We start from the raw sequence: 222,495 nt of genomic DNA, 5'->3' as shown, positions 1-222,495 counted from the left end.
GCTCGGTTTCGAGCGGCGACGCCGACATCGACCGTATCGAGGTCAGCGAAAAGGTGTTCCTGAGCTCCGGCACGCAGCAGGCGACGGCCGATACCGGCTCGTTCGACATGACCAAGCAGGTCTTCGTTCTCAAGGGCGACAAGGTCGTTCTCTCCGAAGGCAAGAACGTCTTCGTCGGCTGCCAGCTTAACGTCCAGATGGAAACCGGTGAGGCCCAGCTCGAAGCCTGCGGCGGCCGCGTGCAGATCCAGCTCGACCCGAAGTCCCGCAAGACGAACTGACGTAGACCGCTCGTGCAACTTCCCTTCCTCCACAAGCGCAAACGGGTCCGCAAGCCGTCGGCGACCACTGCGGTCGCTTCCGGCCATGCGGTCGACAAGGCGCGCTATGACGGCACCCTGATTGCCCGCGGACTGACCAAGGCCTATCGCGAGCGTCGGGTCGTCAACGGCGTGTCGCTGGTGGTGCGGCGCGGCGAGGCCGTGGGCCTGCTCGGGCCGAACGGCGCCGGCAAGACCACCTGCTTCTACATGATCACCGGCCTCGTCCCCGTCGACGAGGGTTCGATAGAGATCAACGGCAATGACGTGACGACCATGCCGATGTACCGGCGTGCACGCCTCGGCGTCGGCTACCTGCCGCAGGAAGCGTCAATCTTCCGCGGGCTGACGGTCGAGGAGAACATCCGCGCCGTGCTCGAAGTTCACGACAAGAACCTGGAGCGGCGCGAAAGCAAGCTCAACGACCTGCTCGGCGAGTTCAACATCACGCATCTGCGCAAGTCGCCGGCGATCGCGCTTTCCGGCGGCGAACGCCGCCGTCTGGAAATCGCCCGTGCGCTTGCGACCGACCCCACCTTCATGCTGCTCGACGAGCCCTTTGCCGGCGTCGACCCGATCTCGGTCGCCGACATCCAGGCGCTTGTCCGGCACCTGACCTCGCGCGGCATCGGCGTGCTGATCACCGACCACAATGTCCGCGAGACGCTCGGCCTCATCGATCGCGCCTACATTATCCATGCCGGCGAAGTGCTGACGCATGGTCGCGCCAACGACATTGTCACCAATCCTGACGTGCGTCGGCTCTATCTCGGCGACAATTTCAGCCTCTGAGACCGCCTCGCGGGCGATTCCGCCCGCGAACGCGCTTGACCAAACCTTTCCGATAAGCAATTTTTGGGCCAATTAAGAAAAGGGCCCGACCGGCGACCGGAGAAGCACCGCGGCCCCTGGAGATTTCTCGGGAGTTTCGCGTCAGCATGGCCCTGTCCGCCAGCCTTCATCTGCGCCAGTCCCAGTCTCTGGTGATGACGCCACAGCTCATGCAGTCGATCCAGCTGCTGCAGATGACGCATCTTGAGCTCAACCAGTTCATCGCCCAGGAAGTCGAAAAGAACCCGCTGCTCGAATTTCAGGCAAATGACGATCAGGTCGCCCCGGAGCAGGGCGAGATGGCCGGCGGAGACGAGAGAGGCGGAAGCGACGACGGCGGCGGCCAGGCGGATCTCTATGACAGCGCCACGTCGCAAAGCGGCGAGCGGCTCGACGACCAGCTCGATGCCGATTTCGCCAATGTCTTCCAGGACGACACCACGCCGCAACGCGCCGATGCGCCGGAACTGCTTGGCCAGTGGAAATCGATGCCCGGCGGCGGCGAGGGCGAAGATTACGACCTCGACGATTTCGTCGCCGGCCGCAAGAGCCTGCGCGAAACGCTTCTGGAGCAATTGCCCTTCGCGCTGCCGGCTCCTTCCGATCGACTGATCGCGCAGCACCTCATCGACCAACTCGACGACGCCGGATACCTGCAGGCGGACCTCGGCGAGGTTGGCGAACGGCTGGGCGCCGCCCATGCCGATGTCCTCAGGGTGCTGCTGACGCTGCAGCGGTTCGATCCGCCCGGTGTATTTGCCCGCTCGCTCGGCGAGTGTCTCGCCATCCAGCTGCGCGCCCGCGACCGGCTCGATCCGGCAATGGAGGCGCTGCTTGCCAATCTCGAACTCCTGGCGCGGCGTGATTTCGCGACGCTGAAGAAGATCTGCGGCGTCGACGAGGAAGACCTGATCGACATGCTGGCGGAAATCCGCAAGCTCGACCCGAAGCCCGGCACCAGCTTCGAGACCAGCGTCAGCGAGGCGATCGTGCCCGATATCGTCGTGCGGGCAGCGCCCGACGGCTCATGGATGGTCGAACTCAATCCGGATGCGCTGCCGCGCGTTCTGGTCAACCAGGACTACTTCGCTTCGGTGTCACGCGGCACGCAGAAAAACAGCGCCGACCAGGCCTTCCTCAACGAATGCCTGCAAAATGCCAACTGGCTGACGCGCAGCCTCGACCAGCGCGCCCGCACGATCATGAAGGTCGCCACCGAGATCGTGCGCCAGCAGGACGCGTTCCTCGTCAACGGCATCGGGCACCTCAGGCCGCTGAACCTCAAGACCGTCGCCGACGCCATCAAGATGCATGAATCGACCGTCAGCCGCGTCACCTCGAACAAGTACATGCTGACGCCGCGCGGGCTGTTTGAGCTCAAGTATTTCTTCACCGTCTCGATCGGCTCGGCCGAGGGTGGCGACAGCCATTCGGCGGAATCCGTGCGCCACAAGATCCGCACGCTGATCCACGAGGAGAGCACCGAGGCGGTGCTTTCTGACGACGACATCGTCGACGTCCTCAAGAAGGCCGGCATCGATATCGCGCGGCGCACGGTCGCCAAATATCGGGAAGCGATGAATATCCCCTCCTCCGTGCAGCGCCGGCGGGAGAAGCGCGCGCTCGCCAAGGCCGCCGGTTTCTGAGCACCGGAAGTTAAGGCGCATTAACTTTTTTGCGACCTTCGATTGACTCTCTCCGACACAGGCGATATGAGCCCGCCGCAATTGCCGGGGACTGCTCACCCCGGAAGCCTCCGGTGCGACCGGTGGCTGCGACAGAGGCGCGCTCGCAAGTCTGAAAGGCTTGGATGACGGGACCGCTTGGAATAGACTGGCTGCGCAAATCACGAACGAGAGAGGAAACTCCATGAGTGTGCGTGTATCCGGTAAACAGATGGAAATCGGCGATTCGTTCCGCGCCCGCATTGGCGAGCAGATCGAGCAGGCCGTTACCAAATATTTCGACGGAGGATATTCAAGCCAGGTCACTGTGGAAAAATCCGGGCCGCGCTTCAGCGCCGACTGCAAGCTTCATCTCGATACGGGCGTGGTAATGCAGGCGAACGGCCAGGCGAACGATCCACAGGCTGCGTTTGACGCGGCGTCGGATCGCATCGAAAAGCGTCTGCGTCGCTACAAGCGCAAGCTGAAGGATCACCACAACGGCAACGGACAGAACGCTGCCGAGGTGGCTTACACAGTGATGGATTCGGTGCCGTTCGAGGACGACGAAGTTCCCGAGGATTATGCGCCGACCATCGTGGCTGAGAGCTCGAAACAATTAAGGACGATGTCTGTCGCAAGCGCCGTGATGGCGCTCGACATGACGGACGAACCCGTCCTGATGTTCCGCACTCCCGGCAAGGCCGAACTGAATATCGTCTACAGGCGCAACGATGGAAATATTGGCTGGATCGATGCTGCCAATATCAAAGCATGAGCGAAAAAAGAGGGATGCCGGCGTGCCGGCGTCCCTCTCCCGCAACTCAGCGGCCAGGCCGGAAATGTGACTTTTCTGTGCATGGGATCCGCCATGACAAAGATGGTTAGAGCCATTGCGACGCATTTGTGATGATGTTGTCCGGCTCTAACCGGCGAACGAGGACAAAAGAATGGCATTGGCAGGTCTACTGCATCAAAATGCGATCATCCCGGCCATGAGGGCCAACTCGAAAAAACAGCTCCTTCAGGAATTGGCGGCAAAAGCTTCTAAGATCACCGGGGTTCCCGAGCGTGAAATCTTCGACGTGATCCTGCAGCGCGAGCGCCTTGGTTCCACCGGCGTCGGCAACGGCATCGCCATTCCGCACGGCAAGCTCAACAATCTCCCCTCGATCATCGGCATTTTCGCGCGTCTCGACACGCCCGTCGATTTCGAGGCGCTCGACGACCAGCCGGTCGATCTCGTGTTCCTGCTGCTCGCTCCGGAAGGCGCCGGCGCGGACCACCTCAAAGCCTTGTCGCGTATCGCCCGCGTGCTTCGCGACCAGGACATGGTCGCCAAGATCCGCTCGAGCGATTCCGCCAGCGCGATCTACACGCTGCTCGACGACGACGCGACCTCGCACGCGGCCTGAGCTTGAACAACGGGGCGCATCCGGCAGGATGCGCACAAGTCCGCTCGAAGCCTGCATCAGTAGAGCTGACGCCCGTTCAAATGATCAATGAAAATCCGGAACAGGGCACCCTAGCTCGAAATGCCGAGCCGGCGATAGATGTTCTTGCGGTGGATGCGAACCGTGCCCTCGGCGATGTTCATCACCTTGCCGATCGACAGGTTGCTGTGGCCCCTAAGGATGAGGCGCACGATGTTGCGCTGCTGCTTGGTCAGCCGATCTGAACACAGGCTTTCGAACGCCGCCTCCATCGCATCGTCGCCCTCCTCGGAGGGCGACGGCGCAATCGTCTGGCCCTGCTGGCGCCAGTTCGACCTGATGGCCTCGCGCACGATCGGCTCGTAGACGCGCAGCCTGGCCAGCTCCGTCTCGCTGAAAGGCTCGCCGCCGCGGCCGCGCATCAACGAGTAGGTCGCCTGCAGGCCGCCATCGAGCGGGATAACGAAGCCCACCTCCTCGACGAGAACGCCGGATTCCATCGACACGCAGGGATGCACTTCCGCCGACGACGAGAAGTCGGACAGGAAGAACTGGTCAGGCGCAAGCTCGCGCATTCGCCAGAGCCCTGCCGGCTGGCCGGCACAACAGGCGACGTAAAAGGGATCGAGCAGGTAGGCGCCGCCGAGATAGGCGGAGAGCGCACTTGCCGACACCTTGGCCGTATAGCCGTCATGCAGGACGATCGGCCTTGCATCGTAAGGATAGGCAAACGCGACCGAGAGATCGAAGCCGGTGACCGATCGGAGCATCCGATCGAGCGCTCGGCCGAAATCCTCCGTGCCGATCAGGCCAATCATCGCCGAGATATCGGCGGACTCGCTTGCGAGCATTCCCTTGTCATCCCCCAACCCTACGTATCCCCCATGGGATATCGACAGCCCCTCACTCGTCAACAATAATTCCGGGGGAGTGAGAAACCGGATCCGTCGCGGGTCGTCATCGGCGACCGCTGCGAAGGATGCGCCAAGGGGAGGATTGAGATGGCAGGCAGGCTTTCAGGCAAGGTGGCGCTGATCAGCGGTGGCGCGGGAGGCTGCGGTCTTGCCGCATCCGAACTGTTCGCGCGCGAAGGCGCCAAGGTCGGCATCGTCGATCTGCCGCGCAGCAAAGGCGAAGAGGTGGCCGCCTCGATCCGCGCCAACGGCGGCGAGGCGATTTTTGCCCCGGCCGACGTCTCGGTGTCGGCCGAGGTGACGTCCGCCGTCAAGGCGGTTGAAGCGGCCTTCGGCGCCATCACCGTGCTCTTCAACCACGCCGGCATCCTCGCCGTCGGTCCCTTCCTCGAAACGGAGGAGGACGAGTGGGACCGGCTGATGGCGGTCAATGTGCGCAGCATGTTCCTGATGACCAAGGCGGTACTGCCAGGCATGCTTGCGGCCGGCGGCGGCAGCATTGTCTGCACCTCGTCGATTTCGGCCGTGGCCGCAACGCCGATGGAGGTGCTCTATGACACCACCAAGGGCGCCTGCCACATGTTCGCCCGCGCCATCGCCGTGGAATTCCGCGACCGCGGAATCCGCTGCAACGCCGTCTGCCCGGGCTTCATCGCCACCGACCACGGCAAGCGCGAGCTCGTCGGGCTCAGCAAATACGGCGTTGACGTTTCGGAAGCGGCGATCGCCGCGCAACAGGGCCGCATGTGCGATCCGAAGGAAGTGGCGAACGCGGCATTGTTTCTGGCGAGTGACGAGGCGAGCTTCATCAACGGCACGCATCTGTTCGTCGACAATTGCTTCACCGCGGTTTGAGGGAGGGGAAAATGCTTCAGGCAGGTGGCCACTGGCGCAACTGGGTCGGAAACCAATCATGCATCGTGCGCCATCGCGGCGCGCCGGAGAGTGAGGCGGCGCTAGCCGAAATGGTGCGCGACGCAACCGCGCAAGGGCTGAACGTTCGCTGCGCCGGTTCCGGACATTCCTTCACGCCAGTGGCGCTTACCAGCGGGCTACAGCTGACACTCTCGAGCATGCAGGGCGTCGTCAACATCGACAGCACCCGCAAGCGCGTGGCGGTCAAGGCCGGCACCACTATCAACCAGCTCGGCAAGGTGCTGAAGGAGAACGGCCTGTCGCTGATCAACCAGGGCGATATCGATAGCCAGGCGCTAGCCGGCGCGCTGACGACCGGCACACATGGCACTGGCGCCAGGCTCGGCAACATGGCCTCGCAGATCGTCGGCATGCGGCTGGTGCAGCCCGACGGCAGCATCCTCGTGGTCGACGAGACCACGCCGGATCTGCTGGAGGCGGCGCGCGTCTCGGTCGGCATGCTCGGCGTGATCTCGGAGATCACATTACAGGCGATGCAAAGCTACAATCTCCATGAAAAGCTCTGGCGCTGCACCTTCGACGAAATGATCGAACAGCACGACGAGCTTGCCGCCAAGCACCGCCATTTCGGTTTCTTCTGGTGCCCGGTTCCGGAGAGCCGCCACTGCTACTGCCTGCCGGACACGGCCTCGGTGTCGACCACGGACAAGACCTCCGACGTCTGCGAGATGAAGGTGATCGACATCACCGAGGAAGCGCCGATGGAGCGCGGGTTCGAGAAGATCGCCTATTCCTCGGAGATCTACCCGATCGAATACGTGCCGAACTTCCACGAGCTCGAATATGCGGTGCCTGTCGCCCACGGCAAGGAAGCGGTAAAGGCGGTGCGCAAGCTGATGCTGGAAAAGCACCCGACCTGCATCTACCCGATCGAGTATCGCTTCACCGCCGGCGACACCGGCTGGATCAGCCCCTTCTTCGAACAGGATTCGATCACGCTTTCGGTTTCGGGCGAACCGGGCACCGACTATTGGGAATATCTGAAGGACGTGGACACGATCCTCAGGCAGTACGGTTCGCGGCCGCACTGGGGCAAGCTGCATTTCCTCGGCGCCGAGGATGTGACGGCGCTCTACCCCCGAGCGGGCGATTTCCGGGCACTGAGGGCCAAGGTCGATCCCGAGGGACGTTTCCTCAACGATCACCTGCAGCAACTGTTCGGATAGCGCCGCCGAACGAACGCACACCGCTACGCTTAGCCCAAACAAGAACGCCGCGCGAAGTTCGCGCGGCGTTCTTGTTGAATTCTGATCAGCAGGATCAGGCGGTCGGCGCGTCGCCGTTTTCGCCAGCGACGACCTTGGGGCCGCCCTTGGAAACGCCGACCATGGCCGGACGCAGGACGCGGTCGCCGATGGTGTAGCCGGCCTGGACGACCTGCAGCACCGTGTTGTTCGGCACATCCGCATTCGGGATTTCGAACATCGCCTGGTGGAAGTTCGGGTCGAACTTCTGGCCTTCCGGCTCCAGCTTCTTGACGCCGTGGCGCTCAAGCGCCGAGAGCATCGAGCGCTCGGTCATCTCCACGCCTTCGATCAGCGTGTTGAGACCGGCCTCACCGGCTTCCTTGGCTTCCGCCGGAATGGCATCGAGCGCGCGGCGCAGGTTGTCAGATACCGCCAGCATGTCGCGGGCAAAGCCAGCGACGGAGTAGGACTTGGCATCCTTGACGTCGCGTTCGGTGCGACGGCGCAGGTTGTCCATTTCGGCGGCAAGCCGAAGGTACTTGTCGCGCAGCTCGGCGCTTTCGGCCCGGGCGAGTTCCAACGGATCGGGCTCGGCAACGGCTGCTGCCTCGGCAGCGTCCGGTGCGGCGTCGAATACCTCGTCGGTGGCCTCGGGTCCGTGCTTGTTCGTATCGTCGGTCATGACGTTCTCCGCAGTGTCGTCTCTATTGTCCTTCGCATTTCCACGCCGCAAGCGCGAGCCTGCGTTTCAGCAAAAATGCTTAGGGACTGGATTTGAAGCCGATATCGAGGTTTGGGGCCGAAAAATCAAGGGTTCAATCGCGCTCCTACAGCGCCGCGCGTCTTATCAGACGCGCAAAGGTCGCTGTAGCACTTTGATTTGCTGCATGTCCTTGTCCTTCATCGAGATCGATCAATGAGACATGCAACGACTAAAAGCGCCCTTAGCGCGAAAGCCGCGACATCAGCTGCGCGGTATAATCGACCATCGGAACGATGCGCGAGTAGTTGAGCCGCGTCGGCCCGATGACGCCGACGGCGCCGACGATGCGGTCCTCGCCATCGCGATAGGGCGCGACGATCAACGACGAGCCGGAAAGCGAAAACAGCTTGTTTTCCGAGCCTATGAATATCCGCACACCAGGGCCGCTTTCGGCGAGATCGAGCAGCTCGATCATGCTGTCCTTCTTTTCGAGATCGTCGAACAGCATTCTGAGCCGGTCGATGTCCTCGGCACCCTCGAGGCCTTCGAGCAGGTTGGCGCGGCCGCGCACGATCAGGCGCGCCGGCTTCTCGTCGCCCTCGTTGCCCGACCAGATGGCGAGACCGCGCTCGACAAGATCCTGCGACAGCGCGTCGAGCTCGCCGCGCACCGTCAATTTCACCTTTTCGAGCTGCGCCCGCACCTCGGCGATCGTCTGTCCGGCGAGATGGGCGTTGAGGAAGTTCGCCGCTTCCGTGAGCTGCGAACTGGTGACGCCGGCCGGCAGCTCGATGATGCGGTTTTCCACCTGGTCATGTTCGCCGACGAGCACGGCCAACGCCTTGGTCGGCGCCAGGCGGATGAACTCGACATGCTTCAGCACTGGATCGGCCTTGGCGGTGATGACGAGACCCGCGCCGCGCGACATGCCCGACAGCATCTGGCTCGCTTCGGTCAAAAGCGTATCGACCGGCTGGGTATGGTCGTCGCGCCGGACATGGCGGTCGATCGAGGCGCGATCTTCGGGCGATAGATTTCCGACTTGCATGAAGGCGTCGACGAAGAAGCGCAGGCCCGTCTGGGTCGGCAGGCGACCGGCGCTGACATGCGGCGAATAGATGAGGCCGAGATCTTCGAGATCGCTCATCACGTTGCGCACGGAGGCAGGCGACAGCGCCATTGGCAAAAGCCGCGACAGGTTGCGCGAGCCAAGCGGCTCGCCGCTCGTCAGATAGGTCTCCACGATGCGACGGAAGATTTCGCCCGAGCGCTCGTCGAGCGCCGCGGCGATTTCCTTTGCTCCGGGATTGCGCAGTACCATGTCACTCCACATATGCAGGCACATCCTGCCGTGGCCGGAATATAGTGTCCCTGCGGTCCGTTGGCAAAAGGGAAAAAAAGGTCGAATGTCCGGCTTTCCACCGGATCCCTTTACCTCTGCCATGCTCTGCAGCGCCGCGCATCCTTGGACGCGCCAAAGGTCGCTGCAGCACCTTAAACTGCTGCATAATTTTGTCCCTAAATCGATTTCGATTTAGGGAATTATGCAGTAGAAGGCTCACGAGATACGATAGGAGTTGACGATGCGGCCATCCGGCAGAAAAACCGATCAAATGCGCAAGGTTTCTTTCGAGCGCAATTTTTCCAAGCATGCGGAAGGCTCCTGTCTGGTGCGGTTCGGCGACACGCATGTGCTGTGCACCGCAAGCCTTGAGGAAAAGGTTCCGGCCTGGCTGCGCAATGGCGGCAAGGGCTGGGTGACGGCGGAATACGGCATGCTGCCGCGCGCCACCGGCGAGCGCATGCGACGCGAGGCGGCCAGCGGCAAGCAGAGCGGCCGCACCCAGGAAATCCAGCGGCTGATCGGCCGGTCGCTGCGCGCCGTGGTCGATCTGCCGGCTCTCGGCGAACGCCAGATCTCGATCGACTGCGACGTCATCCAGGCCGATGGCGGCACGCGCACTGCTTCGATCACCGGCGCCTGGATCGCGCTCCACGACTGCCTGAAGTGGATGGAAGCCCGCAACATGGTCAAGGTCGAGAAGGTCCTGAAGGATCACGTCGCCGCCATTTCCTGCGGCATCTTCGCCAACCAGTCGGTAATCGATCTCGATTACCTCGAAGATTCCGCTGCCGAGACCGACGCCAACTTCGTTATGACCGGCTCCGGCGGCATCGTCGAGATCCAGGGCACGGCCGAAGGCAAGCCGTTCTCGGAAGAGGAATTCGCGAGCCTGATGGGCCTTGCCAAGACCGGCATTGCCGAACTGGTCGCGCTGCAGAAGCAGGCGATCGCCGGCTGAGGAAGGAACGTCAAGATGGCCCCGGCGCTGGAAGGCATTCTCGAGACCGCCCTTTACGTGGGTGATCTCGATGCCGCCGAGGCCTTCTACGGTGGCATTCTCGGGCTCGCAAAGATCACGCGTGCCGGCAACCGCCACGTCTTCTATCGCTGCGGACCGGGCGTGCTTCTGATTTTCAATCCGGCCGAAACGCTGAAGCCGCCGATCCCGCACGGCACGAGCGGCCAGGGCCACATGTGCTTCCGGGTTTCCGCCGCAGCGCTGGACGCCTGGAAGGCGAAACTGGAAGCGGCGGGCATCGCGATCGAAGCGGACACCCGCTGGCCGAACGGGGCGCGGTCCTTCTATTTCCGCGACCCGGCCGGCAACAGCCTTGAATGTGCGGAACCGGGCCTCTGGTCCATCGAATGAACACGAAACGAGACACCATGCGCAAACTGGACAACAAGACGCTGATCGTCGCCAGCCACAACGCCGGCAAGATCCGCGAAATCCGCGATCTCATCGGCCCGCTCGGCTTCGAGGCGAAGTCGGCCGCAGACCTCAACTTCATCGAGCCCGACGAGACCGGCACCACTTTCGAGGAGAACGCCGCGATCAAGGCGCTCGCCTCGGCCAAGGCCTCCGGCCTGCCGGCACTTTCGGACGATTCTGGTCTCGCGATCGACGCGCTCGATGGAGCGCCCGGCGTCTATACGGCCAACTGGGCCGAGCGCGAAGATGGCAGCCGCGACTTCGCCATGGCCATGCAGAAGGTCGAAGATGCGCTGCAGGAGAAAGGCGCCAAAACGCCTTCCGAGCGCACCGCCCGTTTCGTCTCGGTTCTTTGCCTTGCCTGGCCGGACGGTCATGTCGAGCTCTTCCGCGGCGAGGTCGAAGGTTTCGTCGTCTGGCCGCCGCGCGGCGGCCAGGGCTTCGGCTATGATCCGGTGTTCCAGCCCAAGGGCTACGAGACCACCTTCGGCGAGATGAGCGCCGACGAGAAACACGGCTGGAAGCCGGGTGACGAAGAGGCTCTGTCGCACCGCGCCCGCGCCTTCAAGATCTTTGCCGAGACCTGCCTCGGAGCCTGATCTGAGCGGGATGAGGAAAAGTGCGTGCGGTTTTCCGCTCGCATCCCGCTCTCTACTGAAAGTGACCATGAGAGACGCAATAATGCAAACTGCCACGCTATCGGCGATCGGTGACGGCATGGACCCCGGTTTCGGGGTCTACGTGCATTGGCCGTTCTGCGCGGCCAAGTGCCCCTATTGCGACTTCAACAGCCATGTGCGCCACCAGCCGGTGGACCAGCCGCGTTTCGTTGCAGCTTTCCTTAAGGAAATGGAAGAGGTGCGCGAACTCTCCGGCCCGCGCACGGTCACCAGCGTGTTCATGGGCGGCGGCACGCCGTCCTTAATGGAGCCGTCGACGGTCGATGCCATCCTCCAGGGCATCGCTCGCCATTGGCATGTGCCCGACGGCATCGAAATCACCATGGAGGCGAACCCGTCGAGCGTCGAAGCGACGCGTTTCCACGGCTACCGCGCTGCCGGTGTCAATCGCGTCTCGCTCGGCGTCCAGGCGCTGAACGACCGCGATCTGAAGTTCCTCGGACGGCTGCACAATGTCGAGGACGCGCTGAAGGCGATCCGGCTGGCGCGCGAGATCTTCCCGCGCATGTCCTTCGACCTGATCTATGCCCGTCCGAACCAGACGGTCGAAGAATGGGAGCGTGAGCTGAAGGAAGCCGTCTCCTACGCGGTCGACCATCTGTCGCTCTACCAGCTGACGATCGAGGAAGGCACGCCCTTTTACGGCCTGCACAAGGCCGGCAAGCTGATCGTGCCTGATGGCGAGCAGTCGGCAGTGCTTTACGAGGCGACGCAGGACATTACCGCCGCCATCGGCATGCCGGCCTACGAGGTTTCAAACCACGCCCGCCCGGGTGCCGAGAGCCGGCACAACCTCACCTATTGGCGCTACGGCGACTATGCCGGCATCGGCCCGGGCGCCCATGGGCGCCTGGGCATCGGCAATGGCAAGATCGCGACCTCTACGGAGCGCAAGCCGGAGGAATGGCTGCGGCTCGTCGAGACCCATGGTCACGGCATGATCGAGCGGGAATCCCTCGATCTCGAAGCACAGTCCGACGAGTTGTTGCTGATGGGTCTGCGCCTCAAGGAAGGCGTCGACTTGGCGCGATGGCAGACGCTGTCCGGCCGCGACCCGGACCCGGAGCGCGAGCAGTTCCTGATCGATCACGGCTTCATCGAGCGGCTGGGCAATTCGCGCCTGCGCTGCACGCCGGCCGGCATGCTGATCCTCGACGCCGTGGTCGCTGATCTCGCCTGCCCCTGAGGGCAGGCGGTCTTCGCCGGCTACAGACTCAATCGAACGTTTCACCTGACAGCGGCGTGGCCTGCATCGACGGCCGGCCTTCGAATGCATCGAACCAGCGGGTCAGCCTCGGACGGTTGCGAAACGACGGCAGGTTGCGAAACGCCATCCAGGACAGTGCCGTCGCCAGCGCGATCTGCCCGATATCCACGTCTTCCTCGGGCGACAACGTCTGCTCCAGCCAATCGTAGGTCGCCTCGATCTTTTCTTCGTAGCCCTTGGCGAGTTCCGGATAGCGCAGATGTTCGGGGCGCCTCTCCCACTCCCAGCGCAAGCCGATCCCGGTCTGGGCAAGAACCTGCGCCACCGGCTGCATGCGCAGCGCCCGCCATCGAGGTTCGCCGACCTCGGGGATCCGCTTGCGTCCCTCATGCAGCGTATCGAGATAGGCGCAGATGACATCGCTGTCGAAGATCGGCTCTTCGCCCTCACGCAGCAGCACCGGAACCTTGCCGAGCGGGTTTTCGGCATAGACCTCGTCGTTGCGCCGCGTTGGGCTCGTCTCGTGGTGGATGACTTTCAGCCGGTCGGCAAGGCCGATCTCGTGAGCAAAGACAAGCGCCTTGCGGGCGAAGGGAGAGTGGGTTTGATAGTAGAGGATCATGGCTGCCTCGCGGGATCTGGCGTGAATTCCTGTTCCCGTGAAGAGATATTGCATCGCAGCCGATAAAGGCGCTCTGTTTCTTCGGCCACGATGCAAGTTTGTTTCGTCTAGGCGGCTTTCATCGGATCGCCCTTCAGCCGGTTGAGCTCGATGCCCCTAGCCACCAGCCGGGCGACCTGAGCGTCGTCCACGTCATCGGTGGTGCGCAGGCGAATATAGGCCATGTCGCCCTTGCCGCCGCCCTTCTCCAGGCGTGCGTCGAGATCGAGCATCTCGGCGCCACGCCAGAAACCGAAGGTCACGTAATCCTTTGCCCCCTTGAGCAGACAGACCGCGCCGCCGGCCTCATAGATGGGATGGCCCCATTTGACGGCGTCAGTGAGCGCGCCTGTGGCCAGGAGGGCACCATGCAGGCGCTTCGCCACGTCGGCCGGGACACCGGAGAGGCCGGCAATGTAGTCGTTGACTGTTTTGGTCATGGTCGTCTTTCGATCGCTCCGTTTCTGTCAGTTGCTGAAGGGAATGAGGGCGCGCAGCCGCGGATCCCGAAGCCAGAGGCCGCCCCAGGCGATCACGCCGAGATAGAAGCCGAAAAGCAGATGGGTGAAGAGCGGGCTGCCGGCCCGCAGATGCGTCGCCATCGCCCCGCCGAGATAGCCGGTGAGCAGAATGGCGCCGAGGATCGAGGTGCGCGGGATCACATAGAGCACCGTGCACAACAATGTGAGAATGCCGAGCAGCCGCGCCAGACCCTGGTCGGCGGAATAGCCGAGCGCGACCATGGTTTCGGTGACGACGGCAAGCGGCACGAGCTTGATGACGGCATCGAAAATCAGGAAGGCGACTAGCACGCCGCTGAGGAAGCGGCCGAGGATGATCGACTTTGCCGTCGGGGCGGGCATAACAAGGCTGGTGGTCACTGATTTCTCTCCTTGGATTTCGTTCTCGGTCCAAGGACGAAAGCGCATGAGGGATCCCGACAGGCACCGTCAGATTTTTCTTTCGGAGATCTCGATACCAGGCGTTTCATCGAGCTTGTCGAGCTGCATGCGGATGTAAGCGCATTCGGCCGCGTTGGTCGCAAGCGCAATCGCATGGTCGAAGGCCACACGCGCCTCGCGGACCTTGCCGAGCTGCTTCAGGAGATGGCCGCTCAAGCCATGGAAATAGAAATAGCCGGAGAGCTTTTCCGCCAAGGGCGCGATCATCGCCAGCGCGGCTTCCGGCCCCTGACGCTTCGAAACCGCCACTGCGCGATTGAGCGTGATCACCGGAGAGGGCTGCAGCCGCTCGAGCGCCTGGTAGAGCAGGTCGATCTGCGCCCAGTCGGTCTCATCCGCACGCTCGGCGCGGGCATGCAGCGCCGCGATCGCCGCCTGGATCTGGTAGGCGCCCGGTTGGCGGTACTGCATCGCCCTGTCGATCAGCGCCAAGGCCTCGTCGATCAGCGAGCGGTCCCACAGGCTGCGGTCCTGGTCATCAAGCAGGATGACGGCGCCATCGGCGTCGAAGCGGGCGCGCGCCCGCGAATGCTGGATCATCATGAGCGCCGTCAGCCCCTTTATCTCCGGCTCGGCCGGGAAAAGCTGAAGCAGCAGGCGTCCGAGCCGGATCGCCTCCTGGCACAGGTCGGCCGAGACGCTTTCCGGGCCGTTCATCGCCGAATAGCCCTCGTTGAAGACGAGGTAGATCATCGTGGCGACGGCGGCGAGCCGATCTGACCGGTCGGCCGCATCCGGGGTCTCGAAGGCAAGGCCGGCGGCCGCGACACGCGACTTGGCCCGCGTGATCCGCTGTTCCATCGCCGCCTCGCTGACGAGGAAGGCGCGGGCGATCTGCTTGACCGAAAGGCCCGAGACGATGCGCAGCGCCAGCGCGATCTGCTGCGTTGCCGGCAGCGCCGGATTGCTGCAGACGAACAGCAGGCGAAGAATGTCGTCGCGATAGTGGGAGCCGTCGAGCTGGTCGGCGAGCGCGCCCTCCTGATCCTCGAGGTCGGAAAGAATTTCCTCCGGCGGCAGCGCCGTTTCGCGGGACTGGCGGCGCACCTTGTCGATGCCGCTGTTGCGGCCGACGAAGATCAGCCAGGCGGCAGGGTCGCGCGGCGGGCCGCTCTTCGGCCAGGTCTTCAAAGCCCGGATACAGGCCTCCTGAAACGCTTCTTCGGCAGTGTCGAGGTTGCGGAAATAGCGCAACAGCGCGCCCACGGCCTGCGGCCGGGCCGAAACGAGAGCGAGGTCTATCCAGGCTGTGTCTGTCATGAAGCAAGCTCACTGGGTTTGTAGATGGCAAGAGGACGGATTTCATAGGAGCCGGCGGCCGGATTGGCAGAACTCAGATCACGGGCGAACTCGAGCGCATCATCGAGAGACGCACAGTCGATGACATAGAAACCGAGCAGTTGCTCTTTCGTCTCGGCAAACGGGCCATCGATTACGATCGTCTCGCTGTGACTGTGCCGGAGCGTCGTCGCCGCCGTCGTCGGCATCAAGCGCGCCACCGGCCCAAGCCGGCCTGCCTCCGCATATTTGCTCTGTACGGCCAACAGATCATGCATGACTTTTTCGTCCTGCTCCTTGGTCCAGGCGTTCGTGACATCTTCTTGATTGTAGCAAAACACGGCGTAAAGCATCGGAACTCCAGCTCCTGAAACAAAGACGGTGGCGGCAAGCAATAGCCGACAACCCGGATGAAAAAAACAGGGCCGGTGGTGCTTTCGCCCACCGGCCCGCAATGCGTGCAAATCAGAAATGCTCAAGCGTTGTCGCGGCACTCTAACTTGGTGTCGATGGCCGGCCGGGAAAAGAGGCGCAGAAGCCGCCCGTCGATCGCCGCCAGACCGGCCGCGATCAAGGTCATGCCCAGGAAGTGCTTGGGTTCCAGCGTTTCGCCGAGGAACAAAGCGCCAAGCAGGATGGCGCTGACCGGGATCAGGAAGGTCACCAACATCAGGTTTGTGACACCGGCCGTTTCCAGGATGCGGAAGAACAGGACGTAAGCGAGCGCCGTGGAAATCAGCGCGATGCCGACGATCGCCGCCCAGACGTCGAAGCCGGGCATCGGAAGCGTCCAGGGATGATTGATCAGCAGCGACAGCGGGACCAGCATGATGCTTGCGGCCGAGACCTGACCGGTCGCCGTCACGATCGGCACCACGCCCATGCGCTTGAAGCGGCGGGCAAAGACACCGGCGAGCGCATAGGAGAGCGCTGCGCCAAGCACTGCGACCTGGGCAAGCAGGTTCGAACCAAGGCCACCGAGCGCCGCCGGACCAATCATCATCGCGACCCCGAGGAAGCCGACGACGACGCCTGCAAACCGGTTGGCTGTCAGCTTCTCGTCATCGGTCAGGAGATGCGCGACGATCACGCCGAACAGCGGCGTGGTGGCGTTGAGGATCGAGGCAAGGCCGCTTGCGATATGCGTCTGCCCCCAGACGATCAGCGAGAAAGGGATGAGATTGTTGAGCAGCCCCATCCCGAAGAAGGCCAGCCAAACGCGCGGGTCGCGCGGCATCGACAGTCCCATCAGTCGAACGAAGGCGAGCAGCGCGAGCGCCGCGAGACTGACGCGGAGCGCCACGATCGTGACTGGAGGCAACGCCTTGACGGCGACGCCGATGAAGAAGAAGGAGCCGCCCCACAGAATGGAGAGCAGGATCAACATGCCCCATTCCCGGGCGCCCATGACCTTGGCCTGCGTTGCTTGTGTCATTGCCTTAACCCTCGTTTGTTTGTCAGGCTAAACCGTGATGGCATCGACCATCTTGACTTTGTGCCATTATTCTCAGGATATTGAGCTTCGAACAAACGATCATTTCTCGCAGCATGATTGAGTTTGGCTAAACCATGTCGACATACCTTCCTTCGCTTGCCTCGCTTCGCGCCTTCGAGGCCACCGCGCGACATCTAAGCGTTACCAAGGCCGCGCAAGAACTGAACGTGACGCCTGGCGCCGTCAGCCTGCAGGTGCGCGAACTGGAGCAGGCGTTAGCAGTGACGCTGTTTGAGCGCCGGCCGAGACAGTTGGCGCTGACGGAGGACGGCAGCACCTATTTCGCAACGCTCAGGCGCGCGTTCCGAATGATGCGCGAGGCGACCGAGGAACTGACGGCGCGCAAGCGTGCGCCGGTGCTGACGGTCAGCTGCACGCCCACCTTTGCCGCGCAATGGCTGGTGCCGCGCATCGGCGCCTTCGAGTTACAGGTGCCCGGCATCGACGTGCGCATCAGCACCACCAATCGGCTGACCGACTTCAACAGCGATGGGGTCGACATCGCCATCCGTCATGGGCTTGGCCGCTATGACGGTCTTGTGAGCGAACGATTGATCGATGACGACCCGGTGCCGGTGCTTCACCCGGCCCTACGGGCCAGGAACCCACTCGACATGCCGGGTGAGCTTGCCGCGCATGTGCTCTTGCACGACGTCCATCGTCAGGATTGGAGGCTGTGGCTGGATGCGGCGGGCGCCGACGGGGTGGACGCCGGGCGAGGGCCGGTCTTCGTCAACAGCAACGGCGCGATCGAGGCGGCCAAGGCCGGCGACGGCGTTGCATTGGTGCGCCTGTCGCTGGTCACGCGCGAGCTTGCGGAGGGTGTGCTGGAAGCCCCCTTCCCTGAGGGCGTGATGACCGGGCTTGCCTACCATCTCGTCTACCCGCCGGCCGCACTCGACCGCCCGCCGGTCACGGCCTTTCGCGCCTGGATCATCGAACAGGCACGAGCCGAGCAGGGTGTGGGGAATGCGGCGACCAAGCGTCCGCGGCGGCCGGCACTGAAAGCGGTCCGGTAACATAAAAGAGCCCGGGCGAACCCGGGCTTTTTTTGCGGCAATGCGCCTCGACTATTCGTTGATCAGGCGCTTCAGCAGCTCGATCTCATGGCTGAGCTTGGTGTCGCCCGAAATCAGCTCCTCGATCTTGCGCACGGCGTGCAGCACGGTCGTGTGGTCGCGTCCGCCGAAGCGACGGCCGATCTCCGGGAAGGAGCGCGGCGTCAGCGTCTTCGACAGATACATCGCGATCTGGCGCGGCTTGACGATGACACGGGTGCGGCGGTTGGAGACGAGCTCCTGGCGCGAGACGTTGTAGTGCTTGGCGACGACGCGCTGGATGTCCTCGATGCGCACGCGGCGGGGTTCGCCGGCGTTGACGAGGTGGCCGAGCAATTCATCGACGCGCTCGAGCGAGAGCTGCGGCTCGAAGGAGCGGCGGAACAGGAGCTGGTTGAAGGCACCTTCCAGTTCGCGGCCGCTGGCGGTCACGTTGCGTGCCACATGGCTCAGGATTTCGCCGGGAATGTCGAGCGAACCGTCGTCCTGACGGGCCGTGTCCAGGCGGCGCTTCAGCATTTCCAGGCGCATGTCGTAGTCCGGGCCGTCCATCTCGATGGCGACGCCGCCCTGGAGACGCGAACGAACGCGGCTGTCGAGCGATTCCAGTTCCCACGGTGCGCGGTCGGCTGCGACGACGACCTGCTTGGCGGAATCGAGCAGCATGTTCAGCAGGTGGCAAAACTCATGCTGGATCGACTTGCCCTGCAGGAACTGCATGTCGTCGATGATCAGGAGATCGATGTTGCGCAGCGACTCCTTCAAGGACAGCGCGTCGTTGTCGCGGATCGCGGTGGCGAAACGCCACATGAAGTATTCGGCCGTCAGGTAGACGACGCGCGGCGCACGCGCGCTCTGCAGCGCCTGGATGGCGATCGCCTGCAGAAGGTGCGTCTTGCCGAGACCGACGCTCGAATGGATGAAGAGCGGGTTGAACCGCACCGCACCGGCGCCGGCTTCCGCAATCGTCCGGGCGGCGGCAAGCGCCACGCGGTTCGAGGAACCCTCGACGAAGTTTTCGAAATTGTAGCGCTGGTCGAGCGGCGAGCCGAAGAGCGGCGCCTGGGTCGGCCTCTGCATGCTTGCGACAGTCGCCGCGGCAACGGTTGCCACCGGCTGGGCTGCGGCCGGACGGCGCGCGGGCTGAGCCGGAGCTGCTTCTGCCGCCTGCGGCAGCGCTTCTTCCTGGGTGGTCGGACGGGCGCCACGGGTTGCCGTGCGCACCAGGATCTCGATCTTCATGATCTCGCCGTCTTCCTGCTGGAAGATCGAGGTGATGAGGTCAAGATAACGGTTGTTGATCCAGGACTTCAGGAACGTGGTCGGCACCGAAAGGCGCACAACGCTCTTGGATACGGAATGGAGCTTCAGACGCCCAAACCAGCTTGCAAAGACATCCGGACCGACTTGAGCTTTGAGACGCGCACTTACCCGCTCAAACAGTGCGTCGTGCCTCATGTCGGTTTTTTCCCCCGCCGCCTGAGATAGATTGCTTCCGGCTTGAAATGCGTCTCCTTCTTTCTGAAGTGCGCCCGCCGTCACCAAATTCATCTGCATTTTGCCGCCTTCCAATTCATGTTCAGATGCCGTCATCGCTGCCGGCCTCATCTCTTATGTCCGCCGCCCGCGGCGCCCGTATGGGCCATGCCGCTTTCGCCGAACGTCACAGTCGCAGACGACGCCGGGCTCCTCATCTCCCGCCTCGCTGCGCGCTACGCGCACCCACCTGCCCTGCTGGGCCGGAGGATGTCCCCTCGCGCCTCTCGTCAACAATCCCTTCGACGCGCTCCCGCGCCGTACCGGATCCTCCTCCTCGTCAACAGCTCGTCGCACCCTCGTACGAAGCGATGAGCCGCGCGTTGGACCTTGGCCTCGCGTCGGGCGCCGCTTGCACCCTCCATCGAGGCCTCCTGCATGTTTCCTTTGTCGTAGCCGATCAAAGGGCAAGACAGGCAGCCGTCAAAGCGCCGCAGCGACCTCTAGGCGTCCGACCGGACGCAGGTGCTGCAGATGGCCGCCTCACAATCACAGGACGAAAGTTTCCCGTCCGGAGTGGTATGAACCATCCGGTTTTTTCACCTTCGACTTGTCTGATTGAACGACGCGGAGCCGCCCTGATACAAAGGACAGAAACATCGAAACCATTTCTTCGAAATGGCCTCTTTTGCTTCTTTTTACAGATGTGGTCCGTGTCCCCTGTGGAGGGCATTTAGGCAGGATCGATGGGCAAGATCAATCGCGATTTTTACGCAACCTTAAGCGCTGGCCGTTGACTCTCCGGCCGCCATTTGCTTGCCGCATTCCGAGTCCGAGAAGAATCCCTGTTGAATCAAGGGTTTTGATTTTTCGCTCTTTGCTTAGCTGGCGAAAAAGAAAAAAAATAAAAATTCGCTTGACTCAGAATGGGCCGAACGGACCCCCAGTCAGAGACATCCTTTTGATAAGGACCTCTCACAAGCCATTGAAATAATTATATAAATCTTGTCATCGCACTGACATAAGCCCAAGCCGCCAGATTAACCATCGCGATGACAGAAGTATGAATCCGAAAAGCCCGGCGCAAGGGCCGGGCTCTCGATTAACAGATTTTTCTTAGCCGGATTAGGCCGAAAGCGACTTTACGCGCTGTGCAAGACGCGAAACCTTGCGCGATGCAGTGTTGGCGTGCAGGACGCCCTTGGTGGCTGCGCGCATCAGCTCGGGCTGAGCTGCCTTGAGCGCTGCGGCTGCAACTGCCTGGTCGCCGGTTGCAATCGCTTCTTCAACCTTGCGGATGAAGTTGCGAACGCGCGAACGACGGGCCTTGTTCACTGCGGTGCGGCGTGCGATCTTGCGGGTCGCCTTTTTCGCCGAAGTTGTATTGGCCATTTGTGCCTCTCTTCGAAAACTGACATGAACTCCGCCCCTCGCCGTGCCGGGTCACTGCGACCTGTCATCAAAGCAATTCGGGAGTATTTCCGGAAAGCCCAGAATGGCGTTCCAAACTGAGGGCGGCGTATAGCGGGAAACCGCCGCCCCGTCAACGCGCAATTTCCAGAATCTGCGCGCCGTGCTCTGGGCTAGCGATGTTTGAACTCCGGTTTGCGCTTGGCAACGAAGGCGGCCATGCCTTCCTTCTGGTCTTCGGTCGCAAACAGCGAGTGGAAGAGCCGACGCTCGAAACGCAGGCCTTCGGCAAGCGTCAGCTCCAGCGAGCGGCTTACGGCCTCCTTGGCCATCATCACCGCGGGCAGCGAGAAGGAGGCGATCTTCTCGGCAGCAGTGAGCACTTCCTCCATCAATTTCTCCGGCGCCACCACACGCGAAACGAGTCCCGCGCGTTCGGCCTCGGCCGCATCCATCATCCGGCCGGTCAGCACCAGGTCCATGGCCTTCGCCTTGCCGACGGCGCGCGTCAGGCGCTGGGAGCCGCCCATGCCGGGAATGACGCCGAGGGTGATTTCCGGCTGGCCGAACTTCGCGGTCTCGGACGCAATGATGAAGTCGCACATCATCGCCAGCTCGCAGCCGCCGCCAAGCGCGTAGCCGGAAACGGCAGCGATCAAAGGCTTGCGAGCTGCCGCCACCTGATCCCAGCCGCCGATGAAGTCGCCGAGATAGCTGTCGACGAAATCGAGCGTCTGCATCTCCTTGATGTCGGCACCAGCGGCAAACGCCTTCTCCGAGCCGGCGAGGACCACGGCGCCGATCTCCTTGTCGGCGTCGAAGGCCTTCAGCGCCGCGGCAAGCTCGCGCATCACGGTCGAGTTCAGCGCATTCAGCGCCTGCGGACGATTGAGCGTCACCAGGCCGACGCGGCCGCGTGTTTCGACCAGCAGCGTTTCGTAGGTCATTTCTGTTTCCTCCGGTTCATCACCAGACCACTCAGGGACTGGCGTTCATTTCTGGCAGTGCGGGCAATAGAAGGTTGAGCGTCCCGCCTGCACGATGCGGGCGACCGTACCGTCGCAGCCGGTCGTGCGACAAGCCTGTCCTTCGCGGTCATAGACGGAGAAAGAGTGCTGGAAGTAGCCGAGCGAGCCGTCAGCCTGGATATGGTCCTTCAGCGACGATCCGCCGGCGGCTATGGCATCGGCGATGACCTCGCGGATCGCATCCGTCAGGCGCACGAGCCCCTCCTTCGGCTTGCCGCGCTTGTCGACGAGCGCGCCGGCCGGTTTCAGCGGCGACAGGTGCGAGCGCCAGAGCGCCTCGCAGACATAGATATTGCCGAGACCGGCGATGTTCTTCTGGTCAAGCAACGCCGCCTTCAGCGGTTGGGCCTTGCCGGAAAAGCGTGCGGCGAGATAGGCGGCATCGAGCACGTTGCCGGTCGGCTCCTCGCCGAGCGCGCGGAAATAGGCGTGGCTCGCCACCGTGTCGCGGCGAGCAAGGTCCATGAAGCCGAAGCGGCGCGGGTCGTTGTAGATCACCCGCACCGGGCCTTGCGCACCGTCGAGATGGAAGATGACGTGATCGTGCTTTTCATCCTTGCCGCGCGGATGGTGGAATTCGCCGGGCGTTGTTGCCGCCGGCCCCACCTCGATGCGGAAGGAACCGGACATGCCCAGATGGGCGATGATCACGTCACCGGCTTCCAGATCGATCATCAGATACTTGGCGCGGCGCGACAGCGAGACGATGCGCTGGCCGGCAACGGTCGAGGAGAAATTCTCCGGGAAGGGAAACCTCAGATCCGGCCGGCGCAATTCCGCATTCACGAGCAGCGCGCCTTCCATGGTCGGCGCGAGGCCGCGCTTGACGGTTTCGACCTCGGGCAACTCCGGCATGAACGCACTCCTTCGATCTCAGCCACCGGATGCGGTGGTTGGCATTTCCTTGGCGGCCTTCTTATCCTATAGGGGTGCGCTATGCCGCAGCCGCAGTCCCGCCCACGAGATAGCGTGTGACGGGCCTTTTCGCTATGGTGCCGGAAAAATTGGTTCAGGTGGAGTTCTTCGTATGACGGATCAGCGCGTATCGGCCGATGGCGGCATGGAAACATCTTTCGGTTTCCGCAACGTCGGCACGGGCGAGAAGCAGCCGCTCGTCAACGACGTCTTCCACAAGGTGGCCAAGCGTTACGACATCATGAACGACGTGATGTCGGCCGGCCTGCACCGCGCCTGGAAGGATGCGATGATCGCGGCCCTCAACCCGCCACGCCGCGAGGGCTACAGGACGCTCGACGTTGCCGGCGGCACCGGCGATATCGCCTTCCGCATCATCGAAGCCTCCGACCGCAAGGCGCATTCGACGGTGCTCGACATCAACGGCTCGATGCTGGCCGTCGGCGCCGAGCGGGCCGAGAAGAAGAAGCTCTCCGCCAACCTCGATTTCGTCGAGGCCAATGCCGAGGACCTGCCTTTCGAGGCCAATACCTTCGACGCCTATACGATTGCCTTCGGCATCCGCAACGTGCCGCGCATCGACGTGGCGCTGAAGGAGGCATACCGGGTGCTGAAGCGCGGCGGCCGGTTGCTCGTGCTGGAGTTCTCCGAAGTGGAAATGCCGCTGCTCGACCGCTTCTATGATGCCTGGTCGTTCAACGCGATCCCGAAGTTCGGCAAGCTGATCACCGGCGATGAAGCGCCCTACCAGTATCTGGTGGAATCGATCCGCAAGTTTCCGAACCAGAAGGACTTCGCGACGATGATCAAGGAAGCGGGCTTCTCGCGCGTCTCCTTCACCAATTACACCGGCGGCATCGCAGCGCTGCATTCCGGCTGGAAAATCTGATCCCGATGAGCACGCCTGGAGCATATATCCGCCTCGCGCGGATCGGCTGGGTTCTCGTGCGCGAAGGCGTCGTCTCGGCCGTCCCGACGGAGCACCTGCCACCCTTTGCCCGTTTCGCCCAGAAGGCGGCCGGACTTTTGGCGCGGCGCAGAGTGCCGGGAGAGGAGCGTAGCGACCGGCTGTCGCGCGCCGTCGCCCGGCTCGGCCCCTCCTATGTGAAGATCGGCCAGTTCCTCGCAACCCGCCCCGACGTCGTTGGCGCGGAGTTTGCCGCAGACCTGTCGCTGTTGCAGGACCGCATGGCGACCTTCCCGCAGAACGAGGCGAAGGCCGCGATCGAGGGATCACTCGGCCGGACGGTCGACGATCTCTATGCCGAGTTTTCCGAGCCGATGGCCGCGGCCTCGATCGCTCAGGTGCACCCGGCGATCGTGATGCGCGACAGCGGCCCTGAGAAGGTCGCGGTCAAGGTCATCCGTCCCGGCGTGCGGCAACGCTTCGCCTCCGACATCGAGGCGATGTATCTCGTCAGCCACATGCAGGAGCGTTTCCTGCCCTACACCCGCCGGCTGAAGCCGGTCGAGGTGACCAAGACGCTGGAACAGACGACGAAGATCGAGATGGATCTTCGTCTGGAGGCGGCCGCCCTTTCCGAGCTTGGCGAGAACACCAAGGACGATTCCGGCTTCCGCGTGCCGAAGGTCGACTGGGAGCGGACCGGGCGCGACGTCGTCACCATGGAGTGGATCGACGGCGTCAAGATGTCGGACATCGAGGGCTTGAAGGCCGCAGGCCACGACCTCAACCTTCTAGCCGAAGTGCTGATCCAGTCCTTCCTGCGCCACACGCTGCGCGACGGCTTCTTTCATGCCGACATGCATCAGGGCAATCTCTTCGTCGACGATGCCGGCCATATCGTCGCCGTCGACATGGGCATCGTCGGCCGTCTCGGCAAGAAGGAACGCCGGTTCCTGGCCGAGATCCTCTTCGGCTTCATCACCCGCGACTACCAGCGCGTGGCCGACGTGCATTTCGAGGCGGGCTATGTGCCTTCGCACCACGATGCTGCGAGTTTCGCCCAGGCGATCCGCGCGATCGGCGAGCCGATCCACGGCCAGCCGGCCGAAACCATTTCGATGGCGAAGCTGCTCACGTTGCTCTTCGAGGTCACTGAGCTCTTCGACATGCAGACCCGCCCCGAGCTCGTCATGCTGCAGAAGACCATGGTGGTCGTTGAAGGGGTGGCTCGCACGCTCAATCCGCGCTTCAACATGTGGAAGGCCTCCGAGCCGGTCGTCGGCAAGTGGATCCGCGACAATCTCGGACCGAAGCGCATCGTCACCGATTTGCGCGACGGCCTGCATGCCGCACTCAGGCTGGCTGAAGCCGCGCCCGAAATCGCCGCCCGCACGGAGAAGTTTTCGAGCGAGATCATGGCGATGAGCGAAAACGGTCTGCGCTTCGACGCCGAGACCGCGCATGCGATCGGCAAGGCGGAAGCGAAACACACGCGCTCCGGCCGCATCGCGCTGTGGCTCATCGCCGCCACGCTCGTCTATATCGCCTGGCAGGTGACCTGATCCCGCCCGCGCCCGAACCGGCGCGGCGGGCTTGTCTTTCTACCCACGCTTGCTATCCTTCCCGCATGGATAATCGCTCTATTCTCACCATGGTGCTTTGCACGCATACCCCAAGGGTGTGCGGGAGACCTGTTGCGCTGACTTAAGCGAAATGTCCCCCACCAACCCTGCCGAGGCGAGCAGGGTTGGGACCTGTTTCCTCGGAACCAAAGAGAGGAAACAATGACCGACGCAAACGACCCTTCAGATATCAACATCCGCGCGGCCCGCGTCGTCGATTTCGAAGCGATCGCGGCGCTGATGAGCCAGCCGGGCATCCGCTCGGGCACGCTGCGCCAGCCGTTCGCCACCCCGGAACAGACACGCAAGTGGTTGGAGAGCCTCTCGGACGACAGCGTCGTCATCGTCGCCGAGCGCGCCGACCGGATCCTCGGCATGGCCGGACTGCATCGCAGCAAGGGGCGCCGGCATCATTCCGCGGCCCTTGGGATCAGCGTCGACGACACCCATCGCGGCGAGGGCATCGGTAAGGCGCTGCTGACCGCTCTGATCGACGCCGCCGATAACTGGCTCGGCATCAGCCGCATCGAGCTTACGGTCTTTACCGACAACGAGCCCGCGATCGCGCTCTACCGCAAGGCCGGCTTCGAGATGGAGGGTACGCACCGGGCCTATGCGCTGAGGAACGGTGTGCTGGCCGACGTGTTCGCGATGGCCCGCATTCGTGAACCTGCGGCGCCGAAGGCCGCTTGAAGGCCGCAACGGCCGGCAACCGGCACGGACTGTGGCCGGCCGATCGCGGTTCAGCGCAACCGCCGGCAGCATCCTGTTCCATCCGGAACTGCGAATATCTCGGCTTCATGCGACTTTCGTCTCATGGATGACAAAGGTTCATCCCAACCCATCCGGAGGAGAGATCATCATGCGCAAGTTCATCGTCGCAGCCGCTGTCGCCATTACCGCTGCCATCTCCTTTGCAGCACCTTCGCAGGCCGGTGGCATTTCGATCGGCTTCGGCAACGGCTACTACGGTCATGGCTGGAGCGGCCGTGTCGGCTACGTCGGCAGCTATTATGGCGGACCCTACTACTACGAGGACGAACCCTATTGCTTCCTTAAGACGGTGAAGCGCTACGACAGCTACGGCAACCGCTACTACAAGAAAATCCGCATCTGCCGCTAAGCGACAGAATGAGGGAGGGCGCTTGAGAGCCCGGCCGCGGTGCGGCCGGGCTTTTGCATTCCGACATCCACTGACGTCAAAACGATTCCGCTGCGAGAAAATCTGGTGTAGCTCGGATGCCAAGCCATTCTGAATTCCGCAATCGAGGAGGGTCGGTCATGGATCTTGGTATCGCTGGAAAACGTGCGCTGGTGCTTGGCGGCAGCAAGGGGCTGGGGCGCGGTATTGCCGAGACTCTCGCCGGCGAAGGCGTCATCGTGGCGCTGACCGGCCGCGACGCGACATCGGCGGCCAAGGTGGCAGGCGACATCAGCCCTTCGGCGCGCGGCTACGCCCTCGACCTCTCGAAGCCCGAAAGCCTCGATGGCCTGCTGGACCAGCTCGAAGCCGATTTCGGCGCGATCGACATTCTGGTGCTGAATGGCGGCGGGCCGCCGCCCTCACCTGCCTCGGTCATCGAACCGGACTTCTGGCGGGCGCAATTCGAGACCATGGTGCTGGCCGGCATGCGCATCGCCGGCCGGCTGCTGCCCGGCATGCGGGAACGCCAGTTCGGGCGCATCATCGCCGTCGCCTCCACCAGTATCCGCGAACCGATCGTCGGGCTCACCGCGTCGAATGCGCTCAGAAGTGCGGTTGCCGGCTGGCTGAAGACGCTCGCCGGCGAGGTCGCTGCCGACGGCGTGACCGTGAACCTGCTTCTGCCCGGAAGGCTTGCCACAGACCGCACGCTCAGCTTCGACCGGATGGACGCCGAAAGCGAAGGGCTCGATATCGAGACGGTCGCAGCCCGCAGCCAACGCGACATCCCGATCGGCCGCTACGGCACGCCGGCGGAATTCGGGGCGGCCGCAGCCTTCCTCGCGGGCCGTCAGGCAAGCTACATCACCGGCGTGGCGCTGCCCATCGATGGCGGCCTCAGCCGCTCGATGCTCTGATACCGTTCTGGACATTTCCGCCGACGGATTGGGGTGAGCTACGAAGGCGAGGTCATACCTCGTCCCGACTGTCATCGCCGATGAGCGCCGAGAGGTCTTCGGCAAGCTGCGTGACCAGCGCGCCGGCCTCGGGCCGGTAATAGAGGGCGATCTCCATCGTCTCGATCATCGGCAGTCCTTGCTGCGGCCCCACCGTCCGGTGCCGGTCGTGGACGACGCGGGCCGGCAGCAGGCTGATGCCCAGCCCATCGGCGACCGCCGACTGAATGCTGGCGAGGCTGGAACTGGTATAACTCACGCGCCAGCGTCGCCCTGAGGCATCCAGTGCCGCCACCATGTCGTCGCGATAGAGGCCGCGCGGCGGAAAGACGACGAGCGGCAGAGGATCGAGCGCCAGAACAGGATGGGCGGCGCTGTCGATCCAGCACAGGCTTTCCTGCCACTGTTTCACGGCATCGCCCGTGACGCGGCGCTGCTTGACGACGACGATATCGAGCTCGCCGCGATCATAGAGCGACCGCAGCTCGCGGCTGAGCCCGCTCGTCACTTCGAGTCTGACGTTCTCGTGGCGGCGGGCAAAGGCCGCGAGTGTGCTGGTCGTGCGGCCGGCGGCAAAGTCTTCGGGCAGGCCGAGGCGCAGCGTCGCGGCAACCGATGCGCCCGAGAGAATCTGCCGCACTTCCGCGTCCAGCGCCAGCATGCGCCGCGCGTAGCCGATCAACTGCTCGCCCGCTTCCGTCAGGCGGACCTGGCGATGGCTGCGCTCGAGCAGCCGATGGCCGGCCTGCTCTTCCAGCCGCAGGACTTTCTGGCTGACGGTCGACTGGGTGGAATTGAGCCGGCCGGCCGCAGCGGTGAAACCGCCGCAATCGGCCACCGCCGCGAAGGCTTTCAGCAGATCCAGATCGAAAGGTTGAGCATTCATATTTCCGCTTGATAGCATTCATACATTTAATTTCCAAATGAATGCGGCACTGCCTATGGTCGCACACGGGAGGGCCACGCCGGGCGCGGGAGAGGTTCGGCGACGACGCGTGTCTTGCGCCCTTGAAAAGGTCACGGATCGGCTCAAGTAAGCACGAGATTGCGATGAGCAAGAGCGGCACGGATGGAGCCCTTTCGAGGTTTCCTCGTCCGCTCTTAACCGGAACCATTGCGATCGACCGACCCATTCGGCCGGCCCGCATGATCGGAAAGAACAAATGCGACCAAGACTTTTCGGCTCGCTGATCGGCGCATCCATTGCCGCCTTCAGCCTTGCACCTCAAACCGTGGGGGCCTCGATGCTTGAAAACCAGCTGATCTCCGCCGCCGAGACCGGCGATCCAGACAAGGTCAAGGCGCTGCTCAAGGAAGGCGCGAGCATCGAAGCGCGCGACGCCAGCGGTGCGACGGCGCTGCTCGCCGCCACCCATGAAAATCGCGTCGATGCGGCGCGTGCCCTGATCGAGGCCGGCGCCGACGTCAACGCCAAGGACAAGATCCAGGACAGCCCCTATCTCTATGCCGGCGCGCGTGGGCATCTCGACATCCTGAAGTTGACGCTTGCCAATGGCGCCGACCTTAAGAGCACCAACCGCTATGGCGGAACGGCGCTGATCCCGGCCGCCGAGCGCGGCCATGTCGAGACCGTCAAGACCTTGATCGAAGCCGGCATCGACGTCGATCACGTCAACCGCCTCGGCTGGACCGCGCTGCTCGAAGCCATCATCCTCGGCAGTGGCGGTGAAAAGCACACCGAGATCGTACGCCTGCTGATCAAGGCCGGCGCCGACGTGAACCTTGCCGATGGCGAGGGTGTCAGCCCGCTGACCCATGCCCGCCAGCGCGGCTATGGCAAGATCGAGAGGCTGCTGGCCGACGCCGGCGCACGCTAGAAAGAACTCTCATGACCCAGGAACAGACCTATCTGGCCGAGGCAGTAACGCTTGCCCGCCGCAACATCGAGAAAGGCGGACGCCCCTTCGGCGCCGTCGTCGTCAAGGATGGCGAGATCGTCGGTCGCGGCGTCAACGAGATGCTGTCATCCGGCGACCCCACCTCGCATGCGGAACTGAACGCGTTGCGTTCCGCCGCCCAAAACCTTCGTTCCCCGCGGCTCGAAGGCGCCGCCGTCTATGCCAGCGGCCAGCCCTGCCCGATGTGCCTGGCGGCCATGCGCATGGCCGGGATCACCGAGATCGCCTATGCGAACTCGAATGCCGACGCCGAACCCTTTGGCCTCTCGACCGCAGCGATCTATGCGGAACTGGCAAAACCGCTCGCCGAGCAGGCGATGCGCTTCCGCCATGTGCCGATCGACGATGCCGAAACGACACCGCTTTACGCCGCCTGGCAAGAGCGCCAGGCCAAGGCTTGAGTCGTCGGGCCAACGCCCGGCCATCACGTTGCGAATAGCCCCGAGGCGGCCGACGGCCGCCTCGGGGCTATTCTGTTCATGCCGGGCCCCATTGGGAATCGACGCCCCCTTGCCGAACACACGTGCCGGCTGTAATCGCATAGGCGTTTCTTCCTTTTGCGCCGCCCCATCCCTTAAGGAGACCGGGCGGTTTCCAGCCAGCAGGTGCCTGTGATGACTGCCTATTCCGAAAAAGCCGGCCGCTTCGTCGCGCTGCTTCTCATCGCGGGCTCCGGTGTGGTGACGATCGCCAAGGGCATGAGCCTGACCTTCCTTGCAATCCGCCTCCAGCGTGACTTCGGCCTCAACCCTGCCAGCATCGGCGCGTTGATCGGTGTGGGTCCGCTGCTCGGCGCGATCGTCAGCCCCTTCGCCGGCACGCTCTCCGATCGGATTGGCCGAAAAGGCGTGTTGACCGTCGCACTCTTCATGGCCGGACTGGCGCTGGCCGGGCTCGGACTGGCACAATCGATCGCCGCCTTCGCGCTGGCCCACATCGTTTCCGCCGTTGCCGCCGCCGTTTTTGAACCGGTCGCGCGCGCCTTGATGAGCGATGCGGCGCCTGAACATCTGCGCCTCAAGGTTTTCTCCTGGCGTTATCTCGCCATAAATGCCGGCTGGGCGATCGGGCCATTGATCGGCGTATGGGTCGGCGCTGCCTATGTGACGCTTTTCGTCATCGCGGGCGTCATCCACGCAGCCTTCGGTCTCGTACTCTTGCTCACGGTACCGGAGGCCAGCAGCAGGCAGGCTATCGAAGCCGAACGAACGTCAGGGAGTGCCGGTGGCTGGCGCGGACTTGTCGCCGCCTTGCGTGACCGGCGCCTGGTCTTCTTCGTCGTCGGCGGCACGCTGCTTCTCGCCGTTCACGGTCAGTGGTCCGTGACCCTGTCGCAGTATCTCAATACCGGCTTTGAGGACGGCGTCACGCTTTTTGCGCTGCTGGTTTCGACCAACGCGGTAACGGTGCTGGTCGCCAGCACGCCGGCCCGCTTCGTCATCGAACGGATCGGCGCCCTGCACGCGCTGTCGCTTGGCAGCCTGCTGTTCCTGATCGGCGAAATCGGCTTTGCCGCCTCGTCCGGAATGGAAATGCTCGTCGCCTCGATGATCCTTTTCACCATAGGCGAGGTGCTGGTCGTGCCGTCGGAATATGTGCTGGTCGACGGAATTTCGAACGCCGGCAACCGCGGCACCTATTTCGGTGCCCATTCGCTCTCGACGTTTGGAAACTTCCTCGGGCCGCTCACCGGCGGCCTTGCGCTTGGCGCCGTCGGCGGCGCCGGCATGTTCCTGCTGTTCGGGGCATTTGCGGCGGCAGGTGCGCTTCTGTTTGCGATCGGCCATTCCATGCCGCCGCCGCGTCCTGAGGCTGCGCGCACCACAGCGCTCGACGATGGCGCCGCCACGGGAGACCTGCTGCGGCTGGGGCAGTTCGCTTGAGACCGGTTATCCGCCGGTCGCGGGCGACGCGTTGATCTGCTCCTGTACCCGTTCGAGTGGCCCCGGCGCCAGTGCTGCCGGCGGCTGATACGGATTGGAGAAGGCGTAGATCAGGAACAGGATGATGCCGGTATAGGCGCCGAAGAGGCAGAGCAGCAGCAGGTTCCGTCGCCTCGGCGGATAGGCATAGTAGGCGAGCGCGATGAAGATCACGCCGGAGAGTGCCGCGAACCAGAAGATGCTGTCGATCGAGTCCGCGACGTTGCTTTCCCGCTTGGTTCGGCTCTGCGAAACGTCGTGCAGCCGCTCCAGCATCTGGCTGCGCAGGCTCTCCTGACGCTTGTCGGCCGGCACGAGGTTCAGCACATGCTGGTAGGCCTTGTCCCAGAACGCCCAGGCCTCATTTGAAAGACGGCCCTTGTCGGCCAATGATTGCCACTCGCCGTCGATCACCTGGGACACGTAGGCGGAGATCGCCTGCTGGATCGGTGCCTTGAAGCCTTCACCGTAGCGTGCGGCATCATAGTAGATGTCGGCGATAGCGCCGGCTTCGGTCGCCATTTCGTATTTGAGCTGCTGGTACTCGACCATCTCCTGCGCGAACACGAGCGCAAGGATCAGGCCATGCAGTGCCGAGATCCGGAAGATGACCGAACTGGCCAGCTCCTTTTCATGGCCCTCGGCCTCGCCGCCCATGATCAGCCGCATCAGGAAGTACGCAGCAAGCGTCAGTGCGACCGTGCCACACACGAAGAGTGCACCGAGCAGCATCTCGACGATCATGTTCCCTCCACAGCCCATTCTCCTGCCGCAGGCCTTCGTCAATTCTGAGCCCACGACCGGCGAAAGACAACTGCACGCCCCGAACCAGTCCCTGGGCGGCTGTCTTGCGGCTGGCCGAAACGCTATGCTTGCAGCGCCATCCGCCCGTCTTGCCACCATTTCGACACTGCCAACGCCTACGCACCCCACCAAAACCGGAGTAATAACAAGATCATGAGTGCGCCAAGCGAACAGACAGTCCTCAAACAATCGATCGCGGCCACCGTGGTCGTCGGGGTGACGGGCGTTATCTTCGGTCTGCTATCGGGCTCGGTTTCCATCGTGTTCGACGGTGTCTTCTCGGCCGTCGACGCCTCCATGACCCTGCTTGCGCTTGGCGTGACGCAGCTGATCCCGAAGCCGAGCAAGCGCTTCCAGATGGGCTTCTGGCACATCGAACCGATGGTGCTGCTCTTCAATGCCGGCCTTCTGACCCTGCTTTCCTTCTACGCGATGGTGAACGCCGTCGGCTCCATTCTGTCGGGCGGCAATCACCTCGCCTTCGACTGGGCGATCGCCTATGCCGCCGTCGTCGTGGTGATCTGCGCCTTCATGTTCTTCTATGTACGCCGGGCGAACCGGCCGATCGGCTCGGAGTTCCTGGCGCTCGACGTGCGCGCCTGGGCGATGTCCGGCGCGATTACCTCCGCCCTGCTCGTCGCCTTTGCGATCGCCGCCGCCTTGAAGGGAACGGCCTACGAGTACGTCACGCCCTATGTCGACCCGGCGATCCTGATCGTGCTGACGCTCTGCCTGATCCCGCTGCCGATCCGCACGGTCTTCCAGGCGCTGAAGGAGATCTTCCTCGTCGCACCCGCCGAGCTTGACGAGCGCGTGCGGCAGGCAGCGGCGAACGCCGTCACACGCCACGGCTTTGCCGATTACCGCACCTATGTCGCCAAGGTCGGGCGCTCCAGGACGATCGAGGTCTATCTGATCGGAACGCCCGAAACCAAATTCGGCACGCTCGCCGAACTCGACCGGATCCGCGCCGAGATCGGCGAGGAGATCGGTGATCCCGGCCATGACCGTTGGCTGACGATCGCCTTTACCGGCGACGCGCGCTGGGCGGAATAGTCCCGTCAGGAAAGTTCGATCCGCCTGGTGATGCCGATCGCCTCCAGGAAGGCCCGGTCGTGGCTGACGACGAGCAGCGCGCCGTCATAGGCCCTGAGCCCCGCCTCGACCGCCTCGATGGAATCGATATCCAGATGGTTGGTCGGCTCGTCGAGGATCAGGAGCTGCGGCGGATTGCGACCACCGAGCACGCAGGCCAGACCGGCGCGCAGTATCTGTCCCCCGCTGAGGCTCGAGACCATCTGAAGCGCAGCGTCGGCCCGGAACATGAAACGCGCGAGCGCTGCCCGGCAATCGTTCTCGCTGGCATCAGGGTTGAGACCCCGAAAATTGTCGCGGATAGAGAGCGCGGGATCGAGCAGGCTTACCTTTTGGTCGAGCATGGCGTGATCGACGAGCAGGCGCACGCTGCCGGACCATGGCTGCAGATCACCCGTCAGCAGCGACAGCAGGGTCGTCTTGCCCGAACCGTTGCGGCCGGTAAGCGCAACGCGCTCCGGCCCGACGATCGAGAGCGACAGCCGGTCGACGATCGGCTTCTCCCGTTCATAGCCGACGCCGACGTTATCGACCTGCAGGACGCTGCGACCGGCAGGCAGTCCGGTCGGCGGCAGGCGAACAGTCAGCGGCTGCAGGATTTCGATGCGCTCGCGCGCTTCGACGAGATCGCCGACCGCCTGGTCCCGTCGCCGTTCCGCAAGGCGGGCATTGTCGCCGCCGGTCTTTTCGCTCCGCTCCTTCCTGGCATCGAGCAAGAGCAGCGGTTCGTCGCCCTTGGCGCGCTTGCGGCGGCCGGCGCCATCCTTGCGCGCCTTGCGTTCGGCCGTCTCCTGGGTCTTGCGCTCGACCTCGGCCAGACGCCGCTCGGCATCGGCGAGATCGTGGCGAGCAGACGCCAGCTCGATCGCCTTGCGTTCACGATAGTGGCTCCAATTGCCGCCGTAGGTGGTGGCGCCGAGCGTGGTCAGTTCGACGATTGCGTCCATCTCTTCCAGGAGTTCGCGATCATGGCTGACGACGATGGCGCCGCCGCGCCAGCCCGCCATCAGCGCAGCGACGGCCGCCCGCCCCTCGCGGTCGAGATTGTTGGTGGGTTCGTCGAGCAGGATGAAGTCCGGCTCCTTGAAGACGAGCGCGGCAAGCTTCACGCGGGTCATCTGCCCGCCGGACAAGGCGGCAAGGCGCGTTTCCGCCGAAGCGTCCAGACCGACGCGCGCCAGCGCTTCCTCCATGCGGGCCTCCAGCGTCCAGTCGGCGGAAGCCAGCTCGTCCATGGTGGCGCCCCCCTCTTCTGCTTTCTGCAGAACCGCAAGCGCGTCGGTGACGCCGAAGAGATTGGCGACGGTCTCGTCGGCCGCGACCTGAACGGTCTGGCTGAGCACGCCGAGGCTACCGACGACGCTGACCTTGCCGGCCTGCGGCGCCAGCGATCCCTCGACCAGTCGCAGCAGGGTGGATTTTCCCACGCCATTGCGACCGACAAGGCCGGTGCGAACGGGACCAAAGCTCAGGTCGAGATCGGAAAGGAGGCTTCGGCCCTCAGGCGTGGACCACGAAATACGGGAGAGTGAAATCGAAGCAGGCATGGATACGGTTTTCCCTGATGGCAAGACGGTTCGGCTTGGCGGTCAGGGTGAAATCCATCGATGCGTGTATCCTGTTCAAATTTCTATCGCGGTCATAGATAGCATCGAATGCGCCCGTTTCAAGGCAGGCCCTTCGATACAGACCTGCGGGGGCCAGGGGATCAGGCGAGGCTGCGCTGCACCTCGTCGTCGCCGAAGACGAGCCCGGAGGCCCGCACGCTCCGGTTTCGGCCGTGGTTCTTGGAGTCGAGAAGAGCGGCATCGGCCCGGGTCAGGAGCGTGGCTACAGGCCCATCGTCCGGCGTCGAGGCAACGCCGACCGAGACCGAAACCGTGCCCAGAATCCGGCCGCGATGCGACAGCGGCGTCGTGCCGATCCGCGTCCGCAGCCGCTCGGCAAGCTCGAAGCCCGCGGCTTCGCCGGCGTCGGGCATGAGCACGGTGAACTCCTCGCCGCCGAAACGGTAGGCACTGCCGGCATCGCCGACCGTGTCGACGATGATCTGCGCGACATACTGCATGACGACGTCGCCGGCATCGTGGCCGAACTCATCGTTGAAGCGCTTGAAGTGGTCGATGTCGATCATGAGGCAGCTGAGCGGCTTGCCGGCCTGCCCGCGCGGCTGCCGGTTCAGCGCCTCATCGAGGCAGCGCCGGTTGAGCAGGCCCGTCAACGCATCGCGGACGGCGAGATTGGTAAGCTTCTCGCGCAGCTGAAGATTGGCGACGGCGAGCCCGATATTTTCGGCGATCAGTTCGAGATAGAGGCGCGACGCCTCGACCGCGAACTCCTCCTCAGACCGTTCCTCGAAGTAGAGGAGCCCGATCGTGTCGCCCTGGGCCGTCAGCGGCACGCAGAGGCCGATCACGCCTTCATCGTCGAGGTGCTGGCAGGCGATGTCGCTGTGGCCACGGTTGCTGACATGCGGCCGGCCGCGGCGGAGCCCCCAGCAGGCGCTGGACGGAAACGTCGGCGCCGAATGCTGCGGATCGAGCCAGGTACCGACGCGCGACAGGAGCGTCCGGCTGTCGTTCAGCACATAGAGATGGCCGGCGAGGTTGGGAAAGACCTGCGGCGCGAAACGGGCGACGACCTCGGCCAGTTCGTCCTGGCTCTGGCAGGCCTGCAGCCGGTGCATCATCTGCAGGATGAGATCCTTGGTCTGCTGGTCCAGCCGCCGCTCCGCGTCCAGACGGTCCCGCTCCAGGCCGTTTTCGCGGAAAATATGGATCGCCTTGTTCATCTCGCCGATCTCGTCGCTGCGGCGATCGAGCGGGACTTCCACGGCGTAATCCTGCTCGGCAAGTCTTGTGACGATACCGCTCATGCGGGTAAGCGGCATGGCGACGCGGCGCTTGAGGATGAAATAGAGCACGCTCAGGAACAGGGCGGCAGTGATGCCGAGCATCGTCTTGGCGGCGGCCGCATACCAATCGCTGCGCTCCTGCGCCTCGTTGAGGGCCGCGCCGGTGCGGACGTTGGTCAGGTCCCTGAACCGCGCCACCGTCTCAAGAAGGGCGGTCTGCAGACGCTCGTGCTCGGGCCCAAAGAGCTTTTCCTGCGCGCCGGCGCGGTCATCCTTCTGATAGGCATCGATGGCGGCAACCTCGACCTTGTCGAGCGCTTCCGCCTCGCGAACGATATCCTGCAAGGCGGCGATCTCCGCCGGCGTTGCGCCAAGATTGGTCGCGGTCTTGGTCGCCTCCTCGCGCCGGCGTTCTTCTTCCTCGGCGCGGTGGAAGGCTTCCAGATGGCGCTCGTCGCCGCGCATCACATAAAGACGTGCCTCGTCACTTCGCGTTTCAGCCCCGAGCGCAAGCTCTTCGCCGAGCGTGTCAAGCACCAGATGTTGCTCAACCGCTTGGCGTTCCTTGATCGCGCTGTCGGTCGACAGGATGAAGGCGGCACCGGAAAGCCCCGTCAGAAGGACGGTCACGCCATAGGCCCAGTTTGTGATCGCATTTATTCGCATGGAAGAAGCTTAGCCCCCGCGGATTGAGAGCGGATTAACCGCATTATCAGGCTTCGGCAACAGCCCCTGCCCCGGTTGACGCAAGCGGCGCGGCTTTTGTTCCGCCCCCTTGATCTGCCGGCCCCTCCGGACACGTTGCGCCCGGCAGATCGCTCAAGTAGGTTCGACATCAAAGGCGTCGGTGAGGCCGGTCGCCTGGACTATTCTGGTATCGCGTAGGCTCGGCAGCCCATGCCGGGCGAGAGGACGGCCGAAGGGCCGGGTGCAAATGACACTGTCGGGCAAGCGTATTCTCCTCATCATCTCCGGCGGCATCGCGGCCTATAAGAGCCTCGATCTCATCCGACGGCTGCGCGAACGCGGGGCGAGCGTGCGGCCGGTCATGACGGCGGGCGCACAGCAGTTCGTGACGCCGCTTGCCGTCGGCGCGCTTTCGGCCTCGCATGTCTATCTCGACCTATTTTCGCGCGAGGACGAGCAGGACGTCGGCCATATTCGGCTGGCGCGCGAATGCGATCTGATCGTCGTGGCACCCGCGACCGCCGACCTGATGGCGAAGATGGCGAACGGCCATGCGGACGATCTCGCCTCGACCATTCTGTTGGCAACGGACCGCCCTGTCCTGGTTGCGCCGGCGATGAACCCGAAAATGTGGGCGCATCCGGCGACGCGCCGCAACCGGGCGACGCTTGCCAGGGACGGCCTCCGCTTCATCGGCCCGGAAGCGGGCGAAATGGCCGAAAGCGGCGAGGCCGGCGAAGGCCGCATGAGTGAGCCGCTGGCAATCGTCGCGGCCGTTGAAGACCTGCTCTTAGGCGCGCCAAAACCGCTTGCCGGGCGCAGCGTCGTCGTCACCTCAGGGCCGACGCATGAGCCGATCGACCCGGTGCGCTACATTGCCAATCGCTCCTCCGGCAAGCAGGGCCATGCGATCGCCGCGGCGCTAGCAAAGCTCGGCGCCGACGTCACGCTGGTCTCCGGCCCGGTGACGATCCCGGATCCGGTTGGTGTGAAAGTCGTGCATGTGGAGCGGGCCGAAGAGATGCGCGATGCGGTGCTTGCCGCCCTTCCCGCCGATGTCGCCGTCATGGTCGCCGCCGTTGCCGACTGGCGGGTGGCGACGGCCGCCGGCAACAAGATCAAGAAGAAGCCGGGCGAGGCGCCGCCGCCGCTGCAGCTTGCTGAAAACCCCGATATCCTGAAGACGGTCGGCCACCATGCGAAGCGGCCAAAGCTCGTCATCGGCTTTGCCGCCGAGACCGAAAACGTCGCCGACAACGGCCGCGCCAAGCTCGAGCGAAAGGGCGCCGACTTCATCCTCGCCAACGACGTCTCGCCGGCAACCGGCATCATGGGCGGCGACCGCAATAAGGTGAAGCTGATCTCACATGCCGGCAATGACGACTGGCCAGAGATGGACAAGGACGCGGTGGCGGAAAAGCTGGCGGCGATGATTGCCGAGCAGCTGGCGCGCTAAACAATCGATCTCATGGCAAATGCCCCTCACCTGAGCCCTCTCCCCGCAAGCGGGGCGAGGGGACGCGGCACACGCGATATCGCGTCCCGTTGGCTGCGGGCTTAGCCTCTCCCGTCTAACCTCGAGAACGATGATAATCGGTCGCTTTCTCGAAGAGCCAGTCGTGGACGAGCGAGCGCCACGCGTCCCTTCTCCCCGCCTGCGGGGAGGAGGTGGCGGCAGCCGGATGAGGGGCGCGGCGTCCTCGTCGAAGTCGAAAGCGCCGCCGGCTCAGGCCATCTGGCGAGATCTGACCGGCGTGCCCTTGGTCGAAAACAGCCGAACATCGACTCCGTTTTCGCCGACGATGACCGCGGTGCCGTCGGGGATTTCGACCCAAGCACTGTCGTCGTCGTTGAGCGGTTCGGAGACAAGGCAATAGCCACCGCTCGGGCCCATCGGTGCGGCATAGAGCGTCGGCGCCTTCCAGTCGGAGGCGTAGCGCACGGCGTAGAGATCCTGGCCGTCGGAAAAAGCTGCGGTGAAGCGCACTAGCACCTGGCGCTCCAGATGCTCGGCAAGCTGTTCGATAAAGGCCAGCGCCTCGGCGATCGCGCCGAGCGGATCGCGGTCGAGCCCGAACTGCATGGCGAGAAGAAACAGGAGCTCCGAATCCGTCGTGCCGGTGCGCGCCGAATAGAGGTCATTGTCGAGCATGCTCTCCATCGGACGGCGCAGATGCTCGAAGTCGCCGATCTGGCCGTTGTGCATGAAGGACCAGCGGCCGAAGACGAAGGGATGACAGTTGTCGCGCCTGGTTCCGCCGCCGGTCGCGGCGCGCACATGGGCGAGGAAGAGCGGCGAGCGGATCTGCCGTGCGATGCTCTTCAAGTTGCAGTCGGACCAGGCCGGCAGGATATCGCGGTAGCGCCCCGGCTCGGGATGGTCGCCGTACCAGGCGATGCCGAAGCCGTCGCCATTGGTGGCGGTCTTGGCCCGTGTCGCGCAATGGGACTGTTCGATCAGCGAGTGCGCCGGAGAGGTCACCAGTTCCTCGAGATACAGCGGCTCCCCGCGATAGGCTGCCCAGCGGCACATGCTGATTTCACTCCAGCTCCGCTCCGTTCACTGCGGAGCGATTCGTTAACCATGACGAAACGCGATGTTCCAACGGAACATGGTAAAAATGCGTTAACACATTCCCCCTTTCGTCAAGGTGAAGCTAACCGGAACGCACAGTTTTGGCTGTTTCAAACGGCACAACGTCGGTATCGCCATCCTATTTCGAACAAACATTCCATATTGACAAGACTTGCAAAATTCATTTCATTTCAGACCAACACGGCAGCGCCGCCAGGGAGGAATTCAGCATGGGCAGCAAGCGCAAACTCGGCATCGGCCTGATCGGCACGGGCTTCATGGGCAAGGCCCATGCGCTCGGCTTCACCATTGCCGCGCGGGTCTTCGACCTGCCCTTCGAGCTCGATCTGGTTTCGGTCGCCGACGTGACCGTCGAGAGTGCCGAACGCGCCCGCGGTCAACTGGGCTTCCGCAAGGCGACCGCCGACTGGCGCGAGCTCTTGACCGATCCGGATATCGACATCATCGACATCACCACGCCGAACCTTTTGCACAAGGAGATGGCGCTTGCGGCGATCGCCCATGGCAAGCACGTCTATTGCGAAAAGCCGCTGGCGCCGACCGTCGCGGAATGCCGCGAGATGGTTGAGGCGGCCGAGAAGGCGGGCGTCGTGACCCAGGTCGGCTTCAACTATCTGAAGAACCCACTGATCTTCCTTGCCAAGGACATCATCGAAAGCGGCGAGATCGGCGAGATCCGCTCGATGCGCGGCATCCATGCGGAAGACTTCATGGCCGACGCGCAGGTTCCGTGGGGCTGGCGCCTGAACCCGGCCAGCGGCGGCGGTGCGCTTGCCGACATCGGCAGCCACATTATCGCCTCCATGCGCCACCTCGTCGGCCCGATCAAACAGGTGCTTGCCGAAACCATCATCCAGATCCCGGAACGCCCGGTGTCCGCTGGCTCCAGCGAAACCCGCGCCGTCGAGGTCGACGACATCACCCGCGCCTTCGTGCGCTTCGAAAACGGCGCCACCGGCAGCTTCGAGGCAAGCTGGATCGCGACCGGTCGCAAGATGCAGCACGATTTCGAGATCTATGGTTCGAAGGGAAGCATCGTCTTCACCCAGGAGCGGCTGAACGAAATCCGCCTCTACAAGATCGGCGATGATATCCGCACCCGCGGCTTCCGCACCATCTGGGCCGGACCGGAGCATCCGCCCTATGGCGCGTTCTGCGTAGCGCCGGGCCACCAGATCGGCTTCAACGACCTGAAGGCCATCGAGGTGAAGGAGTTCCTCGACGCCATCGCCGGCGGCAAGTCTCCCTCGACCGATTTCCGCGAAGGCTACGAGGTGCAGAAGGTGCTTTCGGCGACCTATCAATCGGCCAAGACAAACGAATGGATGCGGATCTAGGCGGCTTCGACGGCCGGCGTGTCGTAGGAAAACCATCTATTTTTGCACGCACGTCGGGACGCTAAACCGCTACGCACTTTTGCTGGAAATGCCGCCCGTCTTGCTGCGCATTTCGGACGCAAAACCGCTGCGCACTTTTCCTGGACATGCTCTCTGTTTTGGTGCGCATTCCGGACGGAAATCCGCTTCGCACTTTTCCTGGACATGCTCCGAGAAAAATAGAATGCCTGTTCTATCCCGTTCCCGACTAATCGATTAGGGTGAGGCCGAAAGCCAGACTGACATCGAGGGAGACGAGCGAGACATGGCCATGCCGGAAACGACGACAGAGGTGCCGCAGGATTTCGAGGCGCTGAAAGCCGCCATTCTGGAACGCAAGGCGGAGCTGCCGAAACGGCTGCGCCAGGTTGCCGCCTATTCGCTCGACAATCCCGATGAAATCGCCTTCGGCACGGCAGCGAGCATCGCGACTTCCGCCGAAGTGCAGCCGTCGACGCTGGTGCGCTTCGCCCAGCATTTCGGCTTCGAGGGCTTTTCCAGCCTGCAGCAGATCTTTCGCGCCCGGCTGCGTGAGCGCACGCCCGGCTATGAGGACCGGCTGAAGGCGCTCAGCGCCAACGACCACAGCAAGCTCGAAAGCGGTTCGATCTTCAACGGCTTCGTCGCTGCCGCCCACCGCTCGCTCGACAACATCGCCTCCTCGGTGGATCCTGAAGCCTTCGAACGCGCCGTCGATATCCTCGCCAAGGCCGACACCGTCTACCTGATCGCCAAGCGCCGCTCCTATCCGATTTCCAGCTACATGGCCTATGCCTTCGGCAAGCTGAAGGTGAAATACCAACTCGTCGGCACCGCCGCCGGTATCGACGAGGACATGCTGGCGATGGCGACGAAAAACGATGCCGCCTTTGCCGTCAGCTTCTCGCCCTACGCCTCCGAAAGTGCGGCCCAGGCGCGGCTTCTCGCCGAACGCAAGGTGCCCGTCGTGTCGCTGACGGACTCGGCCTTCTCGCCCTTGGCAGAATCCTCGAAGGTCTGGTTCGAACTGGTCGAGGCCGACCATGCCGGCTTCCGTTCTCTTTCCGCCAGCATGGCGTTTGCCATGGCGCTGACGGTCGCCATCGCCGAGAAGCGCCAGCGCCTCGCCGAGGGCGGCTAGGCAAAACGGAACAGATAGAATGAAAATTCCATATTGACGAAACGTCGGAATTTATGTTTCATACGGCCATCACCCACAGTACGGAAATGGTCGGGCCCGCCAAGGTGTCCGCGGGGAGGAAGCAGTGAGCCAGAACGTTTCGGCACAGGGAGCAAAGCCGCTCGACCTGATCACCATCGGCCGGGCCTCGGTCGATCTCTATGGCCAGCAGATCGGCACGCGGCTTGAAGATGTTTCGAGCTTTGCGAAGTCAGTGGGCGGCTGCCCCTGCAACATCTCTGTCGGCACCGCCCGCCTGGGCCTGAAGTCAGCGCTTCTCACCCGCGTCGGCGACGAACAGATGGGCCGCTTCATCCGCGAGCAGCTCATCCGCGAAGGCGTCGAAACGCGCGGCATCGTCACGGATCCGGAGCGGCTGACGGCGCTCGCGATCCTCGCGGTCGAAAACGACAAGACCTTCCCGCTGCTCTTCTATCGCGACAACTGCGCCGACAACGCGCTTTGCGAAGATGACGTTTCCGAGGAGTTCATCCGTTCCGCCCGCGCAGTGCTCGTCTCGGGCACGCATTTCTCCAAGCCGAACACCGACGCCGCCCAGCGCAAGGCGATCCGCATTGCCAAGGAAAACGGCGCGAAGGTCGTCTTCGACATCGACTACCGTCCGAACCTCTGGGGCCTTGCCGGCCATGACGCCGGCGAAAGCCGTTATATCGCGTCGGATCGCGTTTCGGCGCATCTGAAAACGGTTCTTGCCGATTGCGACCTGATCGTCGGCACGGAAGAGGAAGTGCTGATCGCCTCGGGCGAAAGTGACCTGCTCCAGGCGCTGAAGACGATCCGCTCGCTCTCGAAGGCGACGATTGTGCTCAAGCGCGGACCGATGGGCTGCATCGTCTATGACGGTCCGATCACCGACGACCTCGAAGACGGCATCGTCGGCAAGGGCTTTCCGATCGAGGTCTATAACGTGCTCGGCGCCGGCGACGCCTTCATGTCCGGCTTCCTGCGCGGCTGGCTCAAAAACGAGCCGCACGCGACGTCTGCTACCTGGGCCAATGCCTGCGGCGCCTTCGCTGTCTCGCGCCTGCTCTGTGCGCCTGAAATCCCGACCTGGACGGAACTGCAGTTCTTCCTGGAAAAGGGCAGCAAAGAACGGGCCCTGCGCAAGGACGAGGCGATCAACCACGTTCACTGGGCAACCACACGTCGCCGCGATATCCCGCTTCTGATGGCGCTGGCGATCGATCATCGCAGCCAGCTCGAAGACATGGCCGCCGGCGACCAGGCTCTGCTTGACCGCATTCCCGCCTTCAAGGTGCTGGCGGTGAAGGCCGCCGCACAGGTCGCGGCCGGCCGCTCCGGCTTCGGCATGCTGATCGACGACAAGTACGGCCGCGACGCGCTTTACGCCGCCGGCGCCCATCGCGACTTCTGGATCGGCAAGCCGATCGAGCTTCCGGGCTCGCGGCCGCTGCAATTCGAATTCAGCCAGGATCTCGGCAGTCGCCTGATCGACTGGCCGGTCGACCACTGCATCAAGGTGCTCTCCTTCTACCACCCGGACGATCCGGCGGAGTTGAAAGCCCAGCAGGTGGCAAAGCTCCGCTCCGCCTTCGAAGCGGCGCGCAAGGTTGGCCGTGAGATCCTGATCGAGATCATTGCCGGCAAGCACGGCAAGCTCGACGACCAGACCATTCCGCGGGCACTGACCGAACTCTACGATGCCGGGCTCAAGCCGGACTGGTGGAAGCTCGAGCCGCAGGCGAGCCGCGGCGCCTGGGCAGCGATCGATGCCGTCATCGAGGCACGCGACCCGCTCTGCCGCGGCGTGGTGCTCTTGGGCCTCGAAGCGCCCTATGAGCAGCTCAAGGACGGCTTTGCAGCCGCCCGCACTTCGAAGACGGTCCGGGGCTTTGCCGTCGGCCGAACGATTTTCGCCGATGCCGGCCGGGCCTGGCTCGGCGGCACGATGAGCGACGACCAGGCGATCGCCGACATGGCCGGAAAATTCAAGGCCCTGGTCGATCTCTGGCTGCAACTGGGTGAAACAAAGGCGGCATAGGATCGACAGATATCAGTCGATAATGCCGGACAGGGCGGAACGGGACGATTCCGCCACGAGGAGGAAACAGATTATGAGCCAGAAGACCGTGCGCCTGACCATGGCCCAGGCCGTGGCGCGGTTCCTGACCCGCCAGATGACCGTCATCGAAGGCAAGAAGGTGCCTATCTTCGGCGGCGTCTTCGCCATCTTCGGCCATGGCAACGTCGCCGGCGTCGGCGAAGCGCTGCACGCGATCAAGGACACGCTGCCGACCTACCGCGCCCAGAACGAACAGGGCATGGCGAATGCGGCGATCGCCTTTGCCAAGGCGAGCTTCCGCCGCCGCTTCATGGCCTGCACCACCTCGATCGGCCCCGGCGCGCTCAACATGGTGACCTCGGCAGCACTCGCCCATGTCAACCGCCTGCCGGTCCTCTTCCTGCCCGGCGATGTGTTCGCCAACCGCCGCCCCGATCCGGTGCTGCAGCAGGTGGAAAGCTTCGGCGACGGCACGATCTCGGCGAACGACTGCTTCCGCCCGGTCTCGCGCTACTTCGACCGCATCAGCCGGCCCGAACAGATCATCCCGGCGCTGCGCCGCGCCATGCAGGTGCTGACGGATCCGGCCGATTGCGGCCCGGTAACGCTGTCGCTCTGCCAGGACGTGCAGGCGGAAGCCTACGACTACCCCGAAAACTTCTTCGACGAGAAGGTCTGGGTGCCGCGCCGCGTCGAGCCGGATCTCGACGAACTGGCGACGGCGATCGCGGCGCTGAAGGAAGCAAAGAAGCCGATCATCGTCGCCGGCGGCGGCGTGCTCTATTCGGAAGCGGGCAAGGAACTCGGCGACTTCGCCGAACGCCACGGCATCCCCGTGGTCGAAACGCAGGCCGGCAAGTCGGCGCTGGCGCATTCGCATTCGCTCAACATGGGTTCGGTCGGTGTGACCGGCACCACCGCCTCCAACGCGCTTGCCGAGGATGCCGACGTGGTTCTCGCCGTCGGCTCGCGCCTGCAAGACTTCACGACCGGTTCCTGGGCGCTCTTCAAGAACGACGACCTGAAGATCATCGGCCTCAACGTTCAGCCTTTCGACGCCGGCAAACACAACGGCCTGCCGCTGATCGCAGACGCCCGCGCCGGTCTCAACCGCATCTCCGGCGGTCTTGGCGGCCACAAGGCCGATCCGAGCTGGACCGCGAAGGCCAAGGCCGGCAAGGCGGAATGGCTGGCGGCGGCCGACAAGGCGACGGCCACGACCAATGCGGCCCTTCCCTCCGACGCCCAGGTGATCGGCGCCGTGCAGCGCGCCCGCGGCGGCAAGAACACGACGCTCGTCTGCGCCGCCGGCGGTCTACCCGGTGAGTTGCACAAGCTCTGGCAGGCGGAAGAGCCCGGCGGCTACCATATGGAATACGGCTTCTCGACCATGGGTTACGAAGTTGCCGGCGGTCTCGGCGTCAAGCTCGCCAAGCCCGAGAGCGACGTGATCGTCATGGTCGGTGACGGCAGCTACATGATGCTGAATTCGGAGATCGCCTCTTCGATCATGCTTGGCGCCAAGTTCACGATCGTGCTGCTCGACAATGCCGGCTACGGCTGCATCAACCGGCTGCAGATGGGTACCGGTGGCGCCAACTTCAACAATCTCTTGAAGGACACCCATCACGTCGAACTGCCGCAGATCGACTTCGCGGCGCATGCCGGCGCGATGGGCGCCGTCACCCGCAAGGTCGGCTCGATCTCCGAGCTCGAAGCAGCGCTCAAGGAGACCGCGAGCGAGACGCGCACGACCGTGATCGTCATCGACACCGATCCGCTGATCACGACCGAGGCCGGCGGCCACTGGTGGGATGTCGCAGTGCCCGAGGTCTCGGGCCGCGCCCAGGTCAACGCGGCGCGCGAGGGTTATGAGAAGGCGCTCGCCGCACAGCGCTTCGGCTAAGATTGCCCTTTCGGCGCCCGCGTTTTCGCGCGGGCGCTTTTCCCGTTTATGCTCACAAAATATCCGCCTTCCGCGGATGGCATCAGAAAGTGAAAGACATGATCCGCTACGGAACTAACCCGATCGCCTGGAGCAACGACGACGATCATTCGATCGGCGCGCATTTGACGCTCGAGGACTGCCTGTCCGATTGCCAGAAGATCGGCTTCGACGGCATCGAGAAGGGCCACAAGATGCCGTCCGATCCGGAAGCACTGAAGCAGAAGCTCGGCTCCTACGATCTCGTCTTCGTCTCCGGCTGGCACTCGACCAACCTGCTCACCCATGACGTCGAGGCCGAGAAGAAGGCGATCCAGCCGCATCTCGATCTCCTGAAGCACAATGGCTGCAAGGTGGCAATCGTCTGCGAAACCTCGAACGCCATCCATGGCGATGACGGAAAGTCGGTCGCCAACGACAAGCCGGTGCTGCCGGCCGACCAGTGGAAGAAGTTCGGCGCCGACCTCGAAGCGATCGCGCAATATTGTGCCGACCAGGGCATCGACCTCGTCTACCATCACCACATGGGCACGATCGTCCAGACCGGTGAGGAAATCGATCTCCTGATGCAGAACACCGGCCCGGCGACCAAGTTGCTGCTCGACACCGGCCACGCCTGGTTCGGCGGTTCCGATCCGGCCAAGGTCGCGAAGAAATACATGCACCGCGTGCGCCACATCCATTGCAAGAACGTGCGTCCCGCTGTCCGCAAGGTCGTCGAGGGCGAAGGCCTCTCCTTCCTCGAAGGCGTGCGCCGTGGCGTCTTCACGGTTCCCGGCGACAGTGAAGGCGGCGTCGACTTCCTGCCCGTACTGAAGATCGCCGCCGAGCACGATTATTCCGGCTGGCTGGTGATCGAGGCGGAACAGGATTCGGCCGTGCGCAACCCTTTCGAATACCAGTCACTCGGGCTGAAGTCGCTGAAGGCTTTTGCCAAGGAAGCCGGGCTCGACAAGTAAGCCGTCACTTTCGGTCGCCGGACTTCGCGGGGCGTGCCCCTCATCCGCACGGTGAGGGAGGCCCTCATCCGGCTGCCGCCACCTTCTCCCCGCCGGCGGGGTGAAGGGATATGCCGCGCCCTCCGGTCCCTCGCGACGTAGAGGTGGGGAGCGCGACGCAAACTCCGAAAATCCCCTCTCCCCGTAAGCGGGGAGAGGGCTAGGGTGAGGGGCAGGCCAACCATTCGGCGCGGCTCCAGAAAAAGTATCAGGGAGATCGACATGTCCAAGCTGCTCGTCAAACCGAAGGCCAAATCGGGCCTCATGCAAAACGTGACGCCGGAGAGCGCCGGCTGGACCTATGTCGGCTTCGCGCTGGAACGGCTAAAAGCGGGCGAGACGACCGAGGGCGAGACCGGCGACAAGGAAATCTGCCTGGTGCTTGTGTCCGGCAAGGCGAAGGTCGCCGTCGACGGCGAAAGCCTCGGCGAGCTCGGCGAGCGCATGACCCCCTTCGAGGGCCAGCCCTATGCCGTCTACGTGCCGAAGGGCAGCCGCTGGCAAGCAACGGCCACCTCCGACCTCGACCTTGCCATCTGCTCGGCCCCGGGCGGCGACGGCTTCAAGGCGAAGGTGATCGCACCGGGCACCCATCCGCAGATGACCCGCGGCAAGGGTACCAACACCCGCTACGTCACCAACATCATGCCGGAAGATGACGGCTCGGCGCAGTCGCTGCTCGTCGTCGAGGTGATCACGCCCGGTGGCCATACTTCCTCCTACCCCCCGCACAAGCACGACCAGGACGACCTGCCGGCCGAGAGTTATCTGGAAGAGACCTATTACCACCGGCTGAACCCGCCCCAGGGCTTTGCGATGCAACGCGTCTATACCGACGATCGCTCGCTCGACGAGACCATGGCAGTCGAGGACGGCGACGTGACGCTGGTGCCGAGGGGCTATCATCCGGTCGCTGCCGTGCACGGCTACGACGTCTATTATCTCAACGTCATGGCCGGACCGAAGCGCATCTGGAAGTTCCACAACGCCCGCGAACACGAGTGGCTGTTTACCGGCGTGTAAGCGGCGAACCAAACGGTGGCACTCCACCGCTCTCCGTCCATGCCGAACGGCGGGGCGAGACGCTGCGATCCTTAAGCCCGATCGCCCAATGAGGCTTCGGGCGGATGAGAGTGGCATAGCCTTTCGCCCGGACCGCCCTAGCTTTCCCGCTTTCAGGGAGGGCTCCATGCATATCGACGGGCAATGCCACTGCGGCTTCGTCACCTACGAGGCGGAGATCGACCCGGCCGATGTCGGGATCTGCCATTGCACCGATTGCCAGCAACTGACGGGATCGGCCTACCGCGTCACCGCCGGCACGGAACGGGAGAACTTTCGGCTGACCGGCGGCGAACCGAAGCTCTATGTGAAGATCGGCGCAAACGGGCGGCAGCGGCTGCAGTTCTTCTGCCCGAACTGCGGCTCGCCGATCTATACGACCGGCACCGACGAGGACGCGCTGGAGGTTGGCATCCGGGTGGGAACGATCAACCAGCGCCGGCAGCTCAGACCGCGGTCGCAGATCTGGTGTTCCTCGGCGTTGCCCTGGATCGGCGACGTCAAGAAGCTGCCGGGCCGCGATCGCGACGAGGCGCCTCACGCTTAGCCATCTCGGCCTGAACCATCATGCGGCGACGAGCAGACGATCCTTGAGCGGCGCCCATGCTTCGCCGATCACGACCGATGCCGGCGTCGCCGTCATCTGCGATGGGCGCGCCTGCGGATTGACAGCAAGATAAGTCTTCACCAGATGATAGCCGATCGTGTAGCCGGCCCAGCGCGGCAGAGACCGATCGGTGCCAAAGAACCAGCCTGCGTGATCATAGGTCTCGGCCCAAAGCTCTCGTTCGGCGCGCTCCAACAAGCTTTCCCAATCCGCGGCGTTGAGCGCATGATTCCACACATGGCCGTCGCCGCCGTTGATCTCGGCATCGAAAGCATCGGCCAGCCCCTCGCTGACCAGCGCTTCGCCGAGCTTGGAACCATAGCCGCAGGTCGCGTGGCGAAAGGAATGATGCAGTTCGTGCGTCAGCAATTTGCGCACTTCTCCCGCAGTAAGGCTCGCCTCGAAATTCTCGTTACCGGGATCGACCGTGAAGAAGACCAGCGCCCTGCGGTAGCAGGCGCCCGCAACACCGAGTTCGGGGATCGTCTCGCCCGCACGATACTCGACGAGGACATCGATGGGGGCGGCGCTGTCCGAGGCAGAAACCGCCGCGCCCACACGCTCGGCGGTTTCCCGCACGGCCTCCCGTATTCGTTCGTGCCACGGCGCCAGAGACCCGTCCGCTTCGAGAAAGTGAACACGAAGATCCAGCATTTCGACCATCTCCTATTGTCTCAGCCGCCTGGCACCGCAACGTAAGGATGCGGCCGGTGATTGCAACGCCGGAAAGATGAAAGTTTCTACGACCCACCGATGTCAGCCGGAGCAGGAGGCGTCATGAGGCGTCATTGCGATGGCCGGATGCGGCGCCCCGGTGTACAAGACAAAGCTAGAGAACGGAGCAGGCGCGCGGGATGGCAAAGGGCAAGATCAGGATGCTGCGCAGTGCCGCCGCGGGCATAGACGCTGTCGAGGCCGAAACGCGCCAGTCCTTCGCCCGCCACACGCACGATCAGTTCGGCATCGGTCTCATCTATGAGGGCGCGCAGAAGTCGCTCAGCGGCCGCGGCATGGTCGAAGCCGGCGCCGGCGACATGATCACCGTCAACCCCGGCGAGGTGCATGACGGAACGCCGATCGGTGATGCCGGCCGCGCCTGGCGCATGCTCTACTTCGATCCCTCGGTCATCGCGACTGCCGCCGAGGATATCCGCCAGGGCCGCGCGCATTCCGGCGAGTTCACTGCACCCGCCTTCCACGACCGGGAGGTCGCAGATCAATTTCGGGCACTGTTTGCGGCCATCACCGATCCGACGGCCATGGGCGACGCCATCCGGCACGAGGAGCAGCTCCTGCTGCTGCTTGCAGGCGTTCTTGCCACCGGCAGGCGACACCAGCGTGAACGGCCGGCAACAGTTACGGCGGCCAAGACGATGATCGACGACGATCCGACGGCCGCGATCACGCTCGCCGATCTCGCCGCCGAAGCCGGGCTCAGCCGCTTTCAACTGGTGCGCAATTTCGCAAGCGCCGTCGGCCTGACGCCGCATGCCTATATCGTCCAGCGCCGCATCGATCTCGCCCGCCGCCTGATCGGCGGGGGCATGCCGCTGGCGGAGGCCGCGTTCGCGGCCGGCTTCGCCGACCAGAGCCACATGACCCGCGTCTTCGTCAGCAAATATGGCCTCTCGCCGGGCATCTATGCCGAGGCCAAAAAGTAGCGCCCGCAATTCCGTTCAAGACCCGAGCCCTCCCCCGGAGCATTGCTGCATCGGCTGCGCAGCGACAAGCGCGGCGCAGCAACGGAGAACGGACATGTCGGGAGAATTTCAAGGCTATCTCTATCTGTCGCTGGCGATGATCCTCGTCGGTAGTACGGTGATCGCCAGCAAGATCATCGCGACGGGCCTGCCACCGTTCACGGCCACCGCGCTGCGCTTCGCCGTCGCCTTCCCACTCTTCCTGCTGTTGATGTGGCTCACCAGGACGTCATGGCCGAAACTTAAGGGCCGCGACTGGCTTCTCCTCATCGCCCAAGCCGGCGCTGGCAGCGTCGGCTATACGACGCTTTTGATCGCCGGCCTCAGCCTGACCTCGGCAACCGATGCCGGCGTGGTGATCGGTACGCTGCCGGTGGTTTCCGCCGCCATCGCCATCCTTCTTCTCGGCGAGCGCCCGGACCGCAAAGTGCTTGCGGCGATCGCACTTGCCGCAGCCGGCGTGCTGACCATCGTCTTCAAGCCCGGCGAAGGCGGCACCCATTCGCCGCTCGGCATCGCCCTCATCTTTGGCGCCGTCATATGCGAAGGCCTGTTCATCCTTCTCAACAAGCGCGTGAAGACGGAGATCTCGCCGCTGGCTCTTTCGACGCTGATGGCCGGCCTCGGCTTCGCGGTTGCCATCATCCCTGCGCTCTTCGAGACGCATGCGACGGCCGAGATCGACAGGGGCGCAATCGTTGCGGTTCTCTACTACGCCCTCATCCCGACCGTTGCCGGCTTCCTGCTCTGGTATGCGGGATCGGCGAAAGTAAGCGGCACCGAGGCCTCCGTCTTCACGGCGCTGGCGCCCGTTTCAGCCGTCGCCTTCGCCTTTCTCCTGCTCGACGAGCCGGTCGGCGCCCCTCAATTGCTTGGGATCGGCTGCGTGCTCGCCGCCGTGCTCGGCCTGACCCTACCCCAGATCCTCGCCGGCCGAAGGACGGCACGCGCCTTTCCGGTCGCGGAGGCTTGAACCAGAATGAACGCATCCAATTCGAGGACTTCCATGCACTTCCAGCACGCAGACGACATCTGGCGCGATTTCCCGGTGCTGAGCGCCGGCGCGCTTTTCATCGATGGCATAAATGGCGGCGTCTCGGTCGCGGACCATGTTCGCCAGTTCCAGGCGAGCGCAAATGATCGTCTCGGCGCGGGTTCGGAAAGCGACCTGCCCGAGATCCAGGCGTGGCGCCGGACCTTTGCCAAGATGGGATTGAAGCCGACACAATACCGCTCGGCAGCCGAAGCCTTGCTCCGCCGCTTCCGCAAGGAAGGCGACCTGCCCTCGATCCATCCGCTGATCGATCTTTGCAACGCCGCTTCGCTCGCCTTCGCCATTCCGATCGCCGTCTTCGACCTCTCCCACGTCAGCGGTTTTCTGCACGTCCGCCGGGCGGCCGGCAGCGAACGCTATCTGACGTTCTCAGGAGAAACGGAGAGCCCCGAACCAGGCGAAGTGATCTTCGCCGATGCCGAGGGGCGGGCGCATGCCCGGCGCTGGACCAACCGGCAGAGCGGTCTTTCGGCCATCCGGCCGCAGACGACGCATGCGCTGATCGTGGCGGAAGCGCTGCACGAGACGGCATGCGAGGACACCGAACGCCTGCTCACAGCACTTTCGCAGGCAATCGAACAGACCTGGGGTGCCCGCCCGAGCATCGCCATGCTCGATCGTTCGTCGCCGCGTTTCGATTTTTCGGTTTAGGGATTTCGTTCGGAAAACGGCGCTTGAGCGCCGCGAGACCGGCCGATGCTTAGGCACCGGCCGGACACAGGACAATCAGGCCGCCTTGGCGACGTGATATTCCTTGATCGCGACCATCTTGATCGCCGGATAGCGCTCGGCTTCGTAGCGCAGCGAGAAGCTGTCCTGCGCCAGGAACACCGGGTCACCATCGAGATCGCGGGCGATGTCGCCACGACGGGCCGTGACGAACTTGTCGAGTTCGGCCGGCTGGTCGGACGAAATCCAGCGGCAGACAGAGAAGCGCGACATTTCGAAGGAAACCGGCAGGCCGTATTCGGCACTGAGGCGCTCCTTCAGCACGTCGAGCTGCAGCGCACCGACGACGCCGACGATCGCCGGCGAGCCGTCTTCCGGCGAGAAGAGCTGCACGACGCCCTCTTCCGCCATCTGCTGCAGCGCCTCCTTCAGCTTCTTCGCCTTCATCGCATCCTCGAGCCGCACGCGGCGCAGGATTTCCGGCGAGAAGTTCGGCACGCCCTGGAACACCAGCGGCTCGCCCTCCGTCAGCGTATCGCCGATACGGAGCGTGCCGTGGTTCGGAATGCCGACGACGTCGCCGGCATAAGCCGTGTCGGCGAGCTGGCGCTGCGAGGCGAAGAAGAACTGCGGGGCGCTGAGGCCCAGTTGCTTGCCGGTGCGCGACAGGCGCGCCTTCATGCCGCGCTCGAGCTTGCCGGAGCAGACGCGGGCAAAGGCGATGCGGTCGCGATGGTTCGGGTCCATGTTGGCCTGGATCTTGAAGACGAAGGCCGTCATCTTGTCGTCGGTCGCATGCACCGTGCGGATATCGGCGACCTGGTCGCGCGGCGGCGGGGCGATGTCGCCGAGCGCATTGATGAGATCGCGCACACCGAAGTTGCGCAGCGCCGAGCCGAAAAAGACCGGGGTCAGGTGGCCTTCGAGGAAGGCCTTCTTGTCGAAGGGCTTGCAGGCCTCGATCGCCAGCATCAGCTCTTCGGTAAAGGCGTCGCGCTCGTTTTCCGGCAGGCGATGGGAGGCCATTTCCGGGCCGTTGACCTTGGTCGGGATTTCCTGCGTGTCCGAACCGCGCACGGTGTTGTCGGCCAGGTTGTAGGACCCGCAGAAAGTCTTCGAGCGGCCGATCGGCCAGGTCACCGGCGCGCAGTCGAGCGCCAGCTTCTCCTCGACCTCATCCAGGATCTCGAAGGGATCGCGGCTTTCGCGGTCCATCTTGTTGACGAAGGTGATGATCGGGATGTCGCGCATGCGGCAGACTTCGAAGAGCTTTAGCGTGCGCGGTTCGATACCCTTGGCGGCGTCGATGACCATGACGGCCGCATCCACCGCCGTCAGCGTGCGATAGGTGTCATCGGCGAAGTCTTCGTGACCGGGCGTATCGAGAATGTTGAAGACGTTGCCGCCATACTCGAAGGTCATCACCGAGGTGACGACCGAGATGCCGCGCTCGCGCTCGATCTTCATCCAGTCCGAACGGGTCTGGATGCGGTCCTTCTTGGCCTTGACCTCACCGGCGAGCTGGATGGCACCGCCGAACAGCAGCAACTTTTCCGTGAGCGTGGTCTTACCGGCGTCCGGGTGGGCGATAATCGCAAATGTGCGGCGGCGGGAGACCGCCTCGGCGAGAGTTTCAGCCATGTCGTAAAATCCTGTGAGTTGCCGCGTCCTTTACAGGCTCGGCCCCGATTATGCAATTGACCGAGGCGCCCGTGGCCCGGCTTATGCGGGCATGAGCACGCACACTTCCCTATCCCGCCCGACCCTCAACCTCGTTCGTCTGCCGCACGGCGAAGGCCTGGAGCTTCCGGCCTACGAGACCGCAGGCGCCGCCGGCATGGATTTGCGCGCGGGCGTCCCCGCCGATCGCCCGCTGATGCTCACCCCCGGCAAGCGCGCCCTCGTTCCGACCGGCTTCATTTTCGAAGTGCCCGCCGGATACGAGGCGCAGATCCGCCCGCGCTCCGGCCTCGCCTTCAAGCACGGCATCACCTGCCTCAACACGCCCGGTACGATCGACAGCGACTATCGCGGTGAAGTGAAGGTGCTGCTCGTCAATCTCGGCGACGAGGAGTTCATCATCGAGCGCGGCATGCGCATCGCCCAGATGGTGATCGCACCGGTCACGCAGGTCACGGTTCGTGAGGGCGACGGTGCAAGCGAGACGGCACGCGGCGCCGGCGGCTTCGGCTCGACCGGCGTCTGATCGAGCGACGGCGACCGCTTCGCACTTTTCCCGGAATTGGCCTTTGGGCCGTAATCCCGAACGGAAAACCGCTTCCCACTGTTCCTGGAATTGCTCCCACTTACGCAATCCCGGACGGAAAACCGCTTCGCACTCTTCCTGGGATTGCTCTCACATGCGCAATTCCGGACGGAAAACCGCTTCGCACTTTTCCTGGGATTGCTCTTAAATCAAAGGCGGCAGGCGGCGCTTGACCGGTGTCGACTTGACAATCGAGGTGTTGGTCTGCGCCTTCTCGGCGATCCGGTCGAGGATCGTGTCGAGCTGCGCCATGTCACGCACGTAGAGCTTGGCGATGAAGCAGTCGTCGCCTGTGACCTTGTCACATTCGACGAATTCCGGCGTCTCCTGGATCAGCCTCTCGACGATGTGCAGCATGCCCGGCATCGGTCGCACGCGGATGACCGCCTGCAACGGGTAGCCGACCTTGGCGGGGTTGAGGGCGATTGTGAAACCGTCGAGGACGCCGCGCTCTTCCAGCTTGCGGAGCCGATCCGCAGCGCTCGGCGACGAGAGCCCGGCCTCCTGCGCCAGCTCCTTCAGCGACACCCGGGCATTGGCGGCCAGTATGTCCAGGATTCGTCGGTCAATCTCGTCCAGCATCACGACACCATAAGTCACAACAACAAACAGAACTTCGATAATTAGGCAACCTAGCACAATTGCCTTCGTTCATCTATGGGAAAGGCCATGAGCACCGGCTATTCTGCGATCACCAATAGGAGCAGAAATCATGAATACCGAGCTCAAACGCGGCAGCATCGAGATGACGGCAGCGATGCTGATATCCGGCACCATCGGCTGGTTCGTGCTGATGTCGGGGCAGCCGGTGACGAGCGTGGTGTTCTGGCGCTGCGTCTTCGGGGCCATAACGCTCGTTGCCATTGCCTGGGCGCTCGGACTTCTCGACCGTCGCCACTTCAGCCGGCGGATGCTGCTGCTTTCGGTCATCGGCGGCATCGCGATCGTGGTCAACTGGCTGCTGCTCTTCGCCGCCTATTCCCACGCATCGATCTCGATCGCGACGATGGTCTACAACACCCAGCCCTTCATGCTCTTGGGCCTCGGCGCCGTGTTCCTCGGCGAAAAGATCACCGTCACCAAGATCTTCTGGCTCCTGGTGTCGTTTGCCGGCATGCTCGCGATCATTTCGGCCAAGCCTGGCCAAGGCTTCGCGCCTGAAGATTATCTGATCGGCGTGGCCCTTTCGATCGGCGCTGCCTTCTTCTACGCAATCGCGGCGATTGCGACCAAGCTGCTCAAGGGCACGCCGCCGCATCTGATCGCACTGATCCAGGTGATCACCGGCACCGTGATGCTGGCACCGATGGCGCTTGCCGCACCCGCCCCGTCAGGTGCAACGCAATGGTCGATCGTCCTGACCCTCGGCGTCATCCACACCGGGCTGATGTATGTGCTGCTCTACGGCGCGATCCAGCGGCTGCCGACGCACATGACCGGGGCGCTTTCCTTCATCTATCCGATTGCCGCCATTGTGGTGGACCGCCTCGCCTTCGGGCACCAGTTGCAGCCGATCCAGATCGCCGGCTCCGTCGCGATCCTCGTTGCCGCCGCCGGCATGACTCTCGGCTGGAAACTTCGCCTTCCCTCTTCTATCAGGAAGCGAGAACGCGAAGGGAGAACCGCATGATCACCTGCTACCTGAAATACATTATCGACCCTTACAAGGCGGCCGAGTTCGAACATTACGCCAAGCTCTGGATCCCGCTCGTCAATCGGCTGGGCGGCACGCATCACGGCTACTTCCTGCCGCATGAAGGGGCGAACAACATCGCCCTGGCGCTCTTCAGCTTTCCGACCCTTGCCGACTATGAAAACTACCGCCGGGAAATGGCCGCGGATCCGGAATGCCAGGACGCCTTCGCCTATGCCGAGAAGACGCGCTGCATCCTCAGCTACGAGCGCAGCTTCATGCGGCCGGTTTTCGAGTAAGCCAGCTCCGGAGTTGAGGGCGGCATCGGCAAGCGCGCGTTAGCGCCGCGCTTCCGAAGCCATGCTCAGCGCGAAGCCGAAGAGCGCCGTCCCCATCGCCCAGCGCTGCACCACCATGAACAACGGCCGCCCGGCAAGAAAAGCGGCGATGCCGCTGGCGGCGAGCGCAATCATGGCGTTGACGGTGACGCTGGTCGCGATCTGGATCGAGCCGAAGACCAGCGACTGGCCGAGCACGTTGCCGAGCTCCGGCCGGATGAACTGCGGCAGCAACGAGAGATAGAGCACCGCTACCTTGGGATTGAGCAGGCTGGTCAGGAAGCCCATGACGAACAGCTTCTTCGGCCCATCCTTCGGCAGGCTCTTGACCTGAAAGGGCGAGCGTCCACCGGGCCTGACCGCCTGCCAGGCGAGATAGAGAAGGTAGGCTGCACCGGCGATGCGAAGCGCATCATAGGCGAGAGGCACGGCCAGAAGCAGCGCTGTGATACCGAATGCCGCCGAGACCATATAGACGACGAAGCCGAGCGCCACGCCGCCGAGCGAAATCAAGCCGGCGCCCGGCCCCTGGCTGATCGAGCGCGAGATCAGGTAGATCATGTTCGGGCCTGGCGTCAGCACCATGCCAAGGGCCAGGAGGGCAAAGCCGATCATATCCTTCAACTCGGGCATGGAGAGGCGCCTTTCGCTCGTTTTCGCCAAGCTCTACGCATTTCGCACCAGCGGACAACGCCAGACTTGTCACCCGGTCAATTTCTTCAGCGGACGCCCGCCGGTCGCAGTTCGGTGATTTCCTTTTTCAGTCGCTTGAGGTAGAAATCGGCATCATCTTCGGAAGGACGTTCCATGACGCTCGCGGCCCTCATCGCCTATAGCGGCGCGCTCTTCATCGCTGCGGCCATTCCAGGCCCCGGCGTGACGGCGCTGGTTGCGCGCGCGCTCGGCTCCGGTTTCCGCGAGACCTTCTTCATGGGCCTCGGCATCGCGCTCGGCGACATGATCTATCTAACCGCGGTCATCCTCGGGCTGGCGCTGATTGCCCAGACCTTCACCACAGCCTTCCTGGTGGTGAAGTTTGCCGGCGTCCTCTACCTCGGCTACATCGCGTGGAAGCTGTGGAGCGCAGGGCTGCTGCCGGAGGACATCAAGGCGAAGCCGTCGACGAGTGCGGCCATGTCCTTTCTGTCCGGCCTGCTGATCACGCTCGGCAATCCGAAGACGATGCTGTTTTACGTGGCGCTCGTGCCGACGCTGATCGACATTCGGGCGATCGGACCCGGCGACTACGGCCTGCTCCTGACCGCCACCTTTCTGGTGCTCTTGAGCGTTCTCGTGCCCTATATGCTGCTCGCCTCGCGTGCGCGTCTGCTGCTCAAGCAACCGAAGGCCCTGAAAGCGCTGAACCGAGTTGCGGCCAGCGTGCTTGCCGGCACGGCTGCCTATATCGCCGTTCGCGCCAGCTGAAAAAACTTTTCCCGAACAACGACTTCGCCAGTGGTTTTTCCTTCGGCGGATCGCTGCGCGGTGTTTGTCGTTCTGGAATTGCGCGATCATTGTTCCTATTCTCGTAGCTCGACAATTTACGCCAAGGGAGAAACCCATGTCCGACACACGCAAGCCCGGCCGCGGCCGCGTCTACTCCTCGATCACGGAAACGATCGGCGACACGCCCATCGTGCGGCTGGACAAGCTTGCCAAGGAAAAGGGCGTCAAGGCGAACCTGCTCGCCAAGCTCGAATTCTTCAACCCGATCGCCTCGGTCAAGGACCGTATCGGTGTGGCGATGATCGAGAGCCTGGAAGCGCAGGGCAAGATTACGCCCGGCCGCACGACGCTGGTGGAGCCGACCTCCGGCAATACCGGCATCGCGCTCGCCTTCGTCGCGGCCGCCAAGGGCTACAAGCTGATCCTGACGATGCCGGAGACCATGTCGGTCGAGCGGCGCAAGATGCTGGCGCTGCTCGGCGCCGAGCTGGTGCTGACCGAGGGCGCCAAGGGCATGAAGGGCGCGATCGCCAAGGCGCAGGAACTGGTCGAGACACTGCCGGACGCCATCATCCCACAGCAGTTCGAAAACCCGGCCAACCCGGAAATTCACCGCAAGACGACGGCCGAAGAAATCTGGAACGACACGGACGGCGCTGTCGACATTTTCGTCTCCGGCATCGGCACCGGCGGCACGATTACCGGCGCCGGCCAGGTGCTGAAGGCGCGCAAGCCTTCGATCAAGGTAATCGCCGTCGAGCCGGAGGAATCTCCGGTTCTGTCCGGTGGCAATCCCGGGCCGCACAAGATCCAGGGCATCGGCGCAGGCTTTGCGCCGGCGATCCTCGACACCACGGTCTATGACGAGATCGTCACGGTCAACAGCGCGGAAGCGATCGAGGCCGCCCGCCTTGTCGCCAAGCTCGAAGGCGTGCCGGTCGGCATCTCCGCCGGTGCCGCTCTAACCGCGGCAATCGAGGTCGGCCAGCGCGAGGAAAATGCCGGCAAGACCATCGTCGTCATCATCCCGTCCTTTGCCGAACGCTACCTCTCGACGGTGCTGTTCGATGGCCTGGGCGGCTGATCAGGCCGACTTCAGTTCCAATCGGAAAGGGCGCCCGTGGCGCCCTTTTTTTTTCAAGGCACGCCGCTATGCGGCGACGGGCAAGCGTTCCCCGGCGATCCGATAGGAAATCGCCTCGGCGAGATGGATGCGACCGACGGTTACTGCGCCATCGAGATCGGCAAGCGTGCGGGCGACCTTCAGCACACGATGGTAGCCGCGGGCGGAAAATTTCATCTTTTCGGCGGCGTCCCGGAGAAGCTGCAGGCCGGCCGCATCGGGTGCTGCGATCTTCTCGATCATCGAGGTTGACGCGCGGGCATTGCTTGTCAGCTCTGGATGTCCGAGGGCGGCGAAACGATCGATCTGCAGCGCCCGGGCACGGGCGACGCGACGAGCAACGACCTCGCTGCTTTCGGCTGCGGCCGGCTTCAGGAGATCGGCGGCGCTGACGGCCGGCACGTCGATGCGGATATCGATGCGGTCCATCAGCGGACCGGAGATGCGTGCCTGATAGTCGGACATGCAGCGCGGTCCACGGGCGCAGCTGCGGCCGGGTTCGCCGGCCATGCCGCAGCGACAGGGGTTCATGGCCGCGACAAGCTGGATCGCGGCGGGATAGCTGACGCGGTGGTTGGCGCGGGCGATGATGCATTCGGCGGTTTCAAGCGGCTGGCGCAGCGCGTCGAGCACCTGCGGCGAGAATTCCGGAAACTCGTCGAGAAACAGTACGCCGTTGTGCGCAAGCGACGCCTCGCCGGGCTTGGCACGCAAGCCGCCACCAACCATGGCGGCCATCGTCGCGGAATGATGCGGCGTGCGGAACGGCCGCCGGTCCGAGAGCTTGCCGCCCGGAAGCTGCCCGGCGATCGAATGGATCATCGACACTTCGAGGAGCTCGGCCGGATTGAGCGGCGGCAGGATCGACGGCAGGCGGGCAGCGAGCATCGACTTGCCCGAGCCGGGCGGGCCGACCATCAGCAGATTGTGGTTGCCGGCGGCCGCCACTTCGAGCGCCCGCTTGGCGCTTTCCTGACCCTTGATATCGGCGAGATCGGGCAGGTTAGATGCGCCTGAGCGGATCGCGGCCTCGGGTCGCGAAAGCACCTGCGTACCGCGGAAATGGTTGGCGATTGCGATCAGGCTGCGGGGCGCCAGAATGTCGATCTCGGCCCCGGCCCAGGCCGCCTCGGGTCCGCTTTCGGCCGGGCAGATCAGCCCCTTGCCGAGCGCATTGGCGCCGATCGCGGCGGGAAGCGCGCCGGCAACGGCAGCAATGGTGCCATCGAGATTGAGCTCCCCGATCACCACATAAGGCGCCAACGCATCGCCGGGAATGGCGCCGAGGGCTGCCATCAGGCCGAGTGCGATCGCCAGGTCGAAGTGGCTGCCTTCCTTGGGAAGGTCAGCGGGCGCAAGATTGACGGTCACGCGCTTGGCCGGCAGCGCCAGACCTGAAGCATGAAGGGCGGCCTGCACCCGCTCGCGGCTTTCGGCGACGGCCTTGTCCGGCAGGCCGACGATCTGCATGCCGACCTTGCCCGGCGCGACCATCACCTGCACATCGACAGGCAGACCCTCGATTCCCTGAAATGCAACCGTGCTGACGCGCGCGACCATGCTTGCCCCCTCGCCCAGGCAGCCCAGTCATCGGGCGCCACAACCGCCCAGGGTTGCAGGCAGAAGCCTTGCACGGATCGCGCACAAAAACAAGAACAATAACGGAACATTTGAGGAGGCGCGGGCCTGTACCCGGGACGTTTCGGCAAACGGCCGCGGGCGTAAGCCCGCGGCATGCGCCATCGACCCGAGATGGATCCTAGGCCGAGATCTTGATCAGGCGCGCTTGCGCTCGATCGCATCCCAGAGCAGGCTCGCGACATCGGCGCCGCCGAACTTCTTCACTTCGCGGATGCCGGTCGGCGACGTCACGTTGATCTCGGTCATGTAGTCGCCGATAACGTCGATGCCGACGAAGAGGAAGCCGCGCTCCATCAGCGCAGGCGCGATGCGGGCGCAGATTTCCTTCTCACGCGCCGTCAGTTCGGTCGGCTCAGGCCGGCCGCCAGCATGCATGTTGGAGCGGGCGTCGTGGTCTGCCGGAACGCGGTTGATGGCGCCGACCGGCTCGCCGTCGACGAGCAGGATGCGCTTGTCGCCCTTGCGCACCGCCGGCAGGTATTCCTGGGCGATGAAGGGCTCGCGGAACATCTGGCCGAACATTTCGAGCAGAGAGGACATGTTGCGGTCGTCGCGGGTCGAGTGGAACACGCCGGCGCCGCCGTTGCCGTAGAGCGGCTTCAGGATGATGTCGCCCATTTCCTGGCGGAAGCTGGAGATCTCAGCGGGGTCGCGGGTGATCAGCGTCTTCGGCATCAGGTCGGCGAATTCGGTGACGAAGATCTTCTCCGGCGAATTGCGCACCCAGGCGGGATCATTGACGACGAGCGTCTTCGGATGCAGGCGCTCCAAAAGGTGCGTCGAGGTAATGTAGGCCATGTCGAAGGGCGGGTCCTGGCGCAGCAGGATGACGTCCATGGTCGAAAGATCCACGCGCTCGGCTTCGCCAAGCGTGAAGTGGTCGCCCTTGACGTCGCGCAGCGTCATCGGCTGCACGCTCGCATAGACCTTGCCGTCGCGCAGCGACAGCTTTTCCGGCGTATAGTGGAAGAGGCGATAGCCGCGCGACTGTGCCTCGAGGCTCATGGCGAAGGTGGAGTCACCCGCAATGTTGATGCCCGACACATGGTCCATCTGGACCCCGACATTGACGATTTTCGCCATCTACCCATTCCCTCATGGATCACGCTTAGCGTGATCGATTTCAAACCGCCGGAGCGAATGAGGACGGGAAAACCGCTGCCCTCTGCCGCACTGGCAAAGCCCTCGACATGTAGAATGCGGGCGGGCCTTAGGCAAGGAGAGGCGAGCCTATTCGAAGCCTTCGATCACGCAGGTGATGAGATCGTGATCCGAAAGCGGTCGGCCGGTTTCGTCAAGCGAAGGAATGATCGTGGTCTCGCCGATCTTCAGCCCGCGCGACAGGAACCAGTCGAGCTTCATCGCCCGCTCTGGCCAGCGGGTGATCAGGCTCGGCCGCGTGGTCATCACGTCGAGCGGCCCGCCATGGCGGGTAAAGCCTCTGATGGCGCTCATGGCAAACAGCCCTTCGGCCTCGAAATCGCCGCCGGCATGGTTGCCGGTGTTGAGATCGCCACCGATCATCACCGGCAGGCCGGGGAAAGTCTCGTCGAGCGCATCGATCAATTCCTTGACCTGGCGCTCTCGGTAGACGGCAGTCGTCGCACTCTCGAGATGGGTGGAGACGGCGACGAAGGGTCCGGCTTCCGTCTCGATGACGGCGCCGATCGCACAGCGCTCGCCAAGGCGCGGCTGCTCGCCATCGGTGAACCAGAGGCGTTCGCCCCATAGGCGCAACATGAAGGGCCGGGAGAACGGCACCGCAGCCATCACCGCATTGCCATGGAACCCCTTGGCGTTGAATTCGTCCTCGCAGAATTCGCGCTCCGTATCGGAGCCGAGCCCCATCTCGATGAACTCGATGCCATACGCATAGTGCATGCCGAGTGTTTCGGCGACTTCGGCGGTCGGGTGACGCTGGCCGGTGCGGGCCATGCCGTTGTCCATCTCTGAAAGGAGGACGACCGGCGCGTTTGTCGCGGCGAGATGGGCGGCGCTTTCGGCCGGAAACAGGCAGCGCTCCAGGTTCCAGGCAGCAACGGTGAACGGGAAGGCGAGCGGCGTATCGGAGGCCGGTGTGCCGCCGACCTCGACGCTGTTCATCTCCGGCCGTGCGGCCATGGCTGCGTCATGGGCGGCAATGGTGCGCACGATCTCGGCAAAGCTGGCGCGGGTTTCAAGCGAAGGAACGGCAAGCTGCTCGACGGTCTTGGAGATCACGATGCGGTCTCCAGGCGTGGCGCTGCAACCGGCGCTTCATTGGCAAACGACGTGCCGCGCTCCAGCCGCTTGCCGGTCTCGGTCGAGAAGAAGTGCAGACGGTCGACGGCGATCGTCACTGCAAGATCACCCGAAAGTGGCGTCTCCGGAGACAGCGCGATGGTGAGCGCCTGGCTCTCGATGGTGCCGTGCACGAGCCGCTGCGCGCCCAGTTCCTCGACATAGTCGACCTGGAACAGCATGGCGTCCTCGCCGACGCCGGCGAGCTTGAGATCTTCGGCGCGAAGCCCAACCGTGACCGGGCCTTCGACCGGCGCACGGTCGCCAAGCGCGATCCTGTAGAGACCGATCTGCAAGTTGCCGCCTTCGATCTCACCCTTGATCAGGTTCATCGCCGGCGAGCCGATGAAGCTGGCGACGAAGGTTGAGGCCGGGCGGTGATAGACGTCGAGCGGACGGCCGATCTGTTCGATGCGACCGCCATTCAGCACCACCAGACGGTCGGCAAGGGTCATCGCCTCGAGCTGGTCGTGGGTGACGTAGAGCGAGGTCGTGCCGAGGCGCTTCTGCAGGCGTTTGATCTCGCCGCGCATGGAGACGCGCAGCTTGGCGTCGAGATTGGAGAGCGGCTCGTCGAAGAGGAAGGCCGCCGGCTTGCGCACGATGGCGCGGCCCATGGCGACGCGCTGGCGCTGGCCGCCCGAGAGCGCACGGGGCTTGCGGGTAAGATAGGGCTCGATCTCCAGCATGCGAGCGGCTTCGGCGACGCGGGCGTCGATCTCGGCCTTCGGCGTCTTGCGGTTCTTCAGGCCGTAAGCGAGGTTTTCGTAGACGGTCATGTGCGGATAGAGCGCGTAGTTCTGGAAGACCATGGCGATGTCGCGCTCGGCCGGATCGACCTCGTTGATCACGCGTGAGCCGATCGTCACCGTGCCCTTCGAAATCGTCTCCAGCCCCGCGACCATGCGCAGAAGCGTGGACTTGCCGCAGCCGGACGGGCCGACCAGCACGATGAATTCGCCGTCCTCGATATCGATCGAGACGGATTTCACCGCCTCGACATTGCCGTGATAGATCTTCGAGACCTCGGCGATGGTAATGGCCGCCATGGCTGCCTCCGTAAGATTGATGTCGTCTCAGGAGCGGGCGGGACTTTTGTCCCGCCACGACCCCGTTTACTTGTCGCTTTCCGTCAGGCCCTTGATGAACCAGCGCTGGAAGATCACGACGATCATGACCGGCGGCAGCATGGCGAGAATCGCCAGCGCAAAGGCCTCGTTGTAGTCGGGGATGTTCGAGCCGACCCAGACGAGCAGGATCTGCTTGATGCCGCGCACCAGGGTGAAGAAGCCTTCGTCGGTGGTCATGAGGGTGGGCCAGAGATACTGGTTCCAGCCGTAGACGAACATGATGATGAAGATCGCCGCCATCATCGTGCGCGAGAGCGGCACCAGTACGTCGATGAAGAACTTGAAGGGTCCGGCGCCGTCGATGCGCGCGGCCTCCAGCAACTCGTCCGGCACCGACTTGAAGAACTGCCGGAAGTAGAAGGTGCCCGTCGCCGAGGCGAGAAGCGGCACGATCAGGCCGGTATAGGTGTTGGTCAGCTTCAGCGTGTTCATCACTTCATAGGAAGGAAGGATGCGCACTTCGAGTGGCAGAAGCAGGGTGGTGAAGATCACCCAGAAGAAGAAGGTCGCGAGCGGAAAGCGGAAATAGACGAGCGCATAGGCCGCCAGCATCGACAGCACGATCTTGCCGACGGCGAAACCCAGGCCGAGGATCATCGAGTTCAGCATCATGTTGAAGCCGGTGATCTTGCCGGTGAAGCCGCCCTCGCGCGTCAGTACCGTCTGGTAGGTCTCGACGAAATGGCCGCCCCAGCTGAGGCTGAGACCGTTGCGGTGAATGTCGGCCGCCTCGTGCGTCGAGGTCATGAAGGCGACGACGACGGGCGCCACCATGATGAAGACGCCGAAGAGCAGGATGATGTGGTCGAAAATCTTGGTGCGATACATCGGCCCCACCTCAGTTGTAATGCACGCGCCGCTCGATGAAGCGGAACTGGAAGATGGTGAGCACGAAGACGATCAGCATCAGGATCACTGACTGGGCCGAGGAGCCGCCGAGATCGTTGCCGCGGAAACCGTCCATGTAGACCTTGTAGACAAGGGTGATCGGGTTGTTGGCAGCCTTGTCCTTCACCATCACGTCGATGACGCCGAAGGTGTCGAACAGCGCATAGGTGACGTTAATGATCAGAAGGAAGAAGGCGGTCGGCGCGAGCAGCGGCAGGATCACCGTCCAGAAACGGCGGAACCCGGAGCGGCAGTCGATCGCCGCTGCTTCCCGCACCGAGACCGGAATACCCTGGAGCCCTGAGAGGAAGAAGATGAAATTGTAGGGGATCTGTTTCCAGACCGAGACGACCACCATGGAAAAGGCGGTGTCGAAGTAGTTCAGACCAACCTTGATGTCCCAGCCGAACCAGCGCGCAAGCTCGACGATCGGGCCGATATGCTGGTCGAAGAACATCATGCCGATGAGGCCTGCGACCGGCGGGGCAATGGCATAGACCCAGATCAGCAGCGTCTTATAGGCGGCGTTGCCGCGGATGACGCCATCGGCCTTGACGGCGAGCAGCAGCCCGATCGACAGCGCAAAGAAGGTGACCAACGCCGTGAAAACGGCGGTGAAACGGGCAATGCCGAGATATTCGCCTGATTTCAGCACGTCGGTATAATTGGTCATCCCGACGAAGGTCGAGCCGAAACCGAAGGGGTCTTCAAGATAGAATGACGACTGGATCGCCTGAACCGACGGCCAGTAGAAGAAGATGAAGATGATCGCGAGCTGCGGCGCGAGGAAAAGGTATGGCAGGAACGGCGAGGAGAACTGCACGCGCTTTGCAGCGCCTTCGCCTCCACTATTCGACTGGCCACCGAAAATCCGGAAGGCGCCGAAGCGACGCCCCCCGGTCTTTGTTCCGGTCCCTCCCCGCGCTGCGGGGAGGAGATCTGTCGCGGTCGACATCGAGATCAGCCGGCCGTCTTGGCGAAACGGGCGAGCAGCTCGTTGCCTTCCTTCTCGATCGTGTCGAACGCGTCCTTGACGGTTGTTTCGCCCGAGAAGATGCGGCCGTATTCGCGTTCCATGATTTCGCGGATCTGCGGGTAGAAGCCGAGGCGGTAGCCCTTCGACCAGTCGCCGGCCGGCAGCATCAGCTGCTTGATGCCGACTTCGGCAACCGGCTTCTCCTTGTAGTAGCCGTCCTTCTGGGCAAGCTCGTAGGCTGCCTTGGTGATGGCCACATAGCCGGTGGCCTTGTGGTAGAAGTACTGGATCTCAGGCGAAGTCAGGAACTGGAAGAAGTCGGCAACGCACTTGTTTTCCTCGTCCGTCTTGCCGGACATGGCAAACAGAGCAGCCCCACCGATGAAGGAGTTGGTGCCGGCGCCCTTGATCGAGCCCCAATAGGGCAGGAAGGTTGCCGAGAACGGCATCTGCGCCGTCTTCTGCAGGCCGCCGAACGAACCCGACGAACCGATCCAGAACGCAGCCTTGCCTTCTTCGAAGACCTTCTGGTTGTCGTTCCAGCCGGCGCCGTAGAAGGCGAAGTAGCCTTCATCCTTCCAGGCCTTCAGCTTGTCGAACATCATGACGAGGTTCGGGTCGGTGACCTTCAGCTCAGTGTCGACGACGGCGTCGTAGCCGTTGTTGTTGGTGGCGAACTGGATGTTGTTGCGGGAGAAGAAGTTCTCCGTGAACTGCCAGGTGAGCTGCGACTGGACGAGCGGTATGTAACCGGCTTCCTTCAGCTTCGGGGCGACGGCCTCGAACTCTTCCCAGGTCTTCGGCGCTTCGACGCCGGCCTTCTTCAGGGCCTCGTCGTTGATGTACATGATCGGCGCGGAGGAATTGAACGGCATGCCGACGAACTTGCCTTCGCTGTCGGCGTAGAAGTAGCGCACGCCATCGATGAAGGCGTTGCGGTCGAAGTTGTGACCAGCCTTGATGATCAGGTCTTCGGCCGGGATGACCGCGCCCTTGGCGTTGATGATCGTGGCGGCACCGGCGTCGAAGACCTGCAGGATGTTCGGCTGTTCACCCGAGCGGAAAGCGGCGATACCGGAAGCGAGCGCTTCCTCGTAGGTGCCCTTGGAAACCGGGGTCAGCGCGCAGGCGCTCTGGGCTTCATTGAACTTCTTGGAAACTTCATTGATGACTTCGCCGTTGCGGCCGGCCATGCCGTGCCACCAGGTAATGTTGGTCGCGGCAAGCGACGAGGTCGCGGAAAATGCAAGGGTAAGGGCTGCGAGCGTAAACTTCTTGAACATGACTAATCCTCTCCACCGGGTTGCGGATGGCAGTGGACTAGTGACCTTCAATGACAGGCCCGTAACGCTTTTATGTCGGAACGATTACAAATTCGAGAATATGTTCCAATGAGGGGCACCCGCGGAACAACGCAATCATTTCCCTTCATTATGCGCCGATTCAGAACGCATCCGGCAGGTGCCGCGGCCAGCCCCAAGGGGTCACGGTGACGATGTCGTAGCGCACGGAAAGCCTGCTGAAATCCGGCTGTTTCGCCAGCCAAAGATCGCTCGCGGCACGGATACGCCTCTGCGCTGTCGCCGTCACGGCGAAGACGCCGTCTTCGGCCGAGCGACGGGCCTTGACCTCGACGCAGGCGATGAGATCGCCGCGCCTTGCGATGATGTCGATCTCGCCAAGCTTGGTGCGATGGCGCATGGCGACGATGCGGTAGCCCTTGAGCAGAAGGCAAAGCGCGGCACGGTATTCGGCGAGATGCCCTCGCCTCAGCGCCTTCAGCTTCCGCTTGTCGCCACCATCAGTCGTCATGGCGCTCCTTCAGGTGAAGAAGCCGTTCATAGAGTTCCTTGCGCGGCAGGCCCGTCTGGCGGGCGGCTTCGGTTGCCGCCTTGCCGGTCGGCATGTCGGCGACCAGGCTTTGCAGCAGCGCGTCGACGTCGGCCGCTTCCGGTTCGGGCGCGGCATCAGGAGGGCCGATGACGAGCACGATCTCGCCCTTGACCGGCCCCGCCTGTTCATAATGAGCCGCAAGCTCGCCGAGCGTGCCGCGGCGAAATTCCTCGAAGGTCTTGGTCAATTCGCGGCAGACGGACGCCCGCCTGCCCTCCCCCAAAACGTCGGCCGCCGCCGCAACCGTCGCAGCGATCCGGTGCGGCGATTCGAAGAACAGGATCGTTGCCGGCACGGCGGCGAGTTCCCTGAGGCGATCGCGTTTCGCCTTGTCCTTGGTCGGCAGGAAACCGGCAAAGAGGAAAGCATCGTTCGGCAGGCCGGACCCGACGAGGGCTGCAAGCGGCGCCGAGGCGCCGGGAATCGGCACGACGCGATGTCCGGCCTCGATCGCAAGCTGCCCCAGGCGGTAGCCGGGGTCGGAGACCAGTGGCGTGCCGGCATCGGAGACGAGTGCCACCGAACGCCCTTCGGCGAGCGCTGCCAGCAGCCGCGGACCGGCCTCGTCGGCATTGTGCTCGTGGTAGGCGTAGGGCCGATTGGTGATGCCGTAGCGATCAAGCAGAACACGGGTGACCCGCGTGTCCTCACAGGCAAGCACATCGGCGCCGGCCAATGTTTCCAGCGCGCGCAGCGTGATATCGCCGAGATTGCCGATCGGGGTTGCCACCAGATAGAGCGCGGCATCAAGGGGGCGGGCCGGAACGCTCACATTGTGCAGCCGGTAGCTGCGCTCCCTCTGTCCGCCGGCCGGTTCCGCTGTCTTTTGCTTTTCCACCTGTAACGCCCTGATCGTGCTTGCCGATGTGTCTGTCCGGTCTTTATGAGTGAGCCACCATGGCAGAGCAAGGGCAAGACGACGGGCCCACGTGCCGCATCTGGGGACAGAAGCCCTCAAACCCCTTGCTTTCCGGGCGCTCTTTCTGCCATTTTGCCGGTCCACATCTATCCGGTCGGTCGGCCGGGGCACTCGCAGTTGACGCTCAGGCGGACGTTTCGCCCGCCGGGCAATGGTTGAAAGCGGCATCCCATGCGCATTACTCTCGAGCGATCCAACCTCCTGAAATCGCTGAACCACGTGCACCGCGTGGTGGAGCGGCGAAACACGATCCCGATCCTCTCGAACGTGCTCCTGCGTTCCGACGGCGCCAGCCTCGAAATGAAGGCGACCGACCTCGACCTCGAAATCACCGAGGCGACCCCGGCCCAGGTGGAGCAGGCGGGCGCGACCACCGTGCCAGCGCACCTGCTCTACGACATCGTGCGCAAGCTGCCCGACGGTTCGGAAGTGCTGCTCGCCACCAACGCCGAGGGCACGGCGATGACCGTCGCCTCGGGCCGTTCCAAGTTCTCGCTGCAGTGCCTGCCGCAATCCGACTTCCCGGATCTGACCGCCGGCAGCTTCTCGCATTCGTTCCGCCTCAAGGCGACCGACCTCAAGATGTTGATCGATCGCACCCAGTTCGCGATCTCGACCGAGGAAACCCGCTACTATCTCAACGGCATCTTCGTACACACGGTCGAAAGCAAGGGTGAGCTGAAACTGCGCGCCGTCGCAACCGACGGCCATCGCCTGGCGCGCGCCGACGTCGAGGCGCCATCCGGCTCCGAAGGCATGCCGGGCATCATCATCCCGCGCAAGACCGTCAGCGAATTGCAGAAGCTGCTCGACAACCCGGAACTCGTCGTCACCGTCGAAGTCTCGGACGCCAAGATCCGCTTGACGATCGGCTCGATCGTCATGACCTCGAAGCTGATCGACGGCACTTTCCCCGACTACCAGCGCGTCATCCCAGCCAACAACGACAAGGAACTGCGCGTCGATTGCCAGTCCTTCGCCCAGGCGGTCGATCGCGTATCGACGATCTCGTCGGAGCGCGGCCGCGCCGTCAAGTTGGCGCTGAACGAAGGCCAGATGACGCTGACGGTCAACAATCCCGATTCCGGCAGTGCTACGGAAGAACTGCCCGTCGGCTACGACCACGATCCGCTCGAAATCGGCTTCAACGCCAAGTACCTGCTCGACATTACTTCGCAGCTGACCGGCACCGATGCGATCTTCATGCTGGCAGACCCGGGCTCGCCGACGCTCGTCCGTGATCTGGCCGCTGAAGATGCGCTCTATGTGCTCATGCCGATGCGCGTGTAGCCGGGCCTGACGCGGCGCGAAATGCGAACCCGTCACGCCCGCGCGTGACGGGTTTTTTGTTGGCCGCGGCATCTGCGGACTGTTGATAAGCGAACGCTTTCAGGCGCAGACAGACTTGTTTTTGCCGCAGATGGGGACACATTATGATCACCGCCGCCGCGGCCGGCCCGAATCACCGGGCGAGGAATTTTGCGCGGACGGCCTGTGCGAGGAGAGGACAGCGGTTTTGAGGGGTTCAATGAATTTGCGCGTGAAGGTGAAGGAACGGCTCGGACGGAAGTTCGACGAAGAGATTCGCTTTTTCAAGGGATGGATGAGCAATGCCAAGGCCGTCGGCGCGATCCTGCCGACCTCCTCCGTCACAGCGCGCCGAATGGCGAGCGTCATCAATCCGGCCTCAGGCCTTCCGGTTCTTGAGCTCGGCCCCGGCACCGGCGTCATCACCAAGGCGATCCTGGAACGTGGCCTTGAGCCGTCCAATCTCGTGTCGATCGAGTATTCGACCGATTTCTACAATCAGCTCAAGACCAACTTCAACGGCGTCAACTTCATCAACGGCGACGCCTTCGATCTGGAACACACGCTCGGCGAACTCAACGGCCAGACCTTCGACAGCGTCGTCTCTGCCGTGCCGCTTCTGAACTTCCCGATGCATCGCCGCGTCGAACTGATCGACGATCTGCTGTCGCGCATTCCGGTCGGCCGGCCGGTCGTGCAGATTTCCTATGGGCCTTTGTCGCCCGTCGTTGCCATGCCGGACCGCTACAGCATCCAGCATCTCGACTTCGTCGTGCGCAACATTCCACCGGCGCAGCTCTGGGTCTATCGCCGGGCGCACTGACGGGATGTTCGGCGTCTACGTCACCCATCCGCAGGTCCAGATCGATCCTGACGTGCCCGTCCCGCAATGGGGACTTTCCACTGTTGGCCGCGAACGCGCGGTCATCACCGCCCCATTGCCCTGGGTGCGTTCGCTCGGACGGATCGTTTCGAGCGACGAAACCAAGGCGATCGAGACGGCACAACTTTTGGCCGATGCGGCCGGCGTGACGGTCGAGGTCCACCACGACATGGGCGAGAACGATCGCTCGGCCACCGGCTTCCTGCCGCCGCCGGAATTCGAGAAGGCGGCCGACTGGTTCTTCGCCAATCCCACCGAAAGCTTCAAGGGCTGGGAGCGCGCGATCGATGCCCAGAGCCGCATCTCGAACGCGGTCTTTCGGATCCTCGGCGATCACGATCCGAAAATCCCGATTGCCTTTGTCGGCCATGGCGGCGTCGGCACACTTCTGAAATGCCGCCTTACCGGCGCGCCAATCTCGCGCGCAGCCGACCAGAAGGGTGGTGGCGGCGGCAATGTCTTCGCTTTCCGCCTTGCGGATCGGACTGTTGCATGCGACTGGACCCCGATGGAACACTGGCAGGGGATTTAGACGATGACCGAAACCGCGCGCGACAGACTGATCGTAGGCCTCGACCTTCCGACGATTGCGGATGCCGAGAAGATCGTGTCGACGCTCGGCAACGATGTCTCCTTCTACAAGATCGGCTACCAGTTGGTCTTTGCCGGCGGCCTGGAATTCGCGCGCGACCTGGCCAAAAGCGGCAAGAACGTCTTCCTCGACATGAAGCTGCTCGACATCGACAACACGGTGGCCAAGGGCGTCGAGAACATCGCCAAGATGGGCATGTCGATGCTGACCCTGCACGCCTATCCGAAGGCGATGAAGGCGGCTGTCGAGGCTGCGAAAGGCTCCGACCTCTGCCTGCTCGGCGTCACCGTGCTCACCTCGATGGACGAGCAGGACGTGATCGATGCCGGCTATGAATACGATCCGCACACGCTGGTGCTGCGCCGGGCCGAACAGGCGCGCGCCGCCGGCATGGGCGGCATCGTCTGCTCAGCGGAAGAATCGGCGGCAGTGCGCAAGATCATCGGGCCGGACATGGCACTCGTCACCCCGGGCATTCGCCCGGCCGGCGCGGACAAGGGCGACCAGAAGCGGGTGATGACGCCCTCCGAGGCGCTCAAGGCCGGATCCAGCCATCTCGTCGTCGCGCGCCCAATCGTCGCAGCCGCCGAGCCGCTTGCGGCTGCCCGCGCCATCCTTGCCGAAATGAACGGTGCGCTCGCCCGCTGATGCCGGGCGACACCCGTCGGACCAACGCGCCCGGTCGATCCGCTTGACCTTGGCCCAAATTTGCCGGAAGTAACACTCCCGTCAGCCTTTCGTGCTGCAAGACGAGGAGCTCAATATGGCCAAGGGATACTGGATCGCACGGGTCGATGTCCGCGACCCCGAGCGCTACAAAGACTATGTAGCGGCCGCAAAGCCCGCCTTCGAGAAATACGGCGCCAATTTTCTGGCACGCGGCGGGCTGCATCATCGGTTGGAGGGTGGCGTTCGCGCCCGCAACGTCGTCATCGAATTTCCATCGCTGCAGGCGGCGATCGACTGTTATAACTCTCCCGAGTACCAGATTGCCGCCGCGATCCGCCAGGAAGTCGCCGACGCCGAGATGGTGGTCGTCGAAGGCGTCTGATCCCACCGCCCCCAACCTTCAGCAGGCTCTGCACGCAGGCGTCGATTGGCCTTCACCTCTCGCGGCTGTTGGGCTATGTAGCAATCAATTCTTTCCGATCCGATCAGGAGTGCACATCCCATGACCTTGTCCAACCTTCCGCCGCTGGTGACGATTTTCGGCGGATCCGGGTTCGTCGGCCGTCATGTGGTGCGCGCGCTCGCCAAACGCGGCTATCGCATCCGCGTCGCCGTTCGCCGGCCGGACCTTGCCGGTCATCTCCAGCCGCTCGGCAATGTCGGCCAGATCTCCTTCGTTCAGGCGAACCTGCGCTACCGTAAATCGGTCGACCGCGCCGTTGAAGGCTCCGATCACGTCATCAACTGCGTCGGCGTGCTGTTCGAGAGCGGCCGCAACACCTTCGATGCGGTCCAGGATTTCGGCGCCCGTGCCGTGGCTGAAGCGGCCCGCGGCGTCGGCGCGACGCTGACCCATATCTCCGCCATCGGCGCCGACGCCTCCTCTGCATCGAACTACGCCCGCAGCAAGGGCCACGCCGAGGCCGCTATCCTTGAGACCAAGCCTGACGCTATCATCCTGCGTCCGTCGGTCGTCTTCGGTCCAGAGGACGGCTTCTTCAACAAATTCGCCAACATGGCCCGCTTCTCGCCGGTCCTGCCGCTGATCGGCGGCGGCGAGACGAAATTCCAGCCCGTCTACGTGACCGACGTCGCCGAAGCCGTGGCCCGCGCCGTCGACGGCAAGATCGCCAAAGGCCAGACCTACGAACTCGGCGGCCCTGACGTCCTGAGCTTCCGCGACTGTCTCGAGATCATGCTCAACACGATCGACCGCAAGCGCACGCTCGTCTCGCTGCCCTTCGGCGTCGCGTCCCTGATCGGCAGCGTTTCGTCGCTGATCCCCTTCGTCACGCCGCCGCTTACCGCCGACCAGGTGGTGTTGCTGAAATCCGACAATGTCGTCTCCGCAAAGGCCGTATCGGAAGGCCGCACGCTTTCCGGCATCGGCATCGACCCGACGATGCTGGAATCGATCCTGCCGACCTATCTGGTGCGCTACCGCCCGCAGGGCCAGTACACCCGCAGCGGCCGCGCCGCCTGATCGGCAGCAGCCCAACGATTTTTTTGAACGGCCGCCGGAACCACCGGCGGCCGTTTTCTGTTGTATTGCGGTAACAGCGTTGCAGTTCTGCCGCAGTCGGAAAAGCGATTGGCATTTACCGCAAATTCAACATGTCCTGATATTGATCATGTCATATCCACCAACTAAACACCGCCTCGCGCCCCCGATCCCAAGGCATGACGGCGGGCGGCGGCATCAATCTCGAAAGGCATAGCGTCCATGGGCAAGTCGATCGCAATCTTTTTTGCGTGTGCGGCACTGATCATTCTGGCTGGATCGTTCATGGCGCCGAACACGGTCGCCAGCAGCGGCAAGGATTGCGCACCGGCCTATGGCGTCGATCCGTGCACCACGGCATCGATCGACCTTTCCGGCCACTAAGGGCCGGCGCCTCGACGAGGCATCAAAAGTTATTGGCGGGGGCCAGTAGCCGCGTGCGTTTCACCATGAGACGCACGCGGCTTTGTTTTTAGGGCCTGACAACAGGTCAAAGAAAAAGGCGCGTCCGGGACGCGCCTTTTGTCATTCTGAGATCGTCGGTTCTGCTCAGCCAAGCAGCCACAGACCGATCAGGCCGGCGATCCCGACGATGATGCGCCAGATGGCGAAAGGCGTGAAACCGCGCCGCGAGACGAAGTCGAGCAATGAGCGCACAACGAAGATGCCGGCGACGAAGGCCGCAATGAAACCGACTGCAATCAGGGTAAAATCGTCAAAGGAGAGCGCATCGCGGTTCTTGTAGAGGTCCAGCGTAAAGGCGCCGACCATGGTCGGCATCGCCAGGAAGAACGAGAATTCGGCAGCCGAACGCTTGTCGGTGCCCATCAGCAGGGCGCCGGCGATCGTCGCGCCGGAACGGGACGTTCCGGGGATCATAGCCAGGCACTGGAACAGGCCGATCTTCAGCGCCAGCGACGGCGGGTAGTCCATCACGTCGGTATAGCGCGGCTTCAGCGGCAGATGGTCTATCGCATAAAGGATGACGCCGCCGACGATCAGTACGACGCAGATCAGGACAGGCGTCTCGAACAGCACCGTCTTGATGAAATCATGGGCAATGGCACCGATGACCGCCGCCGGCAGGAAGGCGAGCAGCACTGACACGACGAAGCGGCGCGCCTTGATGCTTGTCGGCAACGCCAGCGCGATCGACAGAAGCTTCTGGAAATAGACGAGCAGGATCGCCAGAATGGCGCCGAGCTGGATGAGGACGGCGAAGGTGTTGCCCGGCGACTTGAAGCCGAGGAAGTGGCCGGCGAGAAGGACGTGCGCCGTTGACGAGACGGGGATGAACTCCGTCAGGCCCTCGATCAGACCGAGGACAAGCGCACTGATGATCGATTGATCCGCCATATATGAGAATTTCCTGACAAGTTTTGGAGTGGGAGGAAAAGGCTGATTCGCTTGTGTTTGCCACCACAAATTTCTATAGCTCTAACACATGAGCCGTGGCCAGACGCTTGCGCCGCCACGCTGACGCCCCCAAGCCAAAGCCCTGAGAAGCCAGATCATCGATGCCGACACTGTATCACCACCCCATGTCCGCCGCTTCACGCTTCGTTCGCCTGATCCTTTCGGAATACGGCTACCAGACGGAATTGACGGACGAGCAGCCCTGGGAGAACCGGCGCGACTTCCTGGCTTTGAACCCGGCCGGAACGCTACCGGTCTATGTTGACGACAGTATGAGGGCGCTCTGTGGGGCGACGATCATCTCGGAATATCTCGACGAGACGAACGGCATCATGAAGCGGGATCGCCGGCTTCTGGCCGAGGATCCGTTCCAGCGCGCGGAAATCCGCCGGCTGGTCGAATGGTTCCTGCAGAAGATGGAAGCCGATGTGACGCGGCCGCTGGTGCGCGAGCGGATCTTCAAGCTGCAGATGACGCCGGACCAGGGCGGCGGCGCACCCGACAGCAAGGTCCTGCGGACCTCGCGCGCCAACATCCGCCAGCATATGAAGTATCTCTCCTGGCTCGCGGGCACGCGCACCTGGCTTGCCGGCGACCGGATTTCCTATGCCGATCTTGCCGCCGCCGCGACGGTGTCCGTGCTCGATTATCTTGGCGAAATCGACTGGTCGGACGCCCCGAGCGCCAAGGAGTGGTACCAGCGGCTGAAGTCCCGCCCCTCCTTCCGGCCGCTGCTTGCCGAGCGCGTGCGCGGCGTCACCCCCGTTCCGCACTATGCGGATCTCGACTTCTGAGGCGAATACCGTGCCCGGCATCGATGCCAAGGCAGACAGTGAGGAACGGCGCCGGTTGAAGCTGACGGCGTTCCTGAAGGCAGAGGCGGCAGACAAGGGCTTCGATCTCTGTCGCATCACCCGGCCGGATGCCATTCCGCAAGCACCGGCCCGGCTTCGAGACTTTCTCGACGAGAGCTTTCACGGCACGATGGACTGGCTCGAAGAGACAGCCGAGCGCCGTTCCGATCCGCGCACGCTCTGGAGCGAGGTGCGCTCCGTCGTCATGTTCGCGATGAATTACGGCCCGGAACACGATCCGCGTGGCATTCTGAAGCAGACCGATCGCGGTGCGATCTCGGTCTATGCCCAGAACCGCGACTACCACGACATCATCAAGGGCAAGCTCAAGGAAGTCGCGACCCGCTTTGGCGCGCGCGCTGGCGAGGACGTCAAGGTCTTCGTCGATACCGCCCCGGTGATGGAAAAGCCGCTGGCGGAGCAGTCCGGCCTCGGCTGGCAGGGCAAGCACACCAATCTTGTCAGCCGCGAATTCGGCTCCTGGCTGTTTCTCGGCAGCCTGTTCACGACGGCGGACCTCGCCTTCGACGAAGCCGAGCGCGACCATTGCGGCTCCTGCCGCGCCTGCCTCGATGCCTGTCCGACAGACGCTTTCCCGGCGCCCTACCGGATCGACGCGCGACGTTGCATCTCTTACCTCACGATCGAGCACAAGGGGCCGATCGATCCCGAATTCCGGCCGCTGATCGGCAACCGCATCTATGGCTGCGACGACTGTCTTGCCGCCTGCCCCTGGAACAAGTTCGCGCAGGCAGCCTCGGAAATGAAGCTCCGAGCACGCGACGATCTGAAGGCGCCGTCGCTCGAAACCCTGCTTGACCTCGATGATCCGAGCTTTCGCAGCCTGTTCTCAGGCTCACCGGTCAAGCGCATCGGTCGCGACCGGTTCGTGCGGAACGTGCTGATCGCCGCCGGCAATTCCGGCAGCCAGGCGCTGGTTCCCGCAGTCAAGGCCCGCGTCAACGACACCTCAGCCGTGGTGCGGGCGATGGCGGTCTGGGCGCTGTCACGATTGGTCGCGCCTGCGGCGCTTGCGGAATTTGCCGAACAATGCGAGCCAGAGACGGACGAAGACGTCCTCAACGAATGGCAGATCGCGGGAGTGAGCCGATGCATGTCCTGATCCTTGGCGCCGGTTACTCCGGTACGGCAATCGCAAAAGCGATGGCCCCAACGGCCACAAGCGTTATCGGCACCACCAGGAGCGAGGAGAAGGCGGCAAAACTCGAAAGGGCCGGCATCCGCCCGGTGCTCTTCGACGGCGAGACGATCTCCGACGACCTTGCCGCCGCCCTCGGCAAGGCAACTCATCTGATCCAGTCGATCGCGCCCGGTCGCGATGGCGATCCCATGTTCCGCACCACGAGCCCGGACCTCACGCAGATCGCGCCGAACCTCGAATGGATCGGCTATCTCTCAACGGTCGGGGTCTATGGCGACCATGGCGGCGAATGGGTCACCGAGGACATGCTGCGCAAGCCGGTCTCGGCCCGCTCTGTCGAGCGCGTGGAAGCGGAGGACGCCTGGATCGCCTTCGGCAAGAACCAGGATATTCCGGTCGCGGTGCTCAGGCTCTCCGGCATCTACGGACCCGGACGCAACGCCTTCTGCAATCTCGAAAACGGCACGGCACGGCGGCTGGTCAAGCCCGGCCAGGTGTTCAATCGAATCCGCGTCGAGGATATCGGCGCCGCAGCGCTGTTCCTCGCCAACAATGGCACCAGCGGCGTCTTCAACATCACCGACAACGAGCCGGCGCCGCCGCAGGACGTGGTCGCGGAAGCCGCCCGGCTGATGGGCGTCGAGCCGCCGCCGGAAACGCCTTTCGAGCAAGCCGAACTGTCACCGATGGCCCGCACTTTCTATGGAGAAAACAAGCGGGTTTCGAATGCCCGCATGCGTGCGACCGGTTTTGAATTTGCCTTTCCGGATTATCGCGTCTCGCTTGCACAGCTTTGGCAGTCGGGCGCGTGGCGCGGACAGTGAAATGCAATACGGCACCTGCCAGATAGCATAACCCGTAATGCTTATAGAACGTCGATAGTCAGTCCGTCAGTAATGGCCAGGGCTCGGCCATCGCAATTGTGACATTCTTTGGATATTCGTTCGATACTTGGCTAATTTCATACAACCTGCGCGCTAGTAACGAATTTTCGACCATCCGGATTCCGGAAAATTGGTGCAATTCGAAATTTTTAATGAAATTTTTCGTTTACGGGCGGGTTCGGCTCGCGTGCGGAGGCTGGCGAACGCTCAACCCCTGATTCCAAAGAACTCCTGTCTGCGTTTAAACTATTTCAAACAATCTTCGTTTTTGAAATTTCGTCATTTTTTAATAAATCCTAATAGAGCGTAAATGGTTGAAGCACGTTTTTGCCATTTTTCGCCCCAATTAGCGGTTCTCAGAAGTTTTTAACCAAGTGTTTTGACCGAGGGGATCGCCAGTTTGACGCCAGCGAAGATCAAGACGGCTGCCGCTGCAGCGCTATTCACGGCCACTATCGGTCTCGTCTCCGTTTCCGATAGCCATGCAGCCGGCGCTGGCTGCGGCGGCGCATCCTGGTATGCGCTGAGCTCCAAGACCGCCTCCGGCGAGCGCATGAATGCCGCTCACCTGACGGCCGCCCATCGCAGCCTGAAATTCGGCACCAAGGTGCAGGTCACCAACAAGCGCAACGGCAAGAGCGTTATCGTTCGCATCAACGATCGTGGCCCGTTTATCCGCGGTCGCGTCATGGATCTTTCCAAGGCTGCAGCATCGCAGATCGGCATGGTCCGCTCCGGCACTGCCAGCGTCTGCTATCGCGTCGTCAATTCCTGATCTTGAAATACTGCTACCCGGCCTGCGGGCGGGTGGATCTACTTCGCTAAAGACCGTTCTCGGCGGTTAATCTTCTCCGCCGTCTTGCTCTTCGATGCCATCGCCGTTACCACGGCGAAAAAGGAGTTGATCGAAGATGCGTTTGGGCGGCAGGCTCGCTGGAGCCATTGAGGTTCTTGAGGATATCGAAAAGCGGAAGCGCCCGGTCGCCGACGCGCTCAAGGATTGGGGCCTTGGCCACCGTTTCGCCGGATCCGGCGATCGCTCGGCGATCGGCAACATCGTCTACGACGCCCTTCGCATGAAGCTCTCCCACGCCTACCTGATGGATAGCGACAGCGCCTCGGCCCTCGGCCACGCGGTGATGTACCGCCAGTGGGGCTTTTCGCCCGAGGCGCTGGCCGCCGAGCTCGATGGCGACAAGTTCGCGCCGGAGGCACCGGCCGAACAGCTTCAGGCCTTCAGGTCGCGCCGGATCGAGGACGCCCCGGCCCATGTACAGGGCGACATCCCCGAATGGGTCCAGGCCTCCTTTGAAGAGAACTTTTCCGACGACTGGCTGGAAGAAGCCAAGGCGCTCGCCGGCCGGCCGACGCTGGACCTGCGCGCAAACACGCTGAAGGCGTCGCGCGCCAAGGTCCTGAAGGCACTGGAGCGCAGCGGTGCCGAGGCCGCAACGATCGCCCGCAACGGTATCCGCATTCCCGCCGGCGAAGGCGCCTCGCGCCTGCCGAACGTCACGGCCGAGCTTTCCTTCCAGAAGGGCTGGTTCGAGGTCCAGGACGAGGGCTCGCAGATCGTCGCCGATCTCGCCTATCCGCAGGAAGGCGAACAGGTGCTCGACTATTGCGCCGGCGGCGGCGGCAAGACGCTCGCCATGTCGGCGGCGATGAACAACAAGGGCCAGGTGCACGCCTACGACACCGACCGCAAGCGGCTAGCCCCGATCATCGAGCGGCTGAAGCGCGCCGGCACCCGCAATGTCCAGGTGCATGAATCCACCGACAGCCTCGCGCCGCTTGCCGGCCGTTTCGACCGCGTGCTGGTCGATGCGCCCTGCACCGGCACCGGTACCTGGCGCCGTCGCCCGGACACCAAGTGGCGGCTGAACCAGAAAAACCTCGAAGAGCGCATCTCCCAGCAGGAAGAAGCGCTGGCAAGCGCTGCCCAGTTCGTCCGTCCCGGCGGCCATCTGATCTACGTCACCTGCTCGGTACTGCCTGAGGAAAACGAGGCGCAGGTCTACGGCTTCTGCGAAGACAATCCGGAATTCGAGATCCTGTCGGCCGCCGATATCTGGGCGACGCTGTTCGGCACCGACAAGCCGCAGCCCTGGTCGGCGGACATGAAGACGGTGACGCTGACACCCGCTTCCACCGGCACGGACGGCTTCTTCTTCTGCCTGATGCAACGCAAGGGTTAAGGCCGTTTGACGATCGGCAAAAGACGCGCATCAGATTGAAAGCGTTCTAAACTATACACTTTGACACAAGTTTGCTTTTGGTTCATGAGAAGCGAGCTCGGCGGGGCCTTTTCTGATGGTTCGACGGCTGAACGACGCCATGTTTTGCGGCTCGTTCGACGGCGCCGGGGGACGCAACAGGAGAGGGTCATGACCAAGAAATTTTTCCGGGGCGCCGCGCTGGCGCTGATGACGGCGACCTCGGCGATGGCCCTGCAGCCGGCCCATGCCGCAACCGATGCCGCCGCCGTGGTGAAGCACTACACCGCCGTCGCCCACGCCAAGTTCGAAGACGCGCTGACGACCGCAGAAGCGCTCGACAAGGCCGTTGACGCGCTGATCGCGACGCCGAGCGAAGAAACGCTGAAGGCCGCGCGCGACGCCTGGAAGAAGGCCCGCAACCCCTACCAGGAAACCGAAGTCTACCGTTTCGGCAACGCGATCGTTGACGAGTGGGAAGGCAAGGTCAACGCCTGGCCGCTCGACGAGGGCCTGATCGACTATGTCGATCCGAGCTATGGCACCGAGAGCGACGAGAACGCGCTGTTCACCGCCAATGTCATCGCCAACAAGACGATCAAGATCGACGGCAAGGACGTCGACGCTTCCAACATCACGCCGGAATTCCTGGCGGGCACGCTGCAGGAAGCCGGCGGCATCGAAGGAAACGTCGCGACCGGCTACCACGCGATCGAGTTCCTGCTCTGGGGCCAGGACCTGAACGGGACCAAGGCCGGCGCCGGCAACCGCCCCTATACCGACTACGACACCAAGGCCTGCACCGGCGGAAATTGCGACCGCCGCGCCGCCTACCTGAAGGCTGCGACCGAGCTGCTCGTTTCCGACCTCAAGGAGATGGTTGCCAACTGGACGCCGGATGGCGCCGCGACCAAGGCGGTCGAGGCCGACCCGAAGGCTGGTCTCGTCGCCATCCTCACCGGCATGGGCTCGCTCTCCTATGGCGAACTGGCGGGCGAGCGGATGAAGCTCGGCCTGCTGCTGCACGATCCGGAAGAAGAGCATGACTGCTTCTCCGACAACACGCACAACTCGCACCTGCACGATGCGATCGGCATCCAGTCGGCCTATACCGGCGAATATACCCGCGTCGACGGCACGAAGATGACAGGCCCGTCGCTGTCCGAACTCGTCTCCGCCAAGGATGCAGCGCTCGACAAGGAAATGGCCGGCAACCTTTCGACCACGGTCGAGAAGATGCAGGCGATGGCCAAGCGCGCGGAAACGACCGAGGCCTACGACCAGATGATCGGCGAAGGCAATGCCGAGGGCAACGCCACCGTTCAGGCGGCGATCGACGGCCTGATCGCCCAGGCAAAGACCGTACAGCGCGTCATTGCGTCGCTGGATCTCGGCACCGTCGAGCTTGAAGGTTCCGACAGCCTGGATAATCCTAACGCCGTCTTCCAATAAGCTGAAAAGGCGGGCCGCATCGACAAAGACGCGGCCCGATCCTCCTGAGATGAAATCTGGCGCTTTCCGCCTTTGCGCGCTTGTTCTCGTTCAAGCGCTTTTCACGGCCCTGCCCGCCTTCGCCGGCGACGGCTTTTTGACCGAACGCTCCGACCTCAACGACAAGGACCGCCAGCGCGTCCAGGCGGTGACGCGGCCTGCGACCGATTTCTCCAAGGCGGAAACCTTCGAAGCCATGTCCGGCGGTGCGGCCACCTCGATCGCGCCCGTCAATGCCGACAGTTTTTCGCAATTCTCGGCCAATCTCACCTTCCAGGAGGAAGAGGGCTTCAAGCTCGGCAACGCGCTCTTTCGCAAGCTTTGGGTTTCCTCCCCCTCCTCCACACAGGCCTCCGACGGGCTCGGCCCACTCTACAACGCCCGAGCCTGCCAGAGCTGTCACCTGAAGGACGGGCGCGGCCGGCCACCGGAAGGTGCCGTCGATACAACCTCGATGTTCTTCCGCCTGGCGCGGCCGCCCCGCGACGACGAGGAGCGCCGGATGATTGCGGCGCACGAGGTGGTGAACTTCGGCGACGCTGTTTATGGCGCCCAGCTTCAGGATAGCGCCGTGCCCGGCCTTGCCGCCGAAGGCCATCTGAAGATCAGCTACACCGAGGAGCCCTTCACTTTCCCCGACGGCGAAACGGCCTCTCTGCGCCGACCAGGCTATTCGGTGGCCGATCTCGCCTATGGCCCGCTCGATCCGGAAACCACGCTCTCGCCGCGTGTGGCGCAGCCGATGATCGGCCTTGGCCTGATCGAGGCGATCCACGAGGCGGATATCCTCGCCCTTGCCGACCCCGACGACAGGGATGGCGACGGCATCAGCGGACGGCCGGCGCTGACGCGCGACGCCAGGACCGGCAAGCTCATGCTCGGGCGCTTCGGCTGGAAGGCGCAGAACGCCACCGTGCGGCAACAGAGCGCCGATGCCTTCGCCACCGACATCGGCATCTCTTCACCCGACGCCGACCGCCCGCATGGCGACTGCACCGCGGCCCAGGCACAATGCCTGACCATGCCGACCGGCGAGCAGGCACGCCTTGGCCCCACAGAAGCGCCCGACCCGGTGCTCAACCTCGTGACCTTCTATTCGGAGAACCTGGCCGTGCCGGCGCGGCGCAAGGCGAGCTTTGCGGAGACACTGCGTGGCAAGAAGGTCTTCTACGAACTCGGCTGCACCAGTTGCCACACACCGAAATTCGTCACCCGCTGGGACGCGGCCAACAAGGCGCAGTCGTTCCAGCTGATCTGGCCCTATTCCGATTTCCTGCTGCACGACATGGGCGAGGGTCTTGCCGACGGACAGCAGGTGGGTGTGGCCACCGGCGGCGAGTGGCGCACGCCGCCGCTTTGGGGCATCGGCTTGACGAAGACCGTCAGTGGGCACACCTTCCTGCTCCACGACGGACGCGCCCGCAATTTCACCGAAGCGATCCTCTGGCACGGCGGCGAAGGGCAGAAGGCCCGTGACGCCTTTGCCGCCCTTGCCGCAAGCGATCGCCGCGATCTCCTTGCCTTCCTGGAGTCACTCTAATGCCCCGCACGCATACGCTTACTCTCGCTTTTGCCCTGACCTTGACCGCCGTTTTCCCGGCGGTGGCCCAGGAAGGAAGCGCGCTCTCGCCGCGCGTCGTCAACGAGGCGGCCGTGCCCGCGGTCATGGCCAAAGCCGTCGACGACTTCATCATCCCCGGCTATCGCAACCTCACGGAAAAGACCGCTGCCGCCACGCAGGCCACGGCCAAGCTCTGCGCGGCGCCGTCGCAGGCGACGGTCGATGGCGCTCGCGTTGCCTTTTCCGAGATGGTCGGCGCCTGGTCGGCGATCGAAGTGGTGAGGCTTGGTCCGGCACTTGAGCAGAACCGCTTCGAGCGGTTCCTGTTCTACCCCGACCGCAAGAGCACGGGCCTGAAGCAGGTGCAGGCGATCGTTTCGAAGCACGATGAAAGCGCAACGGACGAAGCCAAACTCAAGGGCAAGAGCGTCGCCGCACAAGGGCTCGGCGCGCTCGAATACGTGCTCTATGGCACGGGCGCCGATTCGCTTCTGAACAAGGACGGTGATTTCCGCTGCCGCTACGGCCTGGCGATCACCAAGAACCTCGACACGATCGCCAACGAGTTCCTGGCCGCATGGCAGAAGCCCGATGGCATTCAGGCGGCCTGGAAACATCCGGGCCCTGACAATCCCGAGTTCCGCGACAACCGCGAAGCGGCAACAGAACTGCTCGGCATTCTCGTCCATGGCGTCGAGACGGTGAAGGACCAGCGGCTGAAGCCGTTCTACGAGAGCAAGGACGACAAGGGACATCCGAAGCTCGCGATCTACTGGCGCTCCGGCAACACCATGCCGTCGATCGCCGCCAACGTGCGGGGCCTGAAGACACTGTTCGACGTTGCCGACATGCAGAGCCTTTTGCCGGAAGACAGCCGCTCGGTCGCGGGTTCCGCCGACTTCGTCTTCAAGTCGGTGATCGGCATGGCCGGCAACATCGACGGACCGATCGATCAGGCGCTCGAGGACAAGGACAAACGGGCCAAGCTCGCCTTCCTGTCGCTCAATACCAATGACCTTCTCGATCGGCTGAACAAGGATTTCGGCGGTGCGATCGGGCTTGGCGCGGGCTTCTCCTTTGCCGACGGCGACTAGAGCGGGATGAGGAAACGTGTGCGCGGTTTTCCGCCCGCATCCCGCTCAAGCGCCGAGTGTTGACAATCAAGGCTTTTGGGCGCAAAGCGCTTCCCGTGTCCGCTCTCGCGGGCACGTTTCACCACAAGGACCAACTCCCAATGAACCCCGACAGTCGAAGTCGAGCCTTCACGCTCACGGCCGTCCGGTCCTGATTGATCAGGGCTTCAGGCGGTCGGATGACTCGCCCTATGGAGCCCAATATGCTGCGCATCTACAAAAGCCAGAACAGCCACCTCGTGCTTGTCGACATGATCGACGGCATCGCCCTGCCGACGCCGGCAATCTGGTACGACCTCTACAATCCATCGGCCGAGGAAACGCGGCTCGTCGAAGGCCAGCTCGGCATCGAGATCCCGACCCGCGACGAGATGCAGGAGATCGAGCTTTCCGACCGCCTCTACCAGGAGGCCGGCGCCGAATTCATGACGATGACGGCCGCCGCCAAGCTCGACAGCGATTATCCGGTCAAGGTGCCGGTGACCTTCATTCTCAAGGGCACGACGCTGGTTACCGTGCGCCACGCGGACCCGAAGCCGTTCCAGAATTTTTCCAATCGCATCCAGAAGGCAAACGGCCAGATCTGCGAAAGCGGCGAACTGGTGATGCTCGGGCTGCTTGAGGCGATCATCGACCGTACGGCGGATGCCCTGGAGCGCGCCGGCAGCGAGGTCGACGGAATTTCGCGGGATGTGTTCCGCAAGACCAATGCCAGCGCCACCAAGAAGACGCGCGACCTGCAGTCGCTGATCGAGCAGATCGGCCAGAAGGGCGACCTTTTGACGGTCATCCGCGAAAGCCTGGTCAGCATCGGCCGGCTCGTCGCCTATCATGTGGCGCTCGAAGGCATGGGGCCGCGCAAGGCAGGCAAGGAAAGCCGGCAGCGGATCAAGCTGATCCAGCGGGACGCGACGTCGCTTGGTGATCACGCGCTGTTCCTGTCGAACAAGATCAATTTCCTGCTCGACGCGACGCTTGGCCTCATCAACCTCGAGCAGAACCAAATCATCAAGATCTTCTCGGTTGCCGCCGTCGTCTTCCTGCCGCCGACGCTGGTCGCCTCGATCTACGGCATGAACTTCGGGGTGATGCCGGAACTGCAATGGGAATTCGGCTACCCTGCGGCACTGATGCTGATGGTGATCTCGGCGATCGTGCCCTATTTCTACTTCAAGCGCCGGGGCTGGCTCTGAGCGCGCAACCTGCTGCATCGCAGCCCTGAGCGGGCACTCCGCCCAGGGCTTGCAGATTTCCATGACGAGCGAGGATGGCATGACAGCCGCCACGGGCCTGATCGACCGGCGCAGTTTCCTGAGGATGGCGGGCGCGGCCTGGGTGGCGAGCCTCGCGCCTGAGCGAGCCTTCGCCCTGACCAGGGCCGACGCCGTCTTTGCCTCGGCCTTCATGGCGCCGGACGGCAGCTATGGCGTCGCGACGCTCACGGAAGCGGGCGAGATCATCGACCGCACGGCGCTGCCGGCCCGTGCACACGGCATGGCCTATTCGCCCGTCAGCCGCCGCACCGTCGCCTTTGCCCGCAGGCCCGGCACCTATGCGATGATCCTTGCAACCGACGGCACGGCCGAGCCGATCGTGATCACCGCTGCCGACGGCCGGCATTTCTACGGGCATGGCTGCTTCTCGGCAGACGGCAAGCTGCTCTACGCCACCGAGAACGACTTTGCCGCCAATCGCGGCATGGTTGGCATCTATGACGGCAGCGACCACTTCACCCGCATCGGCGAATTCCCGACCTATGGCATCGGCCCACACGACATGACGCTGAGCGCCGACGGGAAACTGCTGGCGATTGCAAATGGCGGCATCGAGACCCATCCGGATTTTGGCCGCACCAAGCTCAATCTCGACCATATGGAGCCGAGCCTGACGCTGGTCGATACGCGAACCGGCGCGCTCGTACAGAAGCACGGTCTGCCGGATGATCTCAGCCGCCTGTCGACCCGGCATGTCGATATCGGTCCGAAGGGCGAGATCTGGTTTGCCTGCCAGTATGAGGGTGCGCGCAGCGACCTGCCGCCGCTCGTCGGCTCGTTTTCCCAGGGCGAAGACCTGAAGTTCCTGTCTCTGCCCGAGCGCACGACGGAAGCGCTGGCGAACTATGTCGGCGCCATCGCCGTCAACCGGAACGAGGGGCTGATCGGACTGACTTCGCCGAAGGGCGGCGTGGCGGTGATGCTCGATGCACGAACCGGTACCGTGCTGAAGGAAGAGCGCGTCGCCGATGCGGCGGGGGTCGCCAGAGTCGACCACGGCTTTGCCGTTTCCTCCTATGACGGCCACTTCAAGGCTAACAAGAGCCGCGTCGCCTGGGACCAGCACATCGTGCGGTTGGCTTAGGCCTAAGACGATCTCAGGCCGAAAAACGGCCGTCGCCGGAGAGTTTTGCCAGATCGTTCCAACGATAGGCGGTCTGGTCGTGGTTTTCGCCGCCGAGGCTCACCTGGCCCTGGCCAACGGCAATGGCGCCGAGATGCTCGTAGAAGCCCCGATTCGGGTTGCTGGAAAGCACCCAGGCAAAGAGCGACTTGCCGCCAAGCTCCCGGCAGTGACCGGCGACGCTGCGCACCAGTGCCGAGCCGATGCCCGCGCCCTGGAACTCTTTCAGGATGTAAAGCGCATAGAGCTCGCGGTCGAACCGCGGCGGCATCGAGCGCGCCTTGCCGTAATTGGCAAAGCCGATCACCTTGTTCGTGCTCACGTCAACCGCAACCAGATGGAAGACGTCGGCGATGCGCATGCGTCTTGCGTGGCGCAACGCCTGCTCCTCGATGCTCATGGCGTCGAGAAAGGCATCGGAAATCAGCCCGCGGAAGGTCGATCGCCAGGTTTCGACGATAACGGAGGCGATCATCATGATGTCATCCGGGCCGGCCGGCCGGATGTCGATACGTCGGAAGGTCTTCATGGCAGCTCATATAGGTGGTGCATGATGGCTTCAAAACGGCGGCCCCGCTGGAAAGACGGAAAGTCTGTTCTATCTGGCGAGATCATGAACAGAACCATCGTATACGTAGTCTTCATCGCCGCCGTTCTCGGCCTCGGCCTTCTCATCGGCACCAACAACATCCCCGGCGAATGGTACCGGTCGCTGGCAAAGCCAGCCTTCAATCCACCGGACTGGATCTTCGCGCCGGTCTGGTCGATCTTATACGTGATGATCGGCGTTGTCGGCGCCCGCATGTTTCTCGATCATCGGCGCAGCGCCGCCATGCGCCTGTGGCTGGCGCAGATGATCCTCAACGTCCTCTGGTCGCCACTGTTTTTCGGCATGCAGGATATAGCGTCGGCGCTGATCGTGATCATCGCGCTCGTGATCGCGGTTGCCGGCTTCGTCGTCGCAAGTTGGCAACGGGATCGCATTTCAGCCCTGCTGTTCCTTCCCTATCTCGCCTGGGTTGCGTTTGCGACGGCGCTCAACAGCGCGATTTTGCTCATGAATTGAACTTGTCCGACCTTCACGACCGTGCCACTGTCCCGCGGTCATAATGATGCCGCCCGACACAAAGGCCCATGGACTGATGGACGACCGTGATCCCCCCGATTTCCGAAAGCGCATTCGCGAGAGCTTCGCGCGGCAGGCGGCGATGCGCACGATCGGAGCCGAACTGACACTTGTCGAGCAAGGCACGGTCGAAATCGAGCTGCCCTTCGACGACAAGCTGACGCAGCAGCACGGCTTCCTGCATGCCGGCGTGATCTCCGCGGCGCTGGATTCAGCCGGCACCTATGCGGCCTATTCGGTGATCGACCCGAATGCCTCGATCCTGACGATCGAGTTCAAGGTCAACCTGCTTTCGCCCGGGCGCGGCGAACGCTTCCTCTTCCGCGGCGAGGTGACAAAGCCCGGATCGACGATCATCGTTTCCGACGGTCGCGGCTATGCGATCCGCTCCGACGGACCGGCAAAGCTGATCGCCTCGATGACCGGAACGATGATGGTTGTGCGCGGACGCGAAGGGATCGAAGGATGAGTTTTGCCGTCAAGGACGTTGCCGGACACAAGGTGCTCTACGTCATGGCCGTGGATGCCGAGTACGGTCCGCACCTGAAAGGCCGGATCAAGCCACTGATGACCGGCGTCGGGCCGGTCGAGGCGGCCGTCGTGTTGACGCGCACGCTTGCCGAACTCGCCGCCGAGCGGACCCTGCCCGATCTCGTCGTTTCGCTCGGCTCGGCGGGTGCCGCCACGCTCGAACAGACCGAAGTTTACCAGGCGGTTTCCGTCGGCTACCGCGACATGGATGCCTCGCCGCTCGGCTTCGAGAAGGGCGCAACGCCGTTTCTCGACCTTCCGGCCGTGGCGCCGCTGCCGCTGCGCATCCCCGGCGTTCCGGAAGCGCGGCTTTCGACCGGCGCCAACATCGTCTCGGGCGCTGCCTACGAGACGATCGACGCCGACATGGTCGAGATGGAGACCTTCGCGGTGCTGCGCGCCTGCCAGTCCTTCGGCATTCCTTTGATTGCGCTTCGCGGCATTTCCGACGGCAAGGCCGAACTGAAGCACGTCAACGACTGGACGGAGTATCTTCACGTCATCGACGAGAAGCTTGCAAGCGTGATCGACCGGTTGGAGAATGCGGTTTCGAGCGGCGTGATCCCGCTCTAGACCCCGATGGCTTCGGGTCTGGTCGACCCAAGGCCCTAAACGTGATCGATGCTCACAAATCAGAACGGGATGCGGGCGGAAAACCGCACGCACTTTTCCTCATCCCGCTCCAAAACCCCGGAATTGTCCGGGTGCAATTGAATCGTTGCGTCGATGGCGGGCTTTCATTAAAGGCTCGCCATGATCAAGCTTGTTTGAAGGCACCCAATGACCCAGACAGCCCATCCCGACACCGTCCTTATCGTCGACTTCGGCAGCCAGGTGACGCAGCTCATCGCCCGGCGCGTGCGCGAATCCGGTGTCTATTGCGAAATCGTGCCGTTCCAGTCGGCCGAAGAAGGTTTTCAGCGGCTGAAGCCGAAGGCCGTCATCCTTTCCGGCAGCCCGGCCTCGACGCTCGATATCGGCTCGCCGCGTGCGCCCTCGGTGATCTTCGATTCCGGCCTTCCGGTGTTCGGCATCTGCTATGGCCAGCAAACCATTTGCGCCCAGCTCGGCGGCAAGGTCGAGAGCGGCCATCACCGTGAATTCGGCCGCGCCTTCCTGGAAGTCGAAAAGGAATGCGCGCTGTTCGACGGTCTCTGGTCCCTCGGCTCGCGCCACCAGGTCTGGATGTCGCATGGCGACCGCGTCACCGCGATCCCCGAAGGCTTCGAGGTCGTCGCGACCTCCGCCAACGCCCCCTTCGCCTTCATCGCCGACGAGAAGCGCAAGTACTACGCCGTGCAGTTCCATCCGGAAGTCGTGCACACGCCCGATGGCGCCAAGCTGATTTCCAACTTCGTGCACAAGATCGCCGGCATCAAGGGCGACTGGTCGATGTCGGCCTATCGCGCCAAGGCGGTCGAGGCGATCCGCCGCCAAGTCGGTGACAAGAAGGTGATCTGCGCGCTCTCGGGCGGCGTCGACAGCTCGGTTGCGGCACTGCTGATCCATGAAGCCGTTGGCGACCAGCTCACCTGCATCCTCGTCGACCACGGCCTGATGCGCAAGGACGAGGCAAAGAACGTCGTTGCGATGTTCGAGGAGCACTACAACCTGCACCTCCTGCACGTCGACGCTTCCGACCGGTTCATCGGCGAGCTGGAAGGCCAGAGCGATCCGGAAACCAAGCGCAAGATCATCGGCCGCCTGTTCATCGAGGTGTTCGAGGAAGAGGCAAAGAAGCTCGGCGGTGCGGACTTCCTCGCCCAAGGGACCCTCTATCCCGACGTGATCGAAAGCGTCTCGTTTACCGGCGGCCCGTCGGTGACCATCAAGTCGCACCACAATGTCGGCGGCCTGCCGGAGCGCATGAACATGCAGCTCGTCGAGCCGCTGCGCGAACTCTTCAAGGACGAAGTGCGCGTGCTCGGCCGCGAACTCGGCTTGCCCGACAGCTTCATCGGCCGCCACCCCTTCCCGGGTCCGGGCCTTGCCATCCGTTGCCCGGGCGGCATCACCCGCGAGAAGCTCGAGATCCTGCGCGAAGCGGATGCGATCTATCTCGACGAAATCCGCAAGGCCGGCCTCTACGACGCCATCTGGCAGGCTTTCGCTGTGCTTCTGCCGGTGCAGACCGTCGGCGTCATGGGCGATGGCCGCACCTACGAGTTCGTCTGTGCACTTCGCGCCGTCACCTCGGTCGACGGCATGACGGCGGACTTCTACCACTACGACATGGAATTCCTCGGCCGCGCGGCGACGCGCATCATCAACGAGGTCCGCGGCATCAACCGCGTCGTCTACGACGTCACCTCGAAGCCGCCGGGCACGATCGAGTGGGAATAAACGCGCGGACGCATCTGCTGCGTCGGTGATAAAAAATGTTAAAGGGCGTGCTTCGGCGCGCCCTTTTTGCTTCCCGGCACAGTCGCGGCCCGGGTGCAGCGCTACTTCACCGCGTCGCGCATGCCATCGCGGAGTTTCCGCACCCGCTCGTTCAAATCGATCATTTCCGGCACCGTGAAGCCGGAGTTTTCCAGAAGCGCATCGGTCAGGCAGCCGGTCTTCACGTGGAGGCCGCGCCCTTTCGCGGTGAGGTGGACCTCGACCTGCCGCTCGTCGGTGACGCTGCGATGCCGACCCAGGAAGCCGGCAGCTTCGAGCCGCTTCACAGCCGGCGTGATCGTGCTCGATTCCAGACCCAGCCGATCGGCAATCGCCGAGATCGTCAACCCATCCCTCTCCCAAAGCGTGCTCAGGACGAGATACTGCGTGTAGGTCACACCGAGCGCATCGAGCATCGGCTTGTAGACGCGGTTGATGGCGATCGACGCCGAGTAGATCGAAAAACAGAGCTGGCTGTCGAGCGGCAGCGTTGTCGGTTCTTCAGGCATTCCAACCTCCTTGCGGCGCTTTGCGGCTTCTTCCGCGAAAATAGATATCGCGATAATTAATATCTTTACAAGAAACCGGAGTCGCCGTATACGATGATTATCGCGATAATGAATGTCGCGCAAAACAACTCAACGAAGGAGACCCGAAATGCTCAAGTCCCTCATCACCGCCGCCGCTTTCGCCCTCTCCGCAAGCGCGCTGACGGCGGCCCAGGCCGCCCCCGCCACCAAGAATGTCGTGCTCGTTCACGGCGCCTTTGCCGACGGCTCCGGCTGGCAGGGCGTCTACAACATCCTGAAGAAGGACGGCTATAACGTCACCATCGTGCAGAACCCGACCCTGACGCTTGCCGGCGATGTCGCGGCCACCAAGCGTGCGATCGCCGCTCAAGACGGCCCGATCGTGCTCGTCGGCCACTCCTATGGCGGCGTGGTCGTTTCGGAAGCCGGCACCGATGAGAAGGTGAAGTCTGTCGTCTACATCGCCGCCTTCGCGCCGGATAAGGGCGAGTCCGTTTCCTCGCTCATCGCCAACCCGCCGGCCGGCGCGCCCGTTCCGCCGATCCTGCCGCCGGTCGATGGTTTCCTCTCGCTCGACAAGGAAAAGTTCGCCGCCGCCTTCGCGGCCGATGTCGATCCTGAGATTGCCGCCTTCATGGCCGACTCCCAGGTCCCGTGGGGGGTCGAAGCGGCAGCCGGCGCCGTCACCGCTCCGGCCTGGAAGGAGAAGCCGAGCTTCTATCTGGTCGCGACCGACGACCACATGATCCCGCCGGCCGCCCAGCGCCAGATGGCAAAACGCGCCGGCTCCACCGTGGTCGAAACATCCGGCAGCCACGCCATCTACGTCTCGAAGCCGGAAGCGGTCGCCAAGCTGATCGAGCAGGCAGCGCAGGCGAGCGAATAAGCGATATCAACCGGCAACGAAGGCAAAAGGGCGAAGCGCGACACTTCGCCCTTTTGCTTGTCTCGAAGACAATCCGGAAGATCCTGGTGGACGCCATTGCCGGCCCTGTTGCCGCCAGATCTTTGGTTAGAATTTCTGACCGCCCCATGCTCGATCGGCACCTCGATCGAACGGATCGCCCTTTCTATCTTCTGTCTCACCGGCGCTCAGGCCCAACGCCCGAGCCGGACTCAAACAGAAACGCACCTTTCGAAAGGGCATATCCATGGAAAATGTTCACGGGAAAGTCGTGGCCGTGACCGGCGCAAGCAGCGGCATCGGCGAAGCCGCTGCGAAGCTGCTGGCGGCTGCCGGAGCCAAGGTCGTGATTGGCGCACGCCGGTCCGACCGGCTGGAACGCATCGCCGGCGAAATCGCCGGCGCCGGCGGCGAGGTCCGCTTTCGCGTGCTCGACGTTACCGACCGCGGCGACGTCGCCGCCTTCGCCCGCTTTGCCCAGGCCGAATTCGGCCGCCTCGATGTCATCGTCAACAATGCCGGCGTGATGCCGCTGTCGCCGCTGGCAGCGCTCAAGGTCGACGAGTGGGATCGCATGGTCGACGTGAATATCAAGGGTGTGCTCTACGGTATCGCCGCGGCCCTGCCGATCATGAGCGCGCAAGGGGACGGGCAGATCATCAACATCTCCTCGATCGGCGGCCATTCCGTGTCACCGACGGCCGCCGTCTATTGCGCCACCAAGTTCGCCGTCCGGGCGATCTCGGACGGCCTGAGGCAGGAGACCGACCGCATCCGCGTTACCGTCATCTCGCCCGGAACGACGACCTCCGAACTCGCCGATACGATCAGCGATTTGACCGCACGAGAAACCATGAAGGAATGGCGGGCCGTCTGCATCAGTCCTGACGCCATCGCGTCGTCGATCGCCTACGCCATCGGACAGCCCGACGATGTCGACGTCAGCGAGATTATCGTGCGCCCGACGGCGAGCCCGCATTGAGGCTATGTCCTCGGGGGATCAAAGCGACTGAAGGCACGCCTCGAGCGTGCCTTTTCGTTCTGCAGCAGCATTCAAATCAATAGCATTGACTAATCAATTAGTACCTGCTATTTATTTATCCATGATGATCGAAGCCGCTCCCATCACCGCCGTCATGCGCGCCCTTGCCGATCCGACCAGGCGCGCCGTGTTCGAGCGCATCGCCAATGCCGACGAGATCACCGTCGTTGAACTGACGCGCGGCAGCGGCGTGACGCAGGGCGCGATTTCGCAGCACCTCAAGTCGCTGAAACAGGCGGGTCTCGTCGCCGAGCGCCCGGAGGGCCGCAACGTCTATTACCGCGCCGAGCCCGAGGGCCTGGCGCCGCTCGTCGACTGGATGAGCCACTACGGTACCTTCTGGCGTGACCGCTTCGCCAATCTGCGCACCCTTCTCAAGGAGATCGATCCATGACCGACGCAGCAGCCTTGAAACTCGAGACCCAGGATATCGTCGTCGACGAGGTCTTTCCGCATACGCCCGAGACGATCTGGAGGACGCTGACCAACGGCGAATTGATGGGCCGATGGATCATGCCGCCGACCGGCTTCCAACCGGTGGAAGGCACCCATTTCACCTTCCGGACGACGCCCGCCGGCGCATGGGACGGGACCATCCGTTGCCAGGTGCTGGAGGTGCGCCCGCATGAGCGTTTCGTCTACTCCTGGAAAGGTGGCGACGAAGGCAACAGCGGCTATGGCTCGCGTCTCGATACGGTCGTCACCTGGACGCTGACGAAGGTCGACAACGGCACCCGCCTCCGGCTCGTTCATTCCGGCTTCGTCACGCCGAAGAACGACAGCGCCTATGCCAACATGAGCAATGGCTGGCCGAAGGTCCTGTCGCGGCTCGGCACCATTACCGACGAACAGCATTGAAGCCCAAGCCGGGTCGCCATAGCGATCCGGCCCCCCCCCCGAAACAGGCAAAGTGATTGGTCGGCGTCGCCCTCGCAGCCACGCGAAAGGCTTTGCCGTGCCCGAGACTGGAGCGAATGTATGAGCAAGTCCTATATCGGCGGATGCGCCTGCGGCGCGATCCGCTACGAGATCTCAGGAGAACCGGTCTTCTCCAACGACTGCCAGTGCCGTGATTGCCAGCACGAAAGCGGGACCGGGCACGGATCGCATATGACGTTCCGCCGCGAGGGCGTGAAGCTCGAAGGTCAGGCCTCGCATTGGGACATGGTCGCCGACAGCGGCCATGTGAAGACGCGCGGCTTCTGCCCCAGTTGCGGCTCTCCGGTCTACATGACCTTCTCAGCCATGCCGGAGTTCTTCAGCGTTCGCGCTGCAAGCCTCGACGATCCCAGCCGTTACAGACCGCAAGCGGTGACCTACGCCGTGCGCGGCCTTGCCTGGGACCGTCTCGATCCGAATTTGCAGAAATTTGGCCGGATGCCGACGGAGTAGCGAAGCAACAGCCTCGGCCAACGGTGAAGTCTTCCATTCCCCGCCGGATGTCCTTGGCATTGTCAGCCGGCATCCCCATCTCCGGTCGAGACCACATGTCGTGGCGCGCGACCCGGGCGGCGGAGGGTACCATGTCGTCGAACCAATTCGCATTCGATCTCGGCTGTCCCCAGCCAGCGCCGGCAATCGACATCCTATACTTCGCGCTACTTCCGGACGAGCCGGCTGCCACGAAGGCACTGGCGATTGCCGAAAGGGATTTCGCCGACCAGATGGCGGATGGCTTCATCTATCGGCCCGATCGCCTGCACGTCTCTGTCGACAAGCGCTGGCAGGGCCGCGGCTTGCCCGACTTCGCGGTTGCGGATGCGCTGCGGCAGGGTGACCGCGTCGACGTGCCAGCGGTCGAGATCCGCCTCGACAGGTTGGTCAGCAACGGCAATGGCCGCGACCGGCCGCGCGCCCTGACGACGCGCGACGCCGCGCCGGGCTTCAGCGCGCTGGTCCGGCAGATCGAGGCGCTCAAACGCCCGCTCATGGCAATCCCCCATATGACGCTCTACCGGAACGATCGGGTCGCGCCGGATCTCCGCGTTTCCGAACCGGTCTCCTGGGTGGCGCGCGAACTCGTTCTGATCCATGCCCGCAAGGGGGCGGGCTCTACGAAGATCCTCGCCCGCTGGTCGCTATTGCCGTCGCGCTGAAGTCCAGGCGGAAGGTAGCCGTACACCTTGGTGATGTGCCAGCCCGGCTCCGACGGGGAGCCCCCCCTTACGCGGGCGGAATGAAGGGCTGGCTGATCGTCTGGAACACCGGAAGCGCTTCAAGCATGTCCGCATGCGCCTGCAGACGCGGATAGCGCCCCATCGCGACCAGGTCGGGATGCACCTCCTTGAGGAAGCGCAACACGGCCGCAACGGCGATATCCACATGGCCGATGCGCTCGCCGAACCAATAGGCGCCCGTGCTTTGCGCGCGGCTCGTTTCGAGCACTTGAAGCGTCTCTTCGATCTGGCGGCGGCAGCGGTCGACCCAGAGTGCCGAGACCGCCCCGTGCAACCGCTTCTCGTAGAACAGGCTGACGGCCTTGTCGCCGAGGCCCGTGGCAAGCGTCGCGATTCTCAGCACCCGATGGCGCGCCGGTTCCGTTCGCGGGAACAGGACCCGGTCGTCGGAAACGAGACTGTCGAGATAATCGAGAATGATATGGCTGTCGGTAAGCACCGTCCCATCGTCCAGCACCAGCGTCGGCACGCGCGTCAGCGGATTGTAGGCCCGAAGCTCGTCGGCATTGCCGAAGGACGACCAGGGACGGTGTTCGAACGGGATGTCGTAAAGGCTGAGCGCGATGCCCACGCGTCGCACGAAGGGGGAGTCATATTGGCCGATCAGGATCATCTTGCTGTCTCCCACCTGTGCTGGATGCTTCACGGAACAATAGGCCTGCCGATCATGTCAAAGCCAGAGCGACGTCGGCGCAACCCGAAACCGCACCCTAGTTCTTAGCGACTTGCGGAGCGCCTTGGGAATGCCGATAAGCGCGACCAACGAACGATACGGGAGGAGCCCATGGACGTTTCCGAAATCATCATCGCCGGCGATACGCCCGGTATCGAATGGCGCCTGCCGGTTTTCCGTTTCAAGGGCAGAACGGCCGCTGCACCGAAGACCTACATCCAGGCGGCGCTGCACGCCAACGAACTGCCGGGCACCGCACTTGCCCATTTCCTGCTGCAGCGGCTGCAGCAGGCGGAGAAGGACGGCGCCATCCTCGGCGACATCACCGTCGTGCCCCAGGCAAACCCGATCGGCACCGCGCAGTCGCATTTCGGCGAGTTGCAGGGCCGCTTCGACCTCGGCTCACGCACGAACTTCAACCGTGATTTTCCGCTGATCACGCTTGGCGACCGTGACCGGCTGATCGACGATCTCGACCGCTACTCGGCGACGGATCGGCTGAAACGGCAGCTGCTGCATATGGCGCTCGGCGCCGACCTGATGCTCGATCTTCATTGCGACGACGAGGCGCTGCAATACGCCTATATCGACGACGCCTTCTGGCCGGAAGCGGGCGACCTCGCCTCGGCGCTCGATATGGAGGCGGTCTTCCTTTCGGACGGCGAAAGCTCCGCCTTCGAGGAGGCTGTCGCCTATGCCTGGAAATACGAAACCGGGCAGAAGAAGACACGCCTGCCGGGACGCCTCTCGGTGACGGTCGAGCTTCGCGGCACGCGCGACGTCTATCCGGAGCTTGCTCGCAAGGATGCCGAAGGGGTCTTCCGCTTCCTCGTCGTCCGCGGCGTCATTACCGGTGACGAAGAAACGATTGCACCCTTCGCTGGCATCATCGCACCGCTCGACAACATCGAGATGATCCGGGCCCCTGAGGCCGGCGCCATCCTGTTCCACCGGGATATCGGCGAGAGCGTGAAGGCAGGCGATCTGCTCGCAACGATCCTTACGCGCCCCGGCCAGGCGGACGGCGCCCTCGAGGTGCGCGCGCCCCAAGACGGGCTGATTGTCACCCGCGTCTCGACCCGCCTTGCACGCCGGCGCTCGGACTTGATGAAGATCGCCTGCGCTGCGCCGTCGAGCGCCGGGCGCAAACCCGGGTCGCTTGAAGCCTAGGGCCTGGGATTGAATGTTCAAGCGGCCGTCACGCCCCCGTGGCGGCCGTCATCTTTGGGCTGTCGAGCAGAATGGTCGAGCGCAACGTCTTGATCTCGGCGATCTGCTCGAATTCGCTCCAGAGCAGGCGTTTGTAATCCGCGACGTCGCGCACCGCGATCTTCAGAAGAAAATCGAAATCGCCGGCGACCGTGTGGCATTCCACCACCTCCGGCATGCGCGACACCAGCTCGATGAAGCGCTGGCCGACCTTGCTTGCGGTGCGCTCCAGCGTCACCTCGACGAAGGCCTGGAAGCCGATGCCGGCTGCCTTCGGATCGACGACCACCGTCTGGCGGATGACGCCGGCCGCATAGAGCCGGGCAAGGCGGCGCGACAGCGGCGCCGGCGAGAGCCCGACTCTCGCCGCAAGCGCGTTGTTGCTGAGCGATGCATCCTCCACCAGAAGGCGGATGATCCGCCGGTCGATCTGATCCAGTTCCACCGCCATCTTCTCAACCATCATCGCCCCCAACGCTTCGATTTCGGCTTCAGGAAGTATGCCGCAGCACGCAAATCAGCAAATGAATTGCAGAATTTTGCGCAAATAGCACGCTGTCGATATTGTCTCCGTGGCAAATATCGCATCGATTTTGCGCTTGCACTGACTTAAGAAGAAAGCCGCAGGGCAGCCGGAGGAACGGCGGCCGGCAGGCTTTTTCGACCGATAACGCATCGCTGCCACTCAAGGGGGAATTTCCGGCATGTTCGACGCTCTGATCCGCCAACCCGATGATCCGTTGCTGGCCCTGATCGGGCTTTACCGCAAGGACGAGCGCCCCGGAAAGGTCGATCTCGGCGTCGGCGTCTACCGCGACGAAACCGGCCACACCCCGATCTTTCGCGCCGTCAAGGCAGCGGAGAAGCGTCTGCTCGAAACGCAGGACAGCAAGTCCTATGTCGGCCCCGAGGGCGATCTCGTCTTTATCGATCATCTCTGGACGCTGGTCGGTGGCGATACCATCGATCGCAGCCATATCGCCGGCGTGCAGACGCCGGGCGGTTCCGGCGCTCTCCGGCTCGCGGCCGACCTCATCCACCAGATGGGCGGCAAGCGCATCTGGATCGGGCTGCCGAGCTGGCCAAACCATGCCAGCATCTTCAAGACCGCTGGCCTTGAGCCCGCCGGTTACCCGTTCTTCGACGTGCCGACGCAGAGCGTGCTCTTCGAAAACATGATGACGGCGCTCCAGAGCGCTGCCGCCGGCGACGCCGTGCTGCTGCATGCGAGCTGCCACAACCCGACGGGCGGCGTCATCACGCGAGCGCAGTGGATGGAGCTTGCCGCCGTCATCGCCGAGCGCGGCCTGCTGCCGCTCGTCGACCTTGCCTACCAGGGCTTCGGCCGCGGTCTCGACGAGGATGTCGCCGGTCTCCGCCACCTGATCGGCGTCGTTCCGGAAGCGCTGGTTGCCGTTTCCTGCTCCAAGTCCTTCGGGCTCTATCGCGAGCGCGCCGGCGCGATCTTCGCGGTGACGGCCTCGTCGTCTTCGGCCGATACGGTCCGCTCCAACCTCGCCGGCCTTGCCCGCACCAGCTACTCGATGCCGCCGGATCACGGTGCTGCAATCGTGCGGATGATCCTTTCCGACGCCGAGCTCAAGCGTGACTGGCAAGCAGAACTCGAAACCATGCGGCTGCGCATCACCAACATCCGCCGCGCGCTCGCCGAAGGCTTGCGCGATCGCTGGCAGGCGCTCGGCGCCGTCGCCAGCCAGGAAGGCATGTTCTCGCTGCTTCCGCTTGCCGAGGCCGACGTCATGCGACTTCGGAACGAGCACGGCATCTACATGCCCGGTTCCGGCCGCATCAACATTGCCGGCCTGAAGACGGCGGAAGTCGACGGCGTCATCGCCAACTTCAAGAACCTCTGAGGACCATGATGGCCGAGCACAGCATCGACGCGACAGAAACCCCGACTGAACGCCATCGCCTGTACGAGGATGCGCTGGCGATCCTGACGGGCACGCTGATCATGTCGCTCGGCATCATCATCTACAGCAAGGCGATGCTGCTCACGGGCAGCACGTCGGGCCTGGCACTGCTTCTGCAATATGCGACCGGCGCCGAGTTCTGGCTGGTCTTTTCGCTCGTCAACCTGCCCTTCTACGTCCTGGCGGTCAAACGGCTCGGCTGGATGTTTGCGCTGCGCACCTTCATCGCCGTCAGCCTCGTCTCGCTGTTTTCTCGGCTGACGGCCGGCTGGGTGGAGATCGCCCGGCTTGACCCGATCTATGCGGCGGTCGTCGGCGGCGGGCTGATGGGCATGGGCCTGTTGATCCTCTTTCGCCATCGCACCGGGCTTGGCGGCATCAACATCGTCGCGATCTATCTCCAGGAAAGGTTCGGCATCCGTGCCGGCTATTTCCAGCTGGCGGTCGATCTCACCATTCTGGCTGCCGCCTTCTTCGTGTTGCCGCCATCGAACCTGGTGCTCTCGGTGATCGGGGCCGCTGTCGTCAACATGACGCTGGCGATCAATCACAAGCCGGGACGCTACGCCGGCGTGACCTGACGCAAGGTCTCGGTCTTCCCTCCCGCGCATCGGGCGGCTATCACTCCTGCCACGCTTTGAAATTGCGCGATTCCCAGAGGCGCGGCCGTTCGGGAATTGCTCGCTGCGGCTGGAGCATGGGAATGACGGTTACGATTTACGGCATCAAGAACTGCGACACGATGAAGAAGGCCCGCACTTGGCTCGACGGCCGGGGCATCGCCTATCGCTTCCACGACTATAAGGCCGAGGCCATCGACCGCCCGCATCTCGAGCGCTGGTGCAAGGAGGCCGGATGGGAAACGGTGCTGAACCGCGCCGGCACGACTTTCCGCAAGCTCGACGAGGCCGACAGGCAGGGCCTCGACGAACAGAAGGCGATTGCGCTGATGCTCGCCCAGCCCTCGATGATCAAGCGTCCGGTGCTCGAAGCGGACGGCAATCTGCTGATCGGCTTCAAGCCGGACCTCTACGAGGCCGTGCTCGCCAAAGCCTGACCCCCATTTGGAGCGACGACGATGTCGAAGACCACGCGCGCCACGCAGATGCTTTCGAAGGCCGGCGTCACCTTCAGCGTGCATGCCTATGACTATGATCCCAATGCGGAGCGCGTCGGCCTGCAGGCGGCCGAGGCGCTCGACGAGGATCCGAGCCGGGTGCTGAAGACGCTGATGGCTGAAGTCGACGGCAAGCCGGTCTGCTGCGTCGTTCCCTCCGATCGTGAGGTCAGCATGAAGAAGCTCGCCGCCGCCTTCGGCGGCAAGTCGGCGGCGATGATGAAGCCGGCGGATGCCGAGCGGCTGACCGGTTACCATGTCGGCGGCATCAGCCCGTTCGGCCAGAAAAAACAGGTGCCGACGGCAATCGAGGAGGCCGCACTTGCCGAAGTGCTGGTCTACATCAATGGCGGACAGCGCGGTCTGCAGGTGCGGCTTGCACCCCGCGACGCCCAGGCCACGCTAAAGGCGATCGCCGCACCGCTCATCGCCTGAGGCGCTGCCATCAAAATATCACAGATGCCTTATACGAGCCGCTGATGCGGGGACGAAATGTGCAATTTTTGCATGCACGCCCGCCTTCGAACGGCGTCGGGTCTCTCACATGGCATTTTCAAGATTTCCCAGCGCGAAGCGTCTTTTGAAGCGCCTCGCCGTCGGCACGGCTGCGCTCGTCGCGGCCCTGGTCATCTACCTCGTCGGTCTTCAGTGGACCGGCAATTTCCATACGCTCGTGGCCGGTGAGGTCTACCGTTCGGCACAGCCGACGCCGGAGGCGATCGCCGCCTATTCCAAGGCCTACGGCATCCGCACCATTCTCAACCTGCGCGGCGAAAAGCCGGACGAGCGCTGGTATCGCGAAGAGGTTGCCGCCGCCGAGCGCAACGGTATCCGGCTCATCAACTTCCCCATGTCCGCTTCGGCCGAGATCGACCGCAAGGAAACCGACGCGCTGATGGCGATCCTCAGGGACGCGCCAAAGCCGCTTCTGATCCACTGCAAGGCCGGCGCCGACCGCACCGGCCTCGTCTCGACGATCTACCTGCAGCAGATCGCAGGGGTCGACGAGGAAACGGCCGAGTGGCAGCTTTCGCCGCTCTATGGACACGTGGCCATTCCCTATCTCTCCGGCACCTTCGCCATGGACGAGACCTGGGAAGCCCTCGAGAAGTCGTTCGGGCTGAGCAGCTAGGCGACGACGGCGTCCTAGATTGACGCTCGTTCCGTCGGGGTCCCTCATCCGGCCTGCCGGCCACCTTCTCCCCGCAAGCGGGGCGAAGGAGACACATGGCACCCGTTCGTCTCAGCAACGACGACCTCCCTCTCCTGTGACGGCTCCGGTCGGCGGCGCTACGAACAGCACGCCAGCACGCCCCCTCTCCCCCTTGCAGGAAGAGCGCTGAGGTGAGGGGTAACTTGCCTGGAAGGCGCTACCCGATCGTTCGCCGGTACCCTGTTTGAGAACTGACGTGCTCTACCTGAGCTTCGCCAGCAGCCCCGTGAGCTGCCGCGCCTCCGCTTCTGTCAGCCGGGCGCCGACATGGGCCTCTATCGAAGGCCCATAAGTCTGCCACATGCGCGCGCGCAGCGCCCTTCCGGCCTCGGTGACGACAACCCATTGGCCGCGACCGTCGGCGTCGAAGGCTTCGCGACGGACCAACCCCTCTTTGACCAGGCGATCGATCAGGCGCGACAAGTTATACTGCGCGAGCAAGGTGCGCGCCTCGATCTCGAAGGGCCGCAGCCGGCCGTCTTCGGCCTGAACCAGTTCCCACAACACGTCGTACCAGCCAAGCGGTGGCAGGCTGGCCCCCTTGAAATCGGCCTCGATCCGAGCAAGCACGCATTCCCGTGCGCGCATCAGGCAGATCCAGGCCGCGGTCGTTTCGGGGCCAGGGCCCTTCTCGTCGATTTTCGTCTCTTTGCTCATAGATGCAATTACATCCATCTTGAAAGTCGAAGCAAGCCCACATACATGCATATGCATCTACTTTACCTCAACCGGGAGATTGCCATGCTTACCCTCGTCAGCCACCATCTCTGCCCCTATGTGCAGCGTGCCTCGATCGCGCTCGACGAAAAAGGCGTTCGCTTCGAGCGGACCTATATCGACCTCAAGGCCAAGCCCGACTGGTTCCTGAAAATCTCGCCGCTCGGCAAGGTGCCGCTGTTGCAGGTGCCGCAGCAGAGCGGCGAAACGGTACTGTTTGAAAGCTCCGTCATCGCCGAATATGTCGAGGAAAGCCAAGCCGGCCCGAAGCTTCACCCCGAAGATGCGCTGGAGCGCGCCCGTCATCGCGGCTGGATGGAATTCGGCTCGTCGATCCTTTCGGATCTCTGGGGCTTCGAGACTGCGAAGGACCGGGAAACCTACGAACAGAAACGCCAGGCGGTGGTCGGCAAACTTGCGACCGTGGAAGCGGCACTTGGCGAAGGTCCCTACTTTGCCGGTACACAATTTTCGCTCGTCGATGCGGTCTTCGCACCGATCTTCCGTTACTTCGATCTCTTCGACACGCTTGCAGATCACGGCATTTTCGACGGACTCGATCGTGTCGGCGCCTGGCGCAAGGCGCTCGCCGAGCGGCCGAGCGTCAAGGCGGCCGTGACGCCGGATTACGGTGAGCGGCTGATGACCTTCCTCAGGGAGCACGACGCTTATCTGCTGCGCGCCGGACAGGCATAGCGAAGAGCGCGAGATCACGCCGTCCTTCAGTTTGGCGCGCGCCTGCTCTATGACAGGGCGCAAGCCATGCTGGAGGAGCGCCTTGTGACCGACATGATCTCGACCCTTACGGTTCTTAAGCCCTATCCCGGCGTCTATGCCTACTATGACGGGCGCGTTGCCGGAGTGCGGCTCTATTCGCAGGCGGCGAACTGGCTCGATGACGGCGCCTACGAACTCGGCGTCGCCTCCTATGCCATCGTCGACGGCACGCAAGCGCTGGTCTACGACACGCATATCTCGCTCGATCACGCTCGGGCGATCCGCAACCATCTCGAAAGCCTTGGCGTCACCGCGATCCGCGTCGTGCTCAGCCATTGGCATAAGGACCATGTGGCCGGAAATGCGGTCTTTGCCGATTGCGAGATCATCGCCCTCAAGCTGACGGCAGCGAAACTTGAAGAAAACCGCGAGAAGATCGAAACGGCGACGCCGCCGATCCAGCCCCTCGTGATGCCGAACCGCCTGTTCGACGAGACGCTTGCACTGACCGTCGGCGCACGCCGGGTCGAACTGCATCACTTCGCCATCCATAGCGCCGATGGCAACGTGATCTGGCTGCCCGAGGAGAAGTTGCTGCTGGCGGGCGATACGCTTGAGGATACGACGACCTTCATCAGCGAGGCTGAGCAGACGGCGACGCACATCGCGGAACTCAAGCGCCTGCGGCAATGGCAGATTGCTCGGATTCTACCCGCCCATGGCGATCGCGAACGCATCGCCAGCGGCGGCTACGGACCGAAACTGATCGATGCCAATCGCGGCTATCTCGAGCGGCTGACCCGCGCGATCGCGACCGGTTCTGCCATCGGCACACTCAAGGAATTCGCCGCCGAGGATATCGCCTCCGGCGCGATCCTCTATTTCGCGCCTTATGAGGCTGTGCACAGGAGCAATGTCGAGCGAGTGCGTGCGGCCCTCGGCGCGCGCTGATTGCACGAAACCTCCCGGGCTCAGCCTTCATTTTCGCCGCAAAGCGCTCTAAGTCTTCTTCTTCCGATTTCAGAAAGACAGGTAGATCATGACCTTTCCCGCCAATACGCCCGATCCGATCGACCCGGTGAAACTCGACAAGCTCGCGGAAGTCGCGATCCAGGTCGGCCTGCAGCTTCAGCGCGGTCAGGACCTTGTCATGACTGCGCCGGTCGCGGCGATGCCGCTTGTTCGCCTGATCACCAAGCACGCCTACAAGGCCGGTGCCGGCCTCGTGACGACGCTCTATTCGGACGAGGACACGACGCTTTCGCGTTATGCCTATGCACCGAACGAGAGCTTCGACCGGGCAAGCGACTGGCTGTTCAAGGGCATGGCCGAAGCTTTCGCCGGTGGTGCAGCGCGGCTTGCGATCTCCGGCGACAACCCGATGATGCTTTCGGCGCAGGATCCGGCCAAGGTGGCGCGGGCCAACAAGGCAAATTCCATTGCATATAAGCCGGCGCTCGAAAAGATCTCGAACTTCGACATCAACTGGAACATCGTTTCATACCCGAACCCGTCCTGGGCGAAGCTCGTCTTCCCGAACGACCCGGAAGAGGTTGCCGTCGAGAAGCTCGCCAACGCCATCTTCGCCGCCTCGCGCGTCGATGTCGCCGATCCGGTGGCCGCCTGGAAGGAGCACAACGCCAACCTCGCCCGGCGCTCGGCCTGGCTGAACGGCGAGCGCTTTGCCGCGTTGCACTTTACCGGCCCGGGCACCGATCTGACCGTCGGGCTTGCCGATGGCCATCTCTGGTGCGGCGGCGCATCGGAGGCCAAGAACGGCGTCACCTGCAACCCGAACATCCCGACCGAGGAAGTGTTCACGACGCCGCATGCGCTGCGCGTCGAAGGCCATGTCTCCTCGACCAAGCCGCTGTCGCACCAGGGCACGCTGATCGACAACATCCAGGTGCGTTTCGAGGGCGGCCGGATCGTCGAAGCCAAGGCATCGCGCGGCGAGGAAGTACTGAACAAGGTGCTAGACACCGACGAGGGCGCGCGCCGGCTCGGCGAAGTGGCTCTGGTGCCGCATTCCTCGCCGATCTCGGCAAGCGGCATCCTGTTCTACAACACGCTGTTTGATGAAAACGCCTCGTGCCACATCGCGCTCGGCCAGTGCTATTCCGGCTGTTTCGTCGACGACACCAAGCTGACGCCGGAACAGATCCGCGCCCAGGGCGGCAATTCCAGCCTGATCCACATCGACTGGATGATCGGTTCGGGCCAGGTCGACATCGACGGCGTGCGCGCCGATGGTAGCCGCGTCCCGGTCATGCGAAAGGGTGAATGGGCCTGATCACGGCCCCTCCCCGGTCTCGTCCGACCTGAAAGGCTTGTGGCCGCCGCAACACATGCGGCGGCCTTTTCTATTGGGGAAACGCCCCTTCAGCCGTTGGCAGCCCGCTTCAGACGCGGCATCTCCGCCGATTGGTAAAGGGACAGCACGTGGCCATCGGGATCGGCGAATTCTGCCGACCAGCCGCCGGGCGCATGGCTCACCGGCGTGACGATGGTGGTTCCCTTTTCAGCGAGGCCCGCGACCACATCGTCGATGCCGCCTTCGGCGAGATCGAACACAACGATCGGTGTGTTGCCCGGCTTGCTCTCCACGACGAAGAAGATCAACTCGACCTCGTCTTCTATCTTCGCCATCAGCCAGGAACCGGCTTCGTCGTCCTCCATGCGCTGGACGTTGAGACCCAGAACATCACGGTAGAAGGCTTCCGTGCGGGTGAGATCCGAGACGAAGTAGCAGATGGCCCCGATACGTGGTTTCGACAACATTGGTTGCTTCCCTTGTGTTTGTTACGCCGGCTTGTTGCCGCCGGTTGCCGTTTCGTGAGACGCGCGCGGCGAAAAATTGATCGCGAAGAGATGGCCGTCCGGATCGTGGCTGGCAAAGGCGGCGCGGCCGCCGCGGGTGACCGGCAGGAGGGCCTGACGAATACGGCCGCTTTCGAGCGGATAGCGAAGTCCGGTCAGTTCCAGATTGATCTCGACATGGCCGGCATCGCGCCAGGCCCGGCGCAGCATCAGGATGCGCTGGCGCAGCGCTTCATCGGAAATGCCGAGGAGATGACGGATTTCGAGGCGATTGTGGCCGCCGATCGCCAGCAGCATCACGATCCTGAGGCTCGGGGAAAGCGTGACGGCGAACGCCAGCGGATCGCCAGAGCGCCGCTCTTCCACTTCGGGAACGTCCGCTTGCAGCTCGCGGCGCAAACGGCGAGCAGCGGTGCGCGCCTGCATCGCTGCGAGCTTGCGGAGAACACCGCAGAACCAGGCGCGATCGCCGCCGGTTGGAAAACGCCCTGCCTTGAGCGCGACGATCAGCGCCTCATGCAGCAAATCCTCCGCTTCGGCCGCACGGCGGCTTTGCCGCCTCGCGAAACGGAGGAGATCGGAATAGTGCGCTGGCGTCAGATGCTCGGTCATCAGGGCGTGCGCTTCTTTGAGGATTGACGTTGCCGGCAATGTGAAGCGCATGCGCTGTGGTTGCAAGCCCTGCTTTCAGGCGCGCGCCGCTCGCACCTTGGGGGCGAGTTGCGCGCGCTGGCTGAGCCAGACGCTGATGAAGACGACGAGGATGCCGAGCGCCTGCACCGGCGTCAGTTGCTCGCCGAGCACGCCCCAGCCGAGCAGGATGGCAACGACCGGGCTCAGGAAACCGAGCGGCGAGACGGCAGAAGGTTCGAGGCGCGACAGGCCGCGGAACCAGAGCAGATAGGTGAAGGCGGCGCCGACCAGACCGAGATAGGCGAGACCGAGGACGTTGGCGGTGGTCAGCGGCGGCAGCGACGGCTCGAAGAACAGCGCCACCGGCACGAGCATGAGGCCACCGGCCGCCAATTGCCAGGCAGTGAAGGTGAGCGGCGGAACCGGCGGCGCCCAGTGGCGGCTCAGCACCGTGCCGAAGGCCATGGAGACGGCTCCGGCGAGACCAGCGAGCACCCCGAGCGGATCGAGCGCGGCGCCCGGCGTCAGCACCAGCAGGGCGACGCCGGCAATGCCCGCAAGGCCGGCAGCCACGCTGAGCAGGCGGATCGGCGAGCCCAGGAAGACGCGCGACAACAGGATGACGATCAGCGGCTGAACGGCACCGACGGTTGCGGCGACGCCGCCTGGCAGCCTGTAAGCGGAAACGAACAGCATGGCCCAGAAGAAGGAGAAGTTGAGCGCGCCGAGCACGAAGGTCCGCGGCCACCAGATACCGTCCGGCAGGCGCCGCACAATCAGGAGCAGGAGCAACCCCGCCGGCAGCGCCCGCAGCATGGCAACCGTCAACGGGTAGCCAGACGGCAGGAACTCTGTGGTGACGAGATAGGTGCTGCCCCAGATGGCCGGTGCCAGCGCGGTCAAGGCAAGGTCGACGGTGCGGTTCGAACTCATATCTTTACCTCAAGAATCTCTATGTCAAGATAAAATGAGGATAGCGCGGTTTATCTCTAAGTCAAGATACTCTATGCTGAGATAAATGCATGGAGGTTTTGATGGATCGCGTCGACAGGATTTTGGCCCAATGGCACCGGGAGCGGCCGGACCTCGATGTTTCGGCCATGGGCCTGCTTGGCCGGCTCTCGCGGGTTTCGACACATATCGCCCGGGAAATCGACAAGTCGTTTTCCGAGCGCGGATTGAATGCGTCGAGCTTCGACGTGCTCGCGACGCTTCGTCGGTCCGGACCGCCCTATCGGCTTTCGCCCGGAGACCTTCTGGATACGACCATGGTCAGCTCCGGCACCATGACCAACCGCATCGACCAGCTTGAAAAGGCCGGGCTCGTCGAACGGATCGCCAATCCCGAGGACAGGCGGGGGGTGATCATCGCCTTGACGGACGAGGGCTTGCGCCGTGTCGACGAGGCCGCGACCGCGCATGTGGCAAACCAGCATCGCGTCGTTTCCGCGCTGTCGCCCGAGGAACGCGTAGTGCTCAACGCACTGCTGCGCAAATATCTCGCGACCTTCGAGTAGCCGCGATCACAAACTGGAGGCAAGCCGACGGACACGCTCCAGATGCGCCTTGCGCTTGGCGTCGGTCGCCCGGTCCATGTCGTGCAGCGCGAGCATGCGGAAGTTCAGTCCCTTGGCGCAGAAGGCGGCGATGCCGCGCTTCAAAAGCCGCTTCACCGGATTACCCATGTAGAGATGCACCACCCACCAGGGCGAGCCGGTCGTCGTCAGCGCCCAGAAGAGCTTGATATTGTGGAGCCGCGGGATGATGCGGCCGCCGGCCGGGTCGTTGTCGAAGGCGATGCCCGGCGCAAAGACGCGATCGAAGAAGCCCTTCAGAATCGCCGGAAAATTGAACCACCATTGCGGGAAGACGAGCACCAGCCCATCGGCCGCCTGCAGCCGGCCGATCCAATCTGCCGCGCCTGACCGATCATAGGTGTCGGTGAAGTAACTGCCGCGCTCGGCGACGCTGAGGCGCGGATCGAAATCCTCGCGATAGAGATCGAGCAAGTCGACCGAATGTCCCCTCGCCTCCAAGGCGGCGCGCGCTTCACGCGCCACGTTCGCGGCAAAACTGTCTTCGAGCGGGTGGGCAAGCACGAGCAGAATGCGCATGCGGTGTTCCTAACATATCGATCTGGAATCAAGATCCGTCGCCGGGAAAATGAGCTTAAAAATCAACCGAATACAATGCCGTTTTTCGCGACCGTCAGGCCGCGCCGAGGAGGCAGTCATGCGAGCCGACACGCTCGCTCCCTAGACCGCCAGCAGCCGCCTTCTTCAGAACGGGGATTTGCCCGATCCTGCCCGGGCTTCCAGCGCCAGTGTGTCGAAGACGGAGGGCGAGCGGCGCACTGACCAGGCGGAAATCAATTGCGCGGCGGCGTCATCGGCGGCCTGTCCCGGACCAAGCTCCAGATCGTAACACTGTCCGACGTGAATGCGGTGAAAATCATCTGCGGCGCTGCCGATCGGCCGGTCGGCGCGAAGCCGTTCGCGCCGGACCAGTTCGTCGAGTTCACAGTGAAGCGCGACAAAAAACACATCGAACGGCTGAAGCATCACCGCGAGCTCAGACGCCCAGCCGGGCTCTTCGAGAATGTGCTCCAGCAGGAGATTGTTGCCGGCTGACGCATAGGCGACCAGCGAGCGGTGAAAACCGTCGAAGAAGCGCGCCCGGTGTTCCTTCCAACGAAAATCGCCGCGGCGGAACCGTTCCATCGGCACCGTCCCCGAATCGCGAAGATGGTCGATCGAAACATGCCAGAACGGCGCGCCGATCTGCGCCTGGACCGCCCGCGCCAGCGTCGATTTCCCGCTGCTGGAAGCGCCGTGGATGAAGATAATCTTGGCTCGCTCGACCATGCCGGGCTCCGTCACTCTCTTGCGAACGCTGGCGCTACGTCGTCGGCATGACAGCGGGATGACGCGCTAGAACAGGTTGCCCTGTTTCGGCGGCTCTCCCGCCGGGTCTGCGGGCTTCGGCTGCTTCTTGCGGGGCGTCGTCGGCGGAGAACCTGGCTCGCCCTCCCCGTCGCCGGCAATCGCCGACACGCGACCGTCGGCAAATTCCAGGCTGAGCGTCATGCCGACCGAGACGGACGAAGCCTGGCGCACCGGCCCGCCTTCGGCATCGCGCACCAGCGCAAAACCGCGCTGCAGGACGTTGCGATAGGAAAGCGACTGCAGGATGCGATCCTGGGCGACGATGACGCTGCGCAGGCGTCGCACGTCGGCGCGCACGGCCGCATCGGACCGGGCAGCAAGCCCGGCGACGCGATCGGATGCCCGATGGATCTGGCCGATGAGGCGCGAGGGCAAGGCGCGCAGCGCAGCGTCGGCCGCGGAAACCCGCGCCTCGCCGCGATGTACCTGCCGCTCGACGATGCGGTCGGCCTTGTTCATGGCATCGACCAGGCGCTGGCGACGCTCGGAAAGCTTGCCCTTGAGAAGATCGGCACGCAGCTCGGCAGACACGCGTTCGAACTGACGGCGCTTGTTGGCCGTGTTCATCGTGAGGCCGCGCCCGAGCCCGAGCGCAGCCTCGTCGAAACGGCGGCGCGGCAGCGCCAGCAACTGGTCGAGCGACGGCAGCGCCCGCGCCAGAGACCGCACCGCCTGGCGGCGATTGTCCATCTGGCGTCCGACAGCCGACTTGAGGCGTGCCGACAGGCCGGAGAGACCGGCTTCGAGATCGGCCCTGACCGGCACCGCCATTTCCGCTGCACCCGTCGGCGTCGGCGCGCGCTGGTCGGCGGCATAGTCGATCAGCGTCCAGTCCGTCTCGTGGCCGACGGCCGAAATCAGCGGGATCCCGGAGGCGGCGGCAGCGCGCACGACGGCCTCATCGTTGAAGCCCCAGAGGTCTTCGAGGCTGCCGCCGCCACGCGCGACGATCAGGACATCCGGCCGCGCAATCGGCCCGCCGGGCTCGATCGCGTTGAATCCGCGGATCGCCGCTGCAACCTCGTCACCCGAGCCATCGCCCTGCACGCGAACCGGCCAGACGACGACATGGACGGGAAAGCGGTCGGCGATGCGGTGCAGGATGTCGCGGATGACGGCACCGGTCGGCGACGTCACGACACCGATCACCTTGGGCATATAGGGCAGCTGCCGCTTGCGATTGGCGTCGAACAGCCCTTCGGCGGCGAGCTTGCGCTTGCGCTCTTCGAGCAGCGCCATCAGTGCGCCGGCGCCGGCCGGTTCCATCGTCTCGATGACGATCTGATACTTCGAAGAGCCCGGGAAGGTCGTGACCTTGCCGGTCGCGATCACCTCCATACCCTCTTCCGGACGGAAGCGCAGGCGCGAGAAGGTACCCTTCCAGATGACTGCATCGATGCGCGCCCGATCGTCCTTGAGCGCGAAATAGGCGTGGCCCGACGAATGAGGGCCCCGATAGCCGGAGATTTCGCCGCGCACGCGCACCTGGTCGAAGGCCTGTTCGACCGTTCGCTTGATCGAGCCCGAAAGCTCGGACACCGAATATTCGGTGAGGTTGCTCGGAGAATCGCTGTCGAAGAAAGAGGCCATTGCCTCTTTTACCGCACCCTTCGCCGAAGGCCAGCACATCCCTCACGCTTTCCACGCGCCAGGGGCGTGGCGCTCAAGGCGCCAGCGTATAGAGCCGGATGGGCGAGCCTTCCGAAACCGGCAGGGGCGACAGGAATGCCGGCACGCGCCCGGCGGCGAGATCCGCATAGAGACCACGCGGAGCGCGGGCAGCTATGACCTGCGTTTGAGCGTCGACGGCGCAGAAGGCGAGCACCGGCTGCCCGAGCTGGCGCAACAGGACGGCGGCGGCTCCAGGCTCGGCCAGGCCGATCGTCAGCTCGCGGAGCATGCCGGCGGCATTGCGATGATAGGGCGCGCTGAGCACGCGGTGTTCGGTGCGGCGAAGCAGCGTCGCGCCGATATCCGACGGTCCGACGACCAGCGACGGCGCCAGCCGCCCAATATCGGCAAGGGCGGCGTCGGTCAGGCACGCCTCGCCGTTCGTGACCGCTGCTTCCGCGGCAGCAAACCCGCTGATCCCCTTTTCCGCAAGCGTTCCGGCAACGGCCCACATCGCCGGAACGGAAACGAGCAGTGCTCCGACATAGAGAAGGGAGGCGCGGGCGCCAGCCGTTCCGCCGCTCGACCGCGCACGCAGGTCGGTAAGCAGCAGGGCCATCGGCACGATGGCGAGCAGGTTGGAAAATGCCATGCCGCGGACCTGGACGAGGGCGATCGCCAGGCTCGAAAGCACCAAGGCAAGGAGCACCAGATGGAGATCGATCCGATCGCGACGCAAGATGCGCCAGAGGCAGATGGCCGAGGCAAACGCGCCGGTGAAATAGTAGGCGCCGATATTGGTCGGCTCCTGCACAGCGATCAGCGTGACGGAACGGGCTTCGGAGATATGGTCGAGCCAGAGCTCGATGAGCAGCGGATCGAGACCGGCCAGTGGATTGCCGAGGCATTGCGGCGCCACCGACAGGGCGACCGCGGCAACGACGAGACCGCAGAGAGCGAGCGCGCCGAAGCGCAGCGCTGGCGCGCGGTGGCTGACAGTGGCGGCGGCGAGCGCGAGGAGGACGCCTCCCGTCAGCGCCAGCGAATAGAAGGCGATCGAGAGATTGTCGCAAGTCGCGGCGAAATAGAGGCGCGGCGGCACGGTCGAAAAGAAGATGACGTTGAGGCCGGCTGCCAGCGACAGGCCGAAGGCGACGGTCGAACGCGAGGCCGTCTGGCCGGCCCAGAGCCACTGGCAGGCAACGATTGCGCAGACGACCGCCACGAGTGGCGTGGTTTCGGCACCTACGGCGATCGCGAGTGCGGCCGCCGCTCCCGCAAGCGCATAGTTTAGGGCACGATACCGTCGATCGACGAGCATCGCCGCCATGACCGCGGCCAGCACCAGTTGCACATTGTGGTGATCGATGGCCCCCCCGAGGAAACGGTTCGAGGTGGCGATGAAGATCGCGGTCAGCCCCAGGCAGAAATGCATGGCGACCGTGCCGCCGGCACGGCGTCCGGCGAGCCCCATCGCCGCAAGCAGCCCGACCGCGAGCGCCATCGGCCAGATCGCAAGCGCCAGGACTTCCGCCTGCTCCACGCCGACAAAAGGCCGAAAAATCAACATGAGCCCGGCGATCGGCAGATCGATCAGGCGCGACCAGTGCATCAGCGTTCCGCCCTCGAGCCCCAGGCGGGGCTGGGTGAGGTCGAACCAGCTCTGTCCGGCGAGGAGGTCGCGCACCTCGACCAGGCGCATGGCATCGTCATTGTCGCGGCCGAGATAATCCGGCGCCCGCATGAACTGGGTGACGAGGAAAAGAACCGTGGGCACGCCATAGGCGAGCACCATCCCAAGGAGGCTCGACGAGAGCCGCCGCTGCCTGGGCGTAGCCGCCATTTCCGGTAGTGCCGCCATTCCGCTCGACATAGGTTCCCGCCCTCTAGATCGCGTGGATCTTACGTCCCTGCGATCAAGAAAGCGTAAAGCGCGCGGCGGCGAGGCCGGTCGCTTCGACCGGCCCGCGCGGCGCACCTTGGCGTCTTGTTAACACCCTGATCCTATGATGGCGCGATCCAACAGCAACCGAGCCACCTTGATGTTCGACCGCTTCAACATCGCCGTTCTCCTGCCTTGCTACAACGAAGCATCGACCATCGGACAAGTGGTCGAGGGTTTCCAGACGGCACTACCGACGGCGCGAATTTACGTCTACGACAACAACTCGACCGACGGCACGGCGTTGAAGGCGATGCTTGCCGGCGCGACCGTCGTACGTGAACGCCGGCAGGGCAAGGGGCACGTGGTGCGCCGCATGCTCGCCGATATCGACGCCGACATCTATGTCATGGCCGACGGCGACAGCACCTATTGCCCGACCGATGCGGAAGACCTGATCCGCACCTTGATCACCGAGCGCGCCGACATGGTCGTCGGCACGCGGCGCGGCGTTCACGACGATGCCGGCAGGCAGGGTCACGCCTTCGGCAACAGGCTCTTCAACATTCTGTACCGTGAAATTTTCGGCACCGATTTCAACGACATCTTCTCCGGCTACCGCGTGCTCTCGCGCCGCTTCGCCAAGAGCTTCCCGGCGATTTCCAACGGCTTTGAAATCGAGACGGAGATGTCCGTCCATGCCTCGCGTCTCAAACTGCCGGTCGCGGAGCTTGAACTGGACTATGGCCGGCGCCCGGAAGGTTCCCATTCCAAGCTGTCGACGTACAAGGATGGCGCCAAGATCCTCTGGACCTTCGCCATGCTCATGAAAGAAACGCGGCCCTTCACGTTCTTCGGCGTGATCGCCATGGCGTTCTTTGCGACGAGCATCGGCTTCATGATGCCTGTCTTGCTCGAATATTTCGCCACAGGCCTCGTGCCGCGCATGCCGACCTGGGTCCTCGCGCTGGCCATGCTGATGATGTCGATCATCATGTTCACCGCAGGCCTGATCCTCGATTCGGTCTCGCGCGCCCGCACCGAGCAGCTCCGGCTGCACTACATCGCGACACCGGTACGGGCTGCGCCGCTGGAGAAGGTCGATAGCGGCGTCGCTCTGCCCCGGGGCGAGGACCAGGAAGCCGGCTTGCAGTCGGCACCACGCATTGTGCGGGAGCGCCGCGGATGAACCGGGAAACGACCAACCGCATACGCTTCCTGATCGAAGACGTCATTCCGCCGATCCTCAGGGATTCGCGCCTGTTCAAGGGTATGGCGAGCCTCGCCTGGGGCAAGCACATCGCCCACCTCGCCGACTTTCGCGCACGGGCGCCGTTCCTGTCGGCGAACGAGTACGAGGACCTCTACCGGCAGCACCCGAGAGTGCACGAGGGAACGGACAATTCCGAAGCCTGCGTGCGCAAGATCGCGGCAAGCGTCGTCGGCGACAGCGTCTGCGACGTCGGTTGCGGCACCGGCGTTCTGTTGAAGCGTATCCGGGAAGCCAAGCCCGACCTTAAACGCCTCGCCGGTGTCGACTTCGCCATCGACGATGCGGCCCGGATCGAAGGCATCGAATATCACGCCGCGATGATCGAGGACCTGCCCTTTGCGGACGGCGAATTCGACACGGTCGTCTGCACGCATGTGATCGAGCACATTCTCGACTACCGCAAGGCGATCGCCGAGCTTCGCCGGGTCACCCGCCGGCGCCTGATCATCGTCGTGCCGCGCGAGCGCGAGTACCGCTACACCTTCAATCCGCACTTCAATTTCTTTCCCTATACCCACTCCTTCCTGCGGGCGATGCACCCCGTTCCGGCCGCGCACACATGCGTCGATATCGGCCGCGATATCTTCTATTGCGAAGACAGAACTGCCGCGGCGGAGTGAGGTATGGCGATGAACCTCAATCTCACGCCCACCGTCTGGTTCGGGTTGTTCTTCACGCCGGTGCTGATCTCGGCCGGGCAAATCCTCTTCAAGTTGACAAGCGCGAAGACCGGGAATGCCAGTGCCCAGGGGCTCCTGGCTCTGGCCCTCAGCCCCACCTTGCTGATCGCGCTCGCCGTCTATGGCATCGGCACGATCATCTGGATCTTCACGATCAAGTCGGTGCCACTGACGATCGCCTATTCCTTCATGGCGCTTACCTTCTGCATCGTGCCGCTGCTTGCCGCCGTCTTTCTCGGCGAGGCGGTGACGCTGCGCTACGCCTTCGGCGCCGCGCTGATCATCAGCGGCATGATCATCATCAACTCCTAAGGGGATAAGCGGGCCTCATGATCGTCACCGCATCCTTCGTCCTCGGCATTGCCATATGCGGCCTCAAATCCGCCCGCGCCTGCCTGTTTGCCGGCACGGGGCTGCTGGCGCTTGCGGGCGCAAACGGCGACTGGATCCAGGCGGCGGCAGCGATCGGCGCTTACAACATGGGCGTCGCGCTGATGATTTGCGGCGCGATTGCCATCGGCCTGGAGCGCGACCGATAGCCGATCATCCCTTGCGTTCGAAAAACGCCCTGGTCTCCTCGTCGGCCGGAAAGAAAGATTCGATCAGCACCCCCTCGAGCAGCGCATCCTGGGTCGAGCCGAAGGTCTGAAGCGTGGTGATGAAGCTTAAGCGCAAGCCGCCGATGTCGAGCTCGATTGGCAGCACCGGCAACCGGTCAGTGTCCGGATGGTTTTCGGTCGCACGCGCCACGGCCGGATTGGACGCCGCTTTTTCCAGCCGCTTGCCGAGGCGGCTGCGGGGACCCTGCAGCCAGGCTTCGGTTCTGACCCGCTGCACCAGATCGGCGGCCGCGGCCTCCCAGTTGACGACCAGCTTGCGCACATTGTCGTTGCCGAGAAACGTGTCGAGAAAGTTCTCGCCGGGCTGGAACGGAATGTCGGCGGCAACCGCCAGGCTCGCCAGCGCCGGATTAACGACCAGCAGCGTATACTCGTGATCGAGCACCAGCCCCGGATAGGGATCGTGGCGCGCCAGGATCAGCCTGATGGCATTGGCAACGACCGGCGGCATGGCGTCCAGCCCGGCGGCGGGCCGCGTCGCCATGCGCGGTCGATAGCCGGCTGCCGAAAACAGCGTGCCCTGGTCGCGAGCGGGGACTTCCAGCACCGAGGCCAGCCGCAGGATCATGCCCTCCGACGGTTTCGAGCGGCCGGTTTCGAGAAAGGACAGGTGGCGCGCCGAGATGCCGGCGGCAACCGCAAGATCAAGCTGGCTCATGCGGCGGTGCCCGCGCCATTCCTTCAGATGTTCACCAAACTGCATGGGTCGTGATTCTCCTTTCTGCCGGAGAGTGGCGCGCGCCGGTCGTAAAATCCATTACCTCAGAGGTAATTGGTTTGATGACACCGAACCGGCAATCTCCGGTCATCGACAAACCGATGGAGCCGACGATGAACCTCTCGAACCGCAGCCTGCTCAACAAGACCTTCCTTGCCGACGGCGTCTACTCTCTTGCCGTCGGCGCCGTGCTGATCCTTTTTGCCGCCCCGCTTGCTTCGCTCTTCAGCCCCGCCGCGACAGCGCCGATGATGAAGATCCTCGGCGTCGGGTTGGTATTTTGGGGGATCTTCCACCTTGCCGCGGCGCGCAACGGCGGGCCGGTCGCAGCAGCGGCACGCGTCAGCATCGCTGGCGACATCCTTTGGCAGGTGGCAAGCGTAGCACTGCTGGTCGCGGCTTACCCGTTCCTCACTGTCGCGGGTATCGGCTTCATCGTCATCGGCCTGATCACGGTCGCCGACTTTCTGATCGTCAAGCTGCGCGGCCTTGCGCGGGAACAGGCAGCGATTGCCTGACGGGATGATCGCTGGAGAAGAAGAGGAAAGGGCCTGCCGGCAAAACCAGCGGGCCCTTTCCGTTGATCAGATGGTCTCCCAACCGTCCTTGGCGCTGGCGCGGTAGATCGCGTCGATGAATTTCTGATTGAGGCGGGAGTTTTCCAGCGTCACCACTTCCTCGTCCTCGCCCTTGGCCGCGCGGGCGAAAGCTTCCGCCTGGAGCTTGTACTGGCGCGCGTCCTGGAAGCGGAAAAGCTGGGATTGGGCGTGGTTCTGGTTCGTCAACTCCACTTCCTCGCGGCCATAGCGGTCAGCGTTGAAGGGCGACTTCACCTCGATGAAGCCCTTGTCGCCGTGGAAGACCATGACCTGGCGGGCCGCCAACTGGGTGGAGATGTAGAAGCTCAGCTCGAAGTCGCCGAAATCGGCGCGCACGCTCGAATAGATATCCGTGCCGAATTCCGGATCGCGATCGGTGTTTGCCTGAACGCGCACCGGCTCCTTGGCCGTGACGAAGCGGGTGGTGATCGTCGGGTATACGCCGATATCCGGCAGGCCGCCGCCACCGAGCGCCGGGATGTTGCGCATGTTGTTGGGGTCGCGGTTGAAATAGGTGAAGGCGCCCTGGACGTGGCGCAGCCGGCCGATCGCGCCTTCGGCGATCAGGGAGCGGACCTTTCGCCAGACCGGGCTATAGGTGACCATGAAGGCTTCGGCGATTACGACGCCGTTGCGGTCACGTGCGGCGATGAGCTGGTCGATCTCAGAGGCGCGCAGTGCAATCGGCTTTTCGCAAAGCACATGCTTGCCGGCATTGGCGGCCTTGACCGACCATTCCACATGTTGCGCCGTCGGCAGCGGAATGTAGACCGCATCGATGACATCGGAAGCGAGCATCTCTTCGTAGGAACCGAAGGCGTGCGGCGCGGAGAAGCGATCGGCCATTGCCCGGGCCTTGGCGAAGTCGCGGCTGGCGACAGCCGAGACGACGGCGTTTTCCGCATCCTGAATGGCCGGCACGACGAGGTCGCGGCCGATCCTGGCCGTGGACAGAATTCCGAAACGTAACATGACAAGGCTCCCTGATTTGGTGGCAGAGACTAGCGCCGAGGTACGTACCTAGCAAGCGGCAGTGAGCGGTTTGGCGAAGAAGTACGACGTGCAGAAAATTGCCGAAAGGCGGGTGACAATGTCAGCTTTTCTGCCCTATCTTTCCTTCGCAATCCTCCCGATCGCAACATGCCCTCATCCAGTCCAATGGAGCGAAACCATGGAAAAACTGAGACTTGGCCGCACCGACCTGACAATCGCGCCCCTCGTCTTCGGCGGCAATGTCTTCGGCTGGACCGCCGACGAGAAGACCTCTTTCGCGCTGCTCGACGCCTTTTTCGATGCCGGCTTCAATGCCATCGACACCGCCGATGTCTATTCCTCCTGGGCGCCCGGCAATCAGGGCGGCGAGTCCGAAACGATCATCGGCAAGTGGCTGAAACAGTCGGGCCGGTCGCGCGACAAGGCCGTCATCATCACCAAGGTCGGCTCGGAGCTCGGCCCCGACCGCAAGGGGCTTTCGCGCCGCTGGATCCTGCAGGCGGTCGAAGATTCGCTGAAGCGGCTACAGACCGACCATATCGATCTTTATCTCTCGCACTGGCCAGACCCCGACACGCCTTACGAGGAGACGCTTGCGGCCTACGACCAGCTGCTGTCCGAAGGCAAGGTGCGGGCGATCGGCGCCTCCAACCTGAACTCGCTGCAACTGCGCGAGGCGCTCGACGTGTCCGCCAACCAGGGCCTGCCCCGCTATCAGGTGCTGCAGCCGGAATACAATCTCTACGACCGCGACGCATTCGAAGGACCGCTGCGCGACCTCTGCATCGCCGAGGAGATCGGCGTCATCAGCTATTTCGGGCTGGCGCGGGGCTTCCTTTCGGGGAAATACCGCACCCACAAGGACCTCGAAGGCTCCGTGCGCGGCAGCGGAGTCGAGAAATATCTCGACGGACGCGGCATGCGCATCCTTGGCGTTCTCGACGACATCGCGGCCGACACGGGCGCGACCCAGGCGGAAATCGCGCTCGCCTGGATCCGGACACGCAAGGGCGTCACAGCGCCGATCGCCAGCGCCACCAGCCTTGAGCAATTGCAAAGCCTCATTCGCTCCGCGGAACTCAAGTTGTCGGACGAGGCGGTGCAAAAACTCAACGACGTCGGTGAGTGACGGGAGCAAAAACCACACAATGGCATTGACGATACGCGCCGCGACTGGCGGCGACGAGGCGGACTGGCGCCGCCTCTGGGCTGGCTATGTCGCCTTTTCCGGCACCGATCTCGCCGAAGACATCATCGACCTCACCTGGAAGAGGCTTATGGATCCCGCCGCACCGCTCTTTGCGCGGCTGGCGATGCTCGACGGGCAGGTGGTCGGCTTTGCGATCTGCCAGGAGCAGCTCGCCACCTTCTTTCGCCGGTCGATATGCTACATCGAGGATCTCTATGTCGATCCTGCAGGGCGTGGCCAGGGCGTGGCGCGGGCGATGATCGACGATCTCATTGCGCATTGCCAGGAGAAGGGCTGGGACCGGCTCTACTGGTACACCGAGGCCGACAATGCGACGGCGCGGCGGCTCTATGACCGCTACTCCGGCACCGACGAGCACGTGCGCTACAAGGTGAATATCGGCGCGGCCCTCAAATCCGGAAACCCGGCATAGGCCTCGGCGTGGCGGCCGGCCTGGTTCTCCATGCCGGCCTTGGTCAGGACACCGCGCGGCTCGACGAAGCTCATGATCCGGCGCGCCGGCCGCTCGTGCCACTGGATGTTGAAAGCCCATAGCTTTGGGAAAAAGCAGAGCGAGGCGTAGTGCAGATGGTCGTGGATCCACCAGGCGATCGACTGCCAGCCGCCGATCTCGCCGCGTCGATCCCAGACCCAGGGAATGACGATGCAGGCGGTGGCGCCGATGCACCCGTCGGCATCGCGCATGTCCCAGATGTGGTCGGCGGCAGAGGCCGCATTGGTCGAGCAGTTGAGCCCATTGGCATTGCCGAAGCCGTTGACGGCGCGGTTGCGGTAGCCCGAGCGGATGACGAGGCGGCCGAAGGTCGCTTCCAGCGGTTCCAGCAGTTCCTCGCAGAGACGGCGCCCGGCCTCGATCGCCAGATCCGGATCATCGGGAATGTTCGGGATACGGTAGAAGTCGGCGATTTCCGAATGCAGGAAATCGCGAAAGAAGAAGTTTCGAGAAAGCCGCACCCGGCCGAGATCTTCAAGACCCTTCATCGAACCGGGCTTTTTCATAGGCCTTCCTCTCATCAAGACACGAAACCAATGGCATTCCAGATCCGGGCCCGTCCCGCCACCCGATTTTGCGCCGGCTGCTATCCGCTGTGCCGGAAGAAGTCGATGAAAGCGCGCAGTGCCGGCCGCATCTGCCGGCGGCTCGGATAGTAGAGATAGGGGCCGGCATAGGGCGCGCACCAGTCCTCCATGACGCGCACCAGCTTCCCTTCGGCAATCGCGGTCTCGACCCGTGAGAGGAAGAGATAGGCGAGACCGGCGCCGCCCATTGTCGCCTTGATGATCGGCCGGTCCTCGCCAAGGATCAGCGGTCCCTCGACCGATACCGTCAATTCCTCGCCATGCTTCTCGAATTCCCAGCGATAGAGGGTGCCGTTGGAGAAGCGCCGGCGGATGCAGCGATGCTGCGCGAGGTCGCGCGGGTGCTGCGGCCGGCCATAGCGTTGGAAATATTCGGGAGACGCGACGACGGCGCTTTCCAGCTCCGGGCCGACCTTCACCGCGATCATGTCGGCCTCCAGGCTCTCGCCGAGCCGGATGCCGGCGTCGAAACCTTCTTCGACGATATCGGTGAAGCCGTCCTCGTTGGCGATTTCGAGCACGATCTCGGGATACCGATCCAGGAAGGCGCCCAGGCGCGGCGCCAGGATCAGATCGGCAGCGAACCGCGGTGCGGTGATGCGCAGATTGCCGGCCGGGCGCTCGCGGGCGTCGGCGGCTGCCTCCAGTGCATGGGCGATCTCGTCGAGCGCCGGCGCCAACCGTTCGAGCAGCCGGCGCCCCTCCTCCGTCGGGGCGACGCTGCGGGTGGTGCGGGCAAGCAGACGAATGCCGAGGCTCGCCTCGAGGCTGCCGACGGCGTGGCTGACGGCCGAAGGTGCGACGCCCAGTTCGCGCGCGGCACCACGAAAGCTGCCGTGGGCGGCGACGGCGGCCAATACCGCGAGTTGGGAGAGCTGTGTTCTGTTCATTGATCGAAATAATAGAACAGCCCGTGAGAATTGACAGTGATTTTCAGCCGCCCCATCGAGCCCTATTCTTCACATGTCGCCAGCGTCAGGACGAAGCGAGGAGCTCGTCTGGCGATGAGGCAGAGGAACCCGTCGCGCCGCCACAAAAGGGCGTGGGCGGCGGTGCCACCCACCATTTCATGCCTCGGACGATAGACGTGCGCTCCCAACGCGCTAGCTCCGACGCATGGCAGCCATAAAGGACACGACATGAAGACCCGCAAACTCGGAAGTGAGCTTACCGTCTCCACCATCGGCCTTGGATGCATGGGCATGAGTTTCGCCTATGGCGCTGCGGACGAAGCGGAATCGATCCGCACGCTGCAGCGCGCCGTCGATCTCGGCGTCACCTTCTTCGACACGGCCGAAGTCTATGGTCCCTTCGAGAACGAAAAGCTCGTCGGCAAGGCGCTCGGCCCGGTGCGTGACAAGGTGGTCATCGCCACCAAGTTCGGCTTCCGCATCGAGACCGGCGTGCCGAGCGTCCAGGCGATCAGGGGCGTCGACGGCCGGCCGGAGCATGCGAAGGCGGTAGCGGAAGCCTCGCTCAAGCGGCTCGGCACAGATGTCATCGATCTCTACTACCAGCACCGCGTCGACCCTGACGTACCGATCGAGGACACCGTCGGCGCCATGGCCGAGCTGGTGCGCGAGGGCAAGGTGCGCGCGCTCGGCCTTTCGGAAGCGAGTGCCGCCACCATCCGCCGCGCCCACAAGGTTCATCCGATCGCCGCGGTGCAGAGCGAGTATTCGCTGTGGACGCGCGATCCGGAAGAAGACGTGCTTGCCACTTGCCGCGAACTCGGCATCGGTTTCGTGCCATACAGCCCGCTTGGACGCGGCATGCTGACCGGCGCGATCCGCAAAGCCGAGGATCTGGAAGCCGACGATTTTCGCCGCTCGCTGCCGCGGTTCCAGGCGGAGAACTTCGACGCCAACGTCCGACTGGTCGAGACGCTGCAGGCGCTGGCCGAGGAGAAGGGCGTGACCGCCGCCCAGCTGGCGCTCGCCTGGGTCATCAACCAAGGCGATTTCATCGTGCCGATCCCGGGTGCCCGCAAGCTCGACCATCTGGAGCAGAACGCCGCCGCTGCGGAAATCCGGCTCACGGTCGAAGAAACCACCCGGCTGTCCGACGCACTCTCGCCGACCCTGGTCGCAGGAAAACGCTACACCGACGCCTCGCTGGCACTCACCAATCGTTGAGCCAAAATTTCTCTCCGCTCCCGCAGCGGAGAGAATGCCCATCGAAATTCCCGCTGAACGCACTACCTCTGAGCAACAAGCAACTGGGGAGGAGCGGGATGTCCGACGAGCAGGCGATCAGTGCAGTGGTGCACCTCTATGTGGACGGCATGGCATTTGCCAACGAAGGGGCGCTGCGCAAGGCGTTCCATCCCGATGCGGCGATCATCGGCAACTACCAGGGCGCGCTCGAATGGATGACGCGTGACGGCTTCATCAAGGCGATCCTCGATACCGGTGCGGCACCACCCGGAACACAGCCGGAAATGGACGTGCAGATGATCGACATCACCGGCGACGCCGCCACGGTGAAGGTCATCGACAGCTTCGCCGGAGAGCGCTTCTCCGATTACCTGTCGCTGGTGAAGATCGACGGCCGTTGGCTGATCGTCAACAAGATCTATCACCTGCACGCGCAATGACGGACGGCGGACCCGAGTCCACATCGACCGGCCGGCTGCTTGCCATCGACCATGTGCAGCTTGCGATACCGGAAGGCGGCGAAGACTTGGCGCGCGGCTTCTATGGCGGATTGCTCGGGCTGACGGAGGTCGTCAAGCCCGCCAATCTGCTTGGCCGTGGCGGCTGCTGGTTCGAGCGGGGCAGCATCCGCCTGCACCTCGGCATCGACCAGGATTTCGTGCCGGCGCGCAAGGCCCATCCGGCCTTTTTGGTCGACGATCTCGAGCGGATGATCCTCAGGCTCGAAGCCGGCGGCGTGACGACCGCCGAGGACGAGCCGCTTGCCGGCTACCGCAGATGTTATGTCAACGACCCGTTCGGCAACCGCATCGAGCTGATGCAGCGCGCGCAATAGGCCGCAACGAAAAGGGCCGCTGCGGTGCAGCGGCCCTTTCGGTATCCGTTTTTGTCGAACGGATCAGGCGCGCAGTACGCCGCCGGTCGTCTTCGTCACATTGGCGACGATCTTGGCGGTGAGCGCCTCGAAATCCTCGTCGGTGAGCGTACGCTCGACCGGCTGGATGGTCACCTCGATGGCGATCGACTTCTTGCCTTCGCCGAGCGATGCACCCTCGAAGACGTCGAAGACGCTGACGCCGGTCACCAGCTTGCGGTCGGCACCCGAAGCGGCGCGCAGGATTGCGCCGGCTTCCACCGCCTTGTCGACAACGAAGGCGAAGTCGCGCTTGACCGCCTGGAACGGCGAAAGATCGAGCGCCGGCTTGGTGCGGGTCGCCTTCTTCTTCGGCTCCGGCATGGCATCGACATAGATCTCGAAGCCGCAGAGTGCGCCGGAGACGTCGAGCGCTTCCAGCGTCTTCGGATGGAACTCGCCGAAGGTGCCGAGAACGATCTTCGGGCCGAGCTTGATCGTGCCGGAGCGGCCCGGATGATACCAAGCGGGACCGCCCGGTTCGAACTGGACGTTGCCCATCGGCACGCCGCAGGCTTCGAGCACGGCAATCGCGTCGGCCTTGGCGTCGAACACGTCGACCGGCTTGCCGCCGCCCTTGGCGGCGTTCGACCAGAGACGACCTGCACCGTTCAAGGAAGCCGTGCCGCGACGAATGCCGCCGGCTACGCGGCGCTGCGCGTCCGCCGTATCGCCTTCATAGGTGCCGGAGACTTCGAAGATCGCGACGTCGCCGAAACCCTTGTCGGCATTGCGCTGGGCAGCCGTCAAAAGGCCCGGCAGCAGCGACGGGCGCATGTCCGACATGTCGGAGGCAATCGGGTTCGCAAGCTTCAGTGTCGGTGCGCCGCCGCCAAAGAGCTTTGCCTGCTCTTCGGAGATGAACGACCAGGTAACGGCTTCGAGCATGCCGCGGCTGGCAAGCGCGCGCTTGGCAAGGCGCGTGCGGATCTGCAGCGTCGTCAGGATCTTGCCGTTGACGGTACCATGGCTCGGCAAGGGAGCTGCAACGATGTTGTCGACGCCGTGGATGCGCATGACCTCTTCGACGAGATCGGCCTTGCCGTCGACATCGGGACGCCAGGAAGGAACCGACACCTTGAAGCGGTCGCCAGAACCTTCGATGCCGAAGCCGAGCTTTTTCAGGATCGAGACGCTTTCCTCGGAGGAAACCTCAAGGCCCGTCAGGCGCTTCACTTCGGAAACCGGGAAGTCGACGATCTTCGGCTCATGGCCGGCATAACCGACCACTTCCGCCTTGGCGGCGGTGCCACCGCAAAGCTCGAGCACCAGTTCTGTGGTGCGCTCGAGACCGGGCACCATATATTCCGGATCGACGCCACGCTCGAAGCGGTAGCGCGCATCGGTGATGATGCCGAGCGTGCGGCCGGTCTTGGCGATGTTCATCGGGTCCCAGAGAGCCGATTCGATCAGGACGTCGGTGGTGTTCTCGTCGCAGCCGGAATGTTCGCCGCCCATGACGCCGCCGATCGACTCGATCGCCTTTTCGTCGGCGATGACCACGTTGCTGGGACCGAGCTTATATTCGCGCTGGTCGAGCGCCAGCACCGTCTCGCCGTCCTTGGCGCGGCGGACCGTCAGGTTGCCCTCGACCTTGGCGGCGTCGAAGACGTGCATCGGCCGGCCCTGGTCGAAGGTCATGTAGTTGGTGATGTCGACCAGCGCATTGATCGGGCGGAGGCCAATTGCCAGCAGGCGCTGCTGCATCCACTTCGGCGACGGGCCGTTCTTGACGCCGCGCACCAGGCGCAGCGAGAAGCCCGGGCAGAGATGCCTGTCTTCGCCGAGATCGAGCGTCAGCTTGGTGGGCGTGTCGCCTTCCACCTTGAAGGCCGGCGCCTTGCGCGCCTTCAAGGTGCCGAGGCCGGAAGCGGCGAGGTCACGGGCAATGCCGTAGACGCTGGTGCAGTCCGGCCGGTTCGGCGTCAGGTTGATCTCGATCATCGGATCGTCGAGGCCGGCATAGGTCGCATAGCTCGTGCCAACGGGTGCGTCGGCCGGAAGGTCGATGATGCCGTTGTGGTCCTCGGAGATCTGCAGTTCCTTTTCCGAGCACATCATGCCGCGGCTTTCGACGCCACGGATGGTGCCGACGGCGAGCGTCACGTCGATGCCGGGAACATAGGTACCGGGGGCTGCAAAGGCGCCGACAAGGCCGGCGCGCGCATTCGGTGCGCCGCAGACGACCTGGATCGGAGCGCCGGCGCCGGTGTCGACCATCAGTACCCGAAGCTTGTCGGCGTTCGGATGCTGCTCGGCCGAAACGACCTTGGCGATGACGAAGGGCTTGAAGGCGGCCTTGTCGTCGACGTCTTCCACTTCGAGCCCGATCATCGTCAGGCGCGCGCAGATGTCTTCCAGCGAAGCGTCGGTTTCAAGGTGGTCCTTGAGCCAGGAAAGCGTGAATTTCATGATTTCACCTGTGTCCTAAATATCTACGCGCGATCAGGCCGAGAGACCGCCGAACAGCGTCGGCATGTCCAGCGGGCGGAAGCCGTAATGGGTCATCCAGCGAACGTCGGCGTTGAAGAAGTCGCGCAGGTCCGGCATGCCGTATTTCAGCATGGCGATGCGATCGAGGCCCATGCCCCAGGCAAAGCCCTGGTACTCGTCCGGATCAAGCCCGCCGGAGCGCAGCACGTTCGGGTGCACCATGCCGCAGCCGAGGATCTCCATCCAGTCGGTGCCTTCGCCGAATTTCACGATCGGGCCGGAGCGGTCGCACTGGATGTCGACCTCGAAGGAAGGCTCGGTGAAGGGGAAGAAGGACGGGCGGAAGCGCATCGTCACCTGGTCCACCTCGAAGAAGGCCTTGCAGAATTCTTCCAGCACCCAGCGCATATTGGCGACGTTGGCCGCCTTGTCGATGACCAGGCCTTCGACCTGATGGAACATCGGCGAGTGGGTCGCGTCCGAATCCTGGCGGTAGGTCTTGCCGGGGATGATGATGCGGATCGGCGGCTTCTGCGCTTCCATCGTGCGGATCTGCACCGGCGAGGTGTGCGTGCGCAGCACCTTGCGATCGCCGTTCTCATCCGGGTTGAAGAAGAACGTATCGTGCATCTCGCGGGCCGGATGACCTTCGGGGAAGTTCAGCGCCGTGAAGTTGTAGTAGTCGGTCTCGATGTCCGGACCTTCGGCGATCGAGAAGCCCATATCACCGAAGATCGCGGTGATCTCGTCGACGATCTGGCTGATCGGGTGGATGCGGCCCCGCTCGGCGGGCGACGAGCGGACCGGCAGGCTGATATCGACGGTCTCGCGCGCCAGGCGCTCGGCAATCGCCTGGTCCTTCAGCGCCGACTTGCGGGCGGCGATCGCTTCGGCGACCGTGTTCTTCAGCGCGTTGATCTGCGCGCCGCGGGTCTGGCGCTCTTCCGGCGTCATGGTGCCGAGCGTCTTCAGGAGCTCGGAGATCGAGCCCTTCTTGCCGAGCGCGTTGACGCGCACCGCCTCGATCGATCCTTCGTCGCCGGCGGCGTCGATGTCCGCCAGGAGTGTCCGTTCCAGTGTTTCCAGTTCGCTCATTCTGTCCTGCCTCGATGCGGGAATGGGTTCGGTTCTATATCGGTTCTTGTCTTCAGGAATGTGATCGCGTTGCACCCGCCAGATAGTCCGTCGCAGCGATGAAACGGATGATATCGTTGCCCTTGCGGAAGCGCAGGACGAAGCGCGCCAGCGGCAGGAAGCGGATGAAGAGCGGCATGATTTCGGTGAGCGCCCGGCTGGCTTCCGCCGGCGCTGCGCGCCTCCAGGCGGCAAAGGCCGCGGCCGGGGTTTCCGGCTGCACGGCCCGGCTCGCCACCTGCAGGAACAGGAGCCAGAGGTCGCGCGCCTGGGCGGTCGCCAGCGGCATGACGCTCGCAGGCACCTCCTCGAAATCGAGGAAGCCGAATTCGCCGTTGTCGATGATGAAATCGCGCGGATGCGGACGTCCGTGGCAGAGACCTGCGCGGTGCAGGCGCCCGAGTTCCGCAGCGCAGCGCACCAGCAGCTGATCGTGCGCGGCGGCGTCGCTGTTGCGCAGCGGCCCCATATGCTTGCTGACCGGCAGACCAAGATGGGAGAGAACCAGCACCTTCGGCCCACGGTAGACGACCTCGGGCGTCATGAAACCGGCCGCGGAGAAGGTCGCGATCTGGCGAACTTCGCGCTCGATCATGCCCTCGATGTCGAGAAGCGGGGACGGCAACAGCACCGGAAGGCCACAGATCCGCGCGACAAAGGCTTGCGTGCGCAGCCAAAGACGAGGGCCCTGACGACGATAGCGCTTGATCCAGACCATACGATCCTTGAGCTCGCAGCGCTCAACGCGCTCCCGGCCGGCTGCAAGCGCTGCCAGCAGAGACGTCATATCGTCGTCATCAAGCTCCGGGACCGCGCATGGTCCCCTTCGATCGTGGTACACTTTCGTCCCGTAAAACAAGAAAAACCCGCGCCAGCCCTGCCAGCGCGGGTTTCCCAACTAATTTCAAAAACGATTTTGGGAAAACGCTGGCTTAACGAACAGCGCTTTCAAACTCGTTTGCCGTGCCGGCTTCCTTGAGATAGGCGAGCGCCTTCTTGGAAGCTTCGACGAGGGCGCCGAATGCTGCCGGCTCATGGATAGCCATGTCGGACAGAACCTTGCGGTCAACTTCGATGCCAGCCTTGTTCAGGCCGTCGATGAAGCGGCCGTAGGTCAGGCCGAATTCGCGGACGGCAGCGTTGATACGCTGGATCCAGAGAGCGCGGAAGTTGCGCTTGTTGACCTTGCGGTCGCGGTAAGCGAACTGCTTCGAACGGTCAACCGCTGCCTTGGCGGCGCGGATGGTGTTCTTGCGACGGCCATAGAAGCCCTTGGCTGCCTTGAGCGTCTTCTTGTGCTTGGCGTGAGCGGTTACGCCGCGTTTTACACGTGCCATGTCATGATCTCCTTAACGTGTCCAATATGCCTGAAAGTCTTAGAGACCGTTGGGCAGGTAGTTCTTGATGACCTTCTTGCCATCAGGCTCCGCGAGAACCATGGTTCCACGTGCGTCGCGGATGAACTTGTTGGAACGCTTGATCATGCCGTGGCGCTTGCCAGCAGCTGCTGCACGAACCTTGCCGGTCGCGGTGATCTTGAACCGCTTCTTGGCAGACGATTTCGTCTTCATCTTGGGCATTTTGCTACTCCATATGTTCTTAAGAATCGAAACGGACAGACGAGGTCCATTTCCAGCGTTAAGAACGGCCACGGCATGCCCTGCCGGACCGTTCGGACGGGGGCTTATAACCGCACATCCCGAAAAGCGCAACTGGGGAATCGAAAGAGCGGGCTGCAAGCGGCGATCCAGTGCCTTCGGCGCCTGCGCATGCCGCCTTTTTTTTGCGACGACGCATTGCGCCTCAGGTCGGATCGCGCGGACGCCGGCTGCCGCCGCCGACGTCGAAGATCAGCGCGACCTCGAGACCGCCCAGGGCCGACTGCCCGAGCGACATGGTCGCGCCATAGGCCTCCGCTATATCGGCGCTGATCGCCAACCCCAGGCCATTGCCGGAGGCGTGGCCCGGCGCTGCATTGGCACTATGCCCCCCGCGGCGCATCGCCTGCTCGCGGTCGCCCTCGGCAACCCCCGGCCCATCGTCACCGACCGTGATCCGCACGCGCCCGTCGACCACCTCGGCCGATAGCCGGATCCGCGCCCGCGCCCATTTGGCGGCATTGTCGAGCAGATTGCCGAGACATTCGGCAAGGTCGGCCGGGTCGACGTCGAGTGAAATCGACGGATCGATGTCGACCTCCCAGACGACGTCGCGCTCCGCGGTCACGGGACGCAGGACGCTGACCAGCTTGTTGCCGAGATCGGCGAGTAAGGTCGTTGCCATGCGCTCGACGCCCATGCGGGCCGCCTGAAGCTGGCGGTCGGCGCGCTGGCGTACGAGGTCGACCTGTTCGAGCGCGATGTCGCGCTGGTGTTTCGGCAGGCTTTCGGCGAGTTGCGCCAGCACCGTCAGCGGCGTCTTCAGCCCGTGGGCGAGGTCGCTGGCGCGCGCCCGGGCCTGCGCCAGCGCCGTCGCGCGCTCCGCAAGCAGAAGATTGATTTCGCTGACGAGCGGCTGCACCTCACTTGGCCCGGCCAGGCCAAAATCCTTCTCCTCGCCGGACCGGACGCGGGCGGCTCGTTCCCGCAGCCGCACCAGTGGCAGAAGGCCGAGGGCACCCTGCAGGAATGCGGCGCCGGCAAGCACGACGGCCGTCGCCAGCAGCATCAGCCGGATACGGCCGTGAAAGGCGGAAAGAGCGTCATCGAGTTCGCTGCGCGCAAAGCCGGCAGTAACCGCGAAGCGCCTGGCATCCGCGCCTTCGCCAAGCGTCAGGGCCTGGCGGTAGACAAGGATCGGCGCGCCATCCGGCCCCTCCGCTTCGAGGAAGCCCAGGTGGTGCGGCGCCGACGGGCGATCGGCATCGATCACCGTGTCCCACAGGGAGCGCGAACGCAAAGGAGTGCCGCCGTCGCGGTCGAGCTGCCAGTAGCGGCCGCCGGCCGGCAGGCTCAGGCGCGGATCGGCCGGCGCGCGCGGCAGCACCAATTCACCGTTGCGCACCCGCACCTGGGCGGCAACCGTATCGACGAGCGTTGCCATTTCGGCGCGGTAGCGCCCGGCAACGTAGTCGGTAAAAAGCCGGCTCAAGGAGAGCCAGACCACCAGCAGAACCAGGCAGATGGCGACCGATGCGCCGATTGCCAGCCTCAGCCGCAACGAGCGGATCATGCGCCACCGTCCGGCAGGACATAGCCAAATCCACGCCGCGTTTCGATCGCACCGCTCTCCGTCTTCTTGCGCAGACGGGCAATCATCGCTTCCACTGCGTTCTTGGCGGCATCATCGTCGCGGCCCTGAACGTGGCTTGCCAGCTCGAGCGGCGTGACAACCTGCCCCTTGCGCTCCACGAACAGTGCAAGCATGCGGTATTCGAGCGGGCTGAGGTCGAGCGGCAGCCCGTCGAAGGTCACCCGGCGCCCCGCCTCGTCGAGGGTGAAGCGTCCGGCAGCACGCACCGACGCAACACGCGGACCGGCGCGCCGCAGAAGGGCGCGCAGCCGCGCCAGAAGCTCCTCGGCCCGAAAGGGTTTCGGCAGATAGTCGTCCGCCCCGGCATCGAAACCGTCGACGCGCTCCATCCAGGAGCCGCGCGCCGTCAGAACCAGAACCGGCGTCTCCAGCCCCGCCTGCCGCCAACGCTTCAGGATCGACAGCCCGTCCATGCCCGGCAGGCCGAGATCGAGGATGACCAGGGCGTAGTTACCGCTCTCCCCTTGCTCCCAGACATCCGGGCCATGGGTGAGCGTATCGACGCCGTAGCCTTCCGCCTCCAGCCGGCTTGCCACATGGGCCGCGATGTTGGGATCGTCCTCCGCCAGAAGAATCCGCATGTCGTTCCTCTAGAACCCGAAAATGTTCACGAACTTGCCGGTTCGAGCATTGATGCGCAGGTTGCGGATCGTGCCCTGCTCGTCGCGGGTGCGGAGCCGGTAAATCTCGCTGCCACCCGATCGCTTGAGATCGACCGCAATGACCTGGCCGTACCTGTCTTCGTCGACCAGCCGGAGAACCTCCTTCAGCGGCAGGATGTCGCCCTTTTCGACGCCGTCGCGCGCCCGCTCCTGATCGCTCCGACGGATACCGCCGGCACCATCCGGCCCGAGGTCTTCGTCGTCATCATCATCATCGTCTTCGTCGTCATCGTCGTCATCGTCGTTGCCGTGCCCGCCGCCGCCATGCGAGCCACCGTCATCATCGTCGTCGTCATCCTTGGCGAGAGCCGCCATGCCGCCGGGCTGCGGCGCGAGCGAAAGCAGGAGCGAGCAGCAGAAGAGCGCGATCAGGTCTCGTCGTGTCATCGCCATGGCTTCATCCTGTCGCAACTGCTCCTCAGCGTCGGGTCCTTCCAAATGCGTTTGCGCAAGCATCCGCCAGGTGGTTCGTCTGCGGCGACGCCGCGGGCATCGTTCGGGGCGAGCCTATGCCAGCCTTGGCGAGAACGCCAGCGACGCGCATGCCCCCGGCGCCGTTTCGGGCACAGGGGGCATGCGCTTGCCGGGTCAGGCCGCCGGGCGGGCTGGTGACGGCCGACCATCGCTCCGGCGCATGGTGTGGGGCGAATGCGCCGGGCAAATTGTGACCTGATCAGAATGCCGGCCGGATGGAGACGCTGCCGACCGGTCCCGGATTGCGGCGGATATCGCTGTCGTGCGGCTCGACCGTCACGACGCGAACGCCATGTTCGTATTCCACCTCGACCTCGAGCACACGGCCGAGATTGTCGACGGCAACCAGCGAACCATTGCGCAGGCCCCGGAGATTTTCGTCGGTCACCCGCAGTTCAATCTCATGATCATCTCGGGCATCGTCGAAGTCGTCGTCGATGTCGTCGAAGCGGTCATCATCATCGTCGTCGCGATGACCGGGGCCACGATCATCGTCATCGTCTCGATCGTTGTGACGACCGTCGTCCCGATCGTCGTCGCGGTCGTCATTGCCGCCACCACGACCGCCGTTATCGTCACCGTCATCGTCATCGTCGGCGAGCGCCATGGTCGAGAAGGGATGCGACGCTCCGGTGGCAACGAGGGAAGCGCCAATCGGCGCCGAAACGAGGCCGCAGACGGCGACCGTAGAAACGAGCAAGGCCTTGCGCAGTACTGAAGTCATGATCTCGGCTCCTTCTCCCGATGCGATGCGGAGAGAATGGCACGGGACGCCTGACAGCTCGCTGAGGGCGATTGTCAGCATTCTGTCAGCAAAGCCCGAAGGATCCCGCAAACGAAAAAAAGCCGCCCGGAGGCGGCTTTCGTCATCTCGACGGATGGGCGGCACGCGCTTAGCGCGGCGCGAGAACCATCATCATCTGGCGGCCTTCGAGCTTCGGCTCGGCTTCCACCTTGGCAATCGCCTGGGTGTCGTCCTTGACCTGCAGCAGAAGCTTCATGCCGAGTTCCTGGTGGGCCATTTCGCGACCGCGGAACTTCAGCGTGACCTTGACCTTGTCGCCGTCCTCGAAGAACCGGTTCATCGCCCGCATCTTCACGTCATAATCGTGCGTGTCGATGTTGGGACGCATCTTGATTTCTTTGATTTCGACGATCTTCTGCTTCTTGCGCGCTTCGGCCGCCTTCTTCTGGTTGGCGAACTTCAGCTTGCCAAGATCGAGGATCTTGCACACCGGCGGTTCGGAGTTCGGCGCGATTTCCACCAGATCAAGACCGGCTTCCTCCGCCATACGGAGCGCCTGGTCGATCGGGACGGCGCCGATGTTCTGGCCTTCGGCGTCGATAAGCTGAACCCGGGGCACCCGGATTTCCTTGTTTGAGCGCGGCCCCTCCTTGACGGGGGCGTCCGCTTTGAACGGTCTGCGAATGGTCGTACTCTCCTCGAGCTATTTCGAAAAATGTTGTTTAATTCGTTCGCCGGCGCGATCCCAAACGAAGCGCCTGAATCTGTCACCGACGGCAATGTGTGAATTGCGACGGGAGAGTCAATAGCACGGCTTGCAAGGAAAATCACCACCTGTCGATAGCAAGACGAATCTGTTTTAGAAAGAAAATCGCCAGCGAAACGGGCCTTTGGAGAGAATTTGCATGCAGGATACGCCAGCCGAGACGGAAATCAGCTTCATCGAGGTCGGCGCAGCGGAGGCCGCGCGCAAGATCGCGATGCGCGTGCGGCACGCCGACAAGCCGACGGATGGACAGCCGACGCTGGTCTGGCTCGGCGGCTACCGCTCGGACATGACCGGCACCAAGGCGGTCGAAGTCGAGCGCTATGCCATGGAACGGGGGGCTAGCTGCGTGCGCTTCGATTATTCCGGCCATGGCTCCTCCGGCGGCGCCTTCACCGACGGCACGATCTCGCGCTGGCTGGAAGAAAGCCTCGCCGTCATCGATCAGGCGGCACCGGGGCGCGTGGTGCTGATCGGTTCGTCGATGGGCGGCTGGATTGCCTTGCGGGTCATCCAGGAGCTCAGGCGCCGGGGCGACGGAAACCGGCTCGCCGGTCTCGTCCTGATCGCGCCGGCACCCGACTTTACCGCCGAACTGATCGAGCCCAACCTGACGGAGGCCGAGTGGGCCTCGCTTTCAGAACGCGGCTATTTCGAGGAGCCTTCCGAATACAGCCCCGAGCCGAACATCTTTACCCGCGCGCTCATCGAGGACGGCCGGGCCAACCGGGTGCTCGACGGCACGATCTCCACCGGCTGCCCGGTGCACATCCTGCAGGGCATGCGCGACCCCGATGTCCCCTACTCCCACGCCCTGCGGCTGATGGAGCACCTGCCCGCCGACGACGTCGTCATGACGCTCATTCGCGATGGCGACCATCGCCTCTCGCGTGAAGAAGACATTGCTAAAATGAAACAGGCGATCGGCACGATGCTCGCCTGAGCCCATGCCGCAATAGCCCTTCCTTTTCGACCGAACCTCAAGGACAAAACCCGTCCTGTGCCGCAGATCCCCTGCGGCGCAACGGTTCGCGTGCACCCCGCTCCGGTTTTAACCATAAAGTCCGATGCCCCGATTCCGGAGATTGACTCCGCAGCCCCGACGTTATTAACTCTTTATTAACGATTAGAGCAGCGCCGGGGACGAACCCAAACAAGCTGCCTTCAACTCAGGATTGCGCGAATGGGTCCGGACAAAGAGCGTCCGGCATACCGCGCCGCAGGGGACTTGTATGGCGTCTTGGACTGGGGTTAAGGGAAGTATCGCGGCGTTCTGCGCACTTTTCATTTCAGCAAACACGGCAATCCCCGCACAGGCGGGATCGCCTCCCTGGATGCAGACCGGCTCCGCGACCTCGCAGCCGATCGGCCACTACGAATTCTGCCAGAAGTACAAGAGCGAGTGCAACGTACGCTCCAAGGGAACCGTCGCTGCGCGTGTGACCGAACGAGGCTGGGCAACGATCCGGCAGGTGAACGCGGCGGTCAACCGCGAGATCACGCCGATGACCGACCTGGAACTGCACGGCCGGGACGAAGTCTGGTCCTATCCGGACGGCGCCGGCGACTGCGAAGACTTCGTGCTCGAAAAGCGCAAGCGCCTGATGAGCAGGGGCTTCTCGGCAAGCGACCTGTTGATCACCGTGGTGCGCAAGCCTGACGGCGAAGGCCATGCGGTTCTGACCGTTCGCACCTCGCAGGGCGACTTCATCCTCGATAACCTCGAAAACGGCGTCAAGCTCTGGACCAACACGCCCTACCGCTACCTGAAGCGCCAGGCGTCGAACCACAGCGGCCGCTGGGTCACCATCCAGAACGGCGCGGAAGTCCTCGTCGGCTCGGTTGGCAACTGACCTCAAGACAACACGAAGAGTTTCAAAAAAGGGCCGGTCGAACCGGCCCTTTTTCGTATCTCCCGCTCGCCCGTCAGGCGTTGCCGATCAGGATGCCGGCCGCGAGCACCAGACCGCCGCCGAGCACCACCTGGAAAGCGGCCCTGAGGAACGGCGTTTCCATGTAGCGGTTCTGGATGAAGGCGATCGCCCAAAGCTCGACGAAGACGATTACCGCTGCAGTCGCGGTCGCCGTCCAGAAATGCGGGATCAGATAGGGCAGCGCATGGCCGAGACCGCCGAGCGCGGTCATGATGCCGGAGGCAAGGCCGCGCTTGATCGGTGAGCCGCGACCGGAAAGCTTGCCGTCATCATGGGCGGCTTCGGTGAAGCCCATGGAGATGCCAGCGCCGACGGAGGCCGAGAGACCGACAAGGAAGGTCTGCCAGGTATCCTGGGTGGCAAACGCAGCGGCGAAGATCGGGGCCAGCGTCGAGACCGAGCCGTCCATCAGGCCGGCGAGACCGGGCTGAACGTAAGTGAGGATGAACTGGCGGCGCGCGGTCTGGTCCTCCTCGGCGCGCACGTCCTCAGGCGTGTGCTCTTCGCCAAGCCGACGGGCGAGCGATTCATGCGACTTTTCGGCGATCGCGAGATCGCCGAGCAGTTTGCGGGTGGCGGCATCCTGGGTTCTGGTGGCGGCCTCGACATAGAAGCGGTGCGCTGCTTCCTCCATCGCTTCGGCCTCCTCGCGCGCCTTTTCGATCGGCATTTCGGCAATCAGCCAGTCAGGCTTGCGCTCGGGGAAGTCGCGCACATGTTCGCGCCGGATCAGCGGGATGCGGTTGCCGAAGCGTTGGACGTGCAGATCGATCAACCATTGTCTGTGGTGGCTTTCCTCCTCCGCCATCTCCTCGAACACTTTTGCCGAGTGGGGGTACTGCGCCCGAAGCGCATCCGCATAGGCGAGATAGATGCGCCCGTCGTCCTCCTCGGAGGAGATGGCGAGCGCCAGGATTTCCTGTTCGCTGAGAGACAAAAACGGGCGTTTGGAACGGGAGAAGAGACGGGAAAACATTGGGAGAAAACCTTCTTTAGAATAGTTCTAAAATAGAAACGCGGAATCGCACCGTCAAGCCCAAAGCTATGCAATCATGTAACAATCGCTCGACAGAGTGTCGCGGCTCGGCCACCATGCCCGCCAGTTTCGAATCCCCATCCCCTCCCCGGAGCGATCGCCTCGATGAGGACCATCTATCCACTTTCCGAAAGCAAGGACACGCTGCTCGATCGTCTCGGCGCCAGGCTCGCCGCACGCCTGCAGGCGCAGACGTCGGGCTACGAGCCCTACACGCCATCCGATCAGGAAACGCTGGCGCGCACGCTGCGCCCGGGCGACATTCTCCTGATCGAAGGCAACCAGAAGGTTTCGGCAGCGATCAAGTATCTGACGCAATCGACCTGGTCGCATGCCGCCTTCTTTGCCGGTGACCAGATGCCGCTGACGCTCGATCAGGCGACACTGCCCGTCATCGAGCGGCCGCAACTGATCGAGGTAAACATCGGCGAGGGCTGCGTTGCCGTGCCGTTGAAGAAATACGCCTCGTTCAACACCCGCATCTGCCGGCCTATCGCGCTGACGCCGGATGATCGCACAGCACTCGTCGGCTTCATGATCTCGAGGCTCGGGATGAAATACGACCTGAAGAACATTTTGGACATGCTGCGCTATTTCATGCCGACGCCGCCGGTTCCGGTGCGCTGGCGGCGGCGCCTGCTTGCCTTCGGTTCCGGCGACCCGACGCGCGCGATCTGCTCGACGCTGATTGCGGCCGCCTTCGAGCAGATCCGCTATCCGATCCTGCCCGAGGTTACCCGCGCGCCCGGACGGGCGTCCGCGACCTCGACCTATTCACGCGAGGAGATCCTGCATATCCGCCATCATTCGCTCTACACGCCCAGGGATTTCGACCTCTCGCCGTTCTTCGCGATCGTGAAGCCGACGCTGGAGTTCGGCTTCGACTACAAGCGATTACGCTGGCAAGGTGACGGAGAACACCCGTTCAAAGGTTGAGAGCGAGCGCCTGTTCGCGGGCCATGTAATCGCGCTGGCGGTCGGTGATGTAGTCGCGAACGATCGGCGCCGCATCACGCGAGCGCGACAGCTGCATGTGGAAGACAAGCTGGCTGCCGGTGCGGAACATCATCTCGGCACTGATCAGATAGAACTCCCACATGCGGGCAAAGCGCTCGTCGTATAGCGCGATCACCTTGTCGCGGTTCGCGTCGAAGCGCGCGCCCCAATGGGCAAGCGTCGTCGCGTAGTGCACCCGCAGGAATTCGAGATCGCTGACCCAGAGGCTGTTGCGCTCGACGACCTCGAAGACCTCCGACAGTGCCGGCGAATAGGCGCCCGGGAAGATGTACTTGCGAAGCCACGAGCTCGCCATGCCGGGCGGGCTCATGTGGCCGATCGAATGCAGCACCGCCAGGCCGTCGTCCGGCATCAGCGCGTTCAGCTTCTTGAAGAACTCGTCATAGTGATGGACGCCGACATGTTCGAACATCCCGACCGAGACGATGCGGTCGAACGGCCCCTGCACATCGCGATAGTCCTTGAGCTCGAAACGCACCCGGTCCGACAGGCCCGCCTTGCGCGCCCGTTCGGTGGCAAGCGCCTGCTGCTCCTTGGAAAGCGTGACGCCGAGCACCTGAACATCCGCCAGCTGCGCCAAGTACATCGCGAGATCGCCCCAGCCGCAGCCAATATCCAGCACCTTCATGCCGGGCTCCAGGCAAAGCTTGGAGGCAAGCAACCTCAGCTTGTTGCGCTGCGCCGTCTCGAGCGTCTCGTTGGGCTCGCGGAAGTAGGCGCAGGAGTAGAGCATGTTCTCGTCGAGGAACAGCTTGTAGAACTCGTTGCCGAGATCGTAGTGATGCGCGACGTTCTGCTGGGCCTTGCCCTTGGGGTTGGCCTGCTGACGCTTGCGGAAACGCATTTTTACCGCGCGCAGCAACTTCTGGATCGGGTAGGAGCCGAGCGACAGGCGGTTGATCGAAAACAGCGTCAGGAAATCGCGGAGGGTGGAGCCCTCCTCGAAGCGCATGGTGCCGTCCATATAGGCTTCGCCGGCGGCCAGTTCGGCATTGAAGACGAGGCTGCGATAAAGCTTCTTGTCGGTGAGACGCATCGTCACTTCCGGTCCTGGCGTCCCGGAATAAACGTGCCTCTTGCCATCGGCATCGATCACCGTCAGGCGACCCTTGCGAATGAACGACTTCATCATATGCGACAATGGGAACATGCAGGCCCTCTCGTGACACGTCGTATCGGCGCCGCATCCTAGCACCCGTTTTTCGAAATGCGCCCCTTAAATTTCTGGTTGCTCATGCGGTCTGCCCGAAACGAAAACGGGGACGGCAACCTTCGCTGCCGTCCCCGTCCAAACTGACCTGGTCGATGCCTCAGTCCTTGGCGCGCTCGACGTAGGAGCCGTCTTCCGTCGCGATGATGACGCGGGTGCCGGCCTGGATATGCGGCGGAACCAGCGTGCGGACGCCGTTCGACAGAATGGCCGGCTTGTAGGACGACGAAGCCGTCTGGCCCTTGACGACCGGCTCGGTCTCGGTGATTTCGAGCGTCACGTGGCGCGGCAGGTCGATGGCGATCGCCAGGCCTTCGTGGATCGAAAGAATGACGGCCATGCCTTCCTGCAGGTAGGCCTTGAGATCGCCGATGTCCTCGGTGGTCATGACCAGCTGGTCATAGCTTTCCGGGTTCATGAAGTGGAAGCCTTCGGCATCTTCATAGAGGAAGGTGTGCTCGCGGTCTTCGACGAAGGCGCGCTCGACCTGTTCGGTCGTGCGGTAGCGTTCGGAGACCTTCACGCCGTCGGAAATGCGGCGCATGTCGACCTGGGTGACCGGCGTGCCCTTGCCCGGGTGGAAGTTCTGGGCGGTAAGCACGACATAGAGCTTGCCGTCGACGTCGAGAACGTTGCCCTTACGGACAGATGAAGCGATGACCTTGACCATTAGTCTTCCTTGTAACAGAGGTATGCGCGACACCGCGGGCCGGAAACACGGGCCCTGAAGGACGCGGAAAGAAGGATTTCGCGCCGCCACTACCCTAATTTCGCGCAAATAGCCAGCCTGAGCCGGTATCTGCACGAAGAAAGCCTGGACTGAACCGATCATGTCGCATGCCTCACCCTGGTGGACACCCGATGTCCATGCCGACCGGCGCCCGTTTCTTCTCGGCCGCAACCGGATCCAATCGGTATTGCGCCGGTTCTTCGAGACACGCGACTTCATCGAGGTCGACACCGCGACCCTGCAGGTCTCGCCCGGCAACGAGGCGCACCTGCATGCCTTCGCGACCGAGGCGCTCAACCACGACGGAACCGGCCATCCGCTCTATCTGCACACCTCGCCGGAATTTGCCTGCAAGAAGCTGCTGGCCGCCGGCGAAGAGCGCATCGCCTGCTTTGCCCATGTCTACCGCAATCGCGAGCGCGGGCCGCTTCATCACCCCGAGTTCACCATGCTCGAATGGTACCGCGCCGGCGAAAGCTACGAGGCGCTGATGCGCGACTGCGCCGAGATCCTGGCGCTTGCGGCGGAAACCACCGGCACCAAGCAGTTTATTTTCCAGGGGCAGGCCTGCGATCCCTTCGCCGCTCCGGAGCGCCTCAGCGTGGCGGACGCCTTCGAGCGCTTTGCCGGCATCGACCTGCTGGCATCGATCGCCGCCAATGGCGAAACCGACCGCGACCATCTGGCTGCCACGATGGCCGCAGCCGGCCTTCGGGTCGCCCATGACGACACCTGGGCCGATCTTTTCAGCCGGGTGCTCGTCGAAAAGGTCGAGCCGCACCTCGGCTTCGGCCGCGCGACGATCCTCGACGAATATCCGACGGCCGAGGCGGCACTGGCGCGTCCTGCCGCACGCGACCCTCGCGTTGCCGAACGCTTCGAGCTCTATGCCTGCGGCGTTGAGCTTGCCAATGCCTTCGGCGAGCTGACGGATGCGCCGGAACAACGGCGTCGCTTCGAGATGGAGATGGCGGAGAAGGCCCGCGTCTATGGCGAGACCTATCCGCTCGACGAGGATTTTCTTGCAGCACTTGCCTTCATGCCCGAGGCAAGCGGCATCGCGCTCGGCTTCGACCGGTTGGTGATGCTCGCAACCGGAGCCTCGCGCATCGACCAGGTGCTCTGGGCGCCAGTGGCGGAGACACGAGCGTGAACGCGCACCGCCCGATCAAGACCGCACGCGAACTGGTCGAAACAGGCCTCATCGACAGCGCCAAGGAGGCGGCGGTTGCCGCCGTTGCCGAGCGTTATGCCGTTGCGATCAGCGCCGCCATCACCGGTCTCATCGATCCCAACGACCCCAATGACCCGATTGCACGGCAGTTCGTGCCGGATGCCGCCGAGTTGACCCTGCTGCCCGAAGAGCGCGAGGACCCGATCGGCGACAAGCCGCACAGTCCCGTGACCGGCATCGTCCACCGTTATCCCGACCGGGTGCTCCTGAAGGCCGTGCATGTCTGCCCGGTCTATTGCCGCTTCTGCTTCCGCCGCGAAATGGTCGGGCCCCAGGGGCTTGGCACGCTGACGCCAGCCGAACTCGATGCCGCGATCGCCTATATCGCAAGCCACGAGGAAATCTGGGAGGTGATCCTCACCGGCGGCGATCCGCTGGTACTGTCCCCGCGGCGGCTCGCCGAACTCATGGAACGGCTGAAGCCGATCCCGCATGTAAAGGTCGTCCGCTTCCACACCCGCGTGCCCGTGGTCGAGCCGGCGCGCATCGACGCCGGCCTGATCGCGGCACTCAAAGCCAGCGGCAAGGCGACCTATGTGGCGCTGCATGCCAACCACCCGCGCGAGCTGACGGACGAGGCACGTGCCGCCTCTGCCCGCCTGATCGATGCCGGCATCGTCATGATCAGCCAATCGGTGCTCTTGAGGGGCGTCAACGACGATGCCGAGGTACTTGCCAGCCTGATGCGCGCCTTCGTCGAAACGCGGATCAAGCCCTACTACCTGCACCACCCGGATCTCGCCCCCGGCACCAGCCATTTTCGCCTGACGATCGAGGAAGGCCAGGCGCTGGTTGCCGCCCTGCGCGGCCGCGTCTCCGGCCTCTGCCAGCCGACCTATATCCTCGACATTCCCGGCGGGCACGGCAAGGCGGTGATCAGCGCTGCCTCAATCGCGGACGAGGGCGGCGGCTGCTACACCGTCACGGATTTTCGCGGTGGCGAGCACAGCTACCCACCGAAAGCCTGATGCACGGCGAGAAATCGCGACTCTCCAAATTATTGAAACTTCTTCAAAATAATCAGCTCATGCATTTTTCTTCGCGTCCTGCGAGAAAAATCATCGTGCCCGCGTCACAGCTGTCCGGCGTCGATCGTCAATTGGTCATAGGCACCACGACAACGATGGAGTTGAGACCATGACCGATACCAAGGCCGTCCGCTACGAACAGGAAATCTCCGATGTGCTCGGCGCGCTCGCCGACGTGCACAAGACCATGGACCTGCACGGGCTCGACCGCACGATCCACAATCTCGTGCAGCTGCGCGCCTCGCAGATCAACCGCTGCGGCTTCTGCGTGAAGATGCACACCAAGGAATCCCGCACCGAGGGCGAGAGCAACGAGCGGCTCGACCGCATCATCGTCTGGGACCAGGTCAATGATTTCACGCCGCGCGAGAAGGCAGCGCTTGCCTGGACCGAAGCTCTGACCGAACTCGAGCCGCGCACCGACTTTGCGCCGCTTCGCGCCGAGCTGCGCCAGCATTTCAGCGAAAAGGAGATCAGCGTCATCACCGCGACGGTGGCGATGATCAACCTTTGGAACCGCATCCAGATCTCGAGGCACTGACATGAACGACCGGCAGCACATGCAGATCTTCGAGGAGGCGCGCCCGCGCCTTCTCGGCCTTGCCTACCGCATCCTCGGCTCGCGTGCCGATGCGGAAGATGCGGTGCAGGATACGTTCCTGAAATGGCAGGAGGTCGACCGGACAACGATCGAAACGCCGGCGGCGTGGCTGACGACTGCCTGCACGCGGCGCTGCCTCGACCTCCTGAAGGCGGCGCACCGCAAGCGCATCGATTATGTCGGCGCTTGGCTGCCGGAGCCGATCCATACGGCGAGCGATGACAATGCCGAGGAGAAGCTGGCGCTGACATCCTCACTGACGACGGCCTTCCTGCTGATGCTCGAACGGCTCACACCGAAGGAGCGCGCCGCCTATCTGCTGCACGAGATCTTCGGCCAGCCCTATGAGGAAGTGGCCGAAACGCTCGACATGCAGGAAACCGCCGCCCGCAAGCTGGTGTCGCGCGCCAAGACCAATATCGGGCTCGAAAAAGCCCGGCACCAGACGCCGCGTGAGCGACAGGACGAACTGCTTTCGGCCTTCCACCAGGCAATCCACGGCGGCAATGTCGCTAGCCTCTCGGCCCTGCTTTCGGCCGATGTGAAGCTGACAGCCGACGGCGGCGGCAAGGTGGCGACCGTGCTCGGAGTGCTCTCGGGCAAGGAGACGGTGCTCGCCTTTATCATCGATCGGCTTACCGAATACTGGTCGCATTACGTCTGGGAAATCGGCGACATCAATGGCGGCCGCGGCATCGTGCTTCGAGACGAAGCGAAAAACGAGATCGCGGCAACCGTCGCCTTCGGCTATGACGGCGACGGAAACGTCAACGACATCTTCATCATGCGCAACCCGGACAAGCTCACGCATTTCGGCGAGGCTGCGCTCCACTGATACTGGCGGCATCGCCCTTGCAAACGTGATCCTCCCCACAGGCCAGGCCGGCCGCACGTTTTCGGCAATACCGCTGCATGAGGTACTGACATGCTCGAAAAAACATCCGCAGCCCACCAGGAAACCGGCTGGCGCGCGCTTTTGACCGGCGGAAACGCCGTGCATTCGCTGGTGCTCAGCGGCGGCGTCGCGCTGCACGCGCTCAACATCTACGTCGTGACGACGATCATGCCGTCGATCGTGCGCGAGATCGGCGGGCTCGAATATTACGCCTGGAGCACGACCGTCTTCGTCGCCGCCTCGATCCTCGGCGCGGCCCTGTCGGCCCGGCTGCTTGGTGCCGTCGGCGCCGGCGGCGCTTATGCGATCGGTGCGCTGGTCTTCGGGCTGGGCACACTCCTCTGCGCTGCGGCCCCCTCGATGGCGATGCTGCTCGCCGGCCGCGCGATCCAGGGTTTCGGCGGCGGGCTGCTCTATGCGCTTGCCTATGGCGTGATCCGTGAGGTCTTCCGGCCGGAGCTCTGGACCCGCGCCATCGGCCTGATTTCGGCCACCTGGGGTACGGCGACGCTGGTCGGCCCGGCGATCGGCGGCATGTTCGCGGAGTTTTCCACCTGGCGCGTCGCCTTCTGGTCGCTCTTGCCGCTGACGGCGCTGCTGGCGACCCTCGCCTTCTCGACCTTGCCGCGCAAGACTGCCGGCGAAGGCGCACGCACGCCGCTTCCCTTGGTGCAACTGGCACTGCTCGTCGCCATCGTGCTCGCGCTTTCCATCGCCAGCACGCTGACCACGGCGGTGGAGCAGGTAGGCTGCGTCGGCGCGGCGATCCTCATGTTCCTGGCACTGCTCGTCGTCGAGAAACGGGCGACAGGCAAGCTGCTCCCCTCCGGCAGTTTCACCCCGACCTCCCCGCTGGCAGCCCTTTATGCTACGATCACCCTGCTGATGGTCGGCCTGCAGCCGGAAATCTATGTGCCGTACCTCCTGCAGGAGCTGCACGGATTGTCGCCGCTGGTAGCCGGCTACATTGCGGCGCTGATGTCGATCGGCTGGACCGCCGGGTCGATGACAAGCGCCCACTGGCATGGGGAAAGGGCAAAGCAGACGATCTTTGCCGGCCCGGCCTTCGGCTTTGTCGGCCTGGCACTGATTGCGCTGTTCATGCCGATGGCAGGATCGGAATTCATGGTGATCGCCGCGCCGCTCAGCCTCGGCATCATGGCGGTCGGCTTCGGCATGGGCTTTGCCTGGCCGCACATTGTGACGGCCGTCTATGAATTTGCGCCGGAAGGCGAAGCGGAGAAGGCGTCGAGCTCGATTACCACGGTCCAGCTCTTCGCCGCAGCACTCGGCGCGGCGCTGGCCGGGCTTACCGCCAATCTCGCCGGCATCGAAACGCCGTCGACGGAAGGCGTGGCGATGGCGACACGCTGGCTCTTCTGGCTGTTTGCGCTGATGCCGGCGCTGGCCGTTCTGACAGCCGGACGAGTCTGGCGGGCGCGCCGAACGGCGAAATAGGCGCCTTTGCGGGCCTTCCCCGGGGTGGAGGGCCTGCAAAATGCAAGCTGTGCGGCGGGGTGCATCACGCCCTTGGGAGGAGAGGATGGAAGCCGAGGAGATCGGCCTTCACGGCGTACGGGAGACCTTGCTGGTCACGCTCCAGGCCAAGGCCGCAGAGAGCGCGTTCCCGGATTCCCTGCTCAACGATCACTTTGCCGCCGATCTCATGCGGCGGCTCGCCGGCAGGCCGAAACCGCCCGATGCCGGCCACGACATGACGATCGGCATTGCCGTGCGCGCCCATATGCTCGACCGCTGGGCGCGCGCCTTTATCGGGCGCCACCCGGACGCAATCGTGCTCAACCTCGGCTGCGGTCTCGACACACGTATATTGCGGCTCGATCCGCCCGCGTCCATCGGCTGGTTCGATGTCGACTTTCCCGATGTGATCGCCTTGCGGCGACAGCTTTTCCCGGCGCGCGCCGGCTGCACGACGATCGCCTCCTCGATAACGGAGCGTGAGTGGATCGACCTCGTTCCGGCGGACCGCCCGGCGATCGTCGTCGCCGAGGGCGTGTTTCCCTATCTCTCAGAACACGAGGTCCGCGACGTCTTGCGACGGCTGACCTCCTGTCTTGCCGGCGGGGAAATCGTCTTCGACGCCTACAGCCATCTCGGTATCGAGCTTTTGCGGCTGAGCCCATCGCTGCGGGCAACGGGGGCGGAGCTTCGCTGGGGGCTGGAAAACGCGCAAACGCTGGAACGCGACGTGCCCGGGCTGACGTTGCTCGACGAGATCAGCGAGTATGATTCAGGCCAGGTCGCACGCCTGTCGCCGATGGCGCGGATAGCGGCGCATGTCGTCAGCGCCCTGCCGATGCTGCGCCGGATGGGCCGCCTGTTGCGCTACCGTTTCTAGCCCGGCAAGGCATGAAAAGGGCCGCGCCTTGCGGCGCAGCCCCTTCGATTGCAAGCGGTCGCTTTCGGCCGATCAGGCCTTGATCGGCGCGATCGAGATTTCGACGCGGCGGTTCTGCGCGCGGCCGGCTTCGCTTCCGTTGGACGCGATCGGACGCTCCTTGCCGTAGCCCATGGCCGACATGCGGCGCTGGTCGACGCCCTGGCCCGCCAGGTAGTTGGCGACCGAAGCGGCGCGGCGCTCGGAGAGGCCCTGGTTGTAGGAGGCGCTGCCAGTCGCGTCGGTGTGGCCATCGACGTCGATCATCGTCTTGTTGAACTTGCGCAGCACGATCGCCACCGAGTTCAGCGTGTCGTAGAAGGCCGGGATCACCTGGTCGCGGTCGGTCGCGAACGTGATGTTGGACGGCATGATGCGGTCGCCGGCGCGGGTGACCGAAACGCCGGTGCCCTGTAGCTGGGCGCGCAGCTCGGCTTCCTGGTTGTCCATGTAGTTGCCGATCAGGCCGCCGCCGAGACCGCCGATTGCGGCGCCGACGAGTGCGGAGTCACGCCGTCCTGCGGCACTGCCGCCAACCAGCAGACCGGTCGCCGCGCCGAGGCCTGCGCCGATCAGCGCGCCACCGGCCGTGTTCGACATCTTCTGCTCGCCCGTATAGGGATCGGTGGTGGTGCATCCCGAAAGATAGATGGCCGCGACAGCCAGAATGGCGCATTTCTTGATCATGGAATCAGTTGTCCCCATTGGTGCTCGAAGTTGCTTCATACTAGCGATTGCGGCAGGAAGATGAAGAGGCGTCCCATTCACGCCAAGGTTTACCGGCAAATCCAGCTTCGCCAGCGGCCGGCGTGGCCGTCAGGGCACACAATAACCGATCCTTCACACGCTCTTGATAGGACGGGCACCAAAGAAAAGAGAGGCAAGCTCCAATGGCAATCGAGTTCGGCGACACGCAACGCAGTCTCAGCGACACGCTCAACGGCATGATTGCCTCGATCCGCGGCGAGACGATCACGCTACGCGAGCTGATGACGGAAATCGGCGAACAGGGCTTCCTGCTGCTGTGTGCCCTGCTGACTCTGCCGTTCCTGCTGCCGGTGTCGATCCCCGGCGTCAGCACCGTCTTCGGCGCAGCGATCATCCTGATTTCCGTATCGGTCACGCTCAATCGCCTGCCGTGGATGCCGCAGCGCATTCTCGATCGCCGGATCGAGACCGAGAAGCTGGTGCCGACGCTGCAGAAAGGCGCGAATCTCGTTTCCAAGCTCGATCGTTACGTCCGTCCGCGTCTCGGTTTCCTGACGCAGGGCGCGCTGATGAACCGCTTCAACGGCCTGATGATCATGGCCGGCGGCATTCTCCTGATGTTCCCGCTCGGCCTGATCCCGCTGTCGAACACGCTGCCGGGGATCGCGATCCTCTTACTCTCGCTCGGTATCATTCAGCGCGACGGACTGATGGTGGCCGGGGGCTATCTCTTCCTGATCGCGACCACGGTCTACTTCACCGTGCTTGCCTATATGGCCTTTGCCGCCGGTCAGGGCCTGTCGTCGTTCTTCGTCTCCTGACACCTCATCAGGCGTGTGGATCGGCCCGGCCAACTGCCGGGCCTTTTCGTTCTGACCATCTGTGGCACGCAATTCCGGACCGAAACCGCTGTACACGTTTCCTGGAATTGCTCTAGGCAGCCAGACCGCCGAAAGCCCGGTAGCTGGCAAAGTCGGTGCGGATGCCGAGCATCTTCATCAGCGCCTCGCGATCGAGGCCGAGCTGGCGGTCGAACTCGACAAGCGCGGCTGCGACCTTCGGCGCGACGTCAGCATTGGCGAATTCGATCATGGTGATGAAGTCAAACTGGCCAGGACCGGCGTGCTGCTCCAGGAACAGGTCCTTCACATATCCGTCCTGCTTGCGGATGACGGCCAGCGTCTTGTCGACCAGCTCGACGAACTGCGGCCGCGCTTCCGCCGGCACGGTGTATTTGTTGATGCGGTAAAGCGGCGCCACGCTATTTGATTGACTGCTCATAGCTCTTTTCCTCTCATCTCTTTTTGAACGAGAGCAGTCGTACGACCTCAAGTATAGTTGAGGTCAATAGCGGCAAAACGCTTTTCCGATGACGGAATCCTAGCCGGAAATACCTCTCAGCACGTTGGCGACGTTGAGGCCGATTTCCGGCACGCCGTAGCCCCCCTCCATGCAGACGACGACCGGCAGGCCGGTGCGCCGCAACGCCTCGCCCATGCGCAGATAGTCTTCGGACTTCAGCTGGAAGAACGAGATCGGGTCGCGCTCGAAGGTATCGACGCCGAGCGAGACGACCAGGGCTTCGGCACCGAAGGCCTCGATGCGCGAGAGCGCGTCGGCCATGGCGCCCGACCAGGCATCAAACAGGGTGCCGCGCGGCAGCGGATAGTTTTTCGTCGTGCCGAGCCCGGCACCGGCACCCTCCTCGTCGGCAAAGCCGAGGAAATGCGGGAAGGCCTCGACCGGGTCGCCATGCAGCGAGGCGAAGTAAACGTCGCCGCGTTCGTAGAAAATATCCTGAGTGCCGTTGCCATGGTGGAAATCGACATCGAGCACGGCGACCTTCTGGGCACCATGATCCCGCAAGCGCTGGGCGGCGCAAGCAGCATTGTTGATGAAGGAATAGCCGCCATAGAGATCGATCGCCGCATGATGGCCGGGCGGGCGGCAGAGCGCGAAGGCGGCACGGCTCCCGGTGTGGATGTGGTCGGCCGCCGAGATGGCGCAATCCATCGCCGCGCGGGCGGCGGCGTAGGTACCCTCAGTGATCGCCGTTTCCGCGGCGAAGGAATAGTAACCGAGCGCGCCGTCGATATCCCTCGGCGGATGCTGGCGCATGCGCCGCGCCGGGAAGCAGGCCGGGATCGCCTCCCCCCTGTAGCCATCAGCGACCCAGCGCGACCAGGCGGTTTCGAGGAAGTCGAGGTAATCGGGCGCGTGCAGCTTGAGAGCGACATCGAGACCGTGACGCTCGGGTGCCACGACATCAAGGAAACCCGCTTCCTTCACCGCCGCCAGGATCCATTCGGCGCGGAACGGCGCCTCGAAAGGCGGCACGAGTTCGCCGCCGAAAAGTTCGGTCTTGGCGTCGCGGAGCTTGTGGTCTTCGGAGTAGTAGATGCGCATGGGGTATCCTGTTCGGGTGCGACTGGCGGGCGTGGGCAACCTACGACAGGAGCCGGGCTGCTGGCTATCTCGGCGCGCGCCCTCATCCGGCCTGCCGACCACCTTCTCCCTGCAAGCGGGGCGACGGAGACGCGCGGCACCCGCTCGCTTCAACAACAGCACCGTTGAAGGGCGATGGCTTCGCCCGACAGCTTTGCGAACTGGCACGTCCCCTCTCCGCGCCTGTGGGGAGAGGGTTAGGGTGAGGGGCGATTGCGCCGATCGAAGACCATTCGCTAGGCCGCAATCCGCTTGTAGAAGAATGTCGTGGCGCAGAGGCCGCCTTCCGGCCACATCGCATAGTCGGGGATGACGCCGACGCGCTCCCAGCCCAGGCGCGGATAGATCGCCTCGGCCTCGCTGCCGGTCGCGGTGTCGAGCACCAGCAGCGTCTTGCCGCGGGCTGCCGCCTCGCGCTCGACCGCGTCCATCAGCCGGCGTGCCAGCCCTTTGCCGCGGGCGTCGCGATGCACCAGCAGCTTCTTCAGATCGCCGCGGTGCGGCTGGTTCGGCATCTGCGCGACACCGACCTGCACGGTGCCGAGGATGCGGCCTGCAACCTCGGCCACCACCAGCAACGTCTCGCCGCCCGCAACCGCCTCGGCGACGCCGCGCCAGTAGGCAAGCGCGCTCTCGGGCGGATAGGGCTGCATGAAGCCGACCGAGGCGCCACCCTCGACGCAATCGGACAGCACCTCGGCGAGCGCAGGGATGGCGGCCAGCGCTTCATTCGCAGACAGCAGGCGGATCTGAATATCGGACATGGTCAAACCTTGGTGCGGCAGAGGATGACGGCGTAGTGAGCCGGCTCATCGTGGGGGTTGTAAAAGATGTGTCCCGCCTCCAGCCCCATGAACAGGCAATCGCCTGGCTCGAGCGAATGGAAGCCGGATTCGGTCGTCATTTCGAGCCGCCCGGAAAAGAGCCAGAGGTGCTGGGTAATGCCGCGATCGGAGGGTTGCCTCTCGAAGACGACACGGGCACCGGGCGGAAACTCGACCTCGACGATATCGATCGGCGAGCCAAGACCATCCGGCGAGACGGAGCGGCGCAGATAGCCGGATTCCGGATCGCGCCAGAGCCGCTGGTCGGCGCGCCTGGCAAGTGGTGAAGCTCCCTCGGCGTCAAAGGCAAAGAGCGCTGAAAGCGTGGTTGAGAGCGCGCTGCAGAGCTTGGCAAGAAGCTGGGCGGTCGGGCTCGCCTCGCCTCGCTCGATGCGCGAAATCATCGCCCGGCTGACACCGGAACTTGCAGCAAGCTCGTCGAGCGTCAGGTTCTGTTGCGTCCGCAGCGTGCGAATGCGCTCGCCGATGGCATGTTCGAGGGGATCGGTGACGTTTTCCATTATTTGAGATTGCATTTCTCATATAGTGGAGTCAAGACTGCGAAAGACCGAAAATACAGGCATGCGATGCCGCTTTGGCGACAGCGCAACAAGGGTATTCCGGCTAAGGTGGCAGCTTCGGACGCAGAAACGAGAAAAGCTTTCACTTCAATACTTTAGACAGCCCTCATCCATCACGCCAGCGCACCCGCACGGGCGGCCTCATCGACAGGTTGGACATGACAAAGCAGCCCTCCTCGCTGACCTCGATCGCCAGTATCGTCGCCTCGATGACGGCGGTGGCGATCGGCAACGGCATGATGCTCGCCTATGTGCCCTTCGCGCTGACGCGCTCGGACGCGCCGGACTGGGTGCCGGGTGCTGCGGTCACGATGATCGCCTTCGGCGGGCTGATCGGCTGCGTCATCGCCGGACCGATGATCCGTCGTGTCGGCCATGCGCGCGCCTTCTCCTGCTCGATGGCGCTCGTCATCCTCTCGGCGCTGACGATCGCGCTCGGCATGCATCCGCTCTTGTGGGTACTGGCCCGCGGGCTTTATGGCGCGTCCGGCAACACCAATTTCATCATCGCCCAAAGCTGGCTCAACCATGCGAGCGAAAACCACTGGCGCGGCAAGGCGATGGCGCTGTTCTACATGGCCTATGTCATCGGGCTCGGCACCGGCGCCTGGCTGTTCGGACAGATCCCGGCCGACGGCAACCTGCCGCCGCTCGTCACCATCTTCTTCACAGCGCTCGCGCTCTTGCCGATCGGGCTGACGCGGCTGCCGACGCCACCGCCGCCGGCCAAAGTGAGCATCGACATCCCGATGGTCTGGCGCAATTCCCCCGTCGCCTTCATCGGCGTGCTTGCCGCCGGCGGCCTTTCGATGGTGGTGCAGGGCTTCACGCCGATCTATGCGGCCGCCAACAATGTCAGTCAGAGCGACGTCGCCAATCTGATGTTCGTCATGCAATTCGGCCTCATCGCCATCCAGTATCCGATGGGAACATTGTCGGACCGGATCGACCGGCGCCTGGTGTTGATCGGCACGTGCCTGTTGATCCTTGCTGCCGGCTTCTTCGCGCTTTCGGCGTCGTTCAGCAATCTGCTCCTTCTGATGCTGGTCTTCGCGCTCTTTGCCGGCGCGGTCGAGACCGTCTATTCGATCGCCAATGCGCATGCCAACGACCGCACGGATCCCGCCGATTTCGTGCCGCTTGCCAGCACCATGCTGGTCGCCTGGTCGATTGCTGCGACCGTCGTGCCGATGCTGGTGACGCTGCTGACACCGGTGTTCGGGCAGCGCACGTTCATCTATGCGGCGATGGCCGTTGCCGCGCTTTATGCCTTCTTCGTGCTGCTCAGGTTGCGCAAACGTGATGAGGTGCCGGCGGCCGAGCGCGAGAGCTTCGAGATCAGGAGCGCGCAGGTGCCCAATGCCGGCGCGCTCGTCGATGCGGAAGCGGGGGCCGAATAGGCCGATTTATAGTGAACGAAGCCTTCATTTCCCGCTTTGCGGCGGTTGAAGGCACTGCTATATGCGGCCCATGAGCACAACATCTTCGAAGACGCCCCTTTCGCATATCCGCAACTTCTCGATCGTGGCCCACATCGACCACGGCAAGTCGACGCTTGCTGACCGGCTGATCCAGTCCACCGGTGGCCTCGCCGAGCGCGAGATGTCCGAGCAGGTGCTCGACAGCATGGATATCGAGCGTGAGCGCGGCATCACCATCAAGGCCCAGACGGTGCGCCTGCACTACAAGGCCAATGATGGCGAAACCTACGTGCTGAACCTGATCGACACCCCCGGCCACGTCGACTTCGCCTACGAAGTCTCGCGCTCGCTGTCGGCCTGCGAAGGCTCGCTGCTTGTCGTCGACGCGTCGCAGGGCGTGGAAGCCCAGACGCTCGCCAACGTCTACCAGGCGATCGACAACAACCACGAACTCGTCACCGTGCTCAACAAGATCGACCTGCCGGCGGCCGAACCGGACCGCATCAAGGAGCAGATCGAGGAAGTGATCGGCATCGACGCGTCCGACGCCGTGCTGATCTCGGCCAAGACCGGCCTCGGTATTCCCGACGTGCTCGAAGCCATCGTCACCAAGCTGCCGGCGCCGAAGAGCGACGGCGGCGATGCGGCGCCCTTGAAGGCGCTGCTCGTCGACAGCTGGTACGACACCTATCTCGGCGTCATGGTTCTCGTGCGCATCATCGACGGCACGCTCAAGAAGGGCATGACCATCCGCATGATGGGCACCGACGCCAAGTACACGATCGAACGTGTCGGCGTGCTGACCCCGAAGATGGTGGCGATGGATGCGCTCGGCCCCGGCGAGATCGGTTTCATCACCGCCTCGATCAAGGAAGTGGCCGACACCCGCGTCGGCGATACCATCACCGAGGACAAGCGCCCGACCGCAACCGCGCTGCCGGGCTTCAAGCCGGCACAGCCGGTGGTCTTCTGCGGCCTGTTCCCGGTCGATGCTGCCGACTTCGAGGACCTGCGCTCGGCGATGGGCAAGCTGCGCCTCAACGACGCCTCGTTCTCGTTCGAGATGGAATCCTCGGCAGCACTCGGCTTCGGCTTCCGTTGCGGCTTCCTCGGTCTGCTGCACCTCGAAATCATCCAGGAGCGTCTCGAGCGCGAGTTCGACCTCGACCTGATCGCGACGGCCCCGTCGGTCGTCTACAAGCTGTTCATGACGGACGGCTCGGAACGCGAGTTGCACAACCCGGCCGATATGCCCGACGTCGTCAAGATCGCAGAAATCCACGAGCCGTGGATCCGCGCGACGATCCTGACGCCCGACGACTATCTCGGCGGCATCCTCAAACTCTGTCAGGACCGCCGCGGCATCCAGATTGAGCTGACCTATGTCGGCACCCGCGCGATGCTGACCTACGACCTGCCGCTCAACGAAGTCGTGTTCGATTTCTACGACCGCCTGAAGTCGATCTCCAAGGGTTATGCCTCGTTCGACTACCAGATCACCGAGCACAAGGAAGGCAACCTTGTGAAGATGTCGATCCTCGTCAACGGCGAGCCGGTCGATGCGCTGTCGATGATGGTGCACCGGATGGCAGCCGAAAAGCGCGGCCGTGAAATGTGCGAAAAGCTCAAGGAGCTGATCCCGAAGCACATGTTCAAGATCCCGATCCAGGCGGCCATCGGCGGCAACGTGATTGCCCGCGAAACCATCTCGGCGCTGCGCAAGGACGTGACCGCCAAGTGCTACGGCGGCGACGCCACCCGCAAGCGCAAGCTGCTCGAAAAGCAGAAGGCCGGCAAGAAGCGCATGCGCCAGTTCGGCAAGGTGGAGATTCCGCAGGAAGCCTTCATCGCCGCCCTCAAGATGGGCGACGAGTAAGCGGCAGCGCCGCATGTTTCAACGTTTGAAAGGGCGGCCCTCGGGTCGCCCTTTTTGGTTTGTGAAGGTGAGGCGATGCTGGAGCCGCAGGATTATGCGCGCAGGTCTAGTTTCCTGGAGCGAACTACTCCGTTCTTTTGACCCAAGGCGACTCACAGTGGCGTCCCACCCCACCTACTCCGGCAGCTTCTTCGGCAGCCAGAGCCAGGCCATGATGCCCAATGCGAGCAGCGACAGTGCGCCGACGCCGGCCGCGATGTGAAGACCGGTGAGGAAGGCGTCCTTGGCCTGCAGCACCGTTTCAGAAGCAAGGCCCGGCTGATCGAGGGTTTCGTTCAGCGTGCCGGCCACGCCGGGGCCGAGCAGCCGGAAGCTGAGTGCCGCCAGTGAACCCAGAAGCGTGATACCGAGCGCATTTCCGAGTTCGTTGCTGGTCTCGGCGATCGAGCCCGCGGCACCGGCGCGTTCGGCAGGCACCGCCGACACGGCGATCTCGGCGACGAGGCTGAAGGAGAGGCCGTAGCCGATGCCCGCAACCACAGTCGAGGCGATGAGCGCTGCCACGCCCGCCTCGGTGCTCGTGAGGAGCAGCAGAAAGAGGCCGGCTGCGATCAGGAAATGCGTCGCAACAAGCGCCGTCTTGCGGCCGACCACATCGACGATGCGCGCTGTCCCGACACAAGTCGCCATCAGCACGACGGCGCCGGGCAAGGTCAAAAGTGCTGCGGTAAAAACATCGAAGCCGAGGACCGATTGCAGATAGATGCCCGAGAGGTAACCGACGGCGGACCAGACGACCAGCGGCAGGAGGCCGGTGAGAATGGCGATGGAAAAGATGCGGTCCCGGAACAGGCCGAGGTCGAGCAGCGGATAGGCGATCCGCGTTTGCCTGCGAATAAACAACGCGATGGCGAGGACGCCGACGATCCCGGCAAGCGTCTGCAGCGGCGTGAAGCCGTAGGCGGCCGCGGTCTTCAGCGAATAGGTGGTGAGCAGGATACCGGCAAAGGACAGGACAAGGCTTGGCAGGTCAATGCGGCCATAAGTCGTGGAGCGCACCTCGCGAAGCAGAATGGGTGCGGCGACCAGGAAGCCGAGCACGACGGGAACGTTGATCAGGAACACCACGCCCCACTCGAGCCGCTGCAACAGGATGCCGCCGATAACCGGACCGATGGCGAAGCCGGCTGCAAAGGTGGCGGCGAAGATGCCGATCGCCTGCGCCCGCAGTCGCGGATCCGGAAACAGCGCGCTGACGATTGCCAGCCCCGAGGGCAGCAATGTCGCGCCGCCGAGCCCCATCAGCGCCCGGGAAGCAATCAACGCCATGGGCGACTGCGCATAGGCCGCACCGAGCGATCCTGCACCGAAGATCACCGCGCCGATCATGATCAGCTTCAACCGCCCGTAGCGATCGCCGATATTGCCGAAGGCAATCAGCAGCGAACCGACGACGAAACCGTAGATATCGAGGATCCAGAGCGCCTGGTCGGCGGTGGGCAAGAGAGCCGAAGTCACGCGCGGCATGGCGAGATAGAGGATGGAGCCATCCATGGCCACGACGAGGACCAGCGGCAGCACGGCGATGAGGCCGAGCCATGCGCTTCGGCCTTGGGAGTGAGGGAGTGAGACGTCAGTCATTGGGCACGAATCCTTTGCAAACGGCATGCGTCGGCATGCCGCTTCGCCGCCGCCCGTCAGGCAGGCGGATGGTTGCGGTTGGGAGATATCTTCTATATACTTCAGGTAAGTTACTTTTGGTATATAGTGATGTCAAGCACCATGGAAAGAGACACGGTCACCGCCAAACGCGTTCGCCTCACCCGCGAGCAACGGCTACGCCAACTGCTGGACGTCGCCTGGAGGCTCGTTCGCGAGGAAGGGACCGATGTGCTGACGCTGCCGCGCCTGGCCGAGGAAGCGGCCGTCGCCAAGCCGGTCGTCTATGATCATTTCGGAACACGCAACGGACTGCTCGCCGCGCTCTACCAGGATTTTGATGTGCGCCAGACGGTGGTGATGGACGCTGCCATTGCCGCGAGCGACCCAACGCTGGAAGCGACAGTCAGGACGATTGCCGCCTCCTATGTCGACTGCGTGCTCACGCAGGGTCGCGAGATGCCCGGCGTGCTGGCGGCCCTCGCCGGTTCGCCCGAGCTTGCGGCCGTCAAACGGGACTATCAGCTGGTCTATATCGAAAAGTGCCGAAAGGTGCTGGGCCCGTTCATCGGGCAGAGGGGCATCGCACAGGCCGGTTTCTGGGCAATGCTCGGTGCAGCCGATGGCTTGTCCCACGCTGCAGCGACGAGCGAAATCACCGCCGACGAGGCTCAGGACGAGCTTTACGAGACGATCATTGCCATGGTGAACAGAAGCAGCCGTTAGAGCGGCACGCTTTCAAGAGGTGCCCTTTGCGAGCGTCGGCGCTCTTTTATCGCCGACGCCTCTCGCCAAGGCGTGGCGCCGATCTCCTCAAGACCGATCCAGCCTATGATGTCAGCTGCCTCCTGGACTGAACTTCAGGCCCGGGGATGAAGACCGGGAGGGTGGCGCTGCCAGAGCGGCAGTGCTCGCCTCATCCGTCCTCAAGCACGTACCGCTTCGAAATGCGATCCACCAACTGCCCGTCCTTCAGCGGCACTGCCTTGTCGACCTTGTAGTCGACGAAACCCATCTTGCCGTAATAGGTGAGCCCGCTGACATTGTCCGCACGGATGGTGGCGTTGAGGGCTTTCAGGCCGATCGAGCGGGCGAAGTCGCAGGTGGCCTTAAAGAGCGCCGTGCCGGCGCCGGGCACCTTGTTGTCGGGGCGCGAGAACGTGCCGATGTCGGCCCAATCCTTGGGTATTCCGTCCCAGCGGTCCAGCGCCTGGAAGGCGCAAGGCTCACCCGCCTCGTCCTCGGCGACGAAACAACTGACGAAGCCCGGGCCGGCGAGATAGTGCGCCACGAAGCTCTCAGGCGTGAACGGCGTCTGATGGGCGGTGGTGCCGCCGATCGCGATGATTTCGTTGAGGAAAGCGCACAACGCAGGCGCATCTTCTGGCCGCGCCGGGCGCACGTGGATCGTCTTCATCTCAATCGTCATCAAAAATCGTCCTTCTCCAATCGTCTTACGTCGACGCGCGGCGGAGCGGCCGCGCCGGGTTGCCGGCGACCACGGCGCCGGCCGCCACGTCCTTCGTCACCACCGAGCCCGCACCGACGATCGCGCCATCCCCGATCGTGACACCGCCGAGAATGATCGCGCCGCCGCCGATCCAGACATCGGCACCGATCGTCACCGGCTTGGCGACTTCGAGGCCTTGGCCGCGAAGCACGGCGTCCCTGTGGTGCTCGGCGCAATAGATCTGCACGTTCGGCCCCAGCATCGTCCCCGCCCCGATCGCCACGCGGCCGCTGTCGAGGATTGTGCAGCCGGCATTGAGATAGACGCGGGCGCCAACGTGGATGTTGATGCCGTAGGAGCAATGGAACGGCGCCTCGATGAAGACGTCGTCAGCGACCGCACCGAACAGCACCCGCAGCGCCGACGCCATGTTTCCACGCTCGATCGGCGCCATGGTGTTGTGCTGATGGACAGCAACGCGCGCCGTCATCCGAAGCGCCTCGAGTTCGTCGACGAGGCAGGAGTACCATTCTCCGGCTGCCATCTTGTCGCGTTCGCTGGCTGTCACGCTTTTGCTTTCGCTTCCGCGGCTTCGCGCCGTGCCAGGCTTTCCGGCGGCCACATCGTCTTCATGTCGTAATAAATCTCGAAAGCCGGTGCGCCGCCCTCGAGCGACAGCCAAGCAACCTTGGAGCGGGTGAAGATATGCGCATCCGGCGGGAAGTCCGACGGGCGGTCAAGGCTTGCGATCCGGACGAAGGAAAGCCAGCCGCGCCGGCCGTAGTCGCTCCAGAGGGCCGTCTGGCATTCGGCACAGCGGTAGACATCATGCGGACGGCCGCTGTCCGTCGGAAGCGTCACGACGACCGGCTCGCCCTCAATGAGTTCGATATTGTCGCGCTCGATCACGCCGTTGACGACGAAGGCGCTACCGACCTGGCGCTGGCAATCGCTGCAATGGCAGCAGTTGACGAACATCGGCGCCGCCTTCAGCCGATAGCGGATCCTGCCGCAGAAGCAGCCGCCGTTTAGTGCCTCGCTCATCCGGTAACCTCCTCCAACGCCGGTTCCTCATTCACCGCGCCGCCCTGCTGGCGAACGATCGTCGCGACCCAGGCGCGAGCAAGAGACAGGCCCGCGGCATCCGCCTGGCGGCCGTGGCGCGCGGCGTGTTCGCGATAGCGCGCAAGCCAGGTCGGATCGAGCCGCTTGATGGTGTCCGGGAAAGCGCGGTTCCAGTCTTCGACGAGGTGTGTGTCGGCCTCGAAGTGGAATTGGGTGCCGTAGGCGGCGCGGCCGACGCGGAAGGCCTGATGTCGGGTGACGGCGTTTTCGGCGAGATGGACAGCCCCCTCGGGCAGCGTGAAAGTGTCTCCGTGCCACTGGAAGATCGGGAAGCTCTCACCGACGCTGGAAAGGACCGGGTCCTCGGCGCCTTCGCCGCGCACCTGCACGTCGCACCAACCGAACTCCTTGGCCTCGCCCAGCAGGTTCCGGCCCCCATAGGCGCGGGCGAGAAGCTGGCTGCCGAGGCAGATGCCGAGCACGGAACGGCCGCTGTCACCGAAGCGGCGCATCAGCGCGGCAAGATCAGGCAGATAGGGATAGGCGGCATCGTCGAGCGCGCTCTGCTCGCCGCCAAGCACCACCAGTGCGTCGTATCCTTCCGGTGTTTCAGGAACGGCCTCGCCGAGATAGGCGCGGCGGATCTCGATCTCGGCCTTTGCCTCGCGAAGCGCCGTGCCGACCTGGCCGAGCTCGGTCTTCGCCATGTTTTCAACCACCAGCACCCGCATCATCGCATTCCCTTCGCATCGACCGTGGAGATTGACCACGAGCGCGGCCACTGTTCAAGAGGTCACATAGCGATGCGATGATGCGGACGGGTTCATGCGGGCCTTGACTTCGTGAGCGAACTTTCCGACCCTTGGGGCATGATGATGCCGACGATTTCTTCTCATTGCTGCTTCCGGGTGTGCCCGATCGCAGGAACCTGACCCCAGCCCGGACGCTTGCGCTCTCCGGGTCAGGGGAGCCTTTCGCGTCGGCAGAAGAAATTTCCGAGCGCGGCTGAACGAGCGCCTAATCTCCAGAAAACCTATTCGATTGCGCCCTGTCGTGCGCTTCGATTGAACGTGTCAGGTCCCATCATGGCGGCAACCCGCAAGAAACTTCCCCCGATCATCATCAATGCCGAAGACCACAAGCGGCTGACGGCGCTCGCCTCCTCCGCGCTCGAGCGCGTGCCTGATGTGGCCGAGGCACTGCTCTTTGAACTCGACCGCGCCCGGGTCGGCGCGCCCGACGCGCTGCCCGCCGACAGCGTGCAGATGGGCTCCACCGTCGCCTTCGAGGCGGACAATGGTTTTGCCAAGCAGGTGACGCTCGTCTATCCCGGCGAGGCCGATATCGAGGCCGGCCGCATCTCTGTGCTGACCCCTGTCGGCGCGGCGCTGATCGGGCTCTCCGTCGGCCAGTCGATCGACTGGCAGGACCGGTCGGGCAAGGTCCACCGGATGACCATTCGCAGCGTGACGGCGAAGGAAAGCGCCTGAGAGGTCGCGACGGCGAAAGCCTCACCAGCTGCAAGACGAAAACGGGGAGGCCGGTTTTCACCGCCTCCCCGTTTTTCTAAGCGTCGTTCGTTCGATCAGAACTGCTTGCCGAGCTTGGCGTCGACAGACTGGCTGTTGGCGCCGCGGATGGCGAAGAAGAACAGGATCGCTGCCCAGAGGATCGACTTCTCTGCGCCGAAGAGGCCCTCACCCTGCACGATGCCATGGAAGTAGACGGTGACGAGCAGAACGATCATGCCGGCAAAGGCGGCCGGGCGCGTCAACAAACCGATCGCGATCAAAATGCCGCCGAAGAATTCGGTCGCGGCGAGCAGCGGCGACCAGAAGACACCGGGATAGAAGCCGAGGCCCTCGACCATGCCAATCGCGCCGAAGGGATTGGTGATCTTGCCAAAACCGTGAACCGCAAGCAGAGCGCCGGCGAGCACACGCAACAGCGTTTCGGCGGATGTATTGAGCGGCAGATAGATCTTTTCCAGCGCCGGCAGGATGGCGCGCGGGCGGGAACTGGAAACGGTGACGTCGGTCATTAAGGGGCTTCTCCGGCGGTTGGGTGCGACAATTTGTGCAATGCCGCATTGTCTCGCCGCGACGACCGCGCAAAGCAAGCTATCCGCCGATAAAAACATGACTAAATTGGTTGACAATCGTGTGAGCGCAGCGTGAGTATGAGCCCCGGAACGCAGTTGTTTCCAACTGAGGCGACCGCTATGGTCGCCGCCCGAAGCACATCCGAGACACCCGATGGACCAGAAGCCGCGCATCACCATCCTTTACTGCACCCAGTGCAACTGGCTGCTTCGCGCCGGCTGGATGGCGCAGGAACTGCTGCAGACGTTCGGGCAGTCGCTCGGCGAAGTGGCGCTCATTCCCGGCACCGGCGGCAATTTCGAGATCCGCGTCGATGACGCGCTCATCTGGGAGCGCAAGCGGGACGGCGGTTTCCCCGGGCCGAAGGAACTGAAGCAGCGCATCCGCGACATCATCGAGCCGGAGCGCGATCTCGGTCATACGGACAGGAGCTGATCCTGGATTTCGGAATTCTTGCCGGCGTCTTTTCCGCGGCCTTCCTGTCGGCGACGTTGCTTTTCGGCATGTCGGAAGCTGCGATCGTGGCCGCCGCCCTGCACGGCGAAACGAGCCGCCCTGCCCTCTTCATCGCCGCGACATCAGGCAACGTGCTCGGCGCCGTCGTCAATTTTGCGCTCGGGCGTTTTCTGATCCGCTTCGAGGGGCGCCGGTGGTTTCCGGTTTCGCCCACCAATCGGCAAAAGGCAGAGGCGCTCTTTGCCCGCTACGGCCAGCCGGTGCTGCTTCTTTCCTGGCTGCCGGTCATCGGCGACCCACTGACGCTGGTCGCCGGATTGCTGCGCATGAAGCTGCCGCTGTTCCTGCTGTTCGTCACCATCGGCAAGGCCGCACGTTATGCGGTCGTCCTTTACCTGACGCCATAACAGCCCCGCACAACTCAGCTGTGCGCGAAGATATCCGTCTCGTCCCAGCCAAGCAGGTCAAGCTTGGAGCGCGTCGGCAGGAAGGCGAAGCAGGCTTCGGCATGCTCGATGCGACCATCGCGGATGAGGCGCGCCGTCAGCTTGTCGCGCAGCGCATGCAGGTGCAGCACGTCGGAGGCGGCATATTCGAGCTGCGCCTGCGACAGGGTCTCTGCTGCCCAGTCGGACGACTGCTGCTGCTTGGAAATGTCGACGTCGAGCATTTCCTTGAGGTTGTCCTTGAGGCCGTGGCGATCGGTGTAAGTGCGGGTCAGCCGCGAGGCGATCTTGGTGCAGAAGACCGGCGTCGTCGTCACCCCGAAGGTATGGAAGAGGACGGCGATATCGAAGCGGCCGAAATGGAAGATCTTCTGGCGGGCCGGATCGGCAAGCATGGCGACGAGGTTCGGCGCTTGCTTCTGGCCGGCTGCGATGCGGATCACGTCGGCCGTACCGTCGCCCGGAGACAGCTGCACCACGCAAAGGCGATCGCGGCGGGGGATGAGGCCGAGCGTTTCCGTGTCGATCGCGATTGCGCCTCGATAACGATCGGCGTCGGCTGCGGAGATATCGCCTTCATGGAACCGTATTGCATTCGCCATCGAAAATCCCCAGATCAAACGAAGTGGTGTGGCCTATAGCGCAAGTTTGGCGTCGGCGATACCGTTGTCACGTTCCGCCCGCCGGCTGCCCTTTGAAAGTCCTGACGATGACGTCTTTTCAACCCGCCCTCGCTCTCTCCACGCTCGCGCTGGCGATCGGGCTGACGGCCATGCCGGCACCGGCGCAGACCTATCGGGACCTGCCGGGCGTGCGCCAGATGGATCCGTTGAACGGTGGTGGCGACCAAACCGTATGCGAGCAGACCTTTGTCGACCGAAACTATCCGTTCGAATCGTCGGCCCGCGGCGGTCCCATCTACGACACGATCTACAACTGCCGCCGTGGCGACGGGCCTGTCTTCCAGGGCAGCGACCTGCCGCCTTCGCTCTATCGGCAGAAGCGTGGTCTCGGCTACTAAGCAAAAACACGACAAGCAATCCTCGTGCGAAGACAGCATCGGGACCGCCACGCCGCTTGGCAAGCGGCGGAACTGTTCCTAGCCTCACGGCCAGAGCATGGGCGTCCTCCGTCTCAGCGCCGCGCAAAGGTCACGGTAGCGCTTTGAGGTGCTGCATGTTTTTATCCTTCGATCGACCCGATCAAAGGAAACCTGCAGTGGGAAGAACCATGCCCGACAACCGGCCGCTTGCCATCAGTGCACCCGCACCACGCACGCTCGATCTCATCTTCACACCGGAAACCCTCAAGGACCTGCATCGCCGCTACCGCATCGTCGAAGCGGACCCGGAGGATATCGCCGGCCTTGGCGACGACGTGCTCGGCAACGCCCACTACATCATCGGCCAGCCCCCGCTCGACCACGCCACCCTCAGGCGCATGAGCCAGCTGAAGGCGATCCTCAACGTCGAAAGCAACCTGATCAACAACATGCCCTATGAGGTGCTGTTCGAGCGCGGCATCCATGTGGTGACCACCGGGCAGGTCTTTGCCGAGCCGGTGGCGGAACTCGGCCTCGCCATGGCGCTCAACATCGCCCGCGGCGTCGTCGACGCCGACCTTGCCTTCCGTGAAGGCCGCGAACTCTGGGGTGGCGACGGCAACCGTTCGGCGCGCCTGCTTTCCGGCTCCGAGATCGGCATCATCGGCTTCGGCGATCTCGGCAAGGCCCTGAACCGCGTGCTCTCCGGCTTCCGGGCGAAAATCCGCGTCTTCGACCCCTGGATGCCGGCCTCGATCCTGCGGGACAATGGCGTTGAACCGGTTTCGCTCGAGACCGTGCTGGGCGAAAGCGACTTCGTCTTCCTCGTTGCTTCCGTTACCAGCGAGAACGAAGGCTTCCTTGGCGAGAAGGCGTTTGCCCGCATGCGTCCGGGTGCCGCCTTCATTCTCCTCAGTCGCGCCGGCGTCGTCGATTTCGAGGCGCTGATGGCCGCGGTCGCAAGCGGCCATATCGTGGCGGCGAGCGACGTCTTTCCGGAGGAGCCCCTGCCGCTCGACCATCCCGTTCGCCGCATGTCGGGCTTCCTGCGTTCGGCGCACCGCGCCGGCGCGCTCGACAGCGCCTTCAAGAAAATGGGCGACATGGTGCTCGAAGACATGGACCTGATGGATCGCGGCCTGCCACCGATGCGCTGCAAGCGTGCCGAGCGCGAAACCGTCGCGCGCATGCGCTCGAAGCCGGTAACGGTGAACTGAGACATTTTTCGCTGCGGATCTCGGCGGGATCGTGCATCCCGCCGATTAACGTGTTTTATGGGATTCGCATTTAACTTTTCTTGCACATGCGACCAACCTTGCACGTTAAGGTCGTCGCCGAGGCATCGTTACGGGATCAGAGAAACGCGATGGTAGACACGGCGCCCGGCGCTCGACAAGGCAAAGCACGCGATGGCTGGAACAGTTCGCTGCGATCGCTGTTCAGCCTCGTCATGGTCGCCATGCTGATCGTCGTTTCCGCGACGCTTGTCGGGCTCGACTACCATCGCTCGCGCAACGCTGCGATCGCTGATGCCGAGGCCAACATGCGCGGCTTCATGAACCGCCTTGTCGACCGGCTGGGCGTGCTCTCGGGCGATACTTCCGCCCTCGTCAATCTCGTCTCCTCCGTCGCCAATTCCTTCCTCGTGCCCCCGCCTGAGCGCATGAACGACAAGGTGGCGGTGCTTCGTGAAGGCATCACCCGCTCGCCGCACATCGATGGGGTCTATGTCGGCTACCCCAACGGCGCCTTCTTTCAGGTCGTCGACCTCAAGCAGGTTGCCTGGCGCATGGCGCTCGACGCGCCCCGTGGCGCCGCCATTGCGGTGCGCTCGATGGAAAGGGACTCAAACGGCAAGCCGCTCCAGCGCGTTCTCTTCGTCGACAAGGACGGCACGCAATTCTCCGAACGGCGGCTACCGCCATCGAGCTTCGACCCGCGCACGCGACCCTGGTATCGCGCGGCCGTCAACGGCAAGGCCGCGGTCTCGACTGGACCCTATGAAAGCGCCACCACCGAAACACTGGGCATGACCATCTCGCAGGCGCATCGCGGCAATCCGCAGATCGTCATCGGCGCCGATGTCGTGCTCGATACGATCACCGACTTCCTCGCCCGCGAACGGCTGACTGCTGGTTCGGTGTCCTTCATCCTCGATGCCGTCGGCCGGCCGATCATCCATTCCGACCGGGTGATGATGCGACGCATCATGGCGGCCAAGGACAAGGACGCCCCGATCGTGCAGGCCGACAGCGACCCGCTGATCCAGAGCATCCGCCAACATCCGCCAGCGCCCGGGAAGGCCGACTTCGTCCAGGTCGGGGACCGCACCTATCTCGTCATGGTAACGCCGCTCGAATCCGCGCTGCTTCTCTCCGGCAACCGCGCCGTGGTGGCCGCACCGCTCGACGAATTAATGGCGGACGCCAACAAGACGCTCGTTCAGGGGCTGGCGATTTCCGGGGCCGTGGTAGCCTTGGCGGTACTCGCCTCGCTGGTGCTGGCACATCTGATTACCAAGGGGCTCAACCAGCTGACCGCCAGCGCCAACCGGCTGCAGGACCTCGACTTCACCACCCCGATCGATGTTTCCTCGCATGTCAGCGAAATCTCAACCCTCGGCGGCGCCATGAACCGGGCCCGCGATGCAATCTTCACCTTTGCGCTCTATGTGCCGAAGGAACTGGTGCGCAAGGGCATCGAATCCGGCCATTTCAGCGGCCGCTCCGCCTGGCGTCAGGAAGTCACCGCGCTCTTCACCGACATCTACGATTTCACCACGCTCAGCGAACGGCATTCGCCCGAGGAGGTGGTGGCGATGCTGTCGGAGTATTTCGATATCTTCAGCGAGACGGTCGGCGAGCACGACGGCACGATCATCCAGTTCCTCGGCGATTCGGTCTTTGCCATGTGGAACGCCCCGGCACCGGACGACAAACACGCCGAGAATGCCTGTCGGTGCGCGCTCGCGGTCCAGCAGCGCCTCAGCATCTTCAACGAAGCACAGCGCAAGAAAGGACTGCCGGAGTTCCGCACACGCTTCGGCATTCACACCGGCACCGCCGTCGTCGGCAATGTCGGCGCGAAGGAGCGGCTGCAATACACCGCCATGGGCGACACGGTGAACGTCGCCTCGCGCCTCGAGGGCATGAACAAGAACTACGGCACGATGATCATGGCGAGCGGCGCGGTCGTTGCCCATACGGGTGGCACGATCCACTTCCGGCCGCTCGGCACAGCGCAGGCCAAGGGCCGAGCCTCGGCCCTGGAGATTTACGAAGTGCTGGGCGCGGAGCCGAAAGAGCCGGAAGCCCTCGATGACGGCCCGAAGACACACGACAACTTGTCGGCCGGCTCCGAAAGCCGCGAATAGACGTCAGGAGCCGAGGCGGCGGTTCTGCCGGGTGACCCAGCGAATGCCGCCGACCACGGCGAAGGCGAGCAGTGGCCAGACGGCCCAGAAGACGCCGCGCCAGGTCAAGAGATTGATGGTGAGAAGCACCAATCCCGAGAGCACCAGTATGCCGATGCTGCGGTCCACCCACGGGTTGGTCTTGATCCAGGCAAGGCCGGCAAGGATGGCGAGGCCAAGCAGCGGCCAGACGGACCAGAAGGTTCCGTTCCAGGTCAACAGGTTGAGAGCGACCAAGCCAGCGGCAACGATGTAGAGAACCGGGAGCGATCCGCTCCTGATTGCCGCAATCACGCCCACCGGCTCCGGACGCGGCTTGGCCGCCTCGGCAGCGGCTGCTTCAGCACGGCGGCCGAAGGTCTCTGCGGCAAAGGTCGGACGGGGATCGTCCGCGCCGATGCGCACAGCATAGCTCGGCACACCGCCATCGATGTTCTTGACCTCAAGAGGCCCCAGAAAATCGAAACCGACGGCGACCTTGTTGCGCACCTGGTCGTACACGGTATTGGAGATGACGATGCCGCCAGCCGGCGCGGACGCCTGCAGCCTGGCTGCAACATTGACGCCGTCGCCGTAGAGATCGTCGCCCTCGGCGATCACGTCGCCGAGATTGATGCCGATGCGAAACAGCATCTGCTCGTCGGCCGCGCATTTCTCGTTGCAGCCGGCGAGTTCGTTCTGCACGTCGATCGCGGTGCGCAGCGCTTCCACGACGCTCGGAAACTCGGCGATCAGTCCATCACCCCAGGTGTTGACGACACGGCCCTCATGCGCCTCGATGAGCCTTCCCATGGCATCGCGATGGCGCTTCAACGTGGCGAGCGTGCCCTCCTCGTCGGCGCGCATCAGCCGCGTGTAGTCCTGGACGTCCGCGGAGAATATGGTCGTCAGCTTGCGACGTGTCTCAGACATCGCTTCGTCCTTCTCAAAGCCGCCGCCCCGGCGGACGATAACATGGGACCGCCCTCACGCGGAAAGCCTGCCCTTCATAGCCGATAGAATATCAATGCTGCCGGCCCAAGCTTCAAGGCGCACCACGCGAAAATATCCTGAGCATGCAACCATCCTGGTCGAAGAGCGAGGCTCGGAAGGCAGGAAATCGCCACGGAATCCGGACAAACGCCAGAAACGAAAAAACCCCGGCGAACCGGGGTTTTTCAAAACCAAATCAAAGATTTGGTTTAGGAATTTGGTGCCCAGAAGAGGACTGGGTATCCCTACCCCCTTCTTATTGATATTACACGATTATTTCGCCCACCGTTGATGCCGTGTGTAGCACTCTTGTGGGGCCCATCTCAAGCCCCCTCTCTCCTCCTAATCCGTCCGAGGTCGGTAGTGGCGAACCAAGACAACGTGCGGGAACGCCAGAACCCTTTCCACGCCACGCTCGCCCAGTGCTTTCGGAGCCTCAACGATCTTGCAGAGGCGCCCCATGTCGAACGACCGTATGACCAATGCTTCGATGTCGTTGCCGAGGTAGGTGATTGGATCGTCGAGCCGGTCGAACACATCCGGGAACCTTCTGGAGAAATACCCGTAGACGGTGTCGTACTGGACAGGAACACCTAAGGATTGGAAGCTGTTGAACTTTCGGGGCGACACAGGTTGGACCCGCTGCGGGGGCCTTACAATCTTCTTCCGCATTTTCACCCCAGGCGTCCTGCATTAGCACCAGCCGCGCCATTCGAGGTGCGGTCTATCCAGTCTGATGCACTCAGCCCGGTGGCCGTCCATGTGCGAAATGTTTGATAGCGCCAGCGCTTCCCGAGGTTGATACCGAGGAACATACTGCCGCGCGAGACCTCCAATTCGAAGCCGCCGATCTTGATGAGCATTGCGTGTCTCCCTGTTCGCAAATCACTTGGGGTCCATATCCCCAAGACCGCACCTACCCACCAGACGCTTCAGCGTCAATTCCAAATTGATGAATAATTTCAAGTATTTAATCCGATAAAGCAACTACTCCACTGGGGGGAATATTGTCTCCTTCGGCTCAAGCAGCAGAAGTGCCGAATGTTCAGGCAGTTACGAGCAGCGGAAAGTTCGTGCGGGCCCACAAAATTGGTCCGGTGGAACGAATTTGGGACCGCAAAAATACTTTTGACGGTTCGCGTCCCTCAGAGAGAAACCCTCTTCGCGGTTGAATACGCACCAACGCCCCCATCGGAACAAGCCAGACTGGGTCATGCCCCCAGTCTTCGAGCGGCAAGTATGGACCTGCTGCATGATCTCGTTCAGCGGTCCCTTCGTCCGAGCTCACGGATAGTTCGCTCCTCGGACGGCGATAGGTAGCCGAGCTTCCCTCCTCGGGTCATTGAGAGGACCCGACGAACGTCAGCGAGGAGGATTCACCGTGCGAACGTCGTGGGCACTATTAGACAAAAGACACCGATGCAGTCGCAAAGGGGCAAAACAAACTGATCCGAGCCGTATGAAGATCATGGCCCTCGTCGCTTAACTGGAAGCCCAACCGCGATTGCTCTTGACGATCTCTGGCTCGCGGTCAGCCTACTATGCAGACTGGTTAAGTCTGTTTCCTTATCACCGAAATCTCTGTACTACTGGAGCGGGCATCCCCCGAAACATTCATGGCCGCAGTTCAAAGCTTCGCCATAAGCCGTTCGTGTAATCCGCGACGGACGGGCCGCCGAGGGTCAACCTCGGTTCGAATGTTTGGAGGATTTTCAATGAGAAAATGCAGTTCTCATAAACCTGCCCTCGTTCGTTACTTCCCCCTCGTGGTCTTTTGGATCGTAAGGGCGTGGGACCTCTACCGGCTCTATGAAAAGGTAGAGGCGCTGGTCGAAGTGATTATCGGGTAACGAGGGTTTCGAGGGGGTGCCCACCATCGCCAGTTCTGCCGACAGACACCATTGTCGCTGGTGAACTCCTGACCTGAACCGCATCAGGATACGGGCGATATTTCTGGACCCGAACCGACCGGGTTTCACTCTCGACGCAATCGAGGTCAGCCCAAGTCTTCAACGCCCGGTCTCTCTGGAAGACGGGAATGTGTCCGTCCCTGTCGAGGGCCTTGCGGATGACGTGGACCCTGACGCTCGGGTCATGCCCAAGGTCAACGAGCTTCCGGCACAACGGGGAGATTGGTCCTCGGGTGGTGCTGCGGTTTCGACGGGAAGTAAGATCGACCGTGAGGCCGCTTTCGATATGACGGGCTGCAAACGAGCCGATCAGTTCAATGGTGTGTATGGCGGGGATGACCGCAGGGATCAATGCAGGATACCTTTCCTGTGATGGTGATGTGTTGACGATGAAGGGGGCGCACCGCGTCCAGCCGCCGCACTGAGACCGACAATCTTTCTGATGCGGTGGAGGCGATTTGCGAGCGCTGAGGGTCTTACTGGGGATCAGCACCGGAGACGAACCAGAGTGCGCCTATGGTCGCTACCGGATGCACTGCCCGAGCCTGTCACAGATCGCCCTGGGTGAAGCCGACAGCGTATCTCCGGGGGACCTCGGGCGGACTACTGGTCAGGAGGGGATCGCTGATCCTCCTCATTACGGATCAGACCTCGGGTCTCAGCGATGGAATGCACTCGCGTGGATGCCACGGAGGATCACCTGCGAGAGAGAAGCTCAGGACAGCCCAAGGCAATGACGGAGGTGCGGACTGTGGTTCACTGCGGTGAGGCTCTGGTCATGGGAAGGAGTGATGATGACACCCTCCTCCTCTCAGGGAGCTATGGTCAGGAACCTCAGTCCCTCTGGGTGGATACCTAAGTTATAACTATAGATGAACCTCCGACCCACCTACTGTTGTCCCTATTGCCCGGAGCGCTGTCGTCGGGCTTCCTGTCGCTCCTCGAAGTCGGCCCCGTCGATCTCGGCAAGCTCCATCCGGTCGGCATCAGGCGGCATGTTTGACCGAGCGATGCGCTTGGCACGGCATAATCGTTTCGAACGAAAGACCGACTGTCGGCCTCCACTCAGGGTCTCGTCCCCGTCGAAGTATGTCACTGCGAAGTAGCGGACTGGTCGGTGTTGGGAGCCGCTGATTAGCTTATTCATGAGTTCTCCAATGAATAAGGCCCCGGAGATGATCCGAGGCCCCTGTGCTGCTTGACTTTAGTATAGACCGCTGGACTGCCATGGAGGCATGTCTTGGATCATCGCATTGAGCGCCATGACCACGGGGACCATGTTGCCGAACGGGAGGATGCGCGGGATTGCCCGAGCTTCTTCCTGAGACCATTCGCCGTCCCTGAAGAGACCAGCGACTGCTCGGCCAGCCTGAACGATGTCATCGAGTCCGCCCGTAGTCGGGTTGCCGAAGAACATGTTGGAGACCTGACCGGTCGTTCGGGTGTGCGAGAACGCCGCATCGAAGCCCCCGGCGTACAGGGACGTATCGACCAGCATTGGGACGATGGAGGAGACACCAGCACGAGCGAAGGACGCTGCGCCGATCTTCTGCCAGGACAGTCGATCCTCGGCCCACTTATCGTCACGGCCAATGGATTGAACCTTGGTCTGAGCGACGTAGGCAGCACCGGCCATCGCCATCGTTCCGACTGCCGCGCCCAGAGCGGGAGCGTCACGGAAGTGCAGCGACTTGAGGGTCTGCCGGGTGTAGGCCCCGACCATGAACGACCGGAACTGCATGAGCAGCTTGGCCGCAGGGGACGACATCCACGGGATCATGTTCCCAATGTCGTTCCTCTGGATGATCTGCCGGGTCAGCCGGTCGGTGGCACTGAGGAAAGCCTCGCGAGCTTCCTTGTCAGTCCAGTTCCCGAAGTGAGCCCGAAGCACCTTGTTCCCCGAGATGAGGCCCTTGGTGGTTTCGAAGTTCGCCGGATTGCTGAACATCTTCATGACGCGCTGGGTCATCGCCGGGTCGAGCCCGAGATCAGCCAGTCGCGCTTCGGACATTCCCTTGCCGCCCTTAGCCGCCATATCAGCGAACTTCTGGACGACCGAGGCTGCGGTCCATCGTTCCAGCATGATCGTGGCCTGACGCATCCCCGAGATTTCGGAGGTGACGTTGTTCAGGCTGTTCAAGCTGCGGTCTACCTTGTCCCGCCACCGGCCAGCGCCTTGTTCGGCAACCCCGGTGATTTCGTCGATCTGGTAGTTGTTCCGATGCAGAAGCCTTTCGGTTCCTACGCCGACCCAAGTTTCGAGATCGTTCGCGAGGCCAGACTTTAGTATAGTCTCGCCGTTCTGGCCCATCATGCGCCGAACTGCTGGGACCTGCGACATCGCTGCTTTAAAGCCAAGCGTCCCTACTGTTGCCCCGATTTCAGAAATCTGAGCAAAGCCGACTTGGTTCATGATCCGCGAGAAGTTCATCTTGCGAATTGCTCTGGACCACCAGCCAAAGTCCGTATTCTCGCCCTGATGCACAGGACGACCGCGGATTGAACTGTAGGCCATGTCGAGGTTCTCGATGTCCTTGTCCACGGCGGGTTTGGTGGTCTTTCCCTCGGCGATCAGCTCAGCGCCACGGCGACGGACGAGCTGCTTGTAGTGGTCGAACTCGGCATCGCTCTTGAAGCCGTTGACCAGCAATTCGCCAGTCTTCGGGTCCTTGACGCGATAGCGAGACAGGGCAATCGCACCCGACATGTGCCGAGCGTAGCCAAGGAAGTTCGCCGATGCATCGCGATGGATGAGATCGAGAACGCCGAGACCCTCTTCATCGAGAGTGCCGTCCTTGCGCATGACCGTGGGGAGACGGAAGGTCTCATCGAGCAGGAGCCTGTGCTTGGCCCGGGCATCGCTTCCGCCGTCGCTGGTCTTCTTGAACCGGTGTAGAACAGCGTCAGCATCGGCACGAGAGAGCCCACCGTCGAGCGTCAGGACTTCCATGAGCGCTTCCATGTCGTCGCCACCCATTGCCCTCACAGCGGCATCGTCGAGTCCGTGGGCACGGTTCGTGATGGCCCGGGTGAAGCCCTTGGACAGGCTGCGGATCATGCTCTCTTCCATGTCGGCGTTGGCCTTACGGATCGAGCCAGCGATCAGGTCCTCGACGGTTCCCTTGACGTATTCGTCGCTGATCATGACGAGACGGTCGTTGTCCCACTTACGCATCATGTAATGCGGGTTGGCCGACCACCGCTCGAAGCCAGAGACGCTATCGCCGGTCATTCCCTCACGGATGAAGGGGTTCTGAGCCGTCTCGCCGATCTCCCTGTAGAGAGCCGCCTGATGGTTCCCCAGCTTGACCACGGCTGCGTCGTAGCGTTCCGAGCGCCCGGGGCGTCGATCCACCACATAGTCGTAGACCTGGCTGTTGAAATCCCGCTCAGCGCGAGCGCGGTCCAAGAAGCCCTTCGAGTTCCGCGACAGGTAGTCATCCAGCGCAGGACGGTAGGTCTTCATGTAGCCGGTCGCCCAGACCTTCCACATGCGATCCTGCTCTTCGGAGGCAGCAACGCCGTTGATCGCGCCGCCTTTCTTGCCGACGCCATCGTTGACCAGCCCCGCGCCCATACGGGTCAGGGTGTTCGGGGACTTGTCCATCTGGGCATAGAGATCGACACGAGCGCCGAGGAAGGCAGACTTCGCGATCTCGTCGTCGCCTACGAACTCCAGAGCTTCATCGTTCAGGAACTTCTGCTGCTCCGGTGCCCGAGCTGCACCAGTGGATCCAGCCATGTTCATGCCCGAGAGTTCACCATCGGCGTGACGACGGGCCTGATCTGCAACCTGCTGGAAGCGGACAGCCTCTGTCAGGGTCGCAGGGTTGCGCGAGAGCGCTCCGACGACACCACCCACGCCCAGACCGAAGACCGAGCTGTAGAGCATGTCCGTGCCATCCTGATGCGGGTTGACGGACCAACCAACGGCACCTGCGGCAGCGCCACCGGCACCACCAGCGATAGCTGCGTTCAGGATGCGGTACATCCGCTCGGCTCGCTTAGCGCCGACGAACTGCGGTGCCACCGAAGCGGCCAGAGCGTCAGCCCCGAGTTCGACCGGATCAGCCATGGCAACAGCCATTCGGAGAGCCCTGCCGGTGAAGCCAGCCTCGTTCAGCATCCGAACATCACTGAGGTCCTTCTTGGCCGCCTCGAGGATCGACTGGTAGTTCTCCTCGGAGTGCGCCTGAGTGAGCCACGGGCCGTAGGTCTTGGCATCGCCACCCATTGCCTTGATGTCAGCGTCCACGCGATCCGTGCTGAGCTGGAAGGCGGGGCTGCGGTCGGTTTCGGGAGGAGACTGGAAGAGCCATGCGGTCGTGCTTTCGGTGTTCCAAGCGGCCTTCGCCAACTCGCCGACGCTGTGTTCCTCGCGGTCCTCGGGCGGGAAGTTGTTCCGGTTCGTGAGATCGAACGGGATGGCACCACCGGCAAGGGGATTGTCTCGCGGTTCGTACCGAGGTGTTTGAGCCTCAGTCGTGGTGCCGAGATCGCTGCGCTCGACGGAGCGGTTCATCTGGTTCTGCGCCAGCCATTCCTCGGGGCGACCGACGATGTCACCAAGGAGGGCCGTTGCCTTTGCCCGGTGGCCATCCATCTGGGTCTCGACCTTATCCCGAACCGTGCCAGCAGCGCCGCCGTTGTTCGCGTCAGAGCGATTGTAGAGGCCCGGGCGACCGGCGTTGATTGTCGAGTACATGTCGAGGAGACCCATACCCGGCTTGAAGCCACGGTCGCGGAGGTATCGACCGGAGGCCTTCACGGCTTCCTCGACCGACATTCCCTCGTAGTAGCCGTAATCCTTGCGCTGCGTTTCGCCCATCTGGATCAGGCCAATGTGCTGGCCATGCTGCGTTGTCGGGCCTTTCTTCCAGACGTCGAAGGTGCCGCCGGTCTCGTAGGACATGACCGTGGCGAGGTCGTAAGGGTTCGCACCCAGTTCTTTTGCCTCTGCCACGATGGCTGCTGCGAGGGCTTGGTTCATGAGTTCTCCTAAATGAAAAAAGGCCCCGGAGATTATCCGAGGCCGTGAGCCGTAGAGGGAGTGATGAGGTTGTCGCTCGATAGATCGAGTGGGCTGAGACGCTAAATCGAAACGAAATTGCTCCTGTTGTCCCTATTCGACCGCTTCATGTCACGGCAGCGGCCTCCTGAGCGTGTTCGCCGGTTTTGAATGGCCTACTGCCCCATAACTTCGTCGTCATTGGAATGCGCCTACCGCAGCAGACTACTGCCCTTCGCTATGGTTGGACCGTGGCCTCCGGGCCTCCGTCGCTAAGCGCTCGATAGACGCTTGCCTTGCTGAGACCCACCTTTTCCATGATCTCGCGGATCATCAGCCCGTCGGCTCTCATCCGTCGAATGTAAGCCACGACATCGGGTGTCGCTTGGGGTTTCCTGCCAAACTTCGTCCCGTCTGCTTTGGCCTTGGCGATGCCGTCCATTTGGCGCTCGGCCCGGATCGCGGTCTCGAACTCCGCGAGGACACCAAGCATCTGGAGCATTGCCCGACCTGCGGGATTGCTCGTGTCGATACTCTGATCAAGTACCCTCAGTTCGACGCCCTTGCTCTGTAACTCCTTCACGATGGAGAGGAGATCGGCGGCGGAACGAGCCAGACGGTCAATCTTGGAGATAACGAAGGTGTCCCCTTTGCGAGCAAACCGGAGAGCTTGTTTGAGGACCGGGCGATTAGCATCCACACCGGAACGCTTCTCTTCGAAGATGTGGTCAGGCTGGACGCCTATTGCCAGCATCTTGTCCCTCTGGACTTCGAGGCTCTGCCCCACGGAGGAGACGCGGATGTACGCAATGAGTGTCATGTCTCAAAACCTCTAAGACGTTTCGCCTCGTGACTTGTGAGACATGAAATGAGACACGTCAAGAGACATTCTCACAAGGTATACATTTTGAGACTGCATAGATGTTCAACGAAAGCCATCTCAATCGCGCGGCGAGGCCGTGCTACCCTACAAGCCACTGAATGAGATCGAGCAGTCGATTTCCCAACAACCTCAACCCGTCCCCCATTGCCTGTTCAGCGCCCTTTTGAACGGTCTTGGAGGCTCCGTCAGTGGCTGCTTTCTGAAGTTTCTTCAGAAGTCCCGGCTCAACCAGTGGGGCTCGCAGCATTAGGAGGGCGGTCTCCAACAGAGCGATCAACTGCGCTCGGTCGAGGTCCGTCAGGGCGGCTTGCTCTTCCGGTAGATTTGACGACTTCACAAGCAGGGCAACTTCGTCAAGGAGTTCTGAAATCTCGGCAATGATGGCTTTCGCACGTGACTGTGGTCGGACGTATACCCACTGCTCCGCCCACACCGGCACCGGTTCAGGAGGATGGCGATCCATTATCGTGTCCAACTCAAAGATGCGGTCGTCTTCTTCCGATTTGTGGTCAGCGCCGCCGAACTCACTTTCAATACGTCGCAAGTAAGACTTCACTCGATCCAGCGAGGCGATCATCACGTTTGCTTGGAGGGTGCCATCAAGGTTCTTCAGCTTGTTGGCGATCGTGTTGCTGATTCCAATACTGCCAAGAACTCCAGCGGAATCCAGATCATATATGACGCTGACACCGTCGGTGATGAACGATATTGGCATCCGCTTGGTATACAAGTTCGCCCCCCGGAGACGGCTAAGGCTGCGGTCAACCGCATCAAGCATCTCGTGTATCTCTTCCAGGGTGAACCCGTGATCCATGCTGTACACCTAAAGGTTGACGATGTGATTTCTATTTCGGAAAGCGCTAATCAGCAAGATCAGGCTGGCGGTGTCGACGAAGGGGGGGCTCGGGGGGACGCGCCGATTGCCCCTAATCTGATGGGTGGCTCAGAAATTTCTACCAAACATTCTGGAGTAGAAACACGAGAACCACCGTGGTAGTCGTGGGATGCTGCCAGAGGTTCAGACGAGACGCTTCGTCCCTCCAATTCTTTACCCCGTGTTTAGACAGAATCAGATAACGCGGCCTTCAAATAAACGGATTGAAGGCGGAAGCCATTTGAAATGAGCAAGGGATACGATCCGAGGGCTGTGGCCAATCTGATGCTTGATGAGGCTGATCGGCTACACATCAACATTACGAACCTTGCGCTTCAGAAACTCCTGTACTTCGCTCACGGGATTTACCTTATCCAGACCAAAACGCCGTTGGTTTCAGGGTATTTCGAGGCGTGGCAATACGGACCCGTGCATCCAGCCGCCTACCGCTCTTTCAAGGAAGCTGGCTCTGATCCTATACGCTTTCGCGCCACTGGACAGGACCCATTGACGGGTAAGCCGAGAGAGTTGGTTCCGCCTGATGATGCCCGTCTCACTGGATTGGTTCAGCAGGTTCTGAACTCCTACGGGCGGATGCCATCGGGCCGCCTCGTTGACCTTTCCCACGCCAAAGACTCGCCATGGGCGCATGTGGTGAACAAATCACGTACAGAAGTTGCATTCGGGCTACGGATCCCGGATAATGTGATTGTTGAGCGATTCCGATTCCATAAGGTGTCGGTAGGCTCACAACCGTTATCTGGAGAGCCACATGACGACACCCCTTTTGCCTGACACTGACTTGGCCCGCATCGCGCCGCTCTCAGACGAGCTAAAGCGTTCGGCCCTGAGGCAAATGAAAGGTGGATTCTCTACATTCTCCTACAAACACGTCAGAGCTTGCTTTGGAGACGTCTTCAATCTCCAGATTGGGATGTTTGCCCCAGTGCAACCGACGCCGTGGGAGAAGATTTACGAGCGTTTGGTGAGGTCATGCAAAGCGGGCGACGAGCTTAAGAACAATTTGCAGATCGCGAAGGCGCTCCACGACTATGCGACCCTATCGAATATCGCAGGAAGGCAGCATGAGTTCTTTCCCATGGCGATGGGTATCGGTCGCAAAATCTCGCTCTGGCTTCCTATGGTGCTGGCCATTGAGGAAAAGCCACATGCAATTTTCATTGACCCTCGGCGGACTAAAGGACTGACAGAGCAAGGACGACGGTTCGCTTTTTCCATGATGCATGAACGTATCCGCGCCGCCGACGAGGACTTCGCAGATATCAATCTCGGCATCATCCGATTTTCCGATAACGACGACGGTAGCCGCGAAGCGAAGCTCTACACCGACGAAGGTATCGAACTGTACTCGCTGGGTGAAATGGAGGTCATGGTGGCCTCGACTTACCGCATTTGGCAGGAAATTGTCGAAGAACGGGAAGCGGAGACCCGGCGCAAACGGACTGGAACCAGCGGCGGTCTCTTGTGAACGGAGGGGTATGTCAGTCTCTCTGAGACGCGCCGTTAGCCCTCACTTCATACTTCGGATACTTCGCCAGGGCTGCCGCCTTGGCCTTGTTGGTGATGGTGCCGTATTTGTCACCCTCGTCCTTGGTGTCGTGACCCGTGATAGCGAAACTGATGTCCCTCGATACACCAAGGTCACGGCTCACCGTCCTGAACCGATGCCGCCAAGCGTGGTTGGGCTGCACCTCCGGATCGGTCACGATTTCTCGAACAAAGTCGCGAACGCGGTTCTTGGTCGTGCGCCACGCGCCTCTTTGGGCCTTCTCGGTTTCGCCAAAGACCTTCATGAAAAGATGACCGGTAGCCGCCTTTGATACGAACTCGGGGAAGCCCTGCTCGATGAGGTGTGGGTGAAGCGGGACATCTCGATATTCCCCATCCTTCACCGTCCCGGCATCAGGGGTAATTCTCATGATCCACAAACCATCCTCTTGGCGAATATCTTGCTTTCGGAGCTGGACCATTTCCCCGACACGCGCACCAGAATAAGCGCAGAGCCAAGGTACCCAGCGCCTCGCGTTCGACAGGTGGCTCGACGCCTTGCCCATGCTCTTATGATGAAACGCATCGGACAGAATGGCGAGAGCCTCTGCTTCAGTGAAGCCCGGGTCTCTGGTGCGCTTCTTTTTCACCTTCGCGACCTTCACACCCTCGGCAGGATTATGGGTCACCTTTCGGTTATCCACGCCCCAAGCGTAAAGCTGTCGAATGCCGGATATATCCCCTCCTCCGATCGTCTTGAGGCTGACGCCCTGCGAAAGCCTATGGTCCTTGAACGCGATGATGTCGTCTTCGGTTACAGCTCGGGCATCATCGTGACCGAGGAACTCGGAGAGCTGGGTCGCCACCCGCTGATAAGCCTCGTGCGTACTGACGGACCTACCCGCCTCCTTGGCCTCACGCCACCAACCTTCCGCCAATCCAGTGATCGTCTGAGACCGCTTTGGAAGAGGCTTCGAGGTCTGCGACTGTTTCGGCAGCTCCACGGCAGGGAAGCGCGTCACGACCGTGTCAGGGCTGTAGTCGCCGCCTGCATTTTGCGCGAGGCGAACCGAAGCCTGAGACACCGCCACGCCGATGGCTCCGATAAGAACGGAGCGACTGTCGCTGTCCACCACAAGCCGATGCTTCGCCAAGACTTGATCGGCAGTAGGGCCAAACCACTGTTGCCGCGCATCCTCAGCCATGCCCTTCATCTGTAGCTGCACGATTTGCTTCCACATCTCGGGTGAGCCGGGATTATCCTCGAACGACGAAACAATCTCGCGATAGGCTTCGCCAGCCAATGCGACGATCTGCTTTTGGGTCAGCCGCTTCGGGCCTTCGCGCAGGGATTGCCAGACACTATCCAGATAAGCCAGCGCGACTGCCTGTCGCTCCTTGGCTTCTCTCGGGTCACGGGTCCTCAGAGAACCGGTTATCTCGGTCGCCTTGTCACTTACGACGATGTGGAGAATTTCATCACCGACGGGAATGGCCAGAGTGGTCCCTACCGCCCTCCCGAGGACATCCTTCGGAATCCGCTTTCTGAACTGGATAAGGGTAGAGCCTTTGCGGCGCATTGGGGATGCCATCCTGATATGCATGTGTGTCACCCGTGTGTAGCACTCGGGTGAACGAAACATCATGCAATATCAAGAAGCTGAACGTAATCAATACGTTCTGAATGGAATGGTGCCCAGAAGAGGACTCGAACCTCCACACCCTTTCGAGTACCAGCACCTGAAGCTGGCGCGTCTACCAATTCCGCCATCTGGGCGACGAGCGGGTGTGTAAAAGGCTCGAGTCGAAGTGTCAACAGGCTTTTTGAAGTTTTCGTGTCGGAGGACAAAAAACTCAGTTCGAGGCGGTTTTTGGCCAATGCCGGATTGTGGATAGACCGCTCGACAGCAGTCCCTCGGCCGCCTCGGCCGTGTCCGCCTCGACATAGCAACGCATCTCCGGTGCATTTCCGGAGGGGCGGAAGTGAACGATGCGACCGTCGTCAAGCGTCACCCGCAGCCCGTCGATGTCACTGACGGTGACCGGCCGGCCGATCGGCGCCAGGAATGCCGCGAGATTTTCGTCGCCGCCGCGCAAATAGGCCATCAGGCGGGCGCTGGTTTCGACCGGGAAGTTTTCGAGCCGGTCGCTGAGCGCCACGGGAAGCCGATAGGAGGCGGCCAGCACCGACAGCGAGAGTTTGGCCTCTGCCGCCGCAGCCAGTGCGGCGACGATCGGCAGGACGCAGTCGCGAGTGGGCAGCGGCTGGAGGGTTGCGCCGTTGACGACGAAGGGGCTGGCCGTCAGCGTGCCGCCATTGGCCTCGAAGCCGGCGACCTTGGTCGACCCCTCGTCCAGGGCCTGCTGCATTCCGGCGATGACGAAGGGCGACCCGACGCGGGTGCGCAGCACGGAGAGCCCTTCCCTGCGCTCCAGGCCCGAATTCGAGGTGACCGGCGTGACGACAAGCGTCGCACCGAGGAAGCCGCAGGCAATCAGCCCGAGGAGATCGCCGCGCAGCGGCAAGCCGTTCTCGTCCGCGACCAGCGGCCGGTCGCCGTCGCCGTCCGCCGATACAATCGCATCGAGCCGGTGTTCGCGGGCCCATTCCTGAAGGCGTTCGATCGTGTCGGTGGACACCGCTTCGGTATCGACGGGGATAAAGTGTTCCGAACGTCCAAGGGCGACGACCTCGGCGCCAAAGAAGGCGATCAGATCGGCGAGAAGATCCCGCGCGACGGTGCTGTGCTGGTAGACGCCGACCTTGAGGCCGGCGAGCGCGCCGGCGGGCAACAACTGCCGGTTTCGCTCGATGAAGAGCGAGGATGCGCGGGACGCATGGTCGTCACCAATCCCCTGATTGGCGACCGGCTCGATCTGCCCGGCGATTTCATCGGCAATCCGGCTGATGGCGACTTCATCTTCCTTGTCGATTTCGCCATCCGGCCGATAAAACTTGATGCCGTTCCGATCAGCCGGGATATGGGAGCCGGTGATCATCAGACCGGCCGCTCCGCATTCGCGGCCATAAAGCGCAAGCGCCGGCGTCGGCACCGTGCCGCAATCGAAGACGCGCAGTCCTTCGCGCGCGAGTGCCGAGGCACAGACTGCCGCGATTTCCGGGCTCGAATCGCGAAAGTCGCGGGCGATCACGATCGGGTCACCCGGCTGGCTGCGCCCGGACGTCAGAAGATAGCGCGCAAACGCGGTCGCGTAGCGGGCCGAAGGCTCACCCTTCAGTTCCTCTGAAAGGCCACGCAGGCCGCTGGTACCAAACTTCAACTGCATCGCATTCTCCGCTGCCCGTTGCCGGGCGAAAAAGGGACAAAAACAAAACGGCGCGCACGCGGGACAAGCGCTTTCCGGGCAAGTTGGCCAAAGGCCGGAGCTCCGAGGCTCCCTTCTGCACGCTCCCTGCCCATTGCCATGAATAAACCAAGAAATGCAAACGTAATACAGGCAGGGACACAACCGGAAGGCAGTGCTTTCCGAAAGCGAGGACAAAATGACGGGATTTCGCAATTTCGTTATCGGCTGCAGCTTGGCCGCCGCCTCCCTGATCACACCCGTCGGACCTGTGCAGGCGATGCCGCTTCAGGCGCCCGACCTTCAGATCAAGGCACAAGGCGACGTCCAGAATGTGCAGTATTACCACCGCCGTTACGGCGGATATGGCGGATACGGCTGGCGAGGCGGTTGGGGAGGCCCCTATTACAGACGCGGATGGGGTAGCCCCTACTATGGCGGCTCCGGCCTGACCCTCTACTTCGGCTCGGGCGGATACTACGGCGGCGGTTACTATGGCGGCGGATACTACCCCCGCTACGGCTACTATCCCCGCTACGGCTACAATCGCGGCTATTATCCCCGCCGTTACTACGGCGGCAACTACTACTATCGCGATCGGTATGTCGGTGGCGGCAACGCCCATGTCAGCTGGTGCCTGTCGCGCTACCGTTCCTACAATCCGGCAACCAACCGGTTCTTGAGCTACGGCGGCGCTTACAAGGTCTGCTATTCGCCCTATCGCTAGAGCGCGGCGCGTCCGCATGAACGCACGAGAAACGCTCTAGCGCCCTGATTGGGGCGCGGCCTGGCCGTACCGCCTGCGCACCTTCTCTCCGCCCCGCATTAGCGGGAGTTGGAAGTTTTGCGCGCCATCACCGGCGCTTGCGTGCCCCAACATCTCGGCAGCGCCAGTTAAACCGGCATTAACTGCAAGAGCCTACCGTTTCAAAACGATCCACTGTGCTGCCAGGATGAATCATGCTGCTTCCGACCCAGCAATCTGCCGCCACCGCGACGACCAATCTGGTCGGCTCGATCCTCAAGGACATCGAAAAGCGGCAGACGGAGGAAGAAGAAAAGGCCAAGAGCACAAAGGACGACCGGCTCCTGAGGGCGCAGGTCGAGCCCGATGGCGCTCAAAAGGCCGCCAACGAGAAGATCAACGGCTACTTCTTCGATCATGCTCGCAACGACGCCAACAACAACCGCGCCGTGCTCATCCGTGAGGTCGGAAAATTTTTCGGCATCGAGCGCGAAACATTCAAGTCCGATTCCGCCTTTGCAAGGGAAATCGAGAACCAGCTAAAGCAGCTGGAATCGCCCGCCATTGCGAAAATCGAGGAAGAACTGGGGCTCGACAAGCTCGGACTGTCGCTTGCGGAGCTGGTCGAGGCGCTCAAGAACCCCGGCGGCCCGGAAAACGACGTACTGAAGGTTGCGCTCGGCGAAACGAGCGACAAGGGACCTCAAAGCGCTGCACAAGCCGCAAATGCCGTCGACCGCCTGAAGAGCGCGACGGAGCCTGCGTCGACCGAGGAAGCCCAGCTCAACAGCCTGCGCGGTGACCCGACGCGCAGAACCGACAAGCTGTCGCTCGACGAAGAGGAGCAGCATCTGCGGGCGCTCCACCTCAAGGACGAGATGGAAGATATTGCCGACCAACGCACGGCAGCCGACCCCTTTTTGCGCTTCGACGACAACGGCCTCTATAGGCTCGCTGCGCTAAGCCTCTGACGGCTTTCGGCGCACGATGCCGAGCCGCGCCATGACCTCCTTGGGTATGCCATAGCGGCGAACCACATCGCGGCTGTCACGCAGGCCGCAGATCTCCCGCTGAATGAGGAAGGCCCATACGGCATCGGCCGCCTCGTCGAGCACCCGCTCGCGTAGATCCCTCGCCACATCTCCCTTCAATGCCGCAAGCGCGGCAAGCGCCTTTTCGACCTTGAGGCCATGCCGGCCAAGCGCATCGGCGTGCTCGGACATCAATTCGTATTCGAGCACGTTGAAGGCGCCGGCCGTCGAGAAGTTCGGGCTTAGGGCTTTTGGGGGACGGACTGTCATCCGAAACTCCTGGCACAGACACCATTCGAGCCTGCAGAGCGGCTCCCTTAAAGACAGGCCTTGCAGACCCGTCCGCAAGCCGGGCTGCGACATGCCGGGCGCCGAAACATGGTTAAGAATTCATAAACCTCTTTGCCCTAACCTCAAACCATCATGCCGATTCTCCTATCCGCGGCCGAGCCGCGGCTGTCTGGCCATTCGCCACGACGCGCATGAGGCGCCAACCCGCAAGTCATGAACAGAAAGTCGCGCGCAAGCCGAAAAATCGGACCGCGCCCGAGCGCGTTTCGTCGTTCCACGACGAATGGTCAAACCGAGGTCAAGCGAGATGGAGACCAGAATGCTGATACCCATCCAGGCGGCTCGAACCGCGGCCCCCACGGAAGAGACGAGCGCAAGGACGCTGCAGCCTGCAGCAGCATTGACCGCCAGCCAGCGTGGCGAAGCCATACAGAAGATCCTCGATGCGCTGACGCGGCATCTTTCCGGTCGTGAGATCCTTTCGAAGGACGCGCTGGTGCGGCTGATGGAGGATCTCGCGCGCATCCTGAAGTTCCCGCCACTCCCGCAGGAGGGGGGGCGCGATTTCGTCCGGCGGTTGGTGGCCTTCCTCGAATCGATGCCGACGTCCGACCGGCTGCTTCTGGAGCGTCAGCTTGGCGGGCGCAATCTTTCAATCCGCGTCGGCCTGCTAGCGGACCTGCCGGCGATCCGCAACGGCACGAGCGCGCCGGGCGGCACCGCGACACCCATGCCGGCGCAGGCGCGCGACGTCATCCTGCGCAACCCCTCGCTCCAGCCGGCGCTGCCGTTCAGCCAGACCGCGGCACACACGCCGCTCGGCGGTGAAGTCGCACTTCTACAGGCTGTGCTGCGCAAGACCTTTGGCGTCGGCAACGATGTGACCGAGCCGCAGGGCGAGGATCTGGACGCGGCCGGAACCGAAGCGCCATCAAAGAGCGGAAGCGAAAAGCCCACGGAGCGGGGTGAGGCGCGCGCGAACGCGGCGAAGAGCGCTTCATCGGGCGACAGGCCGATCGGGAGCGCTGCCTCGCTGCTTGCAGGCGAAGGCGAGATCGCGGAAGCGGCATCGCTGTCTGGCCCCATCGCCGAGGCCGAGCAGGACCTGCAATCCGGCGAAGTCGGACACGGCGAGACGGAAGCGCCCGCCGGAGAAAGTGCCGCAACACCGCTTGAAGCGCATGGCACCGATGAAATGGAGGCTGCCGACACGATCGAAGGCGAGGATCCCGACGGCACCTACGGCCCGCTGCCCGATGCCGACGAAGAAGACGGCCATAGGACCACCGCCGCCGGTCGCAACGATCCGGAGGTGCGCTCGGCACGCGTGCTCTCCGAGGCCATCAAGACGCTCATCCGCGACAGCGTGGCCTTGCCTGCCGGCGCGGCCGATGGCGATCCGGGATCGGCGACGCAGCAGACGGACGAGCCGGCTACGCAGCCCCAGCCCGCCGACAAGGAAGCTGGCATGCGCGTCGCTGATGCCGCCGCCCGCCAACGCGCCGTAACGGACGCCGGCACGACCTTGCCGTCGCTGCTCGACGATCGCTCCGATGAGACCGCTGCACCACCGCGCGGACCCGCGGACATTCGCCCGCAACGCGCCACGGACGAGCAGACGGTGCAGCAGATGATCGCCAGACTGGTGGAAAACGGCCTGCCGCGCGAGGCCATCCCCTTCGCCATGATCCCCTATCCAGTGGCCGCCGGCGAGGTGGAAGGCGAAGACCATTCGCGCGGCATGCCCGGAGGCTCGGGCGAAGATGCAGCGGGTGAGGAAGAAACGGCACAAGAGGGAGGCGACGGAAATCCGGACGACGGAGAGCCGACCGGCGAAGCCATGCCGGAGGGCGAGGCACCGGAAACGCCCGACGCCTACGATCTTTACCGCAGGCTCGGCGGTCTCGGCTAAGACGCCGGTTCAGCCTTAAGCTCGGGCCTAGCTCCATCCAGGGCTGGGGGCCGATTTCACAATTCGGACTTGGTTGGAAAGAAAAACCCGCGGAGATCGCTCTCCGCGGGTTTTCCAATTCAAACGTCAGGCAACGATTACTCGTTGTTCTGGCGGTTCTTCAGAGCGGCGCCGAGGATGTCGCCGAGCGAAGCGCCCGAGTCGGACGAACCGAACTGAGCAACGGCTTCCTTCTCTTCAGCGATTTCCAGAGCCTTGATCGACAGCTGGATCTTGCGGTCCTTCTTGGAGAAGTTGGTGACGCGAGCGTCGACAACCTGACCAACCGAGAAACGCTCCGGACGCTGTTCGTCACGATCACGCGACAGGTCAGCGCGGCGGATGAACGAGGTGATGTCTTCGTGGTTGACGAGCTTCACTTCGATGCCGCCATCGTTGATCGCGATGATCTCGGCCGAAACAACGGCGTTCTTGCGCAGTTCGCCCGAAGCAGCGGCGTCGCCGACTGCATCCTTGCCGAGCTGCTTGATGCCGAGCGAGATGCGCTCCTTCTCGACGTCGACGTCGAGAACAACAGCGCGAACGACGTCGCCCTTGTTGAACTCTTCGATGACCTGCTCGCCCGGACGGTTCCAGTCGAGGTCGGAAAGGTGAACCATGCCGTCAACGTCGCCGTCGAGGCCGATGAACAGGCCGAACTCGGTCTTGTTCTTGACTTCGCCTTCGACTTCGGTGCCAGCCGGATGGCTATGCGCGAATGCCTGCCACGGGTTCTCGAGCGTCTGCTTGAGGCCGAGCGAGATACGACGCTTGGTCGGATCGACTTCGAGAACGACAACGTCGACTTCCTGGCTCGTGGACAGGATCTTGCCGGGGTGTACGTTCTTCTTGGTCCAGGACATTTCGGAGATGTGGATCAGGCCTTCGATGCCCGGCTCCAGCTCGACGAACGCACCGTAGTCGGTGATGTTCGTGACGGTACCGGAGATCTTCTTGCCGACCGGGTACTTCGCACCGATGCCATCCCACGGATCCGACTCGAGCTGCTTCATGCCGAGCGAGATGCGGTGGGTTTCCTGGTTGATGCGGATGATCTGGACCTTGACCTGCTGGCCGATGTTCAGGATCTCCGACGGATGGTTCACGCGGCGCCATGCCATGTCGGTGACATGGAGCAGACCGTCGATGCCGCCGAGGTCGACGAACGCACCGTAGTCGGTGATGTTCTTGACGACGCCTTCGACAACCTGGCCTTCTTCAAGGTTCTGAACGATTTCAGAACGCTGCTCGGCGCGGGACTCTTCGAGAACCGTACGACGCGATACGACGATGTTGCCGCGGCGCTTGTCCATCTTGAGGATTTCGAAGGGCTGCGGGTTGTGCATCAGCGGGGTGACGTCGCGGATCGGACGGATGTCGACCTGCGAGCGCGGAAGGAAGGCAACGGCGCCGTCGAGATCGACGGTGAAGCCACCCTTGACCTGGTTGAAGATGATGCCTTCGACGCGTTCGCCGGCTTCGAACTTCACTTCCAGGCGCATCCAGCTTTCTTCGCGGCGAGCCTTTTCGCGCGACAGAACAGCTTCGCCGAGCGCGTTTTCGATGCGCTCAACGTAGACTTCGACTTCGTCGCCGACCTTGAGCGAGCCGTCCTTCGCCTTCGCGCCGAATTCCTTCAGAGCGATGCGGCCTTCGACCTTCAGACCGACGTCGACAACGGCGACGTCCTTTTCGATGGCCGTGACAATGCCCTTGGCAACATAGCCTTCGGCGAGATCGGTCTTCGCGAAGGATTCTTCGAGAAGCGCTGCGAAATCGTCACGGGTTGGGTTGGTAGCAGACATGGAATCTCCTGCATGCATCTCACGGAGGAGACGCATATGCGCCGGGGGCTGGTGTTGAACAGGCCTGAACCCAGTCCGCCCCATCGAAGGGACAATCCGGCGCGTGGACGGAATTTCAGGCTTATGCAAGAAGAGCGATCCTGACAGTGTCGGGGATGGGCTCTTCTTCAGATCTTCTTGATCAGGGCCGCATCGATCAAAGACTTCGCGGCCTGAAACGCCGCCTCTATACTCATTTCAGACGTATCAAGCAAGTGCGCGTCGTCGGCCGGGCGCAAAGGACTGTCGGCGCGGCCCATATCACGCTCGTCGCGCTTCTTCACATCCTCGAAAATCGCCTGGTAGTCGGCCGGCTGACCATTGCCGATGATCTCGTCATAGCGGCGCTTCGCCCGCACTTCCGGCGATGCTGTGACATAGAGCTTCACCGGCGCATCCGGGCATACGACCGTGCCGATGTCGCGGCCGTCGAGCACCGTGCCGGGCTCGCGCAGCGAAAAAGCCCGCTGCGCCTCGACCAGCGCCCGGCGCACGGCCGGCATGACCGCGATCTTCGAGGCGGCCTCGCCGATCGCGTGGGCAGAAAGCACCGAGCGAGCGAGCCCGGCCAGTTCAACCTCGCGCGCCACCTTCTCGGCGACCGCCTCGTCGTCGAGCGGCAAGCCGCCATCGAGCAGCGCCTTGGCGGTGGCGCGGTAGGTGAGGCCGGTATCGAGATGATGGAAGCCATATTCCTCGGCGATGCGGCGCGAGAGCGTGCCCTTGCCGGCTGCGGCCGGTCCGTCGATAGCGATGGTGAACGTCATTTTCCAACCTGCATATGTATATGGTCGTCGTGCCTGGCGGCCCGGCAACCCTGAAACCGAATGGACTCCGCTTCGACGCCAAGTCTCTGCGCCAGATGCGGCTCCACGAAAATCTTCTCGATGCCGAAACCGCTCCCCTCGGCCGAGAGCCAACGGAGCGCCTCTGCGGTCCGGCCTTCTTCCAGCGGCAAGGGCTGCCACAGCGATTGCAAGAAGTCCAAGTCCCAGCGCAAGGTCAAGAGGTCTTCGCGATCCCGGCATGGGAGAATGCTGTCCGGTCGCGGCTGCTCGAAGGCAAAATAGCCGATCGGCGAGCGGGTCGCCTCATCCTTATAATCGCCCTCGGCATCCTGATAGAAGAACGCGACATCGAGCTTCCGACCGTCCGAATGGGACAAATGCGGGAAGAGCGGAAAACCGTCGAAGAACGGAAAGTTGGCGTCGAGCGCCAAGGTGGTCGTTCCGGGGAATACCTGATCCACATGGCGTGACAGGGCAGCGGCCGCTTCCTTCAGTTCCGGAACGACATATTGGCGGTTCAGGACACAGAAGAGCGGCGACTGCATTTTCAGCCGCGACGTGCCGTCGTCGAAACAGGGCAGAGGAACGCGGCCGAAGATCGGCGCAATGGCATAGCTGAGCGCGGTCCCTGCCGCATAGAGGCCGAGAAAGAGCGCCAGAAATACGGCAACGCCGGCTCTCCTTCGACGCAGGAGCCCAAGAATGACGATCCAGACGGCGCCGCCGACCTGCGTCAGCAACGTCAGAAGAACCACGACCGCGAGTGTCAGCAGCCATCTCATTGTTACCGCCGGAATCGTGGGTCTCACGCGATCCTCGCGCCGAGGCTGGTCATGAGGTGCATGAATTCAGGAAAGCTTGTCGCGACCATCGACACGTCGTCGACGGTGACCGGATGTTCGGATGCAAGCCCGAAAATAAGGAAGCTCATGGCGATGCGGTGATCGAGATGGGTGTTTACGGTCGCGCCGGCAGCGCTTCCGAGCCCCTTACCGTCGCGACGGCCGCGCACGACCAGCGACGAGGCGCCCTCCTCGCAATCGACGCCATTGCGCTTCAGGCCCGCGGCGATGGCGGCGAGGCGATCGGACTCCTTCACACGCAGTTCGTCGAGCCCGGCCATGACGGTATTCCCCTCGGCGAAGGCGGCGGCGATGGCGAGAGCCGGGTACTCGTCGATCATCGAGGCGGCGCGCTCTTCGGGAACGGTGACACCGCTGAGTTCCGAGTGCCGTACGCGCAGATCCGCCACGTCCTCCCCGCCAACCTGCCTGCTGCCGATCACCTCGATATCCCCTCCCATCTCCTTAAGCGTCAGGATCAGGCCCGTGCGCGTCGGGTTCATCAGAACGTTGGTGATCGTGATGTCGGAGCCTGGGACGATCAGGGCTGCGACCAGCGGGAAAGCCGCGGACGAGGGATCGCCGGGCACGTCGATCTCCTGGCCGGTAAGCTTGCCGCGACCATCAAGGCGGATCGTACGGACGCCGCTGACGTCGGTCTCGACAGAGAGCGCGGCGCCAAATGCCTCCAGCATCCGTTCCGTATGATCGCGCGTCATGACCGGTTCGATGACAGTGGTGATGCCGGGCGCGTTGAGACCGGCAAGCAGCACCGCCGACTTCACCTGTGCGGAGGCGACGGGCACGCGATAGGTGATCGGGGCAGGCGTCTTCGGTCCGCGTAGGGTCACAGGCAGGCGATCGCCTGCGGCGGCCCTCACCTGCGCGCCCATTTCGCGCAAGGGCTCGAGAACCCGCGCCATCGGCCGGCGGCTGAGCGAAGCATCGCCAAGGAATGTCGTTTCGAAGTCGTAGACGCCCGCCAACCCTATCGCCAGACGGCAGCCTGTGCCAGCATTGCCGAAATCGAGCGGCGCTTCCGGCGCAAGCAGTGCACCGTTGCCGACACCATCGACGATAAAGGTATCGGCCTCCTTACGAATGCGGGCCCCCATCGCCCGCATCGCGCGGCCGGTGGCCAGCACGTCCGCGCCTTGTAGCAGGCCGGTAATGCGCGTCTCGCCGCTAGCAAGCCCGCCCAGCATCAGCGCCCGGTGCGAGATCGACTTGTCGCCGGGGATGCGGATCGAGCCGCGCAGATCGGCGGACTTTCGGGCAGTGGCGGGTCTCGGGCCCGATCCATGAGACATGCGGCATCCTCTGGCCCGAAAGGGCGTTCTTACCGAAGGGCACAACCGCGCCCGCACCGCGGCACTCCTATCACACCCTCGCTGCGTGTTTCCATAAATTGCGGCCGCTCGAGGAGCGCCGCAAGGGGCGCGCAAGAGCCGGAAAGCCAGCAACGCCGGGGCTTTGGCGATTTGTCTTTGACAGATGCGGCCAAGACGATTATGGGGACCGGCTAATCATCATAAGCTTGATACCCTTTCCACCCGCCGGCTTTCCGGCAAGCGCCGGCTCGGCCGGCCATTCAAGAGGCTTTGACTGTGGCAAAACCGGAACTTGGAACAAAGCGCATCGACCCGGAAACGGGGCGCAAATTCTACGATCTGAACAGTGATCCGATCGTTTCGCCTTACACCGGCAAGTCCTATCCGCTGTCCTTCTTCGAAGAAACCTCGGTCGCCAAGGTGCTCGAGAAGGAAGAAGAAGAAGAGGTAACGGAAGTCGACGCAGAGAACACCGAAGTCGAACTCGTTTCGCTCGAGGATGCCGATGATGAGGCAGCGGGCGGCGACGACCTGCCGGATCTCGGCGACGACGACGTCGAAATCGACGGCGACGACGATGACGACACCTTCCTGCAGACCGACGACGAAGACGATGACGACGACATGAGCGACCTCATCGGCGTGTCGGACGACGAAGAAGACGTCTAAGCGCTTCAAATGACAAAGAAATGCTCCCGTCCTCGGCCAAAGTGGCCCGGACGGGAGAAAAACGGCCCGGACAAAAAATAAATCCACAGGCCACGCATTTTTCGGCTTGCCATCCTCAAAAAGGGGAAGTAATAAGCCGCCACTCGCCGAGCACAACAGCTCGACGAACTTCCCGGACCGGCCTAGCCGGAACCCGATATGGGGCTATAGCTCAGCTGGGAGAGCGCTTGCATGGCATGCAAGAGGTCAGCGGTTCGATCCCGCTTAGCTCCACCAAAACCTTCCTTCGATTGATCAGTACCCAGTCCTCAGGGACCTTCGTTCGCGGCCATTTCGTCCAGCGAATCCAGGATCATCGTCAGCAACCGGATGATGTCGGCGGATTCGAGCAGAGCATTGCGGATTTCGCGCTCGGACCGTTTGGGTATGGACCCGGCAATGTCCAGCAGGATGTTGGTCACGTCCGGCGCTTCGGTGTTGGGTTCCATGCCCGTCTGCTCGCGCATGCAGCGGATCAGCGCCACTGCGCCTTCAAGCAAACGCTGTGCCTGCACCGGGGTGAGGTCATGGACCTCGTTGGCGGCACGAAACAGCTGCGATCGGAAGCCGGCTATCGTGGTCATCTCGCGGATGATACTCCTTTCGGCTTCAAATGAAAGTGGTGGCCGGGGCCGCCCACGCAACGTTCGGATGAACATGATGCATGCGTTACCTTGCGCGAACGCGAACAGCCGTTTCGCGCGCAACACCCGGCCGCGCGCCATGCATTCATGATTTGTTAAGCAGCGGAACGCAGAAGCTGGTGCCATGTTTCTGATCTCGAAAATCTTCTGGCTCATTGTGCAGCCGCTGTCGTTCTCGCTGCTCGCCGTCATCGTCGGGCTGCTTGCGACGGCCATCGGCTGGCGACGCATCGGCGCCGTTCTCGGCAGCCTGGGCGCGCTGGTTCTTTTCGTCAGCCTGTTCACCACCGCTGGCCCCTATGCCCTGCAAGCGCTTGAGGATCGATTTGTGCGCCCGACGCCGCCGACAGCGCTTTCCTGCATCATTGTGCTCGGCGGCGCCTTCGAAAACGAAGTCATGGCAAGCCGCGGCGGCACGGAGCTCAACCAGGCAGCAGACCGCTTCATCGAGACAGCGAGCCTCGCCAAGCGCTATCCCGAAGCACGAATCCTCGTCTCCGGCGGCGATGGCTCGATCAGCGGCGCCTACGAGGGCGATGCGCTGGCCTCGAAGGCGTTCTTCGACATCTTCGGCATTGCGGCCGATCGGGTGATCCGCGAGGAAGATTCGCGCACCACCTTCGAGAACGCGCGCTACACCAAGGATCTTCTGGCGGCAAACGGGCTGACGCAATGTGCGCTCGTCACCTCGGCGTATCACATGCCGCGCTCCGTCGGTCTGTTCCGCGCCAACGACATCGACGTCCTACCCTTGCCGACCGACTACCGCACCAGCGGCAAGGTGCGGCTTGGCTTCGATTTCACCCAGCCCTCACTGAACGCGCAGCTGACAACGACGGCCGCCAAGGAATGGACCGGGCTCGTCGCCTATTACCTGCTCGGCCGCACTCAGACGGTGCTGCCGCGCTAGACGACCATGACACGCCCCAGTGCAGCAAATGGCAGCGCGCCTCCTGACTTCATCCCGACGGTGCGCTAATGATCTGCGGGAGCCAATCGGGCTGAAACGGAGCGCCCATGCCGATCCTCGAAATCCTCGACTATGCCGGTGTGGCCGTGTTTGCCGCAACCGGGGCGCTGTCGGCCTCGCGCAAGCAACTCGACATCATCGGCTATCTGTTCCTGGCCTCGGTCACCGGCATCGGCGGCGGCACGATGCGTGACGTCGTGCTCGGCGCAACGCCCGTCTTCTGGGTCACCAATCCGACCTATCTTCTGGTCTGCGCGACGGTCGCCGTTCTCCTGTTCTTCACCGCCCATCTCTTCGATTCCCGCTACCGGGTCCTCGTCTGGCTCGATGCGATCGGGCTGTCGGCCTATTGCGTGATGGGTGCGGCGAAAGGCTATGCAGCGACGGGGTCGCCGAGCGTCGCGCTCGTTACCGGCATGCTGACGGCGACGTTCGGCGGCGTGCTTCGCGATCTGCTGGCCGGAGAACCCTCGGTGCTGCTGCGGCCGGAAGTCTATGTGACTGCAGCGCTGATCGGTGCCAGTGCCTACGTGCTGGCGACGATGGCGGGACTACCACTTGTGGCCGCCTCAACGCTCGGCGTGGCCTCGGCCTTTGCCGTGCGTGCCGGTGCGCTCAAGTTCGGATGGACGCTGCCGACCGGCAAGGCGCTGCCGGGCCGCGATCCGGACGACGTGATGTGAGCCTTTCGCACGTGCGTGCCTATGACAGGCGGCGGACAGCGCCGGTATCGTAGTTGATGCGGTGTCGGCCGCCACCCGGGCGGCTTCAGCGAAAGGGATACCGCATGCGTTTCTTCAGCAACAAGCTTGCCGCACTCGCCCTTCTTTGCATGGCCTCGCCGGCATTTGCCGCCACGACCGTCAAGGTCGTCGAAGGTGGTGAAGCGGGCGGCCCGATGACACTGACACTCGACCAGTCGACGATAAAGGCCGGAGAGACTGTCTTCCTGGTGCACAACGACGCCATGACGGAAGAGCACGAGATGGTGCTGGTGAAGCTGAAATCAGCCGACCAGAAGATCAATCTCATCGCGGCCAAGCATCGGGTCGACGAAAAGCAGCTCAAGAGCCTCGGCGAGGTTTCCGAGCTGAAGCCCGGAGCCGACGGCCAGCTGAAAGCCAAGCTCGCGCCGGGCAGCTACGTGCTCCTTTGCAACATCAAAGGACACTACGAGGCCGGCATGCGCGCCAATCTGACGGTGACGGAATAGCGGCGATCGATCGCCATCGCGGCCACCATGACGGTGGCCGCCGGATCAGCGGTCGTTTTTACGGCGCAGACGAATGACCACGTCGACATGGGCGATCTCCATGCCCTCGGGCGGTTCCGGCAGGTTGTCGATGTGGATGTTACTGACCGGAATATCGAGAACCTCGTTCTGGCCCTCGACGAAGAAGTGATGATGGTCCGACACGTTGGTGTCGAAATAGGTCTTGGCGCTTTCCACCGCCAGCACGCGGATCATGCCGGCTTCGGTAAACTGGTGCAGCGTGTTGTAGACGGTCGCCAGCGACACCGGCACGCCGGCCATGACGGCCTCTTCGTGCAGTTCTTCGACGGTCAGGTGGCGATCACCCTTGGCAAAGATCAGATCGGCGAGGGCAACGCGTTGACGGGTCGGACGCAGGCCTGAGTGGCGTAGCCTTTCTTCCGAACTCACTTCTGTTGCTTTCGTCATCAAGGGTCGTTCCATGTATCCCGGCGAAATTCACAATACTTCCTCCGCGATATAACTTTTACGTCCTCGCCTTTCAATAGATTCCAGCCCTGACAGGCGTTGCAAAGCCCGAAAAACCGGTCAAACTCGGGGAATGCTGGCAATTAACTCTGGTCGCGCCCACATTGATCCTGTAAGCGACGGCGGAGTGAAATCGCCATCAGAAGCGATGGAGACCGGACGGAAAACCGCAAGATCCGGGTCGCCACGCTTCATTTCAAGCCGAACTTGCTCTAAAGCAGGTCGGACAACACAATTTGTTACGCGGGGAAACATCTATTCATGACGACCAGACAATCCAGCTTCAGCTATGAGGAAATCCTGGCCTGCGGCCGTGGTGAGTTGTTTGGCCCCGGCAATGCCCAGCTGCCGCTGCCGCCGATGCTGATGGTCCACCGCATCACCGAAATCTCCGAGACCGGCGGCGCCTTCGACAAGGGTTACCTGCGCGCCGAATACGACGTGCGGCCGGACGACTGGTATTTTCCCTGCCACTTCCAGGGCAACCCAATCATGCCCGGCTGCCTCGGCCTCGATGGCATGTGGCAGCTGACCGGTTTTTACCTCGGCTGGCTTGGCGAGCCCGGCCGCGGCATGGCGCTTTCCACCGGCGAAGTGAAGTTCAAGGGCATGGTGCGTCCCCATACCAAGCTTCTCGAGTACGGCATCGACTTCAAGCGCGTCATGCGCGGACGACTCGTGCTCGGCACGGCCGACGGCTGGCTGAAAGCCGATGGCGAGACTATCTATCAGGCAACCGACCTCCGCGTCGGCCTGTCGAAGGATAAGGCCGAGTAAAATCCAGGCCTTTCCGCAGCCAACGAAATAAAGAAAAGGTCAGTACCATGAGACGGGTTGTTGTCACGGGCCTCGGCATCGTTTCCTCGATCGGGAACAATGCAGACGAAGTTACGGCGTCGTTGCGCGATGCCAAGTCGGGCATCACGTTTTCTCCCGATTTCGCCGAGAATGGCTTCAAGTGCCAGGTCTGGGGCGCGCCGTCGCTCGATCCGACCGAACTCGTCGATCGCCGTGCCATGCGCTTCCTGTCTCAGGGCGGCGCCTGGAACCACGTGGCGATGAAGCAGGCGATCGCCGACTCCGGTCTGGAAGAAGCCGTCATCGCCCGCAACGAGCGTACCGGCATCATCATGGGCTCGGGCGGACCGTCCACCCGCACCATCGTTGAAGCGGCCGACATCACCCGCAAGAACGTCAGCCCGAAGCGCATCGGCCCGTTCGCCGTTCCCAAGGCGATGTCTTCGACGGCGTCGGCGACGCTTGCCACCTGGTTCCAGATCCACGGCGTCAACTATTCGATCTCGTCGGCCTGCTCGACCTCGGCCCATTGCATCGGCAACGCCGCCGAGATGATCCAGTGGGGCAAACAGGACGTGATGTTTGCCGGCGGTCACGAAGACCTCGACTGGACCATGTCCAACCTGTTCGACGCCATGGGCGCCATGTCGTCGAAGTACAACGAAACGCCGGCGACGGCTTCGCGCGCCTATGACGCCAACCGCGACGGCTTCGTCATTGCCGGTGGCGCAGGCGTTCTCGTTCTCGAAGAACTGGAGCACGCCAAGGCCCGCGGCGCGAAGATCTACGCCGAAATCGTCGGCTATGGCGCCACCTCCGACGGCTACGACATGGTGGCTCCGTCGGGCGAAGGCGCGATCCGCTGCATGCGTCAGGCGCTCTCGACCGTGAAGGGCGAGGTCGACTACATCAACACCCACGGCACCTCCACCCCGGTTGGCGACAGCAAGGAAATCGGCGCGATCCGCGAAGTGTTCGGCAGCAAGATGCCGCACATCCAGTCGACCAAGTCGCTCACGGGTCACTCGCTCGGTGCGGCCGGCGTGCAGGAATCGATCTACGGCCTGTTGATGATGCAGGCGGGCTTCATCGGCGAAAGCGCGCATATCAGCGAGCTCGACCCGGAATTCGATGGCGTTCCGATCGTTCGCAAGCGCATCGACAATGCCAAGATCGATACGGTTCTTTCGAACTCCTTCGGCTTCGGCGGCACCAACGCAACGCTCGTCTTCCAGCGCTACAACGGATAACACCATGACGGGACTGATGACTGGAAAGCGTGGCCTCATCATGGGTGTGGCCAACAACCATTCTATTGCCTGGGGCATCTCCAAGGCGCTTGCAGCGCAAGGCGCGGAACTGGCCTTCACCTTTCAGGGCGAGGCTCTGGGTAAGCGCGTCAAGCCGCTGGCGGCCGAGCTCGGTTCCGACTTCCTGCTTCCTTGCGATGTCGAAGACATTGCGTCTGTCGATGCGGTCATCGATGCGATCAAGGAACGCTGGGGCAAGCTCGACTTCATCGTTCATGCCATCGGCTTTTCGGACAAGAACGAGCTGAAGGGCCTCTACGCCGACACCTCGCGCGACAACTTCAGCCGCACGATGGTGATCTCCTGCTTCTCTTTCACCGAGATCGCCAAGCGGGCTGCCGAACTGATGGATGAGGGCGGCTCGATGCTGACGCTCACCTATGGCGGCTCGATGCGCGTCATGCCGAACTACAACGTCATGGGTGTCGCCAAGGCAGCGCTCGAGGCGTCGGTGCGCTATCTCGCCGCCGACTATGGCGTTCGCGGCATTCGCGTCAACGCGATCTCGGCGGGCCCGATCCGCACGCTTGCCGGCGCCGGCATTTCCGACGCCCGGGCGATGCTGTCCTGGCAGCAGAAGAACTCGCCGCTGCGCCGCACCGTCACGATCGACGATGTCGGCAGCTCGGCCCTCTACCTTCTTTCGGACCTTTCGCGCGGCGTGACCGGCGAAATCCACTATGTCGATTCCGGCTACAACATTACGTCGATGCCGGCACTCGATGCGCTCAGGACCGCCGACGCAGAGTGACGGCAGCGGCAAAGCCGCTGACTGACGACCCAGCTTCTATAGAAAACCCCGGCGAGACACCTCGCCGGGGTTTCTTTTTTGAGGTCGGCAAGGCCCGACGGCCCGAGACAACATCAGTCCGGAAGGCCGGCCTTGTGGAATCCGTCCACGAAGTGCGCGAGCGTCGCTGCGTCACGAAACGGCTCGGTCGTCGCCCAGAAACCGGTCGTGAAATGCGGGTTGGCGACGAGGAACAGGTCGACCTCGGCGCGTGCCTCGTCGAACCGCCCCAATTGCGCGAGGCTCGCCGCCAGGAAGCGACGCGAGCTGGTGCGGTAGGTCTCGTCCTTGCGCAGCGTCTCGACCGCGGCTTCGTAGTCTCCGGCCGCATACTGCGCCTGGCCGAGTGTCAGATAGTACCAGCTTGCCGGATAGGGGTTCAGCCGGAATGCCTTGCGAATGTGCTCCAGCCCTTCCTCGACCCGGCCTGCCAGGATCGTGATGTCGGACAATGTCGCCCAGGTGTCGGCTTCGTTCGGGTCAAGCTCGATGGCCCTGGCAAATTCCGCGTCGGCCTCGGCGAAGTTGCGCTCATAGGCAAGCAGATTGGCCAGCACCCAGCGGCAACCGGCGTCGTTGGGATCGATCGCGACGGCTTTGCGCGCCAATTCCAGGGCGATGCCGCGGGTCGGTACGATCGGCTCGCCCCAGTGCACCCAGCCCATCCAGTGGTTCATGGCGAGCCAGCGATAGGCCTCGGCATAATCAGGGTCGAGCGAAACGGCGCGAGTGAGCATCAGATGCGCTTCCCGGGCGGTCTGCGGCGAATCGTCGATCAGCTTGCGCGCCCGCACGCAGAGATCATAGGCCTCGAGGCTCCTGGGGCGATTGCGTGACGGCGGGGTGCGCAGCCGACCGAGCAACGCCTCGACGATCTTGGCCGTCACCTCGTCCTGAACGGCAAAGATGTCTTCCAGGTTGCGGTCGAAGCGTTCTGCCCAGAGGTGCTCTCCGCTCAGCGCATCGACCAGCTGGGCGTTGATGCGTACGCGTCCGGAGGCGCGCCTTGCGCTTCCTTCCAGGAGGTAGCGCACGCCGAGGTCTTCGGCGATCGCGCGTACATCCATCGCCCTGCCCTTGTAGGCAAAGGTGGAATTGCGGGCGATGACGAACAGACCACCGCTCCGGGAGAGATCGGTGATCAGATCCTCCGTCAGCCCGTCCGCGAAGGAATCCTGATCGGGATCGTTGCTGAGATTGACGAAGGGCAGCACCGCGATCGAAGGCCGGCCCGGCAACGGCAGCGGCTTTCGCCCTCCTGCCAGCCGCTCGATACTGCCCATGAAACGGTAGCCGATGCGCGGAACCGTTGAAATCCACTCGCCGCCGTCGGCAGCGCGGCCGAGCAGCTTCCTGAGCTGTGCGATCTGTACGGTGAGATTGCCTTCCTCGACGGCCGTACCAGGCCAGGCCGCGTCCATCAGCTCGGTCTTGGCGAGGATTTCGCCCGGCCTTTCCACGAGCGCCGCAAGCAGCTTCACGCCGCGATGCCCGACCGCAACCGGATCATCGTTCCGCAGGAGCGTTCCCGCACCCGGATCAAGCACGAACGGACCAAAGGCAAAACGTGTATCCTGCATGCGGCGATCTATAGCCCGTTTGGAAGTTTTTGAGAACTTTTTGGAAGGGCTTAAGTACGGCGCCGATCCTATTCCGCAGAATCCAACCTCCTTCAGATCGAGGGTCCCCCCCGACCCTCAACGCCGATAGCGAGGTTGTCATGAACAACGCCCCCTTTCCCATTGCATCGCCTCAGGCCGCGGCGCCTGAGACGCCGAGGAGCCCGACGCGTTCGCATTCCCCTGTCGAGACGCTGAAACGGATGGTCGCCGCCTGGCGTGAACGGAACCAATTTCACCTAGAGCTCGATCGAAAGCTCAAGGGCGATCCGCATCTGATCGACGATATCGGCCTGACGCGACGTCAAGTCGAGGAGGAGCTCGCCAGGCCCTTCTGGCAAGTGCTTTGACGTGAGCCGCGCAATGACATCGGACCAGCGACCGCCACCGGCGCCGACCCTTGGCGAGGTGATCACGACGTTCCGCGAGGATCAGGCCCCCTGGGCGGCGATGGCGGGTATCATCGCCACCGTTACCGTCTTTGCCGTGGCGCAGGGGCTCACCTATCCGCTGCTCAGCTTCATCCTGGAGCGGCAGCGGACGGCACCCGCCCTGATCGGCCTGTCAGCGGCCATGACGCCGCTGGGGTTCATCCTGTCGGCGCCTCTGATCCCGATGCTTTCGCGGCGGCTGGGCGGTGCCCGGCTCGCGATCCTCTGTTCGGTGCTGGCCGCCAGTACGCTTGCCGCCATTGCGTGGACTGACGATGTCTGGGCCTGGATGCCGCTTCGCTTTCTGCTGGGCGTCTTCGCCAATCCGCTTTCCGTGATCAGCGAGACCTGGCTGGTGGCCATTACGCCCGCGTCCCGCCGGGGCCGCATCATGGGTCTCTATTCCTCCGTCGTTTCAGCCGGTTTCGCCATAGGGCCGCTGTCGCTCGGGATGGTCGGAACGGCGGGCTGGTCGCCGTTCCTGATCGGCATCGTGGCCTTTGTCGCCTGCGGCCTGATCTTGCTTGCCCTCGTGTCGCGCCTGCCGGCGGTGCCGCAGGATGGGGAAGCAACGTCCGTCGCCGGGTTTTTCGCGCTGGCGCCTTTGCTGCTGTTTGCGGTCGCAACGGCTGCGGCCTTCGAGCAGACCCTGCTTTCGCTGCTTGCGGTCTATGGCGCAGCGCTTGGCAGCAATGAGGAGCGCGTCGCGCCGCTCATCACCGGCTTCATTGCCGGCAACGCGTCGTTGCAGATCCTGCTCGGGCGCCTCTCCGAACGCTGGGGATCGAGGCAGACGATGCTGTTCTGCGTGCTTTCCTCCCTGGCCGGCTGCCTGCTGCTGCCATGGCTGTTCGAAAGCTGGCTCATCTGGCCGCTTGTTTTCGTCTGGGGCGGGGTGACGTTCGGGATCTATACCCTGTCGCTGATCCAGCTCGGCGAGCGGTTCAGCGGCCTGACCCTGATCGCCGGCAACGCCACCTTTGCCTTCGCCTGGGGCCTTGGCGGCATGGTTGGCTCGCCAGCAACGGGACTTGTCATGCAAGTGACGGGACGCCACGGGTTGCCGTTGTCACTCGGCCTGCTCTGCACCGTCCTTGCGGGGCTATTGGTTGTCGCGAGAAGGCGCGGCTGAGGCGCGCGCCGGTCCGCCTGCCTTTTGCCGGCAAGCTCAAATCAGGACGAACAGCACGAGCAGAGCCACGATGACCGCCAGCACGACGAAGCCCGTATGGGTCCGGCGTGCCGGGTCAAGCGGCGAGCGATAGAGGCTCTGCAAGAACGACATGGGCACCTCGGATGTCGCGCCATGTCCCTCGCCCTGCTTGATGTCCTTGGCAATAGCTTCGGCCGCATCCTCGCTCAAGGGCGGCCTGTTCACTCCCGACGTCATGGAACTCATCCTCCGGCAGTAAAACCGGGCACATGGTGAGCCGGATCTGCGACGAAGGCAACGGGCTAACTCTGACTTGCAGCCAGATGCAAAAAAGCCGGGTCATCTGCCCGGCTTTTTCCATTCTCGGATGCGCAAAATGCGTCCTGCCGCGTCTCAGCGCTTGGCCCAGAGCACCTTGAATCGGGCGTTGCGGCAGGTCTCGCCATATTCCTTGGAATTTTCCGCCAGCACCTGCTCGTAGGGAAGGCCACGATTGGCGACCATCATCAGCTTGCCACCCTGCTTCAGCGCCTTCAGCGCCGTCTTGATGATGGCGACGCCGAGCAACGGCTCAGCCGCGTGGCCTTCATGGAAGGGCGGGTTCATGACGATGAGGTCGTACTTGTCACGCGGCTCTTCGCTCGTCAGGTCGAACCAGTAGAAACGGGCCGGCATGCGCGGCGCGTTCGCCATCATGTTGACGCGGGCCGCCTCGAGCGCCTCGTGATCGGCCTCGAAGAGATCGACCCCCTTGGTGCCCGGTGACGCTTCAGCAAGCTTGGCTGCGAGATAACCCCAGCCAGCGCCGAAATCGGCGGCGTGGCCATGGAAATCATTCGGCAGACGCGACGCCAGCAGCTCGGAGCCCGCATCGATGCGGTCGTGCGAGAACATGCCGGGCGAGGCCTCGAACAGACCGTCGACGCGCACCGGCACCTTGGCAAGCTTTTGCACTGCGTCGGTGACATCTTCCGGGCGAGTGAACCAGAAGGCGACGCCGTGATACTTCGGCAGATGGTCGCCGTCCCATTCGAACTTGGCGATGCGCTTCTTCAGCGACTGGATGCCATCTTCCTTGCCGCCGGCAACGACGATCAGACCGCCCTCGCGCGTGCGCTTCAGCGCCTCGGCGATCCGGTCTTCGTTCTCGCCCTTGTGCTTGCCGCAGAGGATCAGCGTGACGTCGTAGTCCTCGCCGGTGATTTCAGGCGCCACGTCGGCGCGGGCGGCTTCCAGGGCGCGATAGAGCGGCCGCAGCGGCTGCACCGCCGAGATCGACGCCTCGAAGCCCTGCGGCAGCCTGTAGCCCGCCTCGGCGCCGAGGAACAGCACGCGCTCGCCCTCGCCCGGCGGGTCGATCACGCCGCTGTCGAACGGGTAAAACAGGGTCTTCAACGAATCTCGGCTCATCGGTCTATCCGTCATCTTCCTACAAGAAAGGGGCGCGGAGCGATCCGCCCCGCGCCCCGAATGCATTCGGGTGAAGCGCGCTTATTCAGCGGCTTCGCCGTCGCCCTTCTTTTCAGACTTTTCGGCAACGATTTCCTTGCCGGTGGCCTGGTCAACGACCTTCATCGACAGGCGAACCTTGCCGCGCTCGTCGAAGCCCATGAGCTTGACCCAAACCTTGTCGCCTTCCTTGACGACGTCGGTCGTCTTGGCGACGCGCTCGGAGGCGAGCTGCGAGATGTGGACGAGACCGTCACGGGCGCCGAAGAAGTTGACGAAGGCGCCGAAGTCGGCGGTCTTCACAACGGTACCTTCGTAGACCTGGCCGACTTCCGGTTCGGCAACGATCGAGTGGATCCACTTGCGGGCCGCTTCGATTTCCTTGCCGGACGAGGAGGCGATCTTCACGGTGCCGTCGTCTTCGATGTTGATCTTGGCGCCGGTCTTTTCGACGATTTCGCGGATGACCTTGCCGCCCGAACCGATGACTTCGCGGATCTTGTCGACCGGAATGTTCATGACTTCGATGCGCGGGGCGAACTCGCCGAGCTGGCCACGGCTTTCGGAAATGGCCTTGGCCATTTCGCCGAGGATGTGGAGACGGCCGCCCTTGGCCTGGTTGAGCGCGATGCCCATGATCTCTTCGGTGATGCCCTCGATCTTGATGTCCATCTGGAGCGAGGTGATGCCGGCGTCGGTACCGGCAACCTTGAAGTCCATGTCGCCGAGGTGGTCTTCGTCGCCGAGAATGTCGGAGAGAACGGCGAAGCGCTCATCTTCCTTGATCAGTCCCATTGCGATACCGGCAACCGGCTTTGCGAGCGGAACGCCGGCGTCCATGAGAGCGAGCGAGGTGCCGCAGACGGTGGCCATCGAGGACGAGCCGTTGGACTCGGTGATCTCGGAAACGACGCGCAGCGTGTAGGGGAACTGCTCGGCTTCCGGGAGCATCGGGCGGATAGCGCGCCAGGCGAGCTTGCCGTGACCGATTTCGCGGCGGCCCGGGGAGCCCATGCGGCCGGTTTCGCCGACCGAGAAGGGCGGGAAGTTGTAGTGCAGCATGAAGCGTTCTTTGTACATGCCGGTCAGGCTGTCGACGTACTGTTCGTCTTCGCCGGTGCCGAGCGTGGCAACGACGATCGCCTGCGTTTCGCCGCGGGTGAACAGCGCCGAACCGTGGGTGCGCGGCAGAACGCCGACTTCCGACACGATCGGGCGAACGGTTTCCAGATCGCGGCCGTCGATGCGGCTCTTGGTGTCGAGGATGTTCCAGCGAACGATCTTGGCCTGCAGGTGCTTGAAGACGGCGCCGATTTCTTCGGCCGAATGGGCCGGGTTCTCGATGCCCTCAGGCAGGAAGTGTGCCTTCACCTTGGCCTTGACGGCGTCGACGGCAGCGTAACGGGCAGCCTTCTCGGTGATCTTGTAGGCGTTGCGCAGCTCGTCTTCGGCAAGCGAGAGCATGGCGTTTTCGAGAGCGGAATGATCTTCGGCTTCGAATTCGCGCGGCTCCTTGGCAGCGACTTCAGCGAGCTTGATGATGGCGTCGATGACCGGCTGGAAGCCCTTCTGACCGAAGACGACGGCGCCGAGCATGACGTCTTCCGGCAGTTCCTTGGCTTCAGATTCGACCATCAGCACCGCTTCCTGGGTGCCGGCGACGACGAGGTCGAGGGTCGATTCGTCCATCTCGTCGAGATGCGGGTTCAGAACGTACTGGCCGTTGATGTAGCCGACGCGCGCGCCACCGATCGGGCCCATGAAGGGGATGCCCGACAGCGTCAGCGCTGCAGAAGCGGCGACCATCGACAGGACGTCGGGGTTGTTTTCGAGGTCATGCTGCATGACCGTGACGATGACCTGGGTGTCGTTCTTGTAGCCATCGGGGAAGAGCGGACGGATCGGACGGTCGATCAGGCGCGAGACGAGCGTTTCGTTTTCGCTCGGACGACCTTCGCGCTTGAAGTAGCCACCCGGGATCTTGCCGGCGGCGTAGGTCTTTTCCTGGTAGTTGACGGTCAGCGGGAAGAAGTCCTGGCCCGGCTTCGGCGACTTGGCCGAAACGACGGTGGCGAGAACGACGGTTTCGCCGTAGGTGGCGAGAACGGCGCCGTCAGCCTGACGGGCGATCTTGCCGGTTTCGAGCTTGAGCGGACGCCCAGCCCATTCGATTTCAACCTTGTGGGTATCGAACATGTTCTGTCCTTCGTGTGCGGCGGACCTCTCCGCGGCTGTTACAGCGCGGGCGGTCGAAGGGCCGCATGAAATGGCGCATCACGGGCAAGACAACGGGAGGCTTCACGCTTCAATCGGCTGTTTTCCGCTTTGCCCGACCATCCGCTTTCAGCGGCGTTTCCGGCAAGCAGGGGCCGAAGCATCCTGCAATCCTGCCCCATGACGGGCCATCGGTTGATCCGCGATACCGGCCCATCCGGCTCGCTGGATTCTCTCGTTTAGCCACGTTTCCTATGCGGCTGGAGAGTTTAATCGTCGAGCGTTCAACGCTCCATAAAAAAGCCGGCGGGCCGCAAAGACCCGCCGGATAAGTCGCTTAGCGACGGATGCCCAGGGCACCGATCAGCTTGGTGTAGCGCGCTTCGTCTTTCTTCTTCAGATAGTCGAGGAGCGAACGACGGCTGGAAACCATCGCGAGCAGACCACGGCGGGAATGGTTATCCTTCTTGTGGCCCTTGAAGTGTTCGGTCAGGTTGTTGATCCGTTCCGTCAGGATAGCAACCTGGACTTCCGGAGAACCGGTGTCGCCTTCAACGGTTGCAAATTCCTTGATGAGCTGAGCCTTACGCTCTGCAGCAATCGACATCGGATGATCCTTTCGATTTCGAGGATTTCGGGACGCCGTCAGCCGGGATGTCGTCCAGCTGCGGCCGTGAATGCAACGGGCATGCGCCTTTTGCTGGCGTGCCTATAAACGAATTGGATGAAAAAGGAAAGGGTCATGGACCGGCGCCCGGGAGGGCCGGAGGAAGACCTCAATTGCCGGTCGGGAACGGGTGCACCGGCGGCGATTTCATTCGGCCGCGATCGGCAGGAGTGCGGCCCCGATCGAGGGAGAAAAAGTGACGGCGGCAGGTCATGGCGCGTCATCCCCTTCGGCCGGTCGCGGCACGGTGATCCGCCACTCGATGCCGTCGGCATGCATCATCCGCTCGAGCCCCGCATTCAGGGCCATGCCGAGCATGCGTTCGAGCACGAGCGTGCCAAACCCCTTGCGGATCGGATCTGAGGGCTTGCCCGCGAGATCGGCCCCCTCCTCCCGCCAGCGTATGGCAATGCCCTCATCCTCCAGCGACCAGCTCAGCTTGACGACGCCTGAGGTGTTGGCGAGCGCGCCATATTTGGTCGCATTGGTCGCGAGCTCGTGCAGCGCCATGCCGAGCGTCTGGGCGATCTGGGTCTCGAGCCGCAAAGGCGGGCCGGACAGGATCACCCGCCTCGGATCGTCAGGCGTGAATGGCTGCAGCTGGTTCTGGGCCAGTTCCCGGAAATCGACCCCTTGGGCGGCGTTGGCGATCATAAGGTCGGTGGAGCGGGCGAGCCCGGCGATGCGCTTGCGGAAACTGTCGGCGAAATCAGCGGCACTCTCGGCCGAATAGACCGACTGGTTCAGCATGGACTGGATCACCGTCAGCTGGTTCTTCGAGCGGTGCGCCACCTCGCGCATCAAGAAACGGATTTCGCTCTCCGCCTTGGTGCGCGCGGCCGCCGCACGGGCCAGAGCTGCCGAGACCTGTTCGACCTCGGCGATCATATGCGGGCGCGGCTCGATCCGCTCGCCGGCGCCAAGGCGGCGGGCATCCTGCGCCACGAGCTTGACGCCCTGCGACAACAGCCGCGCGATTGCCAGCGAACCGGCGATCGCGATGCCGGCAAAGATGATGCCGCCGAGCGAAAGCCACAGGAACGACCAGACGGCCGGAGCATCGACGATCGCCCGCGGCGCCCAGGCGATGATCCGCCAGCCGGTGATCACCGAGAATTCGGTCGCCACCCGGTACTCCGTGCCGTTCTCCTTGATGTTGCGAACGCCGATGCTGATCGCCGGAACCTTGTCGAGGAAGAACGGCTCCCCGGCCTTGACCGCCGCGTCCGAGGAGATGATGACCTTTCCCGCGCCGTCGACGAGGGCCGCGTTCCAACCAGGCGACAGCGTATCGCGGTTGACGGCCTTGGCCATGTTCTCGGCGTTTTGCGTCAACGCCAGCAGATACTCCTCACCGGTCGAGAGTTTTGCCGGCAGATAAACGTTGAACACCCATTTTCCGGCGGTCTTGCCGAAGAAGACGTTGGAGACGAGCGGCGCGCCGCTATTGGTGAAGGCGCGCTCGATGGAGTCCGCATCCGACCCCTTGCCAAGCTCAGTGCCGAAGGGGACGCGGGTGTTGAGCCGCTGCTCGTGCTTGCGATCTATGACGATCAGGTCGGAATCCGTCTGCGCGAGCGCCGTCGAGGCTCTCTCGTAGAAGGCTTGCAAATTGTCGTCCTCGATCGCCCGCGAGGTCGACAGCACCTTCAGCGTCGTCAACATGCCCTCGATATCGCGCTCGACGATGCGCGTCACCGATCCGGTCGAGGCCTGCAGCAGCGAGGTGATGACCTGTTCCTGCGCGTCGACGCTGCGCTTCAGCACGACCAGCGAAAAGATGAAGGCCGGAACGATGGCGACCAGCAGCAGCGACGTCAGATAGAAACTGAACGGGCGGGTCAGCCGATGACGGGCGCGATCAACCATCGCCGCCAGGCCATCGCTTGCCCTGCGCTTTCCTTCCTCCGTCACACCGGTCACCTGCAACGTCCCTTGCGGTTCCCTGTCGGCGGCATCAACGCCTTCGGCGCACGCCGCCGCAAGCGGCGCAACCGCCAAACGGCAACGAAACGCGATACGGAAACGGAATCACCTCGGATGGCCTGGGAACCCATGCCGGGATCATGCGTCAAGGATAAAGCAAAGGCAAATGGTTCCGGGTGCTTAGCTTCCGGCGAAGACGCGCTTGGGGCGGAATTCGCCCTCGGCGATCTCACCGATCGCGACCAGCTTGCCGCGCGCCGTGGCATAGGCCTCGGGCGTCGCCAGCGGTGCGTCGCGGCCGCGCAGGATAATGGGATTGCCCATCCTGAGACGGTGCGCCTGGTCGTCGTTGACAGGCACGTGCGGCAGGCTGGAAAGCGCCTCGCCGGTCTCGATCAGATAGGCGTCGAGTGCCGCCAGACGTTCCTGGTCGTCCTCGATCTTTTCCAACGCCACCAGGTCGGCAAGCGGCACCATGTCCTCTTCGCCGAAGGGCGCGACGAAGGTGCGGCGCAGCGACGCGATGTGGCCGAAACAGCCGAGGTCGCGGCCCATGTCGCGGGCGAGCGAGCGCACATAAGTGCCCTTGCCGCATTCGATTTCGAAGTGGGCCAGGTTGGGTGCGGCACCCAGCAGAGTCAGCCGGTGGACCTCGACCTCGCGGGCCGGGATTTCGACCGTCTCGCCGTCGCGGGCGAGATCATAGGCGCGCTCGCCATCGATCTTGATCGCCGAGAACTGCGGCGGCACCTGGCTGATGACGCCGGTGTATTTCGGCAGAAGCGCGCGGATTGCCTCTACGTTCGGCCGTTCGGCCGAGGAATGGGTTACTTCGCCTTCGAGGTCGTCGGTGGAGCGTTCCTCGCCCCAGGCGACGGTGAATTCGTAGATCTTGCGGCCGTCCATGACGTAAGGAACGGTCTTCGTCGCATCGCCAAGCGCGATCGGCAACATACCGGAGGCCAGCGGATCGAGCGTGCCGGCATGGCCAGCCTTCTGGGCCTTGAACAGCCACTTGATCTTCGAGACGGCTTCGGTGGAGCCGAAGTCGAGCGGCTTGTCGAGGATCAGCCAGCCCGAGATCGGGCGGCCCTTGGGCTTACGCGGTTTGGACATGAAATCTACTATTCTTCGTCTTCGCTGGTCTGGTCGAGATCGCGGCTGACTTCCGGCGAACGCAAGAGCTCGTCGATCTTCTTGTAATTGTCGAAGCTCGTATCGTCGCGGAAACGAACGTCGGGCATGTATTTCATCTGCCGGAGCTGCGGACCGAGGCGGCCGCGAATGTACTTGGCATTGCGGTTGAGCGCGTCGATGACCTCGGCATGGTTGGGCACGCCAAGCGGCGTGACATAGGCCGTGGCGATCTTCAGATCCGGTGACATGCGCACCTCCGAAATCGCGATGACGGTCTTCTCGATCACCGGATCGCGGACCTCGCCGCGTTGCAGAACCTGGGTGATGGCAGCGCGCACCTGTTCGCCGACGCGCAGCATGCGCTGGGAGGGGGCAGAGGATGTGGCTTTGCTCATGGTCGTTGCTTTCCAAGGTATTGCGCCCGCTCGGGGCGGCAAACCGTTTTACTCTTCAGCGTAATATACCTTCCGTGCCTCAGGCACGGGTAGCTCTGATTGCCTGCGCCCGCTTTCTTCGACGCAGTCCCAGAAAGACACCCGTAGCCGTCAACACGAGCGCGGACAGCAGTTGGATCAGTTCGAACTGCGGATGTGCGCAACCCTCATTGATGGCCGACTGCCATACCTGGTGCGCGGCATCTCCCCAGGACGTAATGGCCACCAGGAGGAGGAGGCCGCCGAGAAGGCTCCCGACCCAAAGCAGCGCCCGAAGGCGCAAAACCGCTGAACCGGTAACGAGACAGAAAAGCGCCGCCAGGCCGACCCAATTGGTCAGAAAAGCGGCCACCTCGTTGAGAACCGAGAATTTCTGACCATCCCATTCGGGATAGATCTTGTCGCAGACTTCCGCGAAGGCCGGCGTCCACCAAAACGACACAACAGCGGCCAGGGCCGCCGTTGTGCAGATTTGCCGGGCTTTCAGGCCCATTAGAGCGTCCGGGTGATATGCTCGACGCGGAAGCACTCGATCGTATCGCCGGCGCGGATGTCTTCGTAGTTCTCGAAGGCCATGCCGCATTCCTGACCGACATTGACTTCCGAGACTTCGTCCTTGAAGCGCTTGAGGGTCTTGAGCTTGCCTTCGTGGATAACGACGTTGTCGCGAACCAGACGGACACCGACGCCACGCTCGACCTTGCCTTCGGTGACGCGGCAACCCGCGACCTTGCCGACCTTGGTGATGTTGAACACCTCCAGGATCTCGGCGTTGCCGAGGAAGGTTTCGCGACGCTCGGGCGAGAGCAGGCCCGACATCGCCGCCTTCACGTCATCTACCAGATCGTAGATGATGTTGTAGTAGCGGATTTCGATGCCGGCACGCTCGGCGGCCGAACGGGCCTGCGAGTTGGCGCGGACGTTGAAGCCGATGATCGCGGCGTTCGATGCCTCGGCGAGCGAGATATCGGACTCGGTGATACCGCCGGCACCCGAATGCACGATGCGCGCACGCACTTCGTCGGTTCCGAGCTTGTCGAGAGCACCGGCGATCGCTTCGATCGAACCCTGCACGTCGCCCTTGATGACCAGCGGGAACTCCTTGAGGCCGGAGGTCTGGAGCTGGGTCATCATCTGCTCGAGCGAACCGCGCGAGCCGGACTGACGGGCAACCTGCTTCTCGCGGGCGAGACGCTGGCGGTACTCGGAGATCTCGCGAGCACGGCTTTCGTTCTCGACGACGGCGAACTTGTCGCCGGCTGCCGGCGTACCGGACAGGCCGAGCACCTCGACCGGCATGGACGGACCGGCTTCCTTGACGTGTTCGCCCTTGTCGTTGACAAGCGCGCGCACACGGCCCCACTGATCACCGGCGACGATGATCTGGCCCGGACGCAACGTGCCCTTCTGTACGAGGACGGTGGCAACCGCACCGCGACCGCGGTCAAGCTCGGCTTCCACGACCGTACCTTCGGCCGTCCGGTTCGGATTGGCGCGCAGGTCGAGGATTTCCGCCTGAAGCAGGATCGCTTCGAGCAGCTTGTCGAGGTTGGTGCCGTTCTTGGCGGACACTTCCACGTCGAGGACTTCACCGCCCATGGATTCGACGAAGACTTCGTGCTGCAGCAGCTCGGTGCGAACCTTCTGCGGATTTGCCGACGGCTTGTCGACCTTGTTGATCGCCACGATGATCGGAACACCGGCCGCCTTGGCGTGGTTGATCGATTCGATCGTCTGCGGCATCACGCTGTCGTCAGCCGCAACCACCAGGATCGCGATGTCGGTCGCCTGGGCACCGCGAGCACGCATGGCGGTGAACGCCGCGTGGCCGGGGGTGTCGATGAAGGTGATCTTGTTGCCGTTCTGCTCGACCTGGTAGGCGCCGATGTGCTGGGTGATGCCACCGGCTTCGCCGGCCACCACGTTGGCGTGGCGGATCGCATCGAGCAGCGACGTCTTGCCGTGGTCGACGTGACCCATGATCGTGACGATCGGCGGACGCGGTTCCATTTCTTCGTCCGTGTCCGAAACGTTGAAGATGCCCTCTTCGACGTCGGATTCCGAAACGCGCTTGACCGTGTGGCCGAATTCGCCGGCGATGAGTTCGGCCAGGTCGGCATCGATCAGATCGCCGGGCTTCATCATCTGACCTTCCTTCATCAGGAACTTGATGACGTCAACGGCGCGCTCAGACATGCGCTGCGACAGCTCCTGAATGGTGATGGTCTCGGGCAGGATGACTTCGCGCGAAATCTTCTCGCGGGTTTCCTGCATCTGGCTGCGCTTGAACTTCTCCTGGCGGCGACGCATGGCCGACAGCGAACGGGCGCGCTGGCCGCTATCCTCGTCGGCGGCGGTGGTCAGTGTCAGCTTGCCCTGGCGGCGACCGTCGTCGCCCTTCGGGCGGGCCGGAACCTTGGCAGGCTCGGGACGCACGACCTTGCCGCGCGCCGGACCTGCGCCGGGACGCGGACCACGATCGTCATCCTTTTCGTTGTCGACCTTACGGCCGCGCAGTGCGCCGGCCGGAGCCGGGGTCGGAAGTCCACCTGCCTGGTCGGCGGGCCGTCCGGCCTGCGGGCGGCTGTCAACGCGACGCTCGGTGGAAGCCGGTGCGCGAGCAGCCACGGGGCGCTCTTCAACAACCTCTGCGGCCTTAACTTCGGCTTTGGCTTCGGGCTCGGCCGCCGCGCGGGCTGCTTCCTCGGCAGCGCGGCGTGCGGCTTCTTCCTTCTCCTGCTGGAGACGGGCTTCTTCCTCACGCTTGCGGCGTGCTTCGTTCTCAGCGCGGATGACCGCTTCTTCGGCGTCCCGGATCTGGGCTTCGGCCAGAGCACGGCGGCGCGCATCGATCTCACCGGCGGATAGCTGGTTCAGAACGACACCGACGCGCGGACGATTGGCCTGGTTGGCTTCCTGACGCGTCGAATGCTGCTGCGGCTGCGGCGCCGGGCGACCCGAAGGCTGCGGCTGAGCCGGGCGCTGATCGGCCGGGCGCGCAGCGGGAGCTGCAGCAACCGGTGTGATCGGACGCTCGTCCTTGGGGCGGTGGAAGGGGCGTTTCTTGGTTTCGACCACGACCGCCTTGGTGCGGCCACGGCCCATGTCCTGACGCACGGTCCCCTGCGAAACCCCGTGGGGCTTCAGGGTCAGCGTCTTCTTGCCCGCTGCGCTGCCTGTCTTGTCGTCGTTGTTGTCGGTCATTCCGTTCCGTTCCTAGCGATCAGGGCCGGATGCGTATCACCTGACCCTGTCTTCCAAATTGTCTCAAACAATGTACGCGATGCCAGACTGTGCCGGTGACGCGGGTCATTGCTGTGGCTTGCCAGCGCCGCCGTCGGCCCGGACCGGGACGGATCCTCGGTACTTTTCGAGCATGATTGCGCGCTTCACTACACCTTCACCCGCCTGCCCTGCAAGCGCTGCGGCATGGATAAAAGCATTACTTCCTAAAAGGCCCTCCATTTCCGCCCCGGTGAAGGGACGGAACGAAGGTATTTCCATTTCATCGTCGGCCACAAAGCTCATCGCCTTGCGGGCCTGGTCTATCTTGCGCACGCCGTCGGCCGCAGCGTCGGACGCATGAAACACGGCGAGTGCCGCCAGTCCCCTGACGGCCTGCTCCGTCTTCGTTGCGCCGGAGATGAACTGGGCCGCCTTGCGCGCCATGTTCATCATTCCGGCCAGTTGCTCGGCGAGCAGCCGGTCGACATCGTCGGCGAGCGTCGCGTCGGCCTTGACGTCCGCCTTCAGGGCGCGGGCGAAGAACTTCTTCGCCACCGCCTTCTCAATCAGCGCCCGCTCGGCCTTGACCCAGCAGCCGCGCCCCGGAAGCTGACGCTTCAGATCGGGAACCACGCGACCGTCTGGCCCAGCCACGAAGCGGATCAACTCGTCTGGCGAACCGCTTTCACGGGTGACGATGCAGGTCCGCGTGCTGCCGTTGCGATCCTTCGGCCCCCCATCCGTGGGCAGGGCGTCCGAAGGCAGGCTGTCGGCATGATCAGAGGCGATCATCGTCCTTAAGCGTCCTGCTCGGCGCCTTCGGCAACGTCGATCGGCTCTTCACCTTCGACCTCTTCGCTTGCCAGGTCCTCTTGCGTGATCCAGCCGGCTGCGAGGCGGGCCTGAACGATCATGGCTTCGGCTTCGGCGCGCGAGACGTCGAACTTCGAGAAGGTGCCTTCGAAACGCTTGGTCTCGCCGTCCTTGCGTTCGCTCCAGCCGACGAGATCGTCAGCGGCGCAACCAGCAAAGTCCTCGACCGTCTTGATGCCTTCTTCGCCCAGCGCAACGAGCATCTGGCTCGTCAGGCCGTCGATTGAGCGCAGTTCGTCGGCAACGCCGAGTTCGCGGCGCTTGGCATCCATTTCCGCCTCGATCCGGTCCAGGTACTCGCGAGCGCGGGTCTGGATTTCGTTGGCGGTCTCGTCGTCGAAACCGTCGATCGACGCAATTTCGTCGAGATCGACATAGGCAAGCTCCTCAACGGCGGCAAAGCCTTCCGAAGCCAGCACCTGACCGACCATTTCGTCGACGTCGAGCGCATCCATGAAGAGGTTGGTGCGCTCGGTGAATTCCTTCTGGCGGCGCTCGCTCTCTTCCTGCTCGGTCAGGATGTCGATATCCCAGCCGGTCAGCTGCGAAGCGAGGCGAACGTTCTGGCCGCGTCGGCCGATGGCGAGCGACAGCTGCTCGTCGGGAACGACCACTTCGATGCGCTCGGCGTCTTCGTCGAGAACGACCTTGGCGACTTCCGCCGGCTGCAGCGCGTTGACGATGAACGATGCCGGATCCTGCGACCACGGAATTATGTCGATCTTTTCGCCCTGCAACTCGCCGACGACGGCCTGAACGCGCGAACCGCGCATACCGACGCAGGCGCCGACCGGATCGATCGAGCTATCGTTGGAGACGACCGCGATCTTGGCGCGCGAGCCCGGGTCGCGGGCAACCGACTTGATCTGGATGATGCCGTCGTAAATTTCAGGCACTTCCATGGTGAAGAGCTTCACCATGAACTGCGGATGGGTACGCGACAGGAAGATCTGCGGGCCGCGCTGTTCGCGGCGAACGTCGTAGACGAAGGAGCGGACGCGATCGCCGTAGCGCATGTTTTCGCGCGGGATCATCTCGTCGCGACGGATGATGCCTTCGCCACGGCCGAGGTCGACGATGACGTTGCCGTATTCGACGCGCTTGACCGTGCCGTTGACGATCTCGCCGACGCGATCCTTGAACTCGTCGAACTGACGGTCGCGCTCGGCTTCACGCACCTTCTGCACGATGACCTGCTTGGCCGACTGGGCGGCGATGCGGCCAAAATCCATCGGCGGCAGCGGGTCGGCGATGAAGTCACCGAGCTTGGCGTCCGGATTGCGATCGCGAGCAAGCTCGAGCGGGATCTGCGTGGAGTAGTCGTCAGCCTTCTCGACCACTTCCAGAAGACGCTGCAGGCGGATTTCGCCAGTCTTGGAGTTGATGTCGGCGCGGATGTTCGATTCCGACCCATAGCGCGAGCGGGCGGCCTTCTGGATCGCGTCGGCCATCGCGGCCAGAACGATCTCGCGGTCGATCACCTTTTCACGCGCGACAGCATCCGCGATCTGCAGAAGCTCGAGCCGGTTAGCACTGACTGCCATGTCTTGTCTCCGTTGGGTTGCAGGGGGCTTTCAAGCTCCGCCCGACTTATTCCTCAATAGGTGAATCTTCGTCTTCGAAATTCTCGTTCGCGGCACGCGCAGCCTTGGCCTTCTTGTCGGCCGTCAGCGCATCGCGGATCAGATCGTCGGTCAGGATCAGCCGCGCTTCGGAAAGCGTGGTGAACGGGATCACGACGACGGGCTCCTCGCCATAGGCCACCTGGTCGCGCTCAAGCCGGAAACCGTCGTCATCGACAGAAACGATCTTGCCGCGGAACCGCTTGCGGCCGTCGACCAGAACCGACGTCTCGCATTTCAGCAGGTGACCCTGCCAGCGGAAGAAGTCGGACTTGCGCACCATCGGGCGGTCGATGCCCGGCGACGACACTTCGAGATGATACGCCTTGTCGATCGGATCTTCCACATCGAGCACCGGCGAAATGGCCTTGGAGATCTCTTCGCAGTCCTCGACGGTCATGGTGCCGTCGGTGCGCTCTGCCATGATCTGCAGCGTCATGCCGTTCTGGCCCGACATGCGCACCCGCACGAGCTGGTAGCCCATCGGCACGATCACCGGCTCGATGATGTCGGCGACGCGCTGGTCGAGACCGGTTTCGGTGATCAGGCGGGGTTCATTTGCATTTTCAGCCGTTGTCGTATCGGACAAACGATCATCTCCTCATCGGACCGGCTAATAAAAAAGAGCGGGTCCTGACGGGCCCACTCTTCATCTACCGATCAAGAATTTGAGGCTCATATACGCCCCATCGCCGCAAATTGCAAGGCATTGGGCCGTCCGACGCAAATGGCCGGACGAACCGCCGGCGAGCATCTTCGCCAACAAGGTCAGTTTCAGCGGGTGGCACTTCGCGTTGTCGGGCCTATAACAGGAGACGAACCGCTTCGAGACGACAATCAAGAAACGAAGAGAGAAGACGAGGTGCCAACCCGTATTTCGCCGCTTGCCCCCTTCAAGCACGACATCTTCCGCACGATATGGATCGCGAGCCTCGCCTCCAATTTCGGCGGCCTTATTCAATCGGTCGGGGCCGCCTGGCTGATGACCTCCATTTCCTCATCGGCGAACATGGTGGCGCTGGTGCAGGCTTCGACCTCGCTGCCGATCATGCTTTTCTCGCTTGTCTCTGGCGCGCTTGCCGACAATTTCGACCGGCGGCGGATCATGCTGGTGGCGCAGTGTTTCATGCTCTTCGTCTCGGCGCTCTTGACGATCTGTGCCTATGTCGGGCTGATCACGCCCTGGCTGCTCCTGCTCTTCACCTTCCTCATCGGCTGCGGCACGGCGCTCAACAACCCGTCCTGGCAGGCGTCGGTCGGCGACATGGTTCCGCGCGAAGACCTGCCGGCAGCGGTCGCGCTCAACAGCATGGGCTTCAACATCACCCGAAGCGTCGGCCCGGCGATCGGCGGCGCCATCGTCGCGGCGCTCGGTGCGGCGGCTGCCTTCTTCGCCAATACGCTCAGCTATTTCGCCATCCTTTTTGCGCTGGTGCGCTGGCGTCGCGAGGTGCCGACGAGCACGTTGCCGCGCGAGACGCTGGGGCGCGCCATTTCGGCTGGCCTGCGCTACGTCGCGATGTCGCCGAACATCGGCAAGGTTCTCTTGCGCGGCTTCCTCTTCGGCCTTTCGGCAAGCGCCATCCTCGCTCTTCTGCCGCTCGTCGCCCGCGACCTCGTTCAGGGTGGGCCGCTCACCTACGGTCTGATGCTCGGCGCCTTCGGCCTTGGCGCGATCGGCGGGGCGCTGCTCTCCGCCCGCCTGCGCGAGAAGCTTTCGAGCGAGGCGATCGTGCGCATCGCCTTCACCGGCTTTGCCGCCAGCGCCGCGATCACGGCCTGGAGCACCTATGCCTGGCTGAGCTGTCTCGTGCTGCTCATCTCCGGCGCCTGTTGGGTGCTGGCGCTGTCGCTGTTCAACACCACGGTGCAGTTGTCGACGCCGCGCTGGGTGGTTGGCCGGGCCCTTTCGCTCTACCAGACCATGACCTTCGGCGGCATTGCCGGCGGCAGCTGGCTCTGGGGTACGGCCGCCGAGCAATATGGCGCGGCCAACGCGTTGATGGGCTCCTGTCTGCTGATGTTCGCCGGCGTCGTGGTCGGCTTCCGCCTGCCCTTGCCGGAATTCACCTCGCTCAACCTCGATCCGCTGAACCGCTTCAACGAGCCGCCGCTCGAACTGGACCTGAAACCGCGCAGCGGCCCGATCGTCATCATGATCGACTACGAAATCGCCGACGACGACATCCCGGAGTTCCTGACCACCATGGCGGAACGGCGGCGTATCCGCATCCGTGACGGCGCCGGACACTGGGCGCTGATGCGCGACCTTGAAAACCCGACCACCTGGACGGAGACCTACCACGTGCCGACCTGGGTCGAATATGTGCGTCACAACCAGCGGCGCACCCAGGCGGACGCGGCCGTCGGCGACAGGCTGACGGCGCTGCATAGCGGCAAAGCACCACCGCGCGTGCACCGGATGATCGAGCGCCAGACGATCGTGCCGACCCATTACGAGCGCTACAAGCGCCAGGTGAATGTGGACATGCACTAGCTTGTGCCGGCCCTCGCGCCGATCTCGACCATGCAACGAAAAAGGCCCCGGTGACGGGGCCTTTTCTTTTCGGCAGTCGGCGCACCAGCGCCTCCGGCTGCAATTGGCTCTACCGCAGCTTCGCCTTCAGCGAAGCATCGGGGAAGCAGGTGGCGGCAAGGCCGCTCTTTGCCTGCCAGTCGCCGAGCGAACGGCGCGTCTTGTAGCCGGGGAGACCATCGACCTTGCCGACGTCGTAGCCCTTGGCAACCAGCGCCTTCTGCATCTTCAGAACGTCCGAGCGCAGCATGTTGCCGACGTCGCCCCACGTGCCGCGGAACGCGCCGCCGCCCGTCGCAATGCGGTCGGCGAGGTTGCCGATGAAGAGCGCGTAGAGGTCGGAGTTGTTGTATTCCTTGAGCACGTAGAAATTCGGCGTGACGATAAACTCCGGCCCATGGCGACCAGCGGGCACCAGCATCATCGAAGATGCGGACAATTCGTGCGACGGAAAGGCCTTGCCGGAAATCCTGACGATCCCCTTGTTGGCCCAACTCGACAGGGGCTGGGCGAGGTCCGGCCCTTCCTGCGCACAGGAGACGGCTTCGGGAATCGATACTTCGAAGCCCCAGTCACGCTCGCGCTGCCAGCCCTTCTTGACCAGATAATTGGCGATCGACGCCAGGCTGTCTGGCACCGAATTCCAGATGTCGCGGCGGCCGTCGCCATCGAAATCGACGGCATATTGCAGGAAGCTCGACGGCATGAACTGCGGCTGACCCATAGCGCCGGCCCAGGAGCCGCGCATCGCCGCCTCGTCGACATCGCCGCTGTCGAGAATGTGCAGTGCCGCGATCAGCTCGCGGCGAAACAGGTCTGGCCGCGTCGACATAAACGCCTTGGTCGCGAGCACATCGACCACCGGATAGGGGATCTTGGCGCGGCCGAAGCCGGATTCGCGGCCCCAGATGGCAACGATCACCGAGCCCGGCACGCCATAGGTGCGCTCGATCTTCTTCAGGGTCGACGCATGGGTGGAAGCCAGGCTGCGGCCGGTGGCGGCGAGCCCCTGCAGACGCTTTTCCGAGAAGTAGTTTCCGGGCGAGGAAAACTCCGCCTGGCTCTGCTTCTGTTCCTTCGGCTTCGGGAAGCCGGGCGGCGCCAGATCCGGCAGGTCCCAGTTGAGCTTCACGTCGGAAAAGGCCGCCTTGAAGGATCCGGCGGAAATGCCGGCCTTCTTCGCCTCCGGCCAGAGATCATTCTGCAGCCAGGTACGAAACTGCGCCTCGACGTCGGCTTTGGTCGCGGCTTGCGCGAGGCCCAGCCAGCCACAGAGCAGCAAGGTCGTCAGTGAAAGAAGTCTCAGCATAAGGCTTCCCCATCGGTTGGATTGCAGCGTCCGAAATGACGCTCAGATCGACGTGCGGGCGCGAAGGGCAGCCGCCAAGGTGCCTTCGTCGAGGTAGTCGAGCTCGCCGCCGACCGGCACGCCATGGGCAAGCCGGGTGATCTTCACCTCCATGCCTTCGAGCTGGTCGGTGATGTAGTGCGCCGTCGTCTGGCCCTCGACGGTGGCATTGACGGCGATGATCAGCTCGCGGACGCCGCCATTGGCGACGCGCTGGACGAGACCCTTGATGTTGAGATCGTCGGGGCCGACGCCGTCGAGCGGCGAGAGCGTGCCGCCGAGCACATGATAGGCGGCGTTCATAGCGCCGGCGCGTTCCAGTGCCCAGAGATCGGACACGTCCTCGACAACGATGAGCACGGAGTGGTCGCGACGCTCGTCCGAACAAACGGTGCAGGGATCGATCGTATCGACATTGCCGCAGCAGGAACAGATGCGGACCTTGCGGTGCGCTTCGCCCATCGCGTCGGCGAGCGGACCCAGCAACTGGTCCTTCTTCTTGACGAGATGCAGGGCGGCGCGGCGCGCCGAACGCGGTCCGAGCCCCGGCACTTTCGCCAGGAGCTGGATGAGTTTTTCGATTTCAGGGCCGGTGACTCGTTTTGCCATGCGGCGCTTTTAGCCCATATCACGCCGAAACGGAATCGCCTTCGAAACGCCCGCACGCGAAGCGGCGGGTGTCGACGCGGTACCCGGCGGCTACCACCACCGGCGCGCAAATGCTGCGGGCGGCAGACCGCCCTGCTTCCCGAACCTACTGCCTGGAGACGATCAGAAGGGCAGCTTCATGCCGGGCGGAATCGGCAGGCCGGCGGTCAGTTCGCGGGTCTTTTCCGCCTGCACGGCTTCGGCCTTGTCCTTGGCGTCCTTGTGGGCGGCGACGATCAGGTCTTCGAGGATCTCGACGTCGTCTTCCTTGAACAGCGAGGGATCGATCTTCAGGCTCTTGAGGGTGCCCTTGCCGTCGAGGCGAACGGTGACGAGGCCACCGCCGGAGGTGCCGTCGACTTCGAGCGCGGCGATTTCCGCCTGCATCTTTTCCATCTTGGCCTGCATTTCCTTGACCTTGCCCATCATCCCCATGATGTCGCGCATCGTCGTCTCCTGTCTTTCTGTTTCTGCTCGCAGACGGGACTATTCGATGTCGTCGCCAGGGACGATATCGCCGTCGGCGGATTCGGCTGTGGCCGGAGCCTGGCTCTCGGCCTCTTCTTCAACGGCGCGAATGCGCACGTCGGTGATCTTGGCGCCCGGGAACCGGGCGAGAATGGCGGCGACATCGGGGTCCTGGCGCGCGTCGTTGACGCGCTGCTCCTGCGCCCGCTGTTCCGCCTCGATCAGCGTCGGCTCACCGGCCTCGCGGCTGTAGCTGACGATCCAGTGGATGCCGGTCCATTCCTTGAGCTTGACGGCCACTTCGCCAAGCAGCGTCTTCGGCGCGTCGTCCGAGACGTTGACGTCGAGACGTCCGGGCTCGATCCGCACGAGCCGCAGAAAGCCGCGCACCAGCGTCTTCAGCTTGATGTCGCGGTTCTTGGCGCAGAGATCGGCGATGTCGGCGATCGAATTGACCGGCACCGACGGCTGCGGCTTGGCCGCAGGCGCCGCCACCGGGCGTTCTTCGATGCGGCCAACGGCAACCGCCTGGGGCGCCACGTCCGGGACGGCGCGCAGCATGGTCGCGCCATTGCTCGTCGGGCGCTGCACCGGCATCGGCTGCGATGCCTGCGCCGACACGGACACGGAAGCCTGGGCCTGTGCGCCGCCGCCGTTGCCACCTGAAGGGCCAGGGCGAGCGCCGCCGCCTTCATTGCCGGAAAGTTCCAGCAAGCGCCGCGCGGCCTCTTCAGGCGCCGGCAGATGTGCCGCATGCGCCAGGCGGATCAGCACCATTTCGGCGGCACCCGCCGGGCGCGACGAGCTTTCGGCTTCCGGAATGCCCTTCAGGAGCATCTGCCAGATGCGCGAGAGCGCCGTAACCGCCACGCTCTCGGCAAAGCCGGCACCGCGGGTGCGCTCGATCTCGCTCAAGGACTGGTCGTTGACCGCCTCCGGCACGTATTTCATCCGGGTGACGAGATGGGTGAAATCGGCAAGGTCGGTCAATACGACCGTCGGATTGGCGCCGGCCTCGTATTGTGCGGTGAACTCCTTGAGGGCCGCGGCGACATCGCCTTTGACGACGTGCTCGAAGAGGTCGACGATGCGGGCGCGGTCTGCAAGGCCGAGCATCGAACGCACGGTTTCGACTTCCACAGCGCCGCCGCCGTGGGCGATCGCCTGGTCGAGCAGCGACAGGCCGTCGCGCGCCGAGCCTTCGGCAGCGCGAGCCACCATCGCAAGCGCTTCCGGATCGAAGGATACGCCTTCCTTGCCGAGGATCGTCGAAAACAGGCCGACGAGATCGGACGCGCTGATGCGGCGCAGGTCGAAGCGCTGGCAGCGCGACAGAACCGTGATCGGCACTTTGCGGATTTCGGTGGTCGCGAAGATGAATTTCACATGCTCTGGCGGCTCTTCGAGCGTCTTCAGCAGGCCGTTGAAGGCCTGGGTCGAGAGCATGTGCACTTCGTCGATGATGTAGACTTTGTAGCGGGCCGAAACCGGGCGGTAGCGCACCTGCTCGATGATCTCGCGGATATCGTCGATGCCGGTGTGTGACGCCGCGTCCATTTCGATGACGTCGACGTGACGCCCATCCATGATCGCCTGGCAATGTTCGCCAGGAACGCGCAGGTCGATGGTCGGCCGATCGATATCCGGTGTCTTATAGTTCAGCGCGCGGGCGAGAATGCGGGCGGTGGTGGTCTTGCCGACCCCGCGCACCCCGGTCAGCATGTAGGCTTGGGCGATGCGGCCGGTTTCGAACGCGTTGGTGAGCGTGCGCACCATCGGTTCCTGGCCGACCATCAGATCGGAGAAATCCTTGGGGCGATACTTGCGCGCCAGAACACGGTAGGCGGCTGGTTTCTCAACGGATGAAATGGACGTATCGTCGCTCATCGACCCTGCCGCTGTTCGAACTCTTGTCCCGACAGGACGGAGAAGGTGGGAGGCTGGCACGATGACCCGTGCCGGAGCTCGTTGGGGCTGCTTCCTTCCGGACCTGACCCGGTTGGCGAGTGGCTCGTCCACCACCAACCTCCCGGCTTCCATATCGGCAATATCGAAAGCAAATGCAAGCCAAGCCGTCAAAAAACTGATATCGATATGCAAAACAAGGCGAATCCGCCATTCTCAATAGCCGAGGAGACCCAGTTGACGACCTTCACCCTCGACGAGCGGCTCGAGCGCGACGGCATTCCGATCGCCTCGATCGGGCTTTGCCAGATGCGGCTGATGAACGACCGCCGCTGGCCCTGGCTCGTGCTCATTCCTCAGCGTGAAGGCATTTCTGAGATCTTCGACCTCACCCCGCTCGACCAGACGATGCTGACCTTCGAGACGACCATGGCAGCGACGGCGCTGAAGAAGGTCACGGGCGCCGAGAAGATCAATATCGGCGCATTGGGCAACATCGTCCGGCAGCTTCACGTGCATATCATCGCCCGCAGCGACGGCGACCCGAACTGGCCGGGGCCGGTCTGGGGCTTCGGCAAGGCGGAGCCGTGGGACGAAAAAGAACATCAGGCCTTCGCAGCCCGCATTCTGGAAAACCTCTGAACATGACGAAATCGATCTTTGACCTTCGCAGCCCGCATCCAGAGCCAAGCACCCTCGTCGCCTTCTCGGAGAATCATCTGGATCGCCAGTCGGAGCACAGGGCCGACGATTGCGTCCAGGTGGCACTGAAGCACCCGGGTGCGCATTTCCTGGCCTTCTCCGGACCGAAGCTGATCGTCAAACATGACGAGAAGATCATCGACCCACTGTTTGCGCCTTATGAGCTCGAAGGCCTCGAACCCGTTCTCGACGAGACGATCCTGCTCGGCTACCTCGCCAACGGCGAGCCCCGGCTGGCCGTGCCGACGGGCCTGACGGACGAGACGATCACCGAGCCCTTCAAGATCGCCGACGGCCGCACCCTCTATCGCCAGCAGATGCTGCAGGAGGAACTACTCGGCCAATTCGCGCAAGGCTCGAGCTTGATTACCTGGAATGCCAACAACCGCTTCTGCGGTCGCTGCGCAGGCCCGATGGAAGGCAAGGCCGGCGGCTATCGCCGGGTCTGCACCGCCTGCGGTCATATGGTATTCCCGCGCACCGACCCTGTCGTCATCATGATGACGATCGACCTTGAGCGCGATCTTTGCCTGCTCGGCCGCAGCCCGCATTTCGCGCCGGGCATGTATTCTTGCCTTGCCGGCTTCGTCGAGCCGGGCGAGACGATCGAAAACGCCGTGCGGCGGGAAACGCTCGAGGAGTCCGGCATCCATATCGGCCGGGTGCGCTACCATGCCTCGCAGCCCTGGCCGATGCCGCACACGCTGATGATCGGCTGTTATGCGGAGGCGAAATCAACCGTCATCAAGCGCGACGAGCACGAGCTGGAAGACGTGCGCTGGTTCACGCGCGATGAAACGATCGCGATGCTCGAAAGGTCGACCGGGGTCGCCGACACCGGCGATGCGCATATTCCGCCGCCGAAGGGCGCGATCGCGCACCAGCTGATGCGCGACTGGCTCGCCTGGGGCGAGCGGACATAAGGCGACGGATACAGGGAGATCGACCGTGTCCCGCTCCGAACGGCTGCTCGACCTTCTGCAGGTGCTCCGGCGCTACCGCCAGCCGGTGAGCGGCCAGCGACTGGCGGAAGAAACCGGCGTCAGCCTCAGAACGCTCTACCGCGATATCGCCAGCCTCCAGGCGCAAGGCGCTGATATCGAGGGCGAGCCGGGGCTCGGTTATGTGCTCAAGCCCGGCTTCATGCTGCCACCGATGATGTTTTCCGCCGAGGAGATCGAAGCCTTGGTGCTCGGCTCGCGCTGGGTCTCCAAGCGCACCGACGACGATCTCGCCGGCGCTGCCGCCAATGCGCTCGCCAAGATTGCCGCGGTGCTGCCGGCCGAACTTCGCGAGGAGCTCGACAGTTCGACCCTGCTCGTCGGCCCGAGCCCGCCGGCCACCAACGGCATCGACATCGCCGCGCTTAGGCGCGCAATCCGCAACGAGCGCAAGGTGGAACTCGACTACGTCGACAATGACGGCAGCGCGACGCAGCGCACCGTCTGGCCCTTTGCCCTCGGCTTCTTTGAGAACGTGCGCATGGTCATGGCCTGGTGCGAGCTGCGCCTGGACTTCCGGCACTTTCGCGCCGACCGCATGCAGAAGATGACGGTGACTGAGGCGCGCTATCCCCGCCGCCGGCAGGTGCTGATGAAGGATTGGCGCGCGAGCCAGAACATGGCGGCATCGAAGCGAGAGACGGTCGGCTCCTGACGGGTGTTGGTGCGCCGATGCTGACAGAAACTGGCAGCGGCCAGCCCTAGCCTGCACCTTCCGCAACAAGGAGGAACAGCATGGCCAAGGCAAATCTCATCGTTCTCTACGTCAAGGACCCGCTCGCAAGCGTGACCTTCTACCGCGCGCTTCTCGCGCAGGAACCAAGCGTCACCTACCAGACCTTCTCGTCCTTCGAGCTGCCGGGTGGCTTCACGCTCGGGCTCTGGGCCGAACATACGGTCGCGCCGGAGCCGGCGGCATCGGGCAGCCGGTCGGAACTGGCCTTCATGGTGGAAGACGAGAGCGCAGTGCGCGCACGTTACGAGGATTGGAAGGGGAAAGGCCTGCCGATTGCGCAGGAATTGACCGAAATGGATTTCGGTCCGACTTTCGTCGCGCTCGATCCGGATGGTCACCGGCTGCGCGTCTGCCTCTACGATTCTTGAGCGAGAGGGTATGCTGCGCGCATCCCGCCAGCCTGAAGCGGCGGGATGCGCGAATGGTACGGAATTAGCGGCCGTAAACGGCGGCCTGGATCTGCGAACGGGACAGACCGATGTCGCTCAGTGCGTGATCGTCGAGAGCATTCAGCTCGCGGATCGCACGGCGGGTCTTCGCATATTCCATGATCTTCTGACGGATCTTCATCTTTAACACTCCTTACTTGACGAGCGTCAAATAGGCATTTGCCTAAAATTTGTGTAGCGCCACGATTGCAAACTAGGCATGCGCCAGACGCGTAGCCGGTTAACGAATTTTTGCCACTTTCACCCCCGTAGGGCGTGGCGAAACCAATGATTCTCTCGGAAAATCACCGCAAACGGTACGCTCAGGACTTAAACGTGATGCTCTGAAAACCTTAGCCAGATGGCAGGATCAGATATGTGCGGCGCGAGAAGACCACAACCGCAGGCTTCATTTTGGTCAGAAATCAGGCGCATTTTCGGCCTTCAGGCGGAGCTGAGGGGCCAAGCAGCGTGCTAGCGATAGCGACCGCCTCACCGCTTTGGGAGGCGGTCGAGGCCTGCCTACGCAGGCCTTTCTCAACAGCTTGGCGCCGGAGCGGCCTGTTCAGAGAACGCCGCGCATCGGGTGCGCGTTATAGGTTCCGAGGATGCGGACCTTTTCGGAGAAGAAGCGAAGCTCGTCCATGGCATGGCGCACGCCGACATCATCCGGGTGGCCTTCGATATCCGCATAGAACTGCGTCGCCACGAACCGGCCGCCAAGCTGGTAGCTCTCGAGCTTGGTCATGTTGATGCCGTTGGTGGCGAAACCGCCCATGGCCTTGTAGAGCGCTGCCGGGATGTTGCGGACATTGAAGACGAAGGTGGTGATGATCAGCTCTTCGTCGCTGGTGCGGGCGATGCGCTGCTCTTCCCTGGACAGCACGACGAAACGGGTGACGTTGCTCTCGGTATCCTCGACGTTCTCGGCGATGATTTCGAGGCCATAGAGATCGGCGGCAAGCCGCGGCGCGAGCGCTGCCATCGAGCGATCGCCCTTTTCGGAGACGAGCTTTGCCGCGCCCGCCGTGTCGCCGGCGACGACCGGCTTCCAGCCGTTGGAGCGCACGATCTTGCGGCACTGGCCGAGCGCATGGATGTGGCTGTGCACGGTGCGGATCTCGTCACGCGTGACACCCGGAAGCACCATCAGCTGAAAACGGATCGGCATGAAATATTCGCCGACGATGTGCAGCCGCGATTCCGGCAGGAGGTGATGGATGTCGGCGACCCGGCCGGCGATCGTGTTCTCGATCGGGATCATCGCCAGATCGGCGTCGCCGTTCTCGACCGCGACGAAGGCATCCTCGAAGGTCTGGCAGGGCAGCGGCTCCATCGACGGGAACATGTCGCGGCAGGCCATGTCGGAATTGGCGCCATAGTCGCCCTGGAAGGAAATCCTGTTGGTCTTGGCGGTCACGGTAGCGTCCTTCTCAGGTTCTGATATCAGCGGGTACGGGCAGACAGGATGCGGCGGGCCTTTTCCAGCTCCACCGGCGTGTCCACACCAAGCGGGACCGAATCGACGATCTCGACATCAATGCGCATGCCGGCTTCGAGCGCACGCAGCTGCTCCAGCGATTCGCGGCGTTCGAGCACGGAGGGCTGAAGCGAGACGAAGCGTTCCAGCG

The 222,495-nt window shown here is 63.2% G+C and carries 232 protein-coding genes, 2 tRNA genes and 1 other RNA gene (2 of these 235 only partly in view); 125 read left to right on the top strand and 110 right to left on the bottom strand.

Annotated features, from left to right (window positions below):
- From IB279_RS01725 to ptsN, 5 genes are all read left to right on the top strand, one after another.
- Positions 1–281, top strand: partial view of an LptA/OstA family protein gene (locus IB279_RS01725; RefSeq protein ID WP_034797449.1) — the 3' portion only. The gene continues 280 nt to the left of window position 1, outside the view; the window shows 281 of its 561 coding nt (coding positions 281–561); its start codon lies beyond the left edge, outside the window; it ends in the stop codon at positions 279–281.
- Positions 282–293: 12 nt separating this feature from the next.
- The gene (gene lptB, locus IB279_RS01720; RefSeq protein ID WP_034797451.1) at positions 294–1,112 is read left to right on the top strand and encodes an LPS export ABC transporter ATP-binding protein; all 819 of its coding nucleotides are present in this window, start codon (positions 294–296) and stop codon (positions 1,110–1,112) included.
- 146 nt (positions 1,113–1,258) lie between these two features.
- On the top strand, positions 1,259–2,797 hold the full coding sequence (rpoN, locus tag IB279_RS01715; RefSeq protein ID WP_192338953.1) for an RNA polymerase factor sigma-54: 1,539 nt from the start codon (positions 1,259–1,261) through the stop codon (positions 2,795–2,797).
- Between the two features lie 223 nt (positions 2,798–3,020).
- The gene (gene hpf, locus IB279_RS01710) at positions 3,021–3,593 is read left to right on the top strand and encodes a ribosome hibernation-promoting factor, HPF/YfiA family (protein WP_034797455.1); all 573 of its coding nucleotides are present in this window, start codon (positions 3,021–3,023) and stop codon (positions 3,591–3,593) included.
- A 172-nt stretch (positions 3,594–3,765) separates the two neighbouring features.
- Positions 3,766–4,230, top strand: a complete 465-nt coding sequence (ptsN, locus tag IB279_RS01705) for a PTS IIA-like nitrogen regulatory protein PtsN (RefSeq protein WP_034797457.1) — start codon at positions 3,766–3,768, stop codon at positions 4,228–4,230.
- 110 nt (positions 4,231–4,340) lie between these two features.
- On the opposite strand, the gene IB279_RS01700 is transcribed toward ptsN, so the two are convergent.
- Complete coding sequence (locus IB279_RS01700) at positions 4,341–5,099, bottom strand: LuxR family transcriptional regulator (protein ID WP_113189523.1); 759 nt, start codon at positions 5,097–5,099, stop codon at positions 4,341–4,343.
- Positions 5,100–5,249: 150 nt separating this feature from the next.
- Between IB279_RS01700 and IB279_RS01695 the strand changes: the two genes are divergently transcribed.
- Entirely contained in the window at positions 5,250–6,017 is a 768-nt protein-coding gene (locus IB279_RS01695; RefSeq protein WP_060519753.1) for an SDR family NAD(P)-dependent oxidoreductase, read from the top strand.
- A gap of 11 nt (positions 6,018–6,028) precedes the next feature.
- A complete protein-coding gene (locus tag IB279_RS01690) occupies positions 6,029–7,264 on the top strand; it encodes a D-arabinono-1,4-lactone oxidase (RefSeq protein ID WP_113189522.1) in 1,236 nt (411 codons plus the stop codon).
- A gap of 94 nt (positions 7,265–7,358) precedes the next feature.
- Here the strand turns inward: IB279_RS01690 and grpE are convergent, their stop codons facing one another.
- Together grpE and hrcA are read right to left on the bottom strand one after the other, a co-directional pair.
- Positions 7,359–7,967 (bottom strand): nucleotide exchange factor GrpE, encoded by a 609-nt coding sequence (gene grpE / locus IB279_RS01685; RefSeq protein WP_034797465.1) that lies wholly within the window; start codon positions 7,965–7,967, stop codon positions 7,359–7,361.
- 262 nt (positions 7,968–8,229) lie between these two features.
- Complete coding sequence (gene hrcA, locus IB279_RS01680) at positions 8,230–9,309, bottom strand: heat-inducible transcriptional repressor HrcA (RefSeq protein WP_034797467.1); 1,080 nt, start codon at positions 9,307–9,309, stop codon at positions 8,230–8,232.
- A gap of 262 nt (positions 9,310–9,571) precedes the next feature.
- On the opposite strand from hrcA, the gene rph reads away from it, so the two are divergent.
- The 4 genes from rph (at position 9,572) to hemW (ending at position 12,631) form a co-directional block, all read left to right on the top strand.
- On the top strand, positions 9,572–10,291 hold the full coding sequence (gene rph, locus IB279_RS01675) for a ribonuclease PH (RefSeq protein ID WP_034797469.1): 720 nt from the start codon (positions 9,572–9,574) through the stop codon (positions 10,289–10,291).
- A gap of 15 nt (positions 10,292–10,306) precedes the next feature.
- Positions 10,307–10,702: a VOC family protein gene (locus IB279_RS01670; protein WP_034797471.1), complete on the top strand. Its 396-nt coding sequence runs from the start codon at positions 10,307–10,309 to the stop codon at positions 10,700–10,702.
- 17 nt (positions 10,703–10,719) lie between these two features.
- Positions 10,720–11,364 (top strand): RdgB/HAM1 family non-canonical purine NTP pyrophosphatase, encoded by a 645-nt coding sequence (gene rdgB, locus IB279_RS01665; protein ID WP_034797474.1) that lies wholly within the window; start codon positions 10,720–10,722, stop codon positions 11,362–11,364.
- A gap of 82 nt (positions 11,365–11,446) precedes the next feature.
- Positions 11,447–12,631 carry a radical SAM family heme chaperone HemW gene (gene hemW, locus IB279_RS01660; RefSeq protein ID WP_060580654.1) on the top strand — a complete coding sequence of 395 codons (1,185 nt, stop codon included), beginning with the start codon at positions 11,447–11,449 and terminating at the stop codon, positions 12,629–12,631.
- A 28-nt stretch (positions 12,632–12,659) separates the two neighbouring features.
- Here hemW and IB279_RS01655 read toward each other — a convergent pair whose 3' ends face one another.
- From IB279_RS01655 to IB279_RS01630, 6 genes are all read right to left on the bottom strand, one after another.
- Entirely contained in the window at positions 12,660–13,274 is a 615-nt protein-coding gene (locus IB279_RS01655) for a glutathione S-transferase family protein (RefSeq protein ID WP_192338951.1), read from the bottom strand.
- Between the two features lie 107 nt (positions 13,275–13,381).
- Positions 13,382–13,753, bottom strand: coding sequence for a DUF1801 domain-containing protein (locus tag IB279_RS01650; RefSeq protein WP_113189520.1), 372 nt, complete (start codon positions 13,751–13,753; stop codon positions 13,382–13,384).
- Between the two features lie 27 nt (positions 13,754–13,780).
- Positions 13,781–14,176 carry a DoxX family protein gene (locus IB279_RS01645; protein WP_034797480.1) on the bottom strand — a complete coding sequence of 132 codons (396 nt, stop codon included), beginning with the start codon at positions 14,174–14,176 and terminating at the stop codon, positions 13,781–13,783.
- 87 nt (positions 14,177–14,263) lie between these two features.
- Positions 14,264–15,535 carry an RNA polymerase sigma factor gene (locus tag IB279_RS01640; protein WP_060608319.1) on the bottom strand — a complete coding sequence of 424 codons (1,272 nt, stop codon included), beginning with the start codon at positions 15,533–15,535 and terminating at the stop codon, positions 14,264–14,266.
- Positions 15,532–15,906 carry a YciI family protein gene (locus IB279_RS01635; protein ID WP_034797485.1) on the bottom strand — a complete coding sequence of 125 codons (375 nt, stop codon included), beginning with the start codon at positions 15,904–15,906 and terminating at the stop codon, positions 15,532–15,534. Before IB279_RS01635 ends, IB279_RS01640 begins: the two co-directional genes overlap by 4 nt.
- Before the next feature lie 122 nt (positions 15,907–16,028).
- Positions 16,029–16,988, bottom strand: coding sequence for a DMT family transporter (locus IB279_RS01630; protein WP_246801841.1), 960 nt, complete (start codon positions 16,986–16,988; stop codon positions 16,029–16,031).
- A gap of 134 nt (positions 16,989–17,122) precedes the next feature.
- Here IB279_RS01630 and gcvA point away from each other — a divergent pair, with 134 nt between their 5' ends.
- Entirely contained in the window at positions 17,123–18,067 is a 945-nt protein-coding gene (gene gcvA / locus IB279_RS01625) for a transcriptional regulator GcvA (RefSeq protein WP_113293146.1), read from the top strand.
- A 51-nt stretch (positions 18,068–18,118) separates the two neighbouring features.
- On the opposite strand, the gene dnaA is transcribed toward gcvA, so the two are convergent.
- From dnaA to mutM, 4 genes are all read right to left on the bottom strand, one after another.
- On the bottom strand, positions 18,119–19,564 hold the full coding sequence (gene dnaA, locus IB279_RS01620) for a chromosomal replication initiator protein DnaA (RefSeq protein WP_060519887.1): 1,446 nt from the start codon (positions 19,562–19,564) through the stop codon (positions 18,119–18,121).
- A gap of 1,143 nt (positions 19,565–20,707) precedes the next feature.
- Positions 20,708–20,974 (bottom strand): 30S ribosomal protein S20, encoded by a 267-nt coding sequence (gene rpsT, locus IB279_RS01615; protein WP_034797494.1) that lies wholly within the window; start codon positions 20,972–20,974, stop codon positions 20,708–20,710.
- Between the two features lie 191 nt (positions 20,975–21,165).
- Positions 21,166–21,939: an enoyl-CoA hydratase gene (locus tag IB279_RS01610; protein ID WP_060519737.1), complete on the bottom strand. Its 774-nt coding sequence runs from the start codon at positions 21,937–21,939 to the stop codon at positions 21,166–21,168.
- Between the two features lie 45 nt (positions 21,940–21,984).
- The gene (mutM, locus tag IB279_RS01605) at positions 21,985–22,875 is read right to left on the bottom strand and encodes a bifunctional DNA-formamidopyrimidine glycosylase/DNA-(apurinic or apyrimidinic site) lyase (RefSeq protein WP_113189518.1); all 891 of its coding nucleotides are present in this window, start codon (positions 22,873–22,875) and stop codon (positions 21,985–21,987) included.
- 172 nt (positions 22,876–23,047) lie between these two features.
- Here mutM and ubiE point away from each other — a divergent pair, with 172 nt between their 5' ends.
- The 5 genes from ubiE (at position 23,048) to IB279_RS01580 (ending at position 27,525) form a co-directional block, all read left to right on the top strand.
- Positions 23,048–23,824 carry a bifunctional demethylmenaquinone methyltransferase/2-methoxy-6-polyprenyl-1,4-benzoquinol methylase UbiE gene (gene ubiE, locus IB279_RS01600; protein ID WP_034797505.1) on the top strand — a complete coding sequence of 259 codons (777 nt, stop codon included), beginning with the start codon at positions 23,048–23,050 and terminating at the stop codon, positions 23,822–23,824.
- 5 nt (positions 23,825–23,829) lie between these two features.
- Complete coding sequence (ubiB, locus tag IB279_RS01595; protein ID WP_060608328.1) at positions 23,830–25,404, top strand: 2-polyprenylphenol 6-hydroxylase; 1,575 nt, start codon at positions 23,830–23,832, stop codon at positions 25,402–25,404.
- Between the two features lie 222 nt (positions 25,405–25,626).
- Positions 25,627–26,157 carry a GNAT family N-acetyltransferase gene (locus IB279_RS01590; RefSeq protein WP_113189517.1) on the top strand — a complete coding sequence of 177 codons (531 nt, stop codon included), beginning with the start codon at positions 25,627–25,629 and terminating at the stop codon, positions 26,155–26,157.
- Positions 26,158–26,326: 169 nt separating this feature from the next.
- Complete coding sequence (locus IB279_RS01585) at positions 26,327–26,587, top strand: hypothetical protein (RefSeq protein ID WP_034797516.1); 261 nt, start codon at positions 26,327–26,329, stop codon at positions 26,585–26,587.
- A 158-nt stretch (positions 26,588–26,745) separates the two neighbouring features.
- On the top strand, positions 26,746–27,525 hold the full coding sequence (locus IB279_RS01580) for an SDR family oxidoreductase (RefSeq protein WP_090300971.1): 780 nt from the start codon (positions 26,746–26,748) through the stop codon (positions 27,523–27,525).
- 52 nt (positions 27,526–27,577) lie between these two features.
- Here the strand turns inward: IB279_RS01580 and IB279_RS01575 are convergent, their stop codons facing one another.
- Complete coding sequence (locus IB279_RS01575; protein ID WP_113189516.1) at positions 27,578–28,450, bottom strand: LysR family transcriptional regulator; 873 nt, start codon at positions 28,448–28,450, stop codon at positions 27,578–27,580.
- Positions 28,451–28,808: 358 nt separating this feature from the next.
- On the opposite strand from IB279_RS01575, the gene IB279_RS01570 reads away from it, so the two are divergent.
- The 3 genes from IB279_RS01570 to IB279_RS01560 all read left to right on the top strand — a co-directional run bounded on the left by IB279_RS01570 (position 28,809) and on the right by IB279_RS01560 (position 31,366).
- Positions 28,809–29,402: an ankyrin repeat domain-containing protein gene (locus IB279_RS01570; RefSeq protein WP_060608558.1), complete on the top strand. Its 594-nt coding sequence runs from the start codon at positions 28,809–28,811 to the stop codon at positions 29,400–29,402.
- Between the two features lie 11 nt (positions 29,403–29,413).
- Complete coding sequence (locus tag IB279_RS01565) at positions 29,414–29,884, top strand: nucleoside deaminase (RefSeq protein ID WP_112974799.1); 471 nt, start codon at positions 29,414–29,416, stop codon at positions 29,882–29,884.
- 213 nt (positions 29,885–30,097) lie between these two features.
- Positions 30,098–31,366, top strand: a complete 1,269-nt coding sequence (locus tag IB279_RS01560) for an MFS transporter (protein ID WP_060519722.1) — start codon at positions 30,098–30,100, stop codon at positions 31,364–31,366.
- A 6-nt stretch (positions 31,367–31,372) separates the two neighbouring features.
- Here the strand turns inward: IB279_RS01560 and IB279_RS01555 are convergent, their stop codons facing one another.
- On the bottom strand, positions 31,373–32,149 hold the full coding sequence (locus IB279_RS01555; RefSeq protein ID WP_060519720.1) for a DUF4239 domain-containing protein: 777 nt from the start codon (positions 32,147–32,149) through the stop codon (positions 31,373–31,375).
- A 213-nt stretch (positions 32,150–32,362) separates the two neighbouring features.
- On the opposite strand from IB279_RS01555, the gene IB279_RS01550 reads away from it, so the two are divergent.
- On the top strand, positions 32,363–33,265 hold the full coding sequence (locus IB279_RS01550; RefSeq protein WP_192338949.1) for a cation diffusion facilitator family transporter: 903 nt from the start codon (positions 32,363–32,365) through the stop codon (positions 33,263–33,265).
- 5 nt (positions 33,266–33,270) lie between these two features.
- Here the strand turns inward: IB279_RS01550 and IB279_RS01545 are convergent, their stop codons facing one another.
- Positions 33,271–34,851 (bottom strand): ABC-F family ATP-binding cassette domain-containing protein, encoded by a 1,581-nt coding sequence (locus IB279_RS01545; RefSeq protein ID WP_113187253.1) that lies wholly within the window; start codon positions 34,849–34,851, stop codon positions 33,271–33,273.
- A gap of 161 nt (positions 34,852–35,012) precedes the next feature.
- Positions 35,013–36,824, bottom strand: a complete 1,812-nt coding sequence (locus tag IB279_RS01540) for a diguanylate cyclase (protein WP_113187252.1) — start codon at positions 36,822–36,824, stop codon at positions 35,013–35,015.
- A 268-nt stretch (positions 36,825–37,092) separates the two neighbouring features.
- On the opposite strand from IB279_RS01540, the gene coaBC reads away from it, so the two are divergent.
- Positions 37,093–38,301, top strand: a complete 1,209-nt coding sequence (coaBC, locus tag IB279_RS01535) for a bifunctional phosphopantothenoylcysteine decarboxylase/phosphopantothenate--cysteine ligase CoaBC (RefSeq protein WP_060580642.1) — start codon at positions 37,093–37,095, stop codon at positions 38,299–38,301.
- A 270-nt stretch (positions 38,302–38,571) separates the two neighbouring features.
- On the opposite strand, the gene IB279_RS01530 is transcribed toward coaBC, so the two are convergent.
- Complete coding sequence (locus tag IB279_RS01530; protein WP_034797533.1) at positions 38,572–39,378, bottom strand: class II glutamine amidotransferase; 807 nt, start codon at positions 39,376–39,378, stop codon at positions 38,572–38,574.
- 272 nt (positions 39,379–39,650) lie between these two features.
- Here IB279_RS01530 and IB279_RS01525 point away from each other — a divergent pair, with 272 nt between their 5' ends.
- The 7 genes from IB279_RS01525 (at position 39,651) to IB279_RS01495 (ending at position 48,572) form a co-directional block, all read left to right on the top strand.
- On the top strand, positions 39,651–40,778 hold the full coding sequence (locus IB279_RS01525; protein WP_113187251.1) for a Gfo/Idh/MocA family protein: 1,128 nt from the start codon (positions 39,651–39,653) through the stop codon (positions 40,776–40,778).
- Between the two features lie 304 nt (positions 40,779–41,082).
- Positions 41,083–41,937, top strand: coding sequence for a MurR/RpiR family transcriptional regulator (locus tag IB279_RS01520; protein WP_060519708.1), 855 nt, complete (start codon positions 41,083–41,085; stop codon positions 41,935–41,937).
- A 124-nt stretch (positions 41,938–42,061) separates the two neighbouring features.
- The gene (gene iolC / locus IB279_RS01515) at positions 42,062–43,999 is read left to right on the top strand and encodes a 5-dehydro-2-deoxygluconokinase (RefSeq protein ID WP_090300985.1); all 1,938 of its coding nucleotides are present in this window, start codon (positions 42,062–42,064) and stop codon (positions 43,997–43,999) included.
- A 73-nt stretch (positions 44,000–44,072) separates the two neighbouring features.
- Complete coding sequence (gene iolD, locus IB279_RS01510) at positions 44,073–45,926, top strand: 3D-(3,5/4)-trihydroxycyclohexane-1,2-dione acylhydrolase (decyclizing) (RefSeq protein WP_113187250.1); 1,854 nt, start codon at positions 44,073–44,075, stop codon at positions 45,924–45,926.
- Between the two features lie 98 nt (positions 45,927–46,024).
- Positions 46,025–46,924 (top strand): myo-inosose-2 dehydratase, encoded by a 900-nt coding sequence (iolE, locus tag IB279_RS01505; protein WP_113079950.1) that lies wholly within the window; start codon positions 46,025–46,027, stop codon positions 46,922–46,924.
- A 261-nt stretch (positions 46,925–47,185) separates the two neighbouring features.
- On the top strand, positions 47,186–47,986 hold the full coding sequence (gene iolB / locus IB279_RS01500; RefSeq protein ID WP_060580637.1) for a 5-deoxy-glucuronate isomerase: 801 nt from the start codon (positions 47,186–47,188) through the stop codon (positions 47,984–47,986).
- A 166-nt stretch (positions 47,987–48,152) separates the two neighbouring features.
- Positions 48,153–48,572, top strand: coding sequence for a GFA family protein (locus IB279_RS01495; protein WP_113187249.1), 420 nt, complete (start codon positions 48,153–48,155; stop codon positions 48,570–48,572).
- A gap of 18 nt (positions 48,573–48,590) precedes the next feature.
- Here the strand turns inward: IB279_RS01495 and IB279_RS01490 are convergent, their stop codons facing one another.
- Positions 48,591–49,286 carry a DUF2268 domain-containing putative Zn-dependent protease gene (locus IB279_RS01490; RefSeq protein WP_162741119.1) on the bottom strand — a complete coding sequence of 232 codons (696 nt, stop codon included), beginning with the start codon at positions 49,284–49,286 and terminating at the stop codon, positions 48,591–48,593.
- Positions 49,287–49,486: 200 nt separating this feature from the next.
- Between IB279_RS01490 and IB279_RS01485 the strand changes: the two genes are divergently transcribed.
- The 3 genes from IB279_RS01485 (at position 49,487) to IB279_RS01475 (ending at position 52,037) form a co-directional block, all read left to right on the top strand.
- A complete protein-coding gene (locus IB279_RS01485; RefSeq protein WP_089043167.1) occupies positions 49,487–50,293 on the top strand; it encodes an AraC family transcriptional regulator in 807 nt (268 codons plus the stop codon).
- A 94-nt stretch (positions 50,294–50,387) separates the two neighbouring features.
- Positions 50,388–51,305: a DMT family transporter gene (locus IB279_RS01480; protein ID WP_192338947.1), complete on the top strand. Its 918-nt coding sequence runs from the start codon at positions 50,388–50,390 to the stop codon at positions 51,303–51,305.
- A gap of 33 nt (positions 51,306–51,338) precedes the next feature.
- The gene (locus IB279_RS01475) at positions 51,339–52,037 is read left to right on the top strand and encodes a B3/4 domain-containing protein (protein ID WP_113187246.1); all 699 of its coding nucleotides are present in this window, start codon (positions 51,339–51,341) and stop codon (positions 52,035–52,037) included.
- A 75-nt stretch (positions 52,038–52,112) separates the two neighbouring features.
- Here the strand turns inward: IB279_RS01475 and IB279_RS01470 are convergent, their stop codons facing one another.
- Positions 52,113–53,696 (bottom strand): peptide chain release factor 3, encoded by a 1,584-nt coding sequence (locus IB279_RS01470; protein ID WP_034797554.1) that lies wholly within the window; start codon positions 53,694–53,696, stop codon positions 52,113–52,115.
- 91 nt (positions 53,697–53,787) lie between these two features.
- Here IB279_RS01470 and dut point away from each other — a divergent pair, with 91 nt between their 5' ends.
- Entirely contained in the window at positions 53,788–54,261 is a 474-nt protein-coding gene (gene dut / locus IB279_RS01465; RefSeq protein WP_113187245.1) for a dUTP diphosphatase, read from the top strand.
- A gap of 204 nt (positions 54,262–54,465) precedes the next feature.
- Here the strand turns inward: dut and IB279_RS01460 are convergent, their stop codons facing one another.
- Positions 54,466–54,903 (bottom strand): Lrp/AsnC family transcriptional regulator, encoded by a 438-nt coding sequence (locus tag IB279_RS01460; RefSeq protein WP_060519687.1) that lies wholly within the window; start codon positions 54,901–54,903, stop codon positions 54,466–54,468.
- Positions 54,904–55,033: 130 nt separating this feature from the next.
- Here IB279_RS01460 and IB279_RS01455 point away from each other — a divergent pair, with 130 nt between their 5' ends.
- Positions 55,034–55,951 (top strand): DMT family transporter, encoded by a 918-nt coding sequence (locus IB279_RS01455; RefSeq protein WP_113187243.1) that lies wholly within the window; start codon positions 55,034–55,036, stop codon positions 55,949–55,951.
- Positions 55,948–56,253 carry an NIPSNAP family protein gene (locus tag IB279_RS01450; protein WP_034797560.1) on the top strand — a complete coding sequence of 102 codons (306 nt, stop codon included), beginning with the start codon at positions 55,948–55,950 and terminating at the stop codon, positions 56,251–56,253. Before IB279_RS01455 ends, IB279_RS01450 begins: the two co-directional genes overlap by 4 nt.
- 39 nt (positions 56,254–56,292) lie before the next feature.
- On the opposite strand, the gene IB279_RS01445 is transcribed toward IB279_RS01450, so the two are convergent.
- On the bottom strand, positions 56,293–56,925 hold the full coding sequence (locus IB279_RS01445) for a LysE family translocator (RefSeq protein ID WP_113187242.1): 633 nt from the start codon (positions 56,923–56,925) through the stop codon (positions 56,293–56,295).
- 174 nt (positions 56,926–57,099) lie between these two features.
- Here IB279_RS01445 and IB279_RS01440 point away from each other — a divergent pair, with 174 nt between their 5' ends.
- Both IB279_RS01440 and cysK read left to right on the top strand, forming a co-directional pair.
- Positions 57,100–57,717, top strand: coding sequence for a LysE family translocator (locus tag IB279_RS01440; protein ID WP_060580631.1), 618 nt, complete (start codon positions 57,100–57,102; stop codon positions 57,715–57,717).
- Positions 57,718–57,853: 136 nt separating this feature from the next.
- Entirely contained in the window at positions 57,854–58,822 is a 969-nt protein-coding gene (cysK, locus tag IB279_RS01435) for a cysteine synthase A (RefSeq protein ID WP_034797566.1), read from the top strand.
- A gap of 66 nt (positions 58,823–58,888) precedes the next feature.
- Here the strand turns inward: cysK and IB279_RS01430 are convergent, their stop codons facing one another.
- The 9 genes from IB279_RS01430 to rsmI form a co-directional block, all read right to left on the bottom strand.
- The gene (locus tag IB279_RS01430; RefSeq protein WP_060580630.1) at positions 58,889–60,421 is read right to left on the bottom strand and encodes a YifB family Mg chelatase-like AAA ATPase; all 1,533 of its coding nucleotides are present in this window, start codon (positions 60,419–60,421) and stop codon (positions 58,889–58,891) included.
- A gap of 216 nt (positions 60,422–60,637) precedes the next feature.
- Positions 60,638–61,585, bottom strand: a complete 948-nt coding sequence (gene gshB, locus IB279_RS01425) for a glutathione synthase (protein ID WP_192338945.1) — start codon at positions 61,583–61,585, stop codon at positions 60,638–60,640.
- A gap of 147 nt (positions 61,586–61,732) precedes the next feature.
- Complete coding sequence (locus IB279_RS01420) at positions 61,733–62,722, bottom strand: endonuclease (protein WP_162731846.1); 990 nt, start codon at positions 62,720–62,722, stop codon at positions 61,733–61,735.
- Positions 62,719–63,831 (bottom strand): sn-glycerol-3-phosphate import ATP-binding protein UgpC, encoded by a 1,113-nt coding sequence (locus IB279_RS01415; RefSeq protein WP_060580627.1) that lies wholly within the window; start codon positions 63,829–63,831, stop codon positions 62,719–62,721. The genes IB279_RS01420 and IB279_RS01415 overlap by 4 nt, the downstream gene beginning before the upstream one ends.
- A 66-nt stretch (positions 63,832–63,897) precedes the next feature.
- Entirely contained in the window at positions 63,898–64,740 is an 843-nt protein-coding gene (gene ugpE / locus IB279_RS01410) for a sn-glycerol-3-phosphate ABC transporter permease UgpE (protein WP_034804459.1), read from the bottom strand.
- 10 nt (positions 64,741–64,750) lie between these two features.
- On the bottom strand, positions 64,751–65,755 hold the full coding sequence (locus IB279_RS01405; protein ID WP_246801840.1) for an ABC transporter permease subunit: 1,005 nt from the start codon (positions 65,753–65,755) through the stop codon (positions 64,751–64,753).
- Between the two features lie 5 nt (positions 65,756–65,760).
- Positions 65,761–67,059 carry an extracellular solute-binding protein gene (locus tag IB279_RS01400; RefSeq protein WP_029742937.1) on the bottom strand — a complete coding sequence of 433 codons (1,299 nt, stop codon included), beginning with the start codon at positions 67,057–67,059 and terminating at the stop codon, positions 65,761–65,763.
- 160 nt (positions 67,060–67,219) lie between these two features.
- On the bottom strand, positions 67,220–67,588 hold the full coding sequence (locus tag IB279_RS01395) for a YraN family protein (RefSeq protein ID WP_090296329.1): 369 nt from the start codon (positions 67,586–67,588) through the stop codon (positions 67,220–67,222).
- Positions 67,578–68,507 carry a 16S rRNA (cytidine(1402)-2'-O)-methyltransferase gene (rsmI, locus tag IB279_RS01390; protein WP_060519667.1) on the bottom strand — a complete coding sequence of 310 codons (930 nt, stop codon included), beginning with the start codon at positions 68,505–68,507 and terminating at the stop codon, positions 67,578–67,580. The genes IB279_RS01395 and rsmI overlap by 11 nt, the downstream gene beginning before the upstream one ends.
- 252 nt (positions 68,508–68,759) lie before the next feature.
- On the opposite strand from rsmI, the gene dnaN reads away from it, so the two are divergent.
- The 7 genes from dnaN (at position 68,760) to IB279_RS01355 (ending at position 73,925) form a co-directional block, all read left to right on the top strand.
- On the top strand, positions 68,760–69,878 hold the full coding sequence (gene dnaN / locus IB279_RS01385; RefSeq protein ID WP_034804468.1) for a DNA polymerase III subunit beta: 1,119 nt from the start codon (positions 68,760–68,762) through the stop codon (positions 69,876–69,878).
- A gap of 238 nt (positions 69,879–70,116) precedes the next feature.
- A complete protein-coding gene (gene pmtA, locus IB279_RS01380; RefSeq protein WP_082005986.1) occupies positions 70,117–70,719 on the top strand; it encodes a phospholipid N-methyltransferase PmtA in 603 nt (200 codons plus the stop codon).
- A 4-nt stretch (positions 70,720–70,723) separates the two neighbouring features.
- Positions 70,724–71,311, top strand: a complete 588-nt coding sequence (locus tag IB279_RS01375) for a histidine phosphatase family protein (RefSeq protein WP_112976934.1) — start codon at positions 70,724–70,726, stop codon at positions 71,309–71,311.
- 3 nt (positions 71,312–71,314) lie between these two features.
- On the top strand, positions 71,315–72,019 hold the full coding sequence (pyrF, locus tag IB279_RS01370; RefSeq protein WP_034804475.1) for an orotidine-5'-phosphate decarboxylase: 705 nt from the start codon (positions 71,315–71,317) through the stop codon (positions 72,017–72,019).
- A 115-nt stretch (positions 72,020–72,134) separates the two neighbouring features.
- A complete protein-coding gene (locus tag IB279_RS01365; RefSeq protein ID WP_034804478.1) occupies positions 72,135–72,422 on the top strand; it encodes a DUF1330 domain-containing protein in 288 nt (95 codons plus the stop codon).
- 120 nt (positions 72,423–72,542) lie between these two features.
- Positions 72,543–73,523 (top strand): complex I NDUFA9 subunit family protein, encoded by a 981-nt coding sequence (locus IB279_RS01360; protein ID WP_113186855.1) that lies wholly within the window; start codon positions 72,543–72,545, stop codon positions 73,521–73,523.
- Positions 73,524–73,763: 240 nt separating this feature from the next.
- Complete coding sequence (locus tag IB279_RS01355) at positions 73,764–73,925, top strand: hypothetical protein (protein ID WP_034804494.1); 162 nt, start codon at positions 73,764–73,766, stop codon at positions 73,923–73,925.
- Between the two features lie 165 nt (positions 73,926–74,090).
- Here IB279_RS01355 and IB279_RS01350 read toward each other — a convergent pair whose 3' ends face one another.
- Entirely contained in the window at positions 74,091–74,897 is an 807-nt protein-coding gene (locus tag IB279_RS01350; RefSeq protein ID WP_034804497.1) for an undecaprenyl-diphosphate phosphatase, read from the bottom strand.
- 161 nt (positions 74,898–75,058) lie between these two features.
- Here IB279_RS01350 and IB279_RS01345 point away from each other — a divergent pair, with 161 nt between their 5' ends.
- The 10 genes from IB279_RS01345 to IB279_RS01300 all read left to right on the top strand — a co-directional run bounded on the left by IB279_RS01345 (position 75,059) and on the right by IB279_RS01300 (position 86,616).
- Entirely contained in the window at positions 75,059–75,751 is a 693-nt protein-coding gene (locus IB279_RS01345) for a glutathione S-transferase family protein (protein WP_034804500.1), read from the top strand.
- On the top strand, positions 75,732–76,934 hold the full coding sequence (gene queG / locus IB279_RS01340) for a tRNA epoxyqueuosine(34) reductase QueG (protein ID WP_162741089.1): 1,203 nt from the start codon (positions 75,732–75,734) through the stop codon (positions 76,932–76,934). Before IB279_RS01345 ends, queG begins: the two co-directional genes overlap by 20 nt.
- Positions 76,922–77,797 (top strand): SDR family oxidoreductase, encoded by an 876-nt coding sequence (locus tag IB279_RS01335; protein WP_090296317.1) that lies wholly within the window; start codon positions 76,922–76,924, stop codon positions 77,795–77,797. Before queG ends, IB279_RS01335 begins: the two co-directional genes overlap by 13 nt.
- A gap of 460 nt (positions 77,798–78,257) precedes the next feature.
- A complete protein-coding gene (locus IB279_RS01330; RefSeq protein ID WP_060519659.1) occupies positions 78,258–78,632 on the top strand; it encodes a septal ring lytic transglycosylase RlpA family protein in 375 nt (124 codons plus the stop codon).
- Positions 78,633–78,768: 136 nt separating this feature from the next.
- Entirely contained in the window at positions 78,769–80,055 is a 1,287-nt protein-coding gene (locus tag IB279_RS01325) for an RsmB/NOP family class I SAM-dependent RNA methyltransferase (protein ID WP_034804507.1), read from the top strand.
- Between the two features lie 189 nt (positions 80,056–80,244).
- Complete coding sequence (locus IB279_RS01320) at positions 80,245–81,525, top strand: imelysin family protein (protein ID WP_192338943.1); 1,281 nt, start codon at positions 80,245–80,247, stop codon at positions 81,523–81,525.
- A gap of 49 nt (positions 81,526–81,574) precedes the next feature.
- Positions 81,575–83,104: a di-heme oxidoredictase family protein gene (locus tag IB279_RS01315; protein WP_113186857.1), complete on the top strand. Its 1,530-nt coding sequence runs from the start codon at positions 81,575–81,577 to the stop codon at positions 83,102–83,104.
- Positions 83,104–84,219, top strand: a complete 1,116-nt coding sequence (locus tag IB279_RS01310; protein ID WP_113186858.1) for an imelysin family protein — start codon at positions 83,104–83,106, stop codon at positions 84,217–84,219. The genes IB279_RS01315 and IB279_RS01310 overlap by 1 nt, the downstream gene beginning before the upstream one ends.
- Positions 84,220–84,461: 242 nt before the next feature.
- Positions 84,462–85,451 (top strand): magnesium transporter CorA family protein, encoded by a 990-nt coding sequence (locus IB279_RS01305; RefSeq protein ID WP_060519881.1) that lies wholly within the window; start codon positions 84,462–84,464, stop codon positions 85,449–85,451.
- Positions 85,452–85,512: 61 nt separating this feature from the next.
- Positions 85,513–86,616, top strand: coding sequence for a DUF1513 domain-containing protein (locus IB279_RS01300; protein ID WP_246801839.1), 1,104 nt, complete (start codon positions 85,513–85,515; stop codon positions 86,614–86,616).
- Positions 86,617–86,629: 13 nt separating this feature from the next.
- On the opposite strand, the gene IB279_RS01295 is transcribed toward IB279_RS01300, so the two are convergent.
- Positions 86,630–87,184 (bottom strand): GNAT family N-acetyltransferase, encoded by a 555-nt coding sequence (locus IB279_RS01295; protein WP_034804517.1) that lies wholly within the window; start codon positions 87,182–87,184, stop codon positions 86,630–86,632.
- Between the two features lie 84 nt (positions 87,185–87,268).
- Here IB279_RS01295 and IB279_RS01290 point away from each other — a divergent pair, with 84 nt between their 5' ends.
- The 4 genes from IB279_RS01290 (at position 87,269) to guaA (ending at position 90,655) form a co-directional block, all read left to right on the top strand.
- Positions 87,269–87,721, top strand: coding sequence for a TspO/MBR family protein (locus IB279_RS01290; protein WP_113186859.1), 453 nt, complete (start codon positions 87,269–87,271; stop codon positions 87,719–87,721).
- A gap of 76 nt (positions 87,722–87,797) precedes the next feature.
- The gene (locus IB279_RS01285; RefSeq protein WP_113186937.1) at positions 87,798–88,250 is read left to right on the top strand and encodes a PaaI family thioesterase; all 453 of its coding nucleotides are present in this window, start codon (positions 87,798–87,800) and stop codon (positions 88,248–88,250) included.
- On the top strand, positions 88,247–88,885 hold the full coding sequence (locus tag IB279_RS01280; protein ID WP_113186860.1) for a 5'-methylthioadenosine/S-adenosylhomocysteine nucleosidase: 639 nt from the start codon (positions 88,247–88,249) through the stop codon (positions 88,883–88,885). The genes IB279_RS01285 and IB279_RS01280 overlap by 4 nt, the downstream gene beginning before the upstream one ends.
- A gap of 207 nt (positions 88,886–89,092) precedes the next feature.
- Positions 89,093–90,655: a glutamine-hydrolyzing GMP synthase gene (guaA, locus tag IB279_RS01275; RefSeq protein WP_034804526.1), complete on the top strand. Its 1,563-nt coding sequence runs from the start codon at positions 89,093–89,095 to the stop codon at positions 90,653–90,655.
- A gap of 101 nt (positions 90,656–90,756) precedes the next feature.
- On the opposite strand, the gene IB279_RS01270 is transcribed toward guaA, so the two are convergent.
- On the bottom strand, positions 90,757–91,203 hold the full coding sequence (locus tag IB279_RS01270) for a MarR family winged helix-turn-helix transcriptional regulator (RefSeq protein ID WP_060608412.1): 447 nt from the start codon (positions 91,201–91,203) through the stop codon (positions 90,757–90,759).
- Positions 91,204–91,351: 148 nt separating this feature from the next.
- Here IB279_RS01270 and IB279_RS01265 point away from each other — a divergent pair, with 148 nt between their 5' ends.
- From IB279_RS01265 to IB279_RS01240, 6 genes are all read left to right on the top strand, one after another.
- Complete coding sequence (locus IB279_RS01265) at positions 91,352–92,110, top strand: alpha/beta hydrolase (RefSeq protein WP_113186861.1); 759 nt, start codon at positions 91,352–91,354, stop codon at positions 92,108–92,110.
- A gap of 265 nt (positions 92,111–92,375) precedes the next feature.
- Positions 92,376–93,110: an SDR family oxidoreductase gene (locus IB279_RS01260; protein WP_060580615.1), complete on the top strand. Its 735-nt coding sequence runs from the start codon at positions 92,376–92,378 to the stop codon at positions 93,108–93,110.
- A gap of 124 nt (positions 93,111–93,234) precedes the next feature.
- Entirely contained in the window at positions 93,235–93,564 is a 330-nt protein-coding gene (locus tag IB279_RS01255) for a helix-turn-helix transcriptional regulator (RefSeq protein ID WP_060580687.1), read from the top strand.
- Complete coding sequence (locus IB279_RS01250; protein ID WP_034804539.1) at positions 93,561–94,028, top strand: SRPBCC domain-containing protein; 468 nt, start codon at positions 93,561–93,563, stop codon at positions 94,026–94,028. The genes IB279_RS01255 and IB279_RS01250 overlap by 4 nt, the downstream gene beginning before the upstream one ends.
- A gap of 120 nt (positions 94,029–94,148) precedes the next feature.
- On the top strand, positions 94,149–94,562 hold the full coding sequence (locus IB279_RS01245; RefSeq protein ID WP_034804542.1) for a GFA family protein: 414 nt from the start codon (positions 94,149–94,151) through the stop codon (positions 94,560–94,562).
- Positions 94,563–94,693: 131 nt separating this feature from the next.
- On the top strand, positions 94,694–95,266 hold the full coding sequence (locus tag IB279_RS01240) for a 2'-5' RNA ligase family protein (RefSeq protein WP_089043147.1): 573 nt from the start codon (positions 94,694–94,696) through the stop codon (positions 95,264–95,266).
- 67 nt (positions 95,267–95,333) lie between these two features.
- Here the strand turns inward: IB279_RS01240 and IB279_RS01235 are convergent, their stop codons facing one another.
- Positions 95,334–95,960, bottom strand: coding sequence for a glutathione S-transferase family protein (locus tag IB279_RS01235; RefSeq protein ID WP_034804548.1), 627 nt, complete (start codon positions 95,958–95,960; stop codon positions 95,334–95,336).
- Between the two features lie 171 nt (positions 95,961–96,131).
- Between IB279_RS01235 and IB279_RS01230 the strand changes: the two genes are divergently transcribed.
- Entirely contained in the window at positions 96,132–97,190 is a 1,059-nt protein-coding gene (locus IB279_RS01230; RefSeq protein WP_113186864.1) for a succinylglutamate desuccinylase/aspartoacylase family protein, read from the top strand.
- A gap of 28 nt (positions 97,191–97,218) precedes the next feature.
- On the opposite strand, the gene IB279_RS01225 is transcribed toward IB279_RS01230, so the two are convergent.
- On the bottom strand, positions 97,219–97,692 hold the full coding sequence (locus tag IB279_RS01225) for an Lrp/AsnC family transcriptional regulator (RefSeq protein WP_089043352.1): 474 nt from the start codon (positions 97,690–97,692) through the stop codon (positions 97,219–97,221).
- Between the two features lie 241 nt (positions 97,693–97,933).
- Between IB279_RS01225 and tatA the strand changes: the two genes are divergently transcribed.
- The 5 genes from tatA (at position 97,934) to IB279_RS01200 (ending at position 101,412) form a co-directional block, all read left to right on the top strand.
- Positions 97,934–99,103: a tyrosine aminotransferase gene (tatA, locus tag IB279_RS01220; RefSeq protein ID WP_113186865.1), complete on the top strand. Its 1,170-nt coding sequence runs from the start codon at positions 97,934–97,936 to the stop codon at positions 99,101–99,103.
- Between the two features lie 8 nt (positions 99,104–99,111).
- A complete protein-coding gene (locus IB279_RS01215) occupies positions 99,112–99,744 on the top strand; it encodes a YitT family protein (RefSeq protein ID WP_089043143.1) in 633 nt (210 codons plus the stop codon).
- Positions 99,745–99,866: 122 nt separating this feature from the next.
- Entirely contained in the window at positions 99,867–100,220 is a 354-nt protein-coding gene (locus IB279_RS01210; RefSeq protein WP_034804565.1) for an ArsC family reductase, read from the top strand.
- A 21-nt stretch (positions 100,221–100,241) separates the two neighbouring features.
- Positions 100,242–100,715, top strand: a complete 474-nt coding sequence (gene ybaK, locus IB279_RS01205) for a Cys-tRNA(Pro) deacylase (protein WP_113186866.1) — start codon at positions 100,242–100,244, stop codon at positions 100,713–100,715.
- Positions 100,716–100,824: 109 nt separating this feature from the next.
- Positions 100,825–101,412, top strand: coding sequence for a dual specificity protein phosphatase family protein (locus tag IB279_RS01200; RefSeq protein WP_113186867.1), 588 nt, complete (start codon positions 100,825–100,827; stop codon positions 101,410–101,412).
- Positions 101,413–101,694: 282 nt separating this feature from the next.
- Here the strand turns inward: IB279_RS01200 and IB279_RS01195 are convergent, their stop codons facing one another.
- Positions 101,695–102,150, bottom strand: coding sequence for a MarR family winged helix-turn-helix transcriptional regulator (locus tag IB279_RS01195; RefSeq protein ID WP_246801838.1), 456 nt, complete (start codon positions 102,148–102,150; stop codon positions 101,695–101,697).
- A gap of 84 nt (positions 102,151–102,234) precedes the next feature.
- Between IB279_RS01195 and IB279_RS01190 the strand changes: the two genes are divergently transcribed.
- From IB279_RS01190 to IB279_RS01180, 3 genes are all read left to right on the top strand, one after another.
- Positions 102,235–102,906, top strand: coding sequence for a glutathione S-transferase family protein (locus IB279_RS01190; protein ID WP_246801837.1), 672 nt, complete (start codon positions 102,235–102,237; stop codon positions 102,904–102,906).
- Between the two features lie 93 nt (positions 102,907–102,999).
- Positions 103,000–103,878, top strand: a complete 879-nt coding sequence (locus IB279_RS01185; RefSeq protein WP_246801863.1) for an MBL fold metallo-hydrolase — start codon at positions 103,000–103,002, stop codon at positions 103,876–103,878.
- Positions 103,879–103,966: 88 nt separating this feature from the next.
- Positions 103,967–105,220, top strand: a complete 1,254-nt coding sequence (locus IB279_RS01180; RefSeq protein WP_060519620.1) for an aminopeptidase — start codon at positions 103,967–103,969, stop codon at positions 105,218–105,220.
- Positions 105,221–105,309: 89 nt separating this feature from the next.
- Here the strand turns inward: IB279_RS01180 and IB279_RS01175 are convergent, their stop codons facing one another.
- The 3 genes from IB279_RS01175 to IB279_RS01165 all read right to left on the bottom strand — a co-directional run bounded on the left by IB279_RS01175 (position 105,310) and on the right by IB279_RS01165 (position 107,313).
- A complete protein-coding gene (locus IB279_RS01175; RefSeq protein WP_034804610.1) occupies positions 105,310–105,708 on the bottom strand; it encodes a VOC family protein in 399 nt (132 codons plus the stop codon).
- A gap of 21 nt (positions 105,709–105,729) precedes the next feature.
- Entirely contained in the window at positions 105,730–106,359 is a 630-nt protein-coding gene (locus IB279_RS01170) for an RNA polymerase sigma factor (RefSeq protein WP_060580684.1), read from the bottom strand.
- Positions 106,360–106,434: 75 nt separating this feature from the next.
- Positions 106,435–107,313, bottom strand: coding sequence for an EamA family transporter (locus tag IB279_RS01165; RefSeq protein ID WP_113186869.1), 879 nt, complete (start codon positions 107,311–107,313; stop codon positions 106,435–106,437).
- Positions 107,314–107,402: 89 nt separating this feature from the next.
- Between IB279_RS01165 and IB279_RS01160 the strand changes: the two genes are divergently transcribed.
- On the top strand, positions 107,403–107,897 hold the full coding sequence (locus tag IB279_RS01160; protein WP_112976947.1) for a MarR family winged helix-turn-helix transcriptional regulator: 495 nt from the start codon (positions 107,403–107,405) through the stop codon (positions 107,895–107,897).
- 6 nt (positions 107,898–107,903) lie between these two features.
- On the opposite strand, the gene IB279_RS01155 is transcribed toward IB279_RS01160, so the two are convergent.
- The 4 genes from IB279_RS01155 to IB279_RS01140 all read right to left on the bottom strand — a co-directional run bounded on the left by IB279_RS01155 (position 107,904) and on the right by IB279_RS01140 (position 112,809).
- Positions 107,904–108,494: an NAD(P)H-dependent oxidoreductase gene (locus tag IB279_RS01155; RefSeq protein WP_090296288.1), complete on the bottom strand. Its 591-nt coding sequence runs from the start codon at positions 108,492–108,494 to the stop codon at positions 107,904–107,906.
- Positions 108,495–108,659: 165 nt separating this feature from the next.
- On the bottom strand, positions 108,660–109,244 hold the full coding sequence (locus IB279_RS01150; protein WP_113186870.1) for a chloramphenicol phosphotransferase CPT family protein: 585 nt from the start codon (positions 109,242–109,244) through the stop codon (positions 108,660–108,662).
- A 66-nt stretch (positions 109,245–109,310) separates the two neighbouring features.
- Positions 109,311–110,915 (bottom strand): exodeoxyribonuclease VII large subunit, encoded by a 1,605-nt coding sequence (gene xseA / locus IB279_RS01145; protein ID WP_113186940.1) that lies wholly within the window; start codon positions 110,913–110,915, stop codon positions 109,311–109,313.
- A 73-nt stretch (positions 110,916–110,988) separates the two neighbouring features.
- Entirely contained in the window at positions 110,989–112,809 is a 1,821-nt protein-coding gene (locus tag IB279_RS01140; RefSeq protein WP_113186871.1) for a hypothetical protein, read from the bottom strand.
- A gap of 136 nt (positions 112,810–112,945) precedes the next feature.
- On the opposite strand from IB279_RS01140, the gene IB279_RS01135 reads away from it, so the two are divergent.
- The 4 genes from IB279_RS01135 to IB279_RS01120 are packed head-to-tail and all read left to right on the top strand — an operon-like array spanning position 112,946 to position 115,310.
- Positions 112,946–114,007, top strand: coding sequence for a glycosyltransferase family 2 protein (locus tag IB279_RS01135; protein ID WP_049811024.1), 1,062 nt, complete (start codon positions 112,946–112,948; stop codon positions 114,005–114,007).
- Positions 114,004–114,711: a bifunctional 2-polyprenyl-6-hydroxyphenol methylase/3-demethylubiquinol 3-O-methyltransferase UbiG gene (locus tag IB279_RS01130; RefSeq protein WP_113186872.1), complete on the top strand. Its 708-nt coding sequence runs from the start codon at positions 114,004–114,006 to the stop codon at positions 114,709–114,711. The genes IB279_RS01135 and IB279_RS01130 overlap by 4 nt, the downstream gene beginning before the upstream one ends.
- Positions 114,712–114,714: 3 nt before the next feature.
- Complete coding sequence (locus IB279_RS01125; protein ID WP_234798717.1) at positions 114,715–115,083, top strand: transporter; 369 nt, start codon at positions 114,715–114,717, stop codon at positions 115,081–115,083.
- A 17-nt stretch (positions 115,084–115,100) separates the two neighbouring features.
- Positions 115,101–115,310, top strand: coding sequence for a hypothetical protein (locus IB279_RS01120; RefSeq protein WP_090296281.1), 210 nt, complete (start codon positions 115,101–115,103; stop codon positions 115,308–115,310).
- 4 nt (positions 115,311–115,314) lie between these two features.
- Here IB279_RS01120 and IB279_RS01115 read toward each other — a convergent pair whose 3' ends face one another.
- Positions 115,315–116,094: a helix-turn-helix domain-containing protein gene (locus IB279_RS01115; protein ID WP_192338941.1), complete on the bottom strand. Its 780-nt coding sequence runs from the start codon at positions 116,092–116,094 to the stop codon at positions 115,315–115,317.
- A gap of 77 nt (positions 116,095–116,171) precedes the next feature.
- Here IB279_RS01115 and IB279_RS01110 point away from each other — a divergent pair, with 77 nt between their 5' ends.
- The gene (locus IB279_RS01110) at positions 116,172–116,627 is read left to right on the top strand and encodes a hypothetical protein (RefSeq protein WP_246801836.1); all 456 of its coding nucleotides are present in this window, start codon (positions 116,172–116,174) and stop codon (positions 116,625–116,627) included.
- 66 nt (positions 116,628–116,693) lie between these two features.
- Here IB279_RS01110 and IB279_RS01105 read toward each other — a convergent pair whose 3' ends face one another.
- Positions 116,694–117,680, bottom strand: a complete 987-nt coding sequence (locus IB279_RS01105; RefSeq protein WP_029742452.1) for a Gfo/Idh/MocA family protein — start codon at positions 117,678–117,680, stop codon at positions 116,694–116,696.
- A gap of 199 nt (positions 117,681–117,879) precedes the next feature.
- Here IB279_RS01105 and IB279_RS01100 point away from each other — a divergent pair, with 199 nt between their 5' ends.
- Both IB279_RS01100 and IB279_RS01095 read left to right on the top strand, forming a co-directional pair.
- Positions 117,880–118,830, top strand: coding sequence for an aldo/keto reductase (locus IB279_RS01100; protein ID WP_113079395.1), 951 nt, complete (start codon positions 117,880–117,882; stop codon positions 118,828–118,830).
- 19 nt (positions 118,831–118,849) lie between these two features.
- Positions 118,850–119,323, top strand: a complete 474-nt coding sequence (locus tag IB279_RS01095) for a GNAT family N-acetyltransferase (protein WP_113079396.1) — start codon at positions 118,850–118,852, stop codon at positions 119,321–119,323.
- Here the strand turns inward: IB279_RS01095 and IB279_RS01090 are convergent.
- Both IB279_RS01090 and IB279_RS01085 read right to left on the bottom strand, forming a co-directional pair.
- On the bottom strand, positions 119,275–119,910 hold the full coding sequence (locus IB279_RS01090; protein WP_113079397.1) for a hypothetical protein: 636 nt from the start codon (positions 119,908–119,910) through the stop codon (positions 119,275–119,277). The genes IB279_RS01095 and IB279_RS01090 overlap by 49 nt on opposite strands.
- Before the next feature lie 80 nt (positions 119,911–119,990).
- A complete protein-coding gene (locus tag IB279_RS01085) occupies positions 119,991–120,881 on the bottom strand; it encodes a LysR family transcriptional regulator (RefSeq protein WP_034804636.1) in 891 nt (296 codons plus the stop codon).
- A 249-nt stretch (positions 120,882–121,130) separates the two neighbouring features.
- On the opposite strand from IB279_RS01085, the gene IB279_RS01080 reads away from it, so the two are divergent.
- The 3 genes from IB279_RS01080 (at position 121,131) to IB279_RS01070 (ending at position 122,982) form a co-directional block, all read left to right on the top strand.
- Positions 121,131–122,126, top strand: coding sequence for an aldo/keto reductase (locus tag IB279_RS01080; protein WP_034804639.1), 996 nt, complete (start codon positions 121,131–121,133; stop codon positions 122,124–122,126).
- Between the two features lie 98 nt (positions 122,127–122,224).
- Complete coding sequence (locus IB279_RS01075; RefSeq protein WP_034804642.1) at positions 122,225–122,587, top strand: nuclear transport factor 2 family protein; 363 nt, start codon at positions 122,225–122,227, stop codon at positions 122,585–122,587.
- On the top strand, positions 122,584–122,982 hold the full coding sequence (locus IB279_RS01070; RefSeq protein WP_113186873.1) for a VOC family protein: 399 nt from the start codon (positions 122,584–122,586) through the stop codon (positions 122,980–122,982). The genes IB279_RS01075 and IB279_RS01070 overlap by 4 nt, the downstream gene beginning before the upstream one ends.
- 63 nt (positions 122,983–123,045) lie before the next feature.
- On the opposite strand, the gene pheT is transcribed toward IB279_RS01070, so the two are convergent.
- The 9 genes from pheT to IB279_RS01025 form a co-directional block, all read right to left on the bottom strand.
- A complete protein-coding gene (gene pheT, locus IB279_RS01065) occupies positions 123,046–125,472 on the bottom strand; it encodes a phenylalanine--tRNA ligase subunit beta (protein ID WP_113186874.1) in 2,427 nt (808 codons plus the stop codon).
- 33 nt (positions 125,473–125,505) lie between these two features.
- Positions 125,506–126,588 carry a phenylalanine--tRNA ligase subunit alpha gene (gene pheS, locus IB279_RS01060; protein WP_029742442.1) on the bottom strand — a complete coding sequence of 361 codons (1,083 nt, stop codon included), beginning with the start codon at positions 126,586–126,588 and terminating at the stop codon, positions 125,506–125,508.
- A gap of 52 nt (positions 126,589–126,640) precedes the next feature.
- Positions 126,641–127,414, bottom strand: a complete 774-nt coding sequence (locus IB279_RS01055) for a hypothetical protein (RefSeq protein WP_051659681.1) — start codon at positions 127,412–127,414, stop codon at positions 126,641–126,643.
- A 145-nt stretch (positions 127,415–127,559) separates the two neighbouring features.
- On the bottom strand, positions 127,560–127,964 hold the full coding sequence (gene rplT, locus IB279_RS01050) for a 50S ribosomal protein L20 (RefSeq protein WP_029742440.1): 405 nt from the start codon (positions 127,962–127,964) through the stop codon (positions 127,560–127,562).
- Positions 127,965–128,003: 39 nt separating this feature from the next.
- Positions 128,004–128,207, bottom strand: a complete 204-nt coding sequence (rpmI, locus tag IB279_RS01045) for a 50S ribosomal protein L35 (protein ID WP_025425550.1) — start codon at positions 128,205–128,207, stop codon at positions 128,004–128,006.
- 223 nt (positions 128,208–128,430) lie between these two features.
- On the bottom strand, positions 128,431–129,798 hold the full coding sequence (locus tag IB279_RS01040; protein WP_113186875.1) for a sensor histidine kinase: 1,368 nt from the start codon (positions 129,796–129,798) through the stop codon (positions 128,431–128,433).
- Complete coding sequence (locus IB279_RS01035) at positions 129,795–130,460, bottom strand: response regulator transcription factor (protein ID WP_034804661.1); 666 nt, start codon at positions 130,458–130,460, stop codon at positions 129,795–129,797. The genes IB279_RS01040 and IB279_RS01035 overlap by 4 nt, the downstream gene beginning before the upstream one ends.
- Before the next feature lie 9 nt (positions 130,461–130,469).
- Positions 130,470–130,934, bottom strand: a complete 465-nt coding sequence (locus tag IB279_RS01030; RefSeq protein ID WP_234824393.1) for a PepSY domain-containing protein — start codon at positions 130,932–130,934, stop codon at positions 130,470–130,472.
- A gap of 280 nt (positions 130,935–131,214) precedes the next feature.
- The gene (locus IB279_RS01025; RefSeq protein ID WP_029742436.1) at positions 131,215–131,403 is read right to left on the bottom strand and encodes a hypothetical protein; all 189 of its coding nucleotides are present in this window, start codon (positions 131,401–131,403) and stop codon (positions 131,215–131,217) included.
- Between the two features lie 15 nt (positions 131,404–131,418).
- On the opposite strand from IB279_RS01025, the gene IB279_RS01020 reads away from it, so the two are divergent.
- Positions 131,419–131,733, top strand: a complete 315-nt coding sequence (locus tag IB279_RS01020) for a hypothetical protein (RefSeq protein WP_034804662.1) — start codon at positions 131,419–131,421, stop codon at positions 131,731–131,733.
- Positions 131,734–131,908: 175 nt separating this feature from the next.
- Here IB279_RS01020 and infC read toward each other — a convergent pair whose 3' ends face one another.
- On the bottom strand, positions 131,909–132,445 hold the full coding sequence (gene infC, locus IB279_RS01015) for a translation initiation factor IF-3 (protein WP_034804663.1): 537 nt from the start codon (positions 132,443–132,445) through the stop codon (positions 131,909–131,911).
- 220 nt (positions 132,446–132,665) lie between these two features.
- On the opposite strand from infC, the gene IB279_RS01010 reads away from it, so the two are divergent.
- Together IB279_RS01010 and IB279_RS01005 are read left to right on the top strand one after the other, a co-directional pair.
- Positions 132,666–133,469, top strand: coding sequence for a carboxylesterase (locus IB279_RS01010; protein ID WP_113186876.1), 804 nt, complete (start codon positions 132,666–132,668; stop codon positions 133,467–133,469).
- A 289-nt stretch (positions 133,470–133,758) separates the two neighbouring features.
- The gene (locus IB279_RS01005) at positions 133,759–134,379 is read left to right on the top strand and encodes a transglutaminase-like cysteine peptidase (RefSeq protein WP_029742432.1); all 621 of its coding nucleotides are present in this window, start codon (positions 133,759–133,761) and stop codon (positions 134,377–134,379) included.
- Between the two features lie 73 nt (positions 134,380–134,452).
- On the opposite strand, the gene mbfA is transcribed toward IB279_RS01005, so the two are convergent.
- The gene (mbfA, locus tag IB279_RS01000; RefSeq protein ID WP_029742431.1) at positions 134,453–135,436 is read right to left on the bottom strand and encodes an iron exporter MbfA; all 984 of its coding nucleotides are present in this window, start codon (positions 135,434–135,436) and stop codon (positions 134,453–134,455) included.
- 165 nt (positions 135,437–135,601) lie between these two features.
- On the opposite strand from mbfA, the gene IB279_RS00995 reads away from it, so the two are divergent.
- Complete coding sequence (locus IB279_RS00995) at positions 135,602–136,432, top strand: lipo-like protein (RefSeq protein ID WP_060580593.1); 831 nt, start codon at positions 135,602–135,604, stop codon at positions 136,430–136,432.
- Here the strand turns inward: IB279_RS00995 and IB279_RS00990 are convergent.
- Both IB279_RS00990 and efp read right to left on the bottom strand, forming a co-directional pair.
- The gene (locus tag IB279_RS00990) at positions 136,422–137,663 is read right to left on the bottom strand and encodes a cyclopropane-fatty-acyl-phospholipid synthase family protein (RefSeq protein ID WP_029742429.1); all 1,242 of its coding nucleotides are present in this window, start codon (positions 137,661–137,663) and stop codon (positions 136,422–136,424) included. The two genes, IB279_RS00995 and IB279_RS00990, sit on opposite strands and share 11 nt — an antisense overlap.
- A 160-nt stretch (positions 137,664–137,823) precedes the next feature.
- Positions 137,824–138,393, bottom strand: coding sequence for an elongation factor P (gene efp, locus IB279_RS00985; protein ID WP_029742428.1), 570 nt, complete (start codon positions 138,391–138,393; stop codon positions 137,824–137,826).
- A 160-nt stretch (positions 138,394–138,553) separates the two neighbouring features.
- On the opposite strand from efp, the gene epmA reads away from it, so the two are divergent.
- From epmA to IB279_RS00955, 6 genes are all read left to right on the top strand, one after another.
- Complete coding sequence (gene epmA / locus IB279_RS00980) at positions 138,554–139,606, top strand: EF-P lysine aminoacylase EpmA (protein ID WP_113186877.1); 1,053 nt, start codon at positions 138,554–138,556, stop codon at positions 139,604–139,606.
- Complete coding sequence (locus IB279_RS00975; protein ID WP_113186878.1) at positions 139,603–140,655, top strand: lysine-2,3-aminomutase-like protein; 1,053 nt, start codon at positions 139,603–139,605, stop codon at positions 140,653–140,655. The genes epmA and IB279_RS00975 overlap by 4 nt, the downstream gene beginning before the upstream one ends.
- Before the next feature lie 169 nt (positions 140,656–140,824).
- A complete protein-coding gene (locus IB279_RS00970) occupies positions 140,825–141,256 on the top strand; it encodes a carboxymuconolactone decarboxylase family protein (protein WP_034804671.1) in 432 nt (143 codons plus the stop codon).
- Position 141,257: 1 nt separating this feature from the next.
- Positions 141,258–142,151 (top strand): RNA polymerase sigma factor SigJ, encoded by an 894-nt coding sequence (gene sigJ, locus IB279_RS00965; protein ID WP_034804673.1) that lies wholly within the window; start codon positions 141,258–141,260, stop codon positions 142,149–142,151.
- A gap of 90 nt (positions 142,152–142,241) precedes the next feature.
- Positions 142,242–143,669, top strand: coding sequence for an MFS transporter (locus IB279_RS00960; protein ID WP_113186879.1), 1,428 nt, complete (start codon positions 142,242–142,244; stop codon positions 143,667–143,669).
- A gap of 85 nt (positions 143,670–143,754) precedes the next feature.
- Positions 143,755–144,570, top strand: a complete 816-nt coding sequence (locus tag IB279_RS00955) for a class I SAM-dependent methyltransferase (RefSeq protein ID WP_113186880.1) — start codon at positions 143,755–143,757, stop codon at positions 144,568–144,570.
- A 72-nt stretch (positions 144,571–144,642) separates the two neighbouring features.
- Here the strand turns inward: IB279_RS00955 and IB279_RS00950 are convergent, their stop codons facing one another.
- Positions 144,643–145,296 (bottom strand): OmpA family protein, encoded by a 654-nt coding sequence (locus IB279_RS00950; RefSeq protein WP_192338940.1) that lies wholly within the window; start codon positions 145,294–145,296, stop codon positions 144,643–144,645.
- Positions 145,297–145,499: 203 nt separating this feature from the next.
- Here IB279_RS00950 and IB279_RS00945 point away from each other — a divergent pair, with 203 nt between their 5' ends.
- Positions 145,500–146,138 carry an exopolysaccharide biosynthesis protein gene (locus IB279_RS00945; RefSeq protein ID WP_029742420.1) on the top strand — a complete coding sequence of 213 codons (639 nt, stop codon included), beginning with the start codon at positions 145,500–145,502 and terminating at the stop codon, positions 146,136–146,138.
- A gap of 112 nt (positions 146,139–146,250) precedes the next feature.
- Here the strand turns inward: IB279_RS00945 and IB279_RS00940 are convergent, their stop codons facing one another.
- The 4 genes from IB279_RS00940 to IB279_RS00925 all read right to left on the bottom strand — a co-directional run bounded on the left by IB279_RS00940 (position 146,251) and on the right by IB279_RS00925 (position 149,107).
- Positions 146,251–146,598 (bottom strand): hypothetical protein, encoded by a 348-nt coding sequence (locus tag IB279_RS00940; protein ID WP_029742419.1) that lies wholly within the window; start codon positions 146,596–146,598, stop codon positions 146,251–146,253.
- 99 nt (positions 146,599–146,697) lie between these two features.
- Entirely contained in the window at positions 146,698–147,723 is a 1,026-nt protein-coding gene (locus tag IB279_RS00935) for a histone deacetylase family protein (RefSeq protein WP_060580588.1), read from the bottom strand.
- Between the two features lie 275 nt (positions 147,724–147,998).
- Complete coding sequence (locus IB279_RS00930; RefSeq protein ID WP_113186881.1) at positions 147,999–148,526, bottom strand: GNAT family N-acetyltransferase; 528 nt, start codon at positions 148,524–148,526, stop codon at positions 147,999–148,001.
- Positions 148,527–148,528: 2 nt separating this feature from the next.
- Positions 148,529–149,107: a helix-turn-helix domain-containing protein gene (locus tag IB279_RS00925; RefSeq protein WP_029742416.1), complete on the bottom strand. Its 579-nt coding sequence runs from the start codon at positions 149,105–149,107 to the stop codon at positions 148,529–148,531.
- A 218-nt stretch (positions 149,108–149,325) separates the two neighbouring features.
- On the opposite strand from IB279_RS00925, the gene IB279_RS00920 reads away from it, so the two are divergent.
- Together IB279_RS00920 and lepA are read left to right on the top strand one after the other, a co-directional pair.
- Complete coding sequence (locus tag IB279_RS00920; protein WP_029742415.1) at positions 149,326–150,567, top strand: MFS transporter; 1,242 nt, start codon at positions 149,326–149,328, stop codon at positions 150,565–150,567.
- 70 nt (positions 150,568–150,637) lie between these two features.
- Complete coding sequence (lepA, locus tag IB279_RS00915) at positions 150,638–152,464, top strand: translation elongation factor 4 (protein ID WP_370689543.1); 1,827 nt, start codon at positions 150,638–150,640, stop codon at positions 152,462–152,464.
- A gap of 174 nt (positions 152,465–152,638) precedes the next feature.
- Here the strand turns inward: lepA and IB279_RS00910 are convergent, their stop codons facing one another.
- On the bottom strand, positions 152,639–154,105 hold the full coding sequence (locus IB279_RS00910) for an MFS transporter (protein ID WP_113186882.1): 1,467 nt from the start codon (positions 154,103–154,105) through the stop codon (positions 152,639–152,641).
- A 129-nt stretch (positions 154,106–154,234) separates the two neighbouring features.
- Here IB279_RS00910 and IB279_RS00905 point away from each other — a divergent pair, with 129 nt between their 5' ends.
- The gene (locus tag IB279_RS00905; RefSeq protein WP_113186883.1) at positions 154,235–154,849 is read left to right on the top strand and encodes a TetR/AcrR family transcriptional regulator; all 615 of its coding nucleotides are present in this window, start codon (positions 154,235–154,237) and stop codon (positions 154,847–154,849) included.
- Between the two features lie 190 nt (positions 154,850–155,039).
- Here IB279_RS00905 and IB279_RS00900 read toward each other — a convergent pair whose 3' ends face one another.
- Genes IB279_RS00900 through IB279_RS00885 form a run of 4 tightly spaced genes read right to left on the bottom strand, consistent with a single transcriptional unit; the run spans position 155,040 to position 157,369 of the window.
- The gene (locus tag IB279_RS00900; RefSeq protein WP_234852614.1) at positions 155,040–155,552 is read right to left on the bottom strand and encodes a GNAT family N-acetyltransferase; all 513 of its coding nucleotides are present in this window, start codon (positions 155,550–155,552) and stop codon (positions 155,040–155,042) included.
- Positions 155,553–155,577: 25 nt separating this feature from the next.
- Complete coding sequence (locus tag IB279_RS00895; RefSeq protein WP_113186943.1) at positions 155,578–156,141, bottom strand: sugar O-acetyltransferase; 564 nt, start codon at positions 156,139–156,141, stop codon at positions 155,578–155,580.
- Complete coding sequence (locus IB279_RS00890) at positions 156,138–156,617, bottom strand: GFA family protein (protein ID WP_029742408.1); 480 nt, start codon at positions 156,615–156,617, stop codon at positions 156,138–156,140. The genes IB279_RS00895 and IB279_RS00890 overlap by 4 nt, the downstream gene beginning before the upstream one ends.
- Positions 156,614–157,369, bottom strand: a complete 756-nt coding sequence (locus tag IB279_RS00885) for a type 1 glutamine amidotransferase (RefSeq protein ID WP_113186944.1) — start codon at positions 157,367–157,369, stop codon at positions 156,614–156,616. Before IB279_RS00885 ends, IB279_RS00890 begins: the two co-directional genes overlap by 4 nt.
- A gap of 354 nt (positions 157,370–157,723) precedes the next feature.
- On the opposite strand from IB279_RS00885, the gene rnk reads away from it, so the two are divergent.
- Positions 157,724–158,128, top strand: coding sequence for a nucleoside diphosphate kinase regulator (rnk, locus tag IB279_RS00880; RefSeq protein WP_029742406.1), 405 nt, complete (start codon positions 157,724–157,726; stop codon positions 158,126–158,128).
- A 95-nt stretch (positions 158,129–158,223) separates the two neighbouring features.
- Here rnk and IB279_RS00875 read toward each other — a convergent pair whose 3' ends face one another.
- Complete coding sequence (locus IB279_RS00875) at positions 158,224–158,679, bottom strand: DoxX family protein (protein ID WP_029742404.1); 456 nt, start codon at positions 158,677–158,679, stop codon at positions 158,224–158,226.
- A gap of 214 nt (positions 158,680–158,893) precedes the next feature.
- Here IB279_RS00875 and IB279_RS00870 point away from each other — a divergent pair, with 214 nt between their 5' ends.
- Both IB279_RS00870 and IB279_RS00865 read left to right on the top strand, forming a co-directional pair.
- The gene (locus IB279_RS00870) at positions 158,894–159,175 is read left to right on the top strand and encodes a SelT/SelW/SelH family protein (protein WP_029742402.1); all 282 of its coding nucleotides are present in this window, start codon (positions 158,894–158,896) and stop codon (positions 159,173–159,175) included.
- A gap of 83 nt (positions 159,176–159,258) precedes the next feature.
- Positions 159,259–159,603: a YqaA family protein gene (locus IB279_RS00865; RefSeq protein ID WP_082566375.1), complete on the top strand. Its 345-nt coding sequence runs from the start codon at positions 159,259–159,261 to the stop codon at positions 159,601–159,603.
- Positions 159,604–159,617: 14 nt separating this feature from the next.
- Here the strand turns inward: IB279_RS00865 and IB279_RS00860 are convergent, their stop codons facing one another.
- Positions 159,618–160,244, bottom strand: coding sequence for a ribonuclease D (locus IB279_RS00860; RefSeq protein WP_029742400.1), 627 nt, complete (start codon positions 160,242–160,244; stop codon positions 159,618–159,620).
- 107 nt (positions 160,245–160,351) lie between these two features.
- On the opposite strand from IB279_RS00860, the gene IB279_RS00855 reads away from it, so the two are divergent.
- The 3 genes from IB279_RS00855 to IB279_RS00845 all read left to right on the top strand — a co-directional run bounded on the left by IB279_RS00855 (position 160,352) and on the right by IB279_RS00845 (position 164,057).
- Positions 160,352–160,663, top strand: coding sequence for a hypothetical protein (locus IB279_RS00855; RefSeq protein WP_029742399.1), 312 nt, complete (start codon positions 160,352–160,354; stop codon positions 160,661–160,663).
- Between the two features lie 209 nt (positions 160,664–160,872).
- Complete coding sequence (locus IB279_RS00850; protein WP_192339151.1) at positions 160,873–161,901, top strand: hydroxyacid dehydrogenase; 1,029 nt, start codon at positions 160,873–160,875, stop codon at positions 161,899–161,901.
- Positions 161,902–162,050: 149 nt separating this feature from the next.
- The gene (locus IB279_RS00845; protein WP_083523744.1) at positions 162,051–164,057 is read left to right on the top strand and encodes an adenylate/guanylate cyclase domain-containing protein; all 2,007 of its coding nucleotides are present in this window, start codon (positions 162,051–162,053) and stop codon (positions 164,055–164,057) included.
- Positions 164,058–164,060: 3 nt separating this feature from the next.
- Here the strand turns inward: IB279_RS00845 and IB279_RS00840 are convergent, their stop codons facing one another.
- The 6 genes from IB279_RS00840 to IB279_RS00815 all read right to left on the bottom strand — a co-directional run bounded on the left by IB279_RS00840 (position 164,061) and on the right by IB279_RS00815 (position 173,683).
- Entirely contained in the window at positions 164,061–165,008 is a 948-nt protein-coding gene (locus tag IB279_RS00840; RefSeq protein ID WP_029742396.1) for an adenylate/guanylate cyclase domain-containing protein, read from the bottom strand.
- A 402-nt stretch (positions 165,009–165,410) separates the two neighbouring features.
- Positions 165,411–165,740, bottom strand: coding sequence for a hypothetical protein (locus IB279_RS00835; protein WP_192338938.1), 330 nt, complete (start codon positions 165,738–165,740; stop codon positions 165,411–165,413).
- A 2-nt stretch (positions 165,741–165,742) separates the two neighbouring features.
- On the bottom strand, positions 165,743–165,931 hold the full coding sequence (locus IB279_RS00830; protein ID WP_192338936.1) for a hypothetical protein: 189 nt from the start codon (positions 165,929–165,931) through the stop codon (positions 165,743–165,745).
- Between the two features lie 2,251 nt (positions 165,932–168,182).
- Positions 168,183–171,968, bottom strand: a complete 3,786-nt coding sequence (locus IB279_RS00825; RefSeq protein WP_192338934.1) for a hypothetical protein — start codon at positions 171,966–171,968, stop codon at positions 168,183–168,185.
- A gap of 256 nt (positions 171,969–172,224) precedes the next feature.
- Positions 172,225–172,806: a recombinase family protein gene (locus tag IB279_RS00820; RefSeq protein WP_192338932.1), complete on the bottom strand. Its 582-nt coding sequence runs from the start codon at positions 172,804–172,806 to the stop codon at positions 172,225–172,227.
- A gap of 142 nt (positions 172,807–172,948) precedes the next feature.
- Positions 172,949–173,683 carry a hypothetical protein gene (locus IB279_RS00815; RefSeq protein WP_246801835.1) on the bottom strand — a complete coding sequence of 245 codons (735 nt, stop codon included), beginning with the start codon at positions 173,681–173,683 and terminating at the stop codon, positions 172,949–172,951.
- Between the two features lie 306 nt (positions 173,684–173,989).
- On the opposite strand from IB279_RS00815, the gene IB279_RS00810 reads away from it, so the two are divergent.
- Positions 173,990–174,538, top strand: a complete 549-nt coding sequence (locus IB279_RS00810; protein WP_192338930.1) for a Panacea domain-containing protein — start codon at positions 173,990–173,992, stop codon at positions 174,536–174,538.
- On the top strand, positions 174,516–175,232 hold the full coding sequence (locus IB279_RS00805; RefSeq protein WP_192338928.1) for a hypothetical protein: 717 nt from the start codon (positions 174,516–174,518) through the stop codon (positions 175,230–175,232). The genes IB279_RS00810 and IB279_RS00805 overlap by 23 nt, the downstream gene beginning before the upstream one ends.
- Before the next feature lie 13 nt (positions 175,233–175,245).
- Here IB279_RS00805 and IB279_RS00800 read toward each other — a convergent pair whose 3' ends face one another.
- The 3 genes from IB279_RS00800 to IB279_RS00790 all read right to left on the bottom strand — a co-directional run bounded on the left by IB279_RS00800 (position 175,246) and on the right by IB279_RS00790 (position 178,534).
- A complete protein-coding gene (locus IB279_RS00800; protein WP_192338926.1) occupies positions 175,246–176,832 on the bottom strand; it encodes a DUF6538 domain-containing protein in 1,587 nt (528 codons plus the stop codon).
- 110 nt (positions 176,833–176,942) lie between these two features.
- Positions 176,943–177,029 (bottom strand) — tRNA-Leu (locus IB279_RS00795).
- Between the two features lie 77 nt (positions 177,030–177,106).
- Positions 177,107–178,534, bottom strand: a complete 1,428-nt coding sequence (locus tag IB279_RS00790) for a phosphomannomutase (RefSeq protein ID WP_192339149.1) — start codon at positions 178,532–178,534, stop codon at positions 177,107–177,109.
- Positions 178,535–178,757: 223 nt separating this feature from the next.
- On the opposite strand from IB279_RS00790, the gene IB279_RS00785 reads away from it, so the two are divergent.
- Together IB279_RS00785 and IB279_RS00780 are read left to right on the top strand one after the other, a co-directional pair.
- Complete coding sequence (locus tag IB279_RS00785) at positions 178,758–179,285, top strand: BA14K family protein (RefSeq protein ID WP_034805252.1); 528 nt, start codon at positions 178,758–178,760, stop codon at positions 179,283–179,285.
- Positions 179,286–179,518: 233 nt separating this feature from the next.
- Positions 179,519–180,274 (top strand): hypothetical protein, encoded by a 756-nt coding sequence (locus IB279_RS00780; protein ID WP_113186886.1) that lies wholly within the window; start codon positions 179,519–179,521, stop codon positions 180,272–180,274.
- Here IB279_RS00780 and IB279_RS00775 read toward each other — a convergent pair.
- Positions 180,263–180,604, bottom strand: a complete 342-nt coding sequence (locus tag IB279_RS00775) for a DUF6665 family protein (protein ID WP_113186887.1) — start codon at positions 180,602–180,604, stop codon at positions 180,263–180,265. The genes IB279_RS00780 and IB279_RS00775 overlap by 12 nt on opposite strands.
- Positions 180,605–180,944: 340 nt before the next feature.
- Here IB279_RS00775 and IB279_RS00770 point away from each other — a divergent pair, with 340 nt between their 5' ends.
- On the top strand, positions 180,945–182,537 hold the full coding sequence (locus IB279_RS00770; RefSeq protein ID WP_162741091.1) for a hypothetical protein: 1,593 nt from the start codon (positions 180,945–180,947) through the stop codon (positions 182,535–182,537).
- Positions 182,538–182,674: 137 nt separating this feature from the next.
- Here IB279_RS00770 and rpsA read toward each other — a convergent pair whose 3' ends face one another.
- The 4 genes from rpsA to aroA form a co-directional block, all read right to left on the bottom strand.
- Positions 182,675–184,381, bottom strand: coding sequence for a 30S ribosomal protein S1 (gene rpsA / locus IB279_RS00765; RefSeq protein WP_029742389.1), 1,707 nt, complete (start codon positions 184,379–184,381; stop codon positions 182,675–182,677).
- Positions 184,382–184,548: 167 nt separating this feature from the next.
- The gene (gene cmk / locus IB279_RS00760; RefSeq protein ID WP_113186889.1) at positions 184,549–185,187 is read right to left on the bottom strand and encodes a (d)CMP kinase; all 639 of its coding nucleotides are present in this window, start codon (positions 185,185–185,187) and stop codon (positions 184,549–184,551) included.
- Positions 185,184–185,990, bottom strand: a complete 807-nt coding sequence (locus IB279_RS00755; RefSeq protein ID WP_192338924.1) for a hypothetical protein — start codon at positions 185,988–185,990, stop codon at positions 185,184–185,186. The genes cmk and IB279_RS00755 overlap by 4 nt, the downstream gene beginning before the upstream one ends.
- A gap of 23 nt (positions 185,991–186,013) precedes the next feature.
- Complete coding sequence (aroA, locus tag IB279_RS00750; protein WP_192338922.1) at positions 186,014–187,360, bottom strand: 3-phosphoshikimate 1-carboxyvinyltransferase; 1,347 nt, start codon at positions 187,358–187,360, stop codon at positions 186,014–186,016.
- Positions 187,361–187,657: 297 nt separating this feature from the next.
- On the opposite strand from aroA, the gene IB279_RS00745 reads away from it, so the two are divergent.
- Both IB279_RS00745 and IB279_RS00740 read left to right on the top strand, forming a co-directional pair.
- Positions 187,658–188,050 (top strand): TIGR02300 family protein, encoded by a 393-nt coding sequence (locus IB279_RS00745; protein WP_029742385.1) that lies wholly within the window; start codon positions 187,658–187,660, stop codon positions 188,048–188,050.
- 200 nt (positions 188,051–188,250) lie between these two features.
- Positions 188,251–188,326: transfer RNA gene (locus tag IB279_RS00740), tRNA-Ala, on the top strand.
- A 32-nt stretch (positions 188,327–188,358) separates the two neighbouring features.
- Here IB279_RS00740 and IB279_RS00735 read toward each other — a convergent pair.
- Complete coding sequence (locus tag IB279_RS00735; RefSeq protein ID WP_162741092.1) at positions 188,359–188,889, bottom strand: hypothetical protein; 531 nt, start codon at positions 188,887–188,889, stop codon at positions 188,359–188,361.
- On the opposite strand from IB279_RS00735, the gene IB279_RS00730 reads away from it, so the two are divergent.
- From IB279_RS00730 to IB279_RS00720, 3 genes are all read left to right on the top strand, one after another.
- Positions 188,858–189,643 (top strand): YdcF family protein, encoded by a 786-nt coding sequence (locus IB279_RS00730; RefSeq protein WP_113186892.1) that lies wholly within the window; start codon positions 188,858–188,860, stop codon positions 189,641–189,643. The genes IB279_RS00735 and IB279_RS00730 overlap by 32 nt on opposite strands.
- A 107-nt stretch (positions 189,644–189,750) precedes the next feature.
- The gene (locus tag IB279_RS00725) at positions 189,751–190,386 is read left to right on the top strand and encodes a trimeric intracellular cation channel family protein (RefSeq protein ID WP_034804739.1); all 636 of its coding nucleotides are present in this window, start codon (positions 189,751–189,753) and stop codon (positions 190,384–190,386) included.
- Positions 190,387–190,490: 104 nt separating this feature from the next.
- Positions 190,491–190,916 carry a plastocyanin/azurin family copper-binding protein gene (locus IB279_RS00720; protein ID WP_034804743.1) on the top strand — a complete coding sequence of 142 codons (426 nt, stop codon included), beginning with the start codon at positions 190,491–190,493 and terminating at the stop codon, positions 190,914–190,916.
- Positions 190,917–190,961: 45 nt separating this feature from the next.
- On the opposite strand, the gene irrA is transcribed toward IB279_RS00720, so the two are convergent.
- Positions 190,962–191,384: an iron response transcriptional regulator IrrA gene (gene irrA / locus IB279_RS00715; RefSeq protein ID WP_029742380.1), complete on the bottom strand. Its 423-nt coding sequence runs from the start codon at positions 191,382–191,384 to the stop codon at positions 190,962–190,964.
- Positions 191,385–191,705: 321 nt separating this feature from the next.
- Here irrA and fabA point away from each other — a divergent pair, with 321 nt between their 5' ends.
- The 3 genes from fabA to fabI are packed head-to-tail and all read left to right on the top strand — an operon-like array spanning position 191,706 to position 194,303.
- Positions 191,706–192,221 carry a 3-hydroxyacyl-[acyl-carrier-protein] dehydratase FabA gene (fabA, locus tag IB279_RS00710; protein WP_029742379.1) on the top strand — a complete coding sequence of 172 codons (516 nt, stop codon included), beginning with the start codon at positions 191,706–191,708 and terminating at the stop codon, positions 192,219–192,221.
- Positions 192,222–192,268: 47 nt separating this feature from the next.
- Positions 192,269–193,492, top strand: a complete 1,224-nt coding sequence (gene fabB, locus IB279_RS00705) for a beta-ketoacyl-ACP synthase I (RefSeq protein WP_029742378.1) — start codon at positions 192,269–192,271, stop codon at positions 193,490–193,492.
- A gap of 4 nt (positions 193,493–193,496) precedes the next feature.
- A complete protein-coding gene (gene fabI, locus IB279_RS00700; protein WP_029742377.1) occupies positions 193,497–194,303 on the top strand; it encodes an enoyl-ACP reductase FabI in 807 nt (268 codons plus the stop codon).
- Between the two features lie 113 nt (positions 194,304–194,416).
- On the opposite strand, the gene IB279_RS00695 is transcribed toward fabI, so the two are convergent.
- A complete protein-coding gene (locus IB279_RS00695) occupies positions 194,417–195,922 on the bottom strand; it encodes a winged helix-turn-helix domain-containing tetratricopeptide repeat protein (RefSeq protein WP_060519517.1) in 1,506 nt (501 codons plus the stop codon).
- Positions 195,923–196,062: 140 nt separating this feature from the next.
- Between IB279_RS00695 and IB279_RS37045 the strand changes: the two genes are divergently transcribed.
- Together IB279_RS37045 and IB279_RS00685 are read left to right on the top strand one after the other, a co-directional pair.
- Positions 196,063–196,311, top strand: a complete 249-nt coding sequence (locus IB279_RS37045; protein WP_246801834.1) for a DUF1127 domain-containing protein — start codon at positions 196,063–196,065, stop codon at positions 196,309–196,311.
- A gap of 13 nt (positions 196,312–196,324) precedes the next feature.
- Positions 196,325–197,524 carry an MFS transporter gene (locus IB279_RS00685; RefSeq protein ID WP_113186893.1) on the top strand — a complete coding sequence of 400 codons (1,200 nt, stop codon included), beginning with the start codon at positions 196,325–196,327 and terminating at the stop codon, positions 197,522–197,524.
- A gap of 36 nt (positions 197,525–197,560) precedes the next feature.
- On the opposite strand, the gene IB279_RS00680 is transcribed toward IB279_RS00685, so the two are convergent.
- The 3 genes from IB279_RS00680 to pnp all read right to left on the bottom strand — a co-directional run bounded on the left by IB279_RS00680 (position 197,561) and on the right by pnp (position 201,190).
- Positions 197,561–197,782 (bottom strand): hypothetical protein, encoded by a 222-nt coding sequence (locus IB279_RS00680; RefSeq protein ID WP_029742372.1) that lies wholly within the window; start codon positions 197,780–197,782, stop codon positions 197,561–197,563.
- 156 nt (positions 197,783–197,938) lie between these two features.
- Positions 197,939–198,955 (bottom strand): class I SAM-dependent methyltransferase, encoded by a 1,017-nt coding sequence (locus IB279_RS00675; protein WP_113186894.1) that lies wholly within the window; start codon positions 198,953–198,955, stop codon positions 197,939–197,941.
- Positions 198,956–199,036: 81 nt separating this feature from the next.
- Entirely contained in the window at positions 199,037–201,190 is a 2,154-nt protein-coding gene (pnp, locus tag IB279_RS00670) for a polyribonucleotide nucleotidyltransferase (protein ID WP_029742370.1), read from the bottom strand.
- Positions 201,191–201,255: 65 nt separating this feature from the next.
- Between pnp and IB279_RS00665 the strand changes: the two genes are divergently transcribed.
- On the top strand, positions 201,256–201,540 hold the full coding sequence (locus IB279_RS00665; protein ID WP_162732959.1) for a hypothetical protein: 285 nt from the start codon (positions 201,256–201,258) through the stop codon (positions 201,538–201,540).
- 5 nt (positions 201,541–201,545) lie between these two features.
- On the opposite strand, the gene rpsO is transcribed toward IB279_RS00665, so the two are convergent.
- From rpsO to rimP, 9 genes are all read right to left on the bottom strand, one after another.
- Positions 201,546–201,815 carry a 30S ribosomal protein S15 gene (gene rpsO, locus IB279_RS00660; RefSeq protein WP_029742369.1) on the bottom strand — a complete coding sequence of 90 codons (270 nt, stop codon included), beginning with the start codon at positions 201,813–201,815 and terminating at the stop codon, positions 201,546–201,548.
- Positions 201,816–202,085: 270 nt separating this feature from the next.
- Complete coding sequence (locus IB279_RS00655) at positions 202,086–203,798, bottom strand: sensor histidine kinase (RefSeq protein WP_192338920.1); 1,713 nt, start codon at positions 203,796–203,798, stop codon at positions 202,086–202,088.
- Positions 203,799–203,981: 183 nt separating this feature from the next.
- On the bottom strand, positions 203,982–204,917 hold the full coding sequence (gene truB / locus IB279_RS00650) for a tRNA pseudouridine(55) synthase TruB (RefSeq protein WP_113186895.1): 936 nt from the start codon (positions 204,915–204,917) through the stop codon (positions 203,982–203,984).
- Positions 204,918–204,925: 8 nt separating this feature from the next.
- A complete protein-coding gene (gene rbfA / locus IB279_RS00645) occupies positions 204,926–205,333 on the bottom strand; it encodes a 30S ribosome-binding factor RbfA (RefSeq protein WP_029742366.1) in 408 nt (135 codons plus the stop codon).
- A 79-nt stretch (positions 205,334–205,412) separates the two neighbouring features.
- On the bottom strand, positions 205,413–205,865 hold the full coding sequence (locus IB279_RS00640) for a hypothetical protein (protein WP_029742365.1): 453 nt from the start codon (positions 205,863–205,865) through the stop codon (positions 205,413–205,415).
- Positions 205,865–208,576, bottom strand: coding sequence for a translation initiation factor IF-2 (gene infB / locus IB279_RS00635; protein ID WP_034804758.1), 2,712 nt, complete (start codon positions 208,574–208,576; stop codon positions 205,865–205,867). The genes IB279_RS00640 and infB overlap by 1 nt, the downstream gene beginning before the upstream one ends.
- A 105-nt stretch (positions 208,577–208,681) precedes the next feature.
- Positions 208,682–209,389, bottom strand: coding sequence for an RNA-binding protein (locus IB279_RS00630; RefSeq protein ID WP_029742363.1), 708 nt, complete (start codon positions 209,387–209,389; stop codon positions 208,682–208,684).
- Between the two features lie 5 nt (positions 209,390–209,394).
- Positions 209,395–211,014 (bottom strand): transcription termination factor NusA, encoded by a 1,620-nt coding sequence (gene nusA, locus IB279_RS00625; RefSeq protein ID WP_029742362.1) that lies wholly within the window; start codon positions 211,012–211,014, stop codon positions 209,395–209,397.
- 46 nt (positions 211,015–211,060) lie between these two features.
- On the bottom strand, positions 211,061–211,681 hold the full coding sequence (gene rimP, locus IB279_RS00620; RefSeq protein WP_029742361.1) for a ribosome maturation factor RimP: 621 nt from the start codon (positions 211,679–211,681) through the stop codon (positions 211,061–211,063).
- A gap of 273 nt (positions 211,682–211,954) precedes the next feature.
- Between rimP and IB279_RS00615 the strand changes: the two genes are divergently transcribed.
- Entirely contained in the window at positions 211,955–213,589 is a 1,635-nt protein-coding gene (locus IB279_RS00615) for an MFS transporter (protein ID WP_029742360.1), read from the top strand.
- A 109-nt stretch (positions 213,590–213,698) separates the two neighbouring features.
- On the opposite strand, the gene IB279_RS00610 is transcribed toward IB279_RS00615, so the two are convergent.
- The 5 genes from IB279_RS00610 to ffs form a co-directional block, all read right to left on the bottom strand.
- Positions 213,699–214,937, bottom strand: coding sequence for a lytic murein transglycosylase (locus IB279_RS00610; RefSeq protein ID WP_029742359.1), 1,239 nt, complete (start codon positions 214,935–214,937; stop codon positions 213,699–213,701).
- Between the two features lie 42 nt (positions 214,938–214,979).
- Complete coding sequence (gene recR / locus IB279_RS00605; RefSeq protein WP_029742358.1) at positions 214,980–215,585, bottom strand: recombination mediator RecR; 606 nt, start codon at positions 215,583–215,585, stop codon at positions 214,980–214,982.
- Positions 215,586–215,747: 162 nt separating this feature from the next.
- The gene (locus tag IB279_RS00600) at positions 215,748–216,071 is read right to left on the bottom strand and encodes a YbaB/EbfC family nucleoid-associated protein (RefSeq protein WP_029742357.1); all 324 of its coding nucleotides are present in this window, start codon (positions 216,069–216,071) and stop codon (positions 215,748–215,750) included.
- Positions 216,072–216,110: 39 nt separating this feature from the next.
- A complete protein-coding gene (locus IB279_RS00595; RefSeq protein ID WP_113186896.1) occupies positions 216,111–217,979 on the bottom strand; it encodes a DNA polymerase III subunit gamma/tau in 1,869 nt (622 codons plus the stop codon).
- Positions 217,980–218,024: 45 nt separating this feature from the next.
- Positions 218,025–218,122, bottom strand: an RNA gene (ffs, locus tag IB279_RS00590) — signal recognition particle sRNA small type.
- Positions 218,123–218,186: 64 nt separating this feature from the next.
- Here ffs and IB279_RS00585 point away from each other — a divergent pair.
- From IB279_RS00585 to IB279_RS00570, 4 genes are all read left to right on the top strand, one after another.
- Complete coding sequence (locus IB279_RS00585; RefSeq protein WP_029742355.1) at positions 218,187–218,639, top strand: HIT domain-containing protein; 453 nt, start codon at positions 218,187–218,189, stop codon at positions 218,637–218,639.
- 2 nt (positions 218,640–218,641) lie between these two features.
- Complete coding sequence (gene nudC, locus IB279_RS00580; RefSeq protein ID WP_113186897.1) at positions 218,642–219,622, top strand: NAD(+) diphosphatase; 981 nt, start codon at positions 218,642–218,644, stop codon at positions 219,620–219,622.
- 25 nt (positions 219,623–219,647) lie between these two features.
- The gene (locus IB279_RS00575) at positions 219,648–220,355 is read left to right on the top strand and encodes a YafY family protein (protein WP_060519507.1); all 708 of its coding nucleotides are present in this window, start codon (positions 219,648–219,650) and stop codon (positions 220,353–220,355) included.
- An 80-nt stretch (positions 220,356–220,435) separates the two neighbouring features.
- Positions 220,436–220,804: a VOC family protein gene (locus IB279_RS00570; RefSeq protein WP_034804768.1), complete on the top strand. Its 369-nt coding sequence runs from the start codon at positions 220,436–220,438 to the stop codon at positions 220,802–220,804.
- A gap of 64 nt (positions 220,805–220,868) precedes the next feature.
- Here IB279_RS00570 and IB279_RS00565 read toward each other — a convergent pair whose 3' ends face one another.
- The 3 genes from IB279_RS00565 to IB279_RS00555 all read right to left on the bottom strand — a co-directional run.
- Positions 220,869–221,006, bottom strand: coding sequence for a DUF1127 domain-containing protein (locus IB279_RS00565; RefSeq protein ID WP_064817013.1), 138 nt, complete (start codon positions 221,004–221,006; stop codon positions 220,869–220,871).
- Between the two features lie 423 nt (positions 221,007–221,429).
- On the bottom strand, positions 221,430–222,284 hold the full coding sequence (locus IB279_RS00560; protein WP_029742350.1) for a prephenate dehydratase: 855 nt from the start codon (positions 222,282–222,284) through the stop codon (positions 221,430–221,432).
- Between the two features lie 26 nt (positions 222,285–222,310).
- Positions 222,311–222,495 carry the end of a 3-deoxy-manno-octulosonate cytidylyltransferase gene (locus tag IB279_RS00555; protein WP_113186898.1) on the bottom strand. Its footprint extends 571 nt past the window's final position, so 185 of the gene's 756 nt are visible here — the last part of the coding sequence; the start codon falls outside the window, past its right edge; its stop codon occupies positions 222,311–222,313.

This window comes from Ensifer sp. ENS06, from assembly GCF_014852205.1.
Classification (GTDB): Bacteria; Pseudomonadota; Alphaproteobacteria; order Rhizobiales; family Rhizobiaceae; genus Ensifer; species Ensifer adhaerens.
The sequence above is the reverse complement of the archived record's forward strand: the minus strand, read 5'-3'. Positions and strand labels throughout refer to the sequence as shown.

Bases quoted from the DNA above. Each gene is read 5' to 3' on its own strand.
- IB279_RS00905 (WP_113186883.1), top strand. From the start codon at position 154,235: ATGTCAAGCACCATGGAAAGAGACACGGTCACCGCCAAACGCGTTCGC.
- IB279_RS01365 (WP_034804478.1), top strand. From the start codon at position 72,135: ATGGCCAAGGGATACTGGATCGCACGGGTCGATGTCCGCGACCCCGAG.
- IB279_RS01285 (WP_113186937.1), top strand. From the start codon at position 87,798: ATGGACGACCGTGATCCCCCCGATTTCCGAAAGCGCATTCGCGAGAGC.
- pheT (WP_113186874.1), bottom strand. From the start codon at position 125,472: ATGAAATTCACGCTTTCCTGGCTCAAGGACCACCTTGAAACCGACGCT.
- IB279_RS01280 (WP_113186860.1), top strand. From the start codon at position 88,247: ATGAGTTTTGCCGTCAAGGACGTTGCCGGACACAAGGTGCTCTACGTC.
- IB279_RS01635 (WP_034797485.1), bottom strand. From the start codon at position 15,906: ATGCTTTACGCCGTGTTTTGCTACAATCAAGAAGATGTCACGAACGCC.
- IB279_RS01165 (WP_113186869.1), bottom strand. From the start codon at position 107,313: ATGAGTTCGAACCGCACCGTCGACCTTGCCTTGACCGCGCTGGCACCG.
- pnp (WP_029742370.1), bottom strand. From the start codon at position 201,190: ATGTTCGATACCCACAAGGTTGAAATCGAATGGGCTGGGCGTCCGCTC.
- IB279_RS01040 (WP_113186875.1), bottom strand. From the start codon at position 129,798: ATGATCCGCTCGTTGCGGCTGAGGCTGGCAATCGGCGCATCGGTCGCC.
- IB279_RS00950 (WP_192338940.1), bottom strand. From the start codon at position 145,296: ATGATCAAGAAATGCGCCATTCTGGCTGTCGCGGCCATCTATCTTTCG.
- IB279_RS01395 (WP_090296329.1), bottom strand. From the start codon at position 67,588: ATGACGACTGATGGTGGCGACAAGCGGAAGCTGAAGGCGCTGAGGCGA.
- mutM (WP_113189518.1), bottom strand. From the start codon at position 22,875: ATGCCGGAGTTGCCCGAGGTCGAAACCGTCAAGCGCGGCCTCGCGCCG.
- IB279_RS01430 (WP_060580630.1), bottom strand. From the start codon at position 60,421: ATGGTCGCGCGCGTCAGCACGGTTGCATTTCAGGGAATCGAGGGTCTG.
- iolE (WP_113079950.1), top strand. From the start codon at position 46,025: ATGATCCGCTACGGAACTAACCCGATCGCCTGGAGCAACGACGACGAT.
- IB279_RS00935 (WP_060580588.1), bottom strand. From the start codon at position 147,723: ATGCGCATCTACTACTCCGAAGACCACAAGCTCCGCGACGCCAAGACC.
- IB279_RS00960 (WP_113186879.1), top strand. From the start codon at position 142,242: ATGCTCGAAAAAACATCCGCAGCCCACCAGGAAACCGGCTGGCGCGCG.
- IB279_RS00610 (WP_029742359.1), bottom strand. From the start codon at position 214,937: ATGCTGAGACTTCTTTCACTGACGACCTTGCTGCTCTGTGGCTGGCTG.
- IB279_RS01125 (WP_234798717.1), top strand. From the start codon at position 114,715: ATGGCGATGAACCTCAATCTCACGCCCACCGTCTGGTTCGGGTTGTTC.
- hrcA (WP_034797467.1), bottom strand. From the start codon at position 9,309: ATGGTACTGCGCAATCCCGGAGCAAAGGAAATCGCCGCGGCGCTCGAC.
- pmtA (WP_082005986.1), top strand. From the start codon at position 70,117: ATGAATTTGCGCGTGAAGGTGAAGGAACGGCTCGGACGGAAGTTCGAC.
- IB279_RS00970 (WP_034804671.1), top strand. From the start codon at position 140,825: ATGACCGATACCAAGGCCGTCCGCTACGAACAGGAAATCTCCGATGTG.
- IB279_RS00770 (WP_162741091.1), top strand. From the start codon at position 180,945: ATGCTGATACCCATCCAGGCGGCTCGAACCGCGGCCCCCACGGAAGAG.
- IB279_RS01110 (WP_246801836.1), top strand. From the start codon at position 116,172: ATGACACCGAACCGGCAATCTCCGGTCATCGACAAACCGATGGAGCCG.
- IB279_RS01175 (WP_034804610.1), bottom strand. From the start codon at position 105,708: ATGTTGTCGAAACCACGTATCGGGGCCATCTGCTACTTCGTCTCGGAT.
- sigJ (WP_034804673.1), top strand. From the start codon at position 141,258: ATGAACGACCGGCAGCACATGCAGATCTTCGAGGAGGCGCGCCCGCGC.
- rph (WP_034797469.1), top strand. From the start codon at position 9,572: ATGCGGCCATCCGGCAGAAAAACCGATCAAATGCGCAAGGTTTCTTTC.
- IB279_RS01215 (WP_089043143.1), top strand. From the start codon at position 99,112: ATGGCCGAGCACAGCATCGACGCGACAGAAACCCCGACTGAACGCCAT.
- IB279_RS00920 (WP_029742415.1), top strand. From the start codon at position 149,326: ATGACAAAGCAGCCCTCCTCGCTGACCTCGATCGCCAGTATCGTCGCC.
- xseA (WP_113186940.1), bottom strand. From the start codon at position 110,915: ATGGCCTCTTTCTTCGACAGCGATTCTCCGAGCAACCTCACCGAATAT.
- IB279_RS01240 (WP_089043147.1), top strand. From the start codon at position 94,694: ATGTCGTCGAACCAATTCGCATTCGATCTCGGCTGTCCCCAGCCAGCG.
- rpmI (WP_025425550.1), bottom strand. From the start codon at position 128,207: ATGCCCAAGATGAAGACGAAATCGTCTGCCAAGAAGCGGTTCAAGATC.
- irrA (WP_029742380.1), bottom strand. From the start codon at position 191,384: ATGACGAAAGCAACAGAAGTGAGTTCGGAAGAAAGGCTACGCCACTCA.
- IB279_RS01180 (WP_060519620.1), top strand. From the start codon at position 103,967: ATGACCTTTCCCGCCAATACGCCCGATCCGATCGACCCGGTGAAACTC.
- IB279_RS00925 (WP_029742416.1), bottom strand. From the start codon at position 149,107: ATGGAAAACGTCACCGATCCCCTCGAACATGCCATCGGCGAGCGCATT.
- IB279_RS01100 (WP_113079395.1), top strand. From the start codon at position 117,880: ATGGAAAAACTGAGACTTGGCCGCACCGACCTGACAATCGCGCCCCTC.
- IB279_RS01545 (WP_113187253.1), bottom strand. From the start codon at position 34,851: ATGCCTGCTTCGATTTCACTCTCCCGTATTTCGTGGTCCACGCCTGAG.
- IB279_RS00735 (WP_162741092.1), bottom strand. From the start codon at position 188,889: ATGAGCCAGAAGATTTTCGAGATCAGAAACATGGCACCAGCTTCTGCG.
- dnaA (WP_060519887.1), bottom strand. From the start codon at position 19,564: ATGAGGCACGACGCACTGTTTGAGCGGGTAAGTGCGCGTCTCAAAGCT.
- IB279_RS01310 (WP_113186858.1), top strand. From the start codon at position 83,104: ATGCCCCGCACGCATACGCTTACTCTCGCTTTTGCCCTGACCTTGACC.
- IB279_RS01325 (WP_034804507.1), top strand. From the start codon at position 78,769: ATGCGTTTGGGCGGCAGGCTCGCTGGAGCCATTGAGGTTCTTGAGGAT.
- IB279_RS01440 (WP_060580631.1), top strand. From the start codon at position 57,100: ATGACGCTCGCGGCCCTCATCGCCTATAGCGGCGCGCTCTTCATCGCT.
- IB279_RS01460 (WP_060519687.1), bottom strand. From the start codon at position 54,903: ATGCTGGACGAGATTGACCGACGAATCCTGGACATACTGGCCGCCAAT.
- IB279_RS01235 (WP_034804548.1), bottom strand. From the start codon at position 95,960: ATGATCCTGATCGGCCAATATGACTCCCCCTTCGTGCGACGCGTGGGC.
- rpsO (WP_029742369.1), bottom strand. From the start codon at position 201,815: ATGTCGATTGCTGCAGAGCGTAAGGCTCAGCTCATCAAGGAATTTGCA.
- infB (WP_034804758.1), bottom strand. From the start codon at position 208,576: ATGACCGACAACAACGACGACAAGACAGGCAGCGCAGCGGGCAAGAAG.
- IB279_RS01130 (WP_113186872.1), top strand. From the start codon at position 114,004: ATGAACCGGGAAACGACCAACCGCATACGCTTCCTGATCGAAGACGTC.
- IB279_RS00870 (WP_029742402.1), top strand. From the start codon at position 158,894: ATGGACCAGAAGCCGCGCATCACCATCCTTTACTGCACCCAGTGCAAC.
- IB279_RS00730 (WP_113186892.1), top strand. From the start codon at position 188,858: ATGTTTCTGATCTCGAAAATCTTCTGGCTCATTGTGCAGCCGCTGTCG.
- IB279_RS01490 (WP_162741119.1), bottom strand. From the start codon at position 49,286: ATGCTGGATCTTCGTGTTCACTTTCTCGAAGCGGACGGGTCTCTGGCG.
- IB279_RS01450 (WP_034797560.1), top strand. From the start codon at position 55,948: ATGATCACCTGCTACCTGAAATACATTATCGACCCTTACAAGGCGGCC.
- IB279_RS01265 (WP_113186861.1), top strand. From the start codon at position 91,352: ATGCTCAAGTCCCTCATCACCGCCGCCGCTTTCGCCCTCTCCGCAAGC.
- IB279_RS00675 (WP_113186894.1), bottom strand. From the start codon at position 198,955: ATGAGCCGAGATTCGTTGAAGACCCTGTTTTACCCGTTCGACAGCGGC.
- pyrF (WP_034804475.1), top strand. From the start codon at position 71,315: ATGACCGAAACCGCGCGCGACAGACTGATCGTAGGCCTCGACCTTCCG.
- fabA (WP_029742379.1), top strand. From the start codon at position 191,706: ATGACGACCAGACAATCCAGCTTCAGCTATGAGGAAATCCTGGCCTGC.
- rbfA (WP_029742366.1), bottom strand. From the start codon at position 205,333: ATGAGCAAAGCCACATCCTCTGCCCCCTCCCAGCGCATGCTGCGCGTC.
- IB279_RS01480 (WP_192338947.1), top strand. From the start codon at position 50,388: ATGTCGGGAGAATTTCAAGGCTATCTCTATCTGTCGCTGGCGATGATC.
- IB279_RS37045 (WP_246801834.1), top strand. From the start codon at position 196,063: ATGAACAACGCCCCCTTTCCCATTGCATCGCCTCAGGCCGCGGCGCCT.
- IB279_RS01295 (WP_034804517.1), bottom strand. From the start codon at position 87,184: ATGAAGACCTTCCGACGTATCGACATCCGGCCGGCCGGCCCGGATGAC.
- IB279_RS00835 (WP_192338938.1), bottom strand. From the start codon at position 165,740: ATGCGGAAGAAGATTGTAAGGCCCCCGCAGCGGGTCCAACCTGTGTCG.
- IB279_RS01520 (WP_060519708.1), top strand. From the start codon at position 41,083: ATGGCCATGCCGGAAACGACGACAGAGGTGCCGCAGGATTTCGAGGCG.
- IB279_RS01525 (WP_113187251.1), top strand. From the start codon at position 39,651: ATGGGCAGCAAGCGCAAACTCGGCATCGGCCTGATCGGCACGGGCTTC.
- IB279_RS01195 (WP_246801838.1), bottom strand. From the start codon at position 102,150: ATGAGCAAAGAGACGAAAATCGACGAGAAGGGCCCTGGCCCCGAAACG.
- rpoN (WP_192338953.1), top strand. From the start codon at position 1,259: ATGGCCCTGTCCGCCAGCCTTCATCTGCGCCAGTCCCAGTCTCTGGTG.
- IB279_RS01185 (WP_246801863.1), top strand. From the start codon at position 103,000: ATGATCTCGACCCTTACGGTTCTTAAGCCCTATCCCGGCGTCTATGCC.
- IB279_RS00600 (WP_029742357.1), bottom strand. From the start codon at position 216,071: ATGCGCGACATCATGGGGATGATGGGCAAGGTCAAGGAAATGCAGGCC.
- IB279_RS01055 (WP_051659681.1), bottom strand. From the start codon at position 127,414: ATGACGTCTCTGCTGGCAGCGCTTGCAGCCGGCCGGGAGCGCGTTGAG.
- aroA (WP_192338922.1), bottom strand. From the start codon at position 187,360: ATGTCTCATGGATCGGGCCCGAGACCCGCCACTGCCCGAAAGTCCGCC.
- fabB (WP_029742378.1), top strand. From the start codon at position 192,269: ATGAGACGGGTTGTTGTCACGGGCCTCGGCATCGTTTCCTCGATCGGG.
- IB279_RS01400 (WP_029742937.1), bottom strand. From the start codon at position 67,059: ATGTTCAAGAAGTTTACGCTCGCAGCCCTTACCCTTGCATTTTCCGCG.
- IB279_RS00910 (WP_113186882.1), bottom strand. From the start codon at position 154,105: ATGACTGACGTCTCACTCCCTCACTCCCAAGGCCGAAGCGCATGGCTC.
- ptsN (WP_034797457.1), top strand. From the start codon at position 3,766: ATGGCATTGGCAGGTCTACTGCATCAAAATGCGATCATCCCGGCCATG.
- IB279_RS00725 (WP_034804739.1), top strand. From the start codon at position 189,751: ATGCCGATCCTCGAAATCCTCGACTATGCCGGTGTGGCCGTGTTTGCC.
- rdgB (WP_034797474.1), top strand. From the start codon at position 10,720: ATGCGCAAACTGGACAACAAGACGCTGATCGTCGCCAGCCACAACGCC.
- epmA (WP_113186877.1), top strand. From the start codon at position 138,554: ATGTCGCATGCCTCACCCTGGTGGACACCCGATGTCCATGCCGACCGG.
- IB279_RS00595 (WP_113186896.1), bottom strand. From the start codon at position 217,979: ATGAGCGACGATACGTCCATTTCATCCGTTGAGAAACCAGCCGCCTAC.
- IB279_RS01565 (WP_112974799.1), top strand. From the start codon at position 29,414: ATGACCCAGGAACAGACCTATCTGGCCGAGGCAGTAACGCTTGCCCGC.
- IB279_RS00955 (WP_113186880.1), top strand. From the start codon at position 143,755: ATGGAAGCCGAGGAGATCGGCCTTCACGGCGTACGGGAGACCTTGCTG.
- nusA (WP_029742362.1), bottom strand. From the start codon at position 211,014: ATGGCAGTCAGTGCTAACCGGCTCGAGCTTCTGCAGATCGCGGATGCT.
- IB279_RS01585 (WP_034797516.1), top strand. From the start codon at position 26,327: ATGCGCAAGTTCATCGTCGCAGCCGCTGTCGCCATTACCGCTGCCATC.
- iolB (WP_060580637.1), top strand. From the start codon at position 47,186: ATGTCCAAGCTGCTCGTCAAACCGAAGGCCAAATCGGGCCTCATGCAA.
- IB279_RS01305 (WP_060519881.1), top strand. From the start codon at position 84,462: ATGCTGCGCATCTACAAAAGCCAGAACAGCCACCTCGTGCTTGTCGAC.
- IB279_RS00695 (WP_060519517.1), bottom strand. From the start codon at position 195,922: ATGCAGGATACACGTTTTGCCTTTGGTCCGTTCGTGCTTGATCCGGGT.
- IB279_RS01690 (WP_113189522.1), top strand. From the start codon at position 6,029: ATGCTTCAGGCAGGTGGCCACTGGCGCAACTGGGTCGGAAACCAATCA.
- IB279_RS00775 (WP_113186887.1), bottom strand. From the start codon at position 180,604: ATGACAGTCCGTCCCCCAAAAGCCCTAAGCCCGAACTTCTCGACGGCC.
- IB279_RS00665 (WP_162732959.1), top strand. From the start codon at position 201,256: ATGAAATGGCGCATCACGGGCAAGACAACGGGAGGCTTCACGCTTCAA.
- hpf (WP_034797455.1), top strand. From the start codon at position 3,021: ATGAGTGTGCGTGTATCCGGTAAACAGATGGAAATCGGCGATTCGTTC.
- ybaK (WP_113186866.1), top strand. From the start codon at position 100,242: ATGTCGAAGACCACGCGCGCCACGCAGATGCTTTCGAAGGCCGGCGTC.
- IB279_RS01470 (WP_034797554.1), bottom strand. From the start codon at position 53,696: ATGGCTGAAACTCTCGCCGAGGCGGTCTCCCGCCGCCGCACATTTGCG.
- IB279_RS01350 (WP_034804497.1), bottom strand. From the start codon at position 74,897: ATGGCGGATCAATCGATCATCAGTGCGCTTGTCCTCGGTCTGATCGAG.
- nudC (WP_113186897.1), top strand. From the start codon at position 218,642: ATGACGAAATCGATCTTTGACCTTCGCAGCCCGCATCCAGAGCCAAGC.
- IB279_RS00680 (WP_029742372.1), bottom strand. From the start codon at position 197,782: ATGACGTCGGGAGTGAACAGGCCGCCCTTGAGCGAGGATGCGGCCGAA.
- IB279_RS01315 (WP_113186857.1), top strand. From the start codon at position 81,575: ATGAAATCTGGCGCTTTCCGCCTTTGCGCGCTTGTTCTCGTTCAAGCG.
- IB279_RS00860 (WP_029742400.1), bottom strand. From the start codon at position 160,244: ATGGCGAATGCAATACGGTTCCATGAAGGCGATATCTCCGCAGCCGAC.
- IB279_RS01530 (WP_034797533.1), bottom strand. From the start codon at position 39,378: ATGTGCCGCTGGGCAGCCTATCGCGGGGAGCCGCTGTATCTCGAGGAA.
- IB279_RS01575 (WP_113189516.1), bottom strand. From the start codon at position 28,450: ATGAATGCTCAACCTTTCGATCTGGATCTGCTGAAAGCCTTCGCGGCG.
- IB279_RS01475 (WP_113187246.1), top strand. From the start codon at position 51,339: ATGCACTTCCAGCACGCAGACGACATCTGGCGCGATTTCCCGGTGCTG.
- IB279_RS01300 (WP_246801839.1), top strand. From the start codon at position 85,513: ATGACGAGCGAGGATGGCATGACAGCCGCCACGGGCCTGATCGACCGG.
- IB279_RS01160 (WP_112976947.1), top strand. From the start codon at position 107,403: ATGGAGGTTTTGATGGATCGCGTCGACAGGATTTTGGCCCAATGGCAC.
- IB279_RS01255 (WP_060580687.1), top strand. From the start codon at position 93,235: ATGATCGAAGCCGCTCCCATCACCGCCGTCATGCGCGCCCTTGCCGAT.
- IB279_RS00850 (WP_192339151.1), top strand. From the start codon at position 160,873: ATGCCCGACAACCGGCCGCTTGCCATCAGTGCACCCGCACCACGCACG.
- hemW (WP_060580654.1), top strand. From the start codon at position 11,447: ATGCAAACTGCCACGCTATCGGCGATCGGTGACGGCATGGACCCCGGT.
- IB279_RS00830 (WP_192338936.1), bottom strand. From the start codon at position 165,931: ATGCTCATCAAGATCGGCGGCTTCGAATTGGAGGTCTCGCGCGGCAGT.
- IB279_RS01550 (WP_192338949.1), top strand. From the start codon at position 32,363: ATGAGTGCGCCAAGCGAACAGACAGTCCTCAAACAATCGATCGCGGCC.
- IB279_RS01645 (WP_034797480.1), bottom strand. From the start codon at position 14,176: ATGCCCGCCCCGACGGCAAAGTCGATCATCCTCGGCCGCTTCCTCAGC.
- IB279_RS01495 (WP_113187249.1), top strand. From the start codon at position 48,153: ATGCATATCGACGGGCAATGCCACTGCGGCTTCGTCACCTACGAGGCG.
- IB279_RS01210 (WP_034804565.1), top strand. From the start codon at position 99,867: ATGACGGTTACGATTTACGGCATCAAGAACTGCGACACGATGAAGAAG.
- IB279_RS01560 (WP_060519722.1), top strand. From the start codon at position 30,098: ATGACTGCCTATTCCGAAAAAGCCGGCCGCTTCGTCGCGCTGCTTCTC.
- gcvA (WP_113293146.1), top strand. From the start codon at position 17,123: ATGTCGACATACCTTCCTTCGCTTGCCTCGCTTCGCGCCTTCGAGGCC.
- fabI (WP_029742377.1), top strand. From the start codon at position 193,497: ATGACGGGACTGATGACTGGAAAGCGTGGCCTCATCATGGGTGTGGCC.
- IB279_RS01230 (WP_113186864.1), top strand. From the start codon at position 96,132: ATGGACGTTTCCGAAATCATCATCGCCGGCGATACGCCCGGTATCGAA.
- cmk (WP_113186889.1), bottom strand. From the start codon at position 185,187: ATGACGTTCACCATCGCTATCGACGGACCGGCCGCAGCCGGCAAGGGC.
- IB279_RS01485 (WP_089043167.1), top strand. From the start codon at position 49,487: ATGGCAAAGGGCAAGATCAGGATGCTGCGCAGTGCCGCCGCGGGCATA.
- IB279_RS01250 (WP_034804539.1), top strand. From the start codon at position 93,561: ATGACCGACGCAGCAGCCTTGAAACTCGAGACCCAGGATATCGTCGTC.
- IB279_RS01150 (WP_113186870.1), bottom strand. From the start codon at position 109,244: ATGGTCGAGCGAGCCAAGATTATCTTCATCCACGGCGCTTCCAGCAGC.
- IB279_RS01695 (WP_060519753.1), top strand. From the start codon at position 5,250: ATGGCAGGCAGGCTTTCAGGCAAGGTGGCGCTGATCAGCGGTGGCGCG.
- IB279_RS00945 (WP_029742420.1), top strand. From the start codon at position 145,500: ATGGCAATCGAGTTCGGCGACACGCAACGCAGTCTCAGCGACACGCTC.
- IB279_RS00845 (WP_083523744.1), top strand. From the start codon at position 162,051: ATGGTAGACACGGCGCCCGGCGCTCGACAAGGCAAAGCACGCGATGGC.
- IB279_RS00885 (WP_113186944.1), bottom strand. From the start codon at position 157,369: ATGCGGGTGCTGGTGGTTGAAAACATGGCGAAGACCGAGCTCGGCCAG.
- grpE (WP_034797465.1), bottom strand. From the start codon at position 7,967: ATGACCGACGATACGAACAAGCACGGACCCGAGGCCACCGACGAGGTA.
- IB279_RS01345 (WP_034804500.1), top strand. From the start codon at position 75,059: ATGCCGACACTGTATCACCACCCCATGTCCGCCGCTTCACGCTTCGTT.
- IB279_RS00875 (WP_029742404.1), bottom strand. From the start codon at position 158,679: ATGACCGACGTCACCGTTTCCAGTTCCCGCCCGCGCGCCATCCTGCCG.
- IB279_RS01655 (WP_192338951.1), bottom strand. From the start codon at position 13,274: ATGATCCTCTACTATCAAACCCACTCTCCCTTCGCCCGCAAGGCGCTT.
- IB279_RS00780 (WP_113186886.1), top strand. From the start codon at position 179,519: ATGCTGCTTCCGACCCAGCAATCTGCCGCCACCGCGACGACCAATCTG.
- IB279_RS01095 (WP_113079396.1), top strand. From the start codon at position 118,850: ATGGCATTGACGATACGCGCCGCGACTGGCGGCGACGAGGCGGACTGG.
- IB279_RS00930 (WP_113186881.1), bottom strand. From the start codon at position 148,526: ATGTCCGATATTCAGATCCGCCTGCTGTCTGCGAATGAAGCGCTGGCC.
- IB279_RS01355 (WP_034804494.1), top strand. From the start codon at position 73,764: ATGGGCAAGTCGATCGCAATCTTTTTTGCGTGTGCGGCACTGATCATT.
- IB279_RS01405 (WP_246801840.1), bottom strand. From the start codon at position 65,755: ATGTCGACCGCGACAGATCTCCTCCCCGCAGCGCGGGGAGGGACCGGA.
- IB279_RS01650 (WP_113189520.1), bottom strand. From the start codon at position 13,753: ATGACCAAAACAGTCAACGACTACATTGCCGGCCTCTCCGGTGTCCCG.
- IB279_RS01640 (WP_060608319.1), bottom strand. From the start codon at position 15,535: ATGACAGACACAGCCTGGATAGACCTCGCTCTCGTTTCGGCCCGGCCG.
- IB279_RS00825 (WP_192338934.1), bottom strand. From the start codon at position 171,968: ATGAACCAAGCCCTCGCAGCAGCCATCGTGGCAGAGGCAAAAGAACTG.
- mbfA (WP_029742431.1), bottom strand. From the start codon at position 135,436: ATGTTTTCCCGTCTCTTCTCCCGTTCCAAACGCCCGTTTTTGTCTCTC.
- IB279_RS01080 (WP_034804639.1), top strand. From the start codon at position 121,131: ATGAAGACCCGCAAACTCGGAAGTGAGCTTACCGTCTCCACCATCGGC.
- IB279_RS01555 (WP_060519720.1), bottom strand. From the start codon at position 32,149: ATGATCGTCGAGATGCTGCTCGGTGCACTCTTCGTGTGTGGCACGGTC.
- IB279_RS01190 (WP_246801837.1), top strand. From the start codon at position 102,235: ATGCTTACCCTCGTCAGCCACCATCTCTGCCCCTATGTGCAGCGTGCC.
- IB279_RS01010 (WP_113186876.1), top strand. From the start codon at position 132,666: ATGCAGGATACGCCAGCCGAGACGGAAATCAGCTTCATCGAGGTCGGC.
- rpsA (WP_029742389.1), bottom strand. From the start codon at position 184,381: ATGTCTGCTACCAACCCAACCCGTGACGATTTCGCAGCGCTTCTCGAA.
- IB279_RS00630 (WP_029742363.1), bottom strand. From the start codon at position 209,389: ATGATCGCCTCTGATCATGCCGACAGCCTGCCTTCGGACGCCCTGCCC.
- IB279_RS01225 (WP_089043352.1), bottom strand. From the start codon at position 97,692: ATGGTTGAGAAGATGGCGGTGGAACTGGATCAGATCGACCGGCGGATC.
- iolD (WP_113187250.1), top strand. From the start codon at position 44,073: ATGAGCCAGAAGACCGTGCGCCTGACCATGGCCCAGGCCGTGGCGCGG.
- IB279_RS00805 (WP_192338928.1), top strand. From the start codon at position 174,516: ATGACGACACCCCTTTTGCCTGACACTGACTTGGCCCGCATCGCGCCG.
- IB279_RS01445 (WP_113187242.1), bottom strand. From the start codon at position 56,925: ATGCCCGAGTTGAAGGATATGATCGGCTTTGCCCTCCTGGCCCTTGGC.
- IB279_RS01270 (WP_060608412.1), bottom strand. From the start codon at position 91,203: ATGCCTGAAGAACCGACAACGCTGCCGCTCGACAGCCAGCTCTGTTTT.
- gshB (WP_192338945.1), bottom strand. From the start codon at position 61,585: ATGGCGAAAATCGTCAATGTCGGGGTCCAGATGGACCATGTGTCGGGC.
- IB279_RS01630 (WP_246801841.1), bottom strand. From the start codon at position 16,988: ATGACACAAGCAACGCAGGCCAAGGTCATGGGCGCCCGGGAATGGGGC.
- IB279_RS00570 (WP_034804768.1), top strand. From the start codon at position 220,436: ATGGCCAAGGCAAATCTCATCGTTCTCTACGTCAAGGACCCGCTCGCA.
- IB279_RS01135 (WP_049811024.1), top strand. From the start codon at position 112,946: ATGGCGCGATCCAACAGCAACCGAGCCACCTTGATGTTCGACCGCTTC.
- IB279_RS00990 (WP_029742429.1), bottom strand. From the start codon at position 137,663: ATGTTCCCATTGTCGCATATGATGAAGTCGTTCATTCGCAAGGGTCGC.
- IB279_RS01540 (WP_113187252.1), bottom strand. From the start codon at position 36,824: ATGCGAATAAATGCGATCACAAACTGGGCCTATGGCGTGACCGTCCTT.
- IB279_RS01335 (WP_090296317.1), top strand. From the start codon at position 76,922: ATGCATGTCCTGATCCTTGGCGCCGGTTACTCCGGTACGGCAATCGCA.
- IB279_RS01360 (WP_113186855.1), top strand. From the start codon at position 72,543: ATGACCTTGTCCAACCTTCCGCCGCTGGTGACGATTTTCGGCGGATCC.
- IB279_RS01580 (WP_090300971.1), top strand. From the start codon at position 26,746: ATGGATCTTGGTATCGCTGGAAAACGTGCGCTGGTGCTTGGCGGCAGC.
- IB279_RS01115 (WP_192338941.1), bottom strand. From the start codon at position 116,094: ATGCAGTTTGGTGAACATCTGAAGGAATGGCGCGGGCACCGCCGCATG.
- IB279_RS01105 (WP_029742452.1), bottom strand. From the start codon at position 117,680: ATGTTACGTTTCGGAATTCTGTCCACGGCCAGGATCGGCCGCGACCTC.
- IB279_RS00995 (WP_060580593.1), top strand. From the start codon at position 135,602: ATGAGGACCATCTATCCACTTTCCGAAAGCAAGGACACGCTGCTCGAT.
- queG (WP_162741089.1), top strand. From the start codon at position 75,732: ATGCGGATCTCGACTTCTGAGGCGAATACCGTGCCCGGCATCGATGCC.
- guaA (WP_034804526.1), top strand. From the start codon at position 89,093: ATGACCCAGACAGCCCATCCCGACACCGTCCTTATCGTCGACTTCGGC.
- IB279_RS01005 (WP_029742432.1), top strand. From the start codon at position 133,759: ATGGCGTCTTGGACTGGGGTTAAGGGAAGTATCGCGGCGTTCTGCGCA.
- rpsT (WP_034797494.1), bottom strand. From the start codon at position 20,974: ATGGCCAATACAACTTCGGCGAAAAAGGCGACCCGCAAGATCGCACGC.
- IB279_RS01700 (WP_113189523.1), bottom strand. From the start codon at position 5,099: ATGCTCGCAAGCGAGTCCGCCGATATCTCGGCGATGATTGGCCTGATC.
- IB279_RS01590 (WP_113189517.1), top strand. From the start codon at position 25,627: ATGACCGACGCAAACGACCCTTCAGATATCAACATCCGCGCGGCCCGC.
- IB279_RS01120 (WP_090296281.1), top strand. From the start codon at position 115,101: ATGATCGTCACCGCATCCTTCGTCCTCGGCATTGCCATATGCGGCCTC.
- IB279_RS00785 (WP_034805252.1), top strand. From the start codon at position 178,758: ATGACGGGATTTCGCAATTTCGTTATCGGCTGCAGCTTGGCCGCCGCC.
- IB279_RS00855 (WP_029742399.1), top strand. From the start codon at position 160,352: ATGACGTCTTTTCAACCCGCCCTCGCTCTCTCCACGCTCGCGCTGGCG.
- ubiE (WP_034797505.1), top strand. From the start codon at position 23,048: ATGACGGATCAGCGCGTATCGGCCGATGGCGGCATGGAAACATCTTTC.
- truB (WP_113186895.1), bottom strand. From the start codon at position 204,917: ATGTCCAAACCGCGTAAGCCCAAGGGCCGCCCGATCTCGGGCTGGCTG.
- dut (WP_113187245.1), top strand. From the start codon at position 53,788: ATGAGCACGCACACTTCCCTATCCCGCCCGACCCTCAACCTCGTTCGT.
- IB279_RS01020 (WP_034804662.1), top strand. From the start codon at position 131,419: ATGATCATCTCGGGCATCGTCGAAGTCGTCGTCGATGTCGTCGAAGCG.
- IB279_RS00890 (WP_029742408.1), bottom strand. From the start codon at position 156,617: ATGAGCGAGGCACTAAACGGCGGCTGCTTCTGCGGCAGGATCCGCTAT.
- IB279_RS01570 (WP_060608558.1), top strand. From the start codon at position 28,809: ATGCTTGAAAACCAGCTGATCTCCGCCGCCGAGACCGGCGATCCAGAC.
- lepA (WP_370689543.1), top strand. From the start codon at position 150,638: ATGAGCACAACATCTTCGAAGACGCCCCTTTCGCATATCCGCAACTTC.
- tatA (WP_113186865.1), top strand. From the start codon at position 97,934: ATGTTCGACGCTCTGATCCGCCAACCCGATGATCCGTTGCTGGCCCTG.
- IB279_RS01070 (WP_113186873.1), top strand. From the start codon at position 122,584: ATGACGGACGGCGGACCCGAGTCCACATCGACCGGCCGGCTGCTTGCC.
- IB279_RS01455 (WP_113187243.1), top strand. From the start codon at position 55,034: ATGAATACCGAGCTCAAACGCGGCAGCATCGAGATGACGGCAGCGATG.
- IB279_RS00755 (WP_192338924.1), bottom strand. From the start codon at position 185,990: ATGAGATGGCTGCTGACACTCGCGGTCGTGGTTCTTCTGACGTTGCTG.
- ugpE (WP_034804459.1), bottom strand. From the start codon at position 64,740: ATGTATCGCACCAAGATTTTCGACCACATCATCCTGCTCTTCGGCGTC.
- IB279_RS00900 (WP_234852614.1), bottom strand. From the start codon at position 155,552: ATGACGATTGAGATGAAGACGATCCACGTGCGCCCGGCGCGGCCAGAA.
- IB279_RS00810 (WP_192338930.1), top strand. From the start codon at position 173,990: ATGAGCAAGGGATACGATCCGAGGGCTGTGGCCAATCTGATGCTTGAT.
- IB279_RS01670 (WP_034797471.1), top strand. From the start codon at position 10,307: ATGGCCCCGGCGCTGGAAGGCATTCTCGAGACCGCCCTTTACGTGGGT.
- IB279_RS01090 (WP_113079397.1), bottom strand. From the start codon at position 119,910: ATGAAAAAGCCCGGTTCGATGAAGGGTCTTGAAGATCTCGGCCGGGTG.
- IB279_RS00820 (WP_192338932.1), bottom strand. From the start codon at position 172,806: ATGACACTCATTGCGTACATCCGCGTCTCCTCCGTGGGGCAGAGCCTC.
- rplT (WP_029742440.1), bottom strand. From the start codon at position 127,964: ATGGCACGTGTAAAACGCGGCGTAACCGCTCACGCCAAGCACAAGAAG.
- IB279_RS00940 (WP_029742419.1), bottom strand. From the start codon at position 146,598: ATGAGCAGTCAATCAAATAGCGTGGCGCCGCTTTACCGCATCAACAAA.
- rnk (WP_029742406.1), top strand. From the start codon at position 157,724: ATGGCGGCAACCCGCAAGAAACTTCCCCCGATCATCATCAATGCCGAA.
- IB279_RS01290 (WP_113186859.1), top strand. From the start codon at position 87,269: ATGAACAGAACCATCGTATACGTAGTCTTCATCGCCGCCGTTCTCGGC.
- IB279_RS00720 (WP_034804743.1), top strand. From the start codon at position 190,491: ATGCGTTTCTTCAGCAACAAGCTTGCCGCACTCGCCCTTCTTTGCATG.
- IB279_RS01200 (WP_113186867.1), top strand. From the start codon at position 100,825: ATGGCATTTTCAAGATTTCCCAGCGCGAAGCGTCTTTTGAAGCGCCTC.
- IB279_RS01375 (WP_112976934.1), top strand. From the start codon at position 70,724: ATGTTCGGCGTCTACGTCACCCATCCGCAGGTCCAGATCGATCCTGAC.
- pheS (WP_029742442.1), bottom strand. From the start codon at position 126,588: ATGAGCGAACTGGAAACACTGGAACGGACACTCCTGGCGGACATCGAC.
- recR (WP_029742358.1), bottom strand. From the start codon at position 215,585: ATGGCAAAACGAGTCACCGGCCCTGAAATCGAAAAACTCATCCAGCTC.
- IB279_RS00840 (WP_029742396.1), bottom strand. From the start codon at position 165,008: ATGTCTGAGACACGTCGCAAGCTGACGACCATATTCTCCGCGGACGTC.
- ubiB (WP_060608328.1), top strand. From the start codon at position 23,830: ATGAGCACGCCTGGAGCATATATCCGCCTCGCGCGGATCGGCTGGGTT.
- IB279_RS01140 (WP_113186871.1), bottom strand. From the start codon at position 112,809: ATGTCGAGCGGAATGGCGGCACTACCGGAAATGGCGGCTACGCCCAGG.
- IB279_RS01245 (WP_034804542.1), top strand. From the start codon at position 94,149: ATGAGCAAGTCCTATATCGGCGGATGCGCCTGCGGCGCGATCCGCTAC.
- efp (WP_029742428.1), bottom strand. From the start codon at position 138,393: ATGGTCAAGGTCATCGCTTCATCTGTCCGTAAGGGCAACGTTCTCGAC.
- IB279_RS01155 (WP_090296288.1), bottom strand. From the start codon at position 108,494: ATGCGCATTCTGCTCGTGCTTGCCCACCCGCTCGAAGACAGTTTTGCC.
- IB279_RS01170 (WP_060580684.1), bottom strand. From the start codon at position 106,359: ATGACCGAGCATCTGACGCCAGCGCACTATTCCGATCTCCTCCGTTTC.
- IB279_RS01075 (WP_034804642.1), top strand. From the start codon at position 122,225: ATGTCCGACGAGCAGGCGATCAGTGCAGTGGTGCACCTCTATGTGGAC.
- IB279_RS00815 (WP_246801835.1), bottom strand. From the start codon at position 173,683: ATGGATCACGGGTTCACCCTGGAAGAGATACACGAGATGCTTGATGCG.
- IB279_RS01610 (WP_060519737.1), bottom strand. From the start codon at position 21,939: ATGACCTACGAAACGCTGCTGGTCGAAACACGCGGCCGCGTCGGCCTG.
- IB279_RS01320 (WP_192338943.1), top strand. From the start codon at position 80,245: ATGACCAAGAAATTTTTCCGGGGCGCCGCGCTGGCGCTGATGACGGCG.
- IB279_RS00800 (WP_192338926.1), bottom strand. From the start codon at position 176,832: ATGCGCCGCAAAGGCTCTACCCTTATCCAGTTCAGAAAGCGGATTCCG.
- dnaN (WP_034804468.1), top strand. From the start codon at position 68,760: ATGCGCATTACTCTCGAGCGATCCAACCTCCTGAAATCGCTGAACCAC.
- cysK (WP_034797566.1), top strand. From the start codon at position 57,854: ATGTCCGACACACGCAAGCCCGGCCGCGGCCGCGTCTACTCCTCGATC.
- IB279_RS00640 (WP_029742365.1), bottom strand. From the start codon at position 205,865: ATGGGCCTGAAAGCCCGGCAAATCTGCACAACGGCGGCCCTGGCCGCT.
- IB279_RS01035 (WP_034804661.1), bottom strand. From the start codon at position 130,460: ATGCGGATTCTTCTGGCGGAGGACGATCCCAACATCGCGGCCCATGTG.
- IB279_RS01260 (WP_060580615.1), top strand. From the start codon at position 92,376: ATGGAAAATGTTCACGGGAAAGTCGTGGCCGTGACCGGCGCAAGCAGC.
- coaBC (WP_060580642.1), top strand. From the start codon at position 37,093: ATGACACTGTCGGGCAAGCGTATTCTCCTCATCATCTCCGGCGGCATC.
- IB279_RS00585 (WP_029742355.1), top strand. From the start codon at position 218,187: ATGCAAAACAAGGCGAATCCGCCATTCTCAATAGCCGAGGAGACCCAG.
- IB279_RS01415 (WP_060580627.1), bottom strand. From the start codon at position 63,831: ATGGCGGCCATTACCATCGCCGAGGTCTCGAAGATCTATCACGGCAAT.
- IB279_RS00565 (WP_064817013.1), bottom strand. From the start codon at position 221,006: ATGAAGATCCGTCAGAAGATCATGGAATATGCGAAGACCCGCCGTGCG.
- IB279_RS00685 (WP_113186893.1), top strand. From the start codon at position 196,325: ATGACATCGGACCAGCGACCGCCACCGGCGCCGACCCTTGGCGAGGTG.
- IB279_RS01085 (WP_034804636.1), bottom strand. From the start codon at position 120,881: ATGAACAGAACACAGCTCTCCCAACTCGCGGTATTGGCCGCCGTCGCC.
- IB279_RS01030 (WP_234824393.1), bottom strand. From the start codon at position 130,934: ATGGCGATGACACGACGAGACCTGATCGCGCTCTTCTGCTGCTCGCTC.